The sequence below is a fragment of the Sulfurovum sp. AR genome (genome assembly GCF_000296775.1).
GTDB lineage: Bacteria > Campylobacterota > Campylobacteria > Campylobacterales > Sulfurovaceae > Sulfurovum > Sulfurovum xiamenensis.
This window is the reverse complement of sequence record NZ_AJLE01000006.1, coordinates 228,892-443,878: the sequence shown is the minus strand read 5'-3', so window position 1 is coordinate 443,878 and position 214,987 is coordinate 228,892. Positions and strand designations below refer to the sequence as shown.

Annotated in this window: 205 protein-coding genes, 2 tRNA genes, 1 other RNA gene, 4 pseudogenes and 6 riboswitches (1 of these 218 cut by a window edge); of the genes and pseudogenes, 139 read left to right on the top strand and 73 right to left on the bottom strand. The window is 39.2% G+C overall.

What is annotated here, in order from left to right; genetic code table 11:
- The first annotated feature begins 57 nt into the window (after positions 1-57).
- Entirely contained in the window at positions 58-396 is a 339-nt protein-coding gene (locus tag SULAR_RS11455; protein WP_008244570.1) for a type II secretion system protein, read from the top strand.
- A gap of 124 nt (positions 397-520) precedes the next feature.
- Positions 521-868, top strand: coding sequence for a type II secretion system protein (locus tag SULAR_RS07275; RefSeq protein ID WP_008244567.1), 348 nt, complete (start codon positions 521-523; stop codon positions 866-868).
- Between the two features lie 218 nt (positions 869-1,086).
- Here SULAR_RS07275 and SULAR_RS07270 read toward each other — a convergent pair whose 3' ends face one another.
- Entirely contained in the window at positions 1,087-1,605 is a 519-nt protein-coding gene (locus tag SULAR_RS07270; RefSeq protein WP_008244565.1) for an O-antigen ligase, read from the bottom strand.
- Positions 1,606-2,548: 943 nt separating this feature from the next.
- On the opposite strand from SULAR_RS07270, the gene SULAR_RS11355 reads away from it, so the two are divergent.
- The 5 genes from SULAR_RS11355 (at position 2,549) to SULAR_RS07240 (ending at position 8,706) form a co-directional block, all read left to right on the top strand.
- On the top strand, positions 2,549-2,773 hold the full coding sequence (locus tag SULAR_RS11355; RefSeq protein ID WP_008244562.1) for a prepilin-type N-terminal cleavage/methylation domain-containing protein: 225 nt from the start codon (positions 2,549-2,551) through the stop codon (positions 2,771-2,773).
- Positions 2,774-2,995: 222 nt separating this feature from the next.
- Positions 2,996-4,843 (top strand): primosomal protein N', encoded by a 1,848-nt coding sequence (locus SULAR_RS07255; RefSeq protein ID WP_008244561.1) that lies wholly within the window; start codon positions 2,996-2,998, stop codon positions 4,841-4,843.
- Positions 4,844-4,896: 53 nt separating this feature from the next.
- Positions 4,897-5,958, top strand: a complete 1,062-nt coding sequence (gene ispG / locus SULAR_RS07250; RefSeq protein WP_008244557.1) for a flavodoxin-dependent (E)-4-hydroxy-3-methylbut-2-enyl-diphosphate synthase — start codon at positions 4,897-4,899, stop codon at positions 5,956-5,958.
- Positions 5,958-7,388 carry a replicative DNA helicase gene (locus tag SULAR_RS07245; RefSeq protein WP_008244556.1) on the top strand — a complete coding sequence of 477 codons (1,431 nt, stop codon included), beginning with the start codon at positions 5,958-5,960 and terminating at the stop codon, positions 7,386-7,388. Before ispG ends, SULAR_RS07245 begins: the two co-directional genes overlap by 1 nt.
- A 52-nt stretch (positions 7,389-7,440) precedes the next feature.
- The gene (locus SULAR_RS07240; protein WP_008244554.1) at positions 7,441-8,706 is read left to right on the top strand and encodes a ComEC/Rec2 family competence protein; all 1,266 of its coding nucleotides are present in this window, start codon (positions 7,441-7,443) and stop codon (positions 8,704-8,706) included.
- A gap of 93 nt (positions 8,707-8,799) precedes the next feature.
- On the opposite strand, the gene SULAR_RS07235 is transcribed toward SULAR_RS07240, so the two are convergent.
- From SULAR_RS07235 to SULAR_RS07225, 3 genes are all read right to left on the bottom strand, one after another.
- Positions 8,800-9,639, bottom strand: a complete 840-nt coding sequence (locus SULAR_RS07235; RefSeq protein WP_008244553.1) for a YihY family inner membrane protein — start codon at positions 9,637-9,639, stop codon at positions 8,800-8,802.
- 96 nt (positions 9,640-9,735) lie between these two features.
- Positions 9,736-11,124 (bottom strand): FAD-binding oxidoreductase, encoded by a 1,389-nt coding sequence (locus tag SULAR_RS07230; protein WP_008244552.1) that lies wholly within the window; start codon positions 11,122-11,124, stop codon positions 9,736-9,738.
- Positions 11,125-11,136: 12 nt separating this feature from the next.
- Entirely contained in the window at positions 11,137-11,820 is a 684-nt protein-coding gene (locus SULAR_RS07225) for a plasminogen-binding N-terminal domain-containing protein (RefSeq protein ID WP_008244550.1), read from the bottom strand.
- A gap of 142 nt (positions 11,821-11,962) precedes the next feature.
- On the opposite strand from SULAR_RS07225, the gene SULAR_RS07220 reads away from it, so the two are divergent.
- Positions 11,963-13,258, top strand: a complete 1,296-nt coding sequence (locus SULAR_RS07220) for a peptidoglycan DD-metalloendopeptidase family protein (protein ID WP_008244549.1) — start codon at positions 11,963-11,965, stop codon at positions 13,256-13,258.
- The gene (locus SULAR_RS07215) at positions 13,233-13,796 is read left to right on the top strand and encodes an NUDIX domain-containing protein (protein ID WP_008244548.1); all 564 of its coding nucleotides are present in this window, start codon (positions 13,233-13,235) and stop codon (positions 13,794-13,796) included. The genes SULAR_RS07220 and SULAR_RS07215 overlap by 26 nt, the downstream gene beginning before the upstream one ends.
- A gap of 36 nt (positions 13,797-13,832) precedes the next feature.
- On the opposite strand, the gene SULAR_RS07210 is transcribed toward SULAR_RS07215, so the two are convergent.
- Both SULAR_RS07210 and SULAR_RS07205 read right to left on the bottom strand, forming a co-directional pair.
- Positions 13,833-14,705 (bottom strand): carbon-nitrogen hydrolase, encoded by an 873-nt coding sequence (locus SULAR_RS07210; protein WP_008244547.1) that lies wholly within the window; start codon positions 14,703-14,705, stop codon positions 13,833-13,835.
- Positions 14,706-14,716: 11 nt separating this feature from the next.
- Positions 14,717-15,730 carry an agmatine deiminase family protein gene (locus SULAR_RS07205; RefSeq protein WP_008244546.1) on the bottom strand — a complete coding sequence of 338 codons (1,014 nt, stop codon included), beginning with the start codon at positions 15,728-15,730 and terminating at the stop codon, positions 14,717-14,719.
- Between the two features lie 40 nt (positions 15,731-15,770).
- Between SULAR_RS07205 and SULAR_RS07200 the strand changes: the two genes are divergently transcribed.
- Positions 15,771-16,775, top strand: coding sequence for an alanine racemase (locus SULAR_RS07200; protein ID WP_008244545.1), 1,005 nt, complete (start codon positions 15,771-15,773; stop codon positions 16,773-16,775).
- 11 nt (positions 16,776-16,786) lie between these two features.
- Here SULAR_RS07200 and ssrA read toward each other — a convergent pair.
- Positions 16,787-17,161, bottom strand: a transfer-messenger RNA (tmRNA) gene (gene ssrA / locus SULAR_RS11035).
- A gap of 206 nt (positions 17,162-17,367) precedes the next feature.
- Here ssrA and SULAR_RS07195 point away from each other — a divergent pair.
- Positions 17,368-18,696, top strand: a complete 1,329-nt coding sequence (locus SULAR_RS07195) for a dicarboxylate/amino acid:cation symporter (RefSeq protein ID WP_008244544.1) — start codon at positions 17,368-17,370, stop codon at positions 18,694-18,696.
- Here SULAR_RS07195 and SULAR_RS07190 read toward each other — a convergent pair.
- The 4 genes from SULAR_RS07190 to trpA form a co-directional block, all read right to left on the bottom strand.
- On the bottom strand, positions 18,693-20,213 hold the full coding sequence (locus tag SULAR_RS07190) for a hypothetical protein (RefSeq protein ID WP_008244543.1): 1,521 nt from the start codon (positions 20,211-20,213) through the stop codon (positions 18,693-18,695). The two genes, SULAR_RS07195 and SULAR_RS07190, sit on opposite strands and share 4 nt — an antisense overlap.
- Entirely contained in the window at positions 20,210-23,611 is a 3,402-nt protein-coding gene (locus SULAR_RS07185) for a BadF/BadG/BcrA/BcrD ATPase family protein (protein WP_008244528.1), read from the bottom strand. Before SULAR_RS07185 ends, SULAR_RS07190 begins: the two co-directional genes overlap by 4 nt.
- Positions 23,589-24,401 (bottom strand): prolipoprotein diacylglyceryl transferase, encoded by an 813-nt coding sequence (lgt, locus tag SULAR_RS07180; RefSeq protein ID WP_008244527.1) that lies wholly within the window; start codon positions 24,399-24,401, stop codon positions 23,589-23,591. Before lgt ends, SULAR_RS07185 begins: the two co-directional genes overlap by 23 nt.
- A 185-nt stretch (positions 24,402-24,586) precedes the next feature.
- Positions 24,587-25,327: a tryptophan synthase subunit alpha gene (trpA, locus tag SULAR_RS07175; protein ID WP_008244526.1), complete on the bottom strand. Its 741-nt coding sequence runs from the start codon at positions 25,325-25,327 to the stop codon at positions 24,587-24,589.
- A gap of 168 nt (positions 25,328-25,495) precedes the next feature.
- Between trpA and panB the strand changes: the two genes are divergently transcribed.
- The 6 genes from panB to SULAR_RS07145 are packed head-to-tail and all read left to right on the top strand — an operon-like array spanning position 25,496 to position 30,601.
- Positions 25,496-26,308, top strand: a complete 813-nt coding sequence (gene panB / locus SULAR_RS07170; RefSeq protein ID WP_008244525.1) for a 3-methyl-2-oxobutanoate hydroxymethyltransferase — start codon at positions 25,496-25,498, stop codon at positions 26,306-26,308.
- Positions 26,309-26,319: 11 nt separating this feature from the next.
- Complete coding sequence (locus tag SULAR_RS07165; RefSeq protein WP_081501844.1) at positions 26,320-26,613, top strand: BON domain-containing protein; 294 nt, start codon at positions 26,320-26,322, stop codon at positions 26,611-26,613.
- A gap of 3 nt (positions 26,614-26,616) precedes the next feature.
- A complete protein-coding gene (gene ruvB, locus SULAR_RS07160; protein ID WP_008244522.1) occupies positions 26,617-27,630 on the top strand; it encodes a Holliday junction branch migration DNA helicase RuvB in 1,014 nt (337 codons plus the stop codon).
- Entirely contained in the window at positions 27,617-28,660 is a 1,044-nt protein-coding gene (locus SULAR_RS07155) for an AI-2E family transporter (RefSeq protein ID WP_008244520.1), read from the top strand. The genes ruvB and SULAR_RS07155 overlap by 14 nt, the downstream gene beginning before the upstream one ends.
- Before the next feature lie 19 nt (positions 28,661-28,679).
- The gene (locus SULAR_RS07150; protein ID WP_038000240.1) at positions 28,680-29,360 is read left to right on the top strand and encodes a response regulator transcription factor; all 681 of its coding nucleotides are present in this window, start codon (positions 28,680-28,682) and stop codon (positions 29,358-29,360) included.
- On the top strand, positions 29,357-30,601 hold the full coding sequence (locus SULAR_RS07145; RefSeq protein ID WP_008244516.1) for an ArsS family sensor histidine kinase: 1,245 nt from the start codon (positions 29,357-29,359) through the stop codon (positions 30,599-30,601). Before SULAR_RS07150 ends, SULAR_RS07145 begins: the two co-directional genes overlap by 4 nt.
- Positions 30,602-30,650: 49 nt before the next feature.
- Here the strand turns inward: SULAR_RS07145 and SULAR_RS07140 are convergent, their stop codons facing one another.
- The 4 genes from SULAR_RS07140 to hemB form a co-directional block, all read right to left on the bottom strand.
- Complete coding sequence (locus SULAR_RS07140) at positions 30,651-31,955, bottom strand: (Fe-S)-binding protein (RefSeq protein WP_008244515.1); 1,305 nt, start codon at positions 31,953-31,955, stop codon at positions 30,651-30,653.
- 166 nt (positions 31,956-32,121) lie between these two features.
- Positions 32,122-33,489, bottom strand: a complete 1,368-nt coding sequence (hemN, locus tag SULAR_RS07135) for an oxygen-independent coproporphyrinogen III oxidase (RefSeq protein ID WP_008244514.1) — start codon at positions 33,487-33,489, stop codon at positions 32,122-32,124.
- A complete protein-coding gene (gene argF / locus SULAR_RS07130; protein WP_008244513.1) occupies positions 33,490-34,425 on the bottom strand; it encodes an ornithine carbamoyltransferase in 936 nt (311 codons plus the stop codon).
- 141 nt (positions 34,426-34,566) lie between these two features.
- The gene (gene hemB / locus SULAR_RS07125) at positions 34,567-35,538 is read right to left on the bottom strand and encodes a porphobilinogen synthase (protein WP_008244511.1); all 972 of its coding nucleotides are present in this window, start codon (positions 35,536-35,538) and stop codon (positions 34,567-34,569) included.
- Positions 35,539-35,710: 172 nt separating this feature from the next.
- Here hemB and ribA point away from each other — a divergent pair, with 172 nt between their 5' ends.
- From ribA to SULAR_RS11170, 6 genes are all read left to right on the top strand, one after another.
- Positions 35,711-36,292 (top strand): GTP cyclohydrolase II, encoded by a 582-nt coding sequence (ribA, locus tag SULAR_RS07120; RefSeq protein ID WP_008244509.1) that lies wholly within the window; start codon positions 35,711-35,713, stop codon positions 36,290-36,292.
- Positions 36,293-36,340: 48 nt separating this feature from the next.
- A riboswitch (cyclic di-GMP riboswitch) is annotated at positions 36,341-36,439 on the top strand.
- Positions 36,440-36,470: 31 nt separating this feature from the next.
- Positions 36,471-38,255 carry an ABC transporter ATP-binding protein gene (locus tag SULAR_RS07115; protein ID WP_008244507.1) on the top strand — a complete coding sequence of 595 codons (1,785 nt, stop codon included), beginning with the start codon at positions 36,471-36,473 and terminating at the stop codon, positions 38,253-38,255.
- On the top strand, positions 38,227-38,685 hold the full coding sequence (locus tag SULAR_RS07110) for a lasso peptide biosynthesis B2 protein (RefSeq protein ID WP_008244505.1): 459 nt from the start codon (positions 38,227-38,229) through the stop codon (positions 38,683-38,685). Before SULAR_RS07115 ends, SULAR_RS07110 begins: the two co-directional genes overlap by 29 nt.
- Entirely contained in the window at positions 38,682-39,566 is an 885-nt protein-coding gene (locus SULAR_RS07105; protein ID WP_008244503.1) for a hypothetical protein, read from the top strand. Before SULAR_RS07110 ends, SULAR_RS07105 begins: the two co-directional genes overlap by 4 nt.
- Complete coding sequence (locus SULAR_RS07100) at positions 39,563-41,419, top strand: asparagine synthase-related protein (protein ID WP_008244501.1); 1,857 nt, start codon at positions 39,563-39,565, stop codon at positions 41,417-41,419. Before SULAR_RS07105 ends, SULAR_RS07100 begins: the two co-directional genes overlap by 4 nt.
- Positions 41,403-41,579, top strand: coding sequence for a hypothetical protein (locus SULAR_RS11170; RefSeq protein ID WP_155993816.1), 177 nt, complete (start codon positions 41,403-41,405; stop codon positions 41,577-41,579). Before SULAR_RS07100 ends, SULAR_RS11170 begins: the two co-directional genes overlap by 17 nt.
- Before the next feature lie 61 nt (positions 41,580-41,640).
- Here SULAR_RS11170 and SULAR_RS07095 read toward each other — a convergent pair whose 3' ends face one another.
- Positions 41,641-42,780, bottom strand: coding sequence for a S8 family peptidase (locus SULAR_RS07095; RefSeq protein WP_008244499.1), 1,140 nt, complete (start codon positions 42,778-42,780; stop codon positions 41,641-41,643).
- 178 nt (positions 42,781-42,958) lie between these two features.
- Positions 42,959-43,038: riboswitch (cyclic di-GMP riboswitch) on the bottom strand.
- Positions 43,039-43,106: 68 nt separating this feature from the next.
- Positions 43,107-43,186: riboswitch (cyclic di-GMP riboswitch) on the bottom strand.
- A gap of 243 nt (positions 43,187-43,429) precedes the next feature.
- Between SULAR_RS07095 and SULAR_RS07090 the strand changes: the two genes are divergently transcribed.
- Genes SULAR_RS07090 through SULAR_RS07065 form a run of 6 tightly spaced genes read left to right on the top strand, consistent with a single transcriptional unit; the run spans position 43,430 to position 46,084 of the window.
- Positions 43,430-43,708 (top strand): PqqD family protein, encoded by a 279-nt coding sequence (locus SULAR_RS07090; RefSeq protein WP_008244496.1) that lies wholly within the window; start codon positions 43,430-43,432, stop codon positions 43,706-43,708.
- The gene (gene rsmG, locus SULAR_RS07085) at positions 43,705-44,295 is read left to right on the top strand and encodes a 16S rRNA (guanine(527)-N(7))-methyltransferase RsmG (protein ID WP_008244495.1); all 591 of its coding nucleotides are present in this window, start codon (positions 43,705-43,707) and stop codon (positions 44,293-44,295) included. Before SULAR_RS07090 ends, rsmG begins: the two co-directional genes overlap by 4 nt.
- Positions 44,292-44,504, top strand: coding sequence for a PP0621 family protein (locus SULAR_RS07080; protein WP_008244494.1), 213 nt, complete (start codon positions 44,292-44,294; stop codon positions 44,502-44,504). The genes rsmG and SULAR_RS07080 overlap by 4 nt, the downstream gene beginning before the upstream one ends.
- An 18-nt stretch (positions 44,505-44,522) precedes the next feature.
- Positions 44,523-44,909, top strand: a complete 387-nt coding sequence (locus SULAR_RS07075; RefSeq protein ID WP_008244493.1) for a hypothetical protein — start codon at positions 44,523-44,525, stop codon at positions 44,907-44,909.
- A complete protein-coding gene (locus tag SULAR_RS07070; RefSeq protein WP_238536370.1) occupies positions 44,890-45,579 on the top strand; it encodes a rhomboid family intramembrane serine protease in 690 nt (229 codons plus the stop codon). Before SULAR_RS07075 ends, SULAR_RS07070 begins: the two co-directional genes overlap by 20 nt.
- 34 nt (positions 45,580-45,613) lie before the next feature.
- Complete coding sequence (locus SULAR_RS07065; RefSeq protein WP_008244491.1) at positions 45,614-46,084, top strand: hypothetical protein; 471 nt, start codon at positions 45,614-45,616, stop codon at positions 46,082-46,084.
- 2 nt (positions 46,085-46,086) lie between these two features.
- Here the strand turns inward: SULAR_RS07065 and SULAR_RS10925 are convergent, their stop codons facing one another.
- The 4 genes from SULAR_RS10925 to bioD form a co-directional block, all read right to left on the bottom strand.
- Positions 46,087-46,314: a hypothetical protein gene (locus SULAR_RS10925; RefSeq protein WP_008244490.1), complete on the bottom strand. Its 228-nt coding sequence runs from the start codon at positions 46,312-46,314 to the stop codon at positions 46,087-46,089.
- 102 nt (positions 46,315-46,416) lie between these two features.
- Complete coding sequence (locus SULAR_RS07055; protein ID WP_008244489.1) at positions 46,417-47,391, bottom strand: aminodeoxychorismate synthase component I; 975 nt, start codon at positions 47,389-47,391, stop codon at positions 46,417-46,419.
- 140 nt (positions 47,392-47,531) lie between these two features.
- Positions 47,532-48,410 carry an aspartate carbamoyltransferase catalytic subunit gene (locus tag SULAR_RS07050; protein ID WP_008244488.1) on the bottom strand — a complete coding sequence of 293 codons (879 nt, stop codon included), beginning with the start codon at positions 48,408-48,410 and terminating at the stop codon, positions 47,532-47,534.
- Positions 48,411-48,444: 34 nt separating this feature from the next.
- On the bottom strand, positions 48,445-49,083 hold the full coding sequence (gene bioD / locus SULAR_RS07045) for a dethiobiotin synthase (RefSeq protein WP_008244487.1): 639 nt from the start codon (positions 49,081-49,083) through the stop codon (positions 48,445-48,447).
- A gap of 56 nt (positions 49,084-49,139) precedes the next feature.
- Here bioD and SULAR_RS07040 point away from each other — a divergent pair, with 56 nt between their 5' ends.
- The 21 genes and pseudogenes from SULAR_RS07040 (at position 49,140) to SULAR_RS06940 (ending at position 68,331) form a co-directional block, all read left to right on the top strand.
- On the top strand, positions 49,140-49,439 hold the full coding sequence (locus SULAR_RS07040; protein WP_008244485.1) for an ATP-dependent Clp protease adaptor ClpS: 300 nt from the start codon (positions 49,140-49,142) through the stop codon (positions 49,437-49,439).
- 1 nt (position 49,440) lies between these two features.
- Complete coding sequence (gene clpA, locus SULAR_RS07035) at positions 49,441-51,630, top strand: ATP-dependent Clp protease ATP-binding subunit ClpA (RefSeq protein ID WP_008244483.1); 2,190 nt, start codon at positions 49,441-49,443, stop codon at positions 51,628-51,630.
- Between the two features lie 35 nt (positions 51,631-51,665).
- Positions 51,666-52,403 (top strand): leucyl/phenylalanyl-tRNA--protein transferase, encoded by a 738-nt coding sequence (gene aat / locus SULAR_RS07030; protein WP_008244481.1) that lies wholly within the window; start codon positions 51,666-51,668, stop codon positions 52,401-52,403.
- Positions 52,393-53,388, top strand: coding sequence for a transaldolase (locus SULAR_RS07025; RefSeq protein ID WP_008244479.1), 996 nt, complete (start codon positions 52,393-52,395; stop codon positions 53,386-53,388). Before aat ends, SULAR_RS07025 begins: the two co-directional genes overlap by 11 nt.
- 22 nt (positions 53,389-53,410) lie before the next feature.
- Positions 53,411-54,550 (top strand): type IV pilus twitching motility protein PilT, encoded by a 1,140-nt coding sequence (locus SULAR_RS07020; protein ID WP_008244477.1) that lies wholly within the window; start codon positions 53,411-53,413, stop codon positions 54,548-54,550.
- A 91-nt stretch (positions 54,551-54,641) separates the two neighbouring features.
- Complete coding sequence (locus SULAR_RS07015) at positions 54,642-55,178, top strand: 50S ribosomal protein L25/general stress protein Ctc (protein ID WP_008244476.1); 537 nt, start codon at positions 54,642-54,644, stop codon at positions 55,176-55,178.
- 21 nt (positions 55,179-55,199) lie between these two features.
- Positions 55,200-55,772 (top strand): aminoacyl-tRNA hydrolase, encoded by a 573-nt coding sequence (pth, locus tag SULAR_RS07010; protein WP_008244474.1) that lies wholly within the window; start codon positions 55,200-55,202, stop codon positions 55,770-55,772.
- Positions 55,769-56,851: an LptF/LptG family permease gene (locus tag SULAR_RS07005; protein ID WP_008244472.1), complete on the top strand. Its 1,083-nt coding sequence runs from the start codon at positions 55,769-55,771 to the stop codon at positions 56,849-56,851. The genes pth and SULAR_RS07005 overlap by 4 nt, the downstream gene beginning before the upstream one ends.
- Before the next feature lie 94 nt (positions 56,852-56,945).
- Complete coding sequence (gene lysA, locus SULAR_RS07000) at positions 56,946-58,157, top strand: diaminopimelate decarboxylase (protein ID WP_008244470.1); 1,212 nt, start codon at positions 56,946-56,948, stop codon at positions 58,155-58,157.
- A gap of 22 nt (positions 58,158-58,179) precedes the next feature.
- On the top strand, positions 58,180-59,238 hold the full coding sequence (pheA, locus tag SULAR_RS06995) for a chorismate mutase (RefSeq protein ID WP_038000327.1): 1,059 nt from the start codon (positions 58,180-58,182) through the stop codon (positions 59,236-59,238).
- A gap of 34 nt (positions 59,239-59,272) precedes the next feature.
- Positions 59,273-60,367, top strand: a complete 1,095-nt coding sequence (hisC, locus tag SULAR_RS06990; RefSeq protein ID WP_008244465.1) for a histidinol-phosphate transaminase — start codon at positions 59,273-59,275, stop codon at positions 60,365-60,367.
- Positions 60,364-60,576, top strand: coding sequence for a hypothetical protein (locus tag SULAR_RS06985; RefSeq protein WP_008244462.1), 213 nt, complete (start codon positions 60,364-60,366; stop codon positions 60,574-60,576). The genes hisC and SULAR_RS06985 overlap by 4 nt, the downstream gene beginning before the upstream one ends.
- 4 nt (positions 60,577-60,580) lie before the next feature.
- Positions 60,581-62,386, top strand: a complete 1,806-nt coding sequence (gene dxs, locus SULAR_RS06980) for a 1-deoxy-D-xylulose-5-phosphate synthase (RefSeq protein WP_008244461.1) — start codon at positions 60,581-60,583, stop codon at positions 62,384-62,386.
- Positions 62,387-62,591: 205 nt separating this feature from the next.
- Entirely contained in the window at positions 62,592-63,749 is a 1,158-nt protein-coding gene (metK, locus tag SULAR_RS06975) for a methionine adenosyltransferase (protein ID WP_008244460.1), read from the top strand.
- A 122-nt stretch (positions 63,750-63,871) separates the two neighbouring features.
- Positions 63,872-64,079, top strand: a pseudogene (locus tag SULAR_RS11475) (4Fe-4S dicluster domain-containing protein); the annotation flags it as partial.
- A 319-nt stretch (positions 64,080-64,398) separates the two neighbouring features.
- Positions 64,399-64,812 carry a nucleoside-diphosphate kinase gene (ndk, locus tag SULAR_RS06965; protein ID WP_008244457.1) on the top strand — a complete coding sequence of 138 codons (414 nt, stop codon included), beginning with the start codon at positions 64,399-64,401 and terminating at the stop codon, positions 64,810-64,812.
- A gap of 9 nt (positions 64,813-64,821) precedes the next feature.
- The gene (locus SULAR_RS06960) at positions 64,822-65,196 is read left to right on the top strand and encodes a DUF177 domain-containing protein (protein WP_008244456.1); all 375 of its coding nucleotides are present in this window, start codon (positions 64,822-64,824) and stop codon (positions 65,194-65,196) included.
- A 25-nt stretch (positions 65,197-65,221) separates the two neighbouring features.
- Positions 65,222-65,383 (top strand): 50S ribosomal protein L32, encoded by a 162-nt coding sequence (gene rpmF / locus SULAR_RS06955; protein ID WP_008244455.1) that lies wholly within the window; start codon positions 65,222-65,224, stop codon positions 65,381-65,383.
- Between the two features lie 5 nt (positions 65,384-65,388).
- Positions 65,389-66,378 carry a phosphate acyltransferase PlsX gene (gene plsX, locus SULAR_RS06950; RefSeq protein WP_008244454.1) on the top strand — a complete coding sequence of 330 codons (990 nt, stop codon included), beginning with the start codon at positions 65,389-65,391 and terminating at the stop codon, positions 66,376-66,378.
- A gap of 108 nt (positions 66,379-66,486) precedes the next feature.
- The gene (locus SULAR_RS06945; RefSeq protein WP_008244453.1) at positions 66,487-67,509 is read left to right on the top strand and encodes a beta-ketoacyl-ACP synthase III; all 1,023 of its coding nucleotides are present in this window, start codon (positions 66,487-66,489) and stop codon (positions 67,507-67,509) included.
- Positions 67,510-67,518: 9 nt separating this feature from the next.
- On the top strand, positions 67,519-68,331 hold the full coding sequence (locus tag SULAR_RS06940; RefSeq protein WP_008244452.1) for a TIGR00282 family metallophosphoesterase: 813 nt from the start codon (positions 67,519-67,521) through the stop codon (positions 68,329-68,331).
- Positions 68,332-68,346: 15 nt separating this feature from the next.
- Here SULAR_RS06940 and SULAR_RS06935 read toward each other — a convergent pair whose 3' ends face one another.
- Positions 68,347-70,194, bottom strand: a complete 1,848-nt coding sequence (locus SULAR_RS06935; protein WP_008244445.1) for a DNA polymerase III subunit gamma/tau — start codon at positions 70,192-70,194, stop codon at positions 68,347-68,349.
- A 257-nt stretch (positions 70,195-70,451) separates the two neighbouring features.
- On the opposite strand from SULAR_RS06935, the gene leuS reads away from it, so the two are divergent.
- From leuS to SULAR_RS06880, 12 genes are all read left to right on the top strand, one after another.
- Entirely contained in the window at positions 70,452-72,893 is a 2,442-nt protein-coding gene (leuS, locus tag SULAR_RS06930) for a leucine--tRNA ligase (RefSeq protein WP_008244443.1), read from the top strand.
- Between the two features lie 24 nt (positions 72,894-72,917).
- Complete coding sequence (gene lptE / locus SULAR_RS06925; protein ID WP_008244441.1) at positions 72,918-73,433, top strand: LPS assembly lipoprotein LptE; 516 nt, start codon at positions 72,918-72,920, stop codon at positions 73,431-73,433.
- Entirely contained in the window at positions 73,430-74,596 is a 1,167-nt protein-coding gene (locus SULAR_RS06920) for a folylpolyglutamate synthase/dihydrofolate synthase family protein (RefSeq protein ID WP_008244439.1), read from the top strand. The genes lptE and SULAR_RS06920 overlap by 4 nt, the downstream gene beginning before the upstream one ends.
- Positions 74,583-77,552: a transcription-repair coupling factor gene (gene mfd / locus SULAR_RS06915; RefSeq protein WP_008244437.1), complete on the top strand. Its 2,970-nt coding sequence runs from the start codon at positions 74,583-74,585 to the stop codon at positions 77,550-77,552. The genes SULAR_RS06920 and mfd overlap by 14 nt, the downstream gene beginning before the upstream one ends.
- Before the next feature lie 71 nt (positions 77,553-77,623).
- Positions 77,624-78,571 (top strand): MoxR family ATPase, encoded by a 948-nt coding sequence (locus tag SULAR_RS06910; RefSeq protein ID WP_008244418.1) that lies wholly within the window; start codon positions 77,624-77,626, stop codon positions 78,569-78,571.
- 11 nt (positions 78,572-78,582) lie between these two features.
- Positions 78,583-79,410 (top strand): DUF58 domain-containing protein, encoded by an 828-nt coding sequence (locus SULAR_RS06905; protein ID WP_008244417.1) that lies wholly within the window; start codon positions 78,583-78,585, stop codon positions 79,408-79,410.
- Between the two features lie 5 nt (positions 79,411-79,415).
- Positions 79,416-79,832, top strand: a complete 417-nt coding sequence (locus SULAR_RS06900) for a hypothetical protein (RefSeq protein WP_008244416.1) — start codon at positions 79,416-79,418, stop codon at positions 79,830-79,832.
- Positions 79,819-80,736, top strand: coding sequence for a VWA domain-containing protein (locus tag SULAR_RS06895; RefSeq protein WP_008244415.1), 918 nt, complete (start codon positions 79,819-79,821; stop codon positions 80,734-80,736). Before SULAR_RS06900 ends, SULAR_RS06895 begins: the two co-directional genes overlap by 14 nt.
- 2 nt (positions 80,737-80,738) lie before the next feature.
- Positions 80,739-81,710 carry a VWA domain-containing protein gene (locus SULAR_RS06890; RefSeq protein WP_008244414.1) on the top strand — a complete coding sequence of 324 codons (972 nt, stop codon included), beginning with the start codon at positions 80,739-80,741 and terminating at the stop codon, positions 81,708-81,710.
- Positions 81,707-82,414, top strand: a complete 708-nt coding sequence (locus SULAR_RS06885; RefSeq protein ID WP_008244413.1) for a lipopolysaccharide assembly protein LapB — start codon at positions 81,707-81,709, stop codon at positions 82,412-82,414. Before SULAR_RS06890 ends, SULAR_RS06885 begins: the two co-directional genes overlap by 4 nt.
- A complete protein-coding gene (locus tag SULAR_RS11165; protein ID WP_155993814.1) occupies positions 82,411-82,551 on the top strand; it encodes a hypothetical protein in 141 nt (46 codons plus the stop codon). Before SULAR_RS06885 ends, SULAR_RS11165 begins: the two co-directional genes overlap by 4 nt.
- Positions 82,535-84,037, top strand: a complete 1,503-nt coding sequence (locus SULAR_RS06880; protein ID WP_008244405.1) for a BatD family protein — start codon at positions 82,535-82,537, stop codon at positions 84,035-84,037. Before SULAR_RS11165 ends, SULAR_RS06880 begins: the two co-directional genes overlap by 17 nt.
- 27 nt (positions 84,038-84,064) lie before the next feature.
- On the opposite strand, the gene SULAR_RS06875 is transcribed toward SULAR_RS06880, so the two are convergent.
- Entirely contained in the window at positions 84,065-84,907 is an 843-nt protein-coding gene (locus SULAR_RS06875) for a prephenate dehydrogenase (RefSeq protein ID WP_008244403.1), read from the bottom strand.
- 109 nt (positions 84,908-85,016) lie between these two features.
- Here SULAR_RS06875 and bamA point away from each other — a divergent pair, with 109 nt between their 5' ends.
- Positions 85,017-87,317, top strand: a complete 2,301-nt coding sequence (gene bamA / locus SULAR_RS06870; RefSeq protein ID WP_008244401.1) for an outer membrane protein assembly factor BamA — start codon at positions 85,017-85,019, stop codon at positions 87,315-87,317.
- A gap of 50 nt (positions 87,318-87,367) precedes the next feature.
- On the opposite strand, the gene SULAR_RS06865 is transcribed toward bamA, so the two are convergent.
- The 5 genes from SULAR_RS06865 to plsY all read right to left on the bottom strand — a co-directional run bounded on the left by SULAR_RS06865 (position 87,368) and on the right by plsY (position 91,141).
- Positions 87,368-88,891: a Ppx/GppA phosphatase family protein gene (locus SULAR_RS06865; protein ID WP_008244399.1), complete on the bottom strand. Its 1,524-nt coding sequence runs from the start codon at positions 88,889-88,891 to the stop codon at positions 87,368-87,370.
- Positions 88,892-88,898: 7 nt separating this feature from the next.
- Entirely contained in the window at positions 88,899-89,150 is a 252-nt protein-coding gene (locus tag SULAR_RS06860) for a YfhL family 4Fe-4S dicluster ferredoxin (RefSeq protein WP_008244398.1), read from the bottom strand.
- A gap of 290 nt (positions 89,151-89,440) precedes the next feature.
- A complete protein-coding gene (hsrA, locus tag SULAR_RS06855; protein WP_008244396.1) occupies positions 89,441-90,115 on the bottom strand; it encodes a homeostatic response regulator transcription factor HsrA in 675 nt (224 codons plus the stop codon).
- Positions 90,116-90,189: 74 nt separating this feature from the next.
- A complete protein-coding gene (locus tag SULAR_RS06850; RefSeq protein ID WP_008244395.1) occupies positions 90,190-90,516 on the bottom strand; it encodes a dihydroneopterin aldolase in 327 nt (108 codons plus the stop codon).
- Position 90,517: 1 nt separating this feature from the next.
- Complete coding sequence (gene plsY / locus SULAR_RS06845; RefSeq protein WP_008244393.1) at positions 90,518-91,141, bottom strand: glycerol-3-phosphate 1-O-acyltransferase PlsY; 624 nt, start codon at positions 91,139-91,141, stop codon at positions 90,518-90,520.
- Between the two features lie 80 nt (positions 91,142-91,221).
- On the opposite strand from plsY, the gene nadA reads away from it, so the two are divergent.
- From nadA to SULAR_RS06770, 15 genes are all read left to right on the top strand, one after another.
- Complete coding sequence (gene nadA, locus SULAR_RS06840; RefSeq protein WP_008244391.1) at positions 91,222-92,229, top strand: quinolinate synthase NadA; 1,008 nt, start codon at positions 91,222-91,224, stop codon at positions 92,227-92,229.
- A complete protein-coding gene (gene nadC, locus SULAR_RS06835) occupies positions 92,229-93,047 on the top strand; it encodes a carboxylating nicotinate-nucleotide diphosphorylase (protein ID WP_008244388.1) in 819 nt (272 codons plus the stop codon). Before nadA ends, nadC begins: the two co-directional genes overlap by 1 nt.
- 66 nt (positions 93,048-93,113) lie before the next feature.
- Positions 93,114-94,082: a bifunctional oligoribonuclease/PAP phosphatase NrnA gene (locus SULAR_RS06830; protein WP_155993808.1), complete on the top strand. Its 969-nt coding sequence runs from the start codon at positions 93,114-93,116 to the stop codon at positions 94,080-94,082.
- On the top strand, positions 94,072-95,463 hold the full coding sequence (locus SULAR_RS06825) for a M23 family metallopeptidase (RefSeq protein ID WP_008244385.1): 1,392 nt from the start codon (positions 94,072-94,074) through the stop codon (positions 95,461-95,463). The genes SULAR_RS06830 and SULAR_RS06825 overlap by 11 nt, the downstream gene beginning before the upstream one ends.
- A gap of 91 nt (positions 95,464-95,554) precedes the next feature.
- Positions 95,555-96,439 (top strand): UDP-3-O-acyl-N-acetylglucosamine deacetylase, encoded by an 885-nt coding sequence (gene lpxC, locus SULAR_RS06820; RefSeq protein WP_008244376.1) that lies wholly within the window; start codon positions 95,555-95,557, stop codon positions 96,437-96,439.
- Complete coding sequence (locus tag SULAR_RS06815) at positions 96,420-96,890, top strand: hypothetical protein (protein ID WP_008244375.1); 471 nt, start codon at positions 96,420-96,422, stop codon at positions 96,888-96,890. Before lpxC ends, SULAR_RS06815 begins: the two co-directional genes overlap by 20 nt.
- 97 nt (positions 96,891-96,987) lie before the next feature.
- Positions 96,988-97,869, top strand: coding sequence for a homoserine kinase (thrB, locus tag SULAR_RS06810; RefSeq protein WP_008244374.1), 882 nt, complete (start codon positions 96,988-96,990; stop codon positions 97,867-97,869).
- A gap of 35 nt (positions 97,870-97,904) precedes the next feature.
- Complete coding sequence (locus tag SULAR_RS06805) at positions 97,905-98,159, top strand: DUF448 domain-containing protein (protein WP_008244372.1); 255 nt, start codon at positions 97,905-97,907, stop codon at positions 98,157-98,159.
- A gap of 29 nt (positions 98,160-98,188) precedes the next feature.
- Positions 98,189-100,843: a translation initiation factor IF-2 gene (gene infB / locus SULAR_RS06800; protein WP_008244370.1), complete on the top strand. Its 2,655-nt coding sequence runs from the start codon at positions 98,189-98,191 to the stop codon at positions 100,841-100,843.
- A 103-nt stretch (positions 100,844-100,946) separates the two neighbouring features.
- On the top strand, positions 100,947-101,333 hold the full coding sequence (gene rbfA / locus SULAR_RS06795) for a 30S ribosome-binding factor RbfA (RefSeq protein WP_008244362.1): 387 nt from the start codon (positions 100,947-100,949) through the stop codon (positions 101,331-101,333).
- Entirely contained in the window at positions 101,323-101,754 is a 432-nt protein-coding gene (gene rimP, locus SULAR_RS06790; RefSeq protein ID WP_008244361.1) for a ribosome maturation factor RimP, read from the top strand. Before rbfA ends, rimP begins: the two co-directional genes overlap by 11 nt.
- Positions 101,755-101,784: 30 nt before the next feature.
- Positions 101,785-102,777 carry a bifunctional diaminohydroxyphosphoribosylaminopyrimidine deaminase/5-amino-6-(5-phosphoribosylamino)uracil reductase RibD gene (gene ribD, locus SULAR_RS06785; protein WP_008244360.1) on the top strand — a complete coding sequence of 331 codons (993 nt, stop codon included), beginning with the start codon at positions 101,785-101,787 and terminating at the stop codon, positions 102,775-102,777.
- Complete coding sequence (ubiE, locus tag SULAR_RS06780) at positions 102,767-103,504, top strand: bifunctional demethylmenaquinone methyltransferase/2-methoxy-6-polyprenyl-1,4-benzoquinol methylase UbiE (protein WP_008244359.1); 738 nt, start codon at positions 102,767-102,769, stop codon at positions 103,502-103,504. Before ribD ends, ubiE begins: the two co-directional genes overlap by 11 nt.
- A gap of 23 nt (positions 103,505-103,527) precedes the next feature.
- On the top strand, positions 103,528-104,778 hold the full coding sequence (xseA, locus tag SULAR_RS06775; RefSeq protein WP_038000227.1) for an exodeoxyribonuclease VII large subunit: 1,251 nt from the start codon (positions 103,528-103,530) through the stop codon (positions 104,776-104,778).
- Positions 104,779-104,827: 49 nt separating this feature from the next.
- Positions 104,828-106,645, top strand: a complete 1,818-nt coding sequence (locus SULAR_RS06770) for a GGDEF domain-containing phosphodiesterase (RefSeq protein WP_008244357.1) — start codon at positions 104,828-104,830, stop codon at positions 106,643-106,645.
- Between the two features lie 654 nt (positions 106,646-107,299).
- On the opposite strand, the gene groL is transcribed toward SULAR_RS06770, so the two are convergent.
- Together groL and SULAR_RS06760 are read right to left on the bottom strand one after the other, a co-directional pair.
- The gene (gene groL / locus SULAR_RS06765; RefSeq protein ID WP_008244355.1) at positions 107,300-108,928 is read right to left on the bottom strand and encodes a chaperonin GroEL; all 1,629 of its coding nucleotides are present in this window, start codon (positions 108,926-108,928) and stop codon (positions 107,300-107,302) included.
- 16 nt (positions 108,929-108,944) lie between these two features.
- On the bottom strand, positions 108,945-109,211 hold the full coding sequence (locus SULAR_RS06760; RefSeq protein WP_008244354.1) for a co-chaperone GroES: 267 nt from the start codon (positions 109,209-109,211) through the stop codon (positions 108,945-108,947).
- Positions 109,212-109,427: 216 nt separating this feature from the next.
- On the opposite strand from SULAR_RS06760, the gene SULAR_RS06755 reads away from it, so the two are divergent.
- Positions 109,428-109,504, top strand: a tRNA-Met gene (locus SULAR_RS06755).
- A gap of 612 nt (positions 109,505-110,116) precedes the next feature.
- Positions 110,117-111,466, top strand: coding sequence for a hypothetical protein (locus tag SULAR_RS06750; RefSeq protein ID WP_008244353.1), 1,350 nt, complete (start codon positions 110,117-110,119; stop codon positions 111,464-111,466).
- A 679-nt stretch (positions 111,467-112,145) separates the two neighbouring features.
- On the opposite strand, the gene SULAR_RS06745 is transcribed toward SULAR_RS06750, so the two are convergent.
- Both SULAR_RS06745 and SULAR_RS06740 read right to left on the bottom strand, forming a co-directional pair.
- Positions 112,146-112,595: a hypothetical protein gene (locus SULAR_RS06745; protein ID WP_008244351.1), complete on the bottom strand. Its 450-nt coding sequence runs from the start codon at positions 112,593-112,595 to the stop codon at positions 112,146-112,148.
- 1,193 nt (positions 112,596-113,788) lie between these two features.
- Positions 113,789-114,502 carry an MOSC domain-containing protein gene (locus SULAR_RS06740; protein ID WP_008244349.1) on the bottom strand — a complete coding sequence of 238 codons (714 nt, stop codon included), beginning with the start codon at positions 114,500-114,502 and terminating at the stop codon, positions 113,789-113,791.
- A gap of 185 nt (positions 114,503-114,687) precedes the next feature.
- Between SULAR_RS06740 and SULAR_RS06735 the strand changes: the two genes are divergently transcribed.
- The 6 genes and pseudogenes from SULAR_RS06735 (at position 114,688) to SULAR_RS11030 (ending at position 117,876) form a co-directional block, all read left to right on the top strand.
- Complete coding sequence (locus SULAR_RS06735) at positions 114,688-115,116, top strand: rhodanese-like domain-containing protein (protein ID WP_008244347.1); 429 nt, start codon at positions 114,688-114,690, stop codon at positions 115,114-115,116.
- 180 nt (positions 115,117-115,296) lie between these two features.
- Positions 115,297-115,599: a hypothetical protein gene (locus SULAR_RS06730; RefSeq protein ID WP_008244346.1), complete on the top strand. Its 303-nt coding sequence runs from the start codon at positions 115,297-115,299 to the stop codon at positions 115,597-115,599.
- 252 nt (positions 115,600-115,851) lie between these two features.
- Complete coding sequence (locus SULAR_RS06725) at positions 115,852-116,070, top strand: cold-shock protein (protein ID WP_008244343.1); 219 nt, start codon at positions 115,852-115,854, stop codon at positions 116,068-116,070.
- A gap of 210 nt (positions 116,071-116,280) precedes the next feature.
- A tRNA-Met gene (locus tag SULAR_RS06720) sits at positions 116,281-116,357 on the top strand.
- 974 nt (positions 116,358-117,331) lie between these two features.
- A complete protein-coding gene (locus SULAR_RS06715; RefSeq protein ID WP_008244341.1) occupies positions 117,332-117,550 on the top strand; it encodes a CDGSH iron-sulfur domain-containing protein in 219 nt (72 codons plus the stop codon).
- A gap of 75 nt (positions 117,551-117,625) precedes the next feature.
- Positions 117,626-117,876, top strand: a pseudogene (locus tag SULAR_RS11030) (manganese efflux pump).
- 46 nt (positions 117,877-117,922) lie between these two features.
- Here the strand turns inward: SULAR_RS11030 and SULAR_RS06705 are convergent.
- The 5 genes from SULAR_RS06705 to SULAR_RS06685 form a co-directional block, all read right to left on the bottom strand.
- Positions 117,923-118,273: a DUF3147 family protein gene (locus SULAR_RS06705; RefSeq protein WP_008244332.1), complete on the bottom strand. Its 351-nt coding sequence runs from the start codon at positions 118,271-118,273 to the stop codon at positions 117,923-117,925.
- Positions 118,274-118,313: 40 nt separating this feature from the next.
- A complete protein-coding gene (locus SULAR_RS06700; protein ID WP_008244322.1) occupies positions 118,314-118,742 on the bottom strand; it encodes a desulfoferrodoxin family protein in 429 nt (142 codons plus the stop codon).
- A 68-nt stretch (positions 118,743-118,810) separates the two neighbouring features.
- Positions 118,811-120,022 carry an ABC transporter permease gene (locus SULAR_RS06695; protein WP_008244320.1) on the bottom strand — a complete coding sequence of 404 codons (1,212 nt, stop codon included), beginning with the start codon at positions 120,020-120,022 and terminating at the stop codon, positions 118,811-118,813.
- Positions 120,012-120,692 (bottom strand): ABC transporter ATP-binding protein, encoded by a 681-nt coding sequence (locus tag SULAR_RS06690; protein ID WP_008244318.1) that lies wholly within the window; start codon positions 120,690-120,692, stop codon positions 120,012-120,014. The genes SULAR_RS06695 and SULAR_RS06690 overlap by 11 nt, the downstream gene beginning before the upstream one ends.
- Positions 120,689-121,897 (bottom strand): efflux RND transporter periplasmic adaptor subunit, encoded by a 1,209-nt coding sequence (locus tag SULAR_RS06685; RefSeq protein WP_008244316.1) that lies wholly within the window; start codon positions 121,895-121,897, stop codon positions 120,689-120,691. Before SULAR_RS06685 ends, SULAR_RS06690 begins: the two co-directional genes overlap by 4 nt.
- Before the next feature lie 157 nt (positions 121,898-122,054).
- On the opposite strand from SULAR_RS06685, the gene SULAR_RS06680 reads away from it, so the two are divergent.
- Complete coding sequence (locus SULAR_RS06680; RefSeq protein WP_008244314.1) at positions 122,055-122,933, top strand: tetratricopeptide repeat protein; 879 nt, start codon at positions 122,055-122,057, stop codon at positions 122,931-122,933.
- Positions 122,934-123,049: 116 nt separating this feature from the next.
- Positions 123,050-124,294 (top strand): serine--tRNA ligase, encoded by a 1,245-nt coding sequence (gene serS, locus SULAR_RS06675; RefSeq protein ID WP_008244312.1) that lies wholly within the window; start codon positions 123,050-123,052, stop codon positions 124,292-124,294.
- 176 nt (positions 124,295-124,470) lie between these two features.
- Here the strand turns inward: serS and SULAR_RS06670 are convergent, their stop codons facing one another.
- A complete protein-coding gene (locus SULAR_RS06670) occupies positions 124,471-125,265 on the bottom strand; it encodes a hypothetical protein (RefSeq protein WP_008244310.1) in 795 nt (264 codons plus the stop codon).
- A 124-nt stretch (positions 125,266-125,389) separates the two neighbouring features.
- Positions 125,390-125,464: riboswitch (cyclic di-GMP riboswitch) on the bottom strand.
- Between the two features lie 290 nt (positions 125,465-125,754).
- Between SULAR_RS06670 and SULAR_RS11025 the strand changes: the two are divergent.
- Positions 125,755-126,006: pseudogene (locus SULAR_RS11025) on the top strand (aminoacyl--tRNA ligase-related protein); the annotation flags it as partial.
- A gap of 742 nt (positions 126,007-126,748) precedes the next feature.
- Here the strand turns inward: SULAR_RS11025 and SULAR_RS06665 are convergent.
- A complete protein-coding gene (locus SULAR_RS06665; RefSeq protein ID WP_008244308.1) occupies positions 126,749-127,480 on the bottom strand; it encodes a hypothetical protein in 732 nt (243 codons plus the stop codon).
- Positions 127,481-127,849: 369 nt separating this feature from the next.
- On the opposite strand from SULAR_RS06665, the gene lepB reads away from it, so the two are divergent.
- Entirely contained in the window at positions 127,850-128,533 is a 684-nt protein-coding gene (gene lepB, locus SULAR_RS06660; protein ID WP_008244306.1) for a signal peptidase I, read from the top strand.
- A gap of 96 nt (positions 128,534-128,629) precedes the next feature.
- On the opposite strand, the gene SULAR_RS06655 is transcribed toward lepB, so the two are convergent.
- From SULAR_RS06655 to SULAR_RS06645, 3 genes are all read right to left on the bottom strand, one after another.
- Positions 128,630-129,022 (bottom strand): carboxypeptidase-like regulatory domain-containing protein, encoded by a 393-nt coding sequence (locus SULAR_RS06655; protein ID WP_008244304.1) that lies wholly within the window; start codon positions 129,020-129,022, stop codon positions 128,630-128,632.
- Positions 129,023-129,334: 312 nt separating this feature from the next.
- Positions 129,335-129,736: a bacteriohemerythrin gene (locus SULAR_RS06650; protein ID WP_008244302.1), complete on the bottom strand. Its 402-nt coding sequence runs from the start codon at positions 129,734-129,736 to the stop codon at positions 129,335-129,337.
- A gap of 112 nt (positions 129,737-129,848) precedes the next feature.
- On the bottom strand, positions 129,849-130,283 hold the full coding sequence (locus SULAR_RS06645) for a bacteriohemerythrin (RefSeq protein WP_008244291.1): 435 nt from the start codon (positions 130,281-130,283) through the stop codon (positions 129,849-129,851).
- 216 nt (positions 130,284-130,499) lie between these two features.
- Here SULAR_RS06645 and SULAR_RS06640 point away from each other — a divergent pair, with 216 nt between their 5' ends.
- The 5 genes from SULAR_RS06640 (at position 130,500) to SULAR_RS06620 (ending at position 133,850) form a co-directional block, all read left to right on the top strand.
- Positions 130,500-131,126, top strand: a complete 627-nt coding sequence (locus tag SULAR_RS06640) for a Crp/Fnr family transcriptional regulator (protein ID WP_008244289.1) — start codon at positions 130,500-130,502, stop codon at positions 131,124-131,126.
- Positions 131,127-131,206: 80 nt separating this feature from the next.
- Positions 131,207-131,995, top strand: coding sequence for a c-type cytochrome (locus SULAR_RS06635; protein WP_008244288.1), 789 nt, complete (start codon positions 131,207-131,209; stop codon positions 131,993-131,995).
- 81 nt (positions 131,996-132,076) lie between these two features.
- Positions 132,077-132,685 (top strand): hypothetical protein, encoded by a 609-nt coding sequence (locus tag SULAR_RS06630; RefSeq protein WP_238536369.1) that lies wholly within the window; start codon positions 132,077-132,079, stop codon positions 132,683-132,685.
- Positions 132,686-132,791: 106 nt separating this feature from the next.
- Complete coding sequence (locus SULAR_RS06625; RefSeq protein WP_008244284.1) at positions 132,792-133,217, top strand: globin domain-containing protein; 426 nt, start codon at positions 132,792-132,794, stop codon at positions 133,215-133,217.
- Positions 133,218-133,289: 72 nt separating this feature from the next.
- Positions 133,290-133,850, top strand: a complete 561-nt coding sequence (locus SULAR_RS06620) for an HPP family protein (protein WP_008244281.1) — start codon at positions 133,290-133,292, stop codon at positions 133,848-133,850.
- A 48-nt stretch (positions 133,851-133,898) separates the two neighbouring features.
- Here the strand turns inward: SULAR_RS06620 and SULAR_RS06615 are convergent, their stop codons facing one another.
- The 7 genes from SULAR_RS06615 to hisH form a co-directional block, all read right to left on the bottom strand.
- Positions 133,899-134,801 carry a uroporphyrinogen-III synthase gene (locus SULAR_RS06615; RefSeq protein ID WP_008244279.1) on the bottom strand — a complete coding sequence of 301 codons (903 nt, stop codon included), beginning with the start codon at positions 134,799-134,801 and terminating at the stop codon, positions 133,899-133,901.
- Positions 134,802-134,993: 192 nt separating this feature from the next.
- Entirely contained in the window at positions 134,994-136,544 is a 1,551-nt protein-coding gene (locus SULAR_RS06610) for a 2-isopropylmalate synthase (protein ID WP_008244276.1), read from the bottom strand.
- Between the two features lie 325 nt (positions 136,545-136,869).
- Entirely contained in the window at positions 136,870-137,586 is a 717-nt protein-coding gene (pssA, locus tag SULAR_RS06605; RefSeq protein ID WP_008244275.1) for a CDP-diacylglycerol--serine O-phosphatidyltransferase, read from the bottom strand.
- Between the two features lie 3 nt (positions 137,587-137,589).
- Positions 137,590-139,560, bottom strand: a complete 1,971-nt coding sequence (gene ftsH, locus SULAR_RS06600; RefSeq protein ID WP_008244273.1) for an ATP-dependent zinc metalloprotease FtsH — start codon at positions 139,558-139,560, stop codon at positions 137,590-137,592.
- Positions 139,553-140,380 (bottom strand): 50S ribosomal protein L11 methyltransferase, encoded by an 828-nt coding sequence (locus tag SULAR_RS06595; protein WP_008244270.1) that lies wholly within the window; start codon positions 140,378-140,380, stop codon positions 139,553-139,555. The genes ftsH and SULAR_RS06595 overlap by 8 nt, the downstream gene beginning before the upstream one ends.
- Positions 140,370-141,083 carry a 1-(5-phosphoribosyl)-5-[(5-phosphoribosylamino)methylideneamino]imidazole-4-carboxamide isomerase gene (gene hisA, locus SULAR_RS06590; protein ID WP_008244268.1) on the bottom strand — a complete coding sequence of 238 codons (714 nt, stop codon included), beginning with the start codon at positions 141,081-141,083 and terminating at the stop codon, positions 140,370-140,372. The genes SULAR_RS06595 and hisA overlap by 11 nt, the downstream gene beginning before the upstream one ends.
- A gap of 11 nt (positions 141,084-141,094) precedes the next feature.
- Positions 141,095-141,706, bottom strand: coding sequence for an imidazole glycerol phosphate synthase subunit HisH (hisH, locus tag SULAR_RS06585; protein WP_008244267.1), 612 nt, complete (start codon positions 141,704-141,706; stop codon positions 141,095-141,097).
- A gap of 131 nt (positions 141,707-141,837) precedes the next feature.
- Between hisH and SULAR_RS06580 the strand changes: the two genes are divergently transcribed.
- From SULAR_RS06580 to SULAR_RS06505, 16 genes are all read left to right on the top strand, one after another.
- Entirely contained in the window at positions 141,838-142,722 is an 885-nt protein-coding gene (locus tag SULAR_RS06580) for a lysophospholipid acyltransferase family protein (protein ID WP_008244266.1), read from the top strand.
- A complete protein-coding gene (locus SULAR_RS06575) occupies positions 142,719-143,609 on the top strand; it encodes an ELM1/GtrOC1 family putative glycosyltransferase (protein ID WP_008244265.1) in 891 nt (296 codons plus the stop codon). Before SULAR_RS06580 ends, SULAR_RS06575 begins: the two co-directional genes overlap by 4 nt.
- Positions 143,606-144,697 (top strand): glycosyltransferase family 4 protein, encoded by a 1,092-nt coding sequence (locus SULAR_RS06570; RefSeq protein ID WP_008244264.1) that lies wholly within the window; start codon positions 143,606-143,608, stop codon positions 144,695-144,697. Before SULAR_RS06575 ends, SULAR_RS06570 begins: the two co-directional genes overlap by 4 nt.
- Positions 144,694-145,788 (top strand): glycosyltransferase family 4 protein, encoded by a 1,095-nt coding sequence (locus SULAR_RS06565; protein ID WP_008244263.1) that lies wholly within the window; start codon positions 144,694-144,696, stop codon positions 145,786-145,788. Before SULAR_RS06570 ends, SULAR_RS06565 begins: the two co-directional genes overlap by 4 nt.
- A complete protein-coding gene (gene wecB / locus SULAR_RS06560) occupies positions 145,785-146,927 on the top strand; it encodes a non-hydrolyzing UDP-N-acetylglucosamine 2-epimerase (RefSeq protein ID WP_008244262.1) in 1,143 nt (380 codons plus the stop codon). Before SULAR_RS06565 ends, wecB begins: the two co-directional genes overlap by 4 nt.
- Positions 146,915-147,238, top strand: a complete 324-nt coding sequence (locus tag SULAR_RS06555; protein WP_038000218.1) for a hypothetical protein — start codon at positions 146,915-146,917, stop codon at positions 147,236-147,238. Before wecB ends, SULAR_RS06555 begins: the two co-directional genes overlap by 13 nt.
- Before the next feature lie 146 nt (positions 147,239-147,384).
- Positions 147,385-147,996, top strand: a complete 612-nt coding sequence (locus tag SULAR_RS06550; protein ID WP_038000215.1) for a glycosyltransferase — start codon at positions 147,385-147,387, stop codon at positions 147,994-147,996.
- A 1-nt stretch (position 147,997) separates the two neighbouring features.
- Positions 147,998-148,408, top strand: a complete 411-nt coding sequence (locus SULAR_RS06545) for an FdtA/QdtA family cupin domain-containing protein (protein ID WP_008244261.1) — start codon at positions 147,998-148,000, stop codon at positions 148,406-148,408.
- The gene (locus SULAR_RS06540) at positions 148,395-149,078 is read left to right on the top strand and encodes an acetyltransferase (RefSeq protein ID WP_008244258.1); all 684 of its coding nucleotides are present in this window, start codon (positions 148,395-148,397) and stop codon (positions 149,076-149,078) included. The genes SULAR_RS06545 and SULAR_RS06540 overlap by 14 nt, the downstream gene beginning before the upstream one ends.
- Positions 149,075-149,995: a hypothetical protein gene (locus SULAR_RS06535; RefSeq protein WP_008244256.1), complete on the top strand. Its 921-nt coding sequence runs from the start codon at positions 149,075-149,077 to the stop codon at positions 149,993-149,995. Before SULAR_RS06540 ends, SULAR_RS06535 begins: the two co-directional genes overlap by 4 nt.
- Positions 149,996-150,934: a GNAT family N-acetyltransferase gene (locus tag SULAR_RS06530; protein WP_008244254.1), complete on the top strand. Its 939-nt coding sequence runs from the start codon at positions 149,996-149,998 to the stop codon at positions 150,932-150,934.
- A complete protein-coding gene (locus tag SULAR_RS06525) occupies positions 150,931-152,034 on the top strand; it encodes a DegT/DnrJ/EryC1/StrS aminotransferase family protein (protein ID WP_008244252.1) in 1,104 nt (367 codons plus the stop codon). Before SULAR_RS06530 ends, SULAR_RS06525 begins: the two co-directional genes overlap by 4 nt.
- A gap of 1 nt (position 152,035) precedes the next feature.
- Positions 152,036-153,115: a glycosyltransferase gene (locus SULAR_RS10920; RefSeq protein ID WP_008244250.1), complete on the top strand. Its 1,080-nt coding sequence runs from the start codon at positions 152,036-152,038 to the stop codon at positions 153,113-153,115.
- A 10-nt stretch (positions 153,116-153,125) separates the two neighbouring features.
- Complete coding sequence (locus SULAR_RS06515; RefSeq protein ID WP_008244248.1) at positions 153,126-153,749, top strand: DapH/DapD/GlmU-related protein; 624 nt, start codon at positions 153,126-153,128, stop codon at positions 153,747-153,749.
- Positions 153,750-153,768: 19 nt separating this feature from the next.
- Positions 153,769-154,779, top strand: a complete 1,011-nt coding sequence (locus tag SULAR_RS06510) for a glycosyltransferase family 10 domain-containing protein (protein WP_008244246.1) — start codon at positions 153,769-153,771, stop codon at positions 154,777-154,779.
- Positions 154,780-154,878: 99 nt separating this feature from the next.
- Positions 154,879-156,459 carry a phosphoethanolamine transferase gene (locus tag SULAR_RS06505; protein ID WP_008244245.1) on the top strand — a complete coding sequence of 527 codons (1,581 nt, stop codon included), beginning with the start codon at positions 154,879-154,881 and terminating at the stop codon, positions 156,457-156,459.
- 20 nt (positions 156,460-156,479) lie between these two features.
- Here the strand turns inward: SULAR_RS06505 and SULAR_RS06500 are convergent, their stop codons facing one another.
- From SULAR_RS06500 to SULAR_RS06470, 7 genes are read right to left on the bottom strand one after another with little or no spacing between them, the layout of a single operon-like run.
- Positions 156,480-157,487 (bottom strand): NAD-dependent epimerase, encoded by a 1,008-nt coding sequence (locus SULAR_RS06500; RefSeq protein ID WP_008244243.1) that lies wholly within the window; start codon positions 157,485-157,487, stop codon positions 156,480-156,482.
- Between the two features lie 9 nt (positions 157,488-157,496).
- Positions 157,497-158,669 carry a nucleotide sugar dehydrogenase gene (locus tag SULAR_RS06495; RefSeq protein WP_008244240.1) on the bottom strand — a complete coding sequence of 391 codons (1,173 nt, stop codon included), beginning with the start codon at positions 158,667-158,669 and terminating at the stop codon, positions 157,497-157,499.
- 7 nt (positions 158,670-158,676) lie between these two features.
- Positions 158,677-159,897, bottom strand: coding sequence for a glucose-6-phosphate isomerase (locus SULAR_RS06490; protein WP_008244236.1), 1,221 nt, complete (start codon positions 159,895-159,897; stop codon positions 158,677-158,679).
- Entirely contained in the window at positions 159,894-161,276 is a 1,383-nt protein-coding gene (locus SULAR_RS06485; protein ID WP_008244233.1) for a phosphomannomutase/phosphoglucomutase, read from the bottom strand. Before SULAR_RS06485 ends, SULAR_RS06490 begins: the two co-directional genes overlap by 4 nt.
- 48 nt (positions 161,277-161,324) lie before the next feature.
- Positions 161,325-161,888 carry a YfaZ family outer membrane protein gene (locus SULAR_RS06480; protein WP_008244232.1) on the bottom strand — a complete coding sequence of 188 codons (564 nt, stop codon included), beginning with the start codon at positions 161,886-161,888 and terminating at the stop codon, positions 161,325-161,327.
- A gap of 55 nt (positions 161,889-161,943) precedes the next feature.
- A complete protein-coding gene (gene ccoS / locus SULAR_RS06475; RefSeq protein ID WP_008244230.1) occupies positions 161,944-162,195 on the bottom strand; it encodes a cbb3-type cytochrome oxidase assembly protein CcoS in 252 nt (83 codons plus the stop codon).
- Positions 162,195-164,609: a heavy metal translocating P-type ATPase gene (locus SULAR_RS06470; protein ID WP_008244229.1), complete on the bottom strand. Its 2,415-nt coding sequence runs from the start codon at positions 164,607-164,609 to the stop codon at positions 162,195-162,197. Before SULAR_RS06470 ends, ccoS begins: the two co-directional genes overlap by 1 nt.
- 88 nt (positions 164,610-164,697) lie before the next feature.
- On the opposite strand from SULAR_RS06470, the gene SULAR_RS06465 reads away from it, so the two are divergent.
- The 4 genes from SULAR_RS06465 to SULAR_RS06450 all read left to right on the top strand — a co-directional run bounded on the left by SULAR_RS06465 (position 164,698) and on the right by SULAR_RS06450 (position 167,935).
- Positions 164,698-165,087, top strand: a complete 390-nt coding sequence (locus SULAR_RS06465; protein ID WP_008244226.1) for a hypothetical protein — start codon at positions 164,698-164,700, stop codon at positions 165,085-165,087.
- A 150-nt stretch (positions 165,088-165,237) separates the two neighbouring features.
- The gene (gene rho / locus SULAR_RS06460) at positions 165,238-166,566 is read left to right on the top strand and encodes a transcription termination factor Rho (RefSeq protein ID WP_008244225.1); all 1,329 of its coding nucleotides are present in this window, start codon (positions 165,238-165,240) and stop codon (positions 166,564-166,566) included.
- A 131-nt stretch (positions 166,567-166,697) separates the two neighbouring features.
- Positions 166,698-167,489 (top strand): glutamate racemase, encoded by a 792-nt coding sequence (gene murI / locus SULAR_RS06455; RefSeq protein WP_008244224.1) that lies wholly within the window; start codon positions 166,698-166,700, stop codon positions 167,487-167,489.
- A gap of 221 nt (positions 167,490-167,710) precedes the next feature.
- Positions 167,711-167,935: a hypothetical protein gene (locus SULAR_RS06450; protein WP_008244223.1), complete on the top strand. Its 225-nt coding sequence runs from the start codon at positions 167,711-167,713 to the stop codon at positions 167,933-167,935.
- A gap of 34 nt (positions 167,936-167,969) precedes the next feature.
- On the opposite strand, the gene trpS is transcribed toward SULAR_RS06450, so the two are convergent.
- Genes trpS through SULAR_RS06435 form a run of 3 tightly spaced genes read right to left on the bottom strand, consistent with a single transcriptional unit; the run spans position 167,970 to position 171,614 of the window.
- Complete coding sequence (gene trpS, locus SULAR_RS06445; protein WP_008244222.1) at positions 167,970-168,932, bottom strand: tryptophan--tRNA ligase; 963 nt, start codon at positions 168,930-168,932, stop codon at positions 167,970-167,972.
- Between the two features lie 53 nt (positions 168,933-168,985).
- Positions 168,986-170,389, bottom strand: a complete 1,404-nt coding sequence (gene der / locus SULAR_RS06440) for a ribosome biogenesis GTPase Der (protein WP_008244220.1) — start codon at positions 170,387-170,389, stop codon at positions 168,986-168,988.
- A 31-nt stretch (positions 170,390-170,420) separates the two neighbouring features.
- The gene (locus SULAR_RS06435; RefSeq protein WP_008244218.1) at positions 170,421-171,614 is read right to left on the bottom strand and encodes a mechanosensitive ion channel family protein; all 1,194 of its coding nucleotides are present in this window, start codon (positions 171,612-171,614) and stop codon (positions 170,421-170,423) included.
- A 76-nt stretch (positions 171,615-171,690) separates the two neighbouring features.
- Between SULAR_RS06435 and SULAR_RS06430 the strand changes: the two genes are divergently transcribed.
- A complete protein-coding gene (locus SULAR_RS06430; RefSeq protein ID WP_038000211.1) occupies positions 171,691-172,437 on the top strand; it encodes a DUF3108 domain-containing protein in 747 nt (248 codons plus the stop codon).
- Here the strand turns inward: SULAR_RS06430 and SULAR_RS06425 are convergent.
- Complete coding sequence (locus SULAR_RS06425) at positions 172,430-172,690, bottom strand: hypothetical protein (protein WP_008244216.1); 261 nt, start codon at positions 172,688-172,690, stop codon at positions 172,430-172,432. The two genes, SULAR_RS06430 and SULAR_RS06425, sit on opposite strands and share 8 nt — an antisense overlap.
- A gap of 96 nt (positions 172,691-172,786) precedes the next feature.
- On the opposite strand from SULAR_RS06425, the gene SULAR_RS06420 reads away from it, so the two are divergent.
- The 7 genes from SULAR_RS06420 to recG all read left to right on the top strand — a co-directional run bounded on the left by SULAR_RS06420 (position 172,787) and on the right by recG (position 179,819).
- Positions 172,787-173,680, top strand: coding sequence for a DMT family transporter (locus SULAR_RS06420; protein ID WP_038000302.1), 894 nt, complete (start codon positions 172,787-172,789; stop codon positions 173,678-173,680).
- Entirely contained in the window at positions 173,677-174,477 is an 801-nt protein-coding gene (kdsA, locus tag SULAR_RS06415) for a 3-deoxy-8-phosphooctulonate synthase (RefSeq protein ID WP_008244214.1), read from the top strand. Before SULAR_RS06420 ends, kdsA begins: the two co-directional genes overlap by 4 nt.
- Positions 174,478-174,511: 34 nt before the next feature.
- Entirely contained in the window at positions 174,512-174,979 is a 468-nt protein-coding gene (gene ribH, locus SULAR_RS06410; protein ID WP_008244203.1) for a 6,7-dimethyl-8-ribityllumazine synthase, read from the top strand.
- Positions 174,979-175,377, top strand: a complete 399-nt coding sequence (gene nusB, locus SULAR_RS06405; protein ID WP_008244191.1) for a transcription antitermination factor NusB — start codon at positions 174,979-174,981, stop codon at positions 175,375-175,377. Before ribH ends, nusB begins: the two co-directional genes overlap by 1 nt.
- A gap of 42 nt (positions 175,378-175,419) precedes the next feature.
- Entirely contained in the window at positions 175,420-176,493 is a 1,074-nt protein-coding gene (locus tag SULAR_RS06400; protein ID WP_008244188.1) for a dehypoxanthine futalosine cyclase, read from the top strand.
- A gap of 187 nt (positions 176,494-176,680) precedes the next feature.
- A complete protein-coding gene (locus SULAR_RS06395; RefSeq protein WP_008244186.1) occupies positions 176,681-177,937 on the top strand; it encodes a pitrilysin family protein in 1,257 nt (418 codons plus the stop codon).
- Positions 177,938-178,010: 73 nt separating this feature from the next.
- Entirely contained in the window at positions 178,011-179,819 is a 1,809-nt protein-coding gene (gene recG, locus SULAR_RS06390; protein WP_008244185.1) for an ATP-dependent DNA helicase RecG, read from the top strand.
- A gap of 36 nt (positions 179,820-179,855) precedes the next feature.
- Here recG and hpf read toward each other — a convergent pair whose 3' ends face one another.
- The 6 genes from hpf to SULAR_RS06360 form a co-directional block, all read right to left on the bottom strand.
- Positions 179,856-180,389 (bottom strand): ribosome hibernation-promoting factor, HPF/YfiA family, encoded by a 534-nt coding sequence (gene hpf / locus SULAR_RS06385; RefSeq protein ID WP_008244183.1) that lies wholly within the window; start codon positions 180,387-180,389, stop codon positions 179,856-179,858.
- A 92-nt stretch (positions 180,390-180,481) separates the two neighbouring features.
- Positions 180,482-181,123: a Tfp pilus assembly protein FimT/FimU gene (locus SULAR_RS11450; RefSeq protein ID WP_008244181.1), complete on the bottom strand. Its 642-nt coding sequence runs from the start codon at positions 181,121-181,123 to the stop codon at positions 180,482-180,484.
- A 41-nt stretch (positions 181,124-181,164) separates the two neighbouring features.
- Positions 181,165-181,632, bottom strand: a complete 468-nt coding sequence (locus tag SULAR_RS06375) for a hypothetical protein (RefSeq protein WP_008244179.1) — start codon at positions 181,630-181,632, stop codon at positions 181,165-181,167.
- Positions 181,632-182,471 (bottom strand): Tfp pilus assembly protein FimT/FimU, encoded by an 840-nt coding sequence (locus SULAR_RS06370; protein WP_155993802.1) that lies wholly within the window; start codon positions 182,469-182,471, stop codon positions 181,632-181,634. Before SULAR_RS06370 ends, SULAR_RS06375 begins: the two co-directional genes overlap by 1 nt.
- Positions 182,471-183,208 (bottom strand): hypothetical protein, encoded by a 738-nt coding sequence (locus tag SULAR_RS06365; RefSeq protein WP_008244177.1) that lies wholly within the window; start codon positions 183,206-183,208, stop codon positions 182,471-182,473. Before SULAR_RS06365 ends, SULAR_RS06370 begins: the two co-directional genes overlap by 1 nt.
- Positions 183,209-183,211: 3 nt before the next feature.
- Positions 183,212-186,622 (bottom strand): hypothetical protein, encoded by a 3,411-nt coding sequence (locus SULAR_RS06360; RefSeq protein WP_008244176.1) that lies wholly within the window; start codon positions 186,620-186,622, stop codon positions 183,212-183,214.
- 88 nt (positions 186,623-186,710) lie between these two features.
- Positions 186,711-186,785, bottom strand: a riboswitch (cyclic di-GMP riboswitch).
- 218 nt (positions 186,786-187,003) lie between these two features.
- On the opposite strand from SULAR_RS06360, the gene SULAR_RS06355 reads away from it, so the two are divergent.
- Complete coding sequence (locus SULAR_RS06355; RefSeq protein ID WP_008244174.1) at positions 187,004-187,657, top strand: outer membrane protein assembly factor BamD; 654 nt, start codon at positions 187,004-187,006, stop codon at positions 187,655-187,657.
- 84 nt (positions 187,658-187,741) lie between these two features.
- A complete protein-coding gene (gene lon / locus SULAR_RS06350; RefSeq protein ID WP_008244172.1) occupies positions 187,742-190,159 on the top strand; it encodes an endopeptidase La in 2,418 nt (805 codons plus the stop codon).
- A gap of 67 nt (positions 190,160-190,226) precedes the next feature.
- Here the strand turns inward: lon and SULAR_RS06345 are convergent, their stop codons facing one another.
- The 6 genes and pseudogenes from SULAR_RS06345 to SULAR_RS06320 all read right to left on the bottom strand — a co-directional run bounded on the left by SULAR_RS06345 (position 190,227) and on the right by SULAR_RS06320 (position 198,151).
- Positions 190,227-190,595, bottom strand: a complete 369-nt coding sequence (locus tag SULAR_RS06345; protein WP_008244170.1) for a PleD family two-component system response regulator — start codon at positions 190,593-190,595, stop codon at positions 190,227-190,229.
- Positions 190,596-190,600: 5 nt separating this feature from the next.
- Entirely contained in the window at positions 190,601-193,810 is a 3,210-nt protein-coding gene (locus SULAR_RS06340) for an ATP-binding protein (RefSeq protein WP_008244168.1), read from the bottom strand.
- Positions 193,811-193,823: 13 nt separating this feature from the next.
- Positions 193,824-195,221, bottom strand: coding sequence for a hypothetical protein (locus SULAR_RS06335; RefSeq protein WP_008244166.1), 1,398 nt, complete (start codon positions 195,219-195,221; stop codon positions 193,824-193,826).
- An 18-nt stretch (positions 195,222-195,239) separates the two neighbouring features.
- Positions 195,240-195,653, bottom strand: coding sequence for a PAS domain S-box protein (locus SULAR_RS06330; protein ID WP_008244164.1), 414 nt, complete (start codon positions 195,651-195,653; stop codon positions 195,240-195,242).
- A gap of 77 nt (positions 195,654-195,730) precedes the next feature.
- Positions 195,731-195,805: riboswitch (cyclic di-GMP riboswitch) on the bottom strand.
- Positions 195,806-195,951: 146 nt separating this feature from the next.
- A pseudogene (gene uvrC / locus SULAR_RS06325) lies at positions 195,952-197,741 on the bottom strand (excinuclease ABC subunit UvrC).
- Positions 197,729-198,151, bottom strand: a complete 423-nt coding sequence (locus SULAR_RS06320) for a DUF721 domain-containing protein (RefSeq protein WP_238536368.1) — start codon at positions 198,149-198,151, stop codon at positions 197,729-197,731. Before SULAR_RS06320 ends, uvrC begins: the two are co-directional and overlap by 13 nt.
- On the opposite strand from SULAR_RS06320, the gene SULAR_RS11255 reads away from it, so the two are divergent.
- The 7 genes from SULAR_RS11255 to SULAR_RS06290 all read left to right on the top strand — a co-directional run bounded on the left by SULAR_RS11255 (position 198,143) and on the right by SULAR_RS06290 (position 205,144).
- A complete protein-coding gene (locus tag SULAR_RS11255) occupies positions 198,143-198,289 on the top strand; it encodes a hypothetical protein (protein WP_188084890.1) in 147 nt (48 codons plus the stop codon). The genes SULAR_RS06320 and SULAR_RS11255 overlap by 9 nt on opposite strands.
- Positions 198,290-198,291: 2 nt before the next feature.
- Complete coding sequence (gene nadB / locus SULAR_RS06315) at positions 198,292-199,743, top strand: L-aspartate oxidase (RefSeq protein ID WP_008244156.1); 1,452 nt, start codon at positions 198,292-198,294, stop codon at positions 199,741-199,743.
- A 51-nt stretch (positions 199,744-199,794) separates the two neighbouring features.
- Positions 199,795-201,141: a sodium:proton antiporter NhaD gene (nhaD, locus tag SULAR_RS06310; protein WP_008244155.1), complete on the top strand. Its 1,347-nt coding sequence runs from the start codon at positions 199,795-199,797 to the stop codon at positions 201,139-201,141.
- A gap of 121 nt (positions 201,142-201,262) precedes the next feature.
- A complete protein-coding gene (guaA, locus tag SULAR_RS06305; RefSeq protein WP_008244154.1) occupies positions 201,263-202,801 on the top strand; it encodes a glutamine-hydrolyzing GMP synthase in 1,539 nt (512 codons plus the stop codon).
- A gap of 171 nt (positions 202,802-202,972) precedes the next feature.
- Positions 202,973-203,263, top strand: a complete 291-nt coding sequence (locus tag SULAR_RS06300; protein ID WP_008244153.1) for a hypothetical protein — start codon at positions 202,973-202,975, stop codon at positions 203,261-203,263.
- Positions 203,264-203,329: 66 nt separating this feature from the next.
- Positions 203,330-204,505 (top strand): hypothetical protein, encoded by a 1,176-nt coding sequence (locus tag SULAR_RS06295; protein WP_008244151.1) that lies wholly within the window; start codon positions 203,330-203,332, stop codon positions 204,503-204,505.
- Positions 204,506-204,541: 36 nt separating this feature from the next.
- The gene (locus SULAR_RS06290; protein WP_008244149.1) at positions 204,542-205,144 is read left to right on the top strand and encodes a transglutaminase family protein; all 603 of its coding nucleotides are present in this window, start codon (positions 204,542-204,544) and stop codon (positions 205,142-205,144) included.
- 3 nt (positions 205,145-205,147) lie between these two features.
- Here SULAR_RS06290 and SULAR_RS06285 read toward each other — a convergent pair whose 3' ends face one another.
- Positions 205,148-205,639, bottom strand: coding sequence for a histidine phosphatase family protein (locus SULAR_RS06285; protein WP_008244143.1), 492 nt, complete (start codon positions 205,637-205,639; stop codon positions 205,148-205,150).
- A 142-nt stretch (positions 205,640-205,781) separates the two neighbouring features.
- Between SULAR_RS06285 and htpG the strand changes: the two genes are divergently transcribed.
- Positions 205,782-207,644: a molecular chaperone HtpG gene (gene htpG, locus SULAR_RS06280; RefSeq protein ID WP_008244142.1), complete on the top strand. Its 1,863-nt coding sequence runs from the start codon at positions 205,782-205,784 to the stop codon at positions 207,642-207,644.
- A gap of 47 nt (positions 207,645-207,691) precedes the next feature.
- Here htpG and SULAR_RS06275 read toward each other — a convergent pair whose 3' ends face one another.
- Complete coding sequence (locus SULAR_RS06275; protein WP_008244141.1) at positions 207,692-210,034, bottom strand: EAL domain-containing protein; 2,343 nt, start codon at positions 210,032-210,034, stop codon at positions 207,692-207,694.
- A 234-nt stretch (positions 210,035-210,268) separates the two neighbouring features.
- On the opposite strand from SULAR_RS06275, the gene SULAR_RS06270 reads away from it, so the two are divergent.
- The 6 genes from SULAR_RS06270 to SULAR_RS06245 all read left to right on the top strand — a co-directional run.
- Positions 210,269-210,922 (top strand): hypothetical protein, encoded by a 654-nt coding sequence (locus tag SULAR_RS06270; RefSeq protein ID WP_008244140.1) that lies wholly within the window; start codon positions 210,269-210,271, stop codon positions 210,920-210,922.
- Between the two features lie 2 nt (positions 210,923-210,924).
- A complete protein-coding gene (locus tag SULAR_RS06265; RefSeq protein WP_008244139.1) occupies positions 210,925-211,863 on the top strand; it encodes a cation diffusion facilitator family transporter in 939 nt (312 codons plus the stop codon).
- 2 nt (positions 211,864-211,865) lie between these two features.
- On the top strand, positions 211,866-212,531 hold the full coding sequence (locus tag SULAR_RS06260; RefSeq protein ID WP_038000207.1) for a uroporphyrinogen-III synthase: 666 nt from the start codon (positions 211,866-211,868) through the stop codon (positions 212,529-212,531).
- Positions 212,532-212,895: 364 nt separating this feature from the next.
- Entirely contained in the window at positions 212,896-214,164 is a 1,269-nt protein-coding gene (gene purD / locus SULAR_RS06255) for a phosphoribosylamine--glycine ligase (protein ID WP_008244134.1), read from the top strand.
- A 9-nt stretch (positions 214,165-214,173) separates the two neighbouring features.
- Positions 214,174-214,629 carry an RDD family protein gene (locus tag SULAR_RS06250; RefSeq protein ID WP_008244132.1) on the top strand — a complete coding sequence of 152 codons (456 nt, stop codon included), beginning with the start codon at positions 214,174-214,176 and terminating at the stop codon, positions 214,627-214,629.
- A 31-nt stretch (positions 214,630-214,660) separates the two neighbouring features.
- Positions 214,661-214,987, top strand: the start of a protein-coding gene (locus SULAR_RS06245; RefSeq protein ID WP_238536367.1) for an LPS-assembly protein LptD. Its footprint extends 1,716 nt past the window's final position; the window shows 327 of its 2,043 coding nt (coding positions 1-327); its start codon is at positions 214,661-214,663; the stop codon falls past the right edge of the window.

Here is a 214,987-nt window from a genome sequence, read left to right as displayed (position 1 = left end):
TAAAATTTTTAAGACCAGTTATTGAATTGGTACTAAATTTATTTTCAGGAGTTAATCATGAACAACATGAGACGCGGATTCACAATGATCGAATTGATCTTTGTTATCGTAATTATAGGAATTTTGGCAGCGGTAGCGATACCTAAATTGGCAGCAACTAGAGATGATGCACAGGATGCTAAAGTGAAAGCAAATGTAGTGACATGTCTGACAGATGTAGTTGCAGCGTATACAGCAGCAGGAACAACACCTTCTTCAAGTGTAAGTCCAGCATGTGCTGACCTAACAGTATCTGCACCTGCTACTTCTGATACTGTAACTGTAACAGGTAAATTATCGGATAGTACTGATTATAACAAGTCTGCTATCTATAAAGGTAGTCAAGTTAGTATCTAACTTCAAAAAAGCCGGGAGCTCTTCCTGGCTTTCGACCATTATTTTTTATTCAACCTCTTCTCAAAATTTTAATCTCTCATCTCATGATAAGTTGTTAAAATCAATGTATATTAAGGTATTTCATATGAAACGAGCGGGTTTTACCATGATCGAGTTGATCTTTGTCATTGTTATTATAGGGATCTTGGCGGCGGTTGCCATTCCAAAGCTTGCTGCAACACGTGATGATGCAAAAAAATCTGTCACTTGCAAGAATCTTGCAATCTGTATTGAAGATATGGCTTCGGCCTATACGGCAGTGGGGACAGTAAATCTAGCAGATTCTCCAGCATGCAGTTACTCTGCCGTATCGGCGATAGTTTCGTTATCTTCTGAGGGAGAGTCTATTATTGTTAATAGTTCTTCAGAGACATCTTTTTGCACGCATTTAGAAGGTAATACTAGCTTTGGCGGAAGTAAAATTGCTATTTAAAAGTTGCCTATTTGGGCAACTGTTTTTGAAGACTTTTGCAGGATTATTTCATATTAATCTGATAAAGATAGATATCCAAACTATTTCTCTTCAAGATATTTCTTTACAAAAGTAAGCTTGTGCGGCATGTCTTTTTTGCTGCAAAAAGTATCATCCATTATTGGATTAACTAGCTCTTATATTTAAAAAACTACGTATCTCTTTGAATGTATGATTGGCTAAGTTTTTGAAGGCGTTATCCACAAAGCAAAACAAAAGATCAGGTATACAGATGTTTGCGGGAAAAAATAGATTCCTCCAAATAGTCCTGTGATTGAGAGTGCAATAATAGCAATACCAGCGGCAAGATGGTAACTTTCTTGGTTGGATATATGATTATGTATATGCAAAGCAGTACCGTATTTTACAGCATGATATAACAGTGTTAAAAAGAGTAAAGTACCCATGATACCCCATTCTCCAAGAAATTGCAGTATAAAGTTGTGTGCATGGATAACATCTGCATTTCTGTCCAGATAGAAAAAGTAACTTTGTGGTCCTGTACCTATGATCCATTGATTTTGAAGGTTTTGTAACACCAAAGACCATACATCTATGCGTCTGGTTGTTATACTATTGAGTGAAGCTGCTTGTATAGTTCTATTTATATCAGAGGTGAAATGGTTAACATCTATGGCATTGAAATATAAAACTATAGATAGTAATAATCCCATAAGAATCACAGAGCGAATCAGCATTTTGAGTGATATATATTTTTTAAGATAAAAAAATATATCATGAAAGCCAGTAGGGTACCAAGTAGAGCAGCTCTCCCTCCTATCGTAAGTAAAGCCAAAAACAAGAGAGCTATTGTCATAGTGGCAGCAAATCGATATTTTTTCAAGAATAGACAAGAAAAAGTAAAGATAATCGTCACTTCCAGGAGGTAGCCTATTCTGCGAAATTGCGTATTTAACACATACTGTTCAGACGGTAGATGCATAGAGTAAGTAGTCATTTGGAGATCTGGATATGTATAATAAAGGTAGATGAGATAGGTAAGTACTATGAGTGATGAGAGTATCAGTGAAGTAAATAAGATAGAATAATTTACTTTCTGCCTGTTAAAAAAATCCCATAAGAATATAAAAAAAACAAAATGTGATAGTGTTTCTATCAATCTGATTAAAGCCAATTCATTTGTCCAAGTATAGAAAGGTGAGAGAAAATAAGATAAAGAGATACATAGTAACCAAAGTGTAGAAATAATTACAATCAATCGGTGTTTTTTCCAAATTGATGGTAATGATGGTAAGGTCTTAAAAAAAGTTATATATAAAAGTATAAAAAACCATTCGAATAAAACTGTTGATTTGCTTGTTTGTACCCAGAAGAACATATCTGATATGTTCTTATTGATCCCAAGTCCTAACCAGAATAAAAAAATACTGAGATAAGTTGTTAGGAAAAGAGATTTTTTATTTTGCATCATGTTATCATTTATTTTTAATGGTATGGTAGCATATTTTTAATTTTATGGCAGTATCAAGAGTAAGTTCATAATATTAGGTATATATTTTTATAATCTGTATAGTAAGATGATTTTATCTGGTGTAAGATTTGGAATTATGTTATACTAATCAATTCAATAAGTAAAATATAATTAAAAACTTCAAAATGAAGTTGAGAGGGAGTATTATTATGAAAAGAGCATTTACAATGGTTGAGTTAATTTTTGTGATAGTAGTGATAGGAATACTTGCTGCAATCGCAGTACCAAAACTTGCAGTGACAAGGGACGACGCTTACATCTCTAAGGCGAGAGCAACCGTAGGGGCTTTGCGTTCTGCTATCAGTATGGAGAGACAGAAAAGGATTTTAAAAGGTAATTTTGATGATGTGACTGCATCCGATGCGGTGGTTTGATAGATTATGGATTAGGCTCAAACTGGTCACAAAGTGGGAGTAATATTACTTTTAAAGAGCCAAGTACGGGTAAGACATGTATATTTAGTGTAAGTGGTAATAAATTGACCAAGGGAACATGTGGGGTTTCTGGATTGAGTGATCTATAGGTTTAGGATTTTTGCCTGAATCAAGTATATTGGTCGACGGTTAAATATTAGAGTCAAGGCATAGAAGTATAATTTGAAATATTATATAGTAGCATTTTACCGTTCGAGTGCCCCAAGCTTGACCTACGCATGCAAAGATCATTTATCTATAGGTAGAGTGGTTTCTGTCCCTTTAAAAAATACATTCAAAGAAGCTATTGTAGTAGAAGAGGTGTCAAAACCTGAATTTGAAACTGCAGAGATAGCTTCTGTTTCAGATAATTTTTATACCCATGAACAGATAGAAATAGCAAAGTTTATCTCTGAGTATTATTTTTCTTCTTTGAGTGAAGCACTTTCTCTCTTTATCCCCTTTAAACTTTCTTCGGTCACAGAATTTCCATCGAAGAGTATAGAAGAGAAGGGTCTTCCTAAGCTCAGTGAAATGCAACAAAAAGCCTATGATCAGCTCCTCAACAAAGAGAAGGCCCTACTTTTTGGCGTCACCGGTTCGGGGAAAACAGAGATCTTCATTTCGATTATGGCTCAAATGCTGGTAGAGGGGAAAACCTCTATCTTTCTCATGCCTGAGATCTCACTGACACCTCAAATGGAAAAACGTCTTAAGGTCTATTTTGGAGAGAGTGTGGCGATGTGGCACTCCAAATTGACCAAGAAGAAAAAAGCGTCTATTCTTGAAGGTATAGAGTCAGGGGAGATACGCATTGTGGCGGGGGCACGCTCTGCACTTTTTGTGCCGTTGTCCAATCTTGGGCTCATTATTGTCGATGAAGAGCATGATGACAGCTATAAGGCGATGACCAGACCCCGTTACCATGCACGCGATGTGGCTGTATTGATGGGAAGTAAATTGGGTGCAAAAGTGGTATTGGCTTCTGCAACACCTTCGATGAGTTCGTACTATAAATATGATGTAATCAAGCTTGATAAACCCTATATAGAGACAGAAAAAAAGTACACATTCATCTCTGGAGACAGGATCAACAATACGATGTTGGATGCTATAGATACACACTATAAGGCAGGTGACCAGTCACTGTTATTCCTCCCTACACGTGGAAATTTCAAGTATCTTTATTGTGAGAGTTGTGGAAAGACACATCTTTGCCCTTTCTGTTCAGTGGGGATGGCACTGCATAGAAAACACAGACACTTGAAATGCCACTACTGTAACTATACGGAACCTATACGGGATACCTGTACCCATTGTGGTCATTCGCCGCTTAAAAGTGAACGGATGGGAACAGTAGAAGCCATAGAGGTCATTTCTGAAGCGGTTGAGGGAATACAGATAGAACAGTTCGATAAAGACAGTATCACCACGGCTAAAAAACTTAAAGAGGCATTACAGCGTTTTGAGAGTGGAGAGAGTCAACTGCTTTTGGGTACACAGATGCTCAGTAAAGGACATGACTATGCCAATATAACCCTGAGTATTATTATGGGGCTTGATTACATCCTGGGACTGGCAGATTACAGGGCACGTGAGAGAGCCATGTCTTTACTTTTTCAGATCGCCGGTCGGAGTGGACGGGCAAAAGCTGCCCAGATCATCGTACAGACGGGTGATCCGGAATTTTTTCAAACATATTTGGCCGATTATGAACTTTTTATCAAAGATGAACTGGCATTTTTGGAGATGGCTGAGTATCCTCCTTTTGCCTCATTGGCACGAATACTTATCGCACATAAAGATGAAACCAAAGCAAGCAAGATCACACTGGATACCGTGACCAAACTCAAAGCATTTGAAGAGGTAGAGATAGTGGGACACGGCAAAGCACCCGTAGAGAAAATAGCCAATAAATTCAGGTTTCATATCTTATTGAGAGCCAAGCAAAGAGTCCCTCTACTCAAGGCTTTACACAGGGTAGATCGTAGAGAGATCGAGATAGATTTTGACCCTGTGGATTTCGCTTAATATCCGTTGTAGGTTGTTTAGGTAAAATTAGAGAATTATTCAAAAGGCAAAGCGTGAAAGAAAGAGTCAAAACAAAAAAAATTTATGTAGGTGATGTTGCTGTAGGTGGGGATGCACCTATCTCTGTGCAGTCTATGACATATAGTGATACACATAACGTTGCAGCTACTGTAGAGCAAATAAACCGTCTGCATTTTGCTGGGGCTGATATGGTACGTGTGGCGGTACCTGAAATGCAGGATGCACTTGCACTTAAAGCCATTAAGGAACAGATCTCTTTACCCCTTATCGCGGATATTCATTTTAACTATAAACTTGCACTAGAGGCAGCAAAATGGGTTGACTGTATACGTCTGAACCCTGGGAATATTGGTGAAAAATCACGTATCAAAGAGATCGTCAAAGCCTGTCAGGATAGAAATCTACCTATACGCATAGGGGTGAATGCAGGTTCTTTGGAAAAAGAGTTTGACCTAAAGTATGGCGCAACAGCTGAAGGTATGGTCGCTTCTGCAGAGTACAACATTAAATTTTTGGAAGATCTTGGATTTACAGACATTAAAGTCTCACTGAAAGCTTCGGATGTAGATAGAACGGTAGATGCCTACAGAATGTTACGCCCTAGAAATGAATACCCTTTTCACTTGGGTGTGACAGAAGCAGGAACGGTATTTCATGCGACTATCAAGTCTGCTATAGGTTTAGGTGCCCTATTGCTTGATGGGATAGGGGATACGATGCGTGTTTCCATTACCGGTGAGCTTGAAGAGGAGATCAGAGTCGGTAAAGCTATACTCAAAGACAGCGGAAGGATGAAAGAGGGACTGAACATCATCTCCTGTCCGACCTGTGGTCGTATAGAGGCAGATTTGGTGAGTGCAGTAGCCGAAGTAGAAAGACGCACGGCACACATCAAAACACCTATGGATGTCTCGGTGATGGGTTGTGTGGTTAATGCCATTGGCGAAGCCAAACATGCGGATGTAGCAATAGCCTATGGTAAAGGTTCAGGTCTGGTGATGCTTAAAGGGGAAGTGGTGGCAAGACTCCCTGAAGGTGAGTTGGTTGAGAGATTTGTGCAAGAGGTAGAGAAATTCGCAGAGGATAACAAATAATGGAAAATATGTACAACCTAAATATCGAAAGGGCAGTACTCTCTGCTATTATTTTTGATCCTGAAACGTATGAGGAGATCGCAGCGAAGCTGAAACCACAGGATTTCTACCTGCCTTTTCACCAGCATGTGTTTGCTGCGATGGAAGAGCTTAGTGCAGAAGAAAAACCCTTGGATGATGAGTTCTTGCGTTCAAAACTCAATGCCATGGGTAAATTTGATGAAGTTGCGATGCTGGACCTGCTTTCAGCCAATCCTATTACCAATACAGCGGCGTATCTCAAAGAGATCAAAGCAAAATCAAGCAAAAGGGCATTGGCTACTCTTGCTACGGAGATTAAAAAGGTCACGATAGAAGATGACCTGCCTGCTGAAGATGTCATGAATCTGGTGGAGAAAAAGCTTTATGAGATCACACAGAATTCCACCTCTGATGACTTTAGAGAATCTAAAGAGATCACATTGTCCATGATGGGGGAGATAGAACGTCTCAAAGCACTGGGTAACTCTAAACTCATCGGTACAGATACAGGGTTTAGAAACTTGAATGACAGAACATCCGGATTTGGTAAAGGGGACCTGGTGATCATCGCTGCACGTCCTGCGATGGGTAAAACAGCCTTTGTACTCAACATGGCACTCAAAGCGATAGAGCGTAATGAAGGGGTGGCTTTTTTCTCACTGGAGATGCCAGCAGAACAGCTCATGCTCAGAATGCTTTCAGCCAAAACATCCATACCGCTTCAGGCACTGAGAGTAGGTGACCTTAAAGATGAGCAATGGAGTGATCTTGCTGCTGCAACACAGGATATCGCCTCGAAAAAACTGTTTGTCGATGACGGGGGATATGCAACCATCCACCATGTGCGTAGTAAACTGCGTAAACTCAAAGCACAACATCCTGAAATCTCTGTAGCGATCATAGACTACCTGCAGCTGATGAGTGGTGAAGGTAGAGAGGGAAGGCAACAGGAAGTCTCTGAGATATCAAGAGGGCTGAAGCAGTTGGCAAGAGAGCTCCAGATACCTATTTTGGCTCTCTCCCAGCTTAACCGGGGCGTAGAGAGCAGGGACAACAAACGTCCGATGCTCTCTGACCTGCGTGAGTCGGGAGCGATAGAACAGGATGCTGATATCATCCTTTTTGTCTACCGAGATGATGTCTACCGTGAGGCACAAGAGAAAGAAAAAGAGATGAAAGCCAAAGCAGAAGGTAAAGAGTACACCTCTGAGTTTAGAAAAAAACCTGAGGAAGATGCCGAGATCATTATCGGGAAACAGAGAAATGGACCCACGGGTACCGTCAACCTCATTTTCCAAAAGAACTTTACACGTTTTGTGGATGCACCAACAGGGCCGGCCTTTGAAATAGAGTATGAAGATGCTGATATCCCTATGAACACAGGAAATATAGAGTTGCCTGCAATATAGGGTGCACTAGAATCTATCTACTCTCAAGAGAGTTCACTTTGAAGGAGTTTCGGTGCAATTAGAAAAACCAAAACTATTTCCAGAAACAAAAACATTTATCTGGGTGATACTCTTTTTTCTACTTGTCATACTGATACGGCTCTTTTTTGAATACCAAGCCTATCGAGATTTTATTTCAAAACCTTTTTACTATACCCATGCAAAGGTATTGAATCTGTATAAAAAGTCCAAAGGAGATCAAGAGTATCAGGTTCTTAAGCTCCGAAGTGATGAGGGGTTGACTTTTTATACAACGAATTACAGTCAAGACAATTTCGATCACAAACGTCTACGTCTACAGATATTCCCTAGTAGGAAGATATCTTTTAGTGATTATCTAGGTACCTTTTATGTGAAAAGTCGCATGAAAGCCCAAGAACCTCTTCCTGTGACTTTTAAAGATACACTATTGGAAAAAGTGGCTTCACAACATGAACATAGCTCTTTAGGATCATTTTACAATGCGATCTTTTTTGCGACTTTTCTGGAGAAAGAGTTAAGAGAAAAGATCAGTATGCTCGGTGTCAGCCATCTTGTTGCCTTGAGCGGGTTCCATCTGGGGATATTGTGGGGATTGGTCTATGGTTTGCTTTTGTTACTCTATAGACCACTGCAGCAACACTTTTTTCCTTACCGCCATGCATTGTTTGATGTAGGGATCGTAGCTATGCTACTTTTAGGTGTTTACTTATGGTTTGTCGATTTTCCACCTTCTCTTCTGCGGTCTTATGCCATGGTACTGGTCGGATGGATGGTACTTTTGTTGGGTATGGAACTACTGAGTTTTACTTTTTTAACGACGATCATTCTGATACTTGTGGCACTCTTCCCTTCTCTGCTGGTTTCTCTTAGTTTCGGACTCTCTGTAGCAGGAGTATTTTATATCTTTTTATTGCTACAGTATAGTAAAGGGTTGCATACATGGATGATCACTTTAGTGTTAATACCTTTAGGTATCTTTGTTTTGATGATACCTATTGTACATACTGTTTTCCCTGTGACGAGTGGATATCAACTTTTATCACCTTGGCTTTCACTGCTGTTCATTCCTTTCTATCCTTTTGTGATGCTCTTACATCTACTGGGTTTTGGTAGTCTTTTGGATACGGGCTTGTTAGCATTGTTTGCACTGCCAAAAATCAGTACAGAGTCACTTTTACCTCTCTGGGTACTATTTGGGTATATAAGCATATCTATTGGGGCTATATGGAGTAAAAAACTTTTTTGGTCAGTGGCCGGGATGGCAGTACTCTATGCCCATTATATTTTTTTAGTATGAATATTGTGGTGTCCTACAGGAGAGGTTGCATTGCTCCACCATTTCGGTTCCGAACCTATAAATGACAATCGTTTGTCATTGATTGAGGGGGGCTCATATATGTTCTATCTCTTCATTTTTGTTCAGTAGTGCGCAAAATTTAAGCCCATGGATAAAGATAGCCCATGAGATGTAGATCCATAAAAAGAAAAAAAGTACGATACTGATACTCCCATAGATACTTGCATAGGTCTTATTGTGTACCACATAGAAGACGAAAGCACTTTTGGAAAGATACCAAACAAGAGAGGCGATAAAAGAACTTGTAAGAGCAGCGGAGATCTCTATTCTGGTATGGGGAGAGAGTTGGTAGGCGATGTAGAACATCATCCATACGATGAAATAGGGAATAATTTCATAGAGGTGTATGATGCGGGTGATGCTGCTTTTATCAAGATATACTTGTATCTCAGCGGAGAGGTAAAAAGAGGCAGCCATCATCGTTGGTATGGTGATGATCAGCAAAAGATAGGTTTTTAGTGCCTGCCAGATCGTTCGTTTAGGTGTTGAAAAGATGTCATTCACGATATAATCATAGTCCTTGAAGAACATGATTGCCGCAAATATCACATAAAATGCCCCTATATAGCCCAATTTGTCTGAGTTTTCTACAAAGGTATTAAGGTATTCCATAATGACTTTGGAATCCGTAGGCAGAAGGTTGGCGAAAATAAGTTTTTCTACTTTCACGTACATCGTATGAAACAGAGGCATGGTAGTAAAAATAGCCAGTATGATCACAAGGAAAGGAATGATAGAGAAAAGAGTACTCCAACTCAAACTGGAGGCATAGTGTCCCAATCTGCTATCAAAAAGATCACCGAGGAAATCACGTAAAAAGATGTAATAGGTTTTGAGGATTTTTTTGAATTGAGGATGGATTTGCATATTCATTGATTCCTCCATAACTCCCGTGGAAAACACGGGAATATATATATATTCAATCTAAAGTGACATACCTGGAGAGGTTATGTCAAAAAGGGTGAATTATCAGTTAGGTAATCCCATTTTCCCGGGATTGAGTATGTTATTCGGGTCAAACGCCTGTTTAATACTTTTGAAAAGATCAAGCTCTACCTCATTAAATGCTATGTTCATGAACGGTGCTTTACTTGTCCCTATACCATGTTCCCCACTCAGAGTTCCTCCCATCTCTACGACGAGTTCAAAGATCTCTTCTATGGCCTGGTGTCCATCATGAAGCTGTTGCTCATCCGAACCATCTACCATCACGTTGACGTGGATATTACCATCCCCTGCGTGTCCAAAACATGGCACTTTAAATCCATATTTGTTCCCTACGGCGTAGATACGTTCCAGTGCTTCAGGCAGCATACTTCTTGGTACAGAGATATCTTCATTGAGTTTTTTGCTTCCAAAGATCGTGATGGATGGGGAAGCATTACGTCTCGCATACCAAAGTTCATCCCTCTTTTGGGCGTCATGTGCAATGATGAACTCCTGGGCACCATTCTCTTTAAATGATTTTTCCAAGGTCTCTAACTGAAACTCTACCTCTTCGATCACATTTCCATCTACATCACCGATGAGCAGTGCACCTGCATCTTCTGGCAGGTTGATGCCCAGTTTTTCTTTGAGTGCCTGGACCACCAGGTCATCCATAAACTCCATAGCTACAGGGTTCGCACCTGCTGCAAGTGATTTGAACACTGCATTCATCGCATCATCCACCGAAGGGAAGATACCCATATAGGCTTTGGTGAATTTAGGTTTAGGGATGAGCTTCAGTGTGATCTCTGTAATCACAGCCAATGTGCCTTCACTCGCGATAAGAATACCCGCGATGTTATAACCGGCCACATCTTTGATGGTACGTTTCCCTGCACGGATGATGTCACCGTTCGGACGTACGGCACGAAGGGCCATCACATAGTCTTTGGTAAGACCGTATTTTGCTGCACGCATCCCCCCTGCATTTTCACTGACGTTCCCTCCGAGCGTAGAGTACTGTTCACTGGCAGGATCAGGCGGATAAAAAAGTCCTACTTCTTCAACTGCTTTTTGCAGGTCCATATTGATGACCCCCGGCTGTACGACGGCTACCATGTTTTCCATATCGATCTCTAGGATCTTGTTCATATGCTTTTCCATGCCCAAAGTGATACCACCTTGAGATGGAAGTGCACCACCCGTAAATCCTGAACCCGCACCTCTTGGCGTAATGACGATCTGGTGTTCGTTACAGTATTTGAGAATGGCACTTACATCCGCTTCATCTCTTGGAAAGATAACGGCTTCAGGTTCATAGCGTGTACGTGTAGCATCATAAGAATATGCGATAAGGTGTGCTTTGTCGCTGTAGACATTCTCTTTCCCGACAAGTGTTTCAAAATATTTGATGTGTTTTTTATCTAACATGATTGACTTCCATTATAAAGATTTCATTGTATTGTAATAGTTGCCCTCGACGTCACTGCCGAACCATCCTGAATTAAGTGATTTCAAACGCATATAAAAGGGAAATGACCCTTTAGCAGGAAGATCTGTCATGGACTGTTCAGAGACGATTTTTGCAGAGATAGGGTCTAAAAGTACAGCAGAGTTCTTACGTACGATATAGACCAGACCTACTTGATATTTTTTTGCAAAACGCGCAAGGTTTTCTCTTGTTGGTTGCTCTTCCCCTTCAGCAGAAAGATACATGGCAAAAAGATCCGGATGTATCCATTTTTTATGATGTGCAGAGGTGATTTTTGCATAGGTATCTGCATCCGGTGCTAAAAGAAGCACATTATCATAAAGGTATCCGCCGATGACCTTGTCTTTCACTGAAATAGGTGTTTTGATAGTAGGAAGCTCATCATGATGGAGGATATCTTTACTGACCAATGCTACGGATTCACCCGATGAAGTTTGGGCAATACGACTTGTGATTGCTGTCAGGTCATTGCCGTAATTATGTATTACAACACCACTCATACCATCGACAGGAAATTTTTTATTGAGTGTAATGGTATCTCCTTTGACAGATTTGACAGAAGTGTACACTGTTTGAGGAAAAAAACCTGCAAAAAGTGGTAAAGAGAGTAGAGTGATAAGAGCTATTTTGCGCATAGCGGTCCTTTAAGTGTTAAATAATCGTATTGATTATACAAACAATATAGTAAAAGTTTATTGATGTTTGTAGTGTAGCAGGTAGATTAACCTACTTAAGTTATAATAATATCCAACTAAGCAGTAGGGATAACGGTAGCGAATGGGAAGTCTTAAAAAAATAGTGGTATGGATCTTGATATCAAGTTCCTTATTTGGTGCGAAAGTGACACTTGGACATTGGGAAAAAGGGAAAACATTTTCAGAATATTTAGACTCTAAAGAGATCTCTAAAGAGATACTTAGTGATATTTCAAAAGCAGATATCCAGTTTCTCTCTGAAATAGAGGGGGATCAACTTTTTTATGAATTGAAAGATCATAATGGTACACTTGAACAGGCATTGATCCCGATAGGAGAGGAGATGCAGATAAGGTTGGCTAAAGAGCACAACAGTGATGTATATAGCTTCGACATTATCCCAATAGAGTATAAAGAAAAAGAATACGGTGCTACGGTTACCATAGAAACAAATCTGTATACAGATGTTACGAATGCCTTGTATCATCCTTCATTGGCAGATAAAATAGGACAACTTTTTAAAGGTACGGTCAACACAAAAAAATTTCAAAAGGGTGATAAAGTTTCATTTATCTATTCACAAAAAACGAGAATGGGCCAACCACACACTATGCCTTATGTTAAAATCGCTCTGCTTGAATCTAGAAAGAAACGGCAGTTTATCTATGCAGATGAAGATGGCTACGGCTATAAAAGTACTAAAAAGTCTCAAGCCTATACCGTAACAGGTAAAGAAAAAGTAACCTATACCCGTAGAGTCCCTGTAAAAAGTACCTCTTCCCGTTTTGGTATGCCTTTACGTCATGTTCGTATCACTTCTTCCTTCAGTCATAGAAGATATCACCCTATATTAAAACGATATCGCCCACATCATGGTACAGATTTTGGTGCAAGAAGAGGTACACCGCTTCTTGCAGTAAATTCAGGAAAGGTTAGTTTTTCCGGCCGTATGAGAGGATATGGTAAAGTGGTGAAGATCAAGCATTCTGGAGGATATGAATCACTCTATGCGCATCAGAGTCGGATACGTGTCAAAAGAGGAGAGCACGTGAAGAAAGGTCAGATCATAGGGTATGTTGGTAGTACAGGACGAAGTACGGGCCCTCATTTACATTTTGGGCTAAAGAAAAACGGAAGATGGATAGACCCGATGCGAGTACTGCGTAAGACGTCGATCAAAGATACCGTTTTAAAGAAAATTACTGAATATAAAGATGTGACTAAAACAAAATACAAAAAAGTCGTGATCAAGAATGCAAAAGAGAATGAAGAAAAGCTTTTGGCATATCTTAAAGAAAAAAGTACCCCTTTTATTTGGGAGGGATATGAACAAATGAGCATAGGTGTGGAAGATGGGAAAACGGATCAAGCACTTTAAACTTCAGCCTTTGGTCAATGCCCAATTCATAACAACATCCTTTGCCACTTATGAACAAGAGGGTATTCAAAAATCATGGGAGATCGTTGAAGCACATGATAGTGTTGCCATTCTTCTATATCATAAAGAAAAGCGATCATTTGTTTTGGTCAAACAGTTTCGTCCAGCCGTGTACTTGAATAATGAAAATGGTATGACTGTAGAACTGTGTGCAGGTATCGTAGATAAAGAACTTTCTTTAGTAGAAATTGTAAAAGAGGAAGTCGAAGAGGAGTGCGGCTATGATGTTCCCCTTTCAAACATCGAAAAGATCACTTCTTTTCATACTTCGGTTGGCTTTGCAGGGAGTAAACAGACACTTTATTTTGCCGAAGTCGAAGAGCGTATGAAAGTGAGTGAAGGCGGTGGTGTGGATCATGAACAGATAGAGGTTGTCTACCTGCCTGTAGATGATGCAAAGAAACTGATCTATGATGAAAACATCGCCAAAACACCAGGCCTCATGTTTGCATTTATGTGGTGGTTTGAGCGAAATTAAAGTTCTGTTGACTCATATGCCACAACAGCAAAAATGTTAGTCGCAATACCTTTTGAGTAAACAACTATACTCCTCTATACGTCTGTCACGTAAAAATGGCCAGATATCACGTACCTCTTTGGTGCGTGAATGTTCGATCTCTGAATAGAGTATGGTTTCACTCTTGTCATCCGCTTGTACCAGCATCTCTCCTTGTGCACCACATACAAAAGAGTTGCCCCAAAAACGCGTACCGGCCATCACACCGGCACTGTCCGCTTCAAAGCCTACACGGTTGCAGCTTATTACCGGCAATCCATTCGCGATGGCATGAGAACGCTGTATGGTGATCCAGCTGTCTAGTTGCCTTGCTTTTTCTTCTTCACTGTCTGCTTCAAACCAGCCAATAGCAGTAGGATAGATAAGTATTTCTGCCCCTTTGAGTGTCATGGCTCGCGCAGCTTCCGGGTACCATTGGTCCCAGCAGACCAGTACACCTAATTTCCCTACTGAAGTTTGTATCGGTTCAAACCCAAGATCTCCCGGGGTAAAGTAAAACTTTTCATAAAAGCCGGGGTCATCAGGGATGTGCATTTTGCGGTATTTCCCTGCAACAGAACCATCTTTTTCGAAGATGACGGCTGTGTTATGGTAGAGGCCTGCTGCACGTTTTTCAAAAAGTGAAGTGACCAGAACGACATGGTTCTCTTTTGCAACAGTGCCCCAAAATGCTACATCAGATTCAAAATGAGCGGCATAATCAAAAAATTTGGTATCTTCACTTTGACAGAAATACTCTGTCTGGTGAAGCTCCTGTAAGACAACAAGCTCTGCACCTTTTTGTGCAGCTTCTTTTATCTTCTCTAAAGTGACTTGGAGGGTTTGTTCTTTACTGCCATGGTAAGCTTGTTGGATCAGTGCTGTTTTCATAAAAATCCTTTTTAATATACTATCTGCATCGTAGAGCAGTGCAGACTTCCGCCTTGTTCTATCAGTTTTAAACAATTCACAGGGATGATTTCCCTGTCAGGAAATACTTCTTTAAATATCTCTCCCACCTTAGTGTCATTTTTATCATCGTAGGTAGGGTAGATCAGTGCATCGTTGGTAATGAGAAAGTTGGCATAGGTTGCAGGCAGTCTTTCATTTTCATTATTATATTTTGCTTCACACATGGGGAGTGGGATCAATGTATAGGGTTTCCCCTCTGCTGTGGTAAAGTTTTTCAGTTGTGCTTCCATTTTTTGTAGTGCTTCATAGTGTTCATCTTTTGTATCTTCACACTTGACATACATGATGGTCGTTTTGTTGACAAACCTTGCCAAGGTATCTATATGACTGTCTGTATCATCACCTGAAAGATACCCATGGTCCAGCCATAGAACTCTTTGTGCACCCAGGTAGGTACGAAGTTTCTCTTCTATCTCTTTTTTGCTTATCCCACCGTTTCTATTCGGGTTACAAAGGCATGTAGAGGTAGTGAGAATGGTTCCTTCACCATCGCTTTCTATCGATCCTCCCTCAAGGACAAAGTCAATCTGTTCGAGAGGTGTGGTCCCAAGGTATCCTTTTTGATGTAAAGCAGTGTTGACAGCATTGTCAAGAGAGGCTTCAAATTTCCCTCCCCAGCCATCAAAGGTGAAGTCAAGTAGCTTCACTTCATCATTTTCTTTTATACTGATGTATCCGTAGTCACGTATCCATGTATCGTTCGTTGGTATCTCTATGAAAGTCATGTTACGTGTGGAACAGAACATATTTGAAATTTTTTCTTTCTCTTTACAGATGATGTAAACCGCTTCTCCATAAGCGATAGCCTGAGCGATACGTATAAACGGCGAAAGACTTGCTTCCAATTCTGCTGCATTATCGGGATTATGCCAATCTGTCTCTTCATGAGGGAAAGACAAGAGTACGGCACGCTGTTTTTCCCATTCTGCTGGCATAGTAATCATTTGGACCTCTTTTTATTATCTATTTTGGTATAATCTCGTCATGGCATTTATTAAAATAAATAAACAAAATTTCTATCATAATCTTAACCAAATTGCACTAAAAACTGGCTCAGTTGAGAAGATCGCAATTGTCCTTAAAGACAATGCATATGGTCACGGACTGGAACTGATGGGAAAACTGGCATCAGAGTTCGGTATCAGACATGCAGTGGTACGAAAAACATCAGAAGCGGCAGTGATCAGATCCTTATTTGAAACAGTATTGATACTTGGTGACAGTATTATTAAAGATGAGGTCTATTCTTTTACGATCAATACGTTAGAAGATATCAGAAAAGCCCAAAAAGGTGCAAAGGTTGAACTCAAAGTAGATACAGGAATGCACCGAAACGGGATAGCTCTGGATGAGCTGGATGAAGCATTTAATTTGATCAAAGAACAAGGGTTGGATCTTACAGGTGTGATGACGCATTACCGCAGCGCTGATGAACTGAGTTCTGAATTCTTTTGGCAGCAAAAACAGTTTGAGAGAGTGAAAGCAAGAGTAAAAGAAGCTGGTTTTACGAATGTAAGAGTACATTCACATAATACAGCAGCCATTCTTCGAACTAAAAGTTTCGATGAAGATCTAGTACGCGTAGGTATAGGTGTGTACGGATACAATGAACTGCCAGACCTTTTTGATGAAGTAGTACTGCGTCCTGTAATGTCACTGCATGCCAAAAAGATATCACGCAAAGTATTAAAGGCAGGAGAACGCATAGGATACGGAGGTGATTTCATCGCTTCACATGATATGATGGTCTCTACCTATGATCTAGGCTATGGGGATGGATGGTCTAGAGGAAATAGTGCTCAACCTTATATAACAAGTGAAGGCTTACCTGTACTAGGGCGTGTTTCTATGGACTCTATTTCTCTTGAGTCAGAAAAAGAAGAAGTGTGTGTGATGAATGATGCACAAACGGCTGCAAAACGGTTTGGGACGATTTCTTATGAAGTGACAACGGCATTATCTGCTGGTATACCAAAAGAAGTGATTTAAATTTTGTGAATTGGTGGAGATGAGGGGAATTGAACCCCTGTCCTAAAATAGATAGAACCATGACTCTACATGCTTAGTCAGTGTTGTTAATTTTAATCCTGCTTTGTACTACACTCAAAACTTTACAAGACGAGCTAAAATTCTCACACCCTGGCATAGCTTCCAGGGAGCATAGTCATCAGATGTGATACTTCAAAATCCGGTTAAGATGACACTCACCGGCGAAGCAGTCCTCCGCGTTAGCGGGGTTAATGACTTACGCTACTGCGTAAGCTGGACGATAATCTGTATTGTTTGCGTTTATTCGCGTGTGGGCCGCGTAACGGAATTGCCCAGTCCGACATGCACATAGCCCCGACTACTCCAGTCGAAACCAAGTCATCCCCATATCTGTAAAGATGGCGGAGTGTAACACTTTTAAGTTAATTTGTCAATAGGGTGAGAAAATAACGTTTTTTGTTATAATGCAGCAATCCTGATCGACTCCATTACACGTAGGTTTTTCGGATAGACAAACAAATAAAATATGGTTTAAAGATAGATAAATAGGTATCTAGGATCTGGGTAATATAAGGGAAGAGGAACAACATATATGACACTCACACAAAAAGTATTATGGGCGATGCTCTTGGGGATCATTGTAGGGCTGGTGATCAATGTTGGTGGCTGGAACACTGAAGGCAGCTTTGTGCAGGAGTATGTTGTAGGAGGAGTTTTTTACATCATAGGAAAGATGTTCATTACCGCGCTGAAGATGCTTGTGGTCCCTTTGGTCTTCTTTTCACTTATCTCGGGTGTACTGGGTATAGGAGATGTGCGAAAGTTGGGAAGTGTAGGGGTAAAGTCATTTGGACTTTATATGTTCACGACGGCTATCGCGATCGCTACTGCCATAGGCTTGGCGATGATCGTGGCCCCTGGTTCTGGTGCGAATGGTACAACTGCAACGACTTTTACAGCCAAGGATGCCCCACCTCTTTCAGAAGTACTGATCAACATTATCCCTGACAATATCATTCATGCATTTTCTTCTGGAAATATGTTGCAGATCATATTTTTTTCTATTTTGTTTGCTATCTCACTTTTAATGGTAGGGAAAAAAGCACAAAACATTGCAGAGGGGGTAGAAGTACTTAATGAAGCGATGATGCATATGGTCAATATCATTATGTCTGTAGCACCTGTCGCTGTGTTTGCATTGCTTGCCAAAGCGATTTCTGAACTCGGTTTGGATCTTCTTATCAGCTTGGCCGGGTATGTACTGGTGCTTGTGGCTGCATTGCTCCTGCATCTTTTTGGCACGCTGATGATCCTGCTCAAACTTTTTTCCGGGCTGAGTCCCAAAATGTTTTTACAAAAGATACGCGATGCTCAGGTATTTGCTTTTTCTACGGCAAGTTCCAATGCGACGATACCGGTCACACTAAGATCTGTGACAAAGCGTATGGGGGTGGATAACTCAGTGGCTTCATTCACGGTACCTTTTGGGGCCACGATCAATATGGACGGTACGGCCATTATGCAGGGAGTGGCTACGGTCTTTATAGCAAATATGTATGGCGTTGAACTGGGATTAAGCGGTTATCTGACAGTGATACTCATGTCTGTACTGGCTTCCATAGGAACAGCAGGTGTACCCGGTGTAGGGCTAATCATGCTCTCTATGGTCTTTGTGCAGGTAGGACTTCCTGTAGAAGGCATAGGACTCATCTTGGGTGTTGACAGACTGCTTGACATGATACGTACTTCTGTCAATGTAACAGGGGATGCTGTCGTGACCTGTGTCGTGGCTAAGAGTGAAAAAGAGCTGGAGATGTCAGTGTTTACTGATACAAAGGCAGGAGAAGTTGAAGAACTGGATATTGATGAAGAGCAAGAAGAAGAACTGGCTGAAATTATCCATAAGACAGAAGAGAGTTAAAGCCTTCTCTCTTCTAGACTTGCGACTAATTGTGAAGCAGTACCTGCTTTTTCACTTTTAGGCTGATAGAGATAGTTATGTATTCTATCCGGTATCTCCTCTGGCAGTGTTAAATTTTCAAACTCCTCTTTTGCCGATTGTTTTGCTTTGAACAGAGCCATCTGTACACGTGAGTAAAAGTTCGCTGCGCCTTCTCCTGATGTTTCGATGGCAAGGAAATTGGCTTCAGGGAAACGGCTTGTGACCAGTGACTGCACCCCGTCAGAGACTGAGGAAGAGGGCATACATCCAAAAGGTTTGACGGAGATGACAAGGTGTGAAATGTTCTCTTTGACACTTTCGATGAGGTGTGCTACTTCCAAATGTCCTTCACCCCCGTCACAGTCAAGTGTATAGTACTCTTGTCCCAAACGGGCAAGTTTATCCATGTCAGGTATCTCATAATCATGGAGACCTATGGCTTTTGCATAGAGGGAGAAATGGGTTTTGATCGCTGCCTTGCCCAGCTTGATAAGCACCCGTGTTTTCACAGAAGAGAAGTCTATTTTGTTGCCATCTTCAACCTGTAGATTTTCCCTTTTGTGTACAGCACGTTCTGCTTCCCAAAGATTTAAAAGCAAACGGTTGATGATAGGCTGAGGTATACACTCTGCACCCTCGGATTCTAAAAATCGATGCAGGTTGTAGTTTCCATCACCTTCCGTCATAGCCGCCCAAAATTCACCCATGACCATGACCTTGGCTTTGGGCTGCAATCGGTCGAGTTTTACCTCTTCCAAGACCCTTCGGCATTTCCATAATGTTTTTACCAAACTCTTTTTTTCTAAGAATGCTTCAGAGACAAGATCTTCACACTGTTTCATGGCTGCATCGACACTGCCAACTTCTACTTCATAAGGACGCATCTTGTAGCCAAGTATATTCATGATATCACCGATGATCACCGCCTTGGTGAGGGTGATAAAAAAGTGAGGGGTGAAGTTCAAAATTCCATCATCGATCTCATCTCCCTGAAAAATGCCTTTGTCGTGGTCAAAAGATGTGATCCTGAGACCATCAAAACCTGCATCCCTCAAGGCTTTTTTGTATTCGGTAATATACATGCCAAAACGGCAAGGCCCACAACCACCTGCAGTGATGTAGACATATTTTCGTACAATCTCTTCACTGCTCAGACCCTTCTCATCACGAAGTTTTTGTAAGTATTTGACAAGGTTCCCGACAGTGAAATAGGTAGGGTTGCACTGGCCTCTGTTTCCAAAAGCTTTCCCTTTTTGAAAAGATTCAAAATCGGGGTTGGGGATAGAGATATAATTCTCCCCCAGTGACTGCAGGGCAGACTGTATGAGCTTATCCTGCAAAATGGTCAATCCACCCGAAAGCAGAATAGTTTCCTTTTTGGGTGCATACTTGATAGTTTCTTGTGGTACATCTCTCCATTGTGTCTGGGTTGTATTGATGAACGACAGATCACCATTACTTTGGGGAGGTCTCATGTTACTGCATACTTCACTCATACTCTTATCTCCTCTTGTGTTGGATTGTGCGTTGTCTGTTGTGGATGGGTAAGTCGTTTTTGATATTGTTCCAGTGTATAGGCAAAGGTCTTCACACGTATTTTTATGGATCCGCCGGGTTTGTTGGCATCGATATCATGTAGGGTCAAGTGTGGTGTACGGCTTGCCCCTAATATTTTATCAATGATCGCGTAGGTCGGTGCATCATGACCGCATTTGAAACTGGAAAGGTCAAGTACGGCAACATTAGGATGCCGTGCTGCAAATTTGGCTGCCCAGACCTTTTGTGCAGAATTGGTTGAAAAGTTCTCTGCCCATACATCGCGTATGTCATAAGGGGATTCAACATAACCAAAGTCGACATCCTCTTGGAAGTACTGCATCAGATAATCTTCATCTTTGGGAATGGCACGCATGGAGAGTGTTTTAAACCCTAAGGATTGGAATTCGTCCAAGACTTCATGGTTCAGTCCCGGGTCTGAATGGTAAGGACGTCCTAGCAGTAAGATCACGATCTCGTCATTAGCAACAGCTTCATCTAAGATACTGCGTCCCTCCTGCATGATCTTCGCATCATTTTGATCCAACGCTTTCCATGCCTGCTCTACTGCCCAGTTATTCTCATCTTCAGTGATACGGAGTTTATCTCCCCAGGTATGAAAAAGCTGTTTTTTCAGTAAGTCATGGTTGTCAAAATTGAGTGCATCTTCTACGTAATCAATGCCTTTTTCTTCAAAGAGGTTTTTCTCTTTGGTGAAGGCAGAGTAGACTACTTTTGGTGTACCTGAGATGATAGGACAGGATGTTTGGCCCATCGTATGTTTGAGATAGCCGGGAAGATGGGTGACCGCAGGGAACCAGAGATGATCAAAGTGTTTTTTGGAAAACTTTTTAGAGTACATCAGTGAATAGACATGAGATTGGGCCACTTTTGCCGGGTAGCAAGAATCTACGGAGCCGTATTTTGCCCCTTCCAGGAACATGTCTTCATTGGAAAAACCTGAAAACTGTATGTTCATAGGACTAAGGTCAAGTGCTTCGAGATAGGTACGTAAAAAAGGGGCCAAAGAGTAAACGTTCAGCACTTTGGGTATGGCTATCTGCAGATTCTTTCTGTAAGTTTTACTCTCTTGGCTACTTTCCAAAAAGTTTCTGGTGACCTCTTTTCTTAATGTCGGTCCCCAGCCACCCAGTGTCACTTTGACCTGTTGCTCTTTGACTTGAGTTGCAGTTGTAGGTTTTGTCTCCAGGTCATAGGTAGGTGCAAAGAGTGACATGGACTCTTTTTTGACAAGGTTAGGGGTGTTTTTCTGTAATGCTTTTCTCCCCTCTTTGAGTAGTTTGAGTGCTTCATGGGACTCCACGGTACCCTCTTCACATGAGAATCCTGCGATGTAACGTACAGTGTCAGATGAAGGGGTTTGTGTGTCTATAAAGGTACGTGAACAGTTGATACTGCAAAAGTGACAACGTGTGCTCTCATCGGTTCTGGAGGTGTAGGTCATCTGTAATGCTTCTTCCATACCGACAAAGGTCGCATACCCTCGTTGCTCGACCATATCTTTGGCTTCTAGTGCTGCACCATAGGCACCGGCTTCTCCGGGATGAGGGTGTACATCTACTCTGGCATGCGGTACTTTCTCTTTGATATAGTCTACTTGGGCTTTAAGGGCAGCTTGATTGTACTGGGTACCACCTTGCAGCACAAAATGGTCTCCAAAAGCAGCGAGGTTGGGTGCCTGTACGACATACTGCCAGACATTTTTAGGCAAGACTTTGGCAATGCCTGCAAAGAGTTCTTCTTTGCTGTAGCCCTCTTTTTGAAAGTTGACCCTGTCAGTGTCCAGGAACACCGCACAACCATAGTTAAAGAGTGGCGCTTTTTTGGCTGTAAAGGCGGTGTCTGCGTAGTTTTCTACAGGGACACCAAACTGTTTTGCCATACTTTGAAGCAGGGTACCATTACCTGCAGAACATTGGTTGGAAAGACGGAAATTTTTCATCATGCCGTTTTCCATGAAAAGCACTTTGATATCCTGCCCTCCGATATCACAGATGACATTGATATCTTCTCCGAAGGCTTTTTGTGCACTTTTCATATGTGCGATGGTTTCGATGATATTCGCGTCTGCATTGAGTGCACCGCCGAGTACATCCGCGGCGTAACCTGTTACACCTAAGCCCTGGATGTCATAGAAGTGATGTGGGTCTTGTACCTGTATTTTCTGTAGTAACTCCAGGGTATCTTCTATGGGGTTCCCTTTGGAGAGTTGATAGACCTTCAATAGCAGTTCTCCTTGTGCATCACACAAGACTGCTTTGGAAGAGGTGGAACCTCCGTCTATACCCAAGAAACAGGTGGTTTTTTCTGTGAGTAGAGGAGGGGTGAACGTTTTGATCGTGTACTCTTCTTGAAAGGCTTGTAACTCTTCAGGGCTGGAAACCAGAGGGGTATCATCATTCTCATTTTGTGTCACTCCTCCTGTGTCGACCAGGGTTTTAAGCTGTATAAGACCTGTAAAAGGTTTGTCATGGTTCGCTTCGCCTTCACCAAAGATCACGGCCCCTAACGCAGCATAATACTGGGCATTGTCAGGTACGATGATGAGTTCATTGATCTTCTCTTTGTCATACTGTACACCACGCTCATCCCATAGTTCACTGATACGCATACGCCAACACTCCTGTAAAAATGGCAGGTAAGTGTTGGGACCTCCAAGAAGCAGGACTTTAGGCATCAGGGTATTCCCACGTGTCAGGACAGTGAGATTTTGCATCACGATGGCATCAGCAAGTGAGTTCATGATCTCATGCGAAGGAACAGAGGTTTTGACAAGGTTTACGATGTCTGTTTCGGCAAAGACCCCGCACTTGGCTGCAACATGGTGAAGTTTGTCTGTTTCAAAAGAAAGTTTCTGAACCTCATCGCTTTCCATGCCTACTTTCATCGTACATTTCTCGATCGTTGCACCCGTACCTGAGGCACATTTGTCATTCATAGAGCTAAGTACGGACTTCTTACCATCCTCACTGACTTTAAAATGCATGATCTTCGCATCCTGTCCGCCTAGTTCGACAACAGCCCTTACATCAGGATGGAGATGTTCAACGGCCAGGACAACAGCATTCACCTCTTGTACAAAACGTGCATTGATCGTGGGTGCTATACGGGTGGCTCCCGAACCGGTGATGTAGACTTTGTCTATGTGGTTATAGATATCAGGGTGTGCAAGGGAGAGTTCTTGAAGGAGTCTTAAAAGTGTCGGGGCTTGTTTGGTATCGTGGGGGGTATAGGCTTTTTGGAGTATATTAAAATGTTCATCGCACACGACGTATTTTACGGTTGTTGAACCGATGTCAATACCGAGTGCATATTTAGCTATGAGAGGCTTTGTCATATTTTTGATCCTTCGATACACTTTTAAATGCCCATATCATCCATAAGATACCCAATATTATATAAGGTATACTTAACATCTGACCTGTTGTAAAAGGAAGATCTGTCGTATAGGCTGCCTGCCTGGTTTTGGTATATTCCAAAAAGAAACGCGCAGTAAAGACGGTAATTAAAAAGACAGCAGGAAGTATCTTGGTTGCAAAAGCAGGCGTCACTTTACGATAGATGACAATCAATAGGAGGAAAATAATAATATAGGAAAATGCTTCATAGAGTTGCACGGGGTGTCTAGGGACCATATCGACACGTGCAAAGATGATAGCCCAGGGTTTGTCACTCGGGAGTCCCAGTATCTCTGAATTGAAAAGATTACCAAAACGCACAAAGGCCGCAGTCAGTGCACCAGGTATGGAAACACGTGAAAGTAGCCACATATAGGATGTGTGATAGCGTTTTGCAAACAGATAAAGTGCGATCAGTACACCTGCAAGTCCACCATGGCTCGCAAGCCCGCCTTTCCATACTTTAAGTATCTCGAGGGGATGGGAGAGATAAAACTCCGGTTCATAGAAGAAACAGTGTACCAAACGCGAACCCAGTACTGCACCTACCATGACATAAATCAGCATGGAATCAAGAACAGCAGGATCTTTGCCTTCGCGTTTATAGATCTTGGTGAGGATCATCAGTCCAAGAAAAAATGAACCCACAAAGAGCAGACCGTACCAACGAAGCTGTAAAGGACCTAATTCTAAGATATTGGGATTGACGTTCCAGATAAAATGTTCCATAGAGTATAACCCTTTCTGTAATTCAGAGTATTATACTCGAAATTATTTAATACACTTTTATGGTTGAATAATTACTCTTTGGGGAGCTTTTTGGTCATATAGTAATATCCGCCACCCACGATAATAATCGATGCAACTAACAGAATAATACCAATTTTTATACCTGGATCCATCATATGCTCCTTTTAGCTGTTTATTTTTTCTTTGATCTCTTTTGCAATAGCAGAGATCTTTGTAATCTTTTGGCTATCACTCAAATGTTCATCTAAAAGCACTTTGACAAAAGCAGAACCAACGATCACCCCATCTACACCTTTGGCTTTATCTTTGGCAGTGTTTTCATCTACTCCGAATCCTACATAGACCGGTGTATCTGTAAATGCTTTGATATCTGTGATGATCGGCTGCAGATCTTCACTCTGTCCAGAACCTGTAATACCTGCATATGCCACTAGGTAGATGAATTTTTTTGCATCCGTCACAATCTGCTCTATCCGTGCTTTGGAGTCTGTAGGCGCAATGAAATCTATCAGGGTCAAACCTGCGGCTTCTATGGCCGGTTTATAAGGTTTTGCTTCTTCTAAAGGAAGGTCTGGAATGATGAAACCGTTCACACCGGCTTTGTTTGCTTCAGTGATGAAAGTCTCTAGTCCTTTGTGGTAAAAAGGGTTGAAGTATCCCATCCATAATGTATCTATATGGGGCGTTATCTTCGCAGACACTTCAAACAGATGGTCAAGTTTAAAACCGTTTTCCAAGGCTTTCAGGTTGGCTTTTTCAATGACAGGACCATCGGCTACAGGGTCTGAAAAAGGCATGCCCAGTTCAAGGGTATCTACACCTGCTTCTGCCAAAGCCAAAGCGGCATCTACAGTAAATTCCAATGAAGGAAAACCGGTGGTAATATAGGCAACTAAATTTTTCAATGTGAACTCTTTTATGACAATATGTAATATATTTTTGTTATTATACATTTTTTAGATAAAATGAGACAAATGAGATAAGAAGGAGAGTTTATTCTCTTGAGTGTCTAAACCGAAGCGCTCTAAGTAAAGCAAGAACGTGTAGGAAATACTTAATTATGTAGGAAGACTATGAGTATTCATACCCCAAAAATAGACAAAAAAGTCACTTTACCGGCCATTGGAAAGATGAAAGGCGTTGAACCTATTACTATGGTGACAGCGTATGATGCATTGTTTGCACAGATTTTTGATGGTGAAGTAGAGATGATACTTGTCGGCGACAGTCTTAATATGAGTTTTCTGGGAAAAGAAGATACACTGTCTGCAACCATGGATCAGATGATCTACCATACACAAGCCGTATGTAATGGCGCAACGTTACCTGTGATCGTCATGGATATGCCTTTTGGTACGTATACGTCACCTGAAGTTGCAGTCAAAAATGCAACAAGAGTGTATCAGGAGACCAACGCACAAGCGGTCAAGATAGAGGGCGGTAAAGAGAGAGCGCATATCATTGAGGCATTGACACAAAACTCCATTGCTGTACTTGGACACATAGGACTCATGCCACAGTTCATACGCAGTGAGGGTGGCTATAAAATACGTGGAAAAGACCAGGCTGATATTGATAAACTGATTGAAGATGCCAAGGCAATCGAAGCAGCCGGTGCATTTGCCATCGTAGTGGAAGGGGTGAAAGCAGAAGCAGCTAAAGCGATTACTGAAGCGGTCTCTGTCCCGACCATCGGTATAGGGGCAGGGAATGCTACTGATGGGCAGGTGCTTGTCTGGAGTGATATGTTTGGATTCTTTGAAGCCTTTAAACCGAAGTTTGTCAAGCAGTATTTTGATGGGGCAAAACAGGTACGTGAAGGGCTTGAGGCCTATCGCAATGAAGTCAAAGCCAGAGAATTTCCTAGTGATGAATATACCTATTAAGACAGTGGAAAATGACTAAAGGTTTGCTTGCGATGGGGATGGTTACAGGATTATGTTTACATGGCTGCAGTGACAACAGATCGGTATACCGTTCGGTAGCCAAGGCAGGTTCTGCTTCTGATATACAAGATAAACTGTTCACAACGCAGGCATTACGTGATATGGATATTAAAGTGGATACACAAAACGGTAAAAACATTTTATGGGGTACCGTTCATACGCAAAAGCAGAAATTTTTGGCAGGTTCGGTAGCGCGTTCCGTTGAAGGTTCAGGCATAGTAGTCAATCGATTGGTGGTAGAGTAATAGATGGAACGTATGGTTGAAATAGAACGTTTTGATGAAGAGGTATCTTATGAAGCGACACTTCGTCCCAGTTCATGGGATGAGTATATCGGTCAAGAGAAGATCAAAAAGAATCTGAAAGTCTTTATAGAAGCAAGTAAAAAAAGAGAAGAGGCATTAGACCACATTCTCTTTTTTGGACCTCCAGGTCTGGGAAAAACGACCATTGCAAATATTATCTCTACAGAGATGGGAGCCAATATTAAAACGACCGCTGCACCGATGATTGAAAAAGCGGGAGATTTGGCTGCGCTGCTTACCAATATCGAAGAGGGCGATATCCTGTTTATCGATGAGATCCATCGTATGTCTCCGGCTATAGAAGAGATACTCTACCCGGCTATGGAAGATTTCCGTTTGGATATCATCATAGGTTCTGGACCTGCTGCACAAACAGTAAAGATAGACCTGCCACGCTTTACACTGATCGGGGCAACGACAAGGGCAGGGATGCTTTCTAATCCTCTTAGAGAGCGTTTTGGCATGCATTTCCGTATGCAGTTTTATACCCCTGGTGAATTAGCACAGATTGTTGCACAAGCTGCCCAGAAATTGGACAAGCCGGCTCAAATACATGCGGCAACGGAGATAGCACGTAGAAGCAGAGGCACACCGCGTATCGCACTTCGTTTGCTTAAACGCGTAAGAGACTTCTCCGAAGTGGCCAATGAAGAAGAGGTGACATTGCAAAGAGCCCAATATGCTTTAGATGAACTGGGTGTCAATAATTTAGGATTTGATGAACAGGATATACAACTTTTGGAATTGCTAGTCTCTGCGAAAAACAAACCGATGGGACTCAGTACCATAGGTGCAGCACTGAGTGAAGATGAAGGTACCATCGAAGATGTTTTGGAACCTTACCTGATAGCCAATGGATATATAGAGAGAACCGCACGCGGACGTATCGCTACACAAAAGAGTTATGAACATTTTAAGCTTGGCGGAGTGAAGGACGGACTTTTTGATAACGAATAAAAGTATCACGATCACCATACTTTTTGTGCTTTCACTGATGGGTGCTTATAGCATCTACAAACCATTTTTACTCTCGATCTTGGTGGCGATGTTACTTACGATGGCAACATATAACTTGACAAAAAAGTTGATCAAGTATTTTAATTCCAGAAAGTTGAGTGCTATTTTTACCTCTTTGCTTTTGATATTGATACTTTTTGCGCCTATTGTGTATATGGCCACCACAGGGGTAGGGTATATCGCCAAACTTGATGTTGAAACCATTAATGAGGTTACCTCGGTCGTTCAAACCTTTACACAAAAGATACCTTATCTCAAGGAGTGGAGTCAGATAGGTTTGAGTGATGAAAGGATCGCCGGGTATATCCAAGAGTCAACATCTTACATGACCACAGCTGGTAGTGCCGGTCTAGGATTTGTGAAGAACATGATTCTTGTACTTATTTTTTATTTCATATTTAATTTCTATGGGGAAGGCTTTTTTGATCTGATCCGTGCACTGATGCCTGTGAGCAGGATGAAAAGTGCCAAGATGATACATGAGGTTTCCTCTACGATGGAAGTGGTTTTTTATTCTATTATCGTGACAGCCATTTTTGAAGGTTTTCTCTTTGGGATCATGATGAGCTACTTTGGGTTTAACGGGTTGCTTTTTGGGGTTATTTATGGTTTTGCTTCGTTGATACCTGTCATCGGAGGGGCGGTAGTCTGGATACCCGTGACACTGTACTCTTGGTCAAATATGGATGCAAACACGGCTATTTTTATTGCGGGGTATTCTATTGTGGTTATTTCGATTATTGCCGATACATTCATTAAACCTGTGATTATCAAAGTGATTAAAGAGAATCTTCTAAAAAGTACGATTGAGATCAATGAGATCGTTATCTTTTTCTCTATTATTGCAGGGATGAGCACCTACGGCTTTTGGGGGATGATATTGGGGCCGGCGATTACATCATTTTTGATAGCGATTACTAAAGTATATATAGATTATAATCATAAAGAACAAAGTAAACTCATCACTTAAGTTATAGAAGGAAGACATCATTATAAAAATACTTATTATAGAAGATGATCCGGAATTAGCACTCATCTTAACAAACTATCTTACAAAATATGATATGGAAGTCATAGGTGCTGAAGACCCTTATATAGGACTGTCACTTTTAACCCAGCATGAATTTGACCTGATCATTTTGGACCTGACCTTGCCGGGTATGGATGGGTTGGAAGTGATCCCTAAAATACGTGAACTAAGTAACATCCCGATTATTATCTCTTCGGCGAGAGATGATATCACCGATAAAGTGATCGGTATGGAACGCGGGGCAGATGACTATATGCCAAAACCCTATGATCCTAGAGAACTGGTGACACGTATCAAAACGATCTTGAGACGTACACACAGTGTGGATGAGAAAGTGCAGGAAAGAGAGGCACTTTTTGTTGCTGATCCTAATGCCAGAGAGATCAGGTTCAAAGGTAAGTCCTTGGAACTCACTGCTGCAGAGTATGATATCTTAGGGATGCTCCTGCAGCATAAAAATGGTTCTGTCTCAAGAGAGCAGCTTTTATATGAAAGTGAACATATTGATGATGAAAGTTCTATTAAAAATATTGATGTGATCATTTCACGAATAAGACAGAAGATCGCAAAGATCGATCCTGACAACATCTACATTAAACCGATCCGTGGTGTAGGATACCTTTTAACTGACAGAGTATGAGAAATTTATCTGTAACAACCTTTATACATATTCTCTTCTCTGTAGCAATTTTAATTTTGATCGCCACATTTTTACTTTTTCTCTCCTGGGATAAAGACCGGCATAAGATCGAAGAGTATAAACGTTATCAACTTATCTCTATTACCTTTCTCTCAAAACTACAGCTCAATCCGGGAAAAGAAGACTTGGATGCACTTTATAAAGACCTACGTGTAAAGCCACTCTCTGAGAAGAAGGCCACAAAGATCAAAAAACAGATAGAGACAGAGGGTGAAACAGTGTTTACCGGAGGTTCCTCACTTGGACAAGTAAGGGTATTCAGAATAGAAGATGAGCATTATATCTATGTACAACGCATGCAGCATAATCTTTTGTTGGAAGATGACAGGGCAGAGAATTATTATTTCGAGATCGCTGTGGCTTTGGGTGTGTTTCTTATTGCGGTGCTTCTTATACTCTATCTGGCGGTTTTAAGAAAGCTCTATCCTTTAAAAAAATTACATAAACAGATACAAAGATTTGCCCAGGGTGATATGCAGACACGGATCACCTATCTCTATGATGATGAGATAGGTAAGATCGCAAAAAGTTTTGATGATGCTATTGTGCATATCAATGCTCTAAGTACCTCTAAAAACCTTTTTATGCGTAATGTGATGCATGAGCTTAAAACACCTATTACCAAAGGGCGCATCGTAGTTGAAATGATGGAAGATGAAGCAAGTAAGAAGATACTTGTACGTGCCTTTGAACGGATGAATGAACTGATCTCAGAGCTTGCAGAGATAGAGAGAGTAACCACGCAAAGCTTCGAACCTACTTTTGAGTATGTGATGCTTGATGAAGTAATACGTAGAAGTCAAGAACTTTTGATGATGGCGAAAGATAATGTGACGGTAGATGTGAAAAATGTTGCTTTAGCCACAGATATCAAACTCCTTGCTTTAGCCATTAAAAATCTATTGGACAATGGCATAAAATACAGTAAAGACAAACATGTGACACTCAAAACCGTAGGGGACGGTTTAGAGATAAGCTCTAAAGGTGAGAAGCTGCAGCACCCGCTCTCTTATTATGTAGAGCCTTTTTCCCAAGAAGAAAAAAGAAGTTCAGGCTTTGGTCTGGGACTCTATATTGTGCATAATATCTTGGAAAAATTAGGGTGTGGATTGGACTATAAGTATGTTGATGGATACAATATCTTTGTGATCAAGGCAGGAGATGCCTGCCGTTTTGGTTAATTGAACCCTCTTAACAGCCTACGCACTCATAATGGGTTTTTCAGAGGGTTCAATCCTTAAGAGCCTCTGCTATAAGCTCTAAAGGATTTTTAAAGATCGTCTCTACATCGGCATTGTTCATCGCTTCACTGAGCTGTACACGACAAGCACTACACTCTGCACTCACATATTTGGCTTTTGTATCATTGATCATGGCTGCTTTTGGTTTTCCAGCAGCCTCTGCAAGATGGAATTTCTCCGTTTGCATAGTGACCCCGCCAAATCCACAACAGCGGTTTGGATCACTCATCTCTTTCATCGGATAGTTTTGCGCAAGTAGATTACGCGGTTCTTGCCAGATACCTTGTACTTTCCTTGCATGGCATGGGTCATGGTACGTGACGACATCATCAAACTTTTTACCTTTTTCTTCCAGTAGCTTGACCAGATCGGTATTGTTATAGAGCCATGCAGTGGCCATATGGATATTTTCAGCCACTTTTTGTGCACGTTCTTTCCATTCAGGCATATCATGATTTTCAAAGAAGACCTGCCAATCATGTTTTACCATGGCTGAACAGGTTGCTTCAGGGATCAACATGGCATCACATTCAACCATAAAACTCTCAAAGTATTCGATATTCTTTTTGGTCATATACTCTACAGAATCAACATCTCCCGTGAAGTAGGCAGGTGCACCACAACAGAGCTGTTTTTTAGGGATGAATACATCGATGTTCAATTGTTTGAGTATCTCTACCAAACTTTCGCCGATATCAGTATAGTTATAATTGGCAAGACATCCGATGAAGATGGCCACACGAGGGTTTTTCTCCTCTTGCACGGGTGCTGGTATTTCTTCAGGATGGCTATTTAAAAAGCTTGTCTTTGCCATGGATGGAAGCAGTCTTCCCTTTTTTACCATTGGAAGAGAAAACCTTGCTCTAAGCCCTCTGCCTTTTTCATCCACAGATAAGGCACAGGTTTTGAACATGAATCCAAGTTTCATGACAAGATCCATGATCTTACGGTGGCGGAGCAGGTAGAAAAATCCGCGTTTGAACCATGCAATACCAAATTTGTCAGCAATATCTGCACGTACTTCTTCAATGATCATATCCGTAGGCAATGAGTTAGGACAAACATCGACACAGTTGGTACATAAAAAGCAGCTTTCAAAGATATCTTTTGCATTTTTATCTAATTCCAAATGCCCTTGCTGATAGGCACCTAAAAGGTCAATGAACCCACGTGGAGAAGTCGTCTCATCCGGGTTGACCTGGTGAATGGTACATACGGGGATACATTTACCGCATTTGATACAGGCTTCACTGGTATCGGTAAAGTTGAAAATCTCTTCTAATTGTTTACTCATAATTCCTCTTGTTCAAGGTTTTGTTATCTACTTTTTTAGAAAAAGTAGGAAAAAATCGTTGACCTTCTCGAATCGTTTCGCTTTTCTGGCACTAAATGCCGATACCCCTCCGTCGCTAAAGCGAAAGTGGGGTGCAAGGTGTCAGGTCGACATTATTTATGGGGTATTATACCGTTTTTGAAAAACTTTTCTTGCTTTGGGCATACTTTTTCATATAGGCATCAAATGGCATCGCTATATTTCGTATAAGCAGTGTACCCGTAGTACTTACGGTGATCTTATCCTCAGTTATAGTGACTAGGTCAGCTTCTACAAACTCTTGCAAGGCTTCCAAGGCATCGGCAAAGTATGTTTTAAAGTCTATGTGATGCTCATTTTCCACCCTTTTCATATCTATGGAAAAGTTAGCCATGAGCTCCATGATCACTGCTTTACGAAGGTAGTCGTCATCACTTAGTTTTACCCCTCGCTCAAAGGGCAGTTTTCCTGCATCTAGTGCAGCCTCATAGACTTTCATATCTTTAGTGTTCTGCGCATAATAACGTTCACCTTCACCAATACTGGTAAGACCGATACCCACTAGGTTCGCGCCGCCTTTTGTCGTATAGCCTTGGAAGTTTCGATGAAGTTCACCTTTTTCGATAGCCCCAAAAAGTTCATCTTCAGGTTTGGCAAAATGGTCCATACCTACCATTTTATATCCATTACTTTCAAAAAAGTCAATAGTGTATTGGAAGATCTGTAATTTTACGTCCGGTGTCGGCAGTGTTGTTTCATCAAACTTGCGCTGTGTTTTCATCAGCCAAGGTACATGAGCATAGTTAAAGACTGCCACTCTATCTGGATTGAGCTGTGTGGAGAGTTCAAGGGTCTTTTTGAAAGTTTCCAGAGTCTGGTAAGGTAATCCATAGATGAAGTCTGTATTGATAGATTTTATACCATACTTTCTGGCAAGCTCTACTGCTTTTTGCGTGAGTTCCAAAGGTTGTATACGATGGATCTCTTTTTGCACTTTCTCATCCAGGTCCTGTACACCAAAGCTGATACGGTTAAAGCCATGTTTCTGAAAGACTTTCATTTGATCTTCGTTAAAAAAACGGGGGTCTATCTCGCAGCTGATCTCAGCCTCTTGACTCCAGTTGGGAAATTTTGATTTGATATAGGTCACGATCTCATCGAGTTCAAAGGCTTTGTAGTACGTCGGTGTACCTCCACCAAAGTGAAATTGTATCACTTCACGGGAGGTATCGATATGCTGAGCCAAAAGATCTACTTCTTTTTTCAGGTACTCAATGTACGTAGAGAGTTTTTTCTCTTTGGAAGTGAACACAACATTACATCCACAAAAATAACATGCGGATCTACAGAAGGGTAGATGTACATACAAGGAGAGTTTCTCCTTTGCATTTTCCAGGTAGTGAATATACTGATCATAGGTAAAGTTCTCATTGAACTCCAAGGCTGTAGGGTAAGAGGTATATCTCGGACCAGGCTTGGAGTATTTACTAAACTTTTCGAAATCTATAGTACTCATTTAGTCATTTTTGTCATTACGATGTGCATCCAGCCACACCATAATACCTTTTTGTGCATGTAATCTGTTCTCTGCTTCACTAAAGATGACCTCTTCGTGTTTTTCAAAGGTCTCTTCACTCACTTCGTAGCCTCTGTATGCAGGTAAACAGTGTAAGAAGATGGCATCAGGTTTAGCCAATGACATCATTGCTTCATCTACCATATATCCATTGAATACACGGATACGTTTTTCTTTTTCATCTTCTTGTCCCATAGAGACCCAAGTATCTGTAGTGACGACATCACAATCCTTGACTGCCTCTTTAGGATCGTTACCAAAAGTGATCTTCGCACCGCTCTCTTTGGCTATCTCGAGCGCCTCTTGGACGATCGTTTCATCACACTCATACCCTTTAGGTGTAGCCACTCTTAGTTCAAAACCAAGTTTTGCTGCAAGCATCAGCCAGGAGTGTGTCATGTTATTCCCATCACCGACATAAGCTACCACAGGATTCTTGTCTTTACCATGTTCGATCATTGTGAGATAATCCGTCATGAGTTGCACAGGGTGGTAAGAGTCTGTCAACCCATTAATCACAGGCACTTTAGAGTAACTCGCGAACTCTTCAAGTTTTGACTGTTCAAAGGTACGGATCATTACCATATCGACCATGCGGCTGATCACACGGGCCGTATCTCTCATCGGTTCGCCGCGCCCTAACTGTATGTCATTGGAAGAGAGGAACAGTCCCACACCACCAAGCTGGTAGATACCTGTTTCAAAGCTCACACGCGTACGGGTAGAACTCTTTTCAAAGATCATCGCAAGCGTTTGATGTTCCATGTAATGTACATACTTGCGTTGTTTTGTCTGTGCTTTTATCTTCTGTGCTAATGTTATCATCTCCAAGATCTCATCTTTTGTAAAATCTTTGAGTGTCAAAAAGTGTCTCATCACTACATCCTCATATCTTTCAACCTTGCATAAATTATAGATAAGTAAAGGGTTGAAAATTTAAAAGAAATCATTTTACCATAAAAGGGTTGAAAGTTGTAGAAGCCTGCACTTTTTAGGTATGTGCAGGGGATAAATGGGTTATTTGTTTAAAAGGATTGCTGCTTCTTTTGCATGATAGGTGATGATGATATCCGCACCCGCACGTTTAAATGAAAGGAGTGTTTCCATCATCACTTTCTCATAGTCTATCACACCTGCTTTTGCTGCCATTTTGAGCATAGAGTATTCACCAGAAACATTGTAAACAGCCAGAGGTAGTGACGTATTATTCTTGACATCTCTTACCACATCAAGATAGGCAAGTGCAGGTTTGACCATCAGAATGTCCGCACCCTCTTTTTCATCTTCTATACTCTCCTGAATGGCTTCATTTCTATTCGCCGGATTCATTTGGTACGATCTTCGGTCCCCAAAACTTGGGCTCGATTCAGCTACATCACGGAAAGGTCCATAATAGGCCGAAGCGAATTTGGTGGAGTAAGACATGACAGGAAGGTTTACAAATCCTGCTTCATCCAATCCGTTACGTATGGCAGTGATCATCCCGTCCATCATACCTGAAGGTGCGATCATATCGACACCTGCTTTAGCATGCACTACAGCTTGTGCAGCCAGGTTGTCAAGTGTAATGTCATTGTCAACCGTATGGAGTACAGGGTCAAGTACACCGCAGTGGCCATGGTCAGTATATTCGCAGAAACAGAGATCCGTAACCACAAACATATCAGGGTGTGCAGCTTTGACCTCACGTACCGTTTGTGCGATGATTCCATGTTCACACAGGGCATCTGATCCTACAGAGTCCTTGGTGTCTGGGATACCAAACAGGATGATAGCGTAGATACCAAGTTTTTTGAGTTCACCGCACTCTTTAACGATCTCATCGATGCTCATTTGGAATACACCAGGCATAGAACCTACCTCTTCTTTAATGCCTGTACCGCTTTTTGCAAAAAGCGGGTAGATGAAATCATTGACATTGAGGTGTGTCTCTTGAAGGAGGTCTCTTAGGACGGGATTAATTCTTTTTCTTCTAAAACGTGCGAACATATTATTCCTTGATTGTTGTAGTGACTGATCATGTGAGCTTGTTACTGTAGAAACACAGCGTTAGCGTAGCAAAAAAGGGTTTTATTCTTTTTGCATGATAATTAAATATGTATTTTACACTAATTATGGATTATTAATTATTAATTGTCCATTCTTAAAGTATAATCTCATCATGATTACTATAGATATATCACAAATCGCTACGTTACCAACCAAATATGGCACCTTTAAGATACAAGCCTTCAAAGAGATGACAAAAAACGGTGAAGGTAAAGAGCATTTGGCCATTTTTACAGATAACTTATCGGATGAACCGATCGTGCGTGTACATTCTGAATGTCTGACCGGTGATGCACTTGGCTCAGTGAAGTGTGACTGTGGCGAGCAATTGCAATATGCACTGGAACTTATTGCAAAAGAGGGTGGAATGATCATTTACCATCGTCAAGAAGGACGGAATATAGGATTGCTCAATAAAGTGAATGCCTATGCTCTCCAGGATGCAGGCTTTAACACTGTAGAAGCAAACCATCAATTAGGATTTAAGGCAGATGAACGTACTTATGAAGTGGTTGAGTTCATTTTAAATCATTTTGGTATTAAAAAACTCAAACTGCTGACCAATAATCCTAAAAAGATAGAGAGCCTGGGAGACATTGAGATCGTAGAACGCCTACCTATCCAAATCGCGCCTAATCCTCACAACGAGGGGTATCTTCAAGTGAAAAAAGACCAGATGGGACATCTGCTTTAACGTCATTGTAAAAAAATATCATATTTATGATATACTCATAAAAATTGATAAGATAAATGCTACACCTGTTGTGAGGCAGGGTCAGAAAGCCATGGGTCTTTCATACTATCATTTGATAGTAACAGAGAAGATTGCCAGGTTACCTAACTTAATGTACGGAACAAAACAATAGGTTAAGATGACAGGCAAGTATACATTTAAGACACTCCATGATCAGATAAAGGCACAAGAGAGAGATTTTTGGCGTACCAACCTGTTGGGGATAGGTGCAACGTTGCTTTTGCTTCCTATCCCAATGCTTATGCCTCTTTTGATAGACGAGGTCCTGCTCGGGCATCCAGGGAAGATGACAGAATTCATTTCCAGTATCTTTGGGAATTCTGAAGTTTGGTTGTATATCTCTGTGATACTCGCAGTGATACTCACATTGAGATTTCTAGCATTTTTTTTGAATAACAAAAAAACTTTCTACGCAACTAAAATCACACAAAAGATAAGTTATCTACTACGACATCGAATCTTACATCATTTAGAACGTATCTCACTTTCAGAATATGAGTCACTGAAGTCAGGGAACATCGCTTCAAAGAGTGTGCAGGATGTAGAGAGTATCAGTGGTTTTGCCGGACAGATAGTTACCACACTTTTAAGTGCTTCTCTCATGCTGCTGGGTATCGCTGTGATCATGCTTTGGATGAATTGGGTCTTGGCATTATTGGTGTTTTTACTCAATCCTTTTTTCTTAGCTTTTTCTAAACTTTTGGGACGTAAGACAGGAGAACTGCTTCGACGTCAATATAAAGCCTATGAAATGTATCATGAACTCCTGAATGAAACACTTGAACTTTTTATACAGGTACGTGTGAGCAACCAGGAACGAAGTTTCTTTGGTATTCTTCAGGGACGTGCAAAAGAGATCGAGTCGGCATCACTTGACTATGGGTACAAAGCTTCTGTTGCACAAACTTCATCTACACTTTTGACCAATATGGTAGTGGATATCTTTCGAGTACTGGGCATCGCTGCAGTGGCATATTCAGACTTAACCGTTGGAATGATGATAGCTTTTCTTTTTTACCTTTCTACTCTTGTTTCTCCTATGCAGCAATTGATGGGATTGGTCATCTCCTATCAAACTATCAAACCGGCACTTGAACGTATCAATACATTACTTACTCTTTCCCATGAACCACATTATCCACATGAGTGTAACCCATTTGAAGATAAAAAAACGACTTCTGTGGAGTTAAAAGAGATATCTTTTGCCTATGATAATGGTAAAGAGGTACTGCACAATATAAGTTTAAAAGCAAAAGAAGGGCAAAAGATCGCACTTATTGGTCCTAGCGGAAGTGGTAAAACCACCATTGCCCAGATCACGGTAGGGTTTTACCCTTCACATGCCGGGGAGATACTGTATGGAGGTATCCCCATAGAACAGATAGGCTTACCCATCGTACGCGAGAATACGGCACTCATGTTACAAGAAGCACTCTTTTTCAACGATACTATTCGTATGAATCTCACTCTTTTCAAAGAAAAAAGCGAGACTGAGATCTATGAAGCACTGAAAGCGGCACAGCTTGAAGAGTTTGTCTCTAAGTTAGAAAATGGTCTGGAAACACATATCGGTAAAAACGGTATCCGTCTCTCTGGAGGACAGCGTCAACGGCTCGCCATAGCCAGGTTGATACTCTCAGATCCAAAGATCGTTATATTTGATGAATCCACATCTGCCTTAGATAACGAAACAGAGTATCATCTCTATGAAACACTAGAGACATTTCTTAAAGACCGTACCACAATCATCATAGCACACAGGACGACAACGATCAAACAGGCAGATCGTATCTATTTCATTGATGATGGGCGTGTAAAGGCAGAGGGAAGTTATGGTGAACTTCGGAAAAGAGGACTGATACAGGAAGATTTTTATGCTGAGAAAAATACAAAAATTTATTAAATTGTCTAGTAGAGAGAAGAAACTTTTCTTGGAAGCCTATATCATGCTTGGCATCATGCGTGCAGCGATTTTGACTCTCTCTTTTAAGCGGTTAACTCGTTCTTTGGAGCATCAAAAAAGCAAAGGTGAGGTAATCCCATTGACGGGTGATGAGATGCAGACTGCAACTTTAGTAGGGCATGCAGTCACCAGAGCAGCTGAACATACTCCCTGGGAGAGTGCATGTCTGGTACAGTCACTTACTGCACAGAAAATGCTGCAAAAACGCGGTATTCCAGGGGTTTTTTATCTTGGGGTAGCAAAAGATAAAAATGTTGAAGAGAAGATGAAAGCACATGCCTGGTCCCAGTGTGGCGATATGATACTTACAGGGGTTAAAGGATATGAAGAGTTTACGGTGATTTCGACGTTTGGTTGGGGAAACGAATGATAGTATATGGTACACGGATTAAAAGCGACATTGACTTCCCTCTGGATCTATCGCATGAAACAACTTCACGATATGAAGTAGAACTCTCTTCAAGAGTACCAGATAAATTCAAAACATTTATTATCTGCGGTTTTCCGGCTTATTGGGCTCATGGGCGTAATGTATATTTCTATAGTGATCGTGAATTTGAGAGGAATGAAGCAAGGCAGCCATTTTGTTATGAAGTTGCTGATGTAGTTCGTTTTTATTGGCTTGGAGGAGAGAGGACGATTTACTATGAACTAGATAAAGAAGGTGATTCTAATCTGTTGAGTTTTTGGTTTATTCACCTGATGTTACCGCTTTATCTTACCTTGGAGGAGCAATACGATTTTCTTCATGCAGGTGCAGTCGAAGTAGAAGGAAAACCTATACTATTCATTGCGCCTTCCATGGGTGGTAAATCAACCATGACGGATTACTTTATCAAGCAGGGACATACACTTGTTTCTGATGATAAGGTTCCGACTTTTATAAAGGATGGTAAATTTATGGCTGTGGGTTCATTTCCTTATCATCGTCCATACAGGAAAGCTGAAGATTTAGGTTACCATGTTGACAATTTCATAACTGACTTTAAACCTATTCATGTTTTTTATGTATTGGAAGGTGTGGATGAAAGTAATGAAGTATCATTTGAAGAAATTAGAGGGTTTGAAAAGTTTGACAACCTTTTAGCAAATAATATTTATTTATTCTCTTTTCTAAAGCCAAAACGACTGAAGCATCTTTCTCAAATGCTTAACACTATAAAGGTTTTTCGTGTTCAGATACCTTGGGATATGGAACGTCTTAGTGAAGTGCATGATAGTATCTGTCAGCATAGCAAAGGTTTATCATGAGTGGTATCTGTGGGATTATCAGGTTTGACGATAAACCGGTAAATAAAGAAACAATTCAAAGAATGCTTGATACGATGAAAATACAGGGGAGTGATACAGAAGGTATTTGGATTGATGGTAGTATAGGGTTAGGCCATAAAATGTTATGTACAACGCCTGAATCATTATATGAAAAACAACCTTTAATATCGGAAGATGAGAATCTAGTATTGGCTGCAGATATACGCTTGGATAATCGTTCTGAATTAATTGAAAAATTAGGCAGAAAAGCAACCAATTTTGATAAAATCACTGACGCAGATTTGATTTTATGGTCCTATCAAAAGTGGGGGAAGCATTGTCCAAGCTATTTGAATGGTGATTTTGCATTTGCAATTTGGAATAATAAAGAAAAAAAACTTTTCGTATCTAGAGATAGATTTGGAGTTCGACAACTTTATTACTATTACAATAAAGAAATATTAATATTTGCCACTTCTATTGAGCCAATTTTTGCATCAGGATTTCTCAATAGAGTTTTAGATATACAATCTGTTAAAAAGTATATCAAGTTTATGGCATTGGATCGAAGTGAAAGTTTTTTTGAAGAGATAAAACGGCTCCCCTCATCTAATTGGATGACAATATCAAAAAATCAATTTAAAATGGAAAGATATTGGTATCCAGAAAAGATTCAAACCAATAGCACCATATCATTAGAAGAGGCTGCAAAAGAATTTTCTACCTTATTTCATAATGCAGTTAAATCTTCTTTGAGATCATCACACCCTCTATCAGTTGAACTCAGTGGAGGATTGGATTCTTCGTCAATATATTCTGTAGCTATATCAATGGGTATGACACAGCGATTTACAGCGCATACTATGCAACATAAAGGTCTAGCAAGTGATGAGACATACTATATTCAACAATTAGAAAAAAAGTTCAAATCAGATATTCTCAAGTTTGATATCAATGAAATAGACTTTACAAAGTATAATCTGTCAAATTTTTACGCAAAGTTTCCGAATATCCCTCAGAGAGGTAATTTCATTGAATTTGTGATGAAGAATAGGATACTTTCTAAACGTGGAACTAGGGTGGTCATCACTGGAATGGGAGCAGATGAGGTACTTGGAGGAGATGATTCATTTATGTTACAGCATTTGAAAGATTTAAAGTTTGTGCAACTTTTTAAAACAATAAGATGTATTGGAAGACGAGCGCAGTCAAAGTCTATTTTCATTAAGTTTATCTTTTCATTATTTTTTGTTGATCGTTTGAAAGAGAGTATTCATAATACCATTAATCATGTACAATCAAAACTATTCTTTAAAAATACTTTGTATATGAAAGAGATCGAACTTGATAAAGAAGTTGATAATAAGTACATAAAATTATTTGGATTAGATTTTCTCTCACCGCACTTCTCTTATTGGATTGATTTTAATGCATTACAAAACTATAGCAATGATGGGATTGAAGTTCGTTATCCCTTTTTTGATACGAAGCTAGTTGAATTCATTATCAGTTTACCTCCCGAGTATCTTCATCATTGCGGAATATATAAAAATATACTAAAATTGGCCATGGATGGTATTGTACCAGATAGTGTTTTGTATAGAAATAATAAAACCAGTTTAGTTCCTGGGATAGAATTACAAATGAAACAAATATTTACCGATTCAAATATATCTCACCAGAATTTAATTAATTTGGAACTCCTAAAGGAAGAGACTTCAGCGCATTTGACAAGGGAATATTTTTCTGGCAATATGCTAACAGAAAATCTTCTTAATTTATGGACTCTCTGTAATTTGGAAAATTGGTTAGAAATAAATAGAAATGAGGGTAAGGATGAAAAAAAACTTTAGTATAAAAAAATATAATAAACCGGAAATAAAAAATTTAGGGAAAATTGGAACTAAAACCCAATATAATAAATCGACAGCAGGTGCCGATGGTACAAGTAGCACACATTATAATAAGGGGCAAGATACCGGGTTTGGTGGTGCTGGTACAGTTACTCCTTAGTAACTTCATAGAGCCTAAAAAAGCAGGGAAGTTTTTTCTTTCCCTGTGTACTTTGTGTATCCTAATAGATTGCTAGATCAGCTCGAACGAGTCCGGCTCCTTGTTCATTTGATAATAAACCCAAATCTTCCGCACTGTTTTTCAGTTTAGCTTTGACTTCATTTGGTGTAAGTGCTCCATGTACTGAGAGTACCAGTGCGGCTGCTCCTGTGACATGAGGTGATGCCATACTGGTCCCGCTCATGGTTGTATATAATCCATCAATAGCGGTAGAATTGATTCCTACACCAGGAGCCGCCAGATCGATCTCTGCTCCTCTGGCTGAACTTGCAGCCAACAGATCAGCAGAGTCGACAGACGATACAGCGATAGTTTCAGGATATTTGGCTGGGTAGAGAATGGCACCGCCCGTATTTCCAGCAGCTGCAACCTGAACGATACCGGCATTATGGAGTGCGATAACTGCATCCTGTAATGACTGGTTTGAGTAGAGAGCACCAAAACTCATATTGACTACCTGCATATTGTTGTCGATACACCACTGCATTCCATCAAGAATATCAGAGAGTGCTCCTTCATTTTTACGGTCCAGAACTTTGACAGGGTAGAGGTTTATCTGCGGCCCTACACCGACAACACCTATCGTGTTATTCACTGCCCCGATGATACCTGTGACATGTGTCCCGTGGCCATGATCGTCTGCAGCGCTTTTTCTTGAACTGATGGCATTATAGTTTCCTTTGATATTGTCGATCAGGTCCAAGTGATCGAGATTAGCTCCGGTATCGAGAATGGCAACATTGACCATAGTACCGTTGGAGTCTCCCCAGGCGATATCTGCTTCGATCCTGTCAATGCCCCACGGAAGCTCTTGCAGTGGTTGTTCTCCTCCACCCGGAGCAGTTCCATGCACTATGATATCTTCATCGATACGTACGATCTCAGCACCTAAATGCTCTTCAAGTGCACTTTGTGCCTGCTCAGGAAGATAGACTGCCATACCGTTGATGATCTTCAGCGGTTTGATGGGTATCGCACCGGTTTTTTTTATTAAGTCTACTTGCGCAGCTTTATTCGAGAAACTTTTTTGGAAAACGATGATTTTACGTGGTGTTTCTGCAGGTGATGCAAACATTGCCGAGGTAAAAGTCAATATAGACAAAAGGATGGCATAAAGGTTAAAGAATTTATTTTTTCGCATATTATATCTCCTATAATAATAAATTATTTTCAACATCAAATTATAGTTTTACTATCATTTCTATTTGATTTGGCGGGGGATCATAACAAATGAATGTAAAGAAAGTCTAAAAATGTATAACTTTCTCCCAAAAAACAATAATCATATTTTATGTTCTGTTAAAAATAATATAATTTATTTAGGCAACCTGGCGATCTTTACAGTGTAAGACCCATGGCTTTCCGTCCTTGCTTCACAACAAGTTTGGCACAACAAAATAATTTTGAATTAAATAAAATTTGATAGATAAACTAATGGAGAAGTAAGAGGGAATACATAGATGAGTATTTGGCAACCTGGCGATCTTTACAGTGTAAGACCCATGGCTTTCCGTCCTTGCTTCACAACAAGTTTGGCACAACAAAATAATATTTAAAAAGAGCTAGTTTTATATAAACATTACAAATTATTGTATATTTCCGATTAAATGACTCTTAAAATCTTAAATTATATTTATGATATACATGAATTTAGCATTATTTTTTATGAGAAATCATCTAAATGTGGAAAGTTCAATACAAAAAGCCAAATTTTAACCTATCTGTGTAAGTACACTTATACTCCTATACTCAAATAAATGCTATAATTTATCAAAAATAAGAGAAATAACATGAACCTCAATCAAACAGTGATATTTGTAGAGACGGTTTTCGCACAAAAAGTCGATGGTGAAATGGTACTTTTGGATATGGAGAGTGAAAACTACTTCGGGTTGGATGAAGTAGGTACGGCTATTTGGCAGGCAATGCAGGAGTATGGAACGTTGCAAGAGGTGTTTAATGCACTGTTAGAACAGTATGCTGTGGAAGAAGAGGTATTGAAGAAAGATCTTTCTGATTTTGTAGACAAGTTGGTTGAGAGTGGGTTGGTAGAGGTAAAAGAGAATTGAATCTGTCGCAACACTTAGATAAAGAAGGGATCCTACTGTCAAGTGAGATCATCGTAAAGCTGGAGCGTTTTGCTTTACTTTTGCATGAATGGAACCAGATCCACAACCTTACGGGGGCTAAAACCATAGAGGCTATTTATGTCAATATCGTGGATTCGCTGTACCCTTTGACTTTTATAAAAAACCCAAAAACACTGTTAGATGTAGGCACTGGTGCAGGATTTCCTGGACTTGTACTTGCGATAGCACAGCCCGATACCAAGGTAGTGCTTGCCGAGCCTCTTAAGAAGCGTGTCTCTTTTTTAAAGTATGCAGCTATAGACTTGGAACTTCCCAATGTCACTGTAGAAGCAAAGAGGGTTGAAACCGTGGAGCATGATGCGTTTGATCTCATCAGTTCACGCGCTGTGACAAACACAAAACTGCTTTTAGATCTGACCTCTAAGGTTAGTGATGCACACACTGAGTATCTCTTTTACAAAGGGTCACGTGTATTTGATGAGATAGAAGATGTACAACATCAGCTAAGATATGATATAGTACAAAAAAATCAACGAAATTACCTCTATATAAAGACTGAAGAATGATCTTAAAACTACTTATTTTTGCTATTGCCGCTGTGCTTATCTATAAGTTTTTCGGCGGAAAACTTCCGACATTTGGGAAAAGCCCACATGAGAAAAAGTTGGATGATGATACACTTGTGGAATGTGCTAAATGTCATACCTATGTGACAGTGAAAGAGAGTATCATTGTAGGCGGTAAGTATTACTGTTCTCCAGAATGTACACCATAAAACTATAAAGGAATACACATGATCATTATTGGACACCCATGGATAAAAAGTAATCGTTTTTTTAAAGTTTTTTCTATCAAAGGTATTGAGAAGAGTCAGGCTGATGATATCATTTTACTGGAACCTTTAGTTGACTCTCATACCTATGCTGTACATTGTCAAGAAAACAATGTACCTTTTGCAGTCGTAGCCAATAATTTGGAAGATGCACTGTTTGCGAATGCTTTAGGGGCAAAATATATCATCTGCGAAGAAGATGATGCATTGATGATCCAGCCTATAGCGAATGAGTATCTTTTTGATACCCGTATTCTTGTGCTCATTCATAGTGAAAAAGAGATCAGCAAGATTGCCAGAGGTGGTGTGGATGGCGTGATCTTCGCAGATGCTATCTATGAAGGGTGATATCCAACGTTACAGACTTACCTATATACTGCTGGCATCCAGTAGCGTAGTCTATCTTTTCTCTGCACTATTAAGCCAGAGTCTGAGTGATATGGATATGCAGGTGCTTGTAGATATGGGTGCATTGTTCGGTCCATTGACTGTGCTTAAAGGTGAGTGGTGGAGGCTGTTGACTGCCATGTTCCTGCATGGCGGTATGACCCATCTTCTGATGAATATGTTCTCTTTGTATCTTGTAGGCCGTGGTGCAGAGATGTATTTTGATACAAAGTCCTACCTAAGTATTTACTTCTTCTCTGGGATCATTGGTGGACTTGTCTCTCTTTATATCCATCCCGTCTCTGTAGGTGTGGGTGCATCTGGTGCGATCTTTGGTGTTTTTGGTGCACTGGCAGGGTTTTTTCTGGCACATAGAGAAAAGATAGCTTCACATACCAAAGCATTTATGAAAGACTTTAGTATTATCATCGCGATCAACCTTGTGATAGGATTTTCTATCCCTTCCATAGATGTGAGTGCACATATCGGAGGACTGATCGTAGGATTTATAGGTGGTTTTGTACTTTCGAAGGATCCGAAATGGATCTGGGGGTATAGTAGTGCCATGGTACTGCTCATCTTAGCTATTATTTCCTATCTTCCTGATCACTATGCAAAGATACTCTTTTAAATTAATCCTCCTCTCTTTTCTGTTGGTAGGGTGTATGGTTAATGCACCTTCGGTACCGCAGTCCAAGATCAGAGAACTTGCACTGCTTTTTCAGTCAATGGACAGCACGATTCCCCAAAATGAAGCGATACAGCTTTCCAAAGATATTTTTCATAAAACAGGACAATTGACAGAGGAGTTTAAAATGACCTATCCTCCCCAGTTTCACAATTTTTTAGTGACTGTGGGTGTACGAGAAAAAGGACTTTGTTATCATTGGAGTGATGCTTTGTATCTCTATTTGTCCAAGAAGCATTATCCTGCTTTTGAGTTTCATTTAGTAGGTGCAAATGTGGGAGAATACTTTTTTGAACATAATGCCCTGGTGGTGGTAGACAAAGGCGGAAAAATCAAAGAGGGGATCATCATAGATCCGTGGAGAGAGTCAGGAGAACTCTATTTCTCCAAAGTAGAGGATGACCCGGACTATGTATGGATACACAGACCCACAAGGGGATGTCCTTAATTTTATTCGGGTAGAGGCTCAGGTTCCATTCCTGCTTCACGCAACTCGGCCTCTTCTGCAGCGATAGCTTCTTTTTGTGCTTCGGAAAGTTCTTTTTTAGGCTCTTGTACTTTTTGCTTTTCTTGGATGACCTCTGTTTGGGTACCATTGGTTTCATTTTCGTCTGCTATGGCACTATTTTGAAGCAGTAAAAAAAGCGAGAAAAGAATGTTTGAAAAAACTTTAGACATGATACACCTTTCAACAATTTTAGAAAACAGTGTACAAAATTTTGGGAAAAATTGCAACAACGTTGAAACGTTTAAGTGAGTAGCATAGAGTTGTATTTTCTTTTACTCTAAGGGCAAATAGATCTTATCTATCAGTTCGTCATATTCACTTTTGGCATCAGAATCTATAGTGATCCCTCCACCGCTTTTGTAGAAAAGCTTGTCATTTTCTTTTTCAATGAAACGTATCATTACGCCAGACCGTAAGGATGTCCCATCAAAAACACCAAAGACACCTGTATAGAATCCTCTCTCAAAATTCTCTACATGATTGATGATATTGACCGTACTCTTTTTAGGTGTCCCTGAGATGGAACCTGCGGGAAGTAACTGGCTGAGAAGCGTACCTAAGTGATCTCTCCAGTTATCAGGAAGCACTGCTGTGATCTTGGAACTGACCTGCAGGAGTTCTTTTTCCCCTGCTTTGATCTTTTCGACATATCGGAACTTCTCTACTTTGACGTCTGAACCGATGATACCCAGGTCATTACGCATAAGATCGACGATCATCACATGTTCTGCCATCTCTTTGGTATCGGACAAAATGGTTTCTTTTGCATTTGGCAGATGGGCATCTATGGTTCCCTTCATAGGATAGGTGGCTATGGTATTCTCTTCTATCTCTACAAAACGTTCCGGAGAAAAGCAGATAAATTCATCTTTAAAATAGAGTTTAAACTTAGCTCTGGCATAGGTGAATATCTCCTTAAGGGTGAAAGAGCTCTCTATAGGTGTTCTGAATGTCAGGTTAAGCAGATAGGTGTTGCCTGAACGTATCTCTTCGAGTACGGTATCAAGGGCTTTTTTGTACGTGATGAAATCCACAGGAGATCTGGAGAACGTGAATGTTTCGGTACGTTTCTGTACAGGGTAGTTACGCCAATCTTCCAGTTTATAGAAGATATCATCATCCAATGCATCAAGGGGTTTGGCAAAGATCTTCTCACCGTCAAATGAGATGATAAAAAGAAAAGGGGTACGTTGTTTAGCAAGAGTGTTAATGTGATTAAAACCATTGTCTTTATTAAGCCATGTCATAAAGAGCTCCCTCGCTATAATTAAATAAGGTCATGGCGAACGCCCTTGAAAGCGAAGCGATTCGAGAGCCATGACGATTTTTGCTTACTTTTTCTAAAAAAGTAAATACAAAATCTAGAAAATAAAAAATTAGGTATCTCTTACGAATCCAATAAAAGAAGTTTCAAAATAGCCATACGCATATAGACACCATTTTTAACCTGTTCAAGTACTTTACATCGTTCATCTTCGAGCATTGCATCAGAGATATCTATGTTTCTCATGACCGGACCGGGATGAAGTACCAGGATATCTCTATCTCCTAAACGATCGTGGTTGATACAGTAGTGTTGTGCATATTCCTGATAATCATCAAAGATAGGAGAAGCATGACGTTCCAGTTGCGCTCGAAGAGACATAATGACATCCACTTTGTCTATGACATCTTCAAGTGTTTCATATTGATGCAGGTCGCTCTTGGGCATAAAAGGTTTGGGGGCAATCAAAATGACTTTCATTCCCATACGCGTAAACAGACGGATACCGGAACTTGCCACACGTGAACTTACGATGTCCCCTACAATAGCAATGGTCTTACCCTCAATATCACCATTAAAATGTTCAACCATAGTAAAGAGGTCAAGGAGTGCTTGAGTGGGATGTGCATAGTTACCTGCGCCGGCATTGATGACAGAAGTCATCTGCATATCAGCCAAGATCCCCGGTGCATCATTTTCAGAGTGACGGATGATCACCCCATCTGGTTCCATTGCACAAAGGTTTGCAAAAGTGTCTTCGAGTGACTCTCCTTTTTTGGTAGAACTTTTACCTGGATCAAGGTGTACAACAGCAGCACCCAGTCTTTTGGCTGCAACTTCAAAAGAACTGCGTGTACGTGTCGATGCTTCAAAAAAAAGGGTAATGAGTAGTTTGTCGTTAAGCAGTTGAGGCGGACGTTGTTTTTTAAAGGTTTTGGCGTCATGAAGCAGTTGTTGTATTTGTGTGTCAGATAGGGTGGTGGTATCTACCAAATGTTGCATAGTGAGCCTTGTGGATGAAATTTTGTAATTATAACTAATAGGTGCTAATAAATCTTTGTAAACCCTCTTCAACACTCCACCATTCAGGGAAGACTGCATCATAAAAAGGTTGCGTGACTTCAGAAAAACTCTCTTTGTCTTCAAAAATATTCACACACCAATCAAACTCCAAATCATAAGATCGAAGCGCACTCATAGAGAGCAGTGTATCATTGATGCATCCAAGTTTGCTCGGGGTCACCAGAAGAACTTTTGCATTAAGCTCTTTAGCCAGGTTTATCATCATGTACTCTTTTGTCACAGGTACCATAAGACCACCGGCACCTTCTACTAAAAGTATGTCACAAAGCTGGCTTAGTTCATGATACTTCTCCATGATCCTGTTTAGATCGATGATCTGTTCTGTATCCGCACAAAATGGTGCTGCGGGAAGAGGGAAAGTGTAGGCTGTAATATCTTCGGGCATAAGATCTTTGAAATTCTTGTTTACCTTTTGGCAAACTTTTAAGAGTAAACTGGCATCATGGGGAAAGGTATCTACACCTGTTTCAATAGGTTTAAATACACCCACACAAAACCCTTTATCAGCAAACGCTTCAATGAGTTTGACGGTGGTATGTGTTTTGCCAATATTCGTGCCTGTGGCGGTGATGAAAAGTGATTGCACTTGCATTTCTCCATTTTTTTTGTATAATAGTATAGAATAATTTATGAGGATTTTAACATAAGATGCCAAAGTTTGAAGAAGAGTTAGAGCTAGATTTAGAGTTACACGAACCACAAATGTTCAAAGTGTTACTGCACAATGATGATTATACGAGTATGGATTTTGTTGTGGAAGTCCTGATGGGGATCTTCCATAAGACACATACACAAGCAGAACAGATCATGTTGCAGATACATGAAAAAGATAAAGCTATATGTGGTGTATACAGCTTTGAGATAGCACAAACTAAAGCACAGCAGGTCAAGCAAAAGGCCAAAGAAAATGAGTTTCCATTACTCGCAACCATTGAAGAGGATAGTTAATATGATTAGTATTGCATTGAATGATGTATTTAAGGCAGCGGTAGGATATGCTAAAGAGAACAGACATGAATATTTAACCGTAGAGCATGTATTCTTGTCGATAGTAAAAAGTCCAGCGGGTCAAGAGATACTCTCTATACTTGATGCAGATCTTAAGAGATTGGAGACAGGTATCACCGAGCATATTGCAAAGACCATCCCTTCGCTGAAAGAAGCGGTAGAACCATTTGAGACTGTAGCGCTCTCACGTGCTATCAATGATATGATGACACATATCCACAGTGCAGGTAGGACAGAGGCCAGTATAGGTGATATGATAGCAGCGATCTTCATGCAGGAACACTCCTATGCGGTGTACCTGATGAAAAAAGAGGGTATAGCCCGTGTAGATATCCTTGAGGTGATCTCACATCGTTATGATAAAGTCAAAGATGGTACAGGAGAGAAGAAAGAGGGAGAGACTCTTTTAGAACAGTTTACCGTAGAGCTTGTAGCATTGGCCAAAACAGGCAAAATAGACCCGGTGGTAGGTCGCGTAGACGAGATAGAACGTGTGATGCAAACGCTCTGTAGACGTAAGAAGAACAACCCTCTGCTTGTGGGTGAACCAGGCGTAGGTAAAACGGCTATTGCTGAAGGTTTGGCGCTGAAGATCTCTGAAGGAGATGTGCCGGAGATTCTTAAAAACTCAAAAGTGTTTGCTCTAGATATGGGTTCTTTGGTTGCAGGTACGAAATACAGAGGTGATTTTGAAAAACGTCTCAAAGGTATCATCAAGGAACTTACTGTAGAGAAAGATGCCATTTTATTTATCGATGAGATCCATACGATGGTAGGAGCAGGTGCAACAAGCGGCGGAAGCATGGATGCATCCAATTTACTGAAACCTGCACTTGCACGTGGTGACCTGAAGTGTATTGGTGCAACGACCTATGCAGAGTTTAGAAACTTTTTTGACAAAGACAAGGCACTCAGTCGTAGGTTTGCAAAAGTGGATGTGGAAGAGCCAAGTCTTGAAGATACAATGACGATCTTGCAGGGTATCAAACATAAATATGAGGATTACCATAAGATCACATTCACGGATGAGGCACTACAATCAGCTATCGACCTTTCTGTAAAGTATCTGCATGACAGGTTCCTGCCTGACAAAGCGATGGATATCATCGATGAGGTGGGTGCGCACTTTATGCTTAGAGGAGAAGAAGGTGTCACAGTCAAACCTAAAGATATTGAGGAGAGTGTCGCGAAGATCATGAAACTTCCTTCAACGGTGATAGGCACGGATGATACGAAGAAACTTAAATCACTTCAGAAAGATTTGGCTTCTCATATCATCGGACAAGATGAAGCGATCACTGCATTGACAACAGCGATCAAACGTTCCTATGCAGGACTTAATGCACCCAATAGACCTATAGGAAGCTTTCTGTTCGTAGGTCCTACAGGAGTCGGTAAGACAGAACTTGCAACACAGCTTGCAAAAACGATGCATGTACATTTTGAGAGATTGGATATGAGTGAATACATGGAGGCACATAGTATCAGCCGTTTGGTTGGTGCACCTCCAGGATATGTAGGGTATGAGCAGGGAGGATTGTTGACCGAGATGATCAAAAAACACCCGCATACGGTTTTATTGCTTGATGAGATTGAAAAAGCACACCCTGATATCATGAATATTCTACTTCAGGTGATGGATGGTGCGAAGTTGACAGATAACAATGGTGTGGTCTCTGATTTTAAAAATGTGATACTCATTATGACCTCGAACATCGGTACTAAAGAAGCCAATGTTATGGGATTCAATAAAGATACGTCGATCAAAACAGACAAAGCACTGGCAGCGTTTTTCTCTCCTGAATTTAGAAACCGTCTGAGTGCTACCATAGAGTTCAATCCATTAGGATTGGATGCCCTTGTCACTATCGTCGAGAAAGAGTTAGATAAACTCAACCTGCTACTTAAACCTAAAGATGTCAAAGTGACCTTAGGTAAAAAAGCCAAAGAGTATTTGGCCAAAGAGGGGTACGATGAACGTTATGGTGCTAGACACATAGCACGTGTGATAGATGCCAAGGTCAAAGAAGCACTCACCGATGAGATCCTTTTTGGGAAACTTAAAAAAGGTGGTTCAGTTAAAGTAACCTACAAGAATGAGAAATTAGATTTTTCATTTGATAGTAAATAAGTTAAATAGACTTACCAAGAGGAAGGGATAAATAGTTGGCGTCTGTGTTTGAGGAAGATGACTATTTGATCCCTCCGTTGAGTAAGGATTCTACTGCATTTCCCGATCCACGTTTAGCTTCTGATGAAGGTCTTCTTGCCTACGGAGGAGATCTCTCTTCTGATCGATTGATAGCAGCATACAAAAAAGGGATATTCCCCTGGTACAGTCAAGGGGATCCGATACTCTGGTGGTCACCCAACCCACGTCTTCTTCTTTATCCTGAAAATTTTAAGGTACGTAAATCATTTAGAAGGGTGTTGCGATCTGGAAAATTCACGGTCACTTTTGACAAAAGATTTTCGGAAGTCATCAAACAATGTGCAACAGTCTATAGAGAAGGGCAAGAAAGCACTTGGATTGTCAGTGAGATAGAAGAAGCCTATATACGCCTGCATGAAGAGGGTTTTGCACATAGTGTGGAAGTCTATAAAGAGGGAAAACTGGTAGGTGGACTTTACGGCATTGCTCTGGGGAAAGCATTTTTTGGTGAGTCAATGTTCTCTTTGGTTCCTGATGCCTCCAAGGTGGCATTTAAAGCACTAAGTGATGTTTTAGGCAGTAGAGGCTATGATTTTATAGATTGTCAAATGAAAACAGATCATATGATGGGCTTGGGGGCTGAGGTGGTTGAGAGAGATATCTTTCTTGATGCACTGGAAGAGACGCTTAAAAAACCTACAGATTTTGGTTCATGGCAGCATTTTATCTGGGAGTACAAAGATGGTAAATAGAGATATAGGATTCTCTTTATGGTTAGATTTTGTAGAAAGAGATTTCCTTAAAAATGATTTTTCTGCATTGATTGAAAAAGGTATCATTAATGGTGCTACGAGTAATCCGTCTATTTTTGCTTCGGCGATTACCACTTCTCCTGCCTATAAAGAGCAGTTGGCTTCTCTTACAGGAAAAAGCCCAAAAGAGAAGTATGAAGCACTGGCGATAGAAGATATCCGTACTGCTGCACAGGCATTAAGACCTCAGTATGATGAAGGAAATGATGGGTATATCTCTATAGAGGTCGACCCTTTCCTTTCAAACGATACAGAAGGGACGGTTGCCGAAGGTAAAAGACTCTTTGAGGCTATCGGTGAGCCTAATGTGATGGTAAAAGTACCTGCCACAGAAGCAGGATATGATGCTATGACCCAACTTCTAAGTACAGGTATCTCTGTGAATGCCACACTTATCTTCTCCCCAAAACAGACCAAAAAAGCTTTGAAGGCGATGAAAAAAGGCTTGGATTGTTTTGAAAAAGATGGCGGATTGAGAGCAGAAGCCGTGATCTCTGTTTTTGTAAGCCGTTTTGACAGATTGCTGGATGCTGATTTGGAAAAAGAGGGGATCGATGTTTCAAAAACAGGTATTTACAATGCTGCAAAGATCTATAATCTTATTGAAGCAAACCATACGCCTAGTGTACGTACACTTTTTGCCAGTACAGGTGTGAAAGGTGATGACCTCCCGGCAGATTACTATATGAGAGAATTGCTTGCACCACACTCTGTCAATACAGCACCTCTTGCAACAATAGAAGCCTTCATAGCCAAAAAAGCACCGGCACCTCAATTCCCTTTGGAAGAGAGTGAGATCAAGGGCTATTTCACAAAACTGGCTGATAACGGGTTTGATATGGATAAAGTATATAGTCAACTCTTAAAAGAGGGACTTGAAGCATTTGAAAAAGCATTCCAAGAGATGCTTGACACTTTAAAATAAATCACAGGCTAAAGGGACCAGCATGGAAGAAAAACTCAAGCTCTATCTTAGAACAATGATCAGTCATAATGGGAGTGACCTTCACCTTAAGTCAGGTTCACAAGTCAGAGTACGTGTACATGGTGTACTCAAAGTATTGGGCAAAGATGAACTTAGTGCAGAGATGATGGATAAGTTGGCTCAAGAGATCACGACTGTAGATCAATATGAGAAACTACAAACAGATAGAAACCTGGATTTTTCTTATGTAATGGGAGATGAAAATAGATTTCGTGTGAACTTCTTTTATCAAATGGATGGTTTGAGCGCGGTTTTCCGTATTATTCCGGTGAAGATATTGACACTGGATGAACTGAATTTACCACCGGTGATCAAAACATTTGCAGAGATACAAAGAGGTCTTGTACTTGTAACCGGTGTGACAGGTTCTGGTAAGTCAACGACTTTGGCAGCGATCTTGGACAAGATCAACAGAGAATCAAAAAAACATATCATCACGGTTGAAGACCCGATAGAGTTCGTACACAAAGACAGAGGATGCTTGATCAACCAAAGAGGTATTGGTCCGGATGCGCACTCCTTTTCCGATGCACTGAGAGCTGCACTGAGGGAAGACCCGGATATTATACTTGTCGGGGAGATGAGGGATTTGGAGACGATCGATATCGCACTGCATGCAGCCAACACCGGACACCTTGTTTTTTCAACGCTGCACACACTGGATGCAAAAGAGACGATAGATAGAATTGTCGGTATGTTCGGGAATGAAGAACAGAACCGCATCCGTATGTCTTTGGCTTCGGTACTTGAGGGTGTGATTTCACAAAGACTTATTCCTACAAAGCGTGGAGGAAGGGTTGCGGGGATTGAAGTCCTTAAAAAAACAGCTAGGATCGAGCAACTCATAGCGGAGAACCGAGATGCAGAGATCCCTGATGCTCTTTTTGAAGGGAAAGAGATCTACGGTACACAGACCTTTGACCAGGCACTTTTGGATATTTTCCGTAGAGGTGAGATCACAGAAGAGATTGCACTTGAATATGCAACAAATCCATCAGATATGAAACTTAAAATGCAGGGTGTCGGAAAAGGTGCGATCGTGGATGAACATGCTCATGAAAAAGAGGTGGATGTCTTTGGATTTAAAGAGGATGAAGCATAGTTTAATACAAATTGGGTATAATTCGCGTCTATTTTACTCTATGAAGCAATTGATGGGGTAAAAAATTATACACATGTATCAAAGGACAAATATGTTAGAAGGTATCGTTAGAGAGAGTATCGGTAAGCGTAATGCAAAGCAGCTTAAAAGAGATGGTTATCTAATCGCGAACATTTATGCAAATGGTGTTGAAAATATCAACGCTGCATTTAAACGTGGTGAATTTGCAAGAACTGTAAGAAATAAAGAGACACTTGCATTCCCAGTGAAAGTTGGCGATAAAGAGATCAATGTATTTATTCAAGAGTATCAACTACACCCAGTAAATGGCGATGTGACTCACGTAGACTTAAGAGTAGCAGTACCAGGTCAAGTGACAAACTTCCTTGTACCGGTTGTGACTCACGGAACACCAGTTGGACTTAAGAACAAAGGTGTACTTGTTATGTCTAAAAGAAGATTAAAAGTAAGAGGTACAATCGAAGATATGCCAGCGAAATTTGATCTTGATGTTACACCATTGAACAGAGATGACTCTATCCTTATCAGAGATGTTGAAGTACCAGCAAACTGTAAAATGATGGACAGACCAGATGTTGCTATCTGTGGTGTGATCAAAGCTAAATAATCGTAGCATGAAAGCACAGTTGTGATACTTTTCGTAGGTCTAGGTAATCCAGGATCACAATACGAAAACACACGACATAATATAGGTTTTAAAGTCATTGACAAGCTTGTCAATGACTTTCATGCCAGAGATATTTCCAAAAATTCTTTTCAGGGCAAGCTTTATCGCGCGGCCAATTCACTTTTTTTAAAACCTACCACATTTATGAATCTTTCAGGAAGCTCTGTAGAGCCTGTCAAACATTTTTTCAAAGTGGAACTTGAAGATATTATTGTGATCCATGATGATATTGATCTCCCTTTTGGTGCGGTACGTTTTAAAAGAGGTGGAGGCCATGGTGGGCATAATGGACTCAGATCACTTGATGCACATATTACAAAAGAGTATTTGCGTGTGAGGGTAGGTGTGGGTAAGCCCGAACACAAGTCACAGGTGGCAGATTATGTACTGAATGACTTTTCCCAAGAAGAAAATCTCATGTTAGAGCGTTTGATAACACATGTTGCAAAAGCTTGTAAAGTGTTATCTCAAGAGGAACTCAATGAAGTGAAGTCAAAGTACAGTTTGAAGTCTATAGAAGGCTTAAGTGTATGAGTCTGTTGAATCCTTCATTACACTTTGGATATTTAGCCAAACTCTATAGTAAAAATCTATTGTCGATAATGTTTGGACTCTCTTTTGCTTTTGCTGCGATTGATTATTTTCAACATCTACAGAAACTTGATGTTGCTTCAAACTATAAAATTCTCTATATTTTTTACATGTGGCAGGAAGCATTGGGATTACTTTACCCTTTGGCCATCGTTTTCGCACTGATTATGACGAAGCTCTCACTGGTTAAAAATAATACTATGGGTGCGTTTCATGCCTTTGGATATGATAAAAAAAGACTTTTTTTACCATTGTTCACAGTAAGCTCTTTGACCTATATGATTTTTTTAATCTTACATACGACAGAGTTTTCTTATGCAAAAGACAAAGCAGAATTCCTTTTAGAAAACAGATTGGGTACCTATGATGTGAATGACCTTTTTTTCAAATACAACGATACCTTCGTCTATATCACCAAACTTGATCCTATAGAAAAAAAGATAGAAGATATTACGATCTTTAAAGTCGAAGGGTATCAGGTACAGTATACGATCAATGCACCTTTAGCAACATTTGATGGTGCAATATGGACGGCACATGATGCGACGCTGAAAACACATATCTATGAAAACGGCGAATTGAAAAGATATACCGTAGAACATAAAGAGCGTATAGAAACATTAGAGGGCTATAAACCTAAGATTATAGAGTCACTGTATGAGGGGAAAGCATTGAATATACGGGATGCCTTTATGACTTGGGAGTTGTTATATAAACAAAATCTAAGTTCGGATAAGATCCGAGCATCATTGTACGATAAAGTGATCGTACCACTTTTTTCACTGGCCCTGTTACTCATTTTATTTTTCAAACTTCCGTTTCATGCCAGAATGATGAATATGGGTGGAGTGATAGCACTCTCTTTGGGGGTAACATTTGGAATTTGGGGGATATTGTTTGGTTTGAGTCAAATGGGTGCAAACGGTGTCTTACTACCTGAATTGACAGCGATATTGCCTGTAATGATGTTATGGGCCTATGCTATGTATATCTATTTTACAAATGAAAGAAGCCTTGTCTAATCCCCGGCAGTACGTTAAATGTACCTTTTAATCAACTTTTAGATAAAATCACCCTAAAATAGACTCAAGGTATTGAGCATATAGGATAGTATAAATGAATATTGATTATAAAGCATTGGCAGACAAATATGGTACGCCTTTGTATATGTATGATTTTGATTATATTGAAAATCGATATACCACACTGAAAGATGCGTTTGCAGGTAAAAAATCACTTATCAATTATGCAGTAAAAGCAAATTCAAATCTCTCTGTGATTGCACATTTGGCAAAGCTTGGTGCCGGTGCTGACTGTGTGAGTATCGGTGAGGTCAAACGTGCCCTGACCGCAGGTGTGGATAAATACAAGATCATTTTCTCCGGTGTGGGGAAACGTGATGATGAGATACGTGAAGCACTGGAACAGGATATTTTACTTCTCAACCTAGAGAGTGAAGCGGAGATGAAACGTGTAGAGATGGTGGCTAAAGAGCTGGGTAAAGAAGCCCGTATCTCTATCCGTGTCAATCCTAATATCGACCCGCAGACACACCCGTATATTTCAACAGGGTTGCATGAGAACAAATTCGGTGTAGAGATAGATATGGCAAAACGTATGTATATCTATGCCAATAAGTCTGAGTTTTTAAATCCTGTGGGGATACATTTCCACATTGGCTCGCAGCTTACAAAGATCGAACCTATACGTGAGTCATGTATGATCGTAGCAGACCTGGTACGTTCACTCAAGGCGATCAAGATCGATATTAAGTTCTTTGATGTGGGCGGGGGTATCGGTGTAGTCTATGATGATGAAGTCACGATCCCTGCTGAGGTGTATACACAGGCGATATTTGAGGCGACCAAAGGACTTGATGTGACACTACTTTGTGAACCAGGGCGTTACATGGTAGCCAATGCAGGAGCATTCTTTACCAAGGTACTTTATGAAAAAGTCAATGACGGGAAACGTTTTGTCATTGTTGATGGTGCGATGAATGACCTTATACGTCCAAGCCTCTATAATGCCTATCATAAGATTGAAGCGGTACTCAAAGAGGGGGAAAAGACACCTGCCGATGTGGTAGGACCGGTATGTGAGAGTGGAGATTTCTTCGGTAAAAATGTACCTCTTCCACCGCTGGAACATAATGACCTTATCGTGGTTCACTCTGCTGGTGCCTATGGCTTTACGATGGCAAGTAACTATAATACACGTGCAAAAGCTGCAGAAGTAGCACTGCAAGGTGGAAAAGACAGACTCATACGTCAGCGTGAAACGTATGAAGATCAGGTACGTTTAGAGCTTGAGTATTTGGAAAAGTAAAGCAAAAAGGCAGGATGAGGATATGACTTTAGATGAGCTGAGAGATAAGATAGACAATATCGATGATGCATTGCTAAAACTTTATAATGAACGTATGGAGTTGGTGCATCAAGTAGGCGAAGTGAAAAATACTACAGGGGCTCCTATCTACCGTCCTGAACGTGAACAAGCCATTCTGAATCGTCTGAAAAGTCAAAATAAAGGTAAACTGACAGATGCTGCGATCGATGCACTCTTTTTGGAGATGTTTGCTGTAGCCAGAAATCTTGAGCTTCCTGAAGGTGTAGCATATTTAGGTCCAGAAGCCAGTTTTACGCATCAGGCAGCTGAAAGCAAGTTTGGAGCCATGAGTGCATACTTGCCTATCAGCTCTATACCAGGCGTTTTTCGTGAAGTAAAAAAAGGCACAGCCAAATTTGGTGTGATTCCGATAGAAAACTCTTCTAACGGAATTGTAAGTGATACGATCAACTGTCTGGATGAGTATGACCTAAAAATTATCGCTGAAGTGTGTCTGGATGTACATATGGCCTTCGCTACCGTCAGTGATGATATTACAAAGATCACAAAGATCTATTCTAAAGATATCGCTTTTGGACAGTGCCGTAAGTTTTTACAGGACCTGGGACTGGATGAAATAGAACATATTCCTGTGGAATCTACCGTCAAAGCAGCAAAACTTGCCTTGAAAGATGAAACCGCAGCAGCACTCTGTCCTGCAGTGGCAGCAAAGTTGAATAACCTACCGATACGTTTCAATAACGTAGAAGATGATACGAACAATAGAACACGATTTTTCATTATCTCTGACTTCGAAAATGCATCATCAGGAAATGATAAAACCTCTTTATTGGTAAGACTTTCCAATAAACCGGGATCTTTAGTGAATTTTCTCAATGATTTTGAAGAAGCACATGTGAATTTGACAAAGATCAAATCGCATATCGTAGAGGGGGAGTCGATCTTTTTTATAGAGTTTCATGGACACCAAAATGATACACATATCAAACCTATTTTGGAAAAGCATAAAGGTGAGATCAAAATATTAGGTTCTTATGTCAAAGAAATAGACGATATTTAAAAGAAGAAATAAGCAGTGAGGGAGAAAAATCAGTATGAAATTTAACAAAGTATTAGAGAATATACAAACGTATGAAGCGGGTAAACCGATAGAGCTTGTGGTACGTGAATTTGGTATTGCTGCTAAAGATGTGGTGAAACTTGCATCAAATGAAAATCCGATAGGTACAAACCCGGCTATTTCAAAAGTGATCAGGTCCAATGCTGATATTGCACACCTTTACCCGGATGACAGTATGTTCGAACTTAAAGCCGCATTGAGCGCCAAATTTAATGTTCAGGATGACAATATCATTATCGGTGCAGGTTCTGACCAGGTGATAGAGTTTATTTCCCGTGCACTCTTGGATGAAAATGCTTCTGTACTAATGTCTGCAGTGACCTTTGCCATGTATGAGATCTATGCAAAACAGATGGGTGCAAAGATCCTTCGGACGGCAAGCTATACGCATAAGTATGATGAGTTCATGGAAGCCTACCGTATGCATAGACCAAAGATCATTTACCTCTGTACACCGAACAATCCTACAGGTGATGCAACAAGTAAAGAAGAGGTTCTGAAGATCATTGATTCAGTAGATTCGGATACGTTGGTCGTTGTAGATGGTGCTTATATGGAGTATGCTGCAGCCAAAGATCCACAATATGCAATTACGCCAAATGACCTGCTGAAGTATGAGAATGTCATCTATCTGGGTACATTTTCAAAAGCTCATGGTTTGGGCGGTATGCGTGTAGGATACGGTATCGCACAGGCTGAACTCATCAAAGAACTCCATAAAATGAGACCACCATTCAACATCTCTACACTCTCTTTGGCCGTAGCTATAGAAGCATGCAAGGATAACAGTTTTGTGGAAGAGTCCATAGCTTTGCATCAGGAGCAGATCAAGCGGTATGAGGCGTTTGCAGAGGAGCAGGGATTTGAGTATATAGAGAGTTATACGAACTTTATCACCTATATGTTTGATGAAACCATGGATGCTACAAAGATAGCAGATGCTCTGCTTAAACGTGGTGTCATCATCCGTAATCTTGCTTCTTATGGATTGAATGCCATGAGGATCACGATAGGAACAGCCAAACAAAATGATGTGTTCTTTAAACATTTTTTAGAAGTGATAGCTTGAAAAAAGTGGAGGTAGTGAAAGCAGATGATGTAGAGGTGAAACCTTTTATTTTAGATGATTTTATCCAATATAGAGTCCAGCACAGTATGATGAACAAAATAACAAAAAAAGAACTGAAACATTTAGCAGATGAATTAGGTTTGGTGTATGATGATACACAGATCGTTTTCACAAAAAAATTGCTCAATGCCTATTTACTAGGGAAATAAAAAGATGATAGATATAAAAGCACACTCGATAGATGAACTCAATACTTTAGCAGAAGATATCAGACAAAAGATATTGGATACGGTAAGTAAAAATGGGGGACACTTGAGTTCTACTATGGGTGCAACAGATCTGATCGTGGCTATGCATAAAGTGTTTGATGTAGAGAAGGACCCTTTTATCTTTGATGTCAGCCATCAGGCATATGCGCATAAGCTCTTGACAGACAGATGGGACAGGTTTGATTCTTTACGGCAGTTTGGCGGTATTTGCGGATACACCAAACCTAAAGAGTCCAAGTATGATTATTATGTGGCAGGGCATAGTTCGACCTCTATTTCACTGGCAGTAGGTGCAGCCAAGGCCATAGCACTGAAAGGTGAGGATAGAATACCTGTTGCCTTCATTGGTGATGGAAGTATGAGTGCAGGGATGGTGTATGAGGCCCTGAACGAACTGGGTGACAGGAAATACCCTGTAGTGATCATTCTGAATGACAATGAAATGAGTATCGCCAAACCAATCGGTGCTATCAGTAAACTGCTTTCTCAAACAATGGCCGGTTCATTTTACCAGAAATTCAAAGGCAGGGTAGAAAAGGTCCTTGATCATCTGCCTGAGGGTGCGACCTATATGGCAAAGAGGTTTGAAGAGTCTTTTAAGCTTATCACGCCGGGTATTATATTTGAAGAGATGGGTATTGAATACATTGGACCCGTAGACGGACATGACATTGAATCTCTTATAGAGACGATGGAAGTAGCTAAAGCACTGGGTAAACCGGTGCTTATCCATGCACAGACCACCAAAGGAAAAGGGTATGAGATAGCCGAGGGTACAAAAGAGCATTGGCACGGGGTCAGTGCTTTTGATCTTAAAACAGGTGAAGCACCTAAAAAAGCAGGGGCGGCTAAGGCAGCAACTGCTATTTTTGCAGACACCTTGGTAGAACTTGCAGATGAAGATGACAAAGTGGTAGGTGTGACAGCTGCGATGCCAAGTGGTACAGGTTTAAGTGCGGCCATTAAAAAATACCCTGAACGTTTTTGGGACGTTGCGATAGCAGAGCAACATGCTGTGACTTCTATGGGTCCATTGGCAAAAGAAGGGTTTAAACCATTTTGTACGATCTATTCCACATTTTTACAACGTGGATATGACCAGGTCATCCACGATATAGCACTGATGGATATAGGTGTCGCTTTTGCGCTGGACAGAGCAGGTATTGTAGGAGAAGATGGAGAGACACATCAGGGTGCTTTTGATATTTCTTATTTAAGAGGCATACCCAATATGACACTGCTGGCACCCTACAATGAAACAACGATGAAACATTGTATGAGATTTGCCAAAGAGTATGACCATCCTTGTGCTTTTAGATACCCTAGAGGGGCATTTTTGGCAGAAGACACAGAGAGTCCAGCCTATGAGTTAGGAAAGTCTGTGTTGCTAAAAGAGGGTGAAGTGATACTCTTTATCGGGTATGGTAATGGTGTCGGACGTGCTCAAAAGGTGGCTGAATTGGTTGAAGTAAACCCTGCTATATTGGATCTTCGTTTTGTAAAGCCGTTGGATGAGGAGATGCTTTTACGATTGAGTACTCAGTACAAAAAATGGTTTGTGTTTTCTGATTCTGCAGCACAGGGTGGTGTAGGTTCAGCGATCTTGGAACTTTTAAGCCAACACAAGGTACAAGATGTAGCCTTGACAACATTCGAGTATCTTGATGCATTTATTACACATGGTAATACTAAGTTGGTAGAAGAGTCCTTGGGGATATTGCCGGAACAATTGGCAGAAAGAATCGTGTAGAAGAGGTTTCTTCTGCATCGGAACTGTATTTGATACAGTACCTTTTGAGGTATTGTATCAAGTTCAGTGACAGTGAACAAATATTTCAAAATTCTCTGAACCAAATGGTGAAACTTCAGTGAAAGGTACTCCAAAGGGTATATTCTCTGGGAAATTGAAGCATGGCTTTGCCATACTTCAATGAGAAACTAAATAAAGGAAAAAAATGGCTAACGAATACATTTTTACAAGTGAATCGGTAACCGAGGGTCATCCGGATAAAATGGCTGATCAGATCTCAGATGCTATACTTGATTATATCATCGAAAAAGATCCACAGGCGAGAGTGGCTTGTGAGACGTTATTGAGTAATGGTTTTTGTGTTATTGCAGGAGAACTAAAAACAACAGCGTATGCACCGATGCAAGAGATTGCAAGAGAGGTTGTAAGAGAGATAGGGTACACAGATGCAAGTTATGGTTTTGACTATAGGTCTGCGGGAGTACTTAATGGCATAGGAGAACAGAGCCCGGATATTAATCAAGGTGTGGATCAAGCTTCAGGTGAGATCGGTGCGGGGGATCAGGGACTGATGTTCGGATATGCTTGTAATGAGACTAAGGAGCTTATGCCTTTGCCTATCTCACTGGCACATAAGATCACAGCTAAACTGGCTGAGGTCCGTAAAAATGGTACTGTCCCGTTTTTGCGTCCAGATGGAAAAGCGCAGGTTTCGGTGAAGTATGTAGATGGCAAACCTGTTGCGATAGATACGATCGTTGTATCTACACAGCATCATCCGGAAGTGACGCTTGAACAGGTACAAAAAGCGGTACTTGAAGAAGTGATCAAAGCCGTTATACCCGCAGAGTTGATCTCTGATGATATTACCTATCACATCAACCCTACGGGACGTTTTGTGATCGGTGGTCCTCAAGGGGATGCCGGACTTACAGGTAGAAAGATCATTGTAGATACCTATGGGGGTTCTTGCCCTCATGGTGGGGGTGCTTTCTCTGGTAAAGACCCTACAAAAGTGGATCGTTCAGCTGCCTATGCGGCAAGATATGTAGCGAAAAACCTTGTAGCTGCAGGTGTATGTGATAAAGCCACACTGCAAATAGCGTATGCAATCGGTGTGGCTAAACCGGTGTCTATCTATGTAGATACACATGGGACCGCAACAGTGGATGAATCAAAGATCACAGCGTGTGTAGAATCACTTTTCGATCTTACCCCTAAAGGTATTATGGATGCGTTGGATCTACTTAGACCTATATACCGCAGAACAGCAGCGTATGGTCACTTCGGAAGAGAAGAAGAAGGTTTTAGCTGGGAGAAAACAGATAGGGTAGAAGATATCAAAAAATATTTAAATATTTAGTGTTTAGTATCGTGTCATAAATTGAATATTTTTGATATATTTTAATAAATTATCTAATATGTTTAATGTTTTTTTAAAAATCTTTAGCTATAGTTTGCTATCTTATATAAAAAGGAATAAATATGGCAGTAATTATTGGTGATACATGTATAAACTGTGCAGCTTGTATTGACGAATGTCCAGTAGAAGCAATTGTAGACGAGGATGATAATCCAACGGGTGAGGAGTACTACTATGTGTACCCTGACAAATGTGTTGAGTGTGTAGATCACTTCGATTCTCCAGCATGTGCAGAAGCATGTCCAACTGAAGGTTGTATTACTTGGGATATGCCATTCACAGCTGAACATAAAGATCACTTCAATGGTGAAAACTACATTGATGGTCTAAACTATGTAATGGAAAATCCAGATGCTGAAATGCCAATGAGAGAAGATATCTCTCTAGAAGACAGAGCAGCACATAGAAATGTTGTAGAAGACTAATCTTTAGTCCTTCTTAGAGACTACCTTCTGGTAGTCTCAATAGTTACCCCTTTAACCCTCCCAAAACTTAAACTTATTTTAATACTTTATTAGGTAAAATTCCGGCCGAATACTCTCCACTACATCTCATTTTGGAAGTAAATTAATCGCTTAGGAATATAAGTATGGAACAAACATTATCAATCATCAAACCAGATGCAGTAGCTAAAAATGTTGTAGGACAGATTCTTGCAAGATTTGAAGCAGCAGGCCTTAGAATTGCAGCAACGAAAAAAACTAGACTTTCTCGTGTAGATGCAGAAGCATTTTATGCGATTCATGCAGAAAGACCTTTCTTTAAAGATCTTGTAGACTTTATGATCTCAGGACCTGTGGTTGTCACAGTACTTGAAGGTGAAAATGCAATGGCTAAAAACAGAGAGCTTATGGGTGCTACAAACCCTGCTGAAGCTGAGCCTGGTACGATCAGAGCAGACTTTGCTGAGAGTATCGATGCAAATGCAGTACACGGTAGTGACTCTATTGAAAATGCAATCAATGAAATTAACTTCTTTTTTGCACAGAGAGAAATTCACTAAGCTTAAACTGTGAAGATAGCTTTTGACAAGGTAGGTTCTACAGCGAAACCCATTGAACTGAGTTCAGAGGGGATAACGCTGGAAGGCACTTTAAAGAAGAGCGGTTATCATCAAGTAACTTTAGATGCACACATGAGTGGCAGTATCGAGTTGGACTGTGATAGATGTGGAGACACATATAACTATGACGTGGACAATGAACTGCAACTTAGACTGAGCGATATAGTATCCGAAGATAAAGATGATTTAGATATAATTGAGTTTTTAGATGGCGAAATAGATCTTTCGTACATACTACAGAGCGAAATAAATACATTTAAAAATGCTTATAACTATTGTAGCAAATGTGTCGATAGTGATGAAGATTTTGAAGTAGAATATTAAATAAAATTGTAACAAAGGATATAAAATGGCAGTACCTAAAAGACGTGTGAGCCACACAAGAGCAGCGAAAAGAAGAACACATTACAAATTGACATTACCAATGCCAGTGAAAGATGCAGATGGAACATGGAGAATGCCTCACCACATGAATATGACTACTGGTGAGTACAAAAAAACTAAAGCGTAATCTTAATGATCAAGATCGCGATTGACGCTATGGGCGGGGACTTTGGTCCTGAGCCTATTATAGAAGGTGTGGTTCAAGCACTGGAAACTGAAAAATTCCTCCCTATTTTAGTAGGTAACACTGAAGAGATACGCTCTTTCCTCCCCCCGTATTATGCAGACAAAGTTGAAATTGTTGAAGCTTCAGATGTCATATCGATGAGTGATCAGGCAACAGATGCACTCAAGCGTAAAGAGTCATCTATCTATAAAGCGGTAGAACTTGTACGTGAGAAAGAAGCATCTGCTGTCGTTTCAGCGGGTCACAGTGGTGCAACCATGACATTGGCTACATTGCGTATAGGGCGATTACCGCATATCTCAAAGCCTGCACTAGCCACATTGATGCCAAGTGTTGTATCTACCAAAACATTGGTACTAGATGTAGGTGCAGTCACAGACTGTACTCCTCAAAACCTGTATGAGTTTGGTGCGATGGGTGAAGCCTATGCACAACAGATCTTAGGTATAGCATCACCTAAAGTAGGGCTTTTATCGAATGGGTCCGAAGATTCTAAGGGGAATACTTTGACAAAAGCAGCCTTTAAACTCTTACAAGGTTTAAAAGGTTTTGTGGGGAATGTCGAAGGTAGAGATATCTTTAACGGGAATGTGAATGTAGTGGTCTGTGACGGTTTTACAGGTAATATCCTACTGAAGACCAGTGAAGGTGTGGTATCTACTATCTTTACGCTTATGAGACAACATATCCGAAAGTCATTACCGGCAAAGATCGGTGCCCTGATGATGAAAAGAAAAGTGTTTGGCAATATGAAGAAGCAAGTTGACTATGCAGAGTATGGTGGAGCACCGCTCTTGGGTATTAATGGATGTGCCATTATTTCTCATGGTAGTTCTAACGCTAAAGCTATCAAAAATGCCATATTCCAGGCGATTCGCTATACAGAGTCGGATGTCAATAAAACCATAGAAATTCTTCTCTCTGACAATAAATAAGTCTAAGGTACCTGCGTACTTTAGACCAGCCACCAAGTGAAAACACCCCCTAAAACTTATAAATTTATGGTAAAATAACAGACTTTATATTATTCGTTAAGGACAACTATGTCACCAATAAAACCCATATATGCGGCATTCAGATCTATAGGTGCTTATGTACCTGAAAAGATTTTATCCAATGCAGATCTTGAAAAGATGGTAGATACCACAGATGAATGGATCGTAAAGCGTACGGGTATAAAAGAGCGTCATATAGCGGCAGAAGATGAGTATACAAGTGATATGGCTGCAAAAGCCTGCGAACTGGCAATAGAGCGTTCAGGTCTCTCAAAAGATGAGATAGATCTGGTTCTCTGTGCAACTGTGACACCTGATTATTTCAATATGCCTTCTACAGCATGTCTTATTTCAGACAAGATCGGTATTAGAGATGTTCAAGCCTTTGATATCTCTGCAGCATGCAGTGGATTTGTCTATCTGCTTACGATCGCAAAAGCGTTTATAGAGTCTGGAATGAAGAAAAATGTCCTGGTGGTTGGAGCGGAAAAGTTCTCTTCCGTTGTTGACTATACAGACAGAAGTACATGTATCCTGTTTGGTGACGGTGCAGGTGCTGCAGTGATCTCTGCTACATCGAATAAAGATGAAGCTTTTATCGATATCCATGCAAGTGCAGATGGATCTTATGCAGACTTTTTGGTGACACCTGCACCTGGTGCAGTGCATCCTGCAAGCCAAGAGGTGATTGATCAAGGGCTTAATTTTGTGCAAATGAAGGGAAATGAAACCTTTAAACTGGCAGTGAAAACATTGACAAAAGATGTCAAAGAGATACTTGCCAAAAATAATATCAATGCGAATGATATACCGCATTTTATCCCGCATCAGGCAAATTACCGTATTATCAAAGCAGTAGGGGATGCACTGAAGATGAGAGAGGATCAGGTGGTTCTTACTGTAGGTAAATACGGGAATACTTCTGCTGCTTCCATACCTATGGCATTGAATGATATTTGGGAATCAGGCAGACTACAAACAGGTGATCTTATGCTACTCGATACTTTCGGTGGCGGCTTAACATGGGCCAGTGCACTGCTTCCTTTTACTGGAAAATCAAACACTAAATAGGGTATAAAATTGAAAATAGGGTTTATCGGTGATATTGTAGGTAAACCAGGGCGTTTGATGATCAAACGTCATTTAAAACGTCTCAAACAAGAGCATTTTGTAGACTTTATGATAGCCAACTATGAAAATGCGAGTCATGGTTTTGGTTTAACGGAAAAAAACTGCATTGAACTACTGGGGTACGGCATCGATATGATGACGGGTGGTAACCACAGTTTCGATAAAAAAGAGATCCTTGATATCTTTGAGCGTTACCCTCTGATACGTCCTATGAACTATCCTAAGGCTACACCGGGCAAAGGTATTTATGAAACAACGCTTCTGGGACATAAAACAGCGATTTTAAATCTTATGGGGCATTATACAATGCCCATGGCTGATAATCCGTTTACGATGATCGTTGAAGAGGTAGAGAAGTTAAAAGCACAAGGCTTTAAACACATCATTCTTGATATGCATGCTGAAGCAAGTTCAGAGAAACAGGTGATCCTGCATATGCTTAAAGATGATGTCTCTGCAATACTTGGAACCCATACCCATGTTGCGACAGATGATCTGCAGATCCATGAAGGCTGCTGTTATGTAACAGATGTAGGCTTGACCGGTTGTCGGGACGGTGTAATAGGAATGGATTCTGAAGTACCACTTAAAAGAGTACTTACAGGACTTGGAGGTCATTTCAATGTACCTGATGAGTGTAAAGCACTCCTTCAAATGGTTGTGTTTGAACTCGATGATGAAGGGCGCTGTATAGGGGCTGAGAAAATCAAGATCTATGATGATAAACCTAAAATTGTGACACAGGCATGGATGGATATCTAAAGAGAAGAACTCTCTTTAGGTATTACGCTTAATCCTTACTTTTTTAGGATCAAAGAGAGCGATAGCTTCTTTGATCATAGGTTCTTCCAGCAAGGTGGAGGGATCTTTCTCTTTGGCTGCTTCTGTCTCTCCGGCATCCGGAGCGATACAGGAGCTTTTCATTTCGATATCTTCTATCATGGAAGCCGAATCTGCATCCTGATGTACAGGAGCCTCTTTTTGAGGCTCCTCTGCTTCTTCCTCTAGGGGAGCACTATTCACTTTTTTTTTAGGGATATTTACAATCTTCGTTTCAAAACCGAAAATATCTTTCACGAACATATTGATCAGTCCCCAATGTGTAATGAGCATTTTTTTATCTTCACCTTCTGCCATAGAAGCCCATGTCAATTTATTATCTTCAAAGTTCTCAAAAGAGATATTACGTTCGAAACAGGCACCTAGATCATAGTCTCTGTCATACAGTTTTTGTACCAGGGCATCAAATGTTTTTTGATGTGGGTTTATGGCTGGTGTAGAAGGTTGTATGACTTCTGGGTGGGTTACCGGTTGTATATCGGCAGGAGCTTTTTCTTCTTGTGCAGCTTGTATAGGAGAAGTAGGTTCATTGTCTATGACCGGTGTTTCTGTAATCTCAGGTGAAGCTTCATCGTTTTTCTCCTCTATGACAGGTTCTGCTTTAGGTGCTGCAGTTTTAGGAAGTGTAGCGTCAATCTCCTCTTCAGTGATCGTGATGACCTCAGAGGATGCAGTCAAATCACTTGAGGGAGTGGTCACCATGATCTCAGAGACTTCAACTCCTTTGAGCTCCTGTTCCAAGCCACGTATCATGGTATCGATATCTTTGATCTCTAAAGACTCCATCATTTTAAAGAGCGCCAGGGAGAGTACAAATCCACTATCACTTCCAAGAGCAAGTAAGCTTTTAGATTCTGCAATTACCCTGAAGAAACGCTCTATGATCATCGGGCGGAACTTACCTTTGGCATTGAGTAGCAGATCTTTGAGATAGAGTGTCAATTCATCCAGGATCATTTCAGCTTCATAGTCTGCTGCCATTTTGATAAAGGCTAATACTTTTGCCGTGTCTTTGGCCATGATGTCGGAGAGCAATGTCTCCAAGTGACTAGGTTCAATGATACCAAGCATCCCTGTAACCGTATTCACATCAACGAAATTCTTAGAGTAGACAATGGCCTGATCCATCAACGTTAGAGAATCTCTCAGACTCCCCGCACCAGAACGCGCGATGATGTCCAAAGCCTCTCTTTCATACTCGATGTTCTCAAGGTCCAGGATATGTTCCAAGTGCTTGAGTACAAGATTTTGAGGGATTTTTTTGAACCTGAAATGCTGTGTACGTGAAAGGATGGTCGCAGGCAGTTTTAGCGGATCTGTCGTTGCGAGAATGAACTTCACAAAATCAGGCGGTTCTTCAAGTGTTTTAAGCAGGGCATTAAAGGCTTGATTGGTAAGCATATGCACTTCATCGATGATAAAGATCTTGTAACGTGCGGAGCTCGGCTTGTATTTGGTATGTTCAATAAGGTCTTTAATGTCATCTATACCACGGTTGGAAGCGGCATCCATTTCGATGATATCCATATGGCTGCTTTCACTTGCCATCATACAATGTGTACAGGTACCGCAAGGATGTGAAGTCGCACCTTTTTCACAGAGTAGTGCTTTAGCAAAGATACGTGCGGTCGATGTCTTACCACTTCCTCTTAGTCCCGAAAAAAGGTAGGCATGAGAGAGTCTTTTGCCCTCAAGTGCAAGTGAGAGTGTTTGTGAAACTGATTCTTGTCCGATGAGGTCATCGAAGGTTGCAGGACGGTATTTTCTTGCTAAGGCTAAAGACAAACAAACTCCTTGGTTTTATTGCTATTATTGTAGTTAAATTTTACTTTTGATTGGTATAAAAGTGCCAAATATGAAGATGAAAATCAGAAGTAAAAGTGACAATAATATTTTACATAAGTTTGGATTCTGGAAGTAACTCTTGACACACGGACATAAGGTAGAGGGGGATAAGATCTCTATCCCTTTCAATGCATCTCTAACCCCATATTGGATATAATCCCCCTTATTAAATAATCACAACAATGAAGCGAGAAAATATGAGTTACAATCCAAGTGAGATTGAAGCCAAATGGCAAAAACAGTGGGACGATGAGCAGGCATTTGAGCCATCAGATTCTTTAACTCAGAAGAAAAAGTATATTTTGAGTATGTTTCCTTTTCCTAGCGGAAGACTGCATATGGGTCACGTACGTAACTATGCAATCGGTGATTCGATCGCGCGTTACTACAGAAAGCAAGACTACAATGTACTGCACCCGATCGGCTGGGATGCATTCGGTATGCCTGCAGAGAATGCTGCGATCAAGCATGGCCGTCATCCAAAAGAGTGGACCTACTCTAACATCGACTATATGAGAAAAGAGCTGAACTCGTTAGGCCTTTCTTTTTCTAAAACACGTGAGTTCGCTACCTGTGATCCGCTTTATACAAAATGGGAGCAGGAGTTTATCATCAAGATGTTTGCAGAGGGATTGCTCTTTCGTGAATCCACGACAGTAAACTGGTGTGAAGATTGTCATACGGTTTTGGCGAACGAGCAGGTGGAAGAGGGATGCTGTTGGCGTTGTGATAACCCTGTCGAACTTAAAGAGATGCCGGGGTATTACCTCGATATCATCAAGTATGCCGATGAACTGCTTGAAGACTTGAAAATGCTTGAGGGTAAATGGCCAAACCAGGTACTTACTATGCAAAACAACTGGATCGGAAAGTCTCAGGGACTCGAGTTTGAATTTGAACTGAGTGAAGAGAGTAAGGCAAAGCTTGACGGCAAGTTTGACACATACTCAGTATTTACTACACGCCCTGATACGATCTACGGTGTGAGTTACTCGGCACTTGCTGCAGAACACCCTATTACGAAGTACATCGTAGAGCATAACTTAATCGATGAAGAGACAGCAGGTAAGATCACAGCGATTGCAAATATGAGTGAGCGTGAAAGAGCACAGGCAGACAAAGAGGGATATCCGCTTGGAATCACTGTAGTTCATCCACTCACAGGAGAAGAAATCCCGGTATGGACAGCGAACTTCGTACTTGCAAGTTACGGTGGCGGTGCTGTTATGGCTGTACCTGCACACGATGAGAGAGATCATGAGTTTGCAAGCAAGTATGACCTTCCGATCAAAAGAGTGATCAGCGGTGGGGAAGAACTGCCATATACCGGTGAGGGTGAATTGGTGGATTCCGCTGCATTTACCGGATTGAATAATTATGAGGCTAAAGCAAAGGTCATCGCAACTTTTGAAGAGGCAGGATTTGGTAAAGGCACGACTAACTTCAAGCTACGTAACTGGGGTGTAAGCCGTCAGCGCTACTGGGGTGCGCCGATCCCGTTTGTTCACTGTAAATCTTGTGGACTGGTACCTGAAAAGATAGAAAATCTTCCGATTGCTCTGCCTGAAGATGTAGAGATCACTGGTGAAGGAAATCCGCTTGAAAACCATCCGACATGGAAACATTGTAAGTGTCCAAAATGTGGAGAAGAGGCTATTCGTGAAACAGATACACTGGATACCTTTGTACAGTCAAGCTGGTACCAGTTCCGTTATGCAACCAATCCTAAAAAGTGGAATGAGGTAGGTATCGATAAAGAAGAAGCGAATTACTGGCTGGGTGTAGACCAGTATATCGGCGGGATCGAACATGCGATCCTTCACTTACTGTATGCAAGGTTCTTCACAAAAGTACTTCGTGACCTGGGATATGTCAATATCGATGAGCCGTTTAACAGATTGCTTACACAGGGGATGGTTACCATGGATGGTGCGAAGATGAGTAAGTCCAAGGGGAATACCGTAGACCCTGATAAGCTTATCGAAGAGTATGGGGCAGATACGGCAAGACTCTTTATCCTTTTTGCTGCGCCACCGCAAAAAGAGCTTGAGTGGAATGATAATGCTGTTGAGGGTGCCTTCAGATTTATTAAAAAACTTTATGACAGAGCGGATAAAGTCACAAGTAAAACATTGCCTGTGATTGAGCACGGAGCCCTTTCAAAAGAGTCTAAACTTGCACGTCAAAAGATCTATGAGGCGTTACAGAAATCAGCAGATGTATACGAAAAGACATTTGCGTTCAACACACTGATTGCAGCGTGTATGGAGGCGATGAACGCGCTTGATAAACAAGAAAGCACTGAGGTATGGAGCGAGGGAATGTATGTGATGCTCAACCTCCTTGAACCTATCATCCCGCATGCAGCTAGTGAACTGAGTGAAGTACTCTTTGAAAGGGAGAACTTCAAAGCACTACTTGAAGTAAAAGAAGAGGTGTTCGTCCAAGAGAGCATCCTTTATGTTGTGATGATCGGCGGGAAGAAGCGTACTGAGTTTGAGATCTCTCCTAGTGCCAGCCAAGACGAGATCCTTGCAACAGCCAAAGAAGCCGGAGCAAAATGGCTTGAGGGCATGAGTATTGTCAAAGAGATCGTTGTGCCAAATAAATTGGTCAATTTAGCTGTCAAACCGAGCTAAAAAATCATAAAAAGAGAGGGACGTATGCGTACTATTGTAAAATTTTGGATGACTATCAGTATGATCTTACTTGTCAGTGCATGCGGATATAAGCCCTCTTCTCATGTGATCCAACATGTTTTTTCCGATACCGTGTATGTAGAGGTGCTTGTTGATAGGGTTGAGCCTGAAAATGCACCTTATGTAAAAGATGAGATGAACCGTCTGGTCTACACACGATTTAAGGGACGTATCGTTTCCAAAGAAGAGGCACAAAGTCAAATCCGACTCTCTTATGCAGGAAGCAGTTTTATACCACTTTCCTATGAAAATGGTTATGTCACTCGGTACCGTGCAGTTATCAGAGTGAAGTTTGATATGGTAACTAAAGCAGGTAGAGAAACGAAAACCATTAGTAGTATTGTTGAATCAGATATTCAGGCAAGTTCATTGACCTCTTCTGCATTGAGAATAGATGCTATACGTATAGGACTAGGGAAAGCATTGGATGAGTTCTTGGCATATGTGAGTGCTAAAGGAATGTTAAAAGAAGTAAAATGATGGACTCTTTTGATACATTTCTTCAAAATAAACCTCTTTACTATAAAGAGATAGACCACGAGCGTGTACACATCGCCTACGGACAATTAAAATCTCATATTAAACACCCTAGAACCGTTCATATCGTAGGTACCAATGGAAAGGGTTCAACTGGCCGTATGATCGCGCATCTGGCCTATAAAAGCGGTCTTAAGGTGGGACACTTCTCCTCTCCCCATATCTTAAAGTTCAATGAACGTATCTGGCTCAATGGCCGTGACAGTACAGATGAAGTGCTTGAAGCAGCGCATCAAAGACTTTTTGGTATCCTGGGTAAAGCGTTGAGTGAAAGTTTGAGTTACTTTGAGTATACGACACTGTTGGCTTTTATTGTCTTTGAAAATTGCGACCTGATGGTTTTGGAAGCTGGATTGGGCGGAGAATTTGATGCGACGAATGTCTGTGATAAAGCACTCTCTGTCATCACGCCTATAGGCATTGACCATCAGGCTTTTTTGGGTGAAAGTATCGAAGCCATAGCCGGTACAAAGATACGAAGTATCCAAAAAAAGGTGTTACTGGCACCACAAGTCTATGATGAGGTACTAGAAGTTGCCAAAGAGATAACAGAGGAGAAGGGTGCTAAACTCTATCTTTCCAAATGTCCAAGTGAGAGAGTGACACAATTAGGAGTTATTGCAGAGGAAAGATCCTGGGGCAATTATCTGGTAGAGAATGCTTCAGTGGCACTACAGGCTTTGGATATTTTGGATATCTCCTATCAGATCAATGATCTACGTACATTGGAACTTTTTGGACGTTTTTATCCCTTGACAAAAAACATCCGTATCGACGTGGGACATAATCCTTTAGCGGCAAAGGCCATAGAGAAAGCTTTAGATAAAAAGGTGGTTCTCATCTATAACAGTCTTGATGATAAAGATTATGAAGCAGTGCTGCAAACACTGAAACCCAAAGTCAAACATGTGGAGATCATTCCCATTGTTTCACAACGAGCGACCACTTTAAGCGAGATAGAAAAAGCCATTCAAAAAGTAGGTATTGACTATAGCTACTTTGAGGGTAAGATAGACAAAAATGAGCAGTACCTGGTATTTGGGTCATTTTATGTTGTAGAAGAATTTTTAAACAGGATGCAAAAGAAGAGTGATGTACCAAAGTAATATTTACGAATACCTAGAAGCGTTACAGGAAGAAAAACTCCTTATCTGTAAAGATGACAAGGAAGCAGTTCAGATACGGGATATAGCTGTTTTACTTGGATTTGACACATTTGTTTTACCAGACCTTCGAGTGAGTGTAGGGGAAGATCTGCGTACGTATGATGAAGAGATACATCTATTGTTTATACAGTTGGCTTCGTTCTATAAAAGTACAAAGAAAAAGATACTTGTCTCACCGTTGCGTACATTGCTTATTCCTTTCCCAAAAGCAGAACTGTTTGAGACCCGCACTATAGAATTCGGTGATACTTTAAATATGCAGGAACTCAAGGATACCCTCTATCAGTGGGGATACCATTTTACGGATATTGCTGCGAGTCATGGGGAGGTCTCTTTTCGTGGTGATATTATAGATATCTATCCTATAGATGCAGACAAGCCTTACCGTATCTCTTTGTTTGATGAGGAAGTAGAGACCATCCAATACTATGATGAAGGTACTCAGAAACGTTCCAATGATGAGTTGGAATCCTTGACTTTTACACCGGCATTTTTGGCGCTTAATAAAACCCAGCATGAAGCCCTTAAAAGCAGAACTGAACGAAGCAATTATGACACCTTTGTCAAAGACATCGATTCATTGGGGTTATGGCACCTCGATGATCTGGGGGAGAGTGCTTTAACACTTTTTGACGGCGTTTTGGCATCTGCTTTGGATGATGAACTCAAAGAAGTCTATGAGCTGGGTACACCACTTGTACCACGGGAGTCATTTTTACTTCCAGCCATTCCGGAAGGGCATAAATATCGTGATTTAGAAGCAGTAGACCCCAATAAATTACTCCAATCACACAAAGACAAAAAGATCACGATCATCGCTAAAAATGAGAGTATTGTACGTGGGTCAGAACTGGAGTCGTTTCAAAATATAGCGTTTGTCTACCAAGAGGGTATCGTCAATCTTTTAGGTGCAGACAGGCTGATACTCTCACTCAATAAACCTGTGAAACGTAAAAAGGTAAAGAAAGCCACACTGGTACTGGATGAACTGAAGCCCGGTGACTATGTGGTACATGAAAATTACGGTGTAGGTATCTTTAAAGGGATAGAAAAACGTGATGTGTTGGGTGCTACCAGTGAATTTGTAGTGATGCATTATCAAAATGAAGACGCGTTGCTCATCCCCGTCTCTAATCTTGAAGTGATAGACCGATATGTGGCTGAAGGGGGAACATTACCCATACTTGACAAGCTGGGGAAAGCGAGTTTTAAAAAGCTTAAAGAAAAAGTCAGAGAGAAACTTTTTGCCATCGCTTCACAGATCATCAACCTCTCTGCACAGCGTCACCTAAAAAAAGGTATCAAGCTCAAACGGAACATGGAAGAACATACTATATTTATGGCAGAGGCCGGTTTTGTACATACAGAAGACCAAGAACGTGCGATCAACGAGATGTTGGACGATATGAGTTCAGGCAGGATGATGGACAGACTGCTCTCTGCGGATGTAGGGTTTGGGAAAACAGAAGTGGCAATGAACGGGATGTTCGTAGCGGTCAAGAACGGGTACCAGGCTATGATGATCGCACCTACGACTCTGCTCAGTTCCCAGCATTACAAAAGTCTCAAAGAGCGTTTTTCAGGCCATGATATTAAAGTAGCCAAACTGGACAGGTTTTCTACGACAAAAGAGAAGAATGCTACGCTTAAAGGGTTGCAGGAAGGAACTATAGATGTGGTTGTAGGGACCCATGCGCTACTCAAAGCAAAGTTCAAGAACCTGGCACTTGTGATTATCGATGAAGAGCATAAATTCGGTGTAAAACAAAAAGAGGCTCTCAAGGAGATCTCTATCAATGTGCACCTTCTTAGCATGTCTGCCACACCGATTCCAAGATCTTTGAATCTTGCAATGTCTGAAGTCAAGTCTTTCTCTGAGATCCTTACGCCGCCCACAGAGCGTCAAGGGGTACGTACCTTTGTGAAAAGTTATGATGATAAAGTGATCAAGGAAGCCATCCTTCGTGAGATGCGGCGCGGCGGACAGATATTTTATGTTTTCAACTCCATTGCAGGGATAGAAGAGAAAAAAAAGCAACTGCTTGAGATACTTCCTAAACTGCGTATTGCAGTGCTTCACTCTAAGATCTCCGCAAAAGAGACGGAAGATGAGATGATGCTTTTTGGAGACGGGGAGTATGATGTCCTGCTCTCCACTTCGATCGTAGAGTCAGGGATACATATGCCGCATGCCAATACCATGATCGTGGATGGTGCGGACAACTTCGGTATCGCAGATCTGCATCAGCTTCGTGGACGTGTGGGACGTGGAGCCAAGGAGGGGTACTGCTACTTTATGGTGACAGATAAGGAACGGTTGACAGAGAATGCAAAACGCCGTCTGCTTGCATTGGAGTCACATTCCGATCTGGGAAGCGGTGCAGTCCTTGCCTTCCATGATCTTGAGATACGGGGCGGAGGGAATATCATCGGTGAAGCACAGTCCGGGCATATCAAGCAGATAGGGTATTCCCTCTATCTGCGTATGCTTGAAGATGCGATTAAAGAACTCTCTGGACAAGACAAGGAAGTAGCACAGAATATCGATATGAAACTCTCCATTAATGCGTATTTGAATGAAGAGTTGATAGAAGAGGATAGATTGCGCCTCGAACTCTACCGGCGTCTTTCACTCTGCGAAACTACAGGAGAAGTCTATGAGATCGAGGCAGAGATAGCAGACCGGTTTGGAAAGCTCGATGTTATCACCAGACAGTTCATTGATGTGATCGTGATGAAAGTCCTGGCACGAGAAAAAGGTATCTCCAAAGTCTCTTCGTATGGTGAAAATGTCTTTATCGAATTCATAGATGAGGCCAAAGAGAGAGTGGTACTTAAATCACCTAGTAAGGATGATGATGACATTATCGCTACAGCCATGGGGTATTTGAAGTAGTATCCTCAAATATTAACCTTCAATTAACCTCACAAAAGTATACTTTTCACATAAAAATGTAGGAGAGTAACTTGAGTCAAACCATTGAAAACATCAAAACAGAAATTTCTAAAGTCCTTGTCGGACAGGATAAGATGATCGAAGGACTTTTGGCAGGTTTACTTTGTCGCGGACATATCTTGCTAGAGGGTGTCCCAGGACTTGCAAAAACGACGGCTGTCAATGCACTGGCAAAGACACTCGGACTGAACTTTAAACGTGTACAGTTTACCCCTGATCTGCTTCCCTCTGACATCATAGGTACTGAGATCTACGACCCTTCAAACAATACATTTAAGATCAAACAAGGCCCTATCTTTACCAACCTTTTACTTGCGGATGAGATCAACCGTGCACCGGCTAAAGTACAGTCTGCACTCTTGGAAGTGATGCAGGAGAGGCAGGTGACCATTGGAGATGAAACCTTTAAAATAGACCTTCCCTTCTTAGTCATGGCGACACAGAACCCGGTAGAACAAGAGGGTGCCTATGAACTTCCCGAAGCGCAGCTGGACAGATTTATGATGAAAGTGGTGGTCGGTTATAACACCAAAGAAGAAGAGTTGGAGATCGCAAGACGTGTAGCTAATAACAGTTTTGGAGAGATCCAACAGGTAGCAACCATTGAGGATCTCAATAAGATCAGGGAAGAAGCACTTCAGGTGCATATGGATGAAGAGATCGAAGCCTATATCATAGAACTTATTTCTGCGACTCGTGATCCTAAGGCATATGGTCTTGAAGAGCTTGAAGCGTATATCGAATTTGGTGCAAGTCCGCGTGCAAGTATCGATATGTATAAGGCTGCCCGTGCGATCGCTTACTTGAAAGGGCAGGATTATGTGTCACCTATAGAGATCGCCTATATAGCAAAAGAGATCCTTCGCCATCGTATCATACTCTCTTATGAAGCACAGGCAGAAGAGGTGACACAGGATGAGATCATAGAGAAGATTTTAGCTGCTGTTCCAATTCCTTAGAGGTATTTGTTTTGAACAAAGCTGTTAAGAAGATTATCCTTAAAACCAAAAAGCAGGTTTATGGAGATATGCTAGGAAACAATGCCTCGCTCTTTCAGGGTGAAGGGTTTGAGTTTGCAGAACTCCGTGAATATGTCTATGGTGATGATGTACGTAAGATAGACTGGAAAACAACGGCAAAACTAGGCAAACCTTTTGTAAAGATCTACAAAGAAGAGAGGGAGCTTAATGTCGTGGTGGTTTCGATGCTTGGCGGGTCTGTCTATTTTGGTACGGTGAAACAAAAGTCGGACATCATTGCAGAAGTCGTGGCTACGCTTGGCTTTTCTGCTGTAAAAAACAGTGATCTGTTTTCGCATATGATCTTTGCAGATCAGCTGTATGAAGCAAGTAAAGCAAGTAAAAAACTTTTTTCCGTACATAAAGCAGTGGAAGATGTGTTTGCCTTTGACCCGATAGGCAAAGAGGGTGATTTCTCTGCCTTGGTCGAGACGCTGCATAACCGTTTAAAAAAGAAGTCTTTGCTTTTTATCGTGTCTGATTTTGTAGGTGATATAGACTTGAAGTTATTGAGTAAAAAGCATGATGTCTTTGCCGTGATGGTCCGTGACAGGTTTGAAGAGAATCCTTCTGAACTGGGGTATCTCAGACTGATAGATATGGAGAGTAAACAGAGCTTTGAAGGAGATGTGAACAGTGCTACACTCAAAAACTACAAGAAAGCGTTACATGACAATGATGAAAAACTCTATAAACAGTTCAAAAAACAGGGGATACGGTTCTCCAAGATCTATACGCATGAAGAACCGGCACTCAAATTAATGAAAAGAATGAGGTGATAGTAATGGATACGAATCAAACAGCAAATGTAAACGAGCAACTTAGAGACATCAAACCCTTACTTGAAATACCGGACAGTTCTTATTATATCTATTGGGGGTTGATTGATTTTGCCATCCTCTTGGTGGCGGCCATTTTGTTTTTTGTAGCGAAGAAACTGTGGGATAACAGAAAGATCAATCTTGCCAAAGGCTACCTTGAAGCGATGAAGAAGATAGACTGGAAGGAGACGAAGAAGTCTGCGTATGAAGCCACACATTATGCAAGACTTTTGGCAACAGATGAGAGACGAAAAGAGATTTTTTCTCAACTCGAACCACTCCTTGAACAGTATAAATATAAAAAAGAGGTGGATACGGTAGATCAGGATACCCTTAACAAATTCAACCTCTATGTGCAGGTGGCGGATGAGTCAGTTTAGTTTTGAGTATCCATACCTACTAGGGGTATTAGTCATATTCATTCTTTGCAGCCACTGGTGTAAAGAGAGAAGCCGCGCTATTTTTTTCCCTCATGTCAATACACTGATGGCTAAGAGTGCAGGTAAGTCCTCCCTGCTCTCCGTGTTAAAATGGGTAGGGATCACAACCGCTGTGATCGCTTTGGCTTCTCCGGTACTTACAAAGAGCTACTCGAATACAAAAAAAGAGGGACGCGACATCGTACTGATCATTGATTCAAGTGATTCGATGCGACAGCAAGGGTTTGACCCTTCCGATCCATGGAAAAACAAGTTTGATGTCGTCAAGGAAGTCGTGGGTGACTTTATAGAAAAAAGAGAGAATGACCGTATAGGTATGGTCACATTTGCAGACATTGCTTTTATCGCATCACCGCTTACGTTTGAAAAGAAGTTTTTAACAGATATCACAAAAATGCAAGAGATGGGGATGGCAGGGAAACGAACGGCGATCAACGATGCGATAGTACAGAGTTACAATCTTTTGAGCAAAAGCAAGGCCCAGTCCAAGATCGCTATTTTACTTACCGATGGTATAGATAATATGAGCAAGGTACCGTTCGGAGATGTGAAAAGTTTGATAGAGAAGCGTGATATCAAACTCTATGCCATCGGTGTAGGTGATGCCCGTGATTATAATGCGCAGTACCTGAAGGCATTGGCAGATGCAGGTAAGGGACTGGCATTTGGTGCGCAGGATGCAGCGACACTCTCTCAAGTCTATGATGAGATAGACAAGCTTGAGGCAACAAAGATCGATGACAAAAAGATCGTACAGCATACCTACCTCTATATCTACCCGCTTTTCTTGGCCATTTTGAGTCTGTTGATGTTTGTCTATATTAGAAACAGTAGGGGGTTATAGCGATGAGTTTTGTCAATCCGCAGTTTTTTTGGGCACTGATCGTGCCTTTTGTCATCTTTGCATTTCTCATCTCTACAAATAAGGAGAGACTTGCCCGTATCTTTGATGAGAAGATACTGAAACGTTTGAGTGCGACAGATGAGAGTATGCCTATGGTTGTACGTAACATACTGATGCTTTTGGCACTTTTTTTGATGATCGTTGCAATGGCCAGACCGGTGATTGAAAAAGGTGACAGAACAGTAGAAGTGCAAGGATTGACATTGTTGACTGCACTGGATATCTCCGGTTCTATGCGGAGTACCGATGTCTATCCAAATCGTTTGACCTTCGCAAAAAAGAAGATGAACACCTTTTTTGATGCCATGCCGAGCGATGAGATAGGTGTAGTGGCCTTTGCATACAGTCCTTTTGTCTTGGCACCTTTTTCGAGTGACAAAGAGACTTTGAAAATGATGGTGGAAGGCGTAGATGACAGCTATATCAACATGGGTTCGACAGATCTCTCTGCTTTGGGTGAGCTGGCAAGCTCTTTGCTTGAAAAAAAGAAACCCAAGATGCTGGTACTCTTTACGGATGGCGGAGATGAAGGGGCCATTGCAGGGTTTTCAGAGATACTGAAAGCAAACAAGATCGATCTTTATGTCGTACTGGTAGGAACTGAAAAAGGAGCACCTGTGATCGACGAGAATGGCAAACCTTTCACGCTTGAAGACGGTACCATAGCGATCACTCAAAGAAACGATGCCTTGGGTGAATTAGCCAAAGAGAATGATGGTGCATATGTGGTGGCAAGTACAGGAAAAGAAGATATAAAGCAGCTGGTTTCCGTGATAAAAGGCAAATATCAAAACCAGCAGAAGGGTGAAGTGACAGTGAAAGAGCGTGTAGAGTATTTTTATTATCCATTGGGGCTAGGACTGTTGCTTCTGCTTATTTCATTGAGTTCGATGCCCAGAAGGAGAAAAGTATGAGAAGGATGATCTTAGTGATGCTAAGTACAGGTGCTTTACTTCATGCCGGAATTACCGACTTCAAAACCATCAAAGAGGCAAATAAGGCCTATGAGGCAAAAGAGTATGGTAAGAGTGCTGCTTTACTTGAAGACATTAAAAAGAGTAATGCTACAAGTGAATTACATTATAACTTGGGTAATACTTATTATAAAAAAGGTCATTATGATAAGGCGATAGAAGAGTATAAAAATGCTAAAGGTGTAGATGAAGCTTCAAGACAATATAACTTAGGAAATAGCTATTTTAAAAATGGTGATTTTGATAAAGCAATTGAGAGTTACAAAGAATCTTTGAAGTATCGTGATGATCCTGAAGCTAAGAATAATTTAGAAGTAGCAAAAAAAGAAAAAAGAAACAAGAGAAACAAGAACAAGAGAAAAAAGACGACAAAAAGAACGAAAAAGATCAAAATAAAGACGGTAAAAAAGATCAGGGTCAACAACAAAACAAGGATAAGAAAGACCAGAAACAAAAAAATAAAGATCAAAATAGGAAACAGGACAAACAAAATAAAGAGCAAAAAGACAAAGAGCAAAAAAAGAAAGAAGATCAGAAGAAAAAAGAGGGTGATAAGGAAAAATCAGATGCCCAAAAAGAGAAAAACCCCCAAGAGAAAAAAGGTGATAACGAATCATCTGAAGCCAAAGAACCCAAGAAGATGAGCAAAGAAGAGAAGCTCCAAGAGCAAGAGTTAAAACGTCTTATGAAAAAGATGGGACAGAAAAAAACACCTACGATGATGTACCAGATGGGTGAAGGTAAAAAAGGTCAAAGGAGTGAAGATGCGAAACCTTGGTAAAGTATTATTGGTGTTGGCATTGATTTTACAGTTTATCTGGGCCGATGGCGTAGAGGCTACGGTATCAAGTACAGAGGTTGTCAGTGGCAATGCTGTTGAGCTACGCATTAAAGCCATCGGGGATGACGTAGAATTCCCGGATATTCAAAAGATCGATGGACATAAAGTCATTGAGACGAATTCTGGAAGCAGCAGTTCTTATAGCTATATCAACGGAAAAATGAAAAGTGAGCATGCGACGACTAAAACCTTTACTTTTATTCCTGATCAAAATGTAACGATCCCTTCTTATGAAGTGAAGATCGATGGCAAAAAGTATAACACCCAGCCTATTGAGATAAAGATCGTTAAATCCAGCGCATCACTAGGGCAGAACGGTGATATGTTCTCTTTGCAGATGCGTGCAAATAAAACAAAGGTGATGGTAGGTGAATCACTCATGGTGACGGTCTATTTTGCTTTGAAGAACAGTGTAAGACTCTCACAGGATATACAGTATACACCGCCAAGTTTCCCGGGATTTACCGTCACAGAGGTGGGTGATCAAAATGCCTATATCAAAGGCAACTATCAGGTTCAAGAGGTACGCTATCTTCTTACCCCTCAAGCAGAAGGGAATTTTACAGTAAGCCCGGCCTATGCCAAAGTAGGTGTAGCAGATAGAGGCAGAAGAGATATCTTCGGGATGACCTTTGGAACAAAATGGAAGCAGACAGCATCAAACACGTTGCAGATAGAAGTTCTCCCTCAGGCACAAGAGAGTGATCTCGTAGGAGACTTCACGATCAATACAACGATCGATGCACAGGAGGTAAAAGCCAACAAACCGGTCAATCTAACCGTGAAGATAGAGGGGAAGGGTAACCTGGAAAGTTTTGAATTCCCTAAATATGAGATAGCTGGAGTAACAGTGTATAGCGATGAAGCTAAGGTAGAGACGAAGGTGATTGATGGAGAGCTCTATAGCACTTACAGTAAAAGTTTTGCCTTTATAGCTGAAGAGGACTTTGAGATCCCGGCACGAAGCTTTTCCATGTTAAGACCAAAGGATAAACAGCTCAAAGAGCTAGCTGTGAATGCCTACGATATTACCATTAAGAAGTCATCGTCTGCATCTTCATCAAGTGCAAAACCCCATACAAACGGTGTGGTGCAAACAAAGATATCACAACCTGTACAGACCAAAGAGGTGGTAGTAGAAAAAGAGGTAGAGGTAAAAAGTGTAGCATGGTGGATGTTGGCAGCAGCTTTTGCTTTAGGTATGCTGTTTATGTCTACACTAAAATGGTTGCCTCTAGTCATAAGACGAACGGAAAGTCCTTATAACGAGTCAGAAGCATTGAAGATACTGTATGGTCATATGAGCGAGGATGCCAAAATAGAAGAGATGGTCCGTAAACTCTATGCCCGTAAAAACGGGGATACATCTGTCCAGATTGACAAAAAAATACTTAAAGAGATGGTGGATCGCGTTAAGCAGTCGTGAAGAGTTTCATAATGCTAGTAGGCTGTGTCAGTCTAAAATATCATGTAACGTATTGGCCTCTCTCATCCAGTCGTTCAACGTCTCCCACTCTTCATTCTCTACCATCTTTTGGCATTTTTTCAGTTCTGACTGAAATGAGTTGATGGCTTCAAGCACATTGCTCTTGTTTTGTCGGAAGATATCTTCCCACATATTGGGAGAAGATTTCGCGATACGGCTCATGTCTTTAAATCCTCCGCCTGCCAGTGCAACAATACTTTTTGAATCTTCCTGTGCCATGACAGAGTTTGCTAAGGAATAACTGATCGCATGGGGCATATGAGAGATGAATGCAGCATGTCTGTCATGCTCCTTTGCATCCATACAGACGATATTCATGCCTATGTCGGTAAAAAGTTTTTTGGCAACATTTTGTTGATGTACCCCACTTTTTTCAAGGTCACAAAGTACGACAACTTTGTCCGTATAGAGGTCTTCAAGTGCCGCAGTAGGCCCAAACTTTTCGGTACCTGTCATAGGGTGTGCCGCCACAAAATGATGCCGGATATCTGAAGGAATAGAAAGAGAGATCTTCTCTTTTGTACTTCCCAGATCAATCACGGTACATCTATCATTTAAAGGCCCTAATTGTTGAGAAACGGAGATAATGCCATCCACAGGTATACTAAGAAAAATGATATCACAGCTTTTGAGTGCTTCGGTAGAGGTACAGATTTCATCAACGAGACCGAGTTGAAGTGCTTGTGAGCAATGAAGTTCATTATGGTCCAGTCCTATGAAATAATAGTCTTTGGAATGTTTTTTAAGCGCAAGGCTTAAAGAACCACCCATCAGACCTAAACCAACTATACCGACTTTGATTTTAGCCATAAAATACCTACTTTCTTTTTTGAAAGAGTATAGCATGATTTATCTGTTTCTTATGAGATTCTTATTGAAAAACAGATAGAATAGTGGCAAATTACACGAAGGCTTAATGATGATCAAAAAGACGGTACTGGCTCAGATATTACTTTCTTGGATGCTTATAGGTTCACTCCTTTCAGCTCAGAAAGTCACACAGATTAAATTTGAAGGTCTTTCGCATCTTTCTCCAACATCTGCAAAAGAGATCGCCGGCATCCATGTAGGTGAAGAGATAAATGCTGGAAAGATCAATACTTCCATTAAAAACTTTTTTGCGCAAGGATATTTTAAAGATGTGTGGGTAGACCAACAGGGTGGGGTACTGATTTATCATTTTAAAGAAAAAATGGCTATCGCAAATGTCGATATCAAAGGGTATGGATCAGGTGATGATGGTATGAAGCTTTTGGAGGGTATAGGCCTTAAAAAGGGTGATCTCTATGATGAGAGACGTGTGAAGAAAGCCAAAAGAACACTGATCGCCAAGTTGGAAAGTCAAGGCTATTACGACACAGTGGTTGATGTGAGTACAACTCCTATAGGGGAAAGCAGTATTGCGATCGTGTTTGATGTCAACAAAGGTGAGAAGATCATTATCGAGGAACAAAACTTCGTAGGTGCTGAGGAGTTGGTTCAAAGTGATCTTGAATTGGAGCTGGCGAACAAAGAAAAAGATTTTCTTGGTTGGATGCCTTGGAGAAATAACGGTGAAGCGACGGTAGATCAGCTTGAATATGATGCGTATAGAGTCAAAGATGTGTATATGAGACATGGGTATTTGGATGCTTATGTAAGTAAACCGCTGATGAGGGTAGATTTTGGTTCTTATAAGGCTAAAGTAGATTATCAAGTCATTGAGGGTGTACAGTATCGTGTAGGAACCATAGGTATCTCCCAGGATGTCAAAGGGCTTGATACCGAAGATCTCAAAGATGAACTGATATTGAAAGAAGGTAAGATATTTAACATTAAGCGTATGCGAAAAGATATAAGTATTTTGGAAGAGGAGGTAGGTAACCTTGGTTATGCATTTGTCAAAGTTTCTCCGCAAATGCATAAAGATCCCGAAAAGAAGATCATTAACCTTAATTATGTGGTTCAACCTGGAGAAGTTGTGACGATCAATGATGTGATCATTTCGGGTAATGACACGACTAAAGACAGGGTGATCCGCCGTTATATCTATTTGGCACCTGGCGATACATTCAGTGCCAGAGATCTTAAAGACTCAAAGAATGCCTTGGGAAGAACAGGATTCTTTGAAAAAGTCGATGTTGAGAGTCAAAGGATCTCAGCAGACAAGATCAATCTTCTTGTAAAAGTCAAAGAGACCTCCACAGGTACGATCTCTGCGGGAGGTGGATACGGAAGTTGGGAAGGGTTAATGTTTAATGCCTCCATTTCAGACAGAAACTTCTTTGGTTCGGGTATTAATACAACTCTAGGCTTTGAAGTATCAAAAAGGTCAACCAATTATACGCTCTCTTTCGTCAATCCAAAAGTGTGGGACAGTATGTATAGTCTGGGTGTAAGTCTTTACAAAAAAGAGTATGAGTATATAGATTATACACAAGATCAGTTAGGTGGATCAGTGAACATAGGAAGGGAATTTTATAGATATTTCCATGCTTCCGTGGGGTTGGGATATGTTGATAATCAGTCAACGATCAATGATACAAATACGACACTGTTCGATAACTATTATTTTAATCTTTATAATGATCAGTATAAAAAGACTTCCTTGTTTGCAAGTATAAGTTTTGACAACACAGATGATTTCTATGTACCAAGAGAAGGAATGATCGCAGCTTTGAATTTTGAATATGGACAATTGGATGGAGATGACTTGAATGCAACTGAACAAATTGACTATCCTGGTGGATATGCCAATATTCTCAAAACAAGTGCAAAAGTAGGTTTTTATTATGGATTGGAAGATTGGATCGATTATGATCTTATCTTACGCCTTAAAGGAAGAATGACAACGATTGCAAGCGATAGTGATACATATCTTCCTATTGCTGAGAAACTCTATTTAGGGGGGATAGGATCAGTCAGAGGGTATAACCCTTATTCTCTTTCTCCATTGGACCCAACGACTTCTACGCGTACGGGGGGTAAACATAGAGCCTCTGCAAGTGTGGAAGCAAGTATTCCTCTTTCTGAGGCAGCAAAGATGAGACTGGCATTCTTCTATGATTACGGTATGATCGGTGAGGATAGTTTTAATGAGATCACAAGATCATCTACGGGTGTGGTGGTTGAGTGGCAGTCAGGATTTGGACCGATCAATCTCGTATTCTCGTATCCGATAGATGAAGAGGTTGATGATCGAACACAAGCATTTGAGTTCTCCATGGGAACCAAATTCTAGAATCACCCCATTCAAAAGGCAAGGTTTACTCCTTGCTCGCTGCCTCCTATTTAAATCCCCAATTTTTTATTTTTAGGCAATGTACTTTCATCTTCTATAATGATGGCAAACGGTATGGGTTTTTCTAAAGCTTTTACTTTCTCTTTTGCCAAGTATAAGGGTATGTCAGAGATGATACGAAGTGTTTTATTTGTATAGGTAAATGTGATGCCGGCATTGTTAGAAGCTTCTTGTAGAAGTACGGTAAGCGTATAGATAAAGCTTAGCCAAAGCAGTGTACTTTTTGCCGGAAGAAGTGGTTTGTAGTGTGTAAAGAGAGGTTTGTTTAAAAGCTCTTTTTCATTCATCCGCAACAGGAATGATATAAGAAGTATCTCTTCATGGGTAAAACCATGGTTGAGCTCTTGCATGGCGATATAAAAGGCATGTTGATGTGATCTATAAACCGTCAGTGTTTGTCCAATACTGGAGAGTTTTACTGCCCATAGAAGTTCTTTTTCATACTGTTTATCATCATTAATATCTTGTTGCAGCACTGTATAAAGGTTTGAAGCCAGTTTACGTTTCGTTTTCTGGTTTTTTTGTATATTGACCAAAGGTTGAAACCTATCTAAGATAGAGGTAACACTGGGATTAATACGGCTTGGGAATTTGAGGTTGTCTTTTTTAAGAAGTTGCTCAAGATATACCCCTTCTCTTACACCGGCTGCACTTGAGATAACCGTTTTTGTACCGATATGAGAAAGGATTTCATTGAAGATCAGTGTCCCTTCGCGTATCGTATCGTAGCGGTTTTTTTTCAATCCAAAGCGTTTAAGGTTTTTGGCACTGGAGAGAGGGATGGCATCGAGGTAGGATCTATGTTCATTCACGTTATAGGTAAAAGCATGGAGTTTATCTAAAGGGTATGCAACTTGTTTCATAATACCCTTAGAGAGTGTTCTTGCAGTCCCACCTATACCAATGGCCAGTGTATGTCTAAAATGCTCTGGAAGCTTCTCTAATTCATGTTGTATGTATACTTTAGCTTTTTCATTGATCTCTGAAGGGTTCACACCTTTGTCAAAAAAGAGTTCTTTGAGTCTTACGGTACCAAGATCAAGGGAGTAGGTATCGACGATGTATCCATGTTTTATAAGTGTCATATCGGATGACCCCCCCCCGATATCTATACTGATCCCTTCACTGATAGGCAGTAAATTCACTGCAGCTATACCACCATATTTTGCTTCTTTGTTGCCATCGATCACTTTGATGGAAAGTCCAAGTTCTTTTTTTATCCATTGGACAAACTCTGTTCCGTTCGGTGCATCTCTCAGTGCAGACGTAGCAACACAAAGTGTTTTATTTGCCTGATATTTGTCTATGGTGTGAAGGAAGGATTTTAAGGTGAAGTAGGCTCTTTTGATACCAATGGGTTGAAGATACCCCTCTTTTTCATAAGCAGTTTCACCAATACGAACTTTGGATTTTTGTTCGCAAATCAGATGAAAGCCATATCGACTTGTTTTTTCAAAGATCACAAGTCTTGCTGAGTTCGAACCGATATCAATGATAGCAGTTCGTTTTGACATAGATTATTTACTCTTCTTCTTGCAGTTTATCATATTTGAATTTTAACTCTTCAACGGTCTCACTATTGTCAGGATCGGGGATAATACAGTCTACAGGACAAACCGCGATACATTGAGGTTCGTCAAAATGACCTACACACTCTGTACATCTGTCAGGATCGATAATATAAACCGGATCATTTTCTTCGATTGCCTCATTAGGACACTCTTCTCTACATGCATCACATGCGATACATTCGTCAGTAATCATTAATGCCATGGTTTCCTCTGTCTTATGTTATTTATACGAGTTATAACGGAACAAAGCTTATGCTTAAATTAAATTATCTGTGAATTTATAATAAAATTTTACTTTGGTAGTTTTTCGGTAAAATAGAACAGGATGCATCATCTATTTTCCTAGCAATTTTGTACCATATTTTTTGATGAAATCATAGACTCTATCTCTCATGATAGCATGGTAAAAAGGAGTAGTTTTATATGCTGAATGAAGTGTTTTCATCCAAATGAGGAGGAAAATACTTCAATGTGCTCTTAGGAGCGTTTGATCTATGAGATCTTTTTAGGAAAACAGAATCTATAACCGCGTCTTCTGACCGTTTCGATCGTAGTGATATCTAAAGGTTTATCCATCTTTTGACGGATCTGGTTGATGGCAACTTCAATGACATTCGGTGTTACCAGCTCCGGTTCTTCCCAGATCGCATCAAGCAGCTGTTCTTTAGAGACGATCTGATCTTTATGCATAGCCAAGTGTGTCAAGACTTCAAATGGTTTACCTTTAAGTTCTATCTCTTCACCCTCATAGATGATCTTCTCTTCTTCAGGATTAATGATGAGGTCTTCTATCTCGATAATGTTAGAAACACCAAATCTTAGTTTTGCCTCAATACGTACCAGTAAAATATCATAATCAAGAGGCTTTCTGACAAAATCATCGGCACCGGATCTCAGTGCTTTGATCTCGCTCTCTTTGTCCTCCCGTTCAGAAAGAACAATGACGGACGTTTTGTGTGCTTCTGTTTTGATAGTAGAGATAATATCCAGATTCTTATCACTGCCAGATGGCCATCCCAGTAGTACTAGATCGTAGTTTCTGATCTGCAGAAAATATCTTGCATCATCAAGATTTTCAGCTACATCATTCTGATAACCTTCCTGTGTCAACGTATCTGAAAGTGTCTTACTCTGTGCCACTTCATCTTCTATGATCAATATTCTCATAACATGCACCTTTTTTGAATCTTTAAGATTTATTTAATATTATAGCATAAAAAATAGCGCTTTTTAAAAAAAATTTAAAAATTCCAAGTTTTACTTAAGGAAACTGTACATTGGGTTAAGATATCCGGTTTGGAAATCTTGAGTGAAAGTGTTTGTAGCTGTGGGTAGGTAGTGTAGAGGATCTCTTTGAGCCCTAAAAGCGCATTTTCCAAAAGTTCATAGCGCTTTTCTTTAAGTTCATTTTGTATCAGCAGTACCATATCTGCATAATCAATGAACTGATCATCGCTGTAATCATAGGAAGCTTGAAGGTTGATGATAACACGTTGAGGTCTGTCTCGCTCAAAGTCCAGTAAGCCGATGATCACATCAAAAGTCAGATCCTCTATGTGAATGGTCATATTAGACTTTGCCTTCTTCTTTTTTGAAGAGTCTTACGATATTTGGAATATGCTTATAAAATATGATGAATGCAATGATCCAAATAGGTGCATGAGAACTTATTCCAGGTACTTCAGGATAGATGAGATAAGAGGCGATAATGAACGCTACGAGCCCAATCAGTGATGAGAGTGATGAGATCTTTAATCCTTTGGCTGCGATCAGCCACACAACAATAGCGATCAACGCAGGGATAGGCATCATAATAAGCAGTACACCAAAGCCGGTAGCCACGCCTTTCCCCCCCTCAAAAAACAAAAATGCAGAAAAACAGTGACCCACGACAGCCAGTACTGCAAGGGTCCAGAGTACGCTTTCGGGTGCATCAAGCATCATTGCCACGAGTATCACAAGCGCACCTTTGATAGCATCTAAGAAGAGTGTGATCGCCCCTAGTTTTTTTGCCAGTTTAGGATCTTTCTCTTTTACTACACGAAGCACATTGGTCGCACCTATATTACCGCTACCGGCTTCTTTGATGTCAACCCCTGCAAATTGTTTAGCAAGCAGGTATCCAAAAGGGATCCCGGCTATAAGATAGGCTGCGAGATAGAGTAAAATATTCTGATTTGTTAAAAAGTCCATGATCCGTCCACAATAAAAATTTATACTGCAATTTTAACCGAATTTTGATAAAATAGCCACAATAGATAAGGATATATAAGATGAGTATAGATTATAAAGCAGAAATAGACAGACTAAAAAAAGAATTGGATGTTACAGTAGTGGCACACTATTATCAGCGTGATGAAGTCTTTGAAATGGCTGATATCACGGGTGACAGTCTCGAGCTGGCACGCAGATGTCAGGCAGATACAAACCCTTGGGTCGTTTTTTGTGGTGTCGGTTTTATGGGGCAAAGCGTCAAGGTTATTGCGCCTGAAAAACGTGTACTCATGCCAAAGATCGCCTGTTGTGCTATGGCACGTATGATGGATGGATCGTATTTTGACGAATCGGTACAGTATATGGTAGACAGAGGTATTGCCAAAGAGAATATCCTGCCTATTACCTATATTAACTCTGATGCTTCAGTCAAAGCAAAGGTAGGAAAGATGGGTGGACTTGTATGCACCTCTTCCAATGCCTTCAAGATCATTGAGAAAGGTTTGGAGAGCGGGAAAAAGATCCTCTTTGTCCCAGATAGATGTCTAGGGCAGAACTTTGCGATACAGATGGGATTGAAATCTTGTGTGATCGGTGTAGAGGAAGAAGGGAAAGAGTGTGATCCTAAAGAGGCAGATATCATCTGTTTCAATGGTTTCTGTTCTGTACACCAGCTCTTTACAGTAGATGATGTTGAGTTCTACCGAAACAAGTACCCTGGCATTAAAATCGCTGTACACCCAGAATGTGATCCAAGTGTGGTGCTTGCAGCAGATTTTTCAGGTTCTACCTCACAGCTTATCAAGTATGTTAATGATCTTGACCCTGAACAAAAAGTAGCCATCGGTACAGAGTACAATCTTGTGAATAGAATGAGAAAAGGGAATACTTATGTCCTCTCCTCCACTAAACCAGAGTGTCCTACGATGAATGAAACAACGTTGGAAGATCTCTACAATACACTCAAATCGATAGAGGATAACAAGCCTATCAATGAGATAGTAGTGGACCCTGATACGATCAAATATGCCAATGTGGCATTAGAACGCATGCTGGCGATAAAATAATGTTAAAAGAGAAATTTTTAAAGGCTTTAGTGGCCGAAGACCTAGGACGTGGAGACCTTTTCTCTCGTATCAGTACCAGTAAGCCCATACGCGCATATATTATTGCAAAAAGTGATGGTGTATTGGCAGGTCAGGAGTATATAGATGCCTTTGCAAAAATGTATGACCTGACACTCGAGTGGAAAAAAAATGATGGCAGCCGTTTTAGTAAAGGTGAAAAGCTTCTTTTTATCTCCGGAGACTCAAAAACCATTCTCTCTTTGGAACGTTCTATTTTGGATATGGTCATTCATGCAAGTTCTATAGCGACCTTGACGGCTTCCTATGTGGATGCCATTAAAGATACGGGCGTGAAGTTGCTGGATACAAGAAAAACAAGACCTTTATTACGTGAGTTTGAGAAGTATTCTGTACGCTGCGGTGGGGGGATCAATCACCGTATGGGCTTAGATGACTGTCTTATGCTCAAAGATACACATTTACAGACCATAGAGGATCTTGATGCTTTTATGGAAGAGGTACGACAAAAAATACCTTTTACTTCAAAGGTTGAGATAGAGTGTGAAAGTTTGGAAATGGCCAAGAAAGCCATGCAAGCGGGAGCAGATATTGTGATGTGCGACAATATGTCTACAGAAGAGACCGTAAAAGTTGTTGCATATAGAAATGAACACTATCCTCATATTTTGCTTGAGGCCAGTGGGAATGTGACACTTGATACGATCAAAAAGATTGCCGATACGGGAGTCGATGCTATTAGTTCTGGAGCTATTATTCATCAGGCAAATTGGATAGATTTGTCTATGAAGGTAGAGTAGTAACACTTCATTAACACTCTTTGTATATAATCTCAGACTGTGTGAATTAAACTATGAAAGAATAAAATGATGATTGAGAGTATCCCTTATGAAGAAGTCAGATCTAAGATAGCGTCTGCACATTCTGTCAGCATACTTTCGCACCTCAATCCGGATGCTGATACTTTGGGTACGGCTTTGGGTATCTATGCATTGTTAAGTAAAGATAAAAGGTTAAAAGTTGAAATAGTGAATGCTTCAACTGAGTTACCCCTGTATCTTAATTTTTTACCACACTTTAAAAAGATCAAGCATCATATGGATTACGCAGACAGTTTGATAATCTCCTGTGACTGCGGGAGTGTGGATAGACTGGGGTTTGATCTGGAGGGTCGAGATATTATCAATATCGATCACCATCAGAGTAATACATGCTATGGAAGTATCAACGTGGTGATACCAGAGTATGCCTCTGCATCACAGGTGGCCTTTGCATTGTTTAAAACACTGTGTCCTATCAAGGCTGATGCAGCGACTTGCTTTTACACAGCACTCCTTTCTGATACACGGTTCTTTACAACATCCTCAGTCAATGAAGAAGTGTTTACCGTAGCACAAGAGCTTGTTCAAGCGGGTGCTTTACCCGATGAAATTGCGTGTCATTTTACGCAGAGACGACCATTGAGTTCATTGCGCATTTTACAAAGGGCTTTAAGCTCTTTATCTTTATACCATGACGCGGAGATAGCTACACTTATGGTAACAAAAGAAGATATAAGTGCAGCAGGTGCGACCGTACCTGATATGGAAGGTGTGGTAGATTATGCCAGATCTTTAGCGACGGTTGAGATAGCGATATTTGCGATGGAACTCGAGAAGGGTATTCGTATCTCTCTACGCAGTAAAAAAGTAGATGTTTCCAAAGTGGCTATGGCTTTTGGAGGTGGTGGGCATAAGGTAGCTGCAGGCTTCATGCTTGCTCAAAGTGGGTTACAAGAAAGTATCGATACAATTTTAGAAAAGATAGAAGAATTAGGATTATTGGATGAGAAATAGAAGTGGTAAAAAAAGCGGAGCAAAACTAGCAGGTGGATTATTTTTAGTGGTATTGGTAGCTTTAGTTGCTGGAGCAGGGTATGTCTATACGGCACCGGAATTTGAAAGAGTAGTCCCGACAGTACACAGTGAACAAAATGTCTTTTGGAACCGTAAAGATCCATTGAAAGTGCAACTTTCTGACAATGAAGGATTGAAAAGTTTTCAACTGATCCTGAGTGACGGTACAAACAGCCTGATCGTTGGAGAGGGAACTTTGGAAGGAAAACCAAAAGAACAAATGCTTTTGGTGAACTATCCTCAAAGCAAGACACTGGATCCAAAAGCAACCAAACTAAAATTAAAAGTCTTGGTCACTGACAGCAGTCTGTGGAACTTTACGCAGGGGAATAAGAGTGAAAAAGTGATCGACATCAATGTTGATTTCACAAGACCCAATGTCAATGTAGTCGCAAACTCTTACAGTATTACACAAGGCGGAAGTGCTTTGGTTGTCTTTCAAGCAGATGACGAGAATCTAGAGACACTTTATGTAGAAGCAGGTGAAACAAAGTTCAAAGCACAGCCATATAAAAAAGAAGGATACTATGCAGCACTGATAGCATGGCCTTTCACTCACACAGAGTTTAAAGCGAAGGTAGTTGCAATAGATGCTGCAAAAAATGAACGTACGGCTGATATTCCTTTCTATCTCAAAAACCATCAGTATCAAGTGTCATGGATCAGAGCAAAAGACCACTTCATAGACGGAAAGATCACGGATCTTGCATCAAGTGATCCTGAATATGTGCATATCGATGATAAATTGGAAAAATTAAAAGCGATCAATGAGACCATGCGTTTGAAAAACGAAGCGCTGATCCACTCCTTAAGCAAAGAGCTCTCTTCAGATGTCTTGGAAAGTTGGAAAATAAAAAAATTCTATCCGCTTAGAAATGGACAAAAGGTTGCAAGTTACGGCGATGAAAGACATTACTACTATGGAAACAAAGAGAATGAAGTTTCTCAATCTTATCATGTCGGATATGACTTGGCGAGTACAAAAATGGCGACGATCAAAACGTCTAATCCCGGTAAGGTCGTCTTTGCCAATGAAAATGGGATCTATGGAAATATGCCTATGATCGATCATGGATTGGGTCTCTATTCACTCTATGGGCACTGCTCTCAGCTCCTGGTCAATGAAGGCGATGAAGTGAAGACGGGAGATGCCATAGCAAAAACAGGTGTTTCAGGTCTGGCATTAGGTGATCACCTCCATTTTGGTCTTTTGGTTCAAGGTATAGAGGTCAGACCCGTAGAGTGGTTCGATCAAGAGTGGATCAGAAAAAATGTAGACAATGTTTTTAAAGCTGCTGACAAGATCATTCAGGGGAAGTAGCCTAAAAATTATACAGAGTAAAGTATACACTTTGCAATAATTATTATATTATACTATAATACGCCAATAAAAAATGAGAAAGGAGGAAGCTATGCAACAAAGAACACTGAAAAAAGCTGTGGAAGTTGTAGGTATAGGTCTGCATAAAGGTGAACCGATCAAGTTGAGACTTGAACCGCTTGATGTAGATTCCGGTATTATTTTTTATCGTGAAGATCTGGCGATGAGAATACCGCTTTCTCCCGACTCGGTCATTGATACACGTATGGCTACGGTCATAGGGAATGAGAAAGGGTATATCTCGACCATCGAGCACTTTCTTTCTTCCGTCTACGCGTACGGTATAGACAATATGCGTGTGATCGTGGATGGAAACGAGATGCCTATCATGGATGGATCCTCCATCTCTTTTTGTCTTTTATTGGAAGAGGCAGGTATCCATGAACAGGATGCTCTAAAGAAAATTATCCGTGTGAAGCAGCCTGTTGAGGTACGAGAAGGTGATAAATTTGTGCGTTTGTTACCGCATGAGAGCGCAGAGTTTGATTTTCGTATCAAGTTTGATCATCCCGTCATCGGTGATCAAAAAGAGCATTTTGAGTTCAGTACCAAAGCGTTTGTAGAAGAGATCGCAAGAGCAAGAACCTTTGGATTTGCTAAAGATATACAGTATCTGCAGAGTCAGAACCTGGCGCTTGGTGCAACACTGCAAAATGCCATAGGGCTGGATGACCATAAAGTACTTAATCCTGAAGGGTTGCGTTTCGAGAATGAATTTGCAAGACACAAGATCTTGGATGCCATGGGTGATATGTTGGTCGCCGGTCATAATATACTAGGTAAATATGAATCATTTGCAGGCAGTCATGATCTCAATTATAAACTTACATCCAAATTGCTCTCAGACAGTAAAAACTATGATCTTGTAGAAGTAGAAGAGTTACAAAGTAGAACATTTGCAAAAAGCTTTGCCTAAGAGATACGAACTCCTCGTTATATCCATCTCTTCACCTCTGTTGTTGGGGGTCTATGAAGAGGGTAGGCTTATTGAGACGATATCCAGTGAGTTAAAAACTTCCGAAATCCTTTTACCCCTGATCAAAGAGTCTCTGGACAAATATGATATCAGCAGGATAATCTATACCAGAGGTCCCGGTTCATATATGGCTATCAAACTCACCTATATCATGCTTAAAACGATAGAGATTCTGCAAGGTATAAAGTGTGCTGGGTGTAGTGGTTTTGCCTTAAATGGTGGGGAACCTATCAAAGCGGTAGGAAACCTTTATTTTATCAAGGAAAAAGAGACTATAATTACAAAAAAATTTGAACAAGCGATCAATGTGAAGTTTACATTGCCTCAGAGTATTCAAGATCTTGAATTAGATGAAGAATCAACACCTGAGTACATACTGCCAGCTGTTTAGAATCCTGTGATCAGTTACATGATCGACAGCTGGAGTTGACAAAGTGTCAGCGTAGTTTTTGGAGAAATCTCTAAAAGCGTTCAAAATAAGGACAATGATGTTTATAAGCGTACCTGCAACCTCTGCAAACTTAGGCCCTGGATTTGATACCTTGGGTCTTGCTGTAGACCTAAGAAATGAAATTACGATCACACCTTCAAAATTTTTGAGTCTTTCTACTCATGGAGAGGGTGATGACAATCCTAAAATAAAGAAGAATTCTCTGTTTTTAAGTATTTTTAATGAAAATTATAAAAGACTTACCGGAAGAGATGATAATTTTAGATTTGAGTTTCATAACCGTATTCCCATCTCAAGAGGACTCGGCAGTTCTTCTGCAGTGATTGTGGCTGCATTGAGTGCAGCGTATACGGCAGCAGATAAGAGATACAATAAAAGAGAGATACTCAACCATGCACTGCGCTATGAACATCATCCGGACAACATCACTCCTGCAGTCATGGGCGGGTTCAATGTCGCTTGTGTAGAGGGTGACAGGGTCTACAGCAAAAAAAGACGTATGCCTGACTATCTGAAAGCGGTAGTAGTGGTACCTAACCGCACTATATCGACGGCAAAATCGCGTACAGTGTTGCCTAAAATGTACAGAAAAGAAGAGACAGTCTATTCTCTCTCCCGCTCGTCTTATATGACAGCACTTTTTATGAGCGAATCCTGGGACCTTTTGCGTATTGCATCCAAAGACAAGCTCCATCAGGCAAGACGAATGAAAATGATGCCTGAATTGTTTGATGTACAGAAGTTGGCACTGAAGCATGGTGCACTGATGAGTACACTTTCAGGTTCAGGTTCTACATTTTTTAACCTTACCTACGAGAAAGATGCCAATAAAATAGCACAGGCACTGCAAGCACGTTTCCCGCAATTCAGGGTTTTTATTCTCTCTTTAGACAATAATGGTGTCATCACGAAGAGTTAAGCTGTACGCTTAATCTCTTTTTAGGTATAATACGCATGAATAAATCACAGCCAACACGTATGTGCATCGCCTGCCGAAGTAGACTTCCTCAAGACACTTTGATTCGTTTAAAACAAGAGGGTAGCGAGGTAGTAGGATTTGATGGTAAAGGAAGAAGCTTTTACCTCTGTGATATTTGTGTAAATAATGAAAAAAAAATCAAAGGCTTAGTGAAGCGTTTTAAACAGGATGAAGAACGATTTACCAAGTTGTTAAAAGCGTTGGCAAATGAAGCCGACACATGCAACTAGTTGCAGTATATTAAAGGAGTTAATCAAGAATGGATAAAGTTAAAATCCAAGAAATAGCAGATGAAGCAGGATTGTCAAACGCAGATTTGCTAGACAAAGCCAAAGAGTTAGGGTTTGATGTCAAAGCAGCCAATAGTACTATTAGTATGGAAAATGCTGGTATCCTCGTAGATTATGCGATTAGCGGAACATTGCCAAAAGGGTTCAAGAAACCTGGTAGCAAAGCAAAAATTACTGTCGTCAAGAAGAAAGAGGAAACTGTAGAGAAAAAAGTTTCAACACCTTCAGATGAAAGTGAGACTGTAGCAAAACCGGCAGCTGAAACTACAGTTGATACTTCTAAAGTAACGATAGAAGAGAAGGTTGAGGAAGTGGCTCCCGATAGCACTGAAAAACCTGCAGTTAAGAAAGTGAAGAAACGTAAAGGTATCTCTGTTGTAAGTAAGAAAACAGAAACTGAAGCACCTGCGACGATAGAAGAGTCTGAAGATAAACCACAGAAAAAAACACTTTCTCGAGGTGGCATTAAAATTGTAAGAAAAGCAAAACCTGCACCGGTAAGAGCTGCAACGAAGATCTCTATGGATGAACAGACACCATATGTATCAAAGAAGAAGCCTAAAAAAGTTGCAGAAGCAAGAGACAGCGGTACCAAGATAGACATTTTCAACCATGACAGTATGAGTGGTGATATCGATAGTGGTTTTGGGGAAGAAGAAGTCGTACTCTTAGATTTCTCTGATAAAAATATTTATGAAGATATGATGCGTCAAGAGCAGAAACGTAAAGAAGAAGCGAAGAAAAGAGAGCTTGCAGGTGTAGGAACTGGTAAAGGCAAACAAGCATTCCGTCCTCAACAGAAACGTTCACTGAAGCGTGGAGGTAAACGTAAGAAGTATGAGAAAGCTGAAAGCACAGAAGTGGTGACTTCAGTAGAGATCCCTGAGAATGTAAGAGTTTATGAGTTTGCTGAAAAAGTAAACCGTTCTGTAGGTGAAGTGATCGGTGTACTCTTTGCGCTGGGTATGATGGTAACGAAGAACGACTTTTTAAGTAAAGATGAAATTGAAATCCTTGCTGAAGAGTTTGAAGTGGAAGTGACGACTGTCAATCCTCTTGATGAACTTGAAATTGCAGAAGATCATGATGCAGAAGAGGATGAAGCGAATCTTGAAGAGAGACCACCTGTGATCACGATCATGGGACATGTTGACCATGGTAAGACTTCACTTCTTGACAGAATCCGTACTTCAAAAGTGGCAGATAAAGAAGCGGGTGGTATTACACAGCACGTGGGTGCTTACCAGGTAGAGAAGAATGGTAAGAAGATCACCTTTGTAGATACTCCGGGTCACGAAGCATTTACAGAGATGCGTTCACGTGGAGCACAGGCGACAGATATCGTTATTATTGTTGTTGCAGCGGATGATGGTGTTATGCCTCAGACTAAAGAAGCGATCTCACATACCAAAGCAGCAGGAGTTCCTCTTATCGTTGCGATCAACAAAATGGACAAAGAGAGTGCAAATCCAGACAATGTGAAGTCTCAATTGGCAGAGATAGGCGTCATGGCAGCAGATTGGGGCGGAGAGTATGAATTCGTTCCTGTCTCTGCACACACGGGTATGGGGATAGATGACTTGCTTGAAACGATTCTTCTACAAGCAGAAGTGATGGAACTCAAAGCTAATCCAAATAGAAAAGCAAAAGCGGTTGTGGTAGAAAGTTCACTTGAAAAAGGCTTTGGACCAGTTGCCAATGTCATTATCAAGAATGGTACTTTACATGTAGGTGATAATGTGATCGTAGGTAAGACATACGGACGTATCAAAGCGATCAAACTTGATGATGGAAGTAATGCTAAAGAGATCGGGCCAAGTACGCCAGCAGCGATCGTAGGATTGAATGAAGTACCTGGAGCCGGTGATGAACTTATCGTGATGGATACAGATAAAGAAGTACGTGAATTGGCTGAAAAAAGAGCGGAGTATGATAGAGCAAAAGCACTCTCTAAGAGTACAAAAGCATCACTCGATGATCTTTCTGCACTTATCGCTGAAGGGCAGCTCAAGTCACTTCCTGTGATCATCAAAGCGGATGTACAAGGTTCTCTTGAAGCGATCAAAGGTAGTTTAGAGAAGCTTAGAAATGAAGAGGTAAAAGTCAATATCATTCATGAAGGTGTAGGTGGTGTAACAGAGAGTGATCTTACACTTGCAGATGCATCTGAACATTCAGTGGTACTTGGATTTAATGTACGTCCGACTGGTGCAGTGAAAAAGAAAGCCAAAGAGTTGGGTATAGAGATACGTACCTACACGATCATCTATGATCTTCTCGATGATGTGAAAGCGCTTCTTGGTGGATTGATGAGTCCTGTTATTTCCGAAGAAGTAACAGGACAGGCAGATGTACGTGAGACGTTTGTTGTGGGTAAAGTGGGTACGATCGCCGGATGTAAAGTCTCTGACGGTGTGATCACTAGAAACTCTAAAGCAAGACTGATCCGTGATGGTGTGGTCATTTATGAAAGTAAGATCGCTTCACTCAAGCGTTTCAATGAAGATGCAAAAGAAGTGAAGAACGGTTATGAGTGTGGTATCATGCTTGAAAACTTTAACGACATCAAAGAGGGTGACGTGATCGAAACCTTCAAAGATGTTGAAGAACAGGTGACTCTATAAGACGTCATTGGAACAAAGTCCAAATGACAATGCTGACGCTGATGTCATTTCAGGCGTTGGCTTATGTGACTCCTTGTCGCATTATGTATAAGAAAGGTTAAAGATGACACATGAAGAGATCAAAAGACATCGTGTAGAATCTATACTTAAAGAGATTATTCCTGAGGCACTCGGCAGTTTGGATGATGAGCGTATCAACGGACTGACAGTGACTGATGTGGTGTGTTCAAAAGGTAGGTCGGATGCGAAGGTATATCTTGATACCTCCTTCCTTAATGAGAAAGAACAGAATGAAGCGCTTAGACAGTTACGGACTGTAGCAGGATATATACAAAACCATTGTAAACAGAGTGAAGGGTGGTTTAAGGCGCCAAGACTTACTTTCGAGTTCGATCATCAGCTAGAAAAAGTGAGTCGAATAGAAGATCTCTTTAAACAAATAAGTACGAGAAAAACAAAAGATGACGGAGAGTCTACAGATGAATCTTGAAACACAAATCGCTAAAATTATAGAAGCCAATGGTGCATCCCTGTATGATATAGAGATAGTGACAGAGTTTGAAGAGACGATTTTTCGTGTTCTGATAACAAAAGCTGGTGGTGTGGATCTTGATCTGTGTGCAGATATTTCTCACGAACTTTCTCCTTTTTTAGATGTGCATCCTCCTATGAGTCAGAAATACCGTTTGGAGGTCAGTTCTCCAGGGATTGAAAGAAAACTCACAAAACCTGTGCACTTTAAAAATGCGATCGGTGAAAAAGTGAAGCTCAAGATCTCAGGCGGTGATAAAGTGAAAGGAACCCTTAAAAGTGCCGATAACGATGGTATCGTTGTAGAGACAAAGCAGGGTGATGAAAGCTTTGAATATGGAGCATTAGGTACAGCAAAAACCTATTTTGACTGGAACTAGAGTTCACTTTTACAAAAAGGAGAAGTTGCTGTGAGAGATGAGTTTTATATGCAACTTTCCCTGGATAAAGCCTGGGAATACCAAGGCTTGACCTACCCCAACCCTGCAGTAGGTGCAGTCGTTGTACTAGAGGGAAACATTTTATCCATAGAGGCGCACCAAAAAGCTGGCACTTCACATGCGGAAGTGTTGGCATTGCTCTCAGCTTACGAATCACTCTCAAACAGATCTATAGATTTTGATCCCTATGATTCCCATAAGGCACATGCCTTTCTTTTAGCACTTCCCAAAGATTTTTTTGCTCAATGTAGTATCTATGTGACACTTGAACCCTGTTCACATGAAGGAAAAACACCTTCCTGTGCCTCTTTACTGCAGTCACTTGCACTGCACAGGGTAGTGATAGGTACAGAGGATCCTATAGCGGGACATGGCGGTGGGATGAAGCAGTTGGAACATGTAACTGTAGGTGTACTAAAAAAGGAGTGTCAGGCACTGATAGAACCTTTTCTTATTTGGCAAAAGAGGGCCTTTGTATTGTTTAAACTGGCGCAGACGACCAATGGGCGTATCGGTGGGGGTTACTTAAGTTCTCAGGCATCCTTGACCCACGTACATCAGTTAAGAGAAGTGTGTGATACACTGCTTATAGGTGGAAATACGGTAAGAGTAGACAGGCCAACTTTGGATTGCAGATTTATCCAAGCACAGGCACCTGACGTTAAGATCTATGCCAAAGAAGACAACCTTGATAGAGAGATCCCGCTTTTCACTGTTGAGAATAGGCGTGTAGAAGTTATCACTAGATTGGATTTTTTAGAGACACCGTCTTTTGTTTTGGTAGAAGGTGGTGAGGGTATGCTGAAGGCACTTCAAGAGAAGATAGATTGGATGCTTATTTACCAGACACCTAAGCTCTCTACGAATAATTTAACCTATAATACAACTATGAATTTACATTTTTTGTATCAAGATAAAAAAGATAAAGATCTGATGATATGGAGCAAAAAAATTGGGCATTGAGAAATTAACGGATAAAGAAGAGAAACAAGAAAAAATTGTCACAATGTTTGATGATATTGCATCAACCTATGACCTGGCGAACAGGGTATTGAGTTTTGGCATCGACATCCAGTGGCGCAAAAAAGGGTGTGACAAAGCCTTTGAGATCCTGGATAAAAAAGAGTTGACACAGGTGACAGATGTGGCTACGGGTACGGGAGACCTGCTAATCTACTGGAAAGAACAAGCCAAAAAGAATGGTGTCAAGATTGACAAATATGTAGGAATCGACCCTTCTGTAGGTATGCTGGACGTGGCAAGAAAAAAAGTGGATTTCGCAGAGTTCATTGAAGGAAAAGCCCAAAAGCTGCCCATAGAAGATGAGAGTACGGATGTGATCTCTATCTCTTACGGTATTCGTAACGTGGTAGATAGGGTAGAGGCACTGCAAGAGTTCAACCGTGCCTTAAAGCCAAAGGGTATAGTCATGATCTTGGAGTTTACCAAACAAGACAGAAGAGGTGTGGTCAACAAGATCGTTGATTTTGGTATGAAAAAGGTGCTTCCTCGTGTAGGTGGACTGATCTCCAAGAATTATGAAGCCTATAAATATCTGCCGGACTCGATCGAAGAGTTCTTAACCACAGAAATGCTGGCCAAAGAGTTGGAAGAAGCCGGATTTGAGATGAAGTATATCAAATCTTTCTCTATGGGTATCTCGACCCTTCTCGTTGCACAAAAAATTTAACACATAGATCAAAAAGGAGTACCATGAGTCAATCAATGATGAGTGTCTCCTCACTCAATACAAAAATCAAATCACTGCTTGAAGCCACCTTTATGCATATTCTTGTGGAAGGTGAAGTGGCGTCGGTAACTTATCATACATCAGGACATATCTATTTTTCCATTAAAGACCAGCAGAGCAGTATCAAATGTGTCATGTGGCGCTCTTCGGTTTCGAAATTGAAATTCCGCATAGAAAAAGGGATGCATATCGTCATAGAGGGTTCTGTAGGCGTTTATACACCCAGGGGTGAATATCAATTCTATGCGGTGCATGTCGAACCTTACGGAAAGGGTGCTTTGGCATTGGCCTATGAACAGCTCAAAGAACGCTTAAAAGAAAAGGGCTATTTTGATGCACAAAGAAAAAAACCCATCCCTAAACATATTAGAAAAATAGCATTGGTCACAGCAAAAGAGAGTGCTGCTCTACATGATATGCTGAAGATCATTGAACATCGCTGGCCCTTACTAGAAGTCGTGATAGTCGATACATTGGTACAGGGGGATGAAGCCGCTGCCCAGATAGCCCATGCCTTGCACTATGCGGACAGTTTAAGTGTGGATGTAGTGGTCGTAGGACGTGGTGGGGGTAGTGCAGAAGATCTGTGGAGTTTTAACGAGGAGATGGTAGCAGATGCTCTTTTTACGATGCAAACACCTGTAGTGAGTGCCGTGGGACATGAAGTGGATGTGATGATAAGTGACTTTGTCGCAGATCTGCGTGCGCCGACTCCAAGTGCTGCTATGGAGATGATACTTCCGGATATGAGAGAGATACTCTATACTTTAAATGAACTGGTTGAACGATTTACCTATGCGATGAATCAAAAACTGCAGCATCTTGTACGTGAATTAAAACATACAGAAGAGATACTGTTGCGTAGTTCACCTAGCAGACAACTCAAAGAGACACAGATAGAGTTTATACGTTTAGAAGAGGAGTTTAAGCGAATCATGACGTATAAGTTAGAGCGTTTCTCTTCTTTGTTACCTGAAATGTACACAAAGTATAGGCAGAATTTGGTGTTCATTCTTGAGCAGAAAAACCAGTATCTGGAATATATGGATAAAAAATTAAAGATGAATGATCCTAAACTGCAGTGTCGTAAAGGTTGGGCACAAATATCTGCAGAGGAGAAGACCATTGAACTGAGTGCCATTGAAGTCAATCAGAAATTTACGGTCCAAGATGCGGAAACACGAATAGAAGCTTTATGTTTAAGTAAAGCTTGAGTTTTAATATTTATAATATAATTTAGTTTAATACCTTTAGGGTTCAGGGATGGATATCATATTGACAAGATTTCAAGACATTATAGCTCAAATCACACGTGAAGAGTATGCAACAATGGCCATAGTGCTTTTATCTATTCTCTTTGTATTCTATACGTATCTGCTTTCAAGACAACAAAAGAAATTAAAAATAACACTTGAAAATAACTTAAAGGTTTTTCAAAAAGCATTTGATCTTTCTGATGATGCTGTATTGATACTTTCTCCCCAAAATAAAGTGATATATGCAAGTAACGCCATGGTACGATTGCTGGATCTAAAAAGTGATTTTTTATTGAAAACATTTATAAGCACGGCTCAAATCAAAGTAAAAAAAGAGTGGGCAGGATTAAATCAATTTATTCAAGAACATCGTATCACATCTAATAATAAAGTACGTACTTATCCTCATATTACATTAAAAATTTCAGCAGATGATGAGATACCTGTGAATGTATATTTAGATACTATCGTGATGGAGATGCCGAAGGGTGTCTTGTGTGATGTGATATCGATTCAAGATCTAAGCAAAGCCAAAGAACGATCTGCTGCGGACTTTAAACATCCATTGACACACTTACCCAATCAATTACAGGTCTACAATGACCTGCCGGCATTTTTTTCAAAAGCACATTTAGAAAAAAATAAATTGGCTTTAATGCTTATGAGTTTAGACAATCTCTCAAGGTTACGATCCATTATAGGAGATGAACAGGCTAATGATATACTCAAAAAATTTGCTACATACTTGGAGACTTTGACGAAGAATGCAAATGTATCTGTATATCATACGTTTGATAATCATTTTTTGATGACAGTAACGAACTTGCACTCTATAGATGAGGCAAAAATATTTATAGAAAATATCCAGAAAAAATTGGCCACATTTTATAAAATGGATGGTGTACATTTACATCTGACTGCTTCAGCAGGTATAGCCATATATCCAGATAGTGGAAATATACGCCTACTGCTTGATCATGCATATAAAGCGTTGGCACAAGCAGAACAAGAAGGTGATAATAATATCACTGTATTCTTACCTGAAAAATTTACAGCTGCGTATGATGAATTGAGACTTCACAGTGATATGCCGGGTGCATTAAGCAGAGGTGAATTTGAAGTATACTATCAACCAATCGTTCGATCCAAAGATCAGGAAGTTGTAGCAGCTGAAGCACTGATCCGATGGAAACATCCACAGTATGGTATGATCCCTCCGGATGTCTTTATCTCTTTAATGGAGAAAACAGGTTTTATTGTGAAGTTGGGCCAATTTATACTGGATGAAGTTCTGAAACAGCAAAAACGCTGGGAACTGTTCAATTTTAAGAGTATCGAGGTTTCGATCAATGTATCTATGATTGAGATCAATACGGGTGAATTTGTTCAACATGTAGAGAAAAAACTTGCAGAGCATCAGCTTGATCCGGAATGTATAAAATTTGAAATTACAGAGGGTATCGCTATGCTCAATGAAGCGCAGACTGTCAAATACTTTCTTGCATTAAAAAAATTGGGCGTAGGCATCTCATTGGATGACTTTGGTACGGGGTATACTTCTTTTGGATATTTGAAAAAATTTCCTGCAGATATTGTAAAAATTGACAAAAGTTTGGTCGACTATATCTTAACCAACGAAGAAGATCAGAGAATTGTAAAAGCGATCATCGAACTGGCACATACATTAGGCATGAAGATAGTGGTGGAAGGTATTGAAAATAAACAAATGGTCGATATGATAACTTCTTATGGATGTGATTATCTGCAAGGATACCATTTCTCAAAACCATTACCTGTGTTTGAATTTCAAAAACTTATCAGATAATGGGTATTTGACAATCATTAGAATATAGAGAGAAGCTACCGAACAATCTGTTCGGTAGCTTTTACCCCTCATTAGTCTCTATTTTTATTATCTATGATTGCATGAATGACTTTTTGTGAGTTTGGACGTAGTCGGAATGTCTTGTCCTGTTTCTCCAGTCTAGTTTTTAGCGTTAGTTATTGCCACAATTGCACCTGTAGTAATTACTAATGCTGTCAGGATACCAAAAAAGATATATTGTAACTCCATTCTCGTCCTTTCTTCTTTAATTATCAAATAACCAACTCATGCCATACACCATTTCATCTTTAAAAAGTGACGGAAAAAGTTACAAAGGACAGAAACATTTATGGTCTTATCTAGAAGGGGCTACCAGAGAAGTATGCTTCTATACTTTAAGTTATTTTGGGCTGGAAGTATAGCAAAGAAGTGTTAATTCTTCGTAAAGGATTGTACAAACCTAAGTAAATTTAATAGTATTTCTATAGATTTTCAATCTCATTATTTTCATCGATAAGGAAATATCATAAAAGGTCATTCATTTAGGCATAAGTAGAGTGTAAAAGTAAGAAAGTAGCGAGTATGAAGAAAGATCTACCAAACAGGATGTTCAGCAGATCCTCTGAATATTCTGAGTACTAATCAGGAATGAATTTACATCATTCCTGGCATACCACCCATGCCGCTCATATCTGGCTGAGCTGAAGGTGGTTCAGGTATATCTGAAACAGTTGCTTCGGTTGTCAGAAGCAATGAAGCTACAGATGTAGCATTTTGAAGTGCTACACGTTCTACTTTAAGCGGATCAATGATCCCTGCTTCAAGCATATTGACATACTCTCCTGTTGCAGCATTAAACCCTAAATTCGCATCGGTTGAATTAGCGATTTCATTCGCTACTACACCTGCATCAAATCCTGCATTTTGTGCTATCTGCTTCACTGGTGCATAGACTGCTCTTAAGATGATCTCTGCACCTACCGCTTCATCATCTTTAAGATCAAGTTTGACAGCTTGGCTTGCTTTTATCAGTGCAGCCCCACCACCGATAACGATACCTTCATCCACAGCAGCTTTTGTAGCAGAGAGTGCATCGTCCACTCTGTCTTTTTTCTCTTTCATTTCAGTCTCAGTGGCTGCACCTACTTTGATCACGGCAACACCGCCAGAGAGTTTCGCCAGACGTTCCTGGAGTTTTTCTTTATCATATTCACTGGTGGTTGTACCAATTTGTGTTTTTATCTCATTCACACGCGCAGAAACGGCATTGGTATCACCTTTTCCATCAACGATGACAGTATTGTCCTTGTCAATGACCACTCTTGCTGCTTGCCCAAGATCTGCAAGTGTTGCTTTCTCAAGTGTAAGACCAAGTTCTTCAGTGATCAGTGTTGCACCTGTCAAGATAGCGATATCTTTCAACATTTCCTTCTTTCTGTCACCAAAACCTGGCGCTTTCACCGCAGTAATGTTGAGTACACCTTTTAGCTTGTTAAGAACGAGTGTTGAGAGCGCCTCACCTTCAATATCATCTGCAATGATAAGAAGTGGCCTACCACTTTGTTGTACCTGCTCTAACATAGGCACCAGATCTTTCAGTGAAGTCACTTTGCCATCTGTGACAAGAATGATAGGGGACTCAAGCTCACAGGTCATTTTCTCTGTGTTTGTTACAAAATAAGGCGAGATATACCCTCTGTCAAACTGCATACCTTCAACGACATCAAGATCATCGTTGATCCCTTTTGCCTCTTCTACAGTAATGACACCATCTTTTCCGACTCTATCCATAGCCTCAGCAATGAGATCACCGATCGTCTTATCAGAGTTTGCAGAGATCGTAGCCACTTGTGCGATCTCTTTTTTATCTTTGACTTCTTTAGAGATCTTTTTGAGCTCTTCGATGATGGCAGCAGATGCTTTGTCCATACCTCTTTTTACTTCTATAGGATTTGCTCCGGCAGTGATGTTTCTGAGACCTTCTTTAAAGATAGCATGTGCAAGTACGGTTGCAGTCGTTGTACCATCTCCCGCTTCATCGGCAGTATTGGAAGCAACTTCTTTTACCAGTTGTGCACCCATGTTTTCTAGGCTGTCTGCAAGCTCTATCTCACGTGCTACTGAAACACCATCTTTTGTGATATGTGGTGCACCATATGATTTTTGAATCAGAACGTTACGACCTCTAGGCCCCATGGTCACCCTCACAGCATCGGCTAACTTTGTTACACCTTCAAAGAGACCTGATCTTGCTTTATCTGAAAAAAATATTTCTTTTGCCATATATTATCTCCTTAAATTATTTGATTAATCCAAGCACTTCTTTGCTTGTTAATATCAGGTACTCTGTACCTTCGATCATGACTTCCATGCCACTGAAGTTTGCAAAGACTACAGTATCATCTACATTAATACCATCCTCTTTTGCATCAGGACCAACTGCAACGACTTTTCCTTCCAGTGGTTTTTCTTTGGCTGTATCTGGAATATATAGCCCAGAAGCGGTTTGATTTGACTGCTCTTCACGAAGAACAAGCAGTCTGTCTTTTAATGGTTCAAATGCCATAGTGACTCCTTTGTATATGATTTAATTTTTGTAGTTGCATTGTAGTCATTTTTTCCAAAAATGTCAATAACTTTCTTTAAATTATTTAACAAATATGAGTGATATTGACTAAACTATTTGTTGTCTATAAAATATTAAGGCCTTTTTACCTTTTTTTTATAAAATGTGTTGACAATAAAGGTATCTTTAGATAAAATTCCGTCTCTTCACAACGATGTCAAGGTAGCTCAGCTGGTTAGAGCGCTGGTCTCATAAGCCGGAGGTCGAGGGTTCAAGTCCCTCTCTTGACACCATTCAAATAATCAACAATCCCCTTATTTATTTAACTTACTGAAGATTAATCAAAATAAATATACATATTATATTTTTCTACTTTTGAGCCGCGGGTCTAAATTTTTGTCCCAAAGTTGTCCCGATTTTTGTCTCTATTTTTTATACTATTTGGTGTAATTAGATCGTATGGGGAGAGAGTAATTTCTATATTTTGTATCTATATATGACAAATATTATTTCCAAAAAATAGTTGAGTCGGAGGTTGAATTATAATTAAGCACCGTATATAAGGGCTTTGTAGAAATTATAAAATGATTTGGGTCTTTTTTAGTGCCTTTTACTGTAAAAAAATGGAAAATTCTTACGTGGAGAAAAACCTTATAAGTTTATATATTTTATAAGGTTTTGAGTACAAGATATTTTGTCCGTAATTGCCAGAAATAAACAAATAATGGAATACTCTGTCCAAACATTAATAATATATTCTTATAAATAATCATTAATATATATTTTGGTATACTCTATACTGAACTGAATAACTCAATAGAAGGACACTTTGTTCCCTTAATAAACATTTATGTTTGAGGGTAATTAGATATTTAAATAAGAAAAATTACATTTAGGAGGTAGTTATGAGTCATCGATTTGGAAAAGAACTAATATATATCAATTCGGATTCTGCAGATGAGATGCGTAAAAAGCATGATATTGATAGGAAGCTTACAGAATTAATTATCAAAGAAAGACCGTTTTACTCAGTATATGATTTTGCACGGAATATTGAGATAAACAAAATGGCTTGTCGCAAGGATTATTATAAATTAATGGCATCTGCTATTCATATACTCCCGAAAGAGAAACCAATCGTATTTATAGATAAAAAGGAAATTAAGAATAAAAAAGGTCTTGTGTATGGGACCGGCATATCGACAGAAAAACAAATTGTTGTTTATATTAAAGATGCCAAAGGTAATGAAGTTATTTCATCATTAATTGAAAAAGATGATCCCAATAATATTGATATAGTCTCAATAAGAATCTATGGAATGCACTACTGGGAATGGTCATTATTGTCACCGAGTAGTCGTAATCTTCTTGCGGAGAATCTAAGAGGTGAAGAGTGTAAGGAAGTTTCGTTACTCTGGAAAGAATTAGAAAAAGATGGACCTAAATCATCAAAAAAACACAATAATAAAGCTGTTTCATTGCTTTCGCAGATTCTCTTTCATCTAGTCTATTTTATTCGTTCAGAAACAGTTCGTTCAGAAACAGATTGCAAGACGGACGGTTGTACAAGTTCACCAGATTTTAACTTTGAAGAATGTTGTAATCAACATGATATTTGTTACTGTATAGGTGGAACCGAAGCAGATAAGATTAGATGTGATCGACAATTAGCTCACTGTATTCGTGATAATGGCATGATAATTTTAGCTGACTTATATCGTGCAGCGGTTGAGAATTTTGCTGATACCCATTTTAATTATCACAAGGAAATACCTATTGTAACATTTCCACCAATGCTAGTTGTATATGAAAAAGAACCGGAGCCACAGCCCAGAAGAAGCTGTCGAGTGATTGTTGAACTTCTGCAGATTCAATATTATGGTAATAATATTGGAAATGATTGGGATTTTACGATAGCAGCAGATGGAGTGTCACGTAATTTTGAAATGGAACTCAATAATGACGATTTAGAACCTTTTGCTGATATGGTTATTATGGATAAGGAGATACAAAATAGATGTGATACCCAATTTAACATACTCCTGTCTGCCAGTGCTAAAGAAAAAGATGCTCTTTGGGATGATTATGGATCAAACTCTATCTATGTACCTGTTAAATGTGCTGGTGGTGTATATGAATCCTTTATTGTCCCTAGACTTCAGGTAGACGTCATTGAAAAGAAATGGCACGCATTTGCCAGTAATATTGCGAAATTAAAGTTTACTTTTCGAATCACTACAAGGTGCGCTTCTTAATAATATAGTTAATACTTTAAGCCTTTGGAAGTGTATGACATATATTTAAATTGGTTAAAAGAATCTTCGCTTCTCCATATAAAGTTTAAGTTGTCACCTCAATAAATATTCAACACTAAATATAACGAAAACCTTATATATTTTATAAGGTTTATTTTATAATAATTTTCCCTGAATATGGTTCATGTTTTATTTAAAATAGTTTTAAGAATAAGATAAAATTTTTTGTAGTAATACTTTAACTGAAGAATATGAAAGTGCCTCGAAAAAAAGGCACAAATTTGTCTCAAATATTTTTTGAAAGTCACTATTAGTATGGAGATATAGGGTTTTTCATTTTTCACTAGCTTACTCATAACCCGAAGGTCATTGGTTAAAATCGGGCTCCAGAAAAAAATTTAATCTCTTAAAATACGTATTTTCATAAGATTTCAACAAGTTAACGTTTTTTCAGTGTCACCACGACATTGAAAAGGATTAAATGAGCTATTTATTTTAAATGTTCACCCTTAATATACAGTGAATAATTCTCAATAATCATCTTAGAATTTGTATGCCCTACTGTCTGTGTAATCTCTAATACACTCCATTTTTTAGACTTTAATATGCAGTTATAAATGTATGCTTTTTGTCACCGTGACTATACCTTATAGCTGGCAATTGCCAGCTATCCTACATCTTACTTATAACTTCCACATTCATTGGCACAAAGTCGTGAATTCCTTAATAATTCCTGGAATTCTGGATCCTGTAAAGTTTCAGGTGTAAGTTCTTGTCCTATTTCTGACGAAAATACATTCTCATAACACTTGTCTTTACATAGAGCTACTGCAAGATTATAACCTTGACGGTCTCTTTCATTCTTTAGTTCTTCAATCTTATCTTCTAATCCTTGTGTTGATTGATTAGATCTACATGCTTCAGCCTCATTGTTACAATCCTCCACGCACATGGGATCATTTGGAGAACAAAAATCTATACATCTTTGACGTAAATTGTCACATTCAGTGCTTATTATTACTCCACCACCACTGTGATCATCCTCATGCAAAAGTGCACTGCCAATACCTATTATTACTATTATTATAAAGACTCCAACAGCAATAGGTATAAATAAGTTATTTCTCATCTCAACTCCTTTCTTTTACTTTGTTTACCTGTTCCCCTCATCCTAACCTATAAAATATAAGTATATTAATACTTAACTATATATTATATATTAATATATCATATTTATCAAATACTTGTGATATCTAAAATTATGAAATTGAAGATGAAAACTTTGTAAAATGTGCTATATAGGAGATTTTATAATGACATATTGACTAATGCATTAATATTGAATTGATAGATATATGAATTTTGATAAAGCAACGAAAGCCCTTAATATTTGGTCATTTTTGGTTTTTGTTTAAAATGGGATTTTGCTAAATTTTCCATAAGTATTAAGAAGGTAAAAAGAATAATTAATTGTCAGTAGAATTGTCAGTAAAAAACGCCCATTATCTACTGACACTTATTTCTGTATAGTCTGTAAAGCCCCTATTTTAGGGGGTTTGTAATTTTTTCTTTCAAGTCCCTCTCTTGACACCACTTAAATTATCAACAATCCCCTTATTTACTTAACATTCTGAAGAATGATCAAAATTCACGTACTTGTATTTCCCAGTTTCTGAGCCACGGGTCTAATTTTTTTGTCCCAGATTTGTCCCGATATTAATTTTACATTAATTTTACAAATGCTCAGTATCATAGTCAATTATTTACGAGGGAGATAATAAGCGTGAAAAACATATTAAAAGGTATTTATAATTGGTGTAAAAAGGATAAATCATCATGTTTGCTAGTGTTAATGACGAATATTATATTGATTTTTTTTACAATAATAATATACACATATATAACCTTTGTAAGAAACATTTGAATGAGAATTTTATGCTTTACTTAATGAATATCAGCATATGCATTGGAAAAAATTAGAACTAAAACTACTAATTCAATATGTAAATATAGAAAAAGATTTGTGAAGATTAATTAAAATAATTCACGTATTTATATTTTCCTCTTTTTGAGCCTAGGCTCTACTTTTTGTCCAGATGAAAAATATTGTCTCCAAAAAATAGATGAGTCTGTGGTTGAATTGTCATTAAGACCCATGTACAAAGTCTTGTATATATTTTGAAAATTCTTCAGGTCTTTTTTAGTGCCTTTTACTGAAAAAACAGAAAATTCTTATGTGGAGATAACCTTATAAATTTAGTGCATAGGGTTTTATGAATAAGGCATATTTGAGATACTCATATCTTTACAGACTGAGATGAACTACTCATTATTACTCAAGTATTCATCTTCTTGCCAGTTTTGAATTCCATGCTCTTTAAATTTATATCTCTTTAATAACGATTCATAATAGGCTCTTGCTAGTTTTTCACATGTTAATATTTTTTTGATGTTTTCTTGATTATCTTTCGCATTAAAAGAGCATTGATTGACAAACTCAATTGTAAATTCTGGGTAATTCCTTGATATAAGTTCCAAAGTATCATCTGTGGCAATAAAGCCTTCTTGAATCACTCTTACATAAAATCCTGTTTTGTATTCTTTAACCACTAATGAAGTGAGATTTTTTATCCCTGTAACTGATGATATTTTCCAACAAGGTTGCCTAGGTTGAGATACTTCAAAAATAACTTCACCACATTGAAATCGATCACCAATACAAACATCACTATCATCCAAATCTAATATTGTTATATTTTCTCCAAATGTACATTCTGGTAGTTCTAAACTATGTATATTGTTAAAAAAGTCATAGTATTTTTGGCTATACACACATACAGCTTTATCAGCTCCTCCATGATTTACTTTATCCCCTTGCATATCATCAATCAAGCCTAAATTGTTGACAAAAAGGCTTTTATGCGGGTCAATTTTCTTTTTTCTGTAAGCAGATGGATATTGTTTTCTTTTCCCATCATTGATCTCTTCTACAGTCCCACAATAAATATGTTTAATATTTGTTTTTATTACATTCATATTTTTCCTCTGTTATATTCTACACTTTAATATGAATATGATTGTAACTCTTATAATCTAACATAGACCATAACGGACAAAAGTTCTTTATAACGTTATATATTTTATAAGGTTAGCAAAGATAAGAAATTTTTGATATGGTCTATAGTAGAATGATTATAAATGTAATTGTATAAGGAGTATATATGAAGAAGACTTTATTATTTTTAATTTTTATTACAACACTAATACATGCAGAAGACTTTGATACCTATCTTAAAAATTTTGATTACAAAGCACGTAAAGAGATGAAAATTTCTACATATGAAATGTTAGAGTTAGTAGCAAATAATGAGGCACAGCTCATTGATATACGCTTCAAAGAGGAATTTGAGGCCTGGAGTATGGGGTTTGCTAAGAATATTCCTCTCAATGAATTACCTAAACGTTTGAATGAGTTGGATAAAAACAAACTCATAATCACAGCATGCCCACACAACGATAGAGCCAATATTGCTAGAATGTTTTTATATCTCAAAGGATATCGAGTGAGATATTTGAGTGATGGATTACTTAGAACCGCAGATACTTTACGAGGTGATAGAGCGAAAGAATTTATTCAGGAAAGCAAATAAAAAAGCTCAAGGAAATAGAATGATGCAAACTTCATAAAGTTATAATTTTATAAAGTTTTTATCTTATTCTTATCGTCTCGATGGGATCTAGAAAAAGTATTATTTATCTTTTGTATAAGAATAAGCAAATAATGTTATTATGCCAAAAAGAATTATCTTATATTTAAAAGGATACCCCTTATGTATACAGTACAAATGGAACAAGAGTGTGGATGTTTTAAAAAAAGTGAATACACCAATAATATGACCTTTGAAACACAACAAGATGCCTACAAGTATGCAACCACAGTCGCTGAACTTATGAATGAAGAGTTTTGTGGTACACACAACTTTACTGCACAAAAAGGGGATGGTGACTACTTTCTAATAACAGTGGCAATCAATCCTGAGGCTGTGGGCATTACGCCTCATGTGAGTTGTGATGTTGGCTGTAGTGCTACTGATAAGTGGTCTTTAGAGTCTAACGGCAAATCTAATAAATAACATTCAATTTATACTTTAATTTTTAACCTTACTCTCATCATCTTAGGCCAATCGATATTAAATTCTATATAGCCTTGCTATTATTAAATGATTCAGCTATAATGGATTTATCAAAGATGATCTAGAGTTTCATCTTAGGCAAGATTCTTATTGCTTACTTACAGTTTACAGTATTATCCTCCCAAAAGAACACTCCACATTATATTTTGAACATTTTAATCATAAAATGTATAAACAAATAAAGGAATTGCAATGGCAACTCAAGTAAATGGAACCGTAAAATGGTTCAACAGTGAAAAAGGTTTCGGTTTTATCGAACAAGAAAATGGCGGAAATGATGTATTTGTACACTATCGTCAAATTAATAGCAATGGTTACGACCGTGTCTCTCTTAATGAGGGTCAAAAAGTGACTTTTGAGATCGGTGAAGGTCAAAAAGGCCCACAGGCTGAGAACGTTACTGGTCTTTAAGAGCATCAATGGACAGAGAGTTCTGTCCATAGTTTAGACAATTTTCGAAATCACTTATTAATCATAAAGAACAACCATTAACAAGGATAATGGTGATATTAGATTATTTTCGTTTAAAAATATTTATTCAATTATGTTTATATAGATACATTCTTTCTATTTTTAACCTCCTGTTTTTTAGATTTTTCATTTACACATGCTTACTTTTATCGCGGAATAGAGCAGTTCGGTAGCTCGTTGGGCTCATAATCCAAAGGTCGTTGGTTCAAATCCATCTTCCGCAACCAATTAAATAAAATACAAGGAGAAAATATGTCAATAAACACAATAAAGATATCTAAAATGATTAAACTAAATGTATTGATTAGACTTTTAAATAATCATGAACTATTTGATGTTGCCTGTTCAAAATCAGGCTTATCACTAAGTAATGCCAAACAACTTTTAGATAATACTGACCTCATAAAACAACAAAATTTAAGACGATAATAATGACTTTATGAGGATGACTTCAATGAACTAAACACTTCTTCTCCAAGTCTAAAAGAAAATGAAAACTTTATAAAATGTGCTATAGTAAGTGTATTTTATCAGATCATGAAGGTCAAACAATGGTGTATTTTTCTTTAAAATAACTTTCAGTATAGTTCAAAAAAGTTTGTCCAAGTCAAACTATCTGAAAGGACCTTGAAAGACTCCAAAAAAAGACCCGCTTTTGTCCCAACGGTTTTTTATGAAACTGATCTTTCAGAAGGATTATATAGGACATAGTCTTTTCATCTAGCTTACTCAATAAGCTGTAGTCCGAGGGTGGAAATCTCTCTTGACACCATTAGAATAATCAACAACCCCTTATTTGCCAACTTCATACTTACTTCACACAATAGGACTATACTTGCACTATGAATTCCATGAAGGACTCTTTCCCCTTTTTGATACTTCTGGTCTTCTGGTAACTTTTTATTTTAGATTGCATCAGCTTCCTTGTTTGTATGCTTCCTTTAATCTTGTCCAAAACTTTAAAAAGTTACCTTCTTCCTTCTCAAAATTTCACTATAAATGATTGATTACTCAGAACCCTATAAAGTATATTGCTTATATTTTTACAAAATTTGAACTTCATGGTACAATAAGTCATAATACCTATAGTATGTACTGGAAATAAGTTTGTATTCTGGTAGGTGTGTGGTAAAGACCCACCTTGCAATTGAAGGAATGAAAACATAGGCAAAGATATATACTATTTAAAAAAGGAGAGATCATGGCAACACCGGTAAAAGTCAAATTGGAAGCAGATAAAACACATTATTTCTGTACGTGTGGGAAAAGTGCAGACGGAGTATTGTGTGACGGCAGCCATAAAGGAACAACCTATAGACCACAACCATTTACCGTAGATACAACAAAGGAATATTCTCTGTGTGCCTGTAAAAAAAGTGAGAATCTTCCTTTTTGTGATGGGACACATAGGAAATTGTAAGGAGTGTCCCTGTGTTAAGGCAAATCATTACTAAGAGGTTTATGGCTCTATTTTGATAATTTTTAAAAATAAAATTTGCTATTATATCTAGCTATTGCCACAAGTATAGATACCATCATAGTAGGATTTACACTCAATCTGCTTCAGTTAGACCCATATATTTCTATGATCATTATAGGGTGGTGACATTTATATGCAGTTTTTTGGGTGTGTATATTGGTTCCAAGGGCGGCGGATTTTTAGAAGAGAAGGCTGAAAAAATAGGGGGTGTGATTTTGATCATGATCAGTTTAAAGATTCTCATTGAACACACGCTTTATGCATAAACAGATAGAGTAGATAAGCAAGGTGTTGAAAAAAACACCTTTATTCCTATGATCTAATACCTAATTTATGAAGAAGAAAGATCACACTGTAATAGGCTAAAACCGTTAAAAAGATCGAGATGAGCATACTCGGATAAAAGCTGACCCCTTTTTTGATCAAAAGAGGAAAAGTGATAAATAGCGTCATGGAGGGGGCAATAAGCCAGACAATGTTCTGTGAAAACTCCACTGCCTTACTACTGCTGTCTGTGTCGATATACATCCAGGTCATAGCCAATATCGATACCAGAGGGATAGCAGCCAATATGGCTCCGGCCAGACTGCTCCTTTTAGAGATCTCGGAGATCAATACAATTAAAACCGTGGTAATAATCAGTTTTGTTATATAGTAAGCCAATGGTTACTTCCTTTGTTTATTTGAAGTAGTCTATATCAAATTATAAAGTTACGGTTGTTGTCCAAATACCATGTAAATTACAGCCTGCTTTTGCTTTCAGTACTTTAACATTGTCCAATTTTACGGCAAAAGAAGCTGCACCACGTGAAATTTCTGGTTCAAGGACACTTTTACCTACCAGTTTATCATCTGCATAAAGTTCTATAAAGTCGATCCAGTGGTCCGGTGTACTTGGATGAATGATCCCCTCTTGGCCTACAGTGATATGCACATCTGTGTATCCGTTGGCATCTTTTTCTTTTATGGTGACAAGTGGAGAATGCTTGAGCTCACCTTTGTCCATGTTAGATGGATCTTTTGGTTTCATTTCCATACGGTTCATATGTTCCACGGCCATTTTTGCTTCAGCACTGACTGCTGCCATCATTGCTGTCACACCTGCTACTTTCAATGCATCTCTTCTATTCATGTCTATTCCTTTTTAAATGATAATTTGTGAACACTATATAAAAAATTTTCTTAATTTCATCTAAGCTATTACTCATATCGTAAGGCATCGATTGGATTCATTGCAGCAGCTTTTCGTGCAGGGATGATACCGAAGATGATACCGATCAACATGGAAAATACGAGTGCGATCACCGTAATGGAAGGATCAATGACCAGTACGATATCAAGCCATTGTGCCACACCAAAGGTGATCAGCACTCCAGATAGTATACCTACAATCCCTCCAAGGCCTGAAAGTACGATCGATTCGATAAGGAACTGTATCAGGATATCTTTTGCCATGGCTCCTACGGCCATACGTATACCGATCTCCCTTGTACGTTCCGTTACGGAGACCAACATGATATTCATGATACCTATGCCTCCTACGATCAGAGAGATCGCGGCTACAGCTCCCAGCATCACTGTCAGTACGGTCGTCACTTGTGAGATAGTATCAAGCAGTGCTGTCATGCTTCGAACCTGGAAATCATCATCTATGGGATTTTCTATATGTCTATGCTCTCTGAGAACTCTCTCTATCTGGATTCTTGCTTCCGCCAAAGGGACATTCTCTTTTACCGCAGCCATCATTAAATGAAGGTTGTCAGTTCCACCTATACGACGCTGGAACAATGCAAAAGGGAGTAACACCACATCATCCTGATCCTGTCCGAATGTATTTGCACCCTTTGCTTCAAGAATACCGATTACTTCACATGAAAAGTTTTTCAGTCGGATCTTATTGCCTAGGATCGATTCGGGAGTGGTTGAAAGATTTTTGATGATGCTCTGTCCCATGATACATACTTTCTGTCCTGTTCTGAGTTCATTCTTCTCAAAGCCTCTTCCTTCTTTTATCTTCCAGTTCTGTATCTGTAGATACTCATTTTCAACACCCCTGATACTGGTACGGTAATTTTGTTCCCTGTAGATCACCGTCATGGAAGTGTTCTCCACGGGGGAGATCGCATCAAGCGCATAGATCGAGGAGCGAATGATTTCAAGGTCCTTCTTTTTAAAAGGTTTTTCGATCACACCTCTGCTTCCGGGGCCTCTGCGTTGTCCTGGCATAATATAGAGTGTATTGCTCCCCAATTTCTCCACACTCTGTGTGATCGACTGGCTGGCACCTTGACCTATATTGACCATCGCGATCACCGAAGCGATACCGATCACAATACCTACAGCAGTAAGCAGTGAACGCATAAGGTTACGCTTGATCTCACGCAGTGCCAGTAAAAATGCATTACGAAACACGATTGACCTCTTTTTCGATTGCCCCGTCGCGCAGATAGATCGTTCTTGAAGCATAGGCTGCTATATCATCTTCATGTGTCACCATGATCACGGTGATCCCCTGCTGGTTAAAAGTACGGATCAACTCCATGATCTCATGACCTCGTTTGGTATCAAGGTTTCCTGTAGGTTCGTCTGCGATGAGGATCTTTGGACGTGTCACCATTGCTCTGGCTATCGCTACACGCTGCTGCTGTCCTCCCGAAAGCTGGCTGGGGTCATAATAGAGTCTATCTTCCAGGCCTACATCCTTGAGTGCCTCGGTTGCCATGCGCTTGCGTTCTTTGCTGTCGAGCCCTTGATAGATCAAAGGGACTTCCACATTTTCGAGTGAAGTCGTCTTTTTTAACAGGTTATAACCCTGAAAGATAAATCCTAAAATATGCCTTCTGAACAATGCACGTTGGTCAGTACTTAGAGAATCTATCTGTGTATCTAAAAACGTATACTCGCCGTTGCTTGGTACATCGAGCGTACCCAAAATATTCAAAAGTGTCGATTTCCCGCTTCCGCTGGGCCCCATGATAGCGATAAAGTCACCTTCTTTTATCTCCAGATCGATGCCATGCAGTACGGTGCTTGCTGCATCTCCTTTCCCATACACTTTACTGATATTCTTTAAAGTGATCATGGTGCAGTTTCCTGATTGATGATGACCTTCTGTCCCTTTTGAAGATCACTGCTCTCTATCGCACTCAAAGGGCCGTTGTTGCCCAGTACTTTGACATAGACCTTTTTAGGTAGCCCATCTTCAAGTATCCAGACATGAGGTTTTGGATCCACCTCTATCTTTTCACCCCTCTCCCTGCCAAAAAAGGATTGAGATGCTGGTTTGACAGGGATGAAAAGCAACGCAGACCTTTTTACTACAAATACATCCTTGAGCATTTTTGTCACAATATCAGCATCTACACTCATCCCTGGCTTGAGCAATAGCTCTTTGTTGTCCACTTCCATGATCGCTTTATAGGTGACGACACTCTCTAGTACTTCAGAATTGATCCTGACCTGACGTATCTTTGTATCGAAGGTAGTATCGGGGTAGGCATCAACACCGAAACTTGCTTTTTGCCCTGCTTGTATCTTTCCGATATCTGCTTCATCAATACTGATCTGAAGCTCCATCTTGCTCAGATCTTTTGCAATGCTGAAAAGTACAGGGGTCTGGAATGTCGCAGCTACTGTCTGTCCCGGATCGACATTCCGAACCAAAATAGTCCCAGTGATAGGTGAATAGATCTTGGTACGTTCCAAGTCATACTGTGCTGATTTCAAAGCATGGGTAGCTTGGGCTATCTGGGCTTGGGCATTAGCGATCTGCGCTTTGCTTAGCAGATAGTTTGCCCACTCCCTGTCCCAGTCACTTTGTGTGGGCAGTGTTCCCTTGGAAGCGTTTTTGAGTTTGTTATAGCGCTCGATGGTTGTTTCGGTCTGATAGTATTGTGCTTGTGCACTTTCCAATGCCGCTTTTGACATTTGCAGTGCTGCTTTGGCTTTATCATAGGCACTTTGGTATTTGGTCGTATCCAGACGGGCTAAAAGTTCTCCTTTTTTTACCTGGTCATTATAGTCGACATAGACCTCTTCGATAGTGCCTGATACTTCCGTACCCACATCCACACTTTCAAGCGGCTGTATATACCCGCTTGCTGATACGGTAAGAGAAAGATCAGATTTTTGCAATACTTCTGAGACATAACGATACTTCATTCCATGTGTTTCTCTGAAAAAGAAAAAATAGACAGATATGAGTGTGACGAGAATGAAAAGTATGGCCCATTTGTTCCATTTCGTTGAGTCTTTATGATAGTTGATGATCTTTTGCATCTCTTCCATTCGGTGATCCTTGTGGATATGAATAGCCCCTTACGGTACTAACTATACTATTCTAACAGAGCATTGTTTTTATGTCAATCTAAAAAATGAACGTGTCTTATTGTGTATTAGTCTATTTTTTAAAAATATGTTACACTCAAAGAAAAATGGAGTTGTAATGCGGGTTATATTATTTTATCTATGTGTCTCACTTTTTTCTTTTTCCTCAGAAATGAATGAAGTAGAAGCACAAAAGGAGATAGCATCTTTAAAGGAGCCTATGTATAAACCATTGGTCGAACGCTATCTATTGGATGAGGTTAGGAATCTGCGTACAGAACAGCAAAGTTTACGTGTGGAGATGCATGAAAAGATCTCACAGGCCCGTTTGGATGTTTCGGATCGTGCTATGAACTATATGACCAGTACAGTGAGTAATATTTTTTTGATCCTTACGGCTATAGCCTCTTTGATCGCGATCTTAGGATGGAAAAGTGTCAGGGATGCCAAAGAGCAGACCAAACTCGTTGTGCAGCAAAAATTGGAAGAGATTACGAAAGAGTATGCAGAAAAACTTGCAAAAATTGAAGCTGAGATGCAGAGCCGTTCTGAAGATATTATGAATAACCAGGAGAGTATAGCCCGATCCAATGCCATACATGCGCTCTGGAGAAGAAGTAACCTTGAAGATAATGTTCAGGCAAAAGTCGAGATCTATGATCAGATCCTGGAAATTGATAAGAATAATGTAGAGGCATTGACCTACAAAGCAGATGCGGTACTGGAATTAGGACAAAAAGAGTGGGCACTGAACTTGTGTAATAAGGCACTGGAATTAGATAGCGGATATGCCTATTCTTATTGGCAGAGAAGTTGTGTGAATGCAGAAATGGGAAATATAGAGAATGCAGTCAGTGACATCATCAAAGCGATCAAAATCTCTCCGGTACTTGCAAATGATATTGATAGTGAAAGCAGTTTTGATACGATCCGTGAAAGAGAGGGGTTTAAAACATTCATCAATGAGCAACTGCCTACACTATTGAGATCAGAGTAATTTGAGAAGCCAGATAGGTTAAGATTCCTTACTCTCACTTTAGTGAAGGGACTTAATCCACTTCTTTTAAACTTTCCACTATAATTCCATAAATATTCCATATCTAGGTAAAGATGATGATCGATTTAAAATATCTCCAAAACAACTTTGAAGAAGCCAGTGCGAAACTGCAAAAAAAGGGTGTAGATACAGCTACGCTTGAAAACCTTAAAATGCTTTTTGCCTCTCTGAAAGAAGCCAATGCGACATTGGAAGCTTCAAAAGCAGAACAGAACAGTATGTCTAAACTTTTTGGCCAGTATAAGCGTGAAGACAAAGATATTACGGAACTCAAAGCAAAAGTGGATGCAAATAAAGAAGCGATGATTCCTCTTCAGGAGAAAGCCAGAGAAGCGGAAGAAGCACTTTATAATGTAGCCCTTGCGATGCCTAACTTCCCGGATGATAGTGTGCCAGAAGGTGCTGATGAAGAAGATAATGTAGAACTTCGAAAAGTACTCGAGCCAAAAACATTCTCTTTTGAGCCTAAAGAGCACTGGGCTTTAGCCGAGGCAAATGGATGGATAGACTTCGAGCGTGGGGTTAAACTTGCCAAGAGTCGTTTCTCTGTACTTCGTGGTGAGGCGGCAAGGCTGGAAAGAGCACTGATCAACTTTTTTCTTGATACGAATGCAACTAAAGGGTTTGAAGAGCTTTGTGTACCGTTTATGAATAATGCTGCCATGCTTCAAGGTACAGGACAACTGCCTAAGTTTGAAGATGACCTCTTTAAGATCGAGGAAGAGGATCTTTATCTTATCCCTACAGCCGAAGTGCCTTTGACTAATATGTATCACGATGAGATACTTGCCGAAAAAGATCTGCCTGTACTTATGACAGGTTACACACCATGTTTCAGAAAAGAGGCGGGATCAGCAGGGCGTGATACACGTGGTATGATACGCCAGCATCAGTTCGATAAAGTGGAGATGGTGGCCATTGCACATCCGGATAAAAGTGATGAAGTATTTGAAATGATGGTTCAAAATGCTTCTGATATACTCACGTCACTTGGACTACCACACAGAGTTGTAGAACTTTGTGGAGGTGATCTAGGTTTCTCTGCCGCAACTACTATAGACTTAGAAGTTTGGCTCCCGGGACAAAACAAATACCGCGAGATCTCATCTATCTCCAACACAAGAGATTTCCAAGCAAGACGTGCAAAGATCCGTTTTAAAGATGGCAAGAAAAATAGATTCGTTCATACTCTAAACGGCTCAGCACTCGCGGTAGGACGTACGCTAATCGCCATTATGGAGAACTATCAGAACGAAGATGGGAGTATCACAATTCCTACTGTTCTTCAAAAGTATATGTAGATCATATAAATCTTCACTTTTGTGAGTATCTTTACAAAATAGCTATAAATAGGCAGATTGAACTGCCTATTTGCTGCCACAATTATTGAACCTTTTTCTTTCTTTTATCACCTCTAACTCAAGCCATGCCCATAGATTTTATATAGCTTCTGTACCTCTTTTCGATTTACAGCTCTTTAGTACTCTTTAGCACAACGTCCAGTCGTGTAAGTGATTACATACGATGCCGTATAGTTCAATGTCGCAGGCACATATCCTCCATTGGTATCCGGGTACAGGATTTTTATTTGAAATTCAACCAAGAAATTGGCCTGGCTATTTACGGAATCAAAATATGACTCTGTGATGGTGGTTATGATTTCGTATTCACCACCAGCTTGTATAGTATGTGATGTCCCTACAATACCATAAATATTAGCTCCACCCAGTAAATATTGATAACCTGAAAAACTATTAAGTGCGATATTCAATAGTGGATTGTAGTTTGTCGCCGACTCTTCAACGCCATTAATGATTACTTTGAAGTCCGTTGGCTGTTCCGCTGCAATAAAAAGTGAGCGAAAGTCATTATTCAGAATATCAGCACACCCAAGACTATTATAAACCACATCCCCAGCTTCGATGACTAATTGTATTGGTTCCACATCAGTAATACTTGTATCATTATCATCCAGATCAGTGTTATCTAATACGTATCTTTCAACATCAGTACAGCTTGACATGCTGTCAAGCGAATTACCGTACCCGTCGCCATCCTTGTCTGCAAAGTACGTTTGAGGAAAATAATCATCGTGCTGGTCGATATGATCCTGATGGGAGCTTACCGCTACCGAGAGTGATTTAACATCTCCGTTGCCAGTATAATGGCAGATCACCCCTTTTTCCTCTTTTGCAAAAGTGGAAGTACTTGTAAATAGCGTCATGGACGCTAATACCATTCCAACTAAAATTCTTTTTTTACTTCGTGCCATGATATCCTCCTAATTGAGATATTTTTTCTTTATAGAATGAATATAAATGACTTAGATAGCCATTACCGCATCTGGGTTCGGCTTTAATGATAAAATAATGGAAGAGGCCAAACCCTTATCTCGTTTAGGCAGCCCGACTATCTCTAAAAGACTCTAGGCTTTCCGTCCCTTCTTTTCAAAAGGTTTGGCTTTATCTTAAATGTGAAAATAAGTATTAGTATAAATTATAATAATACTTATTTTCCAATAATAATATTTTTTTCTTAAATAAATATAATATATTTTATTATTCAATATAATTTATATATTGTCGTTGTAGTGAACCTTCAAGACTGTATTAGGAGAAATGAGAAAATATACCAATATGGAAGATTGTATAAAGAAAACCAAATGACCAACTCAACTGCCTATTCACTGCCAAAACTAAAATAATAAAATTTCCAATATACGTCAAACCCTCATAAATAAACAGTTTAAAAGGCCTATAACAAAAGAATATCCGATGGCGTTTGGCTTCCGGGACAAAACAAATACAGAGAGATCTCTTCTATCTCGAATACAAGAGATTTCCAAGCAAGACGTGCAAAGATCCGTTTCAAAGACGGCAAGAAAAATAGCTTCGTCCATACATTAAATGGCTCAGCACTTGCGGTAGGACGTACACTAATAGCCATTATGGAGAATTATCAAAACGAGGATGGAAGCATCACCATCCCTACGCTTCTTCAAAAGTATATGTAATTTATACTCGTCATCAGTTTAGTAAGTAATTTTACTAAAACCCTCTAAATAGGCAGATTGAACTGCCTATTTGCTGCCACAATTATTAACCTTTTTTTATCTTCATCACCTTTTGTATAAGCCATCAACTTTTTATATTATGTTCTTTTTAAATTCTCTTCATTGACTATAGTTTCGTCTGATATAGACGATTTTAGAGTCATCAATCTGACATTACTTATCCCAAAGAAGAAGTAAAGTACGTATAGCTTCAATGAGTACGTTTTATTAGATTTTATAGTAATTGGAAATTTTGATTTTAAAGGGTGTGAAGACATTTATATAAGACACATTGGTAGACTACTATTTAATAGTTTTTTGATTTATTAGCATGCCGTGGCAACGCTCACACTTTGTGAGACCTACTGTTTGTTTGTCAAAATTTCGCTAGAAAAAAACCTTATAAAGTTATATATTATATAAGGTTTTGCTCATTCTGAATATGACAATATACTTCTTATTCGATAACAAACGACGTTTCACAGGTTGGATCAATAGTATATTCACTTTCATCTCCAGACCCCATAATGATTGTATATTTTCCTGGCGCACTGTAATTCTTGGTTTTTAGGTTGAACTGCGATAGGGCATCATCCGTGAAAACAAACTGATTCCCCTCAGTTCCCAAGCCCACTGGTAAGGCATCAAAAGTTATATATTTTATAAGGTTTTTAGAGGGAGAAATCTCATAGGAGGTATCTTCTTAGAACGTATACGTAATCCCCACCATAATCACTGGATACACCTTCAATCTATCGAGGTCATCATCTAATTTTTCTTTTTCAGCGGCAACACTGTCTTGTATCTCTGCCCATGTAGTATCATCTGCTGTTGATCCACGCGTAGCAGTCAAATCTGTATGTGTCTTACCCACAAGCATACCAAGGTCAAGTGAAAAACCAAAACCTTCAGAACGAGAGTCGTTACCCCAGCCCAGTCCTACATAAGGTGCAAATTTGTCAAAGTCAAGTTTTGCATCTAATGAGCCTATATCTGAAGCCGCATAATCTTTACCATCAATAGTATATGTTCCATTAGGTACCCCTTGCGCTTCTATCTTGTTCGCATTGTAATATGCCCCCGCACTTAGGTGAAAACCAACACTTTCGAAAGGAAAGTAATCAACCAATACTCCTGCATTGGCAAATTTGAGGTCTGCATCATAGTCAATCTCTTCTTCTGTCGCCGAATGACTATATGTAGCTCCATTAACATTGACTCTGAATGCAAAGCTGTCATTTATCGGCGTTGAAACGTCTATTCCTACACCTAATGTACCAACTTTTAACCCTACATTATAAAGTCTTGATGATGTATCTTCGATGGTTGTTTCAGGTAATTCTGTTGCCGGTTCGACAGGTGTAAGAGAATACCCACCTGCAAATAACATATTGCTTCCCATCAAAAATGTTCCTACCAATAGTAACTTTTTCATTTTTTTCCTTGTTTATAAATTTGAAGCTAAGAATAATCATTCAATGTAATATTCATGTAACATTTATGAAGTATTTATGAAATAAAATTAACATTAAAATGTATTGTAGTAAATAGTAACGAGGTTAGACAAAAGTGCAAAATATTCCCTTGAAGATTTGGTTACATATTTTTTAAAGTTTTCATTTTATATATGTGATCCAATACACCCTTAAACCTCCCCAAAAAAAATAAATTCAACTGCCTATATGTTTCCACGATTATTAAATCTTCATTTCATTATGCCTTGAATATCACCTTTGAAAAAAAATATTTTAAAGATACAATATTAAAAAACGATGTAATAAAAATTCAAAAAAAGATTATAAATTTGCAATTAAAAAATAAAATGTCTTTCATTATGAAAATCGGGTTTTTAGCACTATTGCTAACCATAGTGTTTTCTTTTATACGCATCTATCAGGTTGAAGATATTAGTATGCATCCTGCATTGATTGATGGAGATTATGTCATTGTTGAAAATGTAAGTGCAGGTGTTCAAATACCAAGTTTCTTTGGGTATTTTGATAAACATCTATATGAGCATCCACAAGGTATTTCACGTGGTGATATCCTTGTGTTTAAACATCCACTTGATAATCGACTTTACATTAAGAGATGTGTGGCCTTACCTGGTGATAGTGTTATGCAGAAAAATAAAATTTTTTATCTGCAAATTGCAACAGATGAAAACCTAACCCGTCAATATGCAAAAAAACACTTATTTAAAACTGTACAACTTGATGGTGAAATTTGGATTCAAGCTCCATACTCTACTTACTATACAATCACACATTTTGACAACATAATAGGACCAAAGTTTCTCTTTAACTATCCAAAAACAAAAATTCCAGAGAAACAATATTTTATGCTGGGTGATCTACGAGACAACTCTACGGATAGCCGTTTTTTTCATGCAGTACCATATGATGCAATATATTATAAGTTATGGTTACGCATTGAAGCTTCAAGAAACATTGATAAACTAAGTTCTATTAAGTTTTACAGTCAATGACTGGAGTGTAACATCACAACCATTAATAATACACAGACCCTTTAAATAGACTGCTGCCTATTAGTTACAACAATTATTAACCTTTTAATATCTTTATTACTTTATTAATAAGTTATCACTGTCACTATCTAAGCATAACGTAACAGTTCCAATATTGCTGATCTGTTTTGGAACAACAGTGACATGAGGTATTTTTCCTATAATTTGTCCGTCTTTTATTACCTTTAAGTTGTATGTACCTGACTGAACATGACTCATTTTGAAATTGCCAACTGGATCTGTAATGGCTTCAAAGGAAGTACCGGGGATATAGATCCTCACGTCTTCATTCGAACCTAAAACCATACAGGTATTAATTTGACCAGTAATATCACCTGTATATTTTGGGTTATCAAAATTTGAACTCGGTGAATTCGCAATAGTTTGACTACCTACAGCAAGAACGAAAAGCATTAAAACCAATCCCTTATATAAAACAGACTTCTTCATGATATATTCCTTCCTTGTCACTAATTCTTTATTCCGTATTACAGCCTTAATCTAAAATAATATATTTATATAATAATATAAAATAATTAAAAAATCAATTCTCTATAAAATATGGTAAACAGAATAGCTTCGTTTATAGATTAAACGGCTGGATATTTAAGACTAGGATATTCATTGATCTCGATCATGGGGAATGATCAAAACAAAGATGGGAGTTGTTCCCATCCTTATAGTTTTACAAAAGTATATTAAAGTAATATCATTTGATGAATTTTTTCTTGATGTAGACTCTATGCTTATATAGCCATATTTTTACATCGAATCTCCAAGATGCATTGCAGTTTCTGAGTCCCATCTTGCAACGTGAAGCACCAGCCAATGTTTGAATTCATCTTCCAGAAACCTTTGTATCTCTTCCGGGTCCCTATGGCTTTCCCAGTTTTTTTGGAGTTTATCGAGCTTCTGTCTCATCGTATCGTGTTCACTTTTATGCATCTGCATAGCATAAAACTTACTCTCTTCCATCATCGCTTCTTCAGTTGAAAAATGATCTTCTACATCAAACTGAACAACTTTAAAGAGCTCATCTATTTTCTCACTCTCTTTGGCTACTACAGCATCATGAAACTCATTAATGATTCTGATCTCTTCTTCGTGTAATATATTCATCATATCATTGGAAACATGTTGTATCTCTTTATCTTTTATGAGCATTATTTATCCTTAGTATGTTCTCATATATTTTGCAAGTTCCAGGTCTTCATACACTGTACTCGCAAGCTCATTATTTTGAAACTTTCAAGAAGTCTGAGGGGAAATCCCTCTTTTACGCTTCGTTCTGTTGTTCCATTTTTCTTGCAATATAATCTGCTGTGGGTGCATCTACCGACTTGACATGCATGACGATCCACTCGGGTGTTTTGGCGACAAAGTTGATCATTTTTTTAATATCTCCAAACTCTTTCCACTGTTTTGTTGCATACTGAAGATCCATTATAAACATATCATGCGCCAATTTATGCATCTCATAAGAGGGGAAGTGATACTCTTGCATTAAACGCTCTTCATTGGCAAAGTGTGCTTTCACATGTTCGATATATTCATCCAGTTTGTTTTCCAGTTCACTTTGTTCTGTAGTACCTCTTTCGTATCCTACGGCCAGCTTTTCGATCTCATTGATAATTTTAATTTCATCCTCATGTGTCTTCTGCATCTGATCGACACTCATATACTCGACCTGTTCAGCATAAATTAATCCCATAGAGGCTCCTTTTTTAATTAATTGTAGTATAGAAGTATTAAAACTGTATTGATAAAAGTCAATATACCAGGCTTTTGATTTTTATCTAGGTCCACGGAGTTGTGATATAATTCACTTTCTATCGGTAATACAAAACCCTGAACGGTCACAAAGTCCATTATCAAACATGGGAGTTTGGAGTGCTTCCGTGTAAGATAAATAAATGTAAGGTGTATGATGGAAAAACGGAATATTACGGAGATACTGAAGCAAATCACTCTTTTTTCTTCATTAAGTGAACAAGAACTCAGTGAACTTGCAACAGTGACACACATCTCTGATTATGATAAAGATTCGATCATTTTTACCCAAGGGGAGATGAGTAAAAATGTCATGATATTGATCGATGGAGTCGTGAGTATCTATAAACATGACAGTAAGGGGAATGAGGTAGTGATCGGATATTTTAACCGGTATGCACTACTTGCTGAGGCAGCTACGTTAAGAAAAACTCCCTTACCCTCATCGGCAAGGTTTCAAACAGATGGAGCTATTCTGAAAATTTCACTTGATGGTTTTGAAAGGTTTCTTCTCAGTCATACGAGTCTATCTTATGCCATTATCCAATCACTGCTTGAAAAGATCGAACTCCTCCAACAGAATATACATTTTAACCTTGCGGCAACTTCAAAAGAAAAAGTATTGAATTTTTACCAGAAAAATCCTAAACTGGCTTTAGATCTCAAACAGTACGAGATAGCCTCTATACTTAGTATGACACCTGAAACACTCTCTCGTAATATCTCCAAACTATTGCAGGAAGAAAAACTGATACAGGCTTCAACGGGCTATAAAATACCGTGATCTCTCAATCTTGACATATATCAATACATTTTTTTAATTTTTTATGTATGATGCGATCATTGCTTATATAAGGATAAAAGATGATCAAAAAAAGTATTTTAACCGCAGTCATAATTGGGATAGATATATTATATGCTAGTGGAGTTGATTTGGTCAAGTCAAAATGTGCCACCTGCCATATGCTTGAAAAACCAACAGCCAGTATGATACCTGAATTAAAAGCACCGCCTATGGAGGCTGTGATGTATCATACCAAGCTGGTTATGAATGATCAAGAGACAATGAAAGCTTTTATTGCTGATTATGTGATAAACCCTGAGGCAAAAAAATCAGTGTGTGAGTCAAACAAAGTACAGCAATACGGTGTGATGCCTTCACTTAAAGGGAGTATTTCCCAAGAAGAGCTGTCTAAAATCTCGGATTACCTGATCGAGCATTATCCTTCCAAAGCCTTTGTAGATATGATCAATGAAATTCAAAGAAATGACAAAATGAATGCACTGCAGAACTCTCCATTTCTGATCAACAAGGAAGCGTTGCCTCATATGACAAAACTTCTTATCAAACATTGGGATAAACAGACTTTGGGACTGAGTGATGAGCAAAAAAAGAAACTTCTTATCATTCGACATCATACGATAGGAGAGGTTCAAAAAGCAAAACGAAACATTGATACTTTGGAAACAGAACTTATGGAAGCTTTGTTCATGGATGAGGAATCCCCAAAAAGTTTGGACAATAAAGTAGATGCAATTGCTAAACTGAAAGCATCCGTGACAAAAGTGCATATCCGATGTATCGCTGAAACACTTGAGATACTCGATGATGAGCAAATAAATTATTTACTACCTTTCTGGGAATATAAATAGTTTTTTTAACCTTCAAATTACAGTATCAGTTGGCTGAATCTATATATTGATTCCTAATAATATATTTGAAATAGGATGGTAATGAAAATGAAATATCCTTTATTTTTTGATGAAGTTGAGTCTATTCAACTTTATGATCCGCTCAGTGATTTTTTAGGAGCATTTGAAGAGGGCAAAGTTGAGATTGGTTATTTGGATTGTGTCAAGCAAGCAGGCCATTCTTGTCCGACTGTTGCAGGCGCATATCTTATGACAATGATAGGATTAAAAGTTCTCTACGGTACTGAGCTGCCACAACGTGGGAATATCTATGTTGGGATAAAGGGGAAAAGATCAGAAGGCACCATAGGTGTCATAGGCAATATTATTTCCTTTATTGTAGGTGCAAGCGGTGAAGAGGGATTTAAAGGGATAAAGGGAAGATTTTCAAGGGATCACTTACTTGCTTATGATCAAAAAATGATGGGAGAAGTCACCCTAAAAAGAATGGATAATGATACGTCTGTTTCTCTAAGTTATGATCCCTCAGTGGTTCCGGGAGATCAAAGATTAAGGCCGTTGATGGGAAAAATACTGCAGGGAAAAGCATCTGATCAGGAAGAAAGGATTTTCAAAGAGTTATGGCAATCAAGAGTAAAAGAAATTTTACTCTCTACAGAGTTAAGTAATAAAATCATTCAAGTCTATTGACCATGCATGATGCTGAATGGTTAAACATGCAATCTTGATATAAATCAATTTTTTAAATCATTTCTTGGGATATACTTCGGAAACTTTATAAACAACAGGAGATAAAATGTCACTTTCACAATCAACGATTACTACGGTCAAAGCTACAGCAGGTGCTGTTTCTCAACATGCAGAAGCCATCACAACAAAAATGTATGAGATCCTTTTTAGCCAACATCCGGAACTCAAAGAGCTCTTCAAAGATGCAGATCCGGATCAGCATAAAAAACTAGCTTCGGCAGTGGGAGCCTATGCAGCAAATATTGATAACCTTGACGTTTTATCTAAAGCGGTTGAGAAGATGGCCCAAAGCCATGTACGTACCCATGTCAAGCCTGAACACTATCCAATGGTGGGTACTGCAATACTTGGTGCAATTAAAGAGGTGCTGGGCGATGCTGCTACAGATGAGATCCTTGATGCCTGGAAAGAAGCTTATTTTTTCCTAGCTGATATCCTGATCGCCAGAGAAAAAGAGCTATATGCATCGTAAATAAAGGATTCAAACTGTATAGTTGCTTTCTTGGATTTTTACCGGGAATACTACCCTTCAAAGGAGACGGTGATGCGCCGGCATTTATATGGCTATTTCAACCGAATGCGGGGCTTGGAGGCTCCGCCATCTAGAGCACGTCTGTCACATGTTATATGGTCTGGTATAGGCGCTTTTCTTGGCATTTACCTTATATCAGTGCTGCATAAATACATGTTTATGAATGTATCAGATACTCTTTTTCTAGTGGGCTCCTTTGGCGCTTCTTCAGTACTGATATATGGTGTTCCCCAGGCAGAGTTGTCACAGCCCCGAAATTTAATTGGTGGCCATATCCTTTCCGCATGTATAGGTATCACGGTCTACAAATATATTCCACTGGAAACTTCAGTCCTAAGTGCCTTGGCCGTCTCTTTATCTATCGTGGTCATGCATTTTACACGTACTTTGCACCCGCCTGGAGGTGCTACGGCATTAATTGCTGTGATAGGGAGTTCTCAAATCCATGAATTGGGATACAAGTTCGTAATCACACCGATTGCAACAGGTGCTTTCATTCTGTTGATGATCGCACTTGCAGTCAATAATATGTCTAACAATCCAAAGCGGCACTATCCGCGTTATTGGTGGTAAGACTAAAGATCGACGGATCTATGTTCTGAAAAGTAGAATGTATGATCCCTAGCTATTGAGTTCTATCGCTTTTTTAACACACGATTCAAGTGAAGTTGTATCAGAAATGACAGGTGTAATATTTTCCGGAAAGTGATGTGCAGTTGTATGGCCTATGGATATGGCTTTAAAACTTTCATCCCAAGATATGTTTTTAAAAAAACATTCAATCGTTGAAGGTGAAGAGAAGATTATGGTTGAATTTTTAGGTAATTTTACTTTTTTATCAAAATGTTTACAAACTGTTTTATATATGATCAACTCGTCACACAGTATGCTATTTGTATTTAAAATATCTGTAATATTCGAGATCACTTTAGAGGCTCTGACATAAAGAAGTTTTTGATGTTTAAATTTTTCTGCTATCTCTAATGCAAACTGATCCCCATGTTTTTCTTTGCCAACAAATCTTAGATTCCCGCCTAAGTGTTTCACTATTTTAGCCGTCTCCGGCGCTATCACATATGCTGGTTTCTTTTTCCAGGTTTTATCCATAGTATCAAGAGCATAAAGTGCATTTTTGGACGTAAATATCAAAGCATCATAAGAAGAGAGATCAATATCTTGTTGGATCGGTTCTATGTCGAATACCGGTAAGTTCTTGGCCCATTTAACTTTTTTATCACTCAAGATATAGATAGGCATTCTGCTGTTCTTTATGTTTGCGATCATTGATATGAAGTGTCTTTTTATTTTTTTCAATAAAGTATCTGAATCTGCGATCACGATAGATTTATTTTCATCAATAAAAAAGTGGATATGTTTTTTACTGAGTGCATGTGTGATTTTGATCAATTCAGGGTAGGTATACTCACTGGCCCAATTTTTATCCAATATTAAAAGGTTCTTTTTTTCATCATAGGTATAATAGATTAAGTTTAATGGTTCCAGTATGTTCTGTATTTTTTCCATGATTCACATTTATTTTGAAGATCGAATTAGAGTATATGGTACAACTTTGTATTTAACTGTTTGTTAACAGAAGGTTGAGTGTCACGGAAAACCTCCTTAAAAAATAGAAGTCATTTGAGAACCGTGATGACGTTCCTCTACTTTTCTAGAAAAGTAGAGGAAAAAGTCTGAATATCAATCAAGGAAAGGGGATTAGACAGTCTTTGAACTGTCAACGTAACGAGACTTTAACTTCCCTTCCATGCTCAAGTAAGAATTTAGCGCACCGATATAAGCTCTTGCCGAGGCTAACATGGTGTCTATGTTCAATCCATGTCCTATGATGGCAGGTTCGCCGTTGAATGAGACTTTAACGGTGACATTTGCCAAAGCATCTTTACCCTGACTTACCGACTTTACTTTGTAGTCCATCAATTGACCCTCATAGCCGGAGATCCTGTCAATAGTTTTAAAGACCGCATCGATGGTCCCTTCACCTATACCTGCATCAATGATCTCTGCTTCGCCTTTTCTAATACTTACTGCCGCTGAGGGTACACCATTGGAACAATCCATTAACTGTAAAGAGACCAATTCAAAGACTTTAGGCGCCATTGTCATCTCATCAGTGACCAACGCCCTTAGGTCATCATCATAAATATCTTTTTTCTTATCTGCCATGATCTTGAAACGTTCAAAAGAAGCATTTAATGCTTCATTATCTAAAGTAAATCCTAACTTCGCCAATTTGTCTTTAAAGGCTGCACGGCCCGAGTGTTTACCTAAGACCAATGTGTCATCCATATCCAATCCGATATCTTCCGGACGTATGATCTCATAAGTCTCTTTATTTTTCAACATACCGTCCTGGTGAATACCGCTCTCATGTGCAAAAGCATTTTTACCGACGATGGCTTTGTTCGGCTGAGGTTCTATACCTGTAATATTGGCGATCAAACGGCTTGATGGGTAGATCTCTTTGGTGTTGATATTGGTTTGATAGTCAGCAAAGACATCTGAACGTGTTTTTAATGCCATGACGATCTCTTCCAGTGCAGCATTTCCTGCTCTTTCACCTAAACCGTTGATGGTACACTCTATTTGTCTTGCACCATTGATCACCGCTTCTAAAGAGTTTGCGACACCCAAACCTAAGTCATTATGATTATGTACGGAGATGATCGCTCTACCCTTGGTGTATTCGCTCATCTCTTTGACCATTGCACCGATCTCAAAAGGAAGTCTGAACCCCACCGTATCGGGTAAGTTGATCGTAGTTGCACCTGCCTCTATGACGGCATCAGAGATCTCTTTCATAAAACCGATATCTGAACGGCCTGCATCCTCACAGGAAAATTCTACGTCATCCACGAATGTACGTGCATACTCAACAGCTCTGACCGCTCTTTTGATCACTTCATCAGGTTTCATCTTAAGCTTATGTTCCATATGGATGCTTGAGGTGGCTATGAATGTATGGATACGTCTCATCTTTGCTTTGGCGATGGCTTCCCCTGCTGCTTTTACATCTGCATCGATCGCTCTGGCCAAAGAACAGACCGTCGAGTTTGTGACCCTTTGTGAGATCTTGTCAATCGCATCAAAATCTCCGGGACTTGCTGCGGCAAAACCCGCTTCGATGATATCTACACCCAAACGCTCTAACTGTGCAGCGATCTGGATCTTCTCTTCAGTGTTCATAGAAGCCCCTGGGCTCTGCTCACCGTCTCTTAATGTGGTGTCAAATATTTTTATGGTTTCCATTCTGTTTCTCCTCATAATGCGGCAGCGCCACATTATCATACCTCTCATTAAAGCTACACCTGGCAGTGAGGGTTCAATAGCATACTTTTTTAAAGTACGGGTGTAAATGATTGTCTAATTCTACCTAAATTGTAGTTATTAGAAACTAATTGTTTATTTATTGTGTAAAAAGGGTATGGATCGTTAGACGATTAGAGTGCGAGCAGCAGCAGGAGAGAGCTATCTTTAGTGAAAATAGTATGTTGGTTTATGATAGTTTTCATAATCTCTCCTTTAAATTTTAGAAATTATACAGTATTTAAAAATAAAATACAAGGGATAATAATTATCTCTTAATTTTGATATTTCGTACATTTAATGTCCGTAATGCACGAAGAGGACCATAGAGTGTATATCCTAAGATAATAATGGCAAAGCCTTCTGCCGAAAAAAGATAGAGTAAAGAAGCGGTCAGCATCAGCATGATCATGGTTTTAAATACCATGGGCTTGTCCAGGCTTACCTTCTTAAATGAAGGGTAACGAAAGTTACTTACCATCAGTACGGCAATACCAAGCGTTAGAAAAAGCAATATGATACCGTAATCTTCAAGTGTATATTTATAAAAGAGAAGTATCCACATGGAGACAAAAATGGCTGCAGTAGGAATAGGCAGTCCTATAAATACGTTGGGGTCTGTTTTTGCAGTAGAGATGTTAAATCGCGCCAAACGAATCGCACCGAAGATCACATAGAGTGCAGAGACCAGTATGCCAAAACGTCCAAATTCATTACCAATGAAAAAATAGAGTAACATGGCTGGAGCGATACCAAAAGAGATAATGTCTGCTAAAGAGTCAAACTCTACACCAAACTGACTGGTGGTGTTTGTCATACGTGCAATACGCCCATCCAAACCGTCAAAGACAAGTGCCAAAAGGATGAGCCATGAAGCAAGTATTATGTTTCCTTTGCTTGCTTCGACCATACTTATCACCCCTACAAAAATGCTGCTTGCAGTAAACAGATTTGGCAGGATATAGATAAGCTTTGCATTTTTCATTGGTTACTCGTCAGTTTTTTCTTTCTCGGCAGTTTCAGCTTCAGCTTTTGCTATTTTATCACCATGGGCTAGACGGCTCTTCATATTATTCTCTTTTTCATAATTCTCTATGATCTCACGTACTTTCTTACCTTCGATCACTTCAACATCTAAAAGTACAGCCGTCATATTTTCTATGGCTTGATGGTAATCAGTTAACGTATTTTTGACATAGGTATAACGTTCATTCAACGTAGAACGGATATAGTTATCCATATCTTCTGCCATTTTCTCACTATAGTCTGTGGATACTGCACCACCGCCAAGGAAAGAGTTTTGGCTACGAGAAAGAACCATGAGCCCTGCCACATCGGTCATCCCATATACAGAGATCATATCTTTTAAAATAGCCGTTGCACGGTCAAGGTCATTCCCTGCACCTGTACTTATCTCACCGATGAAAACTTCTTCAGCCGCACGGCCACCAAGAAGTACATCTATCTCAGCCATAAGCTCATGCTTTTGTTTTAAGAAACGCTCTTCATCCTCAGGAAGGTGCAGGGTATAGCCCAATGCACCCAATCCTCTAGGAATAATAGAGACTTTTGTGACACGTGTGGCACCTGGTGTAAGTTCTGCCATCAGTGCATGACCACTTTCATGATAGGCTACGATCTTTTTCTCAACTTCTGAGATCTTTCTATTCTTCTTTTCGAGTCCCACAAATGAACGCTCTATAGATTCTAAAAGATCTTCTTGTTCTATCTCTTTTTTGTTAAATCTTCCGGCTAAAAGCGCAGCTTCGTTGATGATATTCGCCAGATCAGCACCTGCCAAACCAGCTGTCTGTTTTGCAACAATAGTTAAATCAACATTGGCTGCTAGTTTCACATCTTTAGAATGTACTTTCAAAATAGCCAAACGTCCGTCATAATCAGGTTTGTCTACCAGTACCTGTCTGTCAAAACGTCCTGCTCTAAGAAGGGCTGCATCCAGTGTTTCTGGTCTGTTCGTCGCAGCAAGTACTATCACAGGGGTATTTGTACCAAAACCGTCCATCTCTGCGAGTAGTTGGTTGAGTGTCTGTTCTCTTTCATCATTTCCACCCATCTGTCCACCCGATGCACGGCTTTTACCAATGGCATCGATCTCATCAATGAAAATAATAGAGGGTGCTTCTTTTTTTGCCTGGGCAAAAAGATCACGTACACGGCTTGCGCCTACACCCACAAACATTTCAATGAAACTTGAACCACTTACAGAGAAGAAAGGAACGGAGGCTTCACCTGCCACAGCTTTTGCAAGCAGTGTTTTACCCGTACCTGGAGGTCCTACTAAAAGTAAACCTTTGGGGATCTTTGCTCCCAGTTCTATATAACGTTCAGGGAATTTAAGGAAATCAACGATCTCTTTTACTTCATCTTTGGCTTCTTCCACTCCCTGTACATCATGAAACTTCGTATCAGGTTTTTCAGAGTTTATCAGCTTGTCGGCTTTACCTGCACCCAGTATACCGCCCCCCATACCTTTAGACATTTTTTTAGCCAAGAAGATCCAAATAGCAAAGAAGATGAGGATAGGCAGCAGTGACCCTAAAAGATCAGAGAGAAAGCCACCCCCCATGATACCTTCATAAGTGATATGTTTTTCTTCCAAAAGAGGGATAAGATCTTTGTCATAGGTTGGAACATTTTGTGCAATAAAACGCGTTTTACGTCCATCGATATCAGCGATAGCTTCTACCGTTGTAGGCGTAAGTTTTACAGATGTGATCGTTCCTTTTGCTATTTCACTCTTGATCTCAGAGTATTTTACTGTCTTGGTTTGTGTGACATTGTTGCTGCTGTCGAGCATATTGCCAAGACCGCCACTATCACCCACAAATGATTTAAAGATCATGATGATAACAATAGAAAAGAGTGCAAACGCCAATAACGGGTTATTGTTGAAAAAATTATTATTATTATTATCTTGATTATTATTTTGCTTAGCCATTTATTTCCTTCTTATATACGAGTGTGACCCATTCATCTTTAAGTATTCTTTGTACTAGTGTAAGTTCTTTAAATGATTCTACTACTAGGTTTTCTTTTTTATCTAAAATACCTGAAAGTATCAACAGTCCATCTTCTTTACACGCAGATTTTAAATCTTTTGCGATAAATCTGAGTACATCTGCTATGATATTTGCAATGACTATATCATAGGTACCTTCAGCTTTGTCTATAGAGCCTTCCCAGAGTTTGTCGTAGGTTTCTTCGTTGAGTGTGAAGTTCTCTTTACAACTTTCAACAGAGAGAGGGTCCGTGTCACAAAGTTCTACATTTGCCCCCAGTTTCTTACACGCAAGACCCAAAATACCAGAACCACAACCGACATCTATAACAGATTTACCGGCATCGACATAAGTGCTGATAGCCTCCAAACATGAAAATGTCGTGGCATGGTGTCCTGAACCAAAAGCAAGTGCAGGGTCTATTTTGATATTGATACACTCTTCTTTAGGCGCATACCAGCTTGGGAAGATATAGAATTTACCAGCTTCTATAGGTTGGATAGAGTCTTGATAGGTTTTTATCCAGTCTATATTTTCTTTCTCTTCGAGTGTATAGTCCATTTTGATGGCATTACTTAAAGTACCGGCTAATGATACAAGTGCATCTTTAACGAAAGTTAAATCAGATTCACTTCGTACGATGATCTTTCCTGTACCGAGTTCCAGTCCTTCACCATAAATATTGGCAATGAAGTCTGCGATAAAATCTACATAAGTATCATCAAGTGTGATGGTCAGTTCATAATATTTATCTTGCATTAGCAACCTTAAATGCTTCTTCCAAGTCAAGTGTACCTTCGTAGAAAGCTTTACCTACGATCGTACCATCGATACCTGCCTCTATAAGTGCATTGATATCTGTCATATCTTTTAATCCGCCAGAAGCGATCGTTTCAAGGCCTGAAGCCTTTTGAATTTCCAGTGTAAAATCTACATTGACCCCTGTCATCATTCCGTCACGGCCTACATCAGTACAGATGATTGCTTGTACACCTGCGTTGGCAAATTCCCGTGCAAGGTCAGTGGCTTTCATATCACTCACTTCTGCCCAGCCTTCCACAGCGACCATGCCGTCTATGGCATCAATGCCCACAACGATTGGGTATTTGGCTGCCATATCTTTTACAAACTGAGGGTTTTTTACTGCTACTGAACCCAATATGAGTCTGTCAACCCCCAAGTCAAGGTACATCTTGATAGTCTCTTCATCACGGATACCTCCACCCAGTTCAAGTTTGAGGTTGCAGTGCTCACGAATTTGTCTGATCTGCTCTAAGTTCTCAGGCTTACCTGCAAAAGCACCGTTAAGGTCAACAAGGTGCACCCATTCACTCCCAAGCTCTTCAAAACGTTTGGCCACTTGCCAAGGTTCATCCGAGTAGATCTTTGCAGATTCCATGAGCCCTTTGCTTAGTCTTACTGCTTTACCGTCTTTAAGGTCTATTGCTGGTAGTATTGTCATCTGTTCTTTTCCTATAGTTTTGTAAAATTTTCTATGATTTTCAAACCATTCTCATGGCTTTTCTCAGGGTGTGGTTGGATACCGTAAATGTTCCCATTTTGTACGGCCGATACAAACTCATACCCATAGTGTGTTTTTCCTATGACGTATTGATCATCACATACAGCATGGAATGAGTGGACAAAGTAGAGATAGAAGTCTTTGTTCAGTCCGGCAAAGATAGCCGTTTCTTTTTGTTGAAAGAGTTCATTCCAACCCATATGCGGTACTTTGAGGTGATGGTCAAATTTCTTTTCATCAAAAGCAACGACTTTGCCGGGAATCAGTCCCAAACCTTGTGTCTGTCCAAACTCTTCAGAACTTTCAAAAAGCAATTGCATCCCAAGGCAGATACCTAAAAGTGGTTTGCCTGATGCAGCAAAATCAATGACTGCTTTATCCATACCGTTTGCTTTGAGGTGTTCCATAGCATCACCATAGGCACCTACCCCAGGTAGGATGAGTTTATCATACTGGCCAAGTTTGGAAGGGTCACTCTCCAGAGTGGCATCTGCACCGACCTTGGCAAATGCATTAATGACAGAGGCCAGGTTCCCCATGTTGTAATCGACGATTCCTATCACGATCGTATTCCTTTGATACTCTTATAAATTACTGTGATTATAGCAAATTAAATTGAAAGCAGGTGTTTGGAGTCTTTATCCTTTAGGCTATTTGGGTAAAATTACATATCATATTTGCAGACAGGATAGGAATGAGAGAAAAAATAGAGTATGCGTTTGTAAGACTATTTTTGTGGTTGGCAAAGATAGCACCTACATCATTTATTTATATGATGATGAAAGCGCTTACCCTTCTTGTCTACCGACTAGATAAAAAAAGACGCCATCTTACTATTACTAATCTTGCCATGGCCTTTCCTGAGAAAACACCTCAAGAGATAGTGATCCTCTCTAAAGAAGTGTACAGGGAACTCTCTAAAACCATTACTGAAATTTTGTTGATGTTCACGGGAAAATTCGATATCGACAATGCGATCAAAAACAGAGAAGAAGTCAAAGAGAAATTACAAGAATTGGCACAAAACAGTCCACATGGTATCGTCTTTATGACGGCACATTTCTCCAACTGGGAACTCATGGCACACTTTATCGCAAAAAACGGACTCCCTATGATCGTCATAGGACGCAAGGGAAACAACAGACTGATAGAATCCAACATTACCACACCGTTTCGTGAGAAATACGGTAACAGTGCTGCAAGTAAAGATAAAGCAATGCTTTCTATGATGAAAAAGCTGAAAGCGAAGGGGAATGTGGGACTGCTTATAGATCAGAAATCGGGTGGTTCACACAGTGCCAAGATAGACTTTTTTGGAAAACCTGCGGAAACCACGCTTTCTGTTGCTTCACTGAAATTGAAGCTTGATCCCTTGATCGTACCTGTTTTTGTAGTGAGAGGTAGTGACGGGTTGTATGAGTTGGTGATCAATGCACCCGTTGAGTATATGGCAGATGAGATAGAAGATCAGCAGAAAAAGCTTGAAGCGATGACTTTGCAATACAATAAAGCCATCGAGGATGTCGTTAGAAAGTATCCTTCTCAATGGTTCTGGATGCATAACAGGTGGCGGCTGTGAGTAGAGTACTTATACTCAGTGATGGTCGTCCGGGACATCTGAATCAGTCGCTAGCTTTTGTGAAGTATTTGAATGTATCTTATGATGTTGTATCGGTCACATTTAAACATCAATGGTTTAAAGCACTGAGCTATATATTTGATAAAGTAGGAATATACAGTGAAAATCTGTTTGATATACAGTTAGATAAAACATATGATATGGTCGTGGGGACAGGCTCCAGCACATCCTATGCAACGAAAGTGCTGGCTAAAAAAATGCATGCAAGATCGGTAGCGATGATGCTGCCTCGAGGTTATCACTATGATTTTGATATTATCTTTGCTCAAAGCCATGACAATCCGCCTAAACAGAAGAACATTATAGAGATACTTGCAAATTTTTCTTATGTGGAGCCTAAAGGACTTTATAAGGCACAAAAAAAGTCTATAGGTATCGTGATTGGTGGGGACAATAAAAGTTTTACTATGTTGAAAGAAGAACTACAGGCACAATTAGACACGATAGTTGACGCATACAGAGAGTATGAGGTTGCTATCACCACATCTCCTAGAACCAGTAAAGAGATAGAAGATTTGATAGCGTCATATGCTTTTGATTATGAAGTGATCTTCTCTAAAAATCCCGTCAATCCCATTCCTGATTTTCTAGAACAGTGCGAGACGGTGTTTATCACAGGTGACAGTACCTCTATGATCTCAGAAGCGGTCTCCTACGGTAAGTCTAATGTGGTTGTTTTACCTTTAGAGAGTGAGAAAGATAATAAATTCACCCGATTCATAGATATGTTGGAAAAAGAAGGGTATCTGCATATTTTTGATGGCACTATAAAACATCATAATAAAAAAATAGATTTTAAGACATACCTTGAAGGGGTAAGTCTATGAAGATAGTACAGTTATTGCCTGAACTGAATGAAGGCGGTGTAGAACGCGGTACTGTAGAGTTGAGCCGTGAGTTGGTGAAATTGGGGCATGAGAGTATCGTGATCAGTGCAGGGGGAAAACTGGAAGAACAGATCACAAAAGAGGGCGGGATACATATCACTTTTGATGTCTGTTCCAAAAATCCTTTGACTGCTCCTTTACGTATAGTGAAATTACAAAAAATCTTGAGCGAATTGAAGCCTGATATCCTTCATGCAAGAAGCAGAGTCCCTGCATGGCTTACTTACCTGGCAAATAAAAAGCTGCATATCCCTTTTGTTACCACAGTGCATGGATTTAACAGTGTGAGCCCTTACAGTGCCATTATGGCAAAAGGAGATAGGGTGATATGTGTGAGCGGTGCCATCAAAGCGTATATCCAAGAGCATTATCACACAGAAGAGAAGAAGATCAACGTAATACCACGAGGCATAGACTTAGAAAAATTCAATCCTCAAAATCTTGATCAATCATTTATCGAAGATTTCAAAAAAGAGTATCATTTAGAAGATAAACGAATCATCACAACGGTAGGACGTATCACGCAACTCAAAGACCATCAGACCTTTATCCGTGCTATTGCTTTATTGAAAAAAAATGATCCAAATATTGTAGGCTTGATCGTTGGTGGAGTACGAGAAGACAAACAGGAGTATTTTCACTCCTTAGAAGGCTTGCTGAAAGAGTTAGGTTTAGAGGATACTATCATCTTTACCGGTTCACAAAGTAGGGTGGCTGAAATTTATGCTTTAAGTGATGTAGTGGTGAGCAGTTCTAAAAAACCAGAGAGTTTTGGAAGAAGTGTTGCTGAAGCATTGGCTCTTAACACGCCTGTAGTGGCGACAAGTCATGGAGGCGTATTGGATATTATCGTTGAAGGTGAAAATGGATTTTTTTATCCTGTAGGTGAGAGTGAAGTATTGACTGAAAAAATTTTAAAGTCAAAGGAATTAAAGTTCGATGGATATAATTATGTAACTTATAATTTTTCCTTGAAGAATATGGTAGAAAAGACTATTGCAGTATATGAAGGCTTATTAAAACGATGAAAATATTAATGGTTAGTTTGGATTATCCTCCAACAGTAGGAGGCATTACTGCACATGTCTATGAGCTTTCACAAGCTTTAAAAAATATAGGATGTCATGTCAGTGTTGCTACTAAATTTGTTGAGAAAGGTCAAAAAGCCTTTGAAACGGTAGATGGCATTGATATTTATAGATTCAATTTAAAATATATTGGGTTTACCTACGGATATCAGATCAATAAATTTTTAAAAAAACTGGCAAAAGAAAACCATTTTGATATCATACATATACATGGGATGAGACCATTAGAATTTTACAATATCAAAGATATTCCTCTGGTGTACACAAACCATACTTCCGGTTATTTGAAAAGAATTAAAAAAGGCGGATATAGAATCCCTCTCTTAAAAAGACTGTTCAGTAAACCCAAATTATTTTTGGCACCAAGTGAAGAACTTCTTGAAGTCCCTTTTCATATTGATGCAAAAAAGGTTTTTATTTCAAACGGTGTGATCTCTTCTAAATTTACAAGAAATGAAGAGGTTCGAAAAAAATTAAGAGCAGAATTATCCATTAAGGATGATGAAATACTAGCGATCATGACTCGAAGAATGGTTTGGAAAAATGGAATTAACTATCTTGCTCTAGCAACTAAATATATAAAAAATGATAAATTAAAACTACTTTTTATCGGTGATGGTGAACAGTTCCACGAAGTCAAAAATATTTTAGAAGAAAATTTTAAAAATAGATTTATTCTTTTGGGGTCCAAAAAACATGATGAAATCATTGACTATTACAGTGCTTCTGATCTCTCCATCTTACCATCCTTAATGGAGGCTACAAGTATCAGCGGATTGGAAGCAATGGCTGCATCTTTACCTTTAGTTGGTACAAAAGTGGGTGGAATACCTGTTTTAATAAAAGATGGTATCAATGGATATCTTTGTGAACCAAAAGACCCTAAAGACTTGGCCGAAAAAATTGATAAGATTTTAGAAGGGGACCTTACAAAAATGGGTGAAAACTCTAAGAAGTTTGTTGAAGAAAATTTTGATTGGATCCAAATAGCAAACAAGACATTGAATGAATACAAAGAGCTTTTAAAATGAAAAAAGTACTTTTAGTATTTGGAACAAGACCAGAGGCCATAAAAATGGCGCCTTTAGTAAAAGCATTTGAAAAAGAGGCTTCAATTTTATCCAAAGTATGTGTAACCGCACAACATAGAGAGATGTTAGACCAAGTGCTTGAGATGTTTGATATTAAGCCTGATTATGATTTAAATATAATGAAACCAGGACAAGACTTATTTGATGTAACATCCAATGTCTTGTTAGGTATGAAAGGTGTATTGGCTGACTTTAATCCTGATATTGTCTTGGTACATGGAGATACGACAACTACAAGTGCCAGTTCTCTTGCAGCGTTTTATCATAAAATAAAAGTAGGGCATGTAGAAGCAGGCTTAAGAACGGGTGACCTATACAGCCCTTGGCCTGAAGAAGCTAATAGACAGATAACAGGTATCTTGGCAAACTACCACTTTGCTCCAACCACTACAAGTGAAGATAATCTTCTTAAAGAAAATAAAAATAAGGACACTATTTTAGTAACTGGAAATACTGTTATAGATGCACTATTTTTAGCTTTAGATAAAATAGAAAATACTCCTCAACTAAAAAATAAAATCATTGCATCTATAAATTCTCAGTATCAATTTAATGATACTAAGAAATTGATACTTGTAACCGGTCACAGAAGAGAAAACTTTGGACAAGGATTTATCAATATCTGCGAAGCACTAAAAACACTAGCGAAAAACAATACAGATATTGATATCGTTTACCCGGTCCATCTCAATCCAAATGTTCAAAAACCTGTGAAAGAGATACTATCTGATGTATCAAATGTATTTTTGATAGAACCACTACAGTATGAAAACTTTATTTATATGATGAATAAATCATACTTTATTATCACAGATTCCGGTGGAGTTCAGGAAGAAGCTCCGAGTTTAGGAAAACCGGTACTTGTAATGAGAGATACTACTGAACGGCCAGAAGCCGTTGAAGCAGGCACAGTGAAACTGGTAGGAACACATTCGCAAACGATCATAGATGAAGCACAGAAGCTTTTAGATGATGAAAAGGAATATGAGAGAATGAGTAAAGCACATAATCCTTATGGTGATGGAAAGGCATGTGATCGGATTATAGATTTTATAAAGGAAATGATGTGGCAAGAATAATACATGGTACTTTAAAAATTGTTCACTGTGCAAACTTTAGTGAAAATAAATATGGTAATGTTTATTATTCAATGGATAGAAAAATATCTCATGGTTTGACTCAAAATAATCACTTAGTATATGATTTTAGTTATAGGGATATTGCAAAAAATAATAGATTTTTAGCATTTAAGAAAAAAGCTATTCAAGAGATGAATAAAAGCCTGATTGAACTTTGTCGAAATTTAAAGCCGGATCTACTGTTATTATCAAAAGCTGAGATGATATCTCCACAAACTTTAAAAAAATTAAGGATAGTAATCCACAGATAAATATAGCTAAATGGTTTGTTGATATAGTTGAAACACAAAATAATATCTTTTTTGAACAGTTTGAGTATATAGATTTCTTTTTTCAGACTGCTGGTTCAAGATTAGAGAAGTTATCTAAAAGTTTTGAAAATCTAACATGTGCATATTTGCCATCTATAACGGATGAAGCTTTCGATAAATCAAAAAATAAAGAAAAGCAATATGATATTATATATATAGCGAGAGATCATAAGGAGGATATTAGATATAAATTTGCAGTTGAATTAGATAAATTCTGTAAAAAAAATAATTTAAAACTAAAACTTTTTGGTTCTCTTGGTAACCCTCCAGTTTTTGGACAAAATTATTATGATGAAATATCTAAATCTAAGATTGCAATTAATTTTAATAGAGATGAATATTTAGATAAAAAGAACGAAAATAAAGTCATGGAGTCCTCTGATAGAATGAACCATTTTTTAGGTGTTGGTGTTTGTACTTTTACACCAGAAGTAAATGAAATGGATAGGTTATTTAAAAATAATAAAGAGATTGTTTACTTTATAGGAGTTGAAGATTGTTTTAATAAAATTAAACAATATCTTAGTAATAGATTGTATGAAAAAATTGGAGCGTCAGGTTCCAGAAAAGCTTATGAAATAGTAAATGCAAAAAGAGTTACGAAATATATGATTGAAGTTATTAATAATGAATTACTGGAAAAATATGAGTGGGATGATTATATTTTTAAAAATGGTGTAAAACTACAGGAAGTATGAAATGTCTAATTATGAATTGATAAATTTTAAAACCTTAGGAGATGAAAGAGGTTCTCTTATCGCTATAGAAGAAGGGTATAATGCCCCATTTGATATAAAAAGAGTATATTATATATTTGACACTAAAGAAGGTGTGATAAGAGGTTATCATGCTCACATCAATCTGAAGCAAATAGCTATAGTCGTAAAAGGTAGTTGCACTTTTATTTTGGACAATGGTAAACAAAGAGAAGAGATTACACTTAATAGTCCAAACAAAGGTCTTTTAATAGAAGGGCTTATATGGCGAGAAATGTATGACTTTAGCGATGATTGTGTACTGGTTGTAATTGCAAACGAACTGTATGATGAATCTGACTATATCAGGGATTATCAATCTTTTATATCGAAGGTTAATAATGCAAAAAACTAAAAAACTTATCATTATAGGAAGTGGAGAGACGGGTTTAATCGCGTATGAGTATTTTCAATTCGATTCAACTTATGAAGTAATAGCATTTAGTGTAAATGAAAAATTTATTAAAGATGAAATAGTAAATAATTTACCAGTTGTTCCTTTTGAAACATTAGAAAAAAACTATAATCCAAATGAGTATGAAGTATATGTTGCGATTAGTTCGGGAAAATTAAATAGAAATAGAACAAAAATTTATGGAGAAGCTAAAAGAAAAGGTTATACATGTGCTAGTTATATCAGCTCAAAAGCATTTGTATGGAGAAATGTTGAGATTGGTGAGAATTGTTTTATTTTTGAAGATAATACCTTGCAACCTTTTGTCAAAATTGGAAATAATGTCACTTTATGGAGTGGAAATCATATTGGACATAATTCTACTATAAAAGATAATTGTTTTGTATCTTCCCATTGTGTAATTTCTGGATTTTGTGAAGTTGGTGAAAATTCATTTTTAGGAGTGAATTGTACTGTAGAAGATAATACGAAAATAGCCAAAGATAATTTTATAGGAGCCGGAGCTCTTATTCAGAAAGACACAGTCGAAAGAGGATTTTACCAACTAAAGCAAACAGAATTATCAAAAGTAAATACTCATAGATTATTTAAAATCAAGGAAGATCAATGAAATGGGAAAAGAAAGGTTTGGTTTATCAACCACCCAAAGATGGAAGTTGGAAAGATAATTCTGCACTTACGCCTACAGCATTTTTATTAGATGAAAACACCATAAGAGTTTATGTGAGTTTTAGAGATGTAAAAGGGGTAGGTAGAATAGGCTATATAGATTTAGATGCAAATAATCCATCAAAAATATTGAAAATATCAGACGTTCCTGTTTTGAATATTGGTAAAGATGGAATGTTTGATGATAATGGAGTCATTTTAGGAGATTTGATTAGAGTTGAAGACAAAATTTACATGTATTATGTAGGATTTCAACTTGTTAAAAAATCAAAGTTTTTGGCATATAGTGGACTTGCTATCAGCCATGATAATGGTGAAACATTCAAAAGATATAAAAATACTCCAATTTTAGATAGGGAAGATGAGGCACTTTATATAAGAGCAATTCATTCGGTGATATATGAAGATAATAGATTTAAATTTTGGTATGCTACAGGTAATGGATGGGAAAATATAAATGGTATAGATTTCCCACAATATGATATTAATTATATAGAATCAGAAGATGGAATTCACTTTGGAGAAAATGGAATAAAGTGTATAGAAAATGATAAAGATAATTTAGAGTATAGAATAGGGCGGCCGAGAACATATAAAAAAGATCATAAATATATTATGAATTTTACTTACGGTACGACTGATGGTAGATATATAGCAGGACAAGCTATATCAGAAGATGGCATAAATTGGGAGAGAGATGATAAAAAGTTAGGAATAGAGTTATCTGAGGATGGATGGGATTCTATACATTTAAGTTACCCATCAATAATAACAATAAAAGAAAAAACATATATGTTCTATAATGGTAATAATATGGGGCAAGATGGATTTGGATATGCAGAGTTGGTTGAGAAATAGATGAAAGTTATTAAATATACAAAAGAATTTAAAAATAGTTGGGATAGTTTTGTTAAAAACTCAAAAAATACTCACTTTTTTTTTCAAAGAGACTATATGGAATACCATTCTGATAGGTTCGTAGATTTTTCGCTTCTGGTATTTAATGAAGATGATAAGTTGATAGCTGTATTGCCAGCAAATATAAAAGATAATATTTTGTATTCGCATCAAGGACTTACATTTGGTGGCTTTTTGGTTGATGATAAGATGAAAACAGAAACTATGTTAAATATTTTTGAATCTTTAAAAGTTTTTCTTAAAGAACAAAATGTAAAAAAAATAGTATATAAGTGTATCCCGTATATCTACCATATTAAACCAGCCGAAGAAGATAGATATGCACTTTTTAGAAATGATGCAAAGCTTTTAAGAAGAGATGTGACTTCTACTATAGACTTAACAGAACAAGTTCGATATTCTAAAGGAAGAAAGTGGACGATAAATAAAGCAAAAAAAGAAACAATAGAAATGTTTGAGTCAAATGATTATCAAATATTTTGGCAATTGTTGACCGATGTTTTAGAATCAAATCACGAAGCAAAGCCTGTGCATAGTTTAGAAGAAATTAAAAAGTTGGCTATGTTATTTCCAAAAAATATTCGACTTTTTATAGCCAAAAAAGATGAAAAAGTAGTTTCAGGTGCTTTGATTTATGAAAATAAAAATATTGTACATGCACAATATTTGGCTAATAGTGAAGAGGGACGGGAAATAGGTGCATTAGATTTACTAGTAGATTATTTAATAAAAGAAGTCTATAAAAATAAGAAATATTTCGATTTTGGTATATCAAATGAAGATGCAGGTAGATATTTAAATACCGGGCTTATATCCCAAAAAGAAGGATTTGGTGCTAGAGCTGTAGTACATGATTTTTATGAAATGGAGATAAAGTGATACCTTTTTTAGATTTAAAAAATTTAAATGCTCAATACAGAGATGAATTGATTAATGCATGCACTCGTGTCATAGATAGCGGTTGGTATATTCAGGGGAATGAGTGCAACAGTTTTGAAAATGAATTTGCCCAGTATTGCGGTACTGAATATGCTGTAGGAGTTGCAAACGGTCTTGATGCCCTGACACTTATTATTAGAGCATATAAAGAGATGGGCATCATGAATGATGGGGATGAAATAATAGTACCTGCCAATACTTATATTGCTTCGATTTTAGCGATAAGTGCTAATAACCTAAAACCAGTTTTAGTTGAAGCGGGTATTAATGACTATTTAATAGATCCAGAGAAAATCGAAGAAGCAATTACATTGAAAACAAAAGCAATCATGCCTGTTCACTTATATGGACAGACTTCTAATATGGAAAAAATAAATGAGATTGCAAAAAAATATGATCTAAAAGTCATTGAGGATTCAGCACAAGCACATGGTGCATATTATGGAGATAAAAAAGCCGGTAATCTTGGAGATGCAAGTGGATTTAGTTTTTATCCAGGAAAAAATTTGGGTGCTTTAGGCGATGGTGGTGCTGTAACGACTAATGATAAACAACTTGCAGAGACTATAATGGCTTTAGGAAATTATGGTAGTCAAAAGAAGTATGAAAATCTCTATAAAGGTGTAAATAGTAGACTCGATGAAATACAAGCGGCAATGTTGAGAGTAAAGTTGAATTTTTTAGATAAAGAGATAGAAAATAGAAGAAAAATTGCTGCTTATTATCTTCAAAATATAAAAAATGAGAATATAGTTCTCCCTGTAGTTAGAAATATTGATAATCATGTATGGCACCTGTTTGTAATTAGAACGAAAAATAGGAATCAACTTCAAAAGTATTTAGAGGAGAATGGTGTACAAACGCTTATTCATTATCCTATACCTCCACATAAACAAAATGCATACAACGAATTTGGTAACAATAGTTATCCTATAACTGAAAAAATACATTCTGAAGTATTGAGTTTACCTATTAGTGGGGTACAAAGTTTGGAAGATACACAAAAAATTGTTGATCTATTGTTGGAATATCGAGGGTAAAATGAAATTAATTAAAAAGGTTAAATATCATTTTGAGAATATGATATACAAAAAAAGGTTTGGAAAAAAGTTTTATTTGGATGATTACAAAATAAAAGGTAATAATTTTTCTGGGCGGAAGCTAAATATCATTACATTGTTCCATACAATAAATACATTTGCAGAAAATAATATTATTGCGCCTTTAAAAGAATTAGGTGATGTAGATATTTTTGAATTAACACCTGTTGCACATTCAAAGGAATGGTATAAGTATAAAAGTCAAAAAAATCGGCTGATGTTAAATTTTGTTGATAATATTACTTCTAAAAAAAAGGTAGATGTAATAATGATTTATATAACTGGCCATGGGACAGATATGGAAACGTTAAAAAAATTGAGAGAATATAATATACCGATTATTAGTGAATGTTATGATGATGAGCGAAAATTTAGAAGTAGAAAAGGTAAAGATGGCATATACAGAGGGATGAAAGATGTTTGTAAATATTTTGATCTATCATTAACCACTTCAAAAAGTGCAATTATTAAGTATTTGGTTGAAGGGGGACATCCAATTTATAAAGATTTTGCAGGAAATGAGAAAATATATAAAAACCTATATTTAGAAAAAGAGTATGATGTTGGGTTTGTTGGAGCTAGCTATGGAGTTAGGGGTGAATATATTAATTTTTTGAGACAAAATGGAATCAGTGTTTATACAAAAGGAAATGGTTGGAAAGAAGGTTTTGCTGAAGCTGATGAGATGATTGAAATTTTTAATAAATCAAAAATTGTTTTAGGTTTCTCTACGGTAGGGAAAAATGATGATATATATATATTGAAAGGAAGAGATTTTGAAGTTCCTTTTACTGGGAGTTTTTATATTACCGGTTACCATGAAGAATTAAAAGAATATTTTGAATTGGAAAAAGATATTGAAACATACACATCAAAGGAAGACCTATTAAAAAAAGTCATCTATTATCTATCGCATGAACAAGAGAGAGAAGCTATTGCTCAAAATGGATATCAGAAATGCTTACAAAATTATACAGCTAAAAAATCATATGAAAAAGTCTTTGGATATTTAGATTTATAAGGAAAATAACATGGTTTCACATTCTTTATTAAATAATTTATTTATAAAGTTTTTACTAAAGTCCAAAGCAATAACTATTAAGGGTAAATCAAAAATAAGAATTAAAAAGAATGTTAAGTTTATTACATCAAAAACTACAGACTTTGTTATTGGCTTTGGAGACTCAACGACAGCTAGCTATGCATCTAGTGGGAGTAGTCTTAATTTGATGAAAGATAGTAAACTTTGTATTACAGGAAAAGTCAGTATCGGCATGAATTCAGCTATTACTGTAGAAGATGGTGCGAACTTAGAAATTGGTGATAAAACTTATATTGGAGCGAAAGCACATATTAGAGTAGGAAAATCTTTAAAAATTGGCAAAAATGTTGCTATTGCATGGAATGTAACTATAATGGATAGTGATTTTCATGATTATGCAATTGATGGTAAAAAACAAAATATTACAAAAGATGTTATTATTGGTGATAATGTGTGGATTGGTAATAATGCAATGATTTTAAAAGGAGTTACTATAGGAGAAAATGCGATTATAGGAGCGGGAAGTATTGTTACAAAGGATGTAGAACCCGGTAATGCTGTAGCTGGTAATCCGGCAAAAGTCATAAAAAGAAATGTAAAACCAATACATTAAAAAAGTTCAATGAGGAAGCATGAAAAAATATACCAGAGTTAAATTACTGAATCGTGGAAGTTTAGCTGATGAAGAATCAGGATTCAAAAAGCAGTCTCCGCATAATGATGCTAAATGGGGATCTTGTTCATTCACATTTAACCCACTAGAAACAGATTATGATTGGTTAGTCATCATAGATGATATTCCTCATATTACTCCTAATAGAGTTGAACAATTATCGTGTCCAAAAGAAAATACAATTTTGGTAACAACTGAGCCTACTTCTATTACACGATATGGCAGAGGTTTTGCAAAACAGTTTCATTATTTGATAACAAATCAAGATGAAAAAGCATTGCCTCATCCAAACGCCATCCGTTCTCAGACAGGCAATGTGTGGTTTTATGGAAAAGATTATGATGATATTGTGAGTGTAACTCATCCGACTAAAACAAAAAAAATATCGACAGTATGCTCAAATAAACAACAAGGGCATACAATACATAAACTTAGATATGAATTTACAAAAATCATGGAAGAAAAAATTCCTGAATTAGAAAGATTTGGTAGAGGATTTAAATGGATTGAAACAAAAGCAGAAGCCATAGATGACTATGAGTTTCATGTAGCTATTGAAAACCATTATGCTCCACATGTTTGGACAGAAAAACTTGCAGATACATTTTTAGGATATGCTGTACCCATTTATTATGGTTGTCCAAATGTATATGAGTATTTTCCAGAAGACAGTTTGCTTCTAATAGATATATATAATGTTGAAGATTCTATTGAAAAGATTAAAAAAATCATATCTACACCTGGTGAATATGAAAGAAGGTTGCCCGCAGTAAAAGAGGCCAGAAGAAGGGTTATTGAAGAATATAACTTACTAGCAATGATAAATAATATTGTTGAGAATTCAAAAGAAGACGAATCTACTGTAGGTAATTATAAGATATATAATAGAAGAATGATGAGAGTAAGGCATTTACCAGATTTAGTACGATTTGTTTTCTGGAAAATCAATAATTTTATAAAAAATATTTAACAGAATTGAATAATCGATTTAATATCACTTGAATTGAAATCATCTATATTATGTTAACCTTTTTCAGCTATCATAACGAAAATTTTTACAAGGGTCACATTGAAACCTAGAACATCAGCTGCTCTTATTATAGGGGTCTCGTTATTTATCGTACTTTTTACCAATGTTTCATTTTTTAAGCATGTGCTGGAAGTGTATCCTTTTGATAGTACCTATGCACCTTTTGTTATCTCGCAAGGTTTGGTACTTTTTCTTTTTTTAATCTTTTTATTTTCTCTTTTAAGTTGGAGATATGTCACTAAGCCCATGCTCATATTCATGTTGATGACTGCAGCGACTGCAAACTATTTTATGCAAACCTATAATGTCATTATGGATACAACGATGATTGAAAATACGGTCCAGACAGATATGAATGAAGCCTCTGATCTTATGAGCTGGAAACTGTTTGGTTATGTAATACTACTTGGGGTTTTGCCTTCTTATTTTATCTATAAAACACCTATAGTATATCATGGTATAAAAAAGGAATTTTTTTCAAAATTAAAACTGAGTGCAGGCAGTTTTGCCTTAATCTTTGTTATTATGCTTCCTTTCTCCAAGTACTATACCTCTTTTTTCAGAGAGCATAAGATCTTACGTTCTTATACCAATCCAACTTATGGACTTTACTCTTTGGGTTCTTATGTGAAAGGACAGGTCACAGAGAGAGATATGCCACTCATACAGACAGGATTAGATGCCAAGATAGGGAAAAGAGAAAAGAGAAAAGTAGTGATTATGGTTGTGGGCGAGGCAGTGCGTGCTGATCATTTGTCATTGAATGGGTATCAAAGAGAGACCAATCCACGGATGAAACAAGAAAATATCATCAATTTTTCGAACATGTATTCATGTGGGACCACGACAGCTGTTTCCGTACCTTGTATGTTCTCTGTCTATGATAGAGATGATTATGATACACAAAAAGGACTTCACACCGAAAATGTACTGGATGTACTTTCTCATGCCGGGGTAGAGGTATTATGGAGAGACAATAACTCCGATTCTAAAGGTGTGGCGAATAGAGTACAGTATGAGTATTATAAAACACCTGAGAATAATACTATGTGTGAGGGGGAGTGTCGAGATGTAGGGATGCTGGTCGGACTGGATAGAGTGATCGAAGAGAGCTCCAAAGACATGGTGATCGTGCTGCATCAAATGGGGAATCATGGCCCAGCATATTACAAGCGGTATCCAAAAGAGTTTGAACGCTTTACTCCCACTTGCCAGACCAATCAGCTAGAAGAGTGTTCCCAGGAAGAGATTGCCAATGCCTATGATAATGTACTACTCTATACTGATTACTTTCTTTCTCAGACGATAGGGCTTTTGAAGAAGTATGAGGATACTGTGGATACAGCGATGTTCTATATGGCGGATCATGGCGAGTCTTTGGGCGAAGGAGGTTTCTACCTGCATGGACTTCCATATTTTATAGCGCCGGATGCTCAAAAAAATGTGGCTTCTCTGCTATGGTTAGGAAAAGATTTTCCTCTGGATAAAGAAGAGATTAGAAAAACTGCTTCAAATGAATTTTCTCAAGACAATCTTTTCTCCACACTGCTTGGATTGTTTGATGTGCAGAGTGAAGTGTATGATAAAAAGATGGATATGTTAAAATTTACAAACTTATAAAAAATATATTCTGTTATATTTTATATATGGTAAAACGCTCTATACCACTGTGCAAATTTGTCCACACCCTCCTGGATAGAAGTATCGGGTTTATAACCAAAGTCATTCATGAGCCCACTGACATCTGCATAGGTTGATTTAACATCTCCTGGCTGCATCGGGAGATACTCTTTCTTTGCTTCTTTTCCTAGAGAGTTCTCTAAAGCCTTGATAAAATCCATCAGTTGTACAGGGGCATTGTTCCCGATGTTATAGATCTGATAGAGATCTTTTTCATTAGGGTGGTCGATCACCTTGATACAGCCATCTACAATATCGTCGATGTAGGTAAAGTCTCTGCTCATATCCCCTTGATTGAAGACCTTGATGGCTCTGCCATGAAGAATGGCATCCGCAAAGAGCATGGGTGCCATATCGGGTCTGCCCCAAGGACCATAGACGGTAAAAAATCTAAGACCAGTTGTAGAGATACCAAAGAGGTGAGAGTAGGTATGTGCCATCAGTTCATTTGATTTTTTGGTAGCTGCATAGATAGAGATAGGTCTGTCGACTTGATCAGTGGTTTTGAAAGGTTGTTCTTTGTTGAGTCCATAGACAGAAGAGCTGGAAGCGTAAGAGAGGTTTTTGATACCGTTCTCTCGACACCCCTCAAGAATGTTCATAAAGCCCTGTATGTTACTTTCGATATAGGCATGGGGGTTCTCAAGGCTGTACCGTACACCTGCTTGTGCGGCAAGGTTGCAAACCGCATCAAATTTTTCTTTTTTAAACAAGGCTTCCATCTGAGCCTTATTGGAGAGATCTAACTTGATAAAGGTATGTTTGGGAAAAATGCTCGAAGTGACAGGTTGGTTCTCTTCTATTTGTATAGGGGTAATGCCTAACTCTTTTAAGCGCCCATATTTGAGATTTATATCATAATAGTCATTGATATTGTCTATGCCAATGACTTCATCCCCGCGCTCAAGTAATTTCTTTGCCAAATTAAACCCAATGAACCCCGCTGTTCCTGTGACTAATATCTTCATTTCCTTCCTTTAGTCATTACCAAAAAGATCTCTAGTATAGACTTTTCCCTTTATATCTATGAGGTCATCTGAGAGTCTGTTCGCGACAATCACATCGGAAATATTTTTGAATTCTTGTAAGTCTTTCATTACTTTTGAGTGAAAGAATGTTTCTTCTTGTAGTACAGGTTCATAGACCACAACATTGATTCCTTTAGCTTTGATACGTTTCATGATACCTTGGATCGATGAGGATCTAAAATTGTCTGACCCGCTTTTCATCGTCAGGCGGTAGATACCGACTGTAGAAGGGTGCTTTTTCAAGATAGAGTCCGCAATAAAATCTTTTCTCATAGTGTTTGCCTCTACAATAGCACTAATAAGACTGTTGGGCACATTTTTATAGTTCGCCCGTAACTGTTTGGTATCCTTAGGCAGACAGTAGCCACCATATCCAAATGAAGGGTTGTTGTAATGCATACCTATCCTAGGATCAAGTCCTACTCCTTCTATGATCTGTCTGGTATCAAGGTGATGTGTTTCAGCATAGGAGTCAAGTTCATTGAAGTAGGCGACTCTCATTGCAAGAAAAGTATTTGAAAAGAGTTTCACTGCTTCTGCTTCTGTAGACCCGGTAAAAAGAATATCGATATTCTTTTTGATGGCACCTTGTGCCAAAAGGTTTGCAAAGGTTTTTGCACGTTCGCTCTCCTCACCTACAATGATACGAGATGGGTAAAGGTTGTCATGGAGGGCTTTCCCTTCTCTAAGGAACTCTGGAGAGAAGATGATGTTTTCACAGTTGAATTTTTCTCTGATGCTTTTCGTGTAGCCTACAGGAATGGTAGATTTGATCACCATCACTGCATCTGGGTTGATCTTAATGACATCCTTGATCACGGATTCGACCAGTTCGGTATTGAAATAATTGGTCTCAGGATCGTAATCTGTAGGGGTAGCGATAATGACAAAGTCCGCATTCTCATATGCTTCATGTTTATCTAGTGTCGCTTTAAAGTTCAAAGGTTTGTTTTTAAGATATTCTTCTATTTCTGCATCTTCAATAGGAGAGATCTTTTTGTTGAGCATTTCTACTTTTTCAGGGATGACATCAAGGGCAACCACTTCATTATGCTGTGCCAATAGGATCCCATTTGATAGTCCCACATATCCCGTACCTGCAATGGCTATCTTGTAATTCATGATCTTATCATTCCTTTTGATTTAGTTTCTTCTTTAAAATGATCTTTCCTGCTTCTACTCCGGGTTGATCATAGGTATTGACATCGATAAGCTCTCCCACCAGTGAAGTAAGTAGTTCATAATAGTAAAGCAGTGACCCAATGGTGTTCTCATCAACGTGTGGGAGTAAAATAGTGTCAATAGGAATGTCATCTTGTGCTTCTAGTGACTCCAATACCGAATCACACTGCATATTGATAAGTTTTGAAAAAGGTAGATTGTTAAGGGTATCAAGCCCGTCCAAGTGAGGAAGTGTGATATCTGGGATAGTGATATTGTCATTAAAATCTTCAATCTTAATGAAAGTAACAGATTTGTCTCTGGTCCCTTCCATAATAAGCTGTAGAAATGAATGCTGGTCTTCCGGACCGATAAGACCAATAGGGGTCAGACCGACATGAAATGCACTGTGGCGTTGGTGTTTACCTAGGCTCTCTCCCCAAAGCTGCACATACCACTCACAGAAATATTTGAGTGTTTCAGAATAGGCAAAAATGCAGTTGATATTGTATTGGGTATGATTTTTTGCATAAAAGGCAGCTTTTTTAAGTAGTGTATCTTTTAGGTATCCATCATGAAAAAAGCTCTCTTTGACCTCCTTTGCACCATTAAGCAGTGCTTGTATATCTATACCGCATAAAGCCAAGGGAACAAGCCCTACCGTTGAGAGTACAGAAAACCTTCCACCTACATTGTGAGGTAGGTGAAGTACGGTTGCATTGATCTCTTTAGCATATGTTTCAAGTGGTGAGCCAGGATCAGTGATAAAAGTATAGGTTGTAGGATCATTCTGAAGTGAATAGAGATATTTATAGATAGAGAAGGTCTCTACCGTGGTCCCTGATTTGGAGATCACGAGAAAATGGGTTTTTGCAAGTTCTATTTTTGAGAGTAGGTTAGTGATATTGATAGGGTCTGTACTTTCAAAAAAGTAAAGTTTTCGTGTAAGCCCATTGAGAGGTTTGAGAAATTTATATACGGCTTTAGCACCTAAAGAACTCCCTCCGATCCCAATGACTGCTATGGTATCTACCGTATCAGAGATCGAGTCACAATACGCCAATATAGGTGTGATATCTTGATCTGGCAGCGTATAATAGCCAATACTCTGCTGTTCTTTTTCAATTGCCTTAAAGGCCTTTTGCTGGGTCTTTTCATCTTCAAAAGTAAAAGAGAGTCTGTTGATCATAATAGGCTCTTTGCTTGTGCAATCAGTGCATTGACTTTGAATTCATACTCTTTTGCCAGTGCTGCATCGGTAGATTCGAACCGTGTGACAAGTACAGGTGTGGTGTTACTGGCTCTCACCAGTCCCCAACCTTTTTCAAAGTTGATACGTACACCGTCTACATCAATGATGTTGAGAATTTTAGGAAAATCTGCAGGTGGATTGACAAGAAGTTCTTTCACTTTGTCAATGATCGAAAATTTTTCTTCTTCTGTGGTCTCCACTTTGATCTCTTCTGTGGAAAACACAGTTGGAAGCGCATCGATCTCTTTATCTAGATCAATTCCATCATGGATGAGCTCCAGCATTCTAAGTGTGGCATAGATGGCATCATCATACCCAAAATAACGGTTCTTAAAGAAGATATGCCCGCTCACCTCACAGGCAAGATCGGCATTGGTCTCTTTCATTTTTACTTTGAGGTTGGAGTGCCCCGTTTTATACATGATGGCTTTTGCACCGCGACGCTCAAGTTCATCGTACATAACCTGTGAGCATTTGACCTCACCTATAACTGTAGGGTTCTGCATCTTCATCGCATAGAGCAGTGCCATTTGATCCCCCTTGATGTTATGTTTATGTGTGAGCACGGCGATACGGTCAGCATCTCCATCGTAGGCAAAAGCGATATCCCCCTCTTTTTCTAAAGTTGCTTTGATATCTGCAAGGTTCTTCTCTACAGAGGGGTCTGGATGGTGGTTCGGGAAAGTACCGTCTGGTTCAAGGTAGAGACCAGTGTAGTGAAAGTTCAACGCATCAAAGATATCTGTGATGACGGTGTCTGCAACACCATTACCCGCATCAATAACAATTTTTTGAGGGAAGTTTTTCAGGTGGGCAAACTCTTTCACCATAAAGTTGATGTAAGGGGTTCTTACATCTATATCTGTTTTTGTCGTATTGTCTTTAATGACGAGATCCTGATGGGACAGGATCTCATCCCCCAATGCATAGATATCTTCTCCGAAAAAAGGACTTTGATCCACGGTGATTTTAAAACCGTTATATTCGCTAGGGTTGTGTGAACCTGTGATCATAATAGAAGCATCTGTGGTCATACCATCAAAATCGATGTAGTTACTATAGTAATTCACAGGAGTAGCAACCATCCCCATATCCAAGACTTTACATCCTGCAGCATTGAGTCCTGAAGTCAGATAGTCTCTTAGAATGGGAGAGTGTGAGCGGGCATCATAACCGATGGCAACGACTTTGTCTCCACCGATTTTCTGGCCAAGGTAATAGCCGATCAGTTTGACAGATGTTTCATTCAGCTCTTTTTCGAATATCCCACGGATATCATACTCTCTGAATATACTTTTTTCTATCATAGCTGTCATTCTATTCCTCCCAGATAGCCGGTTTGGCGTGTGCATGAAAGTATAGCACTAAAAACTAAGTTTTAACCCACCATAAAAGCTGTTATTAAACGTTTGATCATGGGTATCATACTCTGTATTTATATTACGATACCCGGTAAACAGATGTACATTCGTGATGATCTCCATATCTGCTTCTACTCTAAATTCCGTATAGCTTTCTCCATCACTGAATGTAAGAACAGAAGGCGCATAAGCCAAACTTGTTGTTAACGAAGTGGTAGGGATGCTGTAGTTGAAGGGAAGTGTATATTTTGCTTTAGCACAGAAGGGAATAGCGATAAAATCATCGGCAAACACAGATTTTATCCCTAGTCCAAGTGCAAGTCCTTCGACACCCTGGAAAGTACTTTCCGCACTGACACCCACGGTCGCTAGGTTGTCTCCATCCGTATGAAGATAAGAAGCATCCAGTGTATAGGAAGTACTGTCAGAATAGTAGGTCAAAGCATTCAGATCGATAGAAGCACCTACTTCTAGATCCTCATTATTGACATTAAGCCCTATATTGCTTTGGGCATGAAGCAGTCCAAGTGTTAAAAGTGAAGTGATACAGAGTTTTTTTATGTACATAGTAAGCCTTTGATATTTATGCATATAATACTATCATAAACTTTCTTGACAGATACTAATCTGCCGGTCGATAGTTTTTTTCTTTTTCCAGTTTTTCTTGTTTGATCTTTTTTTTATAGGCCTTTTTCTTCTCTTCCATCATAGCAGCATCTTTCAGGTCCTCCTCATTGTCGTGACGGACCGCATCTATGAATTTACTATGGTCGTCGAATTGTCCTGTTCTTACCGCCCAAATTAAAGCCAGTAAGCCTATGGCACCTAAAAATGTAGAGACACCTATCATTAAAATGACTATATTTTCTGACATTATCTATCCTTGAATTTTAAACGTTTAATACGCATAGAGTTACCGACCACGACCAATGAACTCAGACTCATGGAGAGTGCTGCCACCAGTGGATTGACAAATCCCATGACAGCCAGCGGAACAGCTACAACATTATACAACAAAGAAAAACCAAGATTTTCCTTGACTGCACCAAAGGTTCTTCGTGAGAGCTTATACGACTCATAAATACTTTCAGGTTTTTCATCTAAAAGCACTATGTCACTTACAGAGATAGCCACATCTGCACCATTCCCCATCGCTATAGAGATGTCTGAAGAAGCAAGCGCTATGGCATCATTGATTCCGTCTCCGGCCATGACGACCACATGTCCCTCTTGATGGAATGTGTCTATCAGTGCAGCTTTGTCCTGAGGAAGAAGTTTGGCATAAACCTCTTCTATTCCTACCTGTTTTGCCACTTTTTGGGCACTCTGCTCATGGTCCCCTGTAAGCATGACCACCTTGATCCCTAGATTTTGAATCTTCTTGATAGCTCGGGCTGCACCTTCCCTAATGGTATCGGTCAGTTCAAACCGTGCGATAAGCCTGTCGTCTATCATAAAGAAGAAGAGGGCATTTGGTGAATCTATATCCACATCGAGCTTTGAAGCTTTCATCAGTTCTGCGTTGCCTCCAAGCAGTACTTGGTTTTGATATTTGGCTTTGATCCCTTTGGCTTCGATAGTGGTGATTTCTTCAAGCGTTCGCGTCTCTAACTTTTCATGTGTATCTTCAAGATATGCTTTGATCCCTTTAGAGATGGGATGATTGGAGGTACTCACAAGCGCATAGAGTAAAGAGGGTTCAAAGGCTTCAAGATACTCAGATTTGACAACAGAGGGTTTACCTTCGGTGATCGTACCTGTTTTGTCCAAGGCTAAAATGTCACTTTTTGCCATTGTTTCAAGAAAAGAAGCTTCTTTAAAAAGGATACCCCGTTTTGCTGCAACGCTGATACCCACAAGGGTTGCCATAGGCGTAGCCAATCCCAAGGCACACGGACAGGCAATAACGATAACGGAGATACCTACGATGAGTGCCTGTTCAAAGCTCTCTGTCCAAAAGTACCACCCTGCAAAGGTTAGTAGGGCAATGATGAGAATGACCGTTGAAAAGTACCCTGAAACCGTATTTGCTAATTGCTCTATACGGGGTTTTTTTGTGATGGATTCTTCAAGAAGATTGACGATGGAGGTCAGCATAGAATTTGAGGCATCTTTGGTTGCACTGTAGTGTATGACGGAGTCTAAACACAAAGAACCGCTTAAGATCGTGTCATATTTCTTTTTATAGATCGGTTCATTTTCTCCTGTGAGTGAACTCTCATCAAAAGAGCCCTGTCCCCAGGTGACTTCACCATCGATCACGACTTTTTCACCGGGTTTCAGTTCTATGATGTCTCCCACGATGATGTTCTCAATGCTCACGAGGGATTTTACACCATCTTTCAGTGTGGTCACTTCGGTCGGTGTACTTCCCATAAGTGTGTCCAGTGTGTCAACGGCATGTTTTTTACTCAGTACTTCAAGGTATTTTCCTACCAGTACAAAAGTGATGATCATCACCACGGAGTCAAAGTAGACCTCTCCGCTTTGAGTGATCATGGCATAGATGGAGTAGATATAGGCAGAAAGCGCACCTGAAGCAACCAGGGTATCCATATTGACAATGTTATTCTTGTATCCATAATACGCACCTCTGAAAAAGATCCATCCGGAGTAAAAAAGAACAGGAGTAGCCAATATAAACTCAGCCACATTCAGAATATCTTTAAAGGATTGTTCTATACCCCCAAAGTATCCGGCATAGTGGGCAACAGCCAGCCACATGATGTTCATGGCACCAAAAACAGCCACTAAAATACGGGAATAATAGGTTTTTCGTGTACTTATGGCACGTTCTTCTTGAAGTTTCGGGTCATAGGGGTAGGCATTGTAACCGATGGAACGGATCGTTTCTATGATCTTAGAGAGCTGGATGACCTCAGGATCCCAGATGATCTTGGCTTTGTTGTTGGTATAGTTGATACTTGTTTCTATGACACCATCCGTCTTATGCAGGACCTTTTCGTTGAGCCATACACATGCAGAACAGTGGATACCTTCAATGATGAGGTTGATCTCATATAGTCCATCCTCATGGAGAGTAATGTATTTGTTTTTAAATCCTTCCAAGTCAAACTTTTCGATATCTTCATTGCTTTGTATGGCAGGTTGAAGTTTGGTATCGCCTAACTTGTCATAAAAGGTATCCAGTCCTTTGGAGTTCAAGAGATGGTAGACCCCCTGACAGCCTTTACAGCAGAAAAAGAGTTGTTTCTCATTCTGTTGTTCAGCGATCATCACTTCTTCAGCGAAAGTGAGATTACAGTGGGTACAAGCTATGTCTGCCAATGATACTTCCTTGATTGATTGTAATATATGGTTATTTGTCGATATCACGAGAAGTATATATTTTATCTAAATATGGGTAAAATCTTCTATGGAAAATGCACTTTTATTGACAATGATCCTTCTTTTTGCAGAACTTTTTGAGGCAACTATTCAGCGTGCCCAGACGCTTGTGGGAGTTTTGGCAAAACTCTATACTTATTATCAGAAAAGCATTTTTTTGTTTTTTCTCATCCAACCAGGGTTTTACTTTATACTTTTTGTAGTCGTACTTACCGGTGTATTGAATTTGACTATGATCTTTCTTTTAGCCATTAAAATCTTTGATCTGTTTTATAAAATAGAACTGATTAAAAAAGTCTTTATCGAGCGTAAAGTATCACCTGAGATAGCACAAATGTTAGAATGGAAAATACCTTCAATGTTTTTTTGGATGGGAGCAGCCTTGTATCCACCGTTACTGCTTTTTGCCCTTACATAGGGAGTCATAGACTGTTCAAGGTTTGCCCAAGAGACGCGCTTTAATTATAATTTCAGCCAAAAAGGATTATAATGCGATTAACTACTACACGTAGCATATCGTATGGCTAACGTACAATCTTCACAATGCATATTCAGAACAAGAGGAAATATGAGCGATAATAAAAAATCTTCTAACGGCAATGCTGCCAGCAGGAAAAACAGAACACACGTACCGGTAGAGGGCTACAAAATAGAAAATCTTCAACAACTTCCACTGACAGAACTTGTAACGATAGCAAAAGAAGTTAAAGTTGAAAACCCTAATGAATTTCAAAGAAAAGATCTTATTTTCGAAATCCTTAAATCACAAGTGAGCCAGGGAGGATTTATCCTCTATACGGGTATTCTTGAAATCATGAACGATGGTTTTGGTTTTTTACGCTCAATAGACGGAAACTTTGCCAACTCGAGTAATGACACCTATGTAAGCGGTACACAGATCAAACGATTTGCACTGAGAAATGGTGATATTGTTACAGGTCAGGTACGCTCGCCTAAAGACCAAGAGAAGTATTATGCACTGCTTAAAATTGAAGCGATCAATTATTTAGCTCCGGAGAAGTCGAAACAGAGACCTCTTTTTGAAAACCTTACTCCATTGTATGCCAGTGAACAACTCAAACTCGAATATAATCCAATGAAAATGACCGGACGGGTACTTGACCTCTTTACCCCTATAGGAAAAGGACAAAGAGCACTGATAGTTGCTCCGCCGCGAACAGGTAAAACAGAACTTTTAAAAGAGCTTGCACATGGGGTTACACACAACAATCCCGATGCTTCTCTGATGGTACTACTTGTAGATGAGAGACCGGAAGAGGTTACAGACATGCAGCGTTCAGTGAAAGGTGAAGTCTATGCTTCGACGTTTGACCTTCCTGCACAGAATCACGTCAGAACAGCCGAAATGGTGATAGAAAAAGCCAAAAGACGAGTAGAGATGGGTAAAGATGTCATCATCTTACTTGACTCTATCACAAGACTTGCACGTGCCTACAACACAGTTACACCAAGTTCAGGTAAAGTACTCTCTGGTGGAGTGGATGCCAATGCACTTCATAAACCAAAACGTTTCTTCGGTGCAGCTAGAAACATAGAAGAGGGTGGTTCTTTGACCATCATTGCTACAGCACTGATAGATACGGGTAGCCGTATGGATGAAGTGATCTTTGAAGAGTTTAAAGGTACAGGTAACTCCGAAGTGGTGCTTAGCCGTCACGTCTCTGAAAGACGTATCTATCCTGCGATCGATGTGACAAAATCAGGAACAAGAAAAGAAGAATTGATGATGGATCCTGAAACGCTTCAAAAAGTATGGGCATTGAGAAATGCAATGCAAAACATGGAAGAAGTAGAAGGGCTGAAGTTCCTCTTCTCTAAAATGATGAAAACCAAAACAAATGAAGAGTTTCTTTCTCTGATGAACGAAGGTGCGTAGGTAACTACAATGAAAATATCTATATTTTCATCTGAACCGATAGGTAAAGCTTTAGTGAAAGGCGCCCCAAGGGCATTTCCTAACGGAGCAATTGTAGATGGGCTTTGTCTATCTACAAGGAGATAACTATAATGCGTATAGGTGTTTTTGATTCTGGTTTGGGTGGCTTGACTGTGGTTCAGGCTATGACCCAAGTGATCAAAGGTGCACAGATCTTCTATGTGGCAGACACTAAAAATGCGCCTTATGGTGAAAAAACCCCAGAACAAATTCTACAATACTCACTCAATATTACCAACTATCTTATCAATACCCATCAGATCGATGCATTGATATTGGCATGTAATACGGCAACTTCTTCCGCGATCCAACATTTACGTGAAACGTACCCTTCGCTGATCATCATAGGTACAGAACCAGGTATCAAACCGGCTATCGAACAGACAAGAACTGGGAAAATAGGAGTTTTAGCAACACCGGCCACACTTCAGGGAGATAAGTATAAAACATTGGCACAAATGCTCTCATCACAAAAAAGTGTTGATATTTTTGAACAGGCGTGTCCCGGTTTGGTTGAACAGATAGAAAAAGGTGAACTGGAGAGTGAGGTGACAAAAGGGCTACTTGAAACATGGCTTTCACCGATGCGTGAGAATAATGTCGATACGATCGTACTGGGGTGTACACACTACCCTCTTGTGGGTCAAAGTATAGAAAAGATCATGGACTGTAACGTAAGCCTTATCCATACAGGTGAAGCGATCTCCAGACATTTACTTACACTAGGTACCCAAAAAGGACATCTCAATGAGGGAGACTTGCAGGTACATATTCATACGACAGGTGAGATTCGGATCGAAGTGGTTGAGAGTATCATTGAGAACTATGTACATATACAAGTTATAGAAGTGGATAATCATTAAGACCCTCTATTTCCCCTGATAAGCTCCTACTTAATTATACATTAGATAAAGTTATTTTCATATATATTTTTAATAAAAAACACCTAATATAAACTTATCTATGCTAGAATACATCCATACGGTTTTACTGTATGTAAAAAGCCTAATTTGTTGTGAAGCAAGTTATGGGACTCAGAAATGTCATAACTGAGTTTGCCAGACCACCAATTTGAGGATAAAAGATGAAAAATTTGTTAGAAAGCTTTGCAATATTGCTTGTTGGACTTTTGTCTATAGGTATCGTATATTTAATTGTACAGTACAATACGATCGATGATCAAAACTTTGTGGATCCGCTAGATAAGAGTGCCTATGAAATGCCGACAGATGCAGAACTAGAAGCAGATGATGACCTTGATCTTGATGATGAAGGGGATATCGAAGCGGATGAGGATAGTGATCTATAGGGGTAAGTGTGATGAAGTGAAAGTAGGACCGACTTTATAGTAGTCCTACCGCTTCTCTTACTTTAGACATTTTGGTATGTGCGATCGCTCTGGATTTCTTCGCTCCTTGTGCCAAAATATCATTGACTTCATCCATATGGTTAAGGTAATACTCTCGTTTTTCTCTGGCTTCACCCAACTCTTCCCAGATCAATTCTTTGAGATATTTTTTAAAGTGACCATACCCCTCTTTACCGCTTTTATAACGTGCCTGCAGTTCAAGTTTCTGTTCATCATTCAAAAAGAGGGATGCCAATGCATAGATATTGTCTCCCTCATATTCCAATGGTTCACCTAATGGTGTGGAGGATGAAATGATCTTATTACATCTTTTTTGAAGGGGTTTCTCCTCCATGAATAGATCAATGGCATTGTCATAGCTCTTACTCATCTTTTGCCCGTCAATACCTGGGATCGTAGCCACATCTTCTTGTACAAGGTGCTCTGGAAGCGTAAAGATCTCACCATATTCATTGTTGAATTTTATCGCGATATCTCTGGTCATTTCAACATGTTGGATCTGGTCTTTACCTACAGGAACTTTTTGGGTATCCAAGATAAGGATATCCGCTGCCATCAATACAGGATAGGAGAAGAGAGCATGACTTGCTGGGATACCTTTGGCCACTTTGTCTTTGTAGGAGTGCGCACGCTCCAATAATCCCATAGGTGTGAACTTAGAGAGTATCCAGTAAAGTTCAAGTACTTCAGGCATGTCACTCTGTACCCAAAATGTTGTTTTCTCCGGGTCAATGCCAATGGAAAGATAATCCACAGCAGCATCGATTGTGTGTTGTTTTAGTGTAGCTGCATCTTTTGAACTTGTGAGTGAGTGGTAGTTGGCGATAAAAGTAAAAAGTTCATGTTCTTCTTGAAGCTCAACCATAGGCTTCATGGCTCCAAAATAATTCCCTAAATGAAGTTTTCCTGAAGCTTGTATTCCTGTAAGTACACGCATATAGTATCCTAAAATAATTTTAGGAGATTATAGCGAAGTGTTAGTAAAAAAACCTACTCATCATCATCGAAGCGCTCGCCGCGTTTACGGGCAACGATGTCTAAAGGTACCCCTTCAAAGTCATATTTGCTTCGAAGGAAATTCGCCAGGTAGCGTTTGTAGGAGAAGTGTATAAATTCAGGTCTATTGCTGATGAGGGCAATTTTTGGTGGTTTTGTCTCATACTGTGTTGCAAACTTGATGTTTACTACCGCACCGTTATGTGAGGGTACATGGTGCCTTCTTATGGCTTCACGTATCGTATCGTTAAGTTCGGAAGTAGGGATACGACGGGTATATCGTTGATAGATCTCTGTTACTTTGTCAAGTATTTTGTTGACACGCAATCCTGTTTTTGCCGAAATGGTGATCAGCGGTGCATAGTGCAGGAACTTCAGCTCATCACGTATCTCTTCAACCATTTCCTCATAGGTTTTCTCTCCATGGATATCCCATTTGTTCACGACGATCAGGCAAGCCAGTCTGTATTTTTCTATCAGTCCGGCCACCCTTTCATCAAGCTCTGTCACACCTACGGTAGCATCAAGCACAAGTAGAACAAGGTTTGCTTTTTCCAGCATTTCTTCTGTACGTGAAAGTGCATACTTTTCAATACCCACGATCTTGCTTCTTCTTCTGATTCCCGCAGTATCGACAAAAGTAATTTTGTAGTCATTGTATTCTATGGTCTCATCAATAGGATCGATAGTTGTACCTGCAACATCAGAGACCACGGAACGTTCTTGACCCAACAGTGCATTCAGGAGTGAACTTTTTCCTGTGTTTACCCGACCGAGGATGGCCACCTTGATCTCGTTATCTATCTCTTCTTCGACGCTATTGATATCGCGGACTATCTCATCAAAAGGGTCTACTTCCGTATCTTCGGTTAGTTCAAGTCCTATAGGTTCTTCTTCACGAGGAGGTATGAGTGCTTCAAGCCATGCATAGAAGTCATTAAAATAACGGTTATGACTGACGGACATAGGAAACGTTGCCTCTGCACCAAACTCCAAAAATTCCCAGTAACGCTCTTCTTCTTTGTCATTGTCGATCTTGTTCACCACAAGCGCAAGCGGCTTGCCCAGTGCCTGAAGTTTGTAGAAGAGTTCTCTGTCCTCTTCAGATGGCAGTGTTTTACCATCTACCATATAGATGATGATATCTGCCATTTCTGCAGCTTTCATTGAAAAATCAGCTACTTTGGAGAAAAGTTCGGAAGAGTAGTCTATCCCTCCGGTATCGATCACTTCAAAGTCACGGTTCTCTGAGATGGTCACGATACGCTTTTTGATATCTCTTGTGGTTCCTGAGACATCAGCAGTGATGGCATCTCTTTGTCTTGCCAAACGGTTGAAGAGTGAACTCTTTCCCACGTTTGGTCTTCCTAGTATCGCTACTTTTTTAAGTTCTTGCATAAATAATATTCTTTCTTAATAATTATTGGAATTATAACACATTTTTATCAGGTGTCTGTTCTATATAGATAGAGCGTGAAGGGAAGGCAAAGCTTGCTCCGTTCTCTTCAACGATCTTCATGATCTTCAGATGGATATCTTCACGTATATTTAAGTAGCGTTCCCAGTTGGAAGTGTCGGTAAACGTATAGATGAAAATGTTCAGGGATGAATCTCCGAATGATTCGAAATTGACAAGCAAAGTCTCTTTTTGGGAGATCTTCTCATGTCCATGCAGCATGGCTCTGATCTCTTTGACGATGGCATCCACCTGATCCCTGCTGGTACCGTATGTAAGTCCTAGCTGCATTTTGATCCTACGGACTCCCCTGCGGGAAAAGTTCTCTATAGGGGAGTTTGATACGATCTGGTTAGGCACTGTGATAAGTGCTTTCTCAAATGAGCGTATTTTGGTCGTACGCATTCCTATGTCTTCTACTGTACCTTCCACACCTCCTACTTTGATCCATTCGCCGATGCGTATAGATTTGTCTGCAAGCAGGGCAAAAGATCCAAACATATTGGACGCGGTATCTTTCGCAGCAAGTGCGAAGGCAAGACCTCCAAGCCCCAAAGAAGCAACAAGCGCGGTCACATTGATCCCCCATACTTGAAGCATGGCCCCCAAACCTACAGCCCCAACAAGGATCTTGGCTATTTTAAGTATGAAGTTCCCCATCTCTTTGGCAAGGTCAGGGTTGAATTTCTCCGTTGCATGGTGAAACACACTGCGCAAAGACTCCATCACAGAAATAATGGCCCAAAATACGGTGTAGACGACCAGTGTATTGAGAATGTTTTTAATGAATTCCGTCTCTTTGAATATCAGCAAGAAAAAGAGATGTACACCGATCAGTATAAAAGCAAAACGTATAGGCCCTTTGAGTGCAGATATGACCTTGTCATCATAATAGGTCTCTGTTACTTTGGAGATTTTCTGCAGGGTACCTATAACAATAAGTGTGAAGAGTTTTCGAAAAAGTAGAAAGAGTAAAAAAACGACTATAGCAGCAAAAAGGTTTGCCAAAGGGATATCCAAAAAGGTGTTGTGCAAAAAAGGAAACTTTTCATACACAGGTACAAGCAGTGTCTGTACGGTTCCTTCAAGGTTCATGGAGAGGTCATCTATGACATTGAGGGATTGTGTGGCATTGAGTTCGGTCGTATTTACTTCAGTTGTTGGCATATTTTTCGTATCCTCCACTTTTTATACACATCATTATAATAGAATTTGGTATAAATTGAGATGGAAAAGGACCGATATGCTAAGAAGAATGATTATATTGAGTGGTTTGTTTTTACTTTTAGGAAATTTTGCTTCAGCCAAAGTGACACAATTGGATTATAGAGCAACCTTTGGAATATTTGGTACGGTAGGAACGATAAAAAACAGACTGACACAAAATGCTGAAACCTATGAGATCAATACAAAAGTAAGATTGGCAGGATTGGCGAAAGTCCTGATGGGCGGACAGACTGAACATTATCTTTCTAAGGGGCATATGAAAGACGGACTCATGGTGAGTGATTTTTATCAGATGACAAGTGAGAAGAGAGATAAAAAAGTCGTTAAAGAGTATCGTATCGATCATGATAAGAAGAGTGTCACAAAAAGGGTTCGAAAATGGAAGAAAGAAAGATTGGTAGAAGACCATACAGAAAGACTCAAATTTTATGCTGAAGATGACCTTTTGACACTCTATTTTAACCTGGGTAATGCTGTGAAGGAAAAGCAGAAAGGGAAAACATATTTGTTTAAGTCAGTGGGACTTGAAAAACAAAAGGGTAAAGTCCAAATTACTCTACCCGATGAGGGGCAAGTAGCAGCATACAAAAAAGATCTGGGTCAGGATGGAAAGATCTATGCGAAGGCATTCATCCATCAAAAAAATTTCAGAAAGAAAAAAGGTGATATCCTACTTTCTGTTGCAGAAGATGGATTTATCCATAGATCTGTGATCAAGGATATACTGTTATATGGAGATGCAAAGCTTACAAGGATCAGATAGCTTTAGCATGAAGCACAAAGTCTATTACTTTTTTATCTGACATTTCACAAGGTTTAAGCATCCCATTTTTCATGGTGGGGTAGTAGTTCCCACTGATAATGTCATTGCCTCCCAGCTCTTGGGCATACACTTTGAGAAGTTTGCCGTCCAGCAATGTCTCTTTTCTCAGTAAATACCATTTGTCAAGGTAACGTACATCATTCGCACCATTGGGAAGTGCTAAAAGCTTGGTATAAAATTCTGTATCATTCATAAAGGTATTATGCTACACTTTCACAAAATTAGCAAATATGGTTTTGCCTAGGTAAAAAATTTTTTTAGAAAAAATGGGGATGATCTTTTGACAAAAATGATTAAAAATATGGATAGAGGTATCCTTCTGATGCTTTTAGCTTCACTGAGCTTTGCTGTGATGGGAGGATTTGCAAAAGTCGTGAGCCAGGCGCTGCCCCCGGTAGAAGTGACTTTTTTTCGAAATATCTTTGGAGTCATTCTTGTAGGCATAGCCATTTATAAAGTGCCTTTAAAGCAAATAGGCGGAAAGCCCTTCTTGCTTATTTTCCGCGGTTCTATGGGGTTTGCAGCGCTTTTGGCATACTTTTATATCATGGCATATATCCCCCTGGGCGAAGCCGTGACCTATAACAAAACCTCACCGATATTTGTGGCGATATTTGCCTATCTGTTTTTAAATGAGAAATTACACAAGAGTGCTTTACTCGCTATCATCATAGGATTCGTGGGGATCATTCTGGTAGCACAGCCTGAAGGTGGGACTTTTGACAAGTATGACATTCTGGGTATTTTTTCAGGTATGGGTGCAGCGCTGGCGTATACTTCCATACGGGAACTTAGAAAATACTATGATACACGTGCTATAGTCATGTCATTTATGGGGGTAGGAACAGTTGCACCGCTTTTTCTGATGTTGATCACACCCTATGTGAATGTTACAGAGGAGTTTGATTGGATGTTTGCAGCGTTTGTGATGCCAGAGGGTATAGAGTGGGCTTACGTTGTGGCAGTCGGTATCTTTGCAACCATTTCTCAGCTTTTGATGACCAAAGCGTATGAACTCACAAAGGCAGGGATCGTTGGTACCATTAGTTACAGTAATATTGTCTTCGCGGTAGTGATCGGTATCATGCTTGGAGACCCCATTCCTGATATTTGGACAGTTTTGGGTATAATCTTGGTAATATTATCAGGGCTGCTTGTAGCTCTGCCAAAAGGACTAAAATGATTTTGATCGCTGGACCTTGTGTTCTGGAGAGTCGTGACAATGTGATGCGTATTGCAGAATCTTTAGGGAAATATCATGATGACTGTACTAAAGATTTTTATTTTAAAGCAAGTTTTGACAAAGCCAACCGTACAAGTTTGGATTCTTTTAGAGGTCCTGGACTGGATGAAGGGCTTAAAATGCTTCAAGAGGTTAAAGAGCAGTTTGGCTATAAGATCTTAACGGATGTCCATGACTACACACAGCCAGCAGCAGCGGCTGAGGTAGCGGATGTACTTCAAATTCCTGCATTTTTATGTCGTCAGACTGACCTGCTGGTTGCTGCTGCAAAAACCTCTGCAGTCGTGAACATCAAAAAAGGACAATTCCTGGCACCTGCTGCCATGGAGCACTCTGTAGGAAAAGTGCTTAAGACCAGAGGGTTCGATGGTGAGGTGAGTTATGAGAATGCCAAGAAGTATAATGTATGGCTTACGGAAAGAGGTACAACCTTTGGCTATGGTAACCTTGTCGTAGATATGCGTGGTCTTAAAACGATGCGTGAGTTTGCCCCTGTGATCTTTGATGCAACACACTCTGTACAGATGCCTGCATCGGGTGGAGCAAGTTCAGGTGGAGATTCTTCATTTGTGCCTTACCTTTCACGTGCTGCTGCAGCAGTAGGTGTGGATGGTTTCTTCTTCGAAACGCACTTTGATCCGAGCATCGCTTTAAGTGACGGACCGAATATGATAGAGTTAAGTAAGTTGGATGCATTGATAGAACAGATCGATGCGATCAGAATGATCGTTGAGTAAATAAGAATTTAAATATTAAAAGTAAAGGAATAACATGAAAATCGTAGAAGGTCAATTATCGGTAGATAAGAGTAAAAAAGTAGCGATCATCAATGCAAGATTTAACCACTTCATTACAGACAGACTGGTAGAAGGGGCAAAGGATGCTTATGCAAGACATGGCGGAAATGCCGATGAGCTGGATCTTATCTTGGTACCAGGTGCATTTGAAATACCATTCGCATTGGATAAAGCATTGGCTTCTGGAAAATATGACGCAGTATGTTGTTTAGGTGCAGTGATCCGAGGTGCAACACCTCACTTTGATTATGTATCTGCAGAAGCAACCAAAGGTGTGGCATCAGTAACATTGAAACACGGTAAACCAGCAACATTCGGTGTACTTACAGTAGACAGCATCGAGCAAGCCATAGAGAGAGCGGGTACCAAAGCCGGGAACAAAGGTGCTGAAGCGATGGTAGGACTGATCGAGCTCATTAACCTTTACAGTGAGCTTGACTAATGGCTACTAGACATCAGGCACGTACTGCTGTAGTGGGGCTACTTTATGCCTATGATCTGGGAAATGAGAATATAGGTAAATTCTCGGATGAAATTTTGGAAGAGGGTAAGATCCGAAACAAGCAAAAAGAGTTTTCAGATATTCTTTTCCAGGGAACCATAGAAAATCTTGATATGTTAGATGCTAAAATCAAAGAGCATTTGAAAGATTGGGATTATGATGCCATAGGAAAAGTAGAAAAAGCGATCATGAGGCTGGGAGCCTATGAGATACTTGTCGCAAAAACAGATAAAGCCATTATCATCAATGAAGCCGTTGAATTGGCAAAAGAACTTGCAGATGAAAAGTCACCACAGTTTATCAATGGTGTTTTAGATGCATTGGATAAAGAGAAATAAAAAAATGATATGCGTGAAAACGCAATGTAAGAGAGGCACTAAATGACGATTCGTACCAATTCCGCACATAAACGTATGAGTATTGATGAGGCAGTAGAGCTTATTGAAAACGCTGATCTGAAAACCCTTGGGAAGATGGCACTCGCACGTAAAAAAGAGATGCATCCCAAAGGTGTCACTACTTTTGTTGTAGACAGAAATATCAACTATACGAATATTTGTTGGGTGGATTGTAAGTTTTGTGCTTTTTATACACATGAGAAAAAAGAAGATGCGTACATTTTGTCCTTTGATGAAATCGATCAAAAGATAGATGAGCTCTTGGCTATAGGCGGGACACAGATACTCTTTCAAGGAGGCGTACACCCTAAACTGCAGATAGAGTGGTATGAAGACCTCGTTGAACATATCTCAAAGAAATACCCTCAAGTTACGATACACGGTTTTTCCTCCATCGAGATCGATTACATTGCCAACCGTTCAAAGATCAGTATCTCCGAAGTCCTGAGAAGATTGAAAGCAAAGGGGCTCAGTTCTATCCCTGGTGCGGGTGCCGAGATTCTTTCAGACAGGGTACGTGACATCATCGCACCTAAAAAACACGATAAAGATACATGGCTGGAAGTACACCGTCAGGCACATAAACTTGGTATCAAGTCTACGGCTACGATGATGTACGGTACGGTAGAGACAACCCGAGAGATCGTAGAGCATTGGGATTATATACGTCAGCTTCAGGATGAGACCGGAGGGTTCAGAGCCTTTATCATGTGGTCTTATCAAAGTGACCATACACAGCTGAAAAGAGAGTTGCCAACGATCACCAAGACCTCTTCCAATCTCTATCTTCGTTATTTGGCTGTTGCCAGACTTTTTTTGGATAATGTACCGAACATACAGAGTTCATGGGTGACACAGGGCTCTTATATCGGACAAATGGCACTTCTTTTTGGCGCCAATGATCTGGGTTCAACGATGATGGAAGAAAACGTGGTTTCAGCAGCAGGGGCTAAAAATCAGATGAACCAGGAAGAGATGATAAAGCTCATTAGGGATGTGGGGGAAAAGCCTGCAAAACGTAATACCGCGTATGAGATATTAGAACGGTACTATTAATAGGACGTTGCAATTTAGTTGTTTGTTAGCAGTCGACTTATGTGACCATACACATTTATGGGTATTGTAGAGTAAATAAAAACCTAAAGGTTTTATATGACAAGAATTAAAATTCAGTACAGTGAGGCACTAAATGCCGAATCTTAAGAAAATAATTTTATTATGGATAGCAGTACAAGGAGTATTGATGGCAGCATTCGTTCAAGAGATAGAGCTTAAAGGGAGCAAGGTACCTGTTGTATTTGAGCAAGAGAAGTATCTTCCTATTGTGTCCATCCAACTGATCTTTCAAAATGCAGGACATTTGAGTAATACCAAAGATGGTTTGGCTGATATGTCTGCAAGGCTCATGAATGAAGGTACCTCTAAAGAGGGAAGTGTAGGATTCGCTACAAAACTTGATGCACATGCCGTAGAGATCGGTGCACATGTAGGACGTGAGAGTTTTGTGATAGAGGTCTCTTCATTAAAAAGTGAATTTCCTTATGCAGTAGAGCGTCTGGAAGAACTTTTAAAAGATCCAAATTACACCAAAGAAGCACTGTCTCACATTAAACATCAAAAGATAGGTTGGCTGACACAAAAGAAGAGTGATTTTGATTATATCGCAGGGACTTCTTTGCGTGAAACACTTTTTAAAGGGAGCGTTTTAGCCAGACCGTATGACGGTACGATCGAGAGTATAGAGAGTATATCATTGGAGGATATTCAGACATTTATCTCTACACATTTAGGGTATAACAATGCCATAGGTGTTGTGGGCGGTGATATTACTTTGGATGAAGCCCAAGGGTATCTGACAAAACTTCTTGCAGTATTGCCAAAAGTGGAAGAGAAAGAAATAAAAAGTATTCAAGCTTCAGATAAAAAAGAAGTGGTACTCATCAATGAAGATACACAACAGGCCTATATCTATTTTGGTGCACCGTTCAACTACAGTTATAAAGAAAAAGATCAATACCTAGCAAAAATCGCAGAATATCTTCTGGGGGGTGCCGGGTTTGGTTCACGTCTGATGGAGGAGATACGTGTGAAACGCGGGCTCACTTATGGGGTCTATTCCTCATTCAGACGTACAAAACCGGTTTCTTATTTGAGCGGATATATGCAAACAAAGCTTAGTACGCAAGATGAGGCAAAAGAGCTGATACAAGAAGTGGTAGACACTTTTGTCAAAGAGGGGATCACCCAAAAGGAGCTTGATGATACTAAGAAGTTTTTACTTGGTTCTGAGCCCTTACGTACAGAAACACTTTCCCAGAGACTGCATAGGGCCTTTAATGACTATTACTATGGGAGACCGCTTGATTTTAGTAAAGAGCAGTTAAAAAAGATCGAGTCTGTTACACTGGATGAAGTCAATGCCTTTATCAAAGTACATACAGAGTTGTCAGATATTACTTTCAGCATTGTCACAAAAAAGGAAGCTTCTCCTAAAAAATAATATGTCAAATTGACATATTATTCCTTTTGTCTCTAAAACTTTTGTATAATCATTAAAACAGAAGGGAATAGGGATGGAAGAGGCAAAACAACTTTTTAAAAAACTCAAAATTCACTCTTTGCTTGATCTAGCACTGATCATCCCGACTTCTTACAACGATACGACACTTTCAACTACCCTGGAGCTAGGTAAGATCAATACCATTGAGGCCAAAGTAGTTGATTCGAGTGTTTACGCGGGAAAATTGCGTGTCACTTTTAATCTCACACGATCAGGCAGACGGCTCTCTTCTACATTTTTCAGGGTCACCCCGTACCACCATAAACTTTTTGAAGTAGGGTCAAGCCATGTGATACAAGGCAGATTGGAAGAGTATAAGGGCTACTTGCAAATGTCACAGCCCAAATCTATCAAAACGATAGGAAAAATAACACCTAAGTACAAAACTGTACTCAAAGAGAGTGAGATCTCTTCACTTATTGAGTGTTATGTTAATGAACAAAATCTCTATCATGAAGGTTTGGACAGTAAAGAGGTTTCTACACTGATGCATATACATTTTCCAAAAAGTATGGAAGAGGTGTATGAGGGTACGACCTTCAAGCCTGACTTTATCAGTGTACTGAAGTTTGTTGAAGCCTACAATCATATGAAAAAATTACGGGGTAAAAGAGCAGATTTCCCTGCACACAGATCACTGACAGGCAGTATAGAATCATTTGTGAATCATTTGCCTTTTACGCTGACACACGAACAACAGGAGGTCATAGCACAGATACGATCGGATTTGGCAAGAGAAGACAAAGCAGCCAAACGCATGGTCGTTGGTGATGTGGGTTCTGGTAAAACGATGGTGATACTTGCCTCAGTGATGATGGCACTACAGCATAAGAGTATATTGATGGCACCTACATCACTGCTTGCACTGCAACTCTATGAAGAGGCATGTAAACATTTGCCAAAAGATATCAAAGTGGCACTGGTCATGCAAGGCAAAGACCAGGGAAATTACAAAGAGGCAGATTTTATCATTGGAACTCATGCACTGCTATTTAAAGAAGACCTGCCCCAGGCTTCTTTGGTCATGGTCGATGAACAACACCGTTTTGGTACTAAGCAGCGACAGAGTTTGGAAGCGTTGGTCAGTGCAGGTGAGAAAAAACCGCACTTTATACAGTTCTCAGCTACCCCGATACCAAGAACACAGGCGATGATGGAGTCTGAACTTCTTGATGTCAGTCTCATCACTACCACACCTTTTGAACGTGAAGTCTTGACTCAGACCATAAGTAAGCAGGATTTTCCCAATCTTTTGACACATATCAAAGATGAGATTGCCCAAAAGCATCAGGTGCTCATCATCTACCCTTTGGTAGAAGAGAGTAGTGAGGTTCCGTATCAGTCTTTGGAAGAGAGTCGGGGCTTTTGGGAAGAGAAGTTTGAGAATGTCTATGTCACACATGGTAAGGATAAGGATAAAGAGGATGTATTACTTGAATTCAGAGAAAAAGGGGATATACTCTTAGCCACAACAGTGGTTGAAGTGGGTATCTCATTGCCAAGGCTTACACTTATCGTGATCGTAGGTGCAGAACGGCTTGGACTTGCTACACTGCATCAACTCAGGGGTAGGGTAGGCCGTAATGGGCTAAAGAGCTGGTGTTATCTTTACTCCAACACTGCAGAGAATTTCAGGCTTGAACAGTTTGCACGAACGAACAATGGTTTTGATATCGCGAAACTGGATCTGAAATTTCGTGACAGTGGTGATATACTGGACGGTACGATACAAAGCGGTCAGCGGTTCAAATGGCTGGATATGGCTGAAGATGAAGCAGTAGTTGTTAGGGCAAAAAATAGATTAATAAGTGTGGGAATTTGATCCCCAGGGCATCCTGGAGAACTTAAGAAAGGGATTTTAATAAAGTCCGAATCTACCATCCGCTCTTTTATACATGACACGCATCAATCCCTCATTGTCATTAAAGACAATAAATTGTCTTTTTTTCTCAGCTTGTAGTGCCTCTATCGCTTCGTCAAAATCAAGAGGTTTGTGTAACTCGAGGTCCATTGGGACAATCTCTACTTCCTCTGTTGTTAATTCACTGACAGCTTCAGCTTCTTCTCCCAGATCCCTAAAACTCATGATTTTATGATCTTTTATTTTATCGGCATGTCTTCTAAGTGATTTTTTCACTCTTTCTATGGCCAGATCCATAGCGGCATACACATCTTTATCTACTTGGGTGATAACGATCGTATTTTTATCTTTAAGGTTAATAATGAACTCTGTGACAAAGCCTTTTTTCCCATTCTTTTCACTCGCTGAGATCACAGTACTTGCAGAAATAATGTCTAAGTGATATTTTTCCAGGCTATCAATAGCTGCTTCAGCATAAGTCTTGATAGGCTCAGTAAGTTCGAAATGTCTTCCCGTTATACTTTTGTTCATAATATATCCTTAATGTTAAAGTATAGATATATCGCTATATCCATACTTAATTTTAACTTAAGATACTTAATGAAAGGTAAATAGAAAAGAGATTAAGAATCTAATTGGCCTACGATGAAAGCATAGCCTGTTTCAGGATTTATTTGGATGGAGAAGGTATCATCATCTGACATTGTAAAGGTAAATGTACATGCTGTATTCATATAGCTTCCATAGGTAGGTGCAGTAGAACCTGAGAAGCTGACATGAGGTCTACCCAAATGGTCAAAACCTATATCTTGAACCCCAGCACATCCATTTGCACCAGCGATAGCTTTGATACCGAACTTTTTTGTAAGAAAGATACGGTCACTGGTATTGCTGTCACCTCCATCAGCACAGTTTGTAGAGTTGTCCCAATACATTATCTTGCCATTCACTGGATCCATCGCTGACTCTGTTTCAGATATGTCCCCATCATAGCCTACATCTGTTCCTATATTGGTAAACAAACCATTATCACTACATGGTTCAAAAGATATTTTCCAAAAAGCTCTTTGCCATTTTGGTTCATCGAATTTATGTTTAGAACTCATCAATGCCAAATGTTGTGTGTATCGAATGTCTGAGAGTACACTATCTGCTGCTTCTTGTTTGATGTCACGCTCAAATCTTGGCAGGGCAAGTGCGGCCAATATACCTAAAACGACAATGACCAAAACCAGTTCGATCATCGTAAAAGCTGATCTTTTCATAGAGATTCCTTTTGTAGTAAAAATATTCACATGTATCATTTTTAAATCTTCTGTAATGTTCTTTTATGATAGGTAACCCATGGGGCACTTGTATTATCTGCCTCTTTATACTCTACATACACATCTACAATGATATTGAGTGGTGAATTAGCTTCATTGACACTATTGCTAAAAACTGTAGAACATGTACCGACTTCTGCATTATGGCCGATATAAGCAATACGTGCACGAATACGATAGCCATTTCCATTGGCTGGATTAGATCCGACAGTACCGTCGATATCACTCAGACAGTTAGTCGTTCTATCATTGGCTGTGACTGCCATAATGGCATATTCTGTATAACTTTTGGCCAACAGAGCCGCTTGTTCTCTTTGGTACTGTGTTGTTGTCTCTTTTACCATTTTCCCTGTCATGTTCATCACAAGCATCGCTACAGTCGCCATAAGAACAATGACAAATAGTGCGGTCAATAGGGAAAAAGCATTACGTTTGGATTTTAATATCATTAGAAGACCGCCTTTTCTTTACATGATGTGATATTGAAATCTTCACCAATGTTCTCTTGTTTACATACTTTAAATCGGGTGGTACGTCCTGCACCCTGGAACTTGAAATTCGTCACGTTCTTAAGTAGCAGAGACTTGATGTTCCCTATAGCAGCTGCCGGTGTAGGAGAAAAATTGTAATAAAGGTAGAGGTCTCCATTTTCAACAACCAGAGCATAAGAGCTCCAAGAGAGTTTATAGTGCTCAAATATTCTTGGGGCATTGGTACCAAGTGTAATGGTCTCTCCTGTTCCTGTAGTTATATCATAGGCTGTAGTATCATAAGGGAAGTAAAGGTATGCATTTGTAATACTTTTCACAGGCGTAGCACTTTTCGATAGATTGCCGATAATAGTACTGGCCAAACCTAGATTTGAACCTGGTGTACTGATACTGTTTGTTGTACTTGTATTGATATCACAAAAACCACTCCACCCAGGTTTACGGTCTGTAGCACTGGAAATGGCTTCAAAACTGTCGCCATCATAGGCAACCCATTGGAGCACAGTATAGGCATCAGGGGAACTGGCCATGGTCTCACTAAGCTCCTCTGGGGTACCTGTTTTACCTACTCTACGGATAACTGTACCAGGGATCGCATAGCGCAAACGATTGGCAACTTCAGTCGCGACAAGTTCTGTTTTAAGAGAAGCACGATGCTGTGCTCTTTGCAATACATAACTTTGATATACATTTGCAATGATCTCAGCACCCAAAGAAGAGACGATACCAAGTATCACGATGACAAAAATAAGCTCAAGAAGAGAAAAAGCTGATCTATTCATTCGGTTATGCATCATTAAAATCCTCTCTCTGCTAATGTATATCCACCTATATTACATGAAAAAGCATGTAATATGATTTGTTTATCCAATTCTGTAACTCCACTGGTGCTTGTGAGCGTCACAGTGATTCTTTTTATATTGGTACTGGTTCCCGAATTCGCTGTAAAGTTAGGCGTGAATGTGATTTTATTATCAGCTCCAGGGTCTGCATAGCTTCCGCTTCCTGGGGTGTCAGGAATATAGGCAACCACTGCATTGATATTAATAGTGGTTTTTTCTACATTATCTGCTACTGCAGTGTCGATCTCTGTGAGATCTGTATTGCCTGAAAAATCATCGATATCATCTTTTTCTGTCTCCGTTCCATCAGCAGCACCAAATGTGGCAAGGGCTGATGCAGCAAGGTCATCTGTTCCATCAGAACGTATAAAGGCACGGTAACTCTCTTCAGGTGTTCCTAAACGACGACCTGTATTTCCATCTTCATCTAAATCACCATTCCCTGAGGTTACCTGTAAGATAGGGTCGACATAACGCTCATCCGCATCATTTTCATCCCAGTGATATCCCATGATCATATTCAGATGTGAAGCAGCTTCATGGATGGCCTCTTGTTGGATAGCAACAAAGCCACTTTTAGTAGAAGTACTTATGAGCATCGGAGCAGACATCAGTACGATACCCATGACCACGATGGCAAAGATCAACTCTAACATAGCAATAGCAGGTCGTTTAAGTGTAGTGTTTAGCATTGTTTACCACCCCAATCGTCTATTTTTCTTTGTACTAGCATCAGTATCAACCACATGTCCGGTATCACCATAGCCTGCCCAGCCGCTTTGACCTATGAAACGGACGCGGTAAAAAGGAATTGGTGTCTCATTTTTATCTTTATTATAAACAAGCCATCTGTTTGTATCTGCTCCAAAGGTAATATCAACATTTAGAGGGCGTATAGTGGCCGTTGCTGAAACTCTAACATCAGGATCATTCACACCTCCACTATCGTTAATAGCTACGGCAGCAGGGTCAGTAGGTGAAACACTCCCCCCAGTACTTGCATTTAAGGTAATATTCCCATCATTCTCATTTGTAACATGTCCAAGTGAAAGATACCAGTTATATTCATCTGTTTGTCCAAATGTGGTATTTGTTATATTGTATACAGCAGAACATGTAACAGGGTCTTGATCACAATAAATGACAATTGAAATTGGGGTGTCTACAAAGTTTGCAGTGACATCATCATAAAAATATTGAGAAGGTTTAGCTCTACCATAGACAAATGTAACATCATGGTCAAGTATGATATCCCCAAAGATTTGGTGATCACTTTGGAGATCGGCTTTGATATTCGTTGGATTTGTTTTATAGGTGATGTTAAAGTCATGGAATTCTATATATCTGGGGTTTAGTGTGTTATTATAATCACGTTTAAAGTTGTATCCCAAGTCCATAGTGATGGCACCTAACATAGGTTTTACAAAGAAAGTTCCATTTTGGTCAATAATCAATGGTACAGTGCTACTATTATGATCTCCTACTTCAAAGTGATCATCTAAAAGATAACCTGAAACAGGAACAGGTCTATAAATATCTGTTTTATCGGTCGTGTTATGGTCCTTTAAACTATATGAGAGGAATGGTGTTTTGCTTGAGGAAGGTTCAGGACTGTTATAGGTAAAACTAAGAGCCATATTGAGATCATCCGCATAACATCCCGTAACGAAATTACTGAGGCTACCAATGTCATTATACCCTGCGGCAAAGAATGTACCATTCATATTGTAGCTCATATCCGTGTTATTTTCATCCATCGTAGGCGGTGTATCGATATAGACAAAGGTTTGCCCATTGGTCCTTGTGTAGGGACCTACATTGGGATTGATCGGATTGCTACCGTTAAGATCGAATTTGTAAGGATGCACACGCAATGCAATATCTTTGTATTCTAGATTATTGTTAATATTAGTGTGGTTATCAGAGGAGATATCACACCCACTTACATTAGTAAGATTCTCTCCACTAAATCCTGTTAGTGTATTCTGACTAGGTACGGCAGATGTACCCCAAACACAATCTCTCCCCGTTAGAAAGTACCCAGCCCCTTGTCCTGTTGTATGATGTGTCATGAGTGTCGGATCCCAGTCAACTCTAGTCCATAGCCTGTCAAACATAGTTAAATTGTATTTACCAACTTGATCACTGCTGAGATTGAGATCTGCTCCTCCGTTGAGCAATGTTACTGTTTTATTGTGATCTGCTGTGTCATTACAGTAGGTTGATGATGGATTGACTGATGCAGGCCATGCCAATCTAAAAGAACGTTGACTGTCATTTCCATCCATAAAAAATCCCACATTATAACCAGGTGTTGCGTTATCATCTACGTGATTGGCCGCACGAATTTGAAGTGCATAGTTGTATCCAGCTGCCACATGATATGGCGTATTATTTGTATGATTTCTGTTTTGATTTCCTGCCAAATTATCATTGATAGCAATGAGGCTTTGTTGTGTGGGATCATTCTGATTTTGGTCATTCAGAGTCATACGGTAGCTCTCTGGCCGTATGGCAAAGTTGTCACGTGAACAGAGGAAGTTGACATCAAACCCATAAATACATTCCATGCAGGTTGCCAATTCCCCTGGTGTCATTGCAGAAGCTGCAGCAGTACCGGCATTGTTACAAAATTGTGGAATTTTATCTATATTTTTAGAATTACCATCAACATCTTGCGCACAATTCCCACCATTATACTTAATGGCTTCCGTAAAATTCTTAACATTATAACATGTCCCTGCACCGGCTTGAGGTGGACAAGTGACTGCTTCAGTATTTAGTAAATCGCCACTTCCCGCACCATTATATGTAATTCTGAAGGCAGCATTTTCTCTTGCAATACTGTAAAATTCGGGTGCAGTAGAGATGAATGGACCATTGATTGGAATCTGGTCAGAGAGAGCACCATTGGCAATGGCATCGGTAATGGTAGTATAATCAAAATCTGTACGTGAGACGTTGTTATCAAAGGTAAGCCATATACGAGGTGTTAGTGCACTATCATATTGCGCACAGGAAGTAGCAATTCCGCCATGTTTTGCCGCATCGATTAACTCTACAGCAACAACAGTAGAGACATTTTTTCTCTGATAAACATCATCCGCTTCATAGGCAGCTACTACAAGATCACCTACACGATTGGCTGTTTGTGTTGGAAGATTATATTTGTCTAGATACGTGAGTATACTGTCTTCTACATTGAAGATACCATAAGCAGGTGTATAATTTAAGGAATTATTGTTACATAAAGGTATTGTACTATCAATGACAATATTGTTACCCGTATAATTCAGTCTGACATTGAGAGGTATATCAATTTCATTTCCCAGAGGTGATAAATCATAATTCAGATAGAAAAAGTCTCTACTGATGACATCATTGATAGCTATGTCATTGTTGTAGCTTGCACTACTGTTGACATCAGTTACATTCGTGGGTGTAAGCTCTCCAGGCTGCGTGACCCAGGTAGAATTGGGAACATAAGTAGCTTGAGATACATTTATATCAAAGATATCAACGGTTAAATTTTCCATGGCAGTATCTGCAGGATCTATATTTTGTATATAGAGCTCGACAGTGATATTGTCATTCGTGAGCCCTGTACCTTGGATACGGGGGTCAAAAGAGCCATCATTCTCTTCGGTCAAGTATACGTCATTTTGTTTGTATGCATAATCATAACAGATATCTACAGGAAGAGCAGGTTCAAAGTTTAAGGTGATATTGTAGTCAGCATCATTGTGGAAATATTCCGCATGAATATAGAGAGTTTCTGTATCCGTTACATTAACAGTTACATATCCACTTGTTTCACCATTACCGATACTCAAAATCCCATCATCGTCACATGCATCCTTACTTACATAAATATTTATCTTTTCAGTGGCACTAAAGCTTAGCGTTATTTGTCCGTAATCACCAGGGGTATACCTATAATAATCATCTTCATTTGTATCGTCTATGAGTGCTGCATTAAGAACACTGCCAGATATAACACTACCAGGACATGAATTAGATGCGGCAGTGAGTTGAGATGTGTGAAGTAGTAGAAAGAGAAGAGATGGCAATAGATATAATTTAAAAATTTTACTCAAATTGTTCATGATAATACCCTTTAATGCTCATCTATTATATAAGCTAAATTTGTGTATGTACATTTGAGAAATGATGATATAAGCATGATGGCTTACGATTGGTAACCTGGCTATCTGCTAGAGACCCATGGCTTTCCGTCCTTACTTCACAGTAAGTTTGGCTTTTTCTCTGTAATACTAAATTAAAGAATATCATAGTTAATATAAAATTGATATTAAATAATAATTAATTATATCATATTCTCGTTGTACAAGCGTTACCTTTTTACTTTGTGAATTTGAGATACCCCTATAAGAGCCATCTTTTTGGAATTATCTATACTAGCTAATACGCTTTTTACATACTTTGAGCTATTATATATATTATTAGATTTTAATTTAGGGAAAGATATGAACTTGAAGAAAAGTGTGTTTGTAGGTATGGCTGCAGCGATATTATTTTTATTTGTGGGGTGTGGGGAGGAGAAGGAAGTGGCTGAATTTAATAAACCGGCACTCTATTGGTATCAGAAGATAGCCAACAGTATTACGAGCGGAAATTTGGATAAGGCTGATGCCTATTATATATCTCTAAAGAGTGAACATATGCGTTCACCCCTTATGCCGACCTCTTTGATGATGCTTGCTCATGCACATATGAATGCGGAAGAGTACCTGCTTGCGAACTATTATCTTGATGAGTATAATAAACGTTTTGGCGAGTATGAGAGCCGTGAATATACAGACTTCATGAAACTCAAAGCGTCGTTTTTAGGTATCAAAGATGTCTATAAAGATCAAAAGCTCATTATGGACAGTATCGCTACGGCTAAAGTATATATCAACCGTTATCCGGGCTCCCCTTATGCACCGCTTGTTAATACGATGCTGATAAGATTACATATGAGTCAATATCTGCTCAATGAAAATATCGCAGCACTCTATGACCGAACAGGAAAAGAAGAGGCAGCCAAGATCTACAGAGAGAAAAATAAAGGCTCAGTGGTTGAAATGACTGATATTACGCCACCTGAAAAAGGCATCATAGGTTATGTCTTCGACTAATCTTTAAAATGCAGGAACACAACACCTTTTAAGGGTGTGTTTGATATATAAAACAAAATTTAATATTTTTAAAGGAGCAACATTATGCAACTCAGTGATTATGATGCATTTCCGACTACCTTGCCTATAGTGGTTGAGGATGAACTTTTCCTCTACCCATTTATGATAAGTCCCATCTTTCTTACAGACCAAAAAGATATCGATGCAGCAGCCGATGCTATGGAAAATAACTCGTTACTCTTTGTGACTTCTTCTATGCCTGGTAAAGAGGGTACACATGATTTTGATACTATGTATAAAGTAGGAGTGATCGGGTCGATCATGCGAAAAGTACATATACCTGATGGCAGGGTCAAGATACTTTTCCAGGGACTTGCCCGTGGAAAGATCGTTGAACCTCAAGAAGGTCCTTTTAACCGTGCTGTGATAGATGTGGTCACGTTAGAGAGTTATAATAAGCTTAAAGCAGATGCGTTGATGGATATTCTCAGAGACAAGGTCAAAAAACTTTCTGCTCTGAACAGTCAAATCCCTGCGGATCTTGTACGTACCATAGAGGAAAATGATGAGCCGAACCGTATCGCAGACTTGGTCTCTTCTATGTTGAAACTGGATAAAGAAGTCGCTTATGTTCTTTATGTGGAGATGAATATAGAAAAACGTCTCCTGGGGCTCATTGACATAGTCACCTCTCAGATAGAGTCTGCAAAAGTGCAGCGTGAGATACGTACAAAAGTGCATTCGAAGATAGAACAGACCAATAAAGAGTATTTCCTTAAAGAACAGCTCAAAGAGATACAGCAAGAGTTGGGTATGGATACACAAAGGGAAGAGGAGATCGCTAACTTTAGAGAAAAGATAGCAGAACTCAAGCCTCATATGCAAGAGGATGCGTTTAAAGAGATCAGCAAACAGTTAGACCGTTTTGCCCGTATGCATCCTGACTCTGCTGATGCCAATGTACTTCAGAGTTATCTGGAATGGGTACTTGAACTTCCATTTGGAAAGTTAACCAAGAAAAATCTCAGTGTGAAAGATGTGTCACTTGAGCTCGATAAAGACCATTACTCTTTGGAAAAACCAAAAGAGCGTATCGTTGAGTTTTTCTCCGTTCGTGAATTGGCAGAGCTTAGAGGTATCAAACAAAAAGAGACTGGAGGTGTCATACTCTGTTTTGCAGGACCTCCGGGTGTAGGTAAAACTTCACTTGCCAACTCCATCGCTACGGCATTGGGAAGACCGCTTGTGCGTATGGCACTGGGTGGACTTGAAGATGTTAATGAACTGAGAGGACACCGAAGAACCTATGTAGGAGCAATGCCTGGACGTTTAGTGCAGGGATTGATAGAAGCCAAAAGCATGGACCCGGTCATCGTACTTGATGAGATAGATAAAGTAGGACGCAGCATGAGAGGTGACCCTACTGCAGCGCTGCTTGAGATACTTGACCCGGAGCAAAACAGTAAGTATAGAGATTATTATCTCAATTTCAACATTGATCTGAGTAAAGCTATTTTTATTGCGACTGCAAATGACGTGGGACGTATACCTGCACCACTGCGTGACAGGATGGAGTTTATAGGGTTGAACTCCTATACACCTAAAGAGAAGTTTGAGATCGCAAAGCGCTATCTCATACCTCAGGAACTGAAAAAACATGCGCTAAAGAATAGAGAGTTTTCCATTACAGATAAAGCACTAAAAACACTGATAGATGAATATACCAGAGAAGCTGGGGTACGGAATTTACGCCGTAGGATTGCCGGCTTAATGAGAAAAGGTGCAAGACAACTACTAGAAGATAAAACAAAAGAGTCGATAAGCATCACAAGAAAGAACCTGGAGAAGTTTACAGACAAAAAAGTCTTCGAGATATCGCAAGTAGACAGTAAGCCTCAAGTCGGAATTGTCAGTGGTTTGGCTTGGACAGCGGTGGGGGGAGATGTTTTAACCATTGAAGCCATTAAGATCAAAGGTAAGGGAGCATTACAGCTTACCGGTAGTTTAGGTGATGTGATGAAAGAGTCTGTGCGTATCGCACATTCTGTTGTGAAGATATTGATAGACAATGGAGAACTACCTATCTCTCCTTCCATCATTCCTCATAGTGCAAAAGAGAGAGAAGAGCGTATCGTAGTGGATCCAAGTGAAGTCTATAAGCGTTATGACCTCCATATCCATGTACCTGAAGGAGCAACGCCGAAAGATGGCCCAAGTGCGGGTATCGCCATGGTAAGTGCCATCGCTTCCATCTTAAGCGGACAAAAGATAGATAATAAAGTCGCTATGACCGGTGAAGTCACACTGACAGGAAAAGTATTGCCTATAGGTGGGCTCAAAGAGAAATTGATCGCTGCGTACAAAGCAGGAGTTGAAAAGGCGCTCATCCCAATGAAGAACTATGAACGTGATCTGGATGATATTCCTGATGAAGTAAAGAATAATGTAGAAGTTATTGGGGTGTCTCGTATTGAAGAAGTATTGAAAGAGATATTTGTATAATAAGGCGATTTTTTATAGAGTTTAACCAGCCTTATGGCTGGTAGGATTTATTGTTGTAAGAGATCAGTTAGTTTGCCCACTGGTCTATTTTTTCATAGAGATTATCTTGCATAACAGGTTTACGCAAGAAGTCGTTTGCCCCATTATCATAGACTTCTGTTTTACGTGTATCATCCGTAGAGAGTACAATAACAGGTACATGTGCATTATTCATATCAGATCTAAAGATCTTCAAAAACTCTATCCCATCCACAACTGGCATCATAATATCCAAGAGTATCATATTGATACTAGGATCTTTCTTCATTTTATCTAAGGCGTCAGACCCATTTTCTGCCTCTATGATCTCTGTTACTTTTGGATTCTTTTTTAAAAGAGTCTGTATGAGCTTTCTGTTGATGAAGTCATCATCAACAACAAGTACTTTTAATGCCATGTTTCTTATCCTCTATACTTTGTGATTATGTTTTCTATCTCTTCTTTAGAAGCAGTACTTGAGATGGTTTCACCCTTTTGTACATTGACTTCTTGAGGAGCATTTGTATTGCTTGATGAAATTATAGCTACATTTCCATTAGAGTGGCTGATACTTTCTGTAACTAGGTCTGTATCAGTAAAGAGTATATCATAGTCGCCTGATGCCAATGTGTTCTCTAACATCTCCATATCATCCAATGTATCATAGTCATGTCCTAGATTTTCCAAAACTTTTGCTAAAACTCTACGAGCCAGCAATAATTTTTTAGCAATCAGGATCTTTTCTTTTTTAGGTGTTTCAATATTCTCTACTGCAGGCTCGTCAAGCGTGAGTTCTGGTTCATCAGAGATCTCAGCTGTCGGAGTGATACTCTCTTCAGATGTTTCAACCACTGTTTCTTCTGTTTTGGTAGCTTCTGCAGTTTCGCCAATTGCTTTGTCTGATAAGAACTTGTTAAGTATATAAAGTAGTTCAGTCGTTTCAATAGGCTTAGTGATATACTCATCCATACCCTCGGCCAAGAATCGCTCTCTGTCACCCTTAAGGGCATTGGCTGTTAAAGCTACGATCGGGATATGTGCTAACTCTTCATCCTCTTCATAGTCAAGGATCTCATGTGTCGCTTCAATACCATCCATCACAGGCATTTGAATATCCATAAAGAGGAGGTCATAATCACCACTTCTACGTTTTTCAAAGGATTCAAGACCGTTATTTGCGATATCCACGGTAATCCCATGCTCTTCAAGTATACGTCTAATAAGTTTCTGGTTAATAATATTGTCTTCTGTCACTAATACTTTAGCATCAAATCTGGTCTGTTGTACTGCTGCTGCTTCTTCAATACGCTGAGGCGCTATAGTCGCAGTATTGTTCAAGACAGTTTTTAGTTTACTGAGTGTAACCGGCTTAAAGAGAACATGGCTTTGATCAATATCCAGTGCTTCAACCTTATTACGGCTTGTAACATTGGCAATAATAATGAGTTTCGATTTATCCATATTTTCAATAGCATCAAGCATGTTTTGTCTTGCTTTGTCAATATCGATCCAGTAGTTCTTACAGGTATCATTGTAATCAAGCTCTTTGAGTTCAGCTATGGATTCAAAATGTTTGACAGTTGGTCCAAAGTATTCAAACCATTTTTCTAGATTTTTGTCTAGTTTTGTCGGAACATCCTGCTCATATTTACCTAGGACAAGATCGTTGAATGCATTTTCATAATTAACCTCAGTAGATGCAACCTCTTCTAATGGTAGTGAGAAGAAGAATGTTGTACCGTAGTCTTTAGCACTTTCAAGTTCAAGTTTTCCACCCATAAGTTCAACGAATTGACTAGAAATAGTCAAACCTAGACCTGTACCACCATACTTTCTTGTGACCGATACATCGGCCTGAGAGAAGGCATCAAAAATACGAGATTGTTGGTCTTTGGTCATACCAATACCGTTATCTCTAACACTGAACTTCACTCTATTCACACCATTTTCATCTGTCTCTTTGACAATATCAAGATTGACTTCTCCACCGTAACTTGTAAACTTAACGGCATTGGAAAGAAGGTTAATCACAATCTCTTTGATCTTCGTCGGATCACCTTTGAGTTTTGCAGAAATCGTTGGATCCATGTAGTAGTTCATGTCAATATTTTTCTCTGTTGCTGCAACTGCATAGGTCTCAACTGCACTCTCAAACTCTTCAGCTGCATCAAATACGATACTTTCAATCTCGACCTTGTTACTTTCAATTTTTGAAAGGTCGAGAATGTTATTGATAATACTAAGAAGGTTTTCAGAACTTTTATCAATAATTGAAAGAAACTCTTCTTGTTCTTCAGTAAGATTCGTACTACGTAAGATCTCTGTAAATCCAACAATACCGTTCAGAGGTGTACGAATCTCATGTGACATGTTTGCGAGGAAAAGTGATTTTGCTTCATTGGCCTGGAGGGCAATAAGTTTATCATCTTTTGCTGTTTCAACAAGGTCCTCAAGGAATTTATAGGCTTCTTTTGTACCTTCATGCGTATCAAGGTCGATATTTTCAATCGCATGTGAATCTGATGCAAGGTATTGATCACTGGCTTTCATCTCTTCAACCGCTTTGTTCAATACGTCTTCAAGCTCTTTAATGTTTCTTGTAATATCTCTTGCTGTTGTGTACCCCAGGTAGGCCAAAATAAAACTCAGCAACCAGATAGCGCCTGCGATAGCAAGAAGCAAAAGTTGTTTATCAAGATAGAGGTTACTTTTTTTCCATAGAGCATTTGAAACCACGAGTTCTGCTTTTGAAAGCAGTGCGATCTTCTGTGTCTGCAATGCAAACCAGTCCATAACTTCTTCTGCATAGTCACCGTTATCGATATCTGTCTGGATCGCAGATGATGTCAGAGCCAGGTCATTCATCACTTCTTTGGCATGATCGTTATAGAGGACTTTTTCCAGTTGTGTACGCAATGCATCATTGTTTACCTGTTTGAGATCAAAAATATGTGCTTTTGTTTTGAATTCATCCCATAATGCAATTTCCTCAAATGAGAGAGAAGATCTTTTTGCCATATAATATGCAATAAATCCTCTTTCAAGTCCACTGTACTCCTGAGCTGTATAAATTTGTGTAAGTGTATCGATCAGTCCTGAAATATCTGTATCAAGTGCATACTTCTTAAGTATCAGGATCTTGTCAAGCGTTGGTGTAGATAGACCGTTTCTATAGGTTTGAAAAAACGTCGTTTTAAAATCTACATTTTCAGCATCTATCTTTTTTCTGGCTTCGGGAAGTTTATCTATATTGGCTACTAGCAGTGTATAAGGGTCTAATGCTTTTGCCGCCCCTCCTTCTAATAGTTCAACTAAGAATGGAAGGTATACCTTTTTGTCTGTGATGATTTCATATTTGAGGTTTTCAAAAGACTCATCTAGTTTCTCACGTTGTTTGATAAGTGCATCCGCATACATTTTCTTATCGCTTCCAAGATATAAGGCTGTTAATCCGTTCTCTTTACCGATTTCGATAAGTGATTTGTCCAAAGCACCATTGTTGATCAATGTCGTTTTCAGTGCATTAGCCTTTTCATAGTTTACATATGAAGTTACAAAGAAATAACTTGATAGTAGAATGAGTAGAGAAATTGGTACCAGACCAATAAGTTTGAGTCTATTACGTATAGTCATAGTGTATTTCCTTTTATTTTGCTAGCGCATTTATTTGAATTTCGAAAGACAAAAAGTGTCCCCAATAGTCTTTGATCAAAGCTTCTAAAGTACTGCTGTCTTCACAAAACTGTATCTTATAGAGCGTATCAGAGAGTGGATTGATACGAAGGTTACTTGCTGCACCTTTAAGCAGATGTCCTATTTTCTGAATGGCATCCAGATCGCCCTCTTCATAGGCTTTGAGCATATTTTTGGTCTCAATATGACATTGCTCGATAAAATCATGTACAAATTCTTCAATAAGGTCAACCGGTAAAGAGAGATCATTAGCAGCTTCTTCAAGTTGAAAGTCAAAGTGAATAGGTTTGATACCTTCAAGTGAAATCGTACCAAATCCCTTTTCATTGATAGGCGCTTCTAGTTCAACTTCTTTTTCTTCTACATCGAAAAGATCCATCTTATCTTCTTCTTGGGTATCAAGGAGTGTCATTTCAGGTTCTGCTTGAGAAGTTGGTGTTGTAGTGATTCTTGAGAGAGTTGCGTAAAAAGATTCTACAGTTGCTTTTAGCTCATCTGCAGGTACAGTATCTATTTTGGCTATGATGTCTCCGATAACCGGTAGTTGTAATACCTCACCAAGATGGGAAAGTGTTGCAACAGCATTGGAACGTTTTGTACTCTCTTCACTCTGTAGATCCTGCTCAAGTCCCAGTGCCGTATCGATATATTCATTGAGGAATGTATCGTAGTCTTCATGAGAAATACCGATCTGTTGACACACTTTATCGATATCTACAAGAATTTCAGCACTCTCTTCTGACACAGTTTTCTCACTAGCTACTTCCTCTTCTTTATCGGATAAGCCCAAGTCAAGGATCTCTGTATCTTCGGTCATAATATCGAGTGGTGCTTCTACCGTTTCAACACTGCGCTCTGTCTCCTCTTCCATAACAAGGTCAAAGAGTTCGTTATCCTCTATGGCAAGCTCCGCCTCTTTACTTGTATCTTGACTACCAAGAGGAGTGATACTTTCTGTTTCCTCTTCCATGACAAGATCAAAGAGTTCGTTGTCATCGATAGCCACTTCTTTTTCTTCACTGCTTTCCTCTATTTCGAGAGGTGCGATATTTTCTATAGTATCATCAAGCGTTAATACCGATAGATCATCTTCAGCAGCTTTTTCCTCTTCTGTTTGGATTTCAACCAATGTGATACGACCAAGCATACTTGAAAGGGAAGTTTTAGAGACCGGAAACATTGTATCATCTTGACCTGTTGTGATCTTGATATCTGTTTCGGATAAATCAAATCTTGTATCGCCTAATGCAATTTTTAATGATAATTCATCTATATGCGATAAACCGCATAATTCCAATAGACTCTTATCTGCAGCGATAATTTGATTTGTTTCATTTAGTATATAGTACATTTTGTTGACAACCTCTCTTTAATTACTTTCTTTTTCTAATAAATCCCTGTATATAGGAATTGTCTCTGTTACTTCTGTTTCAGATGCCGGTCTTCTGGCTGCAGTATAACCAGTGATCTCTCCATCAACGATGATAGGTGAAATATGTGAATAAACCCAATAATATCTGCCATCTTTTCTTAGGTTCTTTACGATACCGGTCCACTCTTTTCCGCCCTGTATCGTGTCCCAAAGTTCTTTGAATGCTGCTTTTGGCATATCTGGATGTCTGACGATATTGTGATTTTTGCCTACGAGTTCATCTTTGGTATATCCTGCTATTTCACAGAATTTTCTATTCGCGTATGTAATGATGCCTTTAAGATCTGTAGAACTTACGATCAAGCCTTTTTCAAAGATATACTCTTCATCAATTGGATCAGGTCTATTCATTGTATTATTCTCCCCCCTTTTGTAGTGTGTAGTGTAAGAAGTGTAGTTCCAATAAACTTACAATCATAAAGTTTACTGTTTGCAGCCTGGCAATCTTTATAAGACCCATGGCTTTCTGTCCTCACTTCACAATGAGTTTAGCTTTTAATTTAACGTTATGTATTACATAAGATGCACTAGAACATTGTTGTCTGGAAATACTGCAAACATAATAGCACTGCTAAAACTCTATAACAACTAAACTAAAAATAGATTGAATTAAGAAGTTTTTTAGTAAAAAATATTAAATTATGGTTGTTTATAGATTATAATTTTTAATAATGTTAGAGATTTTTTTATTCGTAACTTTTTCTATTTCTTCGTAAGATGCATTCTCTATGGCTTCAAATGTTCCGAAATAGTCGATCAACTTTTTGAGGGTTGCTTTACCTATGCCTTTTTTATTCAGAAGTGAGATTTGTGTATCCTCTTTACGTTTTTGTTTTGGTGGTAGGTGATGGCATAACGGTGTGCTTCATCTCTTTGGCGCTGTATCCAGTGCAGACGTTTGTCATTTGCTTTGAGCTCAAGAACACCATGGGAGGTATAAAGGATGTCCTTGGCCGCACCTTTCGCACGGTGTGCTTTGGCATCGAGCTTCTCTTTGGCTATAGCTATGACATCAAGATTGACATGGGCTTCTTTTAGAAGTTTTTTTGCAAGATTGAGATTGGCTTGTCCTCCATCAAGTATCCATAGGTCTGGAGCAGGTTCTTCTTTGAACTTCTCTATCCGTCTGGAGAGCATCTCTTTCATCTGTCCATACTCATCACGTTCATGCAGGATGTATCGTCGGTATGCTGTTTTATCCCATTTGTTTTCATCCCAGACTACCATACCACCCACGGTAGCAGCTCCCATAAGATGAGAGTTATCAAAAGTTTCTACACGGTAAGGAATGACAGAAAGGTCAAAGAGATCTGCTATTTTTTGTTCCATGAGCGTATCGCTTTGCGTTTTACGCAATAACTCTTCGCAGTTCTGCAGGGCTAGAGAGATCAGTTTGGCTTTAGGGCCGCGTTGAGGGGTAAGTATCTCTATTTTTTTGTTAAAGCGGGCAGAGAGACTGTGTGCCACCTGTTCTGAGTCTTCAAAGGTATGGGCCGTAAGGATCTGTTTGCTTATATTAGGGGTATCGATGGTATAGAATTCCAATAAAGCTTGTTTGTAGGCTTCATTCTCATCAAAAATATGTGTATGTCTGAAGTAGGAGTATGAGGATGAGATGATCTTTCCTCCGCGCATAAAGAGTTTGACGATCACTCCTTTTTCATCACCATTAAGTATGGCAAAGATATCAAGGTCCATTGCATTTGCAAAATCGATGTTCGATGAGATGGTGAGTGAAGAGATAGCATTGATGCTGTCGCGCATAGCCGCTGCTTCCTCATAACGTTCTTGCATAGCAAGGTTTGTCATCTTCTCTTCAAGGGCAGAGAGTAGATCTTTACGTTTGACAATGGATGTTTTGGCCTGCGTGACGATCTCTCCATAGGCTTCAGGTGATACTTTTCCTTCACAGGGTGCCAGACACTTTTTGATCTGGTAGAAAAGACAGGCTTTTCCTTCTTTTAAACAAGACTTTTTTTGTACAAGCGGATAGACCTCATAGAGTGCATCAAGCAAGGCTTTCCCACCGGTAGGGAAAGGGCCATAGTAGGTAATGTTTTTTCCTTTGATGACCTTTCTAGTAATCTCAAATCTGGGATATGCGACAGATTCATCGATATATATGTAGGGGTAGGTTTTATCATCACGAAGTAAAATGTTGTATTTGGGTTTGAGCTGCTTGATCAGCGAGTTTTCCAGGATGAGTGCATCCTCTTCTGTTTCAACTACGATATACTCAAGTCTACTGGCTTCATAGAGCATTTTGATGATGCGAGAACTTTGCGTAGGATTGGGTCTGAATTCAGGAGAAAAACGCCAATAGCTTTTGACCCTGTTTTTAAGGTTTTTGGCTTTTCCTACATAGAGCAGTTTGCCGTTTGTGTCAAAATACTGGTAAACGCCTGCAGAGGCGGGTAGATCTTGGATTACTGATTGCATGTGACTATGGCTTTAATACGTTCAAATTTTTCTTTGAGTTCGTTATCTGAAGGTGTTTCAAAATTTCCCTTGGCGCGTTCATGATAATGCGGGACACTGACATAAGAGACTTTTTCCTGAGGCATCGCATAATACTTGCTATGAAATACCACAACTTTTTCAGCCTGCATCATCTTACACGCTTCATCATGTTCGTTAAGCTGTGTTAATAGGGTTTTTAATAAATCTCTATTATAATTAAGTTCCATTTTAAAACCGGGGTGTGTGACTGCTATAAAGAGTGTTTCATCTTTGATGTATACAAAAGCAATAGCTTTTTGCCATTTGGGACTCAGAAGATCGATAAACTTTTGGTAACACTCCTGCCGTTTTAATGATTTAAACTGAGGCTGAGAAGATAAATGAGACAAAATTATATTGGCTTTTTTCATAAAGCGATTATATCATCACTTTGCTGTATCATCTTAACAGGGTGTGGCTACAAAACTGACCCTGTCTATGTAGAAGAGACTGTAGAGAACAATACAAGTACGAAGACAGAAGGTTAAAGATGCAGAAGTATGATGTATTGATCATAGGTGCAGGTATAGCAGGACTCTATGCAGCCATGCAGCTACCTGCAAGTAAAAAAGTCTTAGTAGTCTGTAAAGACATCCCTTGGGAGTGTAACACGTTTTATGCCCAGGGTGGTATGACAACCGCTTTGAATGAAGCGGATATTCCTCTTCATGTCGAAGATACCATGGCTGCAGGTTCGTATCATAATAATAAAGAGGCTGTGGAGATACTTTCACGTACTTCACTGGAGACCACGCCTGACATCATTTCTAGAGGGATGGAGTTTGATACAGATGAAGTGGGGAACATATTATATACGAAAGAGGCTGCACACTCTGTAGAGCGTATTATCCATGCTGGAGGAGATGCTACGGGGCGTTATATGCACTACTTTATGATGGTGCAAAACAAACACCAACTTCAGAAAAATACACTGGTGTATGATCTGCTTATAGACAATGGCAGATGTTTTGGAGTCAAAGCAACGGTCAATTATGAACCTACGACCATCTATGCGGATGATGTGATCATCGCTTCTGGAGGTATAGGCTCTCTTTATGCGTACAATACAAACTCCCGTACCGTTAGTGCTGATATACATGGTATTTGTGTGGAAAAAGGTATAGAACTTGCCGATATGGAATTTATGCAGTTTCACCCTACGGTATTTGTTGAGACCCCTTTTGCAAGAAAACTGTTACTGACTGAAGCACTTAGGGGTGAGGGTGCACATGTAGTGGATGAAGAGGGAAGACGTTTCTTGTTTGATTATGACGAGAGAGGAGAATTGGCCAGTCGTGATATTGTGGCTCGCGGTATTTTCAATCATAAGCGAAAAACGGGACAAAAAGCTTATCTTGATTTTTCCATGTTCGAAGAGAAATGGTTTGAACATCGTTTCCCTAATATCACACATACTTTTGCCAGACTTGGCTATAAATTTCCGAAAGATAAGATCGCTATTTCTCCTGCATTTCACTACTCTAACGGGGGTATTAAATGCGATACCAATGGCTGTATAGACGGTATGGAAGGCCTATATGTCATAGGTGAAGCCGCTAGAACAGGTGTGCATGGTGCAAATCGTCTTGCATCCAATTCACTGCTTGAAGGGGTGGTCTTTGCAAAACGTGCAGTGGACCATCTGCTTTCCAAAGAGCATAAAGCCATGAAAACACCTCTTTTTGAGAAAGATTACGGTAATATTCTGCACAAAGAAAACGATAAAATCTATAAACAAAAATTGCGTCAAGTGATGTGGGATGATATAGGGATTATCAGGACAAGAAAAGGTTTGCATGAAGCTAAAAATCTCATTTATGATATGAAAAATAAAGAGATAGGCAGATTACTTAAACTTAGACTAAATACTGCTTCTGCCATTGTAGATGCAGCACTTGCGAGAAAAGAGTCTTTGGGCTCGCACTATATAGAGTCTTTATAACGTTCCATGTATGGACAGATATGGCATACCAAAGAATTAGGAGAACAATTAATGACCACAGAGATATTACACACAGATTTGACAACCACATGGGTGGGGATCGCTTCACTTATCATATTTGTCGTAGGATACTACTTTATTGCAGCGGAAGATAAATACCTTATAAACAAAGCAAAACCGGCACTTTTTGCAGGAACAATGATTTTTATGTTGATCGGTGTCTATTATGCTATCAATGGTTTAGACGGGGCACATCTGCACCACGAAATAGAGTTGCTTATTTATGAGATCGCAGGGATATTCTTCTTCCTTTATGTGGCTATGACCTATATTGAAGCGATGATCGATAGGAATGTGTTTTCTGCTTTACGTTACAATCTTGTCTCTAAAGGGTATAGCTATAAAAAACTGTTCTGGATCACAGGTCTTTTGGCTTTCTTCATTTCTCCTGTTGCCGATAACCTCACCACAGCATTGATCCTTTCAACGGTATTGATCACCATTGATAAGACGAATAAAGCCTTTATTGTACCTTCCGCGATCAATATCGTTGTTGCGGCAAATGCAGGTGGTGCCTGGTCACCGTTTGGTGATATCACTACATTGATGGTATGGGTTGATGGCAAGGGGGCATTTGTTGATTTCCTTTATCTTTTCCCTGCATCTATACTGGGCTGGTTTGTCACGGCATTTCTATTGAGCCGTTTTGTACCGAACGGTACACCACCATTTGCAGCTGATGAAAAAAAGGTGTATATTTCTGCAGGTGGAAAAGTGATCATGGGTCTTTTCGCTTTAACCATTGCTTCAGCAGTTCTCTCGCATCAAGTGCTTCATCTGCCTGCAATGTGGGGAATGATGTTCGGTTTGGCTGTGCTTAAACTCTATATTTATAGAATGAGCAGAGAAGTAAGATATGATAGTGATGGTATTGTATGTCCTCCGGTCAATGTTTTCTCATTCATTGCTAAAATTGAAAATGATACACTGCTTTTCTTCTTTGGTATTTTAGCTGCGGTTGGCGGGCTTCACTTTTTAGGTTTCTTAGAATATTTCACGGCACTTTATTCTCAGTTTGGTGCAACTACCGTGAATATCGGGGTAGGATTCCTTTCTGCAATCGTGGATAACGTACCTGTGATGTCAGCAGTACTTAAGTCAAGTCCGGACATGGGTGCTTCTGCACATGCACAATGGATGCTTGTAACACTTACGGCTGGTGTGGGTGGTTCGCTTATCTCGTTTGGTTCTGCTGCCGGTGTGGGTGTCATGGGTAAACTTCATGGTATCTATACATTTGGTGCACATTTAAAACTGGCTTGGACCGTACTGGTAGGTTATATCGTATCTGTCTCTGTCTGGTATGTGCAGTTTCTTATACTTGGAATAGGCGCGTAACCTTACGTAGGTTTGGTTTATGGAATTAGTAGTTCTGAACATCCCTTAGAACTACTAAAAACGTATTTTTATAGTTAAGTTTTTTTTGAAAGATTTAACCATACATATACAAGGAAAGATGATGAAACAAGTACCTATATTAGTCTTAGACTTCGGATCACAATATACGCAGCTTATCGCTAGAAAACTGAGAGAGAGTGGTGTGTACACAGAAGTGGTACCGTATCGTGAGAGTATTGAAGACATTAAGGCCAGAAAGCCGCAAGGTATTATCCTTTCTGGTGGCCCGGCTTCTGTTTATGCGGAAGATGCGTATAAACCAGATGATGGCGTGTGGGACCTGGGACTACCTATCTTGGGTATCTGTTATGGTATGCAGCTTATCACACAGCACTTTGGCGGAAGCGTGATTGCAGCGGATCATCATGAATACGGAAAAGCAAAACTTCACATAGAAAACAATGGCGGTATCTTCAACAATATCTCAAATGACTCTATCGTATGGATGAGTCATGGTGATAGAGCAGAACGTATACCTGATGGTTTTGAAGTGATCGGAACCAGTGAAAACTCACCGTATGCAGCTATAGCTAATGAGAGTAGAAACATCTATGCATTCCAATTCCACCCGGAAGTACATCACTCTGTTGAGGGTACTGCGATGTTGAAGAACTTCGCTAAACACATCTGTGGTTGTGACAGTACTTGGAACATGGGGAGCTTTGCCAAAGAGAAAATCGCTGCTATTAGAGCCCAAGTGGGTGACAGAAAAGTCCTTTGTGGTGTAAGTGGGGGAGTAGACTCTTCTGTTGTTGCTGCTATGCTCAACGAAGCATTACCTAAAGAACAACTGATCTGTGTATTTGTGGACCAAGGACTGCTTCGTAAAGATGAAGCAGAGCAGGTACAGGATATGTTTAAATTGGTCGGTATACCTTTGATCACGATCGATGCAAAACAAGAGTTCATGGAAGCATTGGCAGGGGTAACGGACCCAGAGACAAAAAGAAAAGCGATCGGTGAGAAGTTCATTGAAGTGTTTGATAAAGAAGCAAAGAAACATACAGATGTAAGTTTCCTGGCACAAGGAACGCTCTATACAGATGTCATCGAGTCGGTCTCGGTCAAAGGGCCATCAAAGACGATCAAATCTCACCATAACGTAGGTGGACTTCCTGACTGGATGACATTTGAACTGGTTGAACCGCTGAGAGAGATCTTTAAAGATGAGGTAAGAAAACTGGGTCTTGAACTTGGACTTCCAAAGCATATGATAGGCAGACACCCTTTTCCTGGCCCAGGTCTTGCCATAAGAGTGATGGGTGAAGTCAATGAAGAGGCTTTGAGACTGCTTCGTGAGTCAGATGCCATCATGCAAGAGGAACTCAAAGCAACAGGTTACTATGACAAAGTATGGCAGGCATTTACCGTACTGCTGAATGTACAGTCTGTAGGAGTGATGGGGGACAACCGTACATATGACAATACGGTCTGTATCCGTATGGTAGAGTCAGTAGATGGTATGACAGCTACGTTTGCACATGTCCCGCATGATGTACTTGAGGGCATGAGTAGAAGGATCATCAATGAAATTGACGGGATCAATAGAGTGGTTTATGATATCAGCTCTAAGCCTCCTGCAACCATCGAGTGGGAGTAAGTTCTCCTATTTGATCTATGGGAGTTTGTTCAGTCAGTCATGTGACTTCGCAAGCTTCTTCTTAACAACCCTTGAATCCAATACCAATGAGAAAGAAAGAGAATCCTAGGCATACCGTTAGATGCAAGTCCATTGTGTTACAATAGTATTTACAAATAAAAAGGAAATAGAATGATGAAATGTATCCCCGCATATATTAAGTATATTCTCCTAGGTGTAATGGTCGGTCTTTTTATCATCTTGTCAATCTTTTATACACATAGTACACTTCAGCTAGGAGTAGCAATGGTCTTTGCTATACTTCAGAGCCGTATCACCTGTCCTAAGTGCGGTAACTCCCTATTGAAAGACAAAAATGGCTGGTATTTCTTTACTGTGAGAACAACTTGCCGTCATTGCGGACAAGATACAATGTTATGTGAAGTTGAACCTGATGAAGTGACCCAAAATCGTTTGCAGTAATGATACCTACAGACATAGCGTTTATTTGAAGTACTTCAACTATACTATTTTTTAAAGGAACCTCTTATGAAACAAAGGCTTATTTACACACTTTCATCTCTTGTTGTTACAACATTGTTGACTGCCTGCAGTGGTCAAATGACTGATAAAATGGCTGTAGTAGGACCCCCATCTTTATCTTCTGATCCTTGTGCTGTGATCGATCAAAAAGTGGTGAGATTGGATAGATTTACTGAAGTAGTACAAAACACCAGTGCTTTTCATTTAGAAGAAAAAGCTGCTGCGCTGACAGTACCGGGGATCACAGTCAGTACCAATAGAAAAAAAATGCTAAAAGATGCAGAGAAAAAATATGCAGAGTATGCTGCAGAGCATCAAAAATACGGTTGTGAATCTTCTATACATACAAGCACTGCACAAATGGCAGTGGTAAGTAAAGCTGCTCTCTTATCTAACCGATGTGATACTATCGATAAAAAACTGATAAAGTTGGATGAATTTATCGTCATGGTCAACCATACCAGCGCTTTTCATTTGGAAGAAAAAGCCGCGGCACTTTCGGTACCGGGGATCACAGTCAGCAATAATAGAAAGCAGATGCTGAAAGATGCAAAGAAAAAATATGCAGAGTATACGGTAGAACGCCAAGCATACAGTTGTCAAACACCTATGCCTATACACACTGCTGACATACCAGATAAAAAAGAAGTGGCAGAAAAACCTGTGTCGGTGACTGAACTATCAGCAGATAGTGATAAAAAAATGATGAAAGCAGATCCATTGACCACTAAGGTAAACACTATCGGTACTGTCGATATGAAAGAAAAAGCTGTAGCACTTCCGGCACCAGCAATCACAATGAATGAGAAGAAAGAACAAACACTCAGTATTGAACAGAAAAAAAATGCAGAACTTGAAGTAGAAAGTCAAAAATATACTGATACAACCCCTAGATCTTCTGGCACTACTCAAGTGGTTGAGAAAAATGCAGTGGCAAGTACACCTGATACGTCGTCTGATGTATGTGATGGGCTTGATAAAGAACTAATCGAACTGTATGAATTTATGATTATGGTAAAGAATACCAGTGCTTTCCATTTAGAAGAAAAGCTTCAAGCAATGCCAGTACCGGGGATTACGGTGAGTCATAATAAAAAGAAAATGTTAAGAGATGCAGAGAGAAAACGTGTAGAACTTTCAGCAGAGCGTCAAAAACAGGGTTGTAAATCAGCTGAAGAATAATAAGAAAATATATTTTGAAATGGGTGTAGTTTTGGTATGAAAAGCGAAAGTAAAAAACATCTATCCCTTCTTATTATGGCTATTTCTTTTATAGCCTTTATCTACGGTACGATCAGAGCGATGGATATCGTAGACAGGACCCATATAGATACATCTAATGGGTTCTATAGATCCTATGTTACGACCTCCCAAGAGATACAAGAGAAAGCATTTGCACTAACAGCGCATTGTTCCGATGAACTCTGTAAAATACAATCCTTATTGGATTTTGTGACCAATATCCCTTACCAGACCAACACTTTTCAGCAGTATTCTGCACAAAAAACAATACAGCAGAATTTTGGAGATTGTGATGATAAGAGTAATTTACTTATTTCTATGCTACATGCATTAGGGATAGAAGCCTATTTTGTTTTGGTACCCAAACACATTTTCGTCATTACAGCCATAGAGGATGAACGTTTAGATAAGACAAAAGGGCTTTGGGTCAATAACAAGAAATACTTTATCCTCGAAAGTACAGCCAGAAATTCAAATATAGGTTTTCCTTTACGTTATACACTGGATCAGATCGATGTCATTGTCGAGCCATTCTCAAACGAAAAACTTTCTATAGAGAGTCTAGAGTGGAAAGAGTAAAGGTCATGTATACATTTTGGGGTAAATAAAAAAGTTCAGTTTTGCTTTTTCGGGTTTTAATTTCTTCCAATGCTTGATAGGAAGTTTCAAAGCGACGATACCTAAAGTAGGTACATTGTCAATGTAGTCATCGAGCATCAGGTCTGTTAATTCAGTTGTTTCGGGATTGTGCCCAACGATAAACACATCATCATATTTGTCTTTGATCTCTTTAATAATGGAAATGACATCCAGAGGTTCTGCCATATAAAGAGCATCGATATATTTTATTTTTCCCGTATAACCTATCTCTTTGGCTAAACCTTTGGTTGTGAGTTGGGCTCTTTTGGCTGAACTGGAGAGTATGAGATCCGGCATTACTTTTTTCTCTTTGAGTGCATTTGCCATGGTAGGGATCGCTTTTTCACCTCTTTTATTGAGACCCCTATCGAAGTCACTTTGACTCTCATCACTCCAATCTGATTTTGCATGTCTTATAAGGTATAAATTTTTCATATTTTTATTATAGCAAGATAAAGAAATATTTTAAAACAAAAATACTTTAGTCAATAACACTAAAGTTTCCTTCAGAAAACTTGTAAAATTTAGAAAAATATATTATAATCCCACAAAATTAATACACTATAGGAGAAATAGCATGGCAAAACATCAATTTCAAACAGAGATCGGTCAACTCTTAAAACTGATGACACACTCTCTTTATTCAAACAAAGAGATATTTATACGTGAACTTGTATCTAATGCTTCAGATGCGTTAGATAAATTTAATTATCTTTCTCTTACAGATGAAAAGTTCAAGAAAAATGAGTGGTCTGGAAAAGTATTTATTAAATTAGATAAAGAGGATAACTCTCTTACCATCGGTGATAATGGTATAGGGATGAATGAGACCGATTTGATGGACCACTTAGGGACCATTGCCAAGTCTGGTACAAAAGCATTCATGGAAAACTTGACCGGTGATGCTAAAAAAGATTCAAATCTTATCGGTCAGTTCGGGGTAGGGTTCTACTCTGTGTTCATGGTTGCAGACAAAGTAGATGTGATCTCTAAAAAGGCAGGTGAAGAGCAGGCTTACATGTTCAGCACTGACGGTACAGGTGAGTATGAAGTGAAACCTGTGACGAAGGAAGCGCATGGAACGATCATCTATATCAAACTTAAAGAGGATGAAAAAGAGTTCTTAGATAAGTGGAGAGTACAAGAGGTGGTGAAGAAGTACTCAAACCACATTGCATACCCTATTATGTTGAACTACTCTGAAGAGGAGACAGAAGGTGAGGGGGATGAAGCAACGACTAAAATGGTCCATAAATCAGAACAGATCAATGCGGCTACTGCACTCTGGACACTTCCAAAATCTGATTTGAAGAAAGAGGATTATGTAGAGTTCTATAAAACATTGGCCCATGGAGATAATGAACCATTGAGCTATCTACACAATAGAGTAGAGGGTGCCAATGAGTTTACCACACTTTTCTATATCCCTAAAACTGCGCCTATGGATATGTACAGAGCAGATTATGAAGCAGGGGTTAAACTCTATGTGAAGCGTGTATTTATAACCGATGATAACAAAGAGTTACTGCCACCGTATCTGCGTTTTGTAAAGGGAATCATTGATTCTGAGGACCTGCCGTTGAATGTCTCTCGTGAGTTACTCCAGGAAAACAGAATTTTGGCTAACATTAAGCAAAATTCAACAAAGAAGATACTCCAGGCTATTAAGAAACTAAGCGGTGAAGAGGCAGATACATTTATTGGACAATACAATAGAGTAATGAAAGAGGGTATCTACACAGACCATGTGAACAAAGAGTTATTGCTCGATATCGTAAAGTATAAAAGTTCGACAGAGGAAGGTCTTGTATCGTTTGAAGAGTATGTGAGCCGTGGTGATTCTGAGAAAAAAGAGATCTACTATATGGTAGGTGATGATGAAAAAGTACTCAGAAACTCTCCACTTCTTGAAGCTTATAAAAAAGCAAATATCGAAGTACTTATCATGGATGATAAAGAGGTGGACAGTATCGTTACTCCTATGATAGGTGCCTATAAAGAGTGGAACTTTAAAGACATTACAACGATTGAAGCACCAGACTCTAAGACGGAAGAAGAGAAAGAAGAGATCTCTAAAGAGTTCAAATCGCTTACGGATAAGATCAAAGAGGTATTGGGTGAAGAGGTTAAAGAGGTGAAAACTTCCACAAGACTGACATCCAGTCCATCATGTGTACTGAAAGACAGCTCAGATCCTATGGCGAGTATGGCAGCGATGTTTGCACAAATGGGACAGGAAATGCCGGAGATACCTTTGATACTGGAGATCAATCCTGACCATGAAATGATCAAAAAGCTTGATAAACTCGATGACGAATCTCTCTTTTCCGATCTATCATGGATACTTTTGGATTCTGCAAAACTCTCTGAAGGACTTGAGCCTAAGGATAAAGGAGCATTTGCACAACGCGTAGCTTCTTTAGCGACAAAAGCACTGTAAGCTTATCTGAGCAGGTACACCATTCTAGTGTACCTTGCACATTAGTATCAAAGAAGTTCCTCAAACTTTTTTATAGGCATAGGTTTATGTGCATAGTAGCCTTGGTAAGCATGACACTCTAATTTTTTTAAAGCATTTAACGTTTTTTCATTCTCTACACCTTCTGCTAATACTTTAAAATTAAACTTTTGTGCGATTGCAGTAACAGCTTCAACAATGGCAATATCACCTTTACTTTCATGCATATTCATAATAAAAGATTGATCTATTTTTACTATATCGACAGGGAGCTCCTTGAGATATGAAAGGGACGAATACCCTGTTCCAAAATCATCTATGGCAAAAGTAAAACCGAAATTTTTTAATTCTTTGATCTTTTTTACAGCATCAGACATATTTCGCATGATACCACTCTCTGTGATTTCTAGTTCAAACCATTCTGCCTTTACATCGTGTTTCTGAAGCTGCACCATCAGCTTTTCAACAAAGTGAGGCTGTAAGAAGTGTATGGTAGAGATATTGATAGCGATATGATCTAACAGGAAGCCACCCATGCACTGACTTAAACTTTTTACTTCACTGAAAACTTTATCGATGATCCACTCTTCAAGTTTGATGATAGTACCACTCTCCTCAGCAATAGGTATGAATTGTGCAGGAGAGATAAAACCTTTTTTGGGATGATGCCATCGTATGAGTGATTCTGCACCGATAATCTTGTTTTGTTCTATATCCAACTGTGGTTGATAATATACAATGAATTCATTATTGATCAGTGCCTTGTGCATATCGTTTTCTAACATGAGTGTTTCATGTGTCTCTTGACTCATACTGTTTTGATAGAATTGGTATGTACCCCTTGCACTTTTCTTTGCTTCATACATCGCTGTCTCAGCACGTTTAAGAAGATCATAGGCTGATACATCAATGTCATTGAAAAGTACAATACCTATAGTGAAATTTACATGATACTCATCACCTGCAAGGTTAAAAGGCGGAGTAAAAATATCATGAATTTTATTGATATATTTTAATGTCATTTCTTTGGAGAGTTCCTGCTCTATGGCTAAAGAAGGAAGGAGTATGACAAATTTATTCCCAGTGACACGTGCAAATATCTCATGACTGTCTATATTGTCATCTACACGTTTGACCACCAGTTGAAGTAAATGGTCACCTATATCATGTCCATAAGTCTCATTGACCTTCTTAAAGTGATTAATATCAAGGAACAGTAAGGCAGAGTACTCCTTACTTTGTCGTTTTTTTCCAAGAAAGGCTTTGAGCTTGTCTAAAAGGAGTGTACGATTTGGGATATTGGTAAGCATATCATAGTAGGCATTTCTAATCATTTCTTCTTTGGCTAACACTTCATTGGTGATATCATCTATAATGGTGATACCTCCGGCAACATTGCCTTCTGCATCAAGCATGGGGACGGTTGAAAGGTTTACATAAAGATTCTGCGTACTATGGGGAATTTGAAAAGGGCCACGATAATTGCCTGTTTTGCCTTGTAAGACTTCTTGATGCGCTTCGATCATTTGTTGATATGGTGAACCATGAATATCTGAATTTATCAACATTTCTTTGTCTTCTATCTTATTAATATGCATAAAGTGCATGTTGACATCTTCAAGTTTCAAAGCCGGGTTATAGTAATAAATCCCCACAGGTGCACGTTCAAATAGTGCAAAAAAACGTTCTTTGAGTTTTTCGTGTGTATGTTTGATACTGATAAAGTGTTGACGATTGTTTAATGCATTATTGATCACTTTTCCATAATAGTTCGCTGTGAGTATCATGATGAGCATTAATGCAAGAATAATATATGCGATCTTTGTATAAATTTCTCCTTCAATAAAAAAGAGACGTAGAATTATAGGAGAGTATGTGACCAATGCATAAGTTAATACAAGATTACGTTTGGATGCCAATATACCCATGGCTGAAAAACCAATAGCAAATAAAAAGAAGATCACGACCATTTGATTTAAAAGTTCAGACTCAGGAAATATTAAAAATGCACTACTCCCCCAGACAATACCATTGAGCAAGATGTTCGTATAGTATTTATCAAGCCAGATTTTTGAATCCCTAAGTTTATTATGTTCGCTTTCACGTTTGAACAGATAATAGTGATAAAATTGATAAAGGAACATAATACAACTGACCAGAAGCCAGATAGTAATTGAATACAGATCTACAGATCCTAATTGGATAGCACACAGAAGGAGTGTACCAAAAAGATTTCCAAAAAGCATAATAGGGGATGAGATATAGTAGAACCCCATTTTGTCATAGGCAAGTCGTTTTTCAAATGATATTTCTACGTTGTCTATAGCTTGGTCTAAAGTATTTTCTTCTGTAACATTAGGTCTTTTAGTCATGTAGGGAAGTCCATCCAATAATATGTATATACTTAATACATAGGCATACTATAAGTTATTTGATTATTATATCATAAGTTTATTTTAATTATCAAATCCTACTATTTGTATGGAGTGTATTTAAAATAACTATAAAAATTATTTTTGCTCTCTGATAGTATAGAAATGTTACCCGTGCCATTTAAATCTAACTATGCTAAAATCATTTTTCATTTAACATTGAGGCCATCATATATGAACATCCCAAATTTATACGAAGAAGTGATTGCATTTGGATCGCTTCTTTTCGCTGTAGTAGCACTCTATTTTATGCTTAAATTGCATTACCAGTTTGCTTTCGGGTTGATGAAAAATACCTCTTCATATGAAACACATCAGGCTAAAATAGAGAAAGCCAAACACTATCTTTTTTTTGTACTGAAGGTGTTGTTATGGGTAGGGCTCATAGGTGTCTTTATATTTGGTAGCTATTATCTCTCAGAGGGGATGAGTCTTAAAGCACTTCTTTTTGAATTATGGGATAAGATACCAGAGGGATTTTGGTTAGAGGCATTTTTTGTTATCATTAGAATAGCTGTGATCATTACTTTGTCACGTTATATGTTAAAGTTTGTCTATGCATTCTTGGATAAACATCAGCAAAAAGCGATTGAAAACCGATGTGACAATTGCCGTGAAATAACGATTGTTACATTCTATACACGTTTACACAATATGGTGAAATATACAGTCCTACTAGGTATACTGTATCGTATTACACTTTTCTTCACCTTCTTGGATGTAGTAAGTCGTGGATTATGGATACTTCTTATAATTTATTTTATGGTATCTATGGGATTGTTAACACTCAATGGGTTGACAATGATGAAAGAAAAAAGAGGAGTATGAATATGAGTCAGGCGTTAAAAATGTCACCACAAAAACGAGCCACACTTGTGTCAAGTTCGGTTGCAACACTTTTGGTGATCTTAAAATTGGTCTTGGGTATAGCAAGCGGATCAGTGGCGGTACTTGCTTCTGCAATTGACTCACTTTTAGATATGTTGGTGTCCGGGTTTAACTTTTTTGCGATTAAAAAGTCAGAAGAACATCCAGATGATGAATACCACTATGGTAAAGGTAAGATCCAAGCTATTGCTGCGGTTATAGAAGGGACGATCATTACTATGTCGGGTATCTATATCATTTATGAGGCGTTTAAAAAGTTAAGCAGTGGATCTGTAACCACGCTTCTTACCCCTTCCATTGTGGCAATGACACTTTCTATCATCATTACCTATCTTTTAGTTAAGTATCTTTTGAAAGTTGCAAAGGAAACAGACAATCTTGTGATCAAAGCAGATGCTTTACATTATACAACAGACCTATGGAGCAATGCTGCTGTTCTGCTGGCACTGGGGCTGGTTTATATGACAGGAATTGATGCTATCGATGCGATCTTTGGTTTAGGAATAGGATTTTATATTATCTACTCTGCCTACGAGATCATTCAAGAAGGTATAGAGATACTTTTAGACCGTGCACTGGATGCAGATATGGTGGAAAACATTGCAAAGATCCTCTCGAATCATCCTGAAATCACAAGTCACCATTGGCTTAAAACTCGTACGGACGGTACCACCAACTTTGTAGAATTTCATATGGTTTTACGCCCTAATATGTTGCTGCTTGAAGCACACCGTATCGCCGATCAAGTAGAGGATCAAATCTTTTTACTAGATACCAATAAAAACTGGGTCATCACACCACACTTTGATCCTTATGATGACGAACGTATGAATGTGGCGATGCTGAATGGTGAGCATTTATCCAGAGTGGCAAACAAGTAATCATGACTCAAAATGATGGTATGATTTATCTTTTATCCCCTCTACGCAAGGAAGGAACGATACATCTACCCATGATACGTTTTTCGCTTCTACATTCAGCGCTAGATCTTTCAAAATGTGACACCCTTCTCTTTACCTCCAAGCAGGCGGTTAAAAGTGCAGAAGCATTAAATCCTGAATGGAAAAAATATCCATGTATAGCCATAGGTTCAGCAACGGCAAAAGAGATAGAATCTTTGGGTGGAAACGTGATCTATCAACCCAAATCATTTTATGCTGAGAGACTCAGTCAAGATATCATCACACAATTTCAAGATAAAAAGATTTTATACTTACGTCCCAAAGAAGTCTCTTTTGAGTCCAAAAAAATTTTAGCCACGGCAGGGATAGCACTTCAGGAACAAATTATTTATGAAACATCCTGCATTCGCTATGATAAACAAGATAAACCAGGTAGAAATGCCATTATCATCTTCACATCTCCCTCGACGATTCATTGTTTCTTGAAAAATTTTCAATGGGACGATAGTTATACAGCTGTTGTGATAGGTGAAGCGACAAAAGTACATTTACCTGACGGGGTACACTACGAAGCCGCGGATAGACCAACAATAGATGCCTGTATACTAAAAGCAAAGCAAATTTTACTCACTTCTAACTCCAAATAGGTTATAATATATTTAGCCTAGGTGATGCGACTACTGTATTTGGGGTCCAACATTTATTCTTAGTGGGACATGTAGTCTCTTAGTGTGTGGATGTTTTCGTTTGAGCTTGACTTGGTCAGCGAGGGATCATCCCCTAAAGAGAGACTCTCTCCTACACCGTTGGCTATATAGGGCCGACTTGACACAGAACGCTCGCCCGGGTCTTATTAGTGACGATGTTTGCACGCATAGGACTTTGGAAAGGTCATTGACGGACAAGGAAGTTCGCCTTCTTACCTTTCCAAAACCCTCTACGGACAATGGTATCCCTGCTAATCAGACCGCATATTATGGTGATAATTAAACTTTTTTCGGAGAATTGTAAATGAACGTATTGATAATAGGTGCCGGCGGTAGAGAATATTCTATTGGTTTGGCATTGACAAAAGATGAGAATGTAGAGAAGATCTATTTTGCACCGGGTAACGGAGCAACAGACACATTAGGTGAGAACTTAAAGATCAGTGATTTTTCTGCATTGGCAGATTTTGTTGAAGCCAATGGTATCGAACTGACTATTGTGGGGCCTGAAGCACCATTGGTCAGTGGTATTGTTGATGTATTTAAAGAGAGAGGTCTTACGATCTTTGGACCCACAGCCCAAGCTGCACAACTTGAAGGTTCCAAGATCTTTATGAAAAACTTTCTTGCGCGACACAATGTTCCTACAGCAAAATATATTGAAACTGATTCATTGCAGGATGCCTATGATTTTATCATGACACTTGATACACCGATTGTAGTGAAAGCAGACGGACTTTGTGCTGGTAAGGGTGTGATCATCGCGCAAAGCCATGACGAGGCAAAAAAAGCCGCAGGTGAAATGCTTTCAGGCAATGCATTTGGTGCTGCGGGAACCAGTATCGTTGTGGAAGAGTTCCTGGATGGCTATGAGCTTTCTGTATTTGCTATCTGTGATGGAAAAGATTATGTGGTTTTACCTGCTGCACAAGACCATAAAAGACTTCTTAATAATGATGAAGGTCCAAATACCGGTGGTATGGGTGCATACGCGCCTACACCGCTGGTCAATGATGAGATCTATCGTAAGCTGAACGAAAGAGTGATAGAGCCTACACTGAAGGGTATGGAAGCTGAAGGTATGCCGTTTACGGGTGTACTTTTTATCGGTGTGATGGTGGTAAAAGGTGAGCCTATAATTCTTGAGTATAATGTACGTTTTGGTGACCCTGAATGTGAAGAGTTGATGCCACTGCTTAAGTCTCCGGCTTCTGAACTCTTCTATAAGGCAGCAACGGGTGATCTTAAAAATGCCAAGATAGAGTTTCATGACAAATATGCAGTTGGTGTCGTTATGGCAAGTAAAGACTATCCTTATAAAAGTACACCGCCTGCAGAGATCATTGTAGATGATATCTACCATGAAGAGGTAAAGGAAAATGCACATATCTCATATGCGGGAGTCACGCGTGGTGAAGATGGAAAACTCTATGCAACAGGCGGTAGAGTACTCGTTTGTGTAGGTGTTGGTGACAGTATCAAAGAGGCACAAAGGCGTGCCTATATGTTAGTAGGGCAGGTACATTTTGCAGGCAAGCAGTGTCGTACAGACATTGCATATCAAGCACTCTAGGAAGTGGGGATGTCTGAATCTCTCTCCTTGCCTATTGCAAGTTTTCACAAAAGAATTACTTCTTTTGTGATAGATGATATTGTTATCACACTGTTTTTTATTATTATTTTTTATGATCAGTTCTCTGCGGTTTTTTCAAATATCACAGTGGTAGATGAAGCAGCACTTGAAAATATCAATGCTTTTATCGCTCAAAACCTTTTGGTGGTACTCTCTATAAAACTCCTCTATCATACTGTTTTGATATGGCAAAACGGTATGACACTAGGTAAGTATTTTATGAAGATAAAAGTCATAGACTTAGAAACAGGAGAAACTCCTGGTTTTCAAAAGGCATTTTTACGCGCTGCAGTGAGAATACCGAGTGAGGTACTCTTTTACTTAGGCTTTCTTATGGCATTTTTTGTACCTCTTAGACAAACGCTGCATGATAAACTCTCTAACTGCGTAGTTGTGAATGACTAAAAAGATCTTTTTTTTTCTTGTATCTATGGTAATGGGTGTGCAAATACTGCATGCTGCTTCAGATAACAGTAAGATAGAGATCACAGCAAAACATGTGGATGCGACTAAAAACTTAGTCAAAGCTAGAGAGAATGTGGTCGTATATTATGAAGATTCTGTGATAAAAGCATCTTCTGCATATTTTGACAAAAGCGCGAAAATACTTGTGCTTGATGGTCAGATCGAAATGCTGGGATATCAAGGAAGTAAAGTTCATACCAATCATCTTGAAATTCATACAGAGTCGAAAGAGGTCACTTTTGACGAACTCTTTTTTATCGGTAAAAATGATGTGTGGATCTTTTCGGATGATGCACAT

Bases quoted from the DNA above. Each gene is read 5' to 3' on its own strand.
- SULAR_RS06655 (WP_008244304.1), bottom strand. From the start codon at position 129,022: ATGAAGAAGTCTGTTTTATATAAGGGATTGGTTTTAATGCTTTTCGTT.
- leuS (WP_008244443.1), top strand. From the start codon at position 70,452: ATGAGTTACAATCCAAGTGAGATTGAAGCCAAATGGCAAAAACAGTGG.
- SULAR_RS06890 (WP_008244414.1), top strand. From the start codon at position 80,739: ATGAGTTTTGTCAATCCGCAGTTTTTTTGGGCACTGATCGTGCCTTTT.
- SULAR_RS07185 (WP_008244528.1), bottom strand. From the start codon at position 23,611: ATGACAAAGCCTCTCATAGCTAAATATGCACTCGGTATTGACATCGGT.
- SULAR_RS06900 (WP_008244416.1), top strand. From the start codon at position 79,416: ATGGATACGAATCAAACAGCAAATGTAAACGAGCAACTTAGAGACATC.
- SULAR_RS06370 (WP_155993802.1), bottom strand. From the start codon at position 182,471: ATGATGCATAACCGAATGAATAGATCAGCTTTTTCTCTTCTTGAGCTT.
- SULAR_RS06375 (WP_008244179.1), bottom strand. From the start codon at position 181,632: ATGATATTAAAATCCAAACGTAATGCTTTTTCCCTATTGACCGCACTA.
- guaA (WP_008244154.1), top strand. From the start codon at position 201,263: ATGAAACAAGTACCTATATTAGTCTTAGACTTCGGATCACAATATACG.
- SULAR_RS07235 (WP_008244553.1), bottom strand. From the start codon at position 9,639: ATGAATATGCAAATCCATCCTCAATTCAAAAAAATCCTCAAAACCTAT.
- SULAR_RS06690 (WP_008244318.1), bottom strand. From the start codon at position 120,692: ATGATCACTTTAAAGAATATCAGTAAAGTGTATGGGAAAGGAGATGCA.
- SULAR_RS06830 (WP_155993808.1), top strand. From the start codon at position 93,114: ATGATGATTGAGAGTATCCCTTATGAAGAAGTCAGATCTAAGATAGCG.
- SULAR_RS06745 (WP_008244351.1), bottom strand. From the start codon at position 112,595: ATGAGAAATAACTTATTTATACCTATTGCTGTTGGAGTCTTTATAATA.
- SULAR_RS06630 (WP_238536369.1), top strand. From the start codon at position 132,077: ATGAAAATGAAATATCCTTTATTTTTTGATGAAGTTGAGTCTATTCAA.
- SULAR_RS06750 (WP_008244353.1), top strand. From the start codon at position 110,117: ATGAGTCATCGATTTGGAAAAGAACTAATATATATCAATTCGGATTCT.
- SULAR_RS07205 (WP_008244546.1), bottom strand. From the start codon at position 15,730: ATGATTACTATGCCAGCAGAATGGGAAAAACAGCGTGCCGTACTCTTG.
- SULAR_RS07075 (WP_008244493.1), top strand. From the start codon at position 44,523: ATGATCATTATTGGACACCCATGGATAAAAAGTAATCGTTTTTTTAAA.
- pssA (WP_008244275.1), bottom strand. From the start codon at position 137,586: ATGAAAAATGCAAAGCTTATCTATATCCTGCCAAATCTGTTTACTGCA.
- SULAR_RS07080 (WP_008244494.1), top strand. From the start codon at position 44,292: ATGATCTTAAAACTACTTATTTTTGCTATTGCCGCTGTGCTTATCTAT.
- lysA (WP_008244470.1), top strand. From the start codon at position 56,946: ATGAATATTGATTATAAAGCATTGGCAGACAAATATGGTACGCCTTTG.
- SULAR_RS06665 (WP_008244308.1), bottom strand. From the start codon at position 127,480: ATGAAAAAGTTACTATTGGTAGGAACATTTTTGATGGGAAGCAATATG.
- SULAR_RS10925 (WP_008244490.1), bottom strand. From the start codon at position 46,314: ATGTCTAAAGTTTTTTCAAACATTCTTTTCTCGCTTTTTTTACTGCTT.
- SULAR_RS06450 (WP_008244223.1), top strand. From the start codon at position 167,711: ATGAAAAATTTGTTAGAAAGCTTTGCAATATTGCTTGTTGGACTTTTG.
- SULAR_RS06625 (WP_008244284.1), top strand. From the start codon at position 132,792: ATGTCACTTTCACAATCAACGATTACTACGGTCAAAGCTACAGCAGGT.
- SULAR_RS06825 (WP_008244385.1), top strand. From the start codon at position 94,072: ATGAGAAATAGAAGTGGTAAAAAAAGCGGAGCAAAACTAGCAGGTGGA.
- rho (WP_008244225.1), top strand. From the start codon at position 165,238: ATGAGCGATAATAAAAAATCTTCTAACGGCAATGCTGCCAGCAGGAAA.
- SULAR_RS06540 (WP_008244258.1), top strand. From the start codon at position 148,395: ATGCAAAAAACTAAAAAACTTATCATTATAGGAAGTGGAGAGACGGGT.
- ftsH (WP_008244273.1), bottom strand. From the start codon at position 139,560: ATGGCTAAGCAAAATAATAATCAAGATAATAATAATAATAATTTTTTC.
- SULAR_RS07090 (WP_008244496.1), top strand. From the start codon at position 43,430: ATGAACCTCAATCAAACAGTGATATTTGTAGAGACGGTTTTCGCACAA.
- SULAR_RS07210 (WP_008244547.1), bottom strand. From the start codon at position 14,705: ATGAAAACAGCACTGATCCAACAAGCTTACCATGGCAGTAAAGAACAA.
- SULAR_RS07040 (WP_008244485.1), top strand. From the start codon at position 49,140: ATGCCAAAGTTTGAAGAAGAGTTAGAGCTAGATTTAGAGTTACACGAA.
- SULAR_RS06685 (WP_008244316.1), bottom strand. From the start codon at position 121,897: ATGGAAGAGATGCAAAAGATCATCAACTATCATAAAGACTCAACGAAA.
- ribH (WP_008244203.1), top strand. From the start codon at position 174,512: ATGAAAATCGTAGAAGGTCAATTATCGGTAGATAAGAGTAAAAAAGTA.
- SULAR_RS11450 (WP_008244181.1), bottom strand. From the start codon at position 181,123: ATGAAAAGATCAGCTTTTACGATGATCGAACTGGTTTTGGTCATTGTC.
- SULAR_RS06570 (WP_008244264.1), top strand. From the start codon at position 143,606: ATGAAGATAGTACAGTTATTGCCTGAACTGAATGAAGGCGGTGTAGAA.
- infB (WP_008244370.1), top strand. From the start codon at position 98,189: ATGGATAAAGTTAAAATCCAAGAAATAGCAGATGAAGCAGGATTGTCA.
- metK (WP_008244460.1), top strand. From the start codon at position 62,592: ATGGCTAACGAATACATTTTTACAAGTGAATCGGTAACCGAGGGTCAT.
- mfd (WP_008244437.1), top strand. From the start codon at position 74,583: ATGTACCAAAGTAATATTTACGAATACCTAGAAGCGTTACAGGAAGAA.
- SULAR_RS06265 (WP_008244139.1), top strand. From the start codon at position 210,925: ATGAGTCAGGCGTTAAAAATGTCACCACAAAAACGAGCCACACTTGTG.
- SULAR_RS07055 (WP_008244489.1), bottom strand. From the start codon at position 47,391: ATGACATGGCTTAATAAAGACAATGGTTTTAATCACATTAACACTCTT.
- htpG (WP_008244142.1), top strand. From the start codon at position 205,782: ATGGCAAAACATCAATTTCAAACAGAGATCGGTCAACTCTTAAAACTG.
- ruvB (WP_008244522.1), top strand. From the start codon at position 26,617: ATGGAACGTATGGTTGAAATAGAACGTTTTGATGAAGAGGTATCTTAT.
- SULAR_RS07190 (WP_008244543.1), bottom strand. From the start codon at position 20,213: ATGAGTGAAGTATGCAGTAACATGAGACCTCCCCAAAGTAATGGTGAT.
- SULAR_RS06345 (WP_008244170.1), bottom strand. From the start codon at position 190,595: ATGGCATTAAAAGTACTTGTTGTTGATGATGACTTCATCAACAGAAAG.
- SULAR_RS06355 (WP_008244174.1), top strand. From the start codon at position 187,004: ATGAACTTGAAGAAAAGTGTGTTTGTAGGTATGGCTGCAGCGATATTA.
- SULAR_RS06565 (WP_008244263.1), top strand. From the start codon at position 144,694: ATGAAAATATTAATGGTTAGTTTGGATTATCCTCCAACAGTAGGAGGC.
- SULAR_RS11355 (WP_008244562.1), top strand. From the start codon at position 2,549: ATGAAAAGAGCATTTACAATGGTTGAGTTAATTTTTGTGATAGTAGTG.
- der (WP_008244220.1), bottom strand. From the start codon at position 170,389: ATGCAAGAACTTAAAAAAGTAGCGATACTAGGAAGACCAAACGTGGGA.
- hpf (WP_008244183.1), bottom strand. From the start codon at position 180,389: ATGAACAAAAGTATAACGGGAAGACATTTCGAACTTACTGAGCCTATC.
- ndk (WP_008244457.1), top strand. From the start codon at position 64,399: ATGGAACAAACATTATCAATCATCAAACCAGATGCAGTAGCTAAAAAT.
- SULAR_RS06610 (WP_008244276.1), bottom strand. From the start codon at position 136,544: ATGGAAACCATAAAAATATTTGACACCACATTAAGAGACGGTGAGCAG.
- SULAR_RS06650 (WP_008244302.1), bottom strand. From the start codon at position 129,736: ATGCTCATAAAAGATAAAGAGATACAACATGTTTCCAATGATATGATG.
- SULAR_RS06260 (WP_038000207.1), top strand. From the start codon at position 211,866: ATGACTCAAAATGATGGTATGATTTATCTTTTATCCCCTCTACGCAAG.
- nhaD (WP_008244155.1), top strand. From the start codon at position 199,795: ATGACCACAGAGATATTACACACAGATTTGACAACCACATGGGTGGGG.
- SULAR_RS06435 (WP_008244218.1), bottom strand. From the start codon at position 171,614: ATGCCAACAACTGAAGTAAATACGACCGAACTCAATGCCACACAATCC.
- SULAR_RS06250 (WP_008244132.1), top strand. From the start codon at position 214,174: ATGTCTGAATCTCTCTCCTTGCCTATTGCAAGTTTTCACAAAAGAATT.
- lon (WP_008244172.1), top strand. From the start codon at position 187,742: ATGCAACTCAGTGATTATGATGCATTTCCGACTACCTTGCCTATAGTG.
- SULAR_RS06510 (WP_008244246.1), top strand. From the start codon at position 153,769: ATGAAAAAATATACCAGAGTTAAATTACTGAATCGTGGAAGTTTAGCT.
- recG (WP_008244185.1), top strand. From the start codon at position 178,011: ATGGAAGAGGCAAAACAACTTTTTAAAAAACTCAAAATTCACTCTTTG.
- clpA (WP_008244483.1), top strand. From the start codon at position 49,441: ATGATTAGTATTGCATTGAATGATGTATTTAAGGCAGCGGTAGGATAT.
- SULAR_RS06700 (WP_008244322.1), bottom strand. From the start codon at position 118,742: ATGAATAGAAGAGATGCATTGAAAGTAGCAGGTGTGACAGCAATGATG.
- bioD (WP_008244487.1), bottom strand. From the start codon at position 49,083: ATGCAAGTGCAATCACTTTTCATCACCGCCACAGGCACGAATATTGGC.
- SULAR_RS07145 (WP_008244516.1), top strand. From the start codon at position 29,357: ATGAGAAATTTATCTGTAACAACCTTTATACATATTCTCTTCTCTGTA.
- SULAR_RS06270 (WP_008244140.1), top strand. From the start codon at position 210,269: ATGAACATCCCAAATTTATACGAAGAAGTGATTGCATTTGGATCGCTT.
- SULAR_RS06735 (WP_008244347.1), top strand. From the start codon at position 114,688: ATGAAGAAGACTTTATTATTTTTAATTTTTATTACAACACTAATACAT.
- SULAR_RS06620 (WP_008244281.1), top strand. From the start codon at position 133,290: ATGCGCCGGCATTTATATGGCTATTTCAACCGAATGCGGGGCTTGGAG.
- ccoS (WP_008244230.1), bottom strand. From the start codon at position 162,195: ATGTCAGAAAATATAGTCATTTTAATGATAGGTGTCTCTACATTTTTA.
- SULAR_RS06335 (WP_008244166.1), bottom strand. From the start codon at position 195,221: ATGTACTATATACTAAATGAAACAAATCAAATTATCGCTGCAGATAAG.
- bamA (WP_008244401.1), top strand. From the start codon at position 85,017: ATGATCAAAAAGACGGTACTGGCTCAGATATTACTTTCTTGGATGCTT.
- SULAR_RS06500 (WP_008244243.1), bottom strand. From the start codon at position 157,487: ATGAAGATATTAGTCACAGGAACAGCGGGGTTCATTGGGTTTAATTTG.
- SULAR_RS06465 (WP_008244226.1), top strand. From the start codon at position 164,698: ATGGAAAATGCACTTTTATTGACAATGATCCTTCTTTTTGCAGAACTT.
- pheA (WP_038000327.1), top strand. From the start codon at position 58,180: ATGACTTTAGATGAGCTGAGAGATAAGATAGACAATATCGATGATGCA.
- ribA (WP_008244509.1), top strand. From the start codon at position 35,711: ATGATTACTATAGATATATCACAAATCGCTACGTTACCAACCAAATAT.
- thrB (WP_008244374.1), top strand. From the start codon at position 96,988: ATGTTTATAAGCGTACCTGCAACCTCTGCAAACTTAGGCCCTGGATTT.
- SULAR_RS06485 (WP_008244233.1), bottom strand. From the start codon at position 161,276: ATGACAGCTATGATAGAAAAAAGTATATTCAGAGAGTATGATATCCGT.
- SULAR_RS07275 (WP_008244567.1), top strand. From the start codon at position 521: ATGAAACGAGCGGGTTTTACCATGATCGAGTTGATCTTTGTCATTGTT.
- hisA (WP_008244268.1), bottom strand. From the start codon at position 141,083: ATGACAATACTACCAGCAATAGACCTTAAAGACGGTAAAGCAGTAAGA.
- SULAR_RS07165 (WP_081501844.1), top strand. From the start codon at position 26,320: ATGACTAAAGGTTTGCTTGCGATGGGGATGGTTACAGGATTATGTTTA.
- SULAR_RS06875 (WP_008244403.1), bottom strand. From the start codon at position 84,907: ATGGCTAAAATCAAAGTCGGTATAGTTGGTTTAGGTCTGATGGGTGGT.
- SULAR_RS06395 (WP_008244186.1), top strand. From the start codon at position 176,681: ATGGCAGCATTCGTTCAAGAGATAGAGCTTAAAGGGAGCAAGGTACCT.
- plsY (WP_008244393.1), bottom strand. From the start codon at position 91,141: ATGGACTTTTTAACAAATCAGAATATTTTACTCTATCTCGCAGCCTAT.
- SULAR_RS06770 (WP_008244357.1), top strand. From the start codon at position 104,828: ATGGATATCATATTGACAAGATTTCAAGACATTATAGCTCAAATCACA.
- SULAR_RS07025 (WP_008244479.1), top strand. From the start codon at position 52,393: ATGGTAAATAGAGATATAGGATTCTCTTTATGGTTAGATTTTGTAGAA.
- SULAR_RS06285 (WP_008244143.1), bottom strand. From the start codon at position 205,639: ATGAAAAATTTATACCTTATAAGACATGCAAAATCAGATTGGAGTGAT.
- xseA (WP_038000227.1), top strand. From the start codon at position 103,528: ATGAGTCAATCAATGATGAGTGTCTCCTCACTCAATACAAAAATCAAA.
- SULAR_RS07230 (WP_008244552.1), bottom strand. From the start codon at position 11,124: ATGTTAGATAAAAAACACATCAAATATTTTGAAACACTTGTCGGGAAA.
- hisC (WP_008244465.1), top strand. From the start codon at position 59,273: ATGAAATTTAACAAAGTATTAGAGAATATACAAACGTATGAAGCGGGT.
- SULAR_RS06805 (WP_008244372.1), top strand. From the start codon at position 97,905: ATGAATAAATCACAGCCAACACGTATGTGCATCGCCTGCCGAAGTAGA.
- SULAR_RS06635 (WP_008244288.1), top strand. From the start codon at position 131,207: ATGATCAAAAAAAGTATTTTAACCGCAGTCATAATTGGGATAGATATA.
- SULAR_RS10920 (WP_008244250.1), top strand. From the start codon at position 152,036: ATGAAATTAATTAAAAAGGTTAAATATCATTTTGAGAATATGATATAC.
- panB (WP_008244525.1), top strand. From the start codon at position 25,496: ATGAGTATTCATACCCCAAAAATAGACAAAAAAGTCACTTTACCGGCC.
- hemN (WP_008244514.1), bottom strand. From the start codon at position 33,489: ATGAGTACTATAGATTTCGAAAAGTTTAGTAAATACTCCAAGCCTGGT.
- rimP (WP_008244361.1), top strand. From the start codon at position 101,323: ATGAATCTTGAAACACAAATCGCTAAAATTATAGAAGCCAATGGTGCA.
- groL (WP_008244355.1), bottom strand. From the start codon at position 108,928: ATGGCAAAAGAAATATTTTTTTCAGATAAAGCAAGATCAGGTCTCTTT.
- nadB (WP_008244156.1), top strand. From the start codon at position 198,292: ATGCAGAAGTATGATGTATTGATCATAGGTGCAGGTATAGCAGGACTC.
- SULAR_RS06850 (WP_008244395.1), bottom strand. From the start codon at position 90,516: ATGACCATTCACATAGAGGATCTGACTTTTGATGTGATCATCGGCTTA.
- wecB (WP_008244262.1), top strand. From the start codon at position 145,785: ATGAAAAAAGTACTTTTAGTATTTGGAACAAGACCAGAGGCCATAAAA.
- SULAR_RS06535 (WP_008244256.1), top strand. From the start codon at position 149,075: ATGAAATGGGAAAAGAAAGGTTTGGTTTATCAACCACCCAAAGATGGA.
- lpxC (WP_008244376.1), top strand. From the start codon at position 95,555: ATGCAACAAAGAACACTGAAAAAAGCTGTGGAAGTTGTAGGTATAGGT.
- SULAR_RS07245 (WP_008244556.1), top strand. From the start codon at position 5,958: ATGGAAAATATGTACAACCTAAATATCGAAAGGGCAGTACTCTCTGCT.
- SULAR_RS06295 (WP_008244151.1), top strand. From the start codon at position 203,330: ATGAAACAAAGGCTTATTTACACACTTTCATCTCTTGTTGTTACAACA.
- SULAR_RS07110 (WP_008244505.1), top strand. From the start codon at position 38,227: ATGCTGAGAAAAATACAAAAATTTATTAAATTGTCTAGTAGAGAGAAG.
- SULAR_RS07105 (WP_008244503.1), top strand. From the start codon at position 38,682: ATGATAGTATATGGTACACGGATTAAAAGCGACATTGACTTCCCTCTG.
- SULAR_RS06490 (WP_008244236.1), bottom strand. From the start codon at position 159,897: ATGATCAACAGACTCTCTTTTACTTTTGAAGATGAAAAGACCCAGCAA.
- SULAR_RS06725 (WP_008244343.1), top strand. From the start codon at position 115,852: ATGGCAACTCAAGTAAATGGAACCGTAAAATGGTTCAACAGTGAAAAA.
- SULAR_RS06920 (WP_008244439.1), top strand. From the start codon at position 73,430: ATGATGGACTCTTTTGATACATTTCTTCAAAATAAACCTCTTTACTAT.
- SULAR_RS06880 (WP_008244405.1), top strand. From the start codon at position 82,535: ATGCGAAACCTTGGTAAAGTATTATTGGTGTTGGCATTGATTTTACAG.
- purD (WP_008244134.1), top strand. From the start codon at position 212,896: ATGAACGTATTGATAATAGGTGCCGGCGGTAGAGAATATTCTATTGGT.
- SULAR_RS06615 (WP_008244279.1), bottom strand. From the start codon at position 134,801: ATGGAAAAAATACAGAACATACTGGAACCATTAAACTTAATCTATTAT.
- SULAR_RS07005 (WP_008244472.1), top strand. From the start codon at position 55,769: ATGAGTCTGTTGAATCCTTCATTACACTTTGGATATTTAGCCAAACTC.
- SULAR_RS11165 (WP_155993814.1), top strand. From the start codon at position 82,411: ATGAGCAAAGAAGAGAAGCTCCAAGAGCAAGAGTTAAAACGTCTTATG.
- SULAR_RS06360 (WP_008244176.1), bottom strand. From the start codon at position 186,622: ATGAACAATTTGAGTAAAATTTTTAAATTATATCTATTGCCATCTCTT.
- SULAR_RS07020 (WP_008244477.1), top strand. From the start codon at position 53,411: ATGGAAGAAAAACTCAAGCTCTATCTTAGAACAATGATCAGTCATAAT.
- lgt (WP_008244527.1), bottom strand. From the start codon at position 24,401: ATGGAACATTTTATCTGGAACGTCAATCCCAATATCTTAGAATTAGGT.
- SULAR_RS06945 (WP_008244453.1), top strand. From the start codon at position 66,487: ATGTCACCAATAAAACCCATATATGCGGCATTCAGATCTATAGGTGCT.
- serS (WP_008244312.1), top strand. From the start codon at position 123,050: ATGATCGATTTAAAATATCTCCAAAACAACTTTGAAGAAGCCAGTGCG.
- SULAR_RS06330 (WP_008244164.1), bottom strand. From the start codon at position 195,653: ATGAATAGACCTGATCCAATTGATGAAGAGTATATCTTTGAAAAAGGC.
- SULAR_RS07115 (WP_008244507.1), top strand. From the start codon at position 36,471: ATGACAGGCAAGTATACATTTAAGACACTCCATGATCAGATAAAGGCA.
- SULAR_RS06480 (WP_008244232.1), bottom strand. From the start codon at position 161,888: ATGTACATAAAAAAACTCTGTATCACTTCACTTTTAACACTTGGACTG.
- SULAR_RS06640 (WP_008244289.1), top strand. From the start codon at position 130,500: ATGGAAAAACGGAATATTACGGAGATACTGAAGCAAATCACTCTTTTT.
- SULAR_RS06290 (WP_008244149.1), top strand. From the start codon at position 204,542: ATGAAAAGCGAAAGTAAAAAACATCTATCCCTTCTTATTATGGCTATT.
- SULAR_RS06495 (WP_008244240.1), bottom strand. From the start codon at position 158,669: ATGAATTACAAGATAGCCATTGCAGGTACGGGATATGTGGGACTATCA.
- SULAR_RS11255 (WP_188084890.1), top strand. From the start codon at position 198,143: ATGAGACAAAATTATATTGGCTTTTTTCATAAAGCGATTATATCATCA.
- SULAR_RS07050 (WP_008244488.1), bottom strand. From the start codon at position 48,410: ATGCAACATTTGGTAGATACCACCACCCTATCTGACACACAAATACAA.
- trpS (WP_008244222.1), bottom strand. From the start codon at position 168,932: ATGCGTGTACTTACAGGAATACAAGCTTCAGGAAAACTTCATTTAGGG.
- SULAR_RS07220 (WP_008244549.1), top strand. From the start codon at position 11,963: ATGGGAAGTCTTAAAAAAATAGTGGTATGGATCTTGATATCAAGTTCC.
- SULAR_RS06730 (WP_008244346.1), top strand. From the start codon at position 115,297: ATGTATACAGTACAAATGGAACAAGAGTGTGGATGTTTTAAAAAAAGT.
- SULAR_RS06365 (WP_008244177.1), bottom strand. From the start codon at position 183,208: ATGCTAAACACTACACTTAAACGACCTGCTATTGCTATGTTAGAGTTG.
- plsX (WP_008244454.1), top strand. From the start codon at position 65,389: ATGATCAAGATCGCGATTGACGCTATGGGCGGGGACTTTGGTCCTGAG.
- SULAR_RS07140 (WP_008244515.1), bottom strand. From the start codon at position 31,955: ATGAGTAAACAATTAGAAGAGATTTTCAACTTTACCGATACCAGTGAA.
- SULAR_RS07215 (WP_008244548.1), top strand. From the start codon at position 13,233: ATGGGAAAACGGATCAAGCACTTTAAACTTCAGCCTTTGGTCAATGCC.
- SULAR_RS07100 (WP_008244501.1), top strand. From the start codon at position 39,563: ATGAGTGGTATCTGTGGGATTATCAGGTTTGACGATAAACCGGTAAAT.
- hemB (WP_008244511.1), bottom strand. From the start codon at position 35,538: ATGTTCGCACGTTTTAGAAGAAAAAGAATTAATCCCGTCCTAAGAGAC.
- rbfA (WP_008244362.1), top strand. From the start codon at position 100,947: ATGACACATGAAGAGATCAAAAGACATCGTGTAGAATCTATACTTAAA.
- SULAR_RS06545 (WP_008244261.1), top strand. From the start codon at position 147,998: ATGTCTAATTATGAATTGATAAATTTTAAAACCTTAGGAGATGAAAGA.
- kdsA (WP_008244214.1), top strand. From the start codon at position 173,677: ATGATTTTGATCGCTGGACCTTGTGTTCTGGAGAGTCGTGACAATGTG.
- rpmF (WP_008244455.1), top strand. From the start codon at position 65,222: ATGGCAGTACCTAAAAGACGTGTGAGCCACACAAGAGCAGCGAAAAGA.
- SULAR_RS07070 (WP_238536370.1), top strand. From the start codon at position 44,890: ATGCTATCTATGAAGGGTGATATCCAACGTTACAGACTTACCTATATA.
- SULAR_RS06425 (WP_008244216.1), bottom strand. From the start codon at position 172,690: ATGAATGATACAGAATTTTATACCAAGCTTTTAGCACTTCCCAATGGT.
- SULAR_RS06275 (WP_008244141.1), bottom strand. From the start codon at position 210,034: ATGACTAAAAGACCTAATGTTACAGAAGAAAATACTTTAGACCAAGCT.
- SULAR_RS11170 (WP_155993816.1), top strand. From the start codon at position 41,403: ATGAAAAAAAACTTTAGTATAAAAAAATATAATAAACCGGAAATAAAA.
- SULAR_RS06420 (WP_038000302.1), top strand. From the start codon at position 172,787: ATGATTAAAAATATGGATAGAGGTATCCTTCTGATGCTTTTAGCTTCA.
- lptE (WP_008244441.1), top strand. From the start codon at position 72,918: ATGCGTACTATTGTAAAATTTTGGATGACTATCAGTATGATCTTACTT.
- SULAR_RS06645 (WP_008244291.1), bottom strand. From the start codon at position 130,283: ATGGGATTAATTTATGCTGAACAGGTCGAGTATATGAGTGTCGATCAG.
- nadA (WP_008244391.1), top strand. From the start codon at position 91,222: ATGAGTATAGATTATAAAGCAGAAATAGACAGACTAAAAAAAGAATTG.
- argF (WP_008244513.1), bottom strand. From the start codon at position 34,425: ATGAGACACTTTTTGACACTCAAAGATTTTACAAAAGATGAGATCTTG.
- SULAR_RS06760 (WP_008244354.1), bottom strand. From the start codon at position 109,211: ATGGCATTTGAACCATTAAAAGACAGACTGCTTGTTCTTCGTGAAGAG.
- SULAR_RS06300 (WP_008244153.1), top strand. From the start codon at position 202,973: ATGATGAAATGTATCCCCGCATATATTAAGTATATTCTCCTAGGTGTA.
- SULAR_RS06670 (WP_008244310.1), bottom strand. From the start codon at position 125,265: ATGGCACGAAGTAAAAAAAGAATTTTAGTTGGAATGGTATTAGCGTCC.
- SULAR_RS07015 (WP_008244476.1), top strand. From the start codon at position 54,642: ATGTTAGAAGGTATCGTTAGAGAGAGTATCGGTAAGCGTAATGCAAAG.
- nusB (WP_008244191.1), top strand. From the start codon at position 174,979: ATGGCTACTAGACATCAGGCACGTACTGCTGTAGTGGGGCTACTTTAT.
- SULAR_RS06865 (WP_008244399.1), bottom strand. From the start codon at position 88,891: ATGTCAAAACGAACTGCTATCATTGATATCGGTTCGAACTCAGCAAGA.
- SULAR_RS06530 (WP_008244254.1), top strand. From the start codon at position 149,996: ATGAAAGTTATTAAATATACAAAAGAATTTAAAAATAGTTGGGATAGT.
- SULAR_RS07195 (WP_008244544.1), top strand. From the start codon at position 17,368: ATGACACTCACACAAAAAGTATTATGGGCGATGCTCTTGGGGATCATT.
- SULAR_RS06715 (WP_008244341.1), top strand. From the start codon at position 117,332: ATGGCAACACCGGTAAAAGTCAAATTGGAAGCAGATAAAACACATTAT.
- SULAR_RS06430 (WP_038000211.1), top strand. From the start codon at position 171,691: ATGCTAAGAAGAATGATTATATTGAGTGGTTTGTTTTTACTTTTAGGA.
- SULAR_RS07225 (WP_008244550.1), bottom strand. From the start codon at position 11,820: ATGCGCAAAATAGCTCTTATCACTCTACTCTCTTTACCACTTTTTGCA.
- SULAR_RS06340 (WP_008244168.1), bottom strand. From the start codon at position 193,810: ATGACTATACGTAATAGACTCAAACTTATTGGTCTGGTACCAATTTCT.
- SULAR_RS06895 (WP_008244415.1), top strand. From the start codon at position 79,819: ATGAGTCAGTTTAGTTTTGAGTATCCATACCTACTAGGGGTATTAGTC.
- SULAR_RS07270 (WP_008244565.1), bottom strand. From the start codon at position 1,605: ATGCTGATTCGCTCTGTGATTCTTATGGGATTATTACTATCTATAGTT.
- SULAR_RS07065 (WP_008244491.1), top strand. From the start codon at position 45,614: ATGGTTAATGCACCTTCGGTACCGCAGTCCAAGATCAGAGAACTTGCA.
- SULAR_RS06515 (WP_008244248.1), top strand. From the start codon at position 153,126: ATGGTTTCACATTCTTTATTAAATAATTTATTTATAAAGTTTTTACTA.
- hsrA (WP_008244396.1), bottom strand. From the start codon at position 90,115: ATGAGAATATTGATCATAGAAGATGAAGTGGCACAGAGTAAGACACTT.
- SULAR_RS06680 (WP_008244314.1), top strand. From the start codon at position 122,055: ATGCGGGTTATATTATTTTATCTATGTGTCTCACTTTTTTCTTTTTCC.
- murI (WP_008244224.1), top strand. From the start codon at position 166,698: ATGCGTATAGGTGTTTTTGATTCTGGTTTGGGTGGCTTGACTGTGGTT.
- SULAR_RS06885 (WP_008244413.1), top strand. From the start codon at position 81,707: ATGAGAAGGATGATCTTAGTGATGCTAAGTACAGGTGCTTTACTTCAT.
- nadC (WP_008244388.1), top strand. From the start codon at position 92,229: ATGTTAAAAGAGAAATTTTTAAAGGCTTTAGTGGCCGAAGACCTAGGA.
- dxs (WP_008244461.1), top strand. From the start codon at position 60,581: ATGATAGATATAAAAGCACACTCGATAGATGAACTCAATACTTTAGCA.
- SULAR_RS11455 (WP_008244570.1), top strand. From the start codon at position 58: ATGAACAACATGAGACGCGGATTCACAATGATCGAATTGATCTTTGTT.
- SULAR_RS06740 (WP_008244349.1), bottom strand. From the start codon at position 114,502: ATGAATGTAATAAAAACAAATATTAAACATATTTATTGTGGGACTGTA.
- SULAR_RS06595 (WP_008244270.1), bottom strand. From the start codon at position 140,380: ATGCAAGATAAATATTATGAACTGACCATCACACTTGATGATACTTAT.
- SULAR_RS06580 (WP_008244266.1), top strand. From the start codon at position 141,838: ATGAGAGAAAAAATAGAGTATGCGTTTGTAAGACTATTTTTGTGGTTG.
- SULAR_RS07200 (WP_008244545.1), top strand. From the start codon at position 15,771: ATGGCATTTATTAAAATAAATAAACAAAATTTCTATCATAATCTTAAC.
- SULAR_RS06860 (WP_008244398.1), bottom strand. From the start codon at position 89,150: ATGGCATTAATGATTACTGACGAATGTATCGCATGTGATGCATGTAGA.
- SULAR_RS06400 (WP_008244188.1), top strand. From the start codon at position 175,420: ATGACGATTCGTACCAATTCCGCACATAAACGTATGAGTATTGATGAG.
- SULAR_RS07095 (WP_008244499.1), bottom strand. From the start codon at position 42,780: ATGCGAAAAAATAAATTCTTTAACCTTTATGCCATCCTTTTGTCTATA.